This window comes from Listeria sp. MAN/IMW/UF464, assembly GCF_058683955.1.
Genome location: NZ_JBZWZP010000002.1, coordinates 346029 through 534627 on the forward strand (window position 1 = coordinate 346029; position 188599 = coordinate 534627).

Sequence of the window (188599 nt, forward strand, 5' to 3'; positions counted from 1 at the left end):
GCGGCAGCCCTTCTTTTAAGAGAAAGCTATACTGGTCAGGATAGTATTCGTTTGATTGGACTTACCGTAACCAATTTAAAACCTGTTTACTTTGAAAATTTACGTTTAGAAGGACTTTAAAAAAAGGCTAGCACGATTTAGGTGCTAGCCTTTTTGATTATTTCATTTCCAGTAAACGTTCTTTCAGTTCTTGCTCCATTGTAACTAGCTCTTTCTCAGCTACGGCACGTTTAGCACGGCCTTCTTGTTGGATTTTAAGTGTTTCTTGCAAGGTTTCAATTAAGCTGGACTGTGTTTCTTTAAGTGTTTCGATGTCCACGATACCTCTTTCATTTTCACGCGCTGTTTCGATCGCGTTTGTTTTTAGCATATCGGCATTTCGTTTTAGAAGTTCGTTCGTTGTTTCAGAAACTTGGCGTTGAGCGGCTACGGCTTGTTGTTGACGAAGCAACGTAAGCGCGATGGCTACTTGGTTTTTCCAAAGCGGAATGGCAGTCATAATGGAAGACTGAATTTTTTCAGCGAGTGCTTGGTTTGTATTTTGGATTAAACGTATTTGCGGCGCTTGTTGGATAGTGATTTGACGACTTAAGCGTAAATCATATACACGCTTATCAAGTCGATCCGCAAATTGTGTTAAATCATTTACTTCTTGATAATCCATTTGATCGCCAGTTTGTTCTGCTTTTTTGCGAAGTTCTGGGAGCATTTTTGTATTAATTTCTTCTAATTTTAATTCTCCAGCAGCAATGTAAATGTTAAGTGCTTGGAAGTAATCTTTATTTTTATCATAAAGCTGTTCTAGGAAAGAGTTATCTTCCATTAAACGCTTTTTGGAATGTTCCAGTTTCAACGCGATGCGGTCAATTTGGGTACCAATTTTTTGATATTTAGAAGTAATTTCATTGATGGATTGTTTAACTCGGTGGAACATTTTTGTGAAGACGTTTTTGTTGCGAGCAGCTAGTTCATCTGGATCCGCTTCTTGCAAGCGGAACATTAAATCACTAATAATATCGCCAATTGGTCCAACATCTTGCTTTTGCACATGAGCTAACATCGAGTGAGAAAAGTCATGCAATTTAGCTTGGGCAGGTGCTCCGTAACCAAGAATCGCTGCTTGATTTCCAGGTTCGATTTGTTTGGATAACTCTAACGCTTGTTTTTTATTTGTTTCTGTAAGCATATCAACTAGGCGGGGAGCCGCATCTGTTTCGTTATTTACGATACTTGCAGCTGATTCGCCGTCTGATCCGAATGGGTTAGCTAGAAGATCATCTAATGTTTGGTTAAACTCTTTCTCCACTACTAAATCTTTTAATTCATTTGTTTCTTCACTTGGCTTGTTCTCGGTCATCTTTTGTACCCCTTTCGAATTTCTTTTTCTGTTTGGAAATGGAGTTTTTCGCTACTTCTAATTCAAAATCGAGATTGTTTACATCTTGATTCAAAAGTGTAAATAAATCCTTTTCAATAACACGACTTAAATCATTTAAAAGCGTGCGTGTATCAGAAAGAGTTTGATAAATTTTCTTGTCTTTTACAGGTTGTTTTTCTAAGAAAGCATATTTTTCGGTGAGCTCTACTAAAGAGTCAAGATGAGAGAAAAAGAAATCTTCTGCTTCATAAAAACGTTTAGGTTCTTCTTTTACAATGCCGTAAATTCTTTTAGTAAGTAAAAGTGTTTTGTTGCGCTCTTGGAAAGAATATAGCGCTTTGTTTTGTGTCATAATTTTTTGAAGGCGGATAATTTTCACACGAGCTTCTTCTAAGTTAGTACGAATATATTTATATTCTTTCTTGGTTAATCCAGTTGCAATCATTTGCGCCCGGTCTCCAGCTTTAGATGAAAAGAAAAATAGGATAGCTGCAACAGCGATAACAATTGTTGCAATTACCAAGCCACTATGGATAAGTGAAGTAAGAATACCACCCAAAATAATGACAAGTAAAATAGAACCTGTGAATGCTAATATCTTTTTAAAAACGGTCATTATACATCTTCTCCTTTAAGTACCTGTTTAAAAGGTCCGCTTTTTCTTAATAGTATATTTTTCTAAAAATAAAGATTGATGGAATGTAACTACCATTTAAGTATATTTAGTATGTGAGCACTAAGCAAGTAGCATGGTTTTTATATTTTAGAAAGTGTCCTTTATTTGTTCTTATCATACCATATTTAGAAAACAGATGTTATCAGTCGTGCGATGTAAATTAAACTCGGACTTAGTTATGTTATAATGAAAAAAAACGAGAAGTAGGTGGCAGAAATGGACTCACTAGAGGAAAAAACGCTTCATACAGAAAAGATTTTTAGTGGAAATGTTATTGAATTGCAAGTAGATGATGTGGAGTTGCCGAATGGGGAAAAGAGCAAGCGCGAAATCGTCAAGCATCCCGGAGCTGTGGCAATTATACCTTTTTCAGCAGATGGAAGAATGTACTTAGTAGAACAATTCCGAAAGCCACTCGAAAAAAACATTATCGAAATTCCAGCCGGTAAAATGGAGCCGGGGGAAGATCCGCTCGTGACCGCAAAACGGGAACTAGAAGAAGAAACTGGTTTTCAGTCCGATGATTTAACATATCTCACTTCTTTTTATACATCACCTGGGTTTGCTAGTGAACTTTTACATATTTATGTAGCACGGGATCTTCGGAAAATGGAACACCCTCTAGCACAAGATGCAGATGAATTTATTAATTTAGTCAAAGTAACGATGGAAGAAGCAGAACAGTTAATAGCACAACAATTCATCCATGACGCAAAAACAATGTACGCGATACAGTACTGGAAATTACAACTATTAATAGAAGAAAACGAATAAACCGGATGAAAAACTTCTTTGGGAATACTTGGCATAAAGAATGGAAATATGTTATCATAAACATGAAAAGAGAGCCATGCAAGAACATGACCCTCAAATGTAAGCCCCATTTAAGGTGGCAGCTAGTCTAATATGGTATAAAAATAACCACTAAACTCGCCAAAGTTTATGAGTGGTTATTTTTTTGTGTTATTTTGACTGTTTAGTAACAACACTAAAGTTGTAAAAGCAACTGCAAAAGAGAGTGCTTCATAAACGGTCATGGGTTATCTTTTCCAGGAGTTCCTAACAAAAAAGTCATAGGCATCCCCCTTTCTTGTTGAAAGAGCTAGCCACCACCATAAACTTGCTTACGTACTTATACTATATCACCTGGAACCTAGTTATTCTATCCATAATAAAGCGATTATTGAAATTAGTATTATCAAGCTAAAAGTGGAATTTTAAAGACTTTAGATAGCATGAAAAACAGTAATTTGGATACTATTATTGATTATAGTTTTTGATTGACTACCTGGTCAAAAGTGGTTATACTCAAGTTGACTAAGTGGTCAATAAAAAGGTGGAGGAGAGAACATGGAAGCAATTAAGGTGGAATCACTCACAAAAAATTATCATAAAAAACGAGCAATTGAAAATGTGAATTTGTCGGTAAATGAAGGCGAATTATACGGTTTTATCGGTCCAAATGGAGCTGGGAAATCAACAACTATCAAAGTCTTATTGAATTTTATTTATGCAACGAGCGGAAGTGCCACGGTTCTCGGAAAAGATGTAGTGAAACAGTCAGCAGAGATTAAGAAAATGGTCGGATATGTCCCTAGTGAAGTTCGCTATTATCCACAAATGACTGCAAATGATATTATCCACTATGCTGCTAAATTCCATCAAATCAAAAATGCAACACAAAAAATGAATAGATATTATGAAATGTTTTCGATTGATCCGAAAAAACGCTTTGGTGAAATGTCGCTTGGAAATAAGAAGAAAGTAGCGATTGTTGCTGGACTTATTACCGAACCGCAATTATTCATTTTGGATGAACCAACGAACGGCCTTGATCCTTTGATGCAACATTATTTATTTAAAGAAATGACCGAGCGGAATAAAGAGGGGATGACGATTTTTCTTTCAAGTCATAATTTACGTGAGGTTCAAGAATACTGCACGAGAGCCGCTTTTATTCGAAACGGGAACATTATCGCGGTGGAAGATATTGCCAATCAGCAAATGACTGGCAAAGTGATTGCACTCAAAGGGACGAATTTGCCCCTTGAAAAATTAACGAATGCGGGTGCAAGAATTATCGAAAATGAAACAGGCAAAGCACGACTTATTTTTGATGATGATATTAAAACAATTTTGCCACTATTACAGGAAAAAGAAATTACGGATTTAACGATTACAAATCAGGAATTAGAAGATAAATTTATGACACTATATGAAGGGGGAGAAATCAAATGAACATCTTACACATTGAATGGAAAACAAGAATAAAAAGCCTTGTTGTTTGGTCCGTTGTAGTAATTGTGATTTTAGGTGTGTTTATGGCTTTCTTCCCTAGTATGCAAAGTAGCGGTATGCAAGATTTAGTGAATACGAAGATGAATGCACTTCCGCAAGATATGATGAAAATTTTGCATATGGATTCAATGGCGGATTTAACGAATATTGATGCTTATTTTGCGTATGTTTTTCAGTATATTTTTATTGCGGCATGCGTATATGCAGCATTGATTGGTGCACAGGCTTTAATAAAAGAAGAAACAGATGGCACAATTGAATTTTTATATGCCCAGCCGATTACTCGGGCTAGTCTTGTGTTTTGGAAAATGGTTGGGAATTTATTATCTTTCGTGGCTTTTTGGTTGATTACGTTTGTGGCTTCTGTTGTGCTCGTTCTTGTTTTAAAACCAAGTGGGGTAGATAGCGGGAATTTAGTGATGGAGCTTGTTCGAGTGTTTTCAAGTGAGTTACTTGTTGCAGCTGTATTTATGAGTGTGGGCTTTATGGTGTCAGCAGTGTTACGTTCCGCTAAACAAGCTTCTCCCGTCGCTCTTGCTCTTGTTTTCTTAACTTATATTTTAGGTATAATGGCCGGGTTAAATGATAATGTTGACTTTTTCAAATACTTTTCGCCAATCAATTATGCGATTCCATCAGAAATTATGGATAAAGGGATTACTGGAACGAATGCACTAATTTCCTGCGCGGTGATTATTGTGGCGGTAGCAGCTACTTTTGTTCTTTATAAGAAAAAGGATTTGAAAGTATAATGGATGAAAAACGACTAAAAATTTTAGAAGCGGCGATGGAAGAATTTACAGAAAAAGGCTATCAGGCAGCTAGTACTAATAAAATTTGTGCAAAAGCGGGCGTTTCCAAAGGGCTTATTTTTCATTATTTTGGCTCTAAAGAAAAACTTTATATTGCAGCAGTGTCTTACGCGGTTGATTTTGCGACGAATGAGGTTAGTTTGGAAGAGAAACGATGGAGTGATTTTGTCGAGATGGCGATTTGGTCGACGAAAATGAAACTGGATTTTAATCGTAAATATCCTGCGATTTTTGGTTTGATTATGCAAGCTTACGGAAATCCACCGCCAGAATTGAAAGGTAAATTAGATGGCTTTTTCGATAAGGCAATTGAGCGGTCTGAAGCGCAAATGAATCAAGTTTTAAACGAAATGCAGTTAAAAAAAGATGTGAACATGGATGCGGCGCGAAAAGTGATGGAAGCACTTTTTCAGCATATTACAGAGAAAAGTACGGTGTTTTTGCAAAGACATCCGAATGCGACGATGGAAGATTTTATTCCACTTGCCAATGATTTTACGGAAATGATGCGAATTGTCGAATTTGGTATATGTGAAGAAAAAAAGGATTCGGGCGAGTGAGCCCGAATCCTTTTTTAACCAATAAAGCTTTCGTGATGGGTACTAATCATTGCTTCGTCTCTTGCGGTAGGTTCTAAATATTTTTTGGCGCTATTAATCGCAATAGGACCTTCATGTAATCCAGCTGCGATAATGCGGATTTTTCGTGAATAGGTCGCGCTATCTCCACAAGCAAAAATACCTGGTACAGTCGTTTTCATTTCGTCATCAACAACAATACCGAAATCTGCTAGTTCAAAGCCCCATTCAGCCATCGTTCCAAGGTCAACTTTGACACCGTGATTAATAAAAAGTGCTTCTGTTTCAATCGTTTTAGTAACTTGTGTCTGGTTACAGCAAATTTTTATACTTGCTAGTTGATTATTTGCTCCGATTAATTCCTTGATTTCATGATGGATATGAATTTCAACGCGGGAATTTTTAAGTTCACGAACACTTTCTTCATGCGCTTTAAAATCTTCGCCACGATATATTAGATGCACTTTTTTTGCAATTGGTTCAAGTGTTTGCGCCCAGTCAATAGCGGAATTTCCGCCACCAGAAACCGTAACGATTTTGTCACGAAATTGCTCAAGGTTTTTAACGTCATAATTGATGGCTAGCGGGAAATCGTCCACATGCATCGCTTCTAATTTATTGACTTCAAAAGTGCCGCTTCCTGTTGCGATAACAACCGTTTTAGAAAAATGAATACTGCCATTATGTGAAGTTAGTTGAAACACGCCATCAGTTAGTTTAGTTACATCAACTACTCGTTCATTACATACAATAGTAGGGTGAAAGGTTTCTGCTTGCTCTTTTAAATTGGCAACGAGATTAGCTCCAGTAATAGCTGGAATTCCGCCAATATCTCGAATGATTTTTTCCGGGAAAAAGTAGCGGACTTTGCCACCAACATCTGGTTCAGCATCAATAATTTTTGTTTTCATGGAACGTAAACCACTATAAAAAGCGGAAAATAGCCCAATTGGACCGCCGCCAATAATCGTTACATCATACACTTCATTTGGCAATGGAATCAAGCTCCTTTACAATTTCGCACCCGTTGCAAGTTTCGTATGGGAGACAAAGAGGGACACCGCTGCGTGGGTCAATTAAAATATCGGCTTTAATATTAAATACGTCTTCTAACGTTTTTTCAGTCATTACGTTAACTGGCGAACCTTCTGCAACTACTTTTCCTTCTTTAATAGCAATCATATGATGAGCGTAACGAGATGCGTGATTTAAATCATGAACAACCATCACGATTGTACGGTTTTCTGAGTGATTTAATTGTTTGAGTAGGTTAAGGACGTCTAGTTGGTGAGTCATGTCTAAAAAGGTTGTCGGTTCATCGAGGAATAGTACGTCTGTTTCTTGCGCGAGCGACATTGCTATCCAAGCACGTTGGCGTTGTCCGCCTGATAAACTGTCAATCGGTCGGTCCGCAAATTCAGTTAAATTCGTTACACGCAATGACCAGAAAATAATTTCCCGATCTTTTGCGGTAATTGATTTAAAACTGCTTTGATGCGGAGAGCGGCCATAAGAAATTAATTCAAACACCGTCAAACCATCAGGTGCTGAAGGATTTTGTGGCAAAATAGCTAATTGTTTGGCAATTTCTCGTGTCGGTTCATTATGAATTTTCTTGCCGTCTAAATAAACAGCGCCTTTGCTAGGTTTCATCAAGCGGGACATCGTCTTTAAAATAGTTGATTTCCCGGAACCATTTGCCCCAACTAAGGCAGTTATCTTATTAGCAGGAATGGCTATATCTAAACCATCAACAATGATTCGTTTGTCGTATGAAATTTGTAAGTTATCTGTATGAAGGTCTTTCATTTTCATCGCTCCAATTTAAAGTTAAGGTGATAATCATTCTCAATGGTTAAGTATAGAGTTTTTACGTTAAAGATGCAAGTGATACTTTGTCAGAGAGGATTTGCACTTTAAGAACAAAGTTGCTATACTAACTGAGAATTGTTATCATTTACAGGAGGGGTTCATTTGAAAAAAGGTTTAAGTTTACTCGTATTAATGCTTTTAACTACAGTAGTTTTAGCTGCTTGTGGAGATGATAAAACGGCAGGAAATGACAAGGTTGAAATGCGTACATATACAATGGCAAATGGGAAGAAAGTAGAAATTCCGGCACATCCGAAACGCATTGTGGCATCGGAATATCTAGGAAATCTTGTTTTGCTTGGGATAAAGCCGGTTGGGGCTAGAGCGAAACAAATCGAAAATCCGTTTTTGAAAGGAAAAGTGGAAGGAATTACAGATATTGGTGATCCAGTTTCAGCAGAAAAAGTGGCAGAATTAAAACCAGATTTAATTGTTGTTTCCAAAGAAGATGAATATGAAAAAATGTCCAAAATTGCGCCAACTGTGTTAATCCCGTACGCGACTTCTAAAAATGTGGAAGAAGATGTGCGCCAAATTGCAGATTTAGTTGGTGAAAAGAAAGCTGGAGAAGCTTGGCTAGATAAATTTCATCAAAAAGCGAAGGAAAGTAGAGAAAAATTAGCAGGAAAATTAAAGCCGAATGAAACGGTGGGCATTTATGAAGTTCAAGATAAAGATTTTTATGTAATGGGGCAAAATATGGGGCGCGGAGGTCAAGCGATTTATAATGCCTTACAACTGAAAGCACCAGCTAAAATTCAAACGGATGTATTGGACGGACAAGACTGGCAAAAAATTTCATTAGAAGTATTACCTGAGTTTGCAGCGGATAGAATGTTTGTGACAAATACTTCTTCTGGAAGTGCTAAAGACGGAGAGAAAACTTTAAAAGATTTAACCAACTCACCAATTTGGAAAAATTTACCGACATTTAAAGCGGGAAATGTCTATCAAATGGATTTTGACACGATGTTTTATTATGATCCTTTAGCAGTAGAAGGGCAGTTGGATATTATTGTCGAGAAGTTACTTGAATCCAACTAAAGATTGCGCTTAGTGAATGATATTGATATAATTTTCTTTGCGATTGATAATTATTATCACTAAAAATGAGCGGATAATTTAGATGGAAGGAACATGTACAGATGGATAAGTCAAAACAGATAAAAATGAATACAAGACCGACTGTTGCTATATTCATACTTTCGGGTGGGATTTTGTTGCTTCTTATTCTAGCGTTATTCGGGATTGCAGTAGGAGCGGCTAATATTAATTTGAGCACGGTTTGGGACGCGCTTTTTCATTATAATAGTTCGGACACTCAGCATCAGATTATTCGGAGTTTGCGAGTTCCTCGTGTGATAGCTGATATGGCGATTGGAGCAGCTTTTGCGGTGGCAGGAGCAATTATGCAAGGGATTACGCGCAATCCACTGGCTGATTCTGGTTTGCTTGGACTGAATGCTGGATCGACGTTTATGGTAGCTGTGTGTTTTGCTTTTATGCCATGGCTTAGTTATAACTCGCTAATTATATTTTCTTTTGTTGGTGCAGCGATTGGAGCGTTCTTGGTTTTTGGAGTAAGTTCCATTGCTGGAAGTGCGATGTCTCCTACACGATTAGTACTTGCGGGGGCAGCGGTGAGTTCGCTTCTTACGGCGCTTAGTGAAGGGCTTGCGATCTATTTTCAGCTGAGTCAAGATTTGGCGTTTTGGTATGCGGGAGGCGTCGCTGGTGTGAAATGGAGTCAGCTTGCGGCAATTTGGCCGTGGTTACTCGGTGCGCTTATTGCGGCAATTTTATTAAGCAAATCAATTACGATTTTAAGTTTAGGTGATGATATTGCAGTTGGCCTTGGCGAAAAAACGACTTTTGTTAAAATAGCTTCGATGGTAGTTGTTTTAATTTTAGCAGGACTTGCAGTTTCAGTTGTTGGTCCGGTTGGCTTTATCGGATTGATTGTGCCGCATTTGGTACGTTTTTTAGTCGGGGTGGATTATCGCTTTATTATTCCTTGTTCGGCTGTAGTTGGGGCGTTTTTGACTTTAGCGGCAGATATTGTTGCCCGAACGATTAATCCTCCGTACGAAACGCCAATTAGTGTTATTTTTGCATTAATTGGGGTTCCTTTCTTCCTATATGTAGCTCGTAAAGAAAGGAGGAACTTATAATGTATATGACTGTTGCTGAAAAACGAAAGAAATCGCGGCGTATTTGGACGTTAATTATTTTAAGTGTGCTTATATTTTGTACATTTACATATAGTGTCAATGCTGGGTATTCGAAATTACCTTTTATAGAAGTGATTAAGTCTTTCTTTGGAATGGCGGATGCGGGAACGCAACTGATTGTCTCGGAATTTCGGTTGCCGCGTATTGTTATTGCGCTTTTAGTTGGTGCTGGGCTTGCGGTTTCGGGAACGATTTTACAAGGTATTTCTGGAAATGGGCTGGCTGATCCGGGGATTCTTGGGATTAATAACGGAGCAGGTTTGGCAGTTATGCTTTATATTTCCTTCTTTCCCTCAACAATGGATGTACCGGTTTTATTTATGCCATTTATTGGATTTGTCGGAGCTATTTTAACGGCATTTGTTGTATATGGGCTTTCTTATAGTAGGAGTGAGGGGTTACTTCCTAATCGTTTGTTACTTACAGGGATTGCTGTTGCAGCTGCGATTGCTGCTTTGATTACGCTCTTGACTGTTCGACTTGATCCGCAAAATTACCAGCGTTATGCTGAATGGATGGCTGGAAATATCTGGGCTTCGAGTTGGCAATATGTTTATGCGCTTTTGCCGTGGTTGATTGTGCTCGGAGCGATTGCTTTTATGAAAGTAAAAACGCTCGATGTGCTGTCATTTGGCGATCAAGTGGCAACCGGGCTAGGTGTCCGAGTGGAACGCGAAAAATTTGTTCTATTAATAGTAGCGGTTGGTTTAGCAGCCGCTTGTGTCTCTGTTAGCGGCGGGATTGCATTTATTGGTTTAATAGGCCCTCACATTGCTAGAAAACTTGTTGGCTCAGCGCATCGTTGGGTAATGGTTACGGCGGCTTTATCAGGGGGGCTATTGTTACTACTCGCTGATACGATTGGCCGCTTGATTATTCAACCTTCCGAAATCTTTGCGGGAATTGTTGTCGCAATCATTGGAGCCCCGTACTTCTTGTTTCTTCTTGCTAAAGCTAAATAATAATTATTATTAATAACGAGAAATTAACTAGTAATTGATAATCATTGTAGACAGCCTATTGCTTTTGTGCTATCTTAGTAAACATAAGGAATAGGAATTGTCTAGGTGCCATTTTTAAAGTGATAAGTGGATTTTGAACTTGCATTTTAATTATAATTATTATAAACTGTATTTATTGTTAAATGATAATGATGATAATTTAGAACGACAACTTGTTATCGCAACTAAGGGAGGAACCATAATGGAAGGTCGTATTGGACGCATTAAAGCACAACTTCATGATGCTAGTTATAAATTAACCCCACAGCGAGAAGCTACTGTTCGCGTTTTACTGGAAAATGAAAAAGATCATTTAAGTGCTGAGGAAGTTTTCTTGCGTGTGAAAGATATTGCGCCTGACACTGGCCTAGCAACAGTTTACAGAACGTTGGAGCTTTTAACAGAACTACGCGTGGTAGATAAAATTAATTTTGGTGACGGTGTATCTCGTTATGACTTGAGACAAGAAGGCGCCAAACATTTCCATCATCATCTTGTTTGTTTGGAATGTGGATCTGTGGAAGAAATTCAAGAAGATTTACTAGAAGATGTAGAAAAAATCGTGGAATCAAAATGGAATTTCCTTGTAAAAGATCATCGTTTAACTTTCCAAGGGATTTGCGCAGATTGCAGACAAAAATCTAAAAAAAATAATAGTTGAGTTTGGGATTATATATCTCAAACTTTTTTTATTGGCAAAAAAGATGGACTGAATTGTGCGAAAAGTATTATAAGTTTTTTTCATCGCTTAAACGTTTTCACTGAGGAAGGAACATGGTAGAATAGGATTTGTGGAGGAAATGCTTATGAATGATTTGATTGATGATTTTTTACACTTTTTAATTGTAGAGAAAGGCTTATCCGCGAATACAATAAAAGCTTACGAACGAGATTTACACTATTTTGTTTCATACATGGATACCTCTAGAACTTTAACGGACCCGGATACACTCGAACGAAACGATATAGTTGGATTCATGGCATTTGCTAGAAAAGAAGGAAAATCACCAAGAAGCGTAGCACGATATATTGCTTCATTGCGATCTTTTTTTCATTATTTAATGCATGATGGAAAAATGTCGCACGATCCAATGATTCAAATTGAAACGCCAAAACAAGCGCAAAGCCTACCAAAAGTTTTAAACATAGATGATGTAGAAAAATTACTTAGTTCATCAGATACTAGCACTCCGCTCGGACTCAGAGACCAAGCGATGCTAGAAATTTTATACGCGACGGGGCTTCGTGTAACCGAACTTGTAAAGCTTAAAATGGATGATTTACATCTTCAAATGGGCTTTATTCAAACGATTGGTAAAGGTGATAAAGAACGAATTATCCCGCTTGGAAAAACAGCAACCACTGTGTTGGAACAATATTTAGAAGAAGCAAGACCTAAACTTAGAAGACCGAAATACCGGAATGATTTTGTGTTCTTAAATCACCACGGGCAAGGACTGACAAGACAAGGATTCTGGAAAATTTTAAAAGGAATCGCGAAGGAGTCGGGCATCGAAAAGCCGATTACACCGCATACATTGCGTCATTCATTTGCTACTCATTTACTTGAAAACGGGGCTGATTTAAGGTCGGTGCAAGAGCTTCTTGGCCACGCCGACATCTCCACCACACAAATTTATACCCATGTAACAAAACTGCGGCTTAAAGATGTTTACAAACAATTTCACCCGCGCGCTTAAAAAATAAAGTTGAAAAGGATGAGTAAATATGCCAGATAAATTTAAACGAGTACATGTTATTGTAATGGATTCAGTTGGTATTGGGGAAGCACCAGATGCTGCTAAATTTGGTGACTTCGATGTGGATACATTTGGTCATATTGCAAAACACGTTGGCGGCTTAAAAATGCCTGAAATGGGCAAATTAGGATTATCCAATATCCGTGAAATCGAAGGAATTGAAAAAGCTGAAAAACCACTTGCTTATTATACAAAAATGCAAGAGGCTTCTAATGGAAAAGATACAATGACAGGTCACTGGGAAATTATGGGACTTTATATTGATACGCCTTTCCGTGTGTTTCCTGATGGATTTCCAGATGATTTAATTAACCAAATTGAAGCAAAAACTGGCCGTAAAGTAATCGGCAACAAGCCAGCTAGTGGTACAGAAATTATGGCGGAACTTGGGGAAGAACATGTGAAAACAGGTGCGCTAATTGTGTACACTTCTGCTGACTCTGTATTACAAATCGCTGCGCATGAAGATGTTGTTCCATTAGAAGAGCTATATGAAATCTGTGAATTCTGTCGTGAAATTACATTAGACGATCCGTATATGCTTGGTCGCATTATTGCTCGTCCATTTGTTGGTGAACCTGGCGCGTTTGTCAGAACTCCAAACCGTCACGATTATGCCCTAAAACCTTTTAAACCAACAGTAATGGATGCTTTAAAAGATGGTGGGAAAGATGTGATTGCGATTGGTAAAATTTCGGACATTTTTGACGGAGAAGGTGTAACTGAATCTATCCGTACAAAATCAAACATGGATGGAATGGACCAATTTATCGATGTGTTAGATAAAGATTTTAATGGTATGAGTTTCCTTAATTTAGTTGACTTTGATGCACTATTTGGTCACCGTCGCGATCCTCAAGGTTATGCGGACGCACTTGTTGATTTTGATGGTCGCTTAGTAGAAGTGATGGAGAAATTAACCGATGACGATCTTTTGATTATTACAGCCGATCACGGAAATGACCCAACATACACTGGAACAGACCACACTCGTGAATTTGTACCTTTACTTGTATACTCTCCGCGCTTTAAAAACGGCGGTTCTGAATTAGAATTACGCCAAACTTTTGCTGATCTTGGTGCAACAGTAGCGGACAATTTTGATGTAAAAATGCCTGAATACGGAAAAAGCTTCTTAAAAGATTTGAAATAGGAAAGAGGAGGAACAACAATGAGTTTAGAAAAAGTAAATGAAGCTGTTGCGAAAATTAGAGAAAATTACACTGGGGCGCCAACGGTTGGTTTAATTCTTGGATCGGGTCTAGGTGTATTAGCAGATGAAGTAAACAATCCAACAAAACTATCATACAGCGAGATTCCACACTTTCCTGTTTCTACAGTTGAAGGTCATGCAGGGCAATTCGTTTTTGGTGAATTAGAAGGAAAAGAAGTAGTAGCAATGCAAGGTCGTTTCCATTTTTATGAAGGATATTCCATGCAAGATGTTACTTTCCCGGTTCGTGTAATGAAAGAATTAGGTGTTGAATTACTTATCGTTACTAATGCTGCTGGTGGCGTAAACGAACTGTATTCTGCTGGAGACTTAATGTTAATTTCTGACCATATTAACTTTACTGGTACTAATCCACTTATTGGGCCAAATGACGAACATTTTGGCCCTCGTTTCCCAGATATGTCTGAAGCTTATAACTTGGCGTTACGTGTCGATGCTAGATTAATTGCACAAGAACTTAATTTAACGATTCGTGAAGGTGTATATGCTGGATTTAGCGGTCCAACATACGAAACACCTGCTGAAATTCAAATGATGAGAACACTTGGAGCAGATGCTGTTGGAATGTCGACAGTGCCAGAAGTAATCGTTGCTAACCACGCTGGATTACGAGTGCTTGGTATTTCTTGTATTACGAATATGGCGGCGGGGATTCTCGACCAACCACTTTCTCATACAGAAGTAATTGAAACAACTGACCAAGTTCGTAGCACGTTTTTACAATATGTAAAAGCAATTGTTGCTAAAATTTCTTAAAATAATTGGTAGCTAATCTCAGCCCAAATTCGTTATTTTCTGAAGCGAGAAATAATGAATATGGGCTGAGTTTTTTATGTATTTGATAATATTTTCAGATAGTTATTGTCGCTCGGCTTCTTAGTATGCTACTATATAAAAGAACTTTTAAAAATCTATAATGTAAAGGTGGGATTGGCGTGACGTTTGAACGGCTTGGAACAATGAATGTAAATGCAGAAGGACATCTCGAAATTGGAGGGGTGGACACTTTAAAGCTTACTGAAAAATATGGTACGCCGCTGTACGTTTATGATGTAGCGCTAATCCGTGACCGAGCAAGAGGATTTAAGAAAACCTTTGAAGAGTTGGGTGTAAAAGCCCAAGTAGCTTATGCGAGTAAAGCGTTTTCTGCTGTAGCAATTTACCAATTAATGGCGGAAGAAGGCTTGTCTCTTGATGTTGTATCGGGCGGCGAACTCTATACAGCCATTAAAGCGAATTTCCCTCCTGAAAGAATTCACTTTCACGGAAATAACAAAAGTGCAGAAGAAATACACATGGCGCTTGATTATGGGATTGGTTGCTTTGTTATTGATAATTATTATGAAATTAGTTTATTAGAAGATATATTAATAGAACGAAATGAAAAAGCCGCTGTTTTAATTCGCGTGACTCCAGGTATTGAAGCTCATACACATGATTATATTTTAACTGGACAAGATGATTCGAAATTTGGATTTGGTCTTACAAACGGGCAGGCTGAAAAAGCAATTAAGCAAGTGCTTCATGCAAGTGCTTCATTTGACTTAATTGGGCTTCATTGTCATATTGGGTCGCAAATTTTTGAAACAACTGGTTTTAAACTCGCAGCTCGTCGAATTATGGATAAATTAGTAGAATGGCACGGAACACTCGGTTTTGATTCCAAAGTTCTTAATCTTGGCGGTGGTTTTGGTGTGCGTTATACTGCTGAAGATGAGCCACTCGAACCAAGTGAATATGTGCGTCAAATCATGGATGAAGTGCGTGATGTTGCTAATAGTAATGATATTGCTATTCCTGAAATTTGGATTGAACCGGGTCGTTCGCTCGTTGGTGAAGCTGGAACAACCCTTTATAAAGTTGGCTCTCGTAAAGAAGTTCCGGGTATTCGGAATTATATTGCAGTAGACGGCGGAATGTCGGATAATATTCGCCCAGCTCTATATGATGCCCATTACGATGCTGTTCTTGCAGCCAATCCTGAAAAAGTTGCTGAAGAAACGGTAGCTATTGCAGGAAAATGTTGTGAGTCTGGTGATATGTTAATTTGGGATTTACCATTACCAAAATCAGATGCTGGCGAAATTTTAGCAGTATTTTGTACCGGTGCTTACGGTTATGCGATGGCAAGTAATTATAACCGGATTCCACGACCACCAGTAGTTTTTGTGGAAAACGGAATGGATAAATTAATCGTTGCCCGCGAAACTTATGAAAATTTAGTACAAAATGATCTTTCATTATAGTAGGGCGGGACAAACATGGTAGAAATGAATTTTAAAGTAGAGGCTTTTGAAGGTCCGCTTGACTTATTACTTCATTTAATTGGTCAACTAGAGGTCGATATTTATGATATTCCAATGGCTGAAATCACGGATCAATATATGGAATTTGTTCATACAATGCAAGAAATGGAATTAGATGTTGCAAGCGAATATTTAGTGATGGCCGCTACTTTACTAGCAATTAAAAGTAAAATGCTTCTTCCAAAACAAGAACTAGAAATCGATTATGATACACTAGAAGAGGAAGAAGATCCACGTGATGCTTTAGTTGAAAAACTAATGGAATACAAACGATTTAAAGAAGCTGCAAAAGAACTGAAAGAAAAAGAAGCCGAACGTAGCTTTTATTTTAGTAAACCACCAATGGATTTGGCCGAGTATGACGACGGAACCAAAGTGGCGGAACTCGATGTATCTTTAAATGATATGTTAAGTGCTTTTAACAAGATGCTACGACGCAAGAAATTAAATAAACCACTGCATACAAGAATTACAACTCAAGAAATTTCGATTGATGATAGAATGAATTCCGTACTCGGAAAACTACATCAACAAACAAATCACCGTTTACGTTTCGATGAACTATTTGAAGAACAGACAAAAGAACAACTTGTCGTGACTTTTTTAGCTCTACTGGAGTTAATGAAACGAAAATTAGTCGAAGTAGAGCAATCAGCAAGTTTTGCAGATTTATATGTGCAAGGTAAAGGGGAAGAACTATCGTGAACAGAGAAGAACAATTAGGCGTATTAGAGAGCTTGCTTTTTGCAGCGGGGGATGCAGGTCTTTCAACAGAACAATTAACGGAAGTCATGGAAATCACGCATATTGAAGCACTCAATTTATTAGAGCTTTTAAGTGAACGATATAATGGAAATGCGGACAGAGGGCTGATTTTACTAGAGCTTGCTGGAACTTTCCAATTAGCTACGAAAAAAGCACATGCGGAATTTTTACGGAAATTAGTGGAAGTTCCGAGCAATACAGTTTTATCACAAGCATCCTTAGAAACGTTGGCAATCATTGCGTATCGCCAGCCTGTGACCCGAATGGAAGTAGATGAAGTTCGCGGTGTGCAAACAGATGGACCGATTAGAACGCTTGTTGCAAAAGGATTAGTTACTGATAAAGGTCGCGTGGACGGGGCAGGACGTGCAAAACTATACGTGACTACAAGTGAGTTTTTGGATGCATTCGGGCTGAATTCTTTAGACGATTTACCAAAGCTTGCTGACCCAGAAGCAGAAGACCCAGATCAAAGCGAAATGGACCTGTTTTTTGACCGGTTTAACCAAAGTAAAGAACAGGAGGAGGAATAAGAATGGAACGTTTACAAAAAGTGATTGCGAATGCGGGAGTAACTTCTAGAAGAAAAGCAGAGAAACTTATTCAAGAAGGTAAAGTAACAGTAAATGGAAAAGTAGTTACAGAACTTGGTGTCAAGGTTTCAGGAACCGAACGAATTGAAGTCGAGGGAATCCAACTTACAAAAGAAGAACACCGCTATTTCCTTTTTTATAAACCAAGAGGAACGGTGTCAGCTGTAACAGATGACAAGGGACGCACGACGGTAGCGGATTATTTTACAGATATTCCAGAACGACTTTATCCAGTTGGAAGACTTGATTATGATACATCTGGCTTATTATTAATGACAAATGACGGTGACTTTGCGAACTTGCTAATGCATCCTAAAAATGAAGTGTCCAAAACTTATATTGCTCGCATTAAAGGAATTCCAGAACGAGAAGTTATTCGTGAGCTAGAACGCGGAGTTGTTATCGATGGTCGTAAAACCGCTCCAGCAAAAGTAAAAGTACGTTCTTCTGATAAAGCAAAAGACAAAGCGATAGTTGAAATCACTATCCATGAAGGACGAAACCGCCAAGTTCGTAAAATGTTCGAAGCAGTCGGTTTTGAAGTACAAAAACTAGCTCGAGAAGAATATTCTTTCTTGAATTTACGTGGTTTAAATGCGGGTGAAAGAAGAGAATTATCACATCATGAAGTAAAACAATTAAAAACAGAAGCGAGATTTGGCAAGAATAAAAAGTGACATTTCGACATAAAATATACTTTCTGATAGCGTGTTTTGTGAAAAACATGTATAATTTAAATCGTAGTAAATTTGGTATAGGCAATTGTATGGTTTTCCGTATGTGGGTACGAGAAATTCCATTTAATTATTTGAATTTAAATGATGCGTTTTTATGTAAATGAGAGTTAGGGGATGAGTACTTATGAGTGAACAAGTTAGAGTGCTTGTTGTGGATGATGAGGACCGGATACGCCGCCTTCTTAAGATGTATCTTGAAAGAGAAAACTATCGTATTGAAGAAGCTAGTGATGGTGATCAAGCATTAAACATGGCACTGAACAACAATTATGAAGTGATCCTGCTTGATTTAATGATGCCAGGTAAAGATGGTATCGAAGTTTGTCGTGAATTAAGGGAATATAAATCTACACCAGTTGTTATGTTGACTGCAAAAGGAGAAGAAGCTAACCGTGTGCAAGGTTTTGAAGTGGGAGCAGATGATTACATCGTTAAACCATTCAGCCCTCGGGAAGTAGTGCTACGCGTTAAAGCTGTTCTTCGTCGTGCAAAACAATCATCTGAAGAAGCTGCTGGAGGTACACCAGGAGACATTATTACATTCCCACATTTGAAAATTGATAATGAAGCTCATCGTGTTATTGTAGATGGAAAAGAAATTGGCCTAACACCGAAAGAATATGATTTACTTTATTATTTAGCTAAATCTCCAGATAAAGTTTTCGACCGTGAATCACTTTTAAAAGAAGTGTGGCGTTATGAATTCTTTGGTGATTTACGTACAATTGATACGCACGTAAAACGCCTTCGTGAAAAACTACATGATGTATCTGAAGACGCTGCTAGAATGATTGTTACAGTATGGGGCCTTGGCTATAAATTCGAAGTTCCAGAAGATTAATGACGAGTATTAAGATAGCGGGCAAAGACGTTTAATCGGCAAGTGTTATGCCGCACGTGCTTTGTTCGTTATTTTTTTGTGAAGTGAGGTGAGATAGATGAAGATTTGGAATAGTATCGTTGGCAAAATATGGAGTACAATCATTTTATTATTGATTGGGATTTTAGTTATATCGGGATTCTTAGTGGCGATGATTTATGAAAAAAATAATATGGCTCATATTACAAAAGAGTTAGAAGAGACGACATCAAGTATTATCACCATTATGAAAGAAAACGATGAAGTTATCTCCAACGAAAATGATAATGATTCCGCACTGACGTTACTTGATAATACAATGGGCGTCATTATTGAAGAAAACGGAAAGAATATTTATCAATCTCAATCTCCTGACACGGTTTCTAGCGCATCTGCCAACAAACTCATTCATGATAAAACGTTAGATAAAGCTTTAGAAAAAGATAACAGCATTACAATGAAGTATAATTTCAAAACAGAAGATAGCTCCTTACCTGTCGAAATTTCTGCACAGAAGTTTGTTTTAAGTAACGGAGAATCCGGTGTTGTTTATGTTTACCAATCGTATCATGATATTTTAAAAGTGAATCAAAAAACGATGAGAACACTTATTGTTTCAGGTATCATAGCTATTGTTATTACTTCGATTTTATCTTTTGTCTTCTCATCTAGAATGGCTTTTCCTCTTCGTGAAATGAAAAAGATTGCCATAGCTGTTTCAAAAGGGAATTTTGATAATCGTGTTCCGACTTACACGCATGATGAAATCGGTGAACTCGGGGTCGCTTTTAATGATATGGCTAAACAATTAAAATATAATATTAGTGCCCTTCGCCAAGAAAAAGAGCAATTATCTAATATTTTAGTAGGAATGGCAGATGGGGTAATTAAATTCAGTGTAGATAAAACGATTATTTTAAGTAATCCACCTGCAGAAGAATTTTTACATAATTGGTTTTTCTCACCTGAGAATACGGAAAAAGTACTGATACCAACAGCTTTAAATGATTTATTGAATGATACTTTAGACAAGAAAGAATCGCAAGTGGGCGAAATAACTTTTTCTGACCGGACGTATGTAGCAATTTTGACATTATTATATACAGGTGAGCATGTTCGAAGTATTGTTGCAGTTATTCGTGATATGACAGAAGAGAAACAGCTTGAGAAAATGAAGAGCGATTTTGTTAACAATGTGTCGCATGAGCTTAGAACGCCTATTTCTATGCTTCAAGGTTACAGTGAAGCGATTATTGATGGAGTTGCGCAGTCGGATGAAGAAGTGCGGGAATTTGCACAAATTATTTATGACGAATCCCTTCGCATCGGTCGATTAGTTAATGATATGCTTGACCTTGCAAGAATGGAAGCCGGCTTTAATCAAATGGACAATCAAAAATTACCTCTAGCTCCATTACTACGAAAAGTAATCGCTAATTTTGATGTTCTTGCGAAAGAAAACTTTGTAGAACTTGGCTTAGAACTTGAAACACCAGATTTAGAGTATTCCTATGACCCCGACCGGATGGAGCAAGTGTTAATTAATTTAATCATGAATGCTATCCGCCACACCGGGAAAGAGGGCTACGCTGGAAAAGTTATTTTAAAACAAACAATTGATGAAACAAGAAATAATCTCGTAATTACAGTATCCGATAATGGTAGTGGTATTGCTGAAGAAGACATTCCATACCTATTCGAGCGTTTTTATAAAGTAGATAAGGCTAGAAAACGCGGAAAAGCTGTGGGGACAGGGATTGGCCTTGCAATTGTAAAAAACATCGTAGAAGCTCATAACGGAAAAATTTCAGTAGAAAGTGTGCTAGATAAAGGATCAGACTTTATCATTACCTTGCCTTTGTATAAATAGATTGGAGCGAAAATCATGGAAAATAGACAAACGAAATTTTGTAAAGAATCTTTAGTAATTAAAACTAGTCGGGTGTTTCCATCCGATACAAATAATCATAATACACTCTTTGGTGGAAGATTAATGACGTATATTGACGATACTGCTTCTATCAGTGCATCTCGTCATTGTCGCACAGAAATCGTAACAGCTTCGACTGACTCGGTGGACTTTTTAAAGCCAATTAAAAACGACCATTCTGTTTGCCTAGAGTCCTATGTTGCCTCAACAGGTAGAAGCTCCATGGAAATTTTTGTTAAAATCATTGCGGAAAACTTAAAAACAGGGGAACGCTATTTAGCAGCCACTTCTTTTCTCACTTTTGTTGCGCTAGATAATGATGGCAAAACAGTGGAAGTACCTCTTGTTAAACCAGAAACAGAAGAACAAAAAAGAATCCACGCTGGAGCAGAAGCGAGAAGCATTGCGCGTAAAATTCGTTTAAAAGAAAATCAATCATTAGCGGAATCATTGTCTACGAATATTCCATGGTAAATAGATAAAAACCAGATAATCATCTGGTTTTTATTTTTGTAACTAAGAAAGCGCTTACGTGAAAAAATATACAAAAGGACTTGCGAAAAAATATTTTCATGGTAAAATGAAAATTGTAATAAAATATTCGTTCATCTTCGGGGCAGGGTGCAATTCCCGACCGGTGGTTAAAGTCCACGATCTGCTTTCTTAGCAGTTGACTCTGGTGTAATTCCAGGACCGACAGTATAGTCTGGATGGGAGAAGATGTTGGCAGACCTTTTCGTTTGTCTTCACGAGCATGTGTTAGCAAGCTGTGATGCTTATTTGAGTATTCAGTGCTTGTTTAATTAATCACAAACTCTCCCTCGACTTTTTTTAGTTGAGGTTTTTTATTTGCTTGGGTTGCATTCGTTTAGTGATGTCACTCGCTTCTTGGTGAACATCAAGGGAGAAATGACAATGAAGAATTATTCAATGAAGGTTTTTGTAAGTGTGGCGGTTCTTGGTACTTTAGCATTTATTTTAATGATGCTACAATTTCCGCTGCTACCGAGTGCACCATTTTTAAAGCTTGATTTTAGTGATATTCCAGCTTTGATTGGTGGCTTATTATTCGGACCACTCGCAGTGATTTTAGTAGAACTAATCAAAAATGTCCTGCTTTACATTGTGTCAGGTAGTCCAGTCGGAGTTCCGGTTGGAGAATTAGCCAATTTTATTAATGGTATTTTTTATGTATTACCGATTTATTATTTATTTCACTGGTTCCGCTCAACAAAAGGAATGGTGCTTTCAACAGCAGTTGGAACGTTAGTAATGACAGGCGCAATGGTGATATTTAATTATTTTGTATTATTACCATTTTACATTAAACTTGGTGGACTTCCGGCGGATACAGATGTTGCTTGGTTAGTCACATATACGATTATACCCTTTAGCTTATTAAAAGGAGTCATCGTTAGTGCTGTATTCTTGATACTGTACTCTAGACTTAAAAAATGGATTGCTAAAAACCAAACTGTAAAAGAACGTCGTAAATTTGAAAAAAGACAGCAGGAAACAAGTCATTAACATAAATAAAATCCGTGAGTCCACTGCGACTCACGGATTTTTTAATGGAACGGAGAATCAGAAACCTTAATCGAAAGGGAAGGACAAGCAAATTCAGCGTCAATAACCATTTCTTCTAAGTCTTCTGGGATTTCTTTTGTTCCAGTATTATTATCTAATAAATTATAGGCAAGACCTTCTGTATCATAATCAAAAACATCTGGAGCGTGAATAGAACAAGCACCACAAGCAATACAAGTGTCTTTTTCAACGAGACAATACTTCAATTTTCTACGCTTCCTTTCTAAAATAACAGTTTGAAGCAAGATTTTTTCTTTTTCTATTGTACCATATTTTGATAAATTTTTTTTCGGGAAAAGTAATGTAGAACAAGTGTTTCTGTGGTATGATTGATGTTAGAAAAAAAGGTGGTGAGAACGTCTTGGATAAGCTAGATAATTATATTGTAACAATTTTAGAAAAGAGTATTACTCCTAGAAAATCGCCATTTTTACATACTATTTTGGCTGGTAGAAGAACTGGTCAAGCTGTTCAGGATGCTCATCTTTTTCAAATGCAGCATTTATTTGGACTAGTACCAAATTTAAAATTAAATTATTTAGAAACAAGACTTAAAGAATTAATGCGACAAGGTATAATTACTGTTACTGAAAATGGCTATACAGTGGAACAGAAGCCGAATGTTTCGTTTGAAATGAGCTATCCTTCTTTTCATGGATTTGCTTTTCAACAACAAGTTTTTGCCTTTTTCGCCCATTTACGCCTTGCAGTTCAAGTTGTTAGTAATAAACACCATGCTGAGAAATATTATTTACCAGTTATCCGCGATAAGAAAGTACAGCAATTTATCAAAATTTGGCTACAAAACCAGCAACAAGAGGACCTTGCTGACAGATTATATATTGAACTCATCAAGTGGTTTAATAGTTTAGCGGTAAGTAGACCAGAATTTTTAGTGGAACGATTTTCTGGCGGGAAACTAATGGGCTATACAACAGAACAAATTGCTACTAAATATCAACTAGGGAAGTGGGATGTTTATTTTGAAGTGTTACATGAACTTCATCGCTTGATTGCTGCCATAAAAGAAAGCGAAGAGGAGTGGCCACTTTTAGCTAGTTTAATACCGAATGAGCTGATGAGCCTGACTTCTTCTGCTATAAAAACTTATACACTATGGGAAAAAGGAATGGATTTGGAGATGATTGAACGAATCCGAAATTTAAAAACAAGTACGATACAAGACCATTTTGTGGAAATTAGAGCTACTTTGAAAGAAGCAAAAGTTCCTTATTTACCTGAGGAAGAATTAATCCAATCAATTAATTCGAGAAACTGGCATTTACTTCGCGACATAAAAGCTGCATTTCCAGATTTAGATTATTATCAAATTCGCTTAGCTGTCGTTAGTAAGGAGGACGAACAATGAATTTAGAACAAGAATTAAAGGCCTATCTTGGTTTTGATGAATTTCGTCCTGGACAAAAAGAAGTAATTGAAAAAGCATTAGCTAAGAAAAACTGTTTTGCAATGCTACCAACCGGCACCGGGAAAACCGTTTGTTATCAGTTAGCGGGACATCTAATGGACGGACTAGTGTTAATCGTGTCTCCGTTACTCTCACTAATGCAGGATCAGATGGAGAGAATGCGGGCTCATGGTGAAAAACGTGTTGCGGCGCTTAATAGTTTTTTAAAGAAAGAAGAAAAACAACAAATCCTTGCAAATATTCATTTATATAAATTTATCTTTTTATCTCCAGAGATGTTAAATAATGAATTCGTCAAAAATACGCTTCTACAACAAAAGATTAGTTTATTTGTTATAGATGAAGCACATTGTATCTCTCAGTGGGGGCATGACTTTCGACCTGATTATTTGATGTTGGGACAGTTTATTGAAGATGCTAAATTTCCAGTGTCAATGGTACTTACAGCCACCGCAACTAAAAAAGTCCGAGCCGATATATTAAAACAATTGCGTCTAAACGACTGTGAACAGGTGATTTATTCCGTTAACCGTCCTAATATTTATTTGCAAGTGGAAAAATTTACAAATCAACTTTCTAAAAAAGAACGTCTATATGAACTAGTTTCCAAGCTAAAAACGCCAGGAATTATTTATTTTTCTAGTAAGAAACTAGCTGAAAGTACTGCGCAAGAGTTGAATGAAGTATTAGGATTAAATGTAGCCTACTATCATGGTGATATGGAAACGGAAGATAGAATTGTGATTCAGCAACAATTTGTTTATGGGCAGTTAGATATTATTTGTGCAACAAGCGCTTTTGGAATGGGAATAGACAAGTCAGATATTCGTTTTGTTATTCATTATCACATGCCAGCAGACTTAGAAGCTTATTTGCAGGAAATTGGCAGAGCTGGTCGTGACGGAAAGGAAAGCGTTGCAATTTTACTGTATGCTAGTGGCGATGAATTTATCCAAATGCAGTTAGCAGATCAAGACATACCAGATGTTAATCTTATGCATCTATCGAAAGAACAACTTAAAACTCTTCCAGAAGCAGAACAACGCTTTATTGATTATTACCAAAAAAGTGGTTTAACTACAGCCGAATTAACAACCAAAATGGAATATCGAAAAAGCTGGAAAAGAGCTAATTTACAACAATTTATCGGATACTTACATGAAGAAGAGTGCCGTAGAAACTATATTCTGCGTTATTTTGAAGAAAGTCCGCTAGAAGTAACACCAGAAAATTGCTGCGATTTAGATAGTACATTTACAATAAGTTTTGAAAAAGAAGAAAAAACAAGCGCCAAAGAAGTTTTGACTTGGGAAAATTACTTATCTTATCTACTTCAATAGATATTAAGTTACGAATTTTGACAAAAAGTAGCTTATTTCACATTTTTTGTAAAAAAAAGACTTGTTTATTGGCGGAAAAATTGTTATTATTTTGTTCAGTAATCTGTGTGAAATAAAAAAAAGCTTATATGCCAGAAGTACTAAATTATAATGATTATTGCTTTTTTCTTCTAAAAAAGCGGTTTAAGTGTTGTTGTATATTGCTTTTATGGTTATAATTATTTCAAAGGTATTTCATTTATTAACATCTTATGTAACACTTCTCTGTGCCAATAATAGTGCATAGGATAATATTAGAAAGCACTAAAGGAGGAACTTTGAGTGGCAAAAACAAGAAAAAGTAAACGGGAATATGAAGAACCGGCTGATTATGATATGAATTCTGAAGGACAAGACGAATTTAACAATGAACCGCCGATGCTGTCCCGTTCTGATAGCAGAAAAGGAAAAAAGAAAACTATTTTTAGATACCCATTGCTTAATTTATTGATTGTGTTTTTCTTATTAATTCCAATCGTTATAGTAATTGTATTTGTAACAGTACAAAATATGGGATCAACTAATGAAGTGAAAACAGAGACTGAATCGACAGTTAATGTTTCTGACAACACACAAACCAAAGCAGAAAAAGAAAAAGCTAAAAAAGCAGCAGAAGAAAAAGCCGCTGCTGAAAAAGCTGCAGAAGAAAAGAAAGCAGCAGAAGAGAAAGCTGCTGCAGATAAAAAATCTCAAGAAGATGAAGCTGCTAAAGCCGCAGCCGCTAAGAAAGAACAAGAAGCCGCAGAAGAAAAAGCTGCCGCAGAGAAGGCCGCTGCAGACAAAGCTGCTAAAGAAAAAGCAGCAGCAGAAGCCGCTCAGAAAAAAGCAAATGAATCAACACAAAAGAAAGCTGGAGGTTCTCATACAGTTCAAGCAGGAGATACTCTATACAGCATAGCGCGTTCTAGCTATGGACAAGCTGGGGCTGCTGCTGGTGTTGAGAAAATCAAACAAGCAAATGGACTTGGTAGTAACAATGTTCCAGTTGGTACAGTTTTAACAATTCCACAGTAATAACAACACTGAATGGGTCTGGGAAACGCTTCCGAGACTCATTTGTTTGTTTAAATGGAAAAATGTAGGGGGATATGATTATGGCAAAAGTAGCACTAATTACAACAGGCGGTACGATTGCAAGTAAAAAAACAGCATCAGGAAAACTTGCATCAGGAGAATTATCTGGAGAAGAATTAGCTGCATTATGCCAATTACCAACAGAAATCCAAATTGATATTTATTCAACTTTTCAACTTCCTTCTATGCACATTGCACTCGCAGATCTTATTAGTTTAAAACAATTAATAGAATCTATTTTTATGGATGAAACATATGATGGTATAGTTGTAACGCATGGTACTGATTCACTGGAAGAAACAGCTTATTTCCTTGACCTTGCTGTAACTGATGCAAGACCAATTGTTGTTACCGGTTCGCAACGAGCGCCAGAAGAACCAGGGACAGATGCTTACGTGAACATTCGCCATGCTATTTATACAGCCTGCGAAGTGAATTTACGACAAGCTGGTACAGTAGTAGTTTTTAATGAACGGATTTTTGCCGCACGCTATGTCAAAAAAGTGCATGCATCGAATATTCAAGGTTTTAGTGCATTTGGATTTGGTTATCTGGGAATTATTGATAACGATCAAGTTTTTCTTTACCAAAAGCCGCTTGAACATGAGTGTTTTGATATTCGCCTTGATTTACCGGAAGTAGTAGTTATTAAATGCTACCTTGGTGCAGATGGTCTATTCATTGATGCAGCAATTGATAGTGGCGTTTCAGGAATCGTACTTGAAGGTGTAGGACGGGGACAAGTTGCTCCGAAAATGATGCCAGCAATTATTCGTGCTTTAGATGCGAACATTCCTGTTGTTATTACGACGAGCGCGGAAGAAGGAAATGTTTATACTACATATGACTATGAAGGTAGCACGTTTGATTTATACAATCGAGGTGTTATTTTAGGAAAAGATTATGATAGCAAAAAAGCGCGGATGAAATTAATGGTGCTTTTAGCGTCCCAAGAAGAGATCAATCAAACCAATTTCAGATAAAAGGAGTTTTATTCTATGACTAAGAAAATATGTATCGCAATTGATGGACCAGCTGCAGCGGGTAAAAGTACAGTAGCAAAAATTGTTGCGAAAAAATTGCGTTTTGTTTATATTGATACGGGAGCTATGTATCGAGCGGTTACATATATTGCGCTAAAAAATAAAGTGGCGTACGAAGACGAAATGGCAATTGATGCTTTACTTAAAAAAACGGTGATTCGTTTCGAACCTGGTGAGGTACAACAAGTATTTGTAAATGAAGAGAATGTAACAGATGTAATTCGTTCACTAGAAGTAACTAATCATGTTTCTATCGTTGCCGCACATCCAGCTATTCGAGAAGCACTTCAAGAACGTCAGCAAGTTTTTGCAACAGAAGGCGGAATTGTCATGGATGGTCGTGATATTGGAACTGCTGTACTTCCAAACGCAGAACTTAAAATTTTCTTGCTAGCCAGCGTAGAAGAACGAGCAGAACGACGCTATAAAGAAAATATGGCAAAAGGTTTTGCTGGCGATTTAAATCAATTAAAGAAAGAAATTGAAGAACGAGATCACTTAGATTATACTCGTGAGCATTCTCCTTTAAAAAAAGCAGACGATGCTATTGAAGTAGATACAACATCGATGTCAATTGATGAAGTCGCAAATAAAATTCTTTCACTTGCTGAACAAAAAATCCAAAATTAATGAAAAAGTGCTACATTTTCAGAACTAAATGGAAATGTAGCACTATTTTAATTTAACCGTGAAAGTCTAAACAAGGTGAGCGATTTCACGGTCTATAGGCAATTTAACCCCCTTAAAAGAGCTTGACAAATGTTTGGATTTGTAGGATGTTATAAGAGAGATTTTTTACTTTGTGAAAAGTATCTTGAAAGGATTTTCTAGCTGGAAGATAAGTTTTACTGAGGGTGTATTTGTTATTTTTCTTTATTTAATTAGAAATTGCCTATTGAGGAAAACTAGTCAAGCGGATGAGGCAAACGTGAAAAGTTGCTTCTGAATTAGAAATTCCTAAAATTCGACTAACGAATGGAGGGCTACACATGTCTGAAGATTTATTTGATGTGGAAGTTAGAAATTTTGAAGAAGGAGACAAAGTCACTGGCACAGTTACAAGCGTGGAAGATAAACAAGTTTATGTTGGTATTCCCGATAGCAAACTTGATGGTGTCGTTCCAATAAGTGAACTTTCCAATATACATGTGGAGACAGCTTCTGACGTTGTAAGCGTAGGCGACACACTTGATTTGATTGTCACTAAAGTAGAAGACGATGTACTTGTTTTATCTAAAAGAAAAGTGGATGCAGAAAAAGCGTCTGATGATATTAAAGCTAAATTTGAGTCTGGTGAAGTGTTCGAAGCAGTTGTCAGTGATGTTGTTAAAGGCGGATTAGTAGTTGACCTAGGGGTACGTGCTTTTGTTCCCGCTTCTTTAGTAGAAGATCATTTTGTGGAAGATTTTGCAGATTATAAAGGTACAACCCTTACTTTCAAAGTAGTAGAATTTGAACCAGAAAACAACCGAGTAATTTTAAGTCACCGTGCAGTTGTGGAAAATGAAAAAGCTAACCAAAAACAAGCACTATTAAATGAAATCAAAGAAGGCGACGTGATTGAAGGTACTGTTCAACGTTTAGCTAACTTTGGCGCATTTGTTGATATTGGTGGAGTAGATGGACTTGTTCATATTTCACAAATTTCTTATAAACATATAGCTACGCCGCAAGAAGCGTTAGAAGAAGGTCAAAAAGTTAAGGTAAAAGTTATCGGGATTGATCCTGAAAATGAACGCATTTCACTTTCTATTAAAGCAACTTTACCAGGACCTTGGGATGGTATTTCTGAAAAAGCACCAGTTGGTTCTGTTTTAGAAGGAAAAGTAGTTCGTTTAGTAACTTTTGGAGCTTTTGTGGAAATTTTCCCTGGCGTAGAAGGTTTGGTTCATATTTCTCAAATCTCCCACGAACATATTGGAACACCACAAGAAGTCCTTTCAGAAGGTCAAACAGTAGAAGTAAAAGTACTAGAAGTTAATGAAGATGACAAACGTTTATCTTTAAGTATTAAAGACTTGCAAGATGCTCCAGTTGAAGAAGCTGATTATGAACTTCCAGAAGAAAGTACTGGATTCCAAATGAGTGATTTAATTGGTGATAAATTAAAAGGACTTCAAAACGACGATAAATAATTGTTCGTAAAAGAGCCTAGGGAGACTGTTCCCATAGGCTCTTTTTATTTTTCACATCGAACTTTTCATTGCCAGTAAGCTGTTTTACTGATAAACTAAAGAAAGTTTGATAAATAGGATTCGAGAAAAAAGAAGGTGAAATAATGGCAAAACCAGTTGTAGCGATTGTCGGACGTCCAAACGTTGGCAAATCGACTATTTTTAACAGAATCGTTGGTGAACGTGTTTCCATAGTGGAAGATGTTCCCGGTGTGACACGTGACCGCATATATAATTCAGCGGAATGGCTTGGAAAAGAATTTAACATTATTGATACAGGTGGTATTGATCTTTCCGACGAACCATTCTTAGAGCAAATTCGCGCACAAGCGGAAATCGCAATTGATGAAGCAGACGTAATTATTTTTATTACCAATGGTCGTGAAGGGGTTACCGATGCAGACGAACAAGTAGCAAAAATTCTTTACCGGTCTAATAAACCAATTGTTTTAGCGATTAATAAAGTAGATAACCCAGAAATGCGTGATCAGATTTATGACTTTTATTCTCTTGGGTTTGGTGAGCCGTATCCAATTTCTGGTTCTCATGGACTAGGGCTTGGTGATATGCTTGATGCTGTTCGTGCTCATTTTCCAAAAGAAGAAGAGGAAGAATACCCAGATGAAACAGTGAAATTTAGTTTGATTGGTCGGCCAAATGTTGGTAAATCATCTATTCTAAACGCACTTCTTGGCGAAGACCGCGTCATTGTTTCTGACATTGCGGGAACTACTCGTGATGCAATTGATACAACTTATACGTTTGATGGTCAGGATTATGTCATGATTGATACAGCCGGAATGAGAAAACGTGGGAAAGTGTATGAAAGCACAGAGAAATATAGTGTTTTACGTGCAATGAGAGCAATTGAACGCTCCGATGTTGTTCTTGTGGTTATCAACGCAGAAGAAGGTATTCGTGAACAAGATAAACGAATTGCTGGATATGCGCATGATGCCGGACGTGCTATCATTATTGTAGTGAACAAATGGGATGCAATTAACAAAGATGAAAAAACAATTAATGTATGGACAGAAGATATTCGGGAGCAGTTCCAATTCTTAAGTTATGCACCAATTGTTTTCGTATCTGCTAAAACAAAACAACGCTTAAACAACCTATTCCCGCTCATTAACCAAGTAAGCGATAATCATTCATTACGCGTACAATCTAGTATGCTAAATGATGTTATTAGTGATGCAGTTGCAATGAATCCATCACCAATGGATAAAGGTAAACGACTTAAAATCTTCTATACAACACAAGTGGCTGTTAAACCGCCAACATTTGTGGTATTTGTTAATGATCCAGAACTAATGCATTTCTCTTATGAACGTTTCTTAGAAAACCGGATTAGAGAAGCATTTCCGTTTGATGGTACGCCAATTCGAGTAATTGCTCGTAAGCGTAAGTAAAGTTTTCGGGAGGAAAAATATAATGACACAGAAAAAAGTTGCTATTCTTGGCGCTGGAAGTTGGGGAACAGGACTCGCACTTGTCCTAGCTGATAATAATCATAAACCAGTTATTTGGGGAAACTTAGATAAAATTGTGAATGAAATTAACGAATCGCACACGAATAGTCACTATTTGCCAGATATTATTTTACCAACTGAGGTAAAAGCGACATTATCACTTGATGAAGCTATAGATGGTGCTGAAATTGTCGTGATTGCTATTCCAACAAATGCAATGCGTGTGGTTTGTAAGCTGCTAAATGAAGCGCTGAAAGAACCAACTATTTTAGTGCATGTTAGTAAAGGGATTGAACCAGAAACAAATCTTAGAATGTCAGAAGTAATTGAAGAAGAAGTAGATGCTACAAAACGTAAAGCTCTTGTTGTTCTTTCAGGGCCTAGTCACGCGGAAGAAGTAGCTCTTCGTCATCCAACAACGCTTTGTGCTAGCTGTAAAGATTTGAAAGCAGCAGAAATCGTGCAAGATCGTTTTATTAATAATAATTTACGTATTTATACGAATGATGATGTCATCGGTGCTGAAATTGGTGGAGCGCTTAAAAATATTATCGCACTTGGCGCAGGAATCTCTGATGGCCTTGGATACGGCGATAATGCTAAAGCGGCACTAATGACACGCGGAATGGCAGAAATTACTCGTCTCGGTGTTGCTGTGGGCTCTAATCCACAAACCTTTTACGGGCTAACTGGTATTGGTGACTTAATCGTTACTTGTACGAGTGTGCATTCACGTAATTGGCGTGCTGGAAACATGCTCGGTAAAGGCGAGAATTTAGATGAAGTTTTAGAAAAAATGGGTATGGTCGTTGAAGGTGTGCGTACAGCCAAAGCAGTTCATGGTTGGGCGAAAAAACTAGATATTGATATGCCAATTACCGAATCGATTTACGCGATTTTATTCGAGAATAAAGATGCTCGAGAAGCCGTTGATTTATTGATGGGTCGTAAAAAGAAAATCGAAAAAGAGTCATTTTAATAGAGAGAGCCAAGATAAGTTTTCCGCTTATGTTGGCTCTTTTTTTATGAATTATGCTAAAATGAAGCAGAAGAGCCAAATTTGAAAAAGTAGGTGGAGAATATGGAAGTTACTCGTACAGATAAAGCCGTAACATTAAGATGGGAAAATGAAGAAGTCAGCGAAGGTACGTTGGTTTTTGTAAGTAGTAGTCCGTCACTAGAGGCAAATAGTGAACCTGTCTTTAAAGTATCTAATGCAGCAAAACATTATACTTTTGAAACAAAGGACATTCCAGTTTATTTCTTTTTACAGGCACCGAACGGAGACAAAAGAGTTGTTTCTGAACGGATATTACCGCTAGAAAGTGTTTTTAACTTCCGAGATATGGGTGGTTACGAAACGAAGCATGGGCATCACGTAAAATGGGGTAAATTATATCGTTCTTCCAATTTAGTAAACATAAATCAAGCAGACGCCGCATTGCTCCAAAAGTTACATATTAAATGGATTTGTGATTTGCGAAGTAGTTCTGAAGTACAGGCGCAACCCACTCCAGAAATCCAAGGTGTTCTTAATAAACATATCCCAATCGGTACAGCAAAAAATGAAAAAACGACCCTCCCAGTATCAAATGACAAAGCGATCTATGAACCTTTGATGGGGGAGAGTTACCGTGTATTTGTGCAATCAGTAGACGGATTTAAAGAAATTTTTAGCGAGATATTAACGGATGCTAAAGCGGGTCTTCCATTTGTTTTTCATTGCACCGCTGGAAAAGACCGTACAGGGGTCTTAGCGGCACTTTTATTAACATTACTAGATGTACCAGAAAAAACGATTTTTGACGATTACGCAATCACTAACCGCTATCAGGACAACATTCTACAAGAAATGGGTGGGATTGTGTCACTTTTTTCAAATGGAAACGAAAAAATCGACTTGGAAGCTTTTCGTCCGATGGCAGAAGCTCGTCCAGAATATTTGAAAATAGCCTTTGATGAAATGAAAAAACAATTCGGTTCAGTAGATGGCTATTTGGAAAAAGGAATCGGAATTACTGCGGAAGAAAAAGCCATCATCCAACAACAATTATTAGAATAAAACTAGGCTCAGAAACCTAGAGTTGTCAGGTAATAGCTCTGAATTTGCTTCTATTTTTATGAAAAAAGAACTATTTTAGCCAATTATGGTGGTATCGCTTGCTATTCTAAGGGTTCCAAGTTAGTATTATGGTTAACAGGTTGATACTATCACGTTTTCAAGCCATAAGAGAAAAACATATGTGATTGAAAATGTTAAGAAACAGTGTCAGTTTGGCATTATTCCTTGCAGTTGCTGGGATTATGTGATAATCTTTTATCAGAATTACTGTTAAGGCTTGTAGTTAAGCCATTTCAGTCACAATTCTCCTTAAATTCCAAAATTAATTTTACTTTTGGAAAAAAACGAGAAATACAGGTGTCTCATAGTGCCTGCTTATTTTGAAGTATTCTGTGAAGGAGGTGAAAAACACAATGGCAAATAAAACTGATTTAGTAAATAGCGTAGCTGAATTAGCTGATCTTTCTAAAAAAGACGCAGCGAAAGCAGTAGAAGCTGTATTCGAAACTATTCAAACTTCTTTATCTAAAGGTGAAAAAGTTCAATTAATCGGATTTGGTAACTTTGAAGTACGTGAACGTGCTGCCCGTAAAGGCCGTAACCCTCGTACTAAAGAAGAAATCGACATCCCTGCAAGTAAAGTACCAGCGTTCAAACCTGGTAAAGCGCTTAAAGAAGCTGTTAAATAAGTTACATAGACTTTTTAAGCACTAACTCTAGTCTGGCCTTAATTTTATAATTAAGCTAGGCTAGTTTTTTTTTGGTGATTATTTCCAGACGAAATAGGGAATAAAGAGAACAAAATAGTAAAACATCATTATTATCTCTTATTTAAGCAAATTAAATTTACCTTGAAGTTCGGCTGTGTTAAGATATACAAGGTATATAATGCTAAAAAGATAGGGGAATTAAGGATGGAGCAAATAGACAAACAAAAAATTGCTGACGCAGTGAAAGTTATTTTAGAAGCAGTGGGAGAAAATCCAGAACGTGAAGGACTAATTGATACACCAATGCGAGTAGCTCGTATGTATGAAGAAGTTTTTGCTGGACTCAAGAAAGATCCTTCTGTTCATTTCGATACTATTTTTGAAGAACAACATGAAGAACTAGTGCTTGTAAAAGATATTCGTTTTTCCTCTATGTGCGAACATCATCTTGTTCCTTTTTTTGGCGTAGCACATGTGGCTTATTTGCCTCAAAATGGACGAGTTGCAGGGCTTAGTAAACTTGCTCGTGTAGTGGATGATGTGAGTCGTCGTCCGCAACTTCAAGAGCGTATTACTACGACTGTTGCAGAAATTATGATGGATAAATTAAAACCACTGGGAGTCATGGTGATAATGGAAGCAGAGCATATGTGCATGACCATCCGTGGTGTCAATAAACCTGGAACTAAAACAATTACAAGCGCAGTACGAGGCGCTTTTAAAAATGACGATAAGCTTAGAAGTGAAGTTTTGGCTTTAATTAAGCATAATTAAATATCCTTTATGGTATAATTTATTTTACGTAATAAGGAGATTCAAAGGGGATTGTTAAATGACTTATCAGGCGAGAGAGGCTGGGCTAAAGGAAGTGGAGCAGTTGGTACATGAGCAAGCAGTCTATCAGTATTTACAAGAGAATAATGAAGGCGGGCAAATGGACAAAGATCAAATGCTATTTCTTCATGAAGCGATTTCCGGCTCTGATTTGGCTGATGCTGCTGCGTATCGTGTAGTTAGTGCAACGCTTTACATGATATTAGCTCATGACACGCATGAAAAAATTGATGAACCAGGTGATGTTGTACAGCTAACTCGGAAAGAACAAGAGTTAACCGTATTAGCTGGGGATTTTTATAGTGCTCTCTATTACCGGACACTTGCGGAATTAGAAATGATTCCACTCCTCAGAGCCTTACAAAGTGGTGTTCAAGAAACAAATACAGCAAAAACCAATATTTACCAATTACATGTTGCGACAGATGAAGAATATCTTACACAACTTGCTTTAACTAATGCGGCGATTTTTGCCAAGTTTGCGAAGTATTTTATGAAGGATGAAACATTTATTGCTTTAGGTTGTCAGTTCTTTTTACTTAAACGACTTAAAATGGAACTTGCGACTTATCAAGAAATTGGTGCGTCTAGGTTGAAGCGTGCTTATGACCATGGGTACTTTGCGAAAGAAGCTGTCACTAATTTTGAAAGTTGGTTAGTAGCAATTATTCGTGACGTGAAGATGGAAGTGGAACGACTAAAAGAAGAGTCTGAACCGCTTTCTACTATACTTGAAAAAAGAATTATTGAAGTTATTAACGACTGATAAATAGAAGGAGATTCGGGATATGACGGAAACTAAAGAAGAAAAAGTACATAAAGTATTTGAGAAGATTTCCCCAAGTTATGACCGAATGAATAGTGTTATTAGTTTTAAACTACATGTGAAATGGCGTAAAGAAACGATGAAGCTAATGCGTGTTCAAAAAGGGACAAATGTTCTCGATGTTTGTTGTGGAACGGCAGATTGGTCGATTATGATGGCGGAAGAAATTGGTCCAGAAGGTCATGTGACAGGACTTGATTTTAGTGAAAATATGCTAAAAGTTGGTCGTGAAAAAGTAAAAGAAGCAGATTTGCATAATGTAGAGCTGATTCACGGGAATGCGATGGAATTACCTTTCCCAGATAATAGTTTTGATTATGTGACAATTGGCTTTGGGCTTAGAAATGTACCTGATTATATGCAAGTGCTTCGTGAAATGTATCGTGTCTTAAAACCGGGCGGACAACTTGCATGTATTGATACCTCGCAACCAAATATTCCAGGTTGGAAACAAGTATTTAATGCTTATTTCCGATATGTCATGCCTGTTTTTGGAAAGTTTTTTGCGAAAAGTTACAAAGAATATAGCTGGTTACAAGAATCAACGCGCGAGTTTCCAGGGATGGCAAGACTTGCGGAAATGTTTCAAGAAGCCGGATTTTCATACGTAAGATATATTTCACACAGTGGCGGCGCAAGTGCAACCCACTTTGGATTTAAAAAGAAGGAACAATAAGGTGGCAAGCATGAAACTTAACTTTTTATACCCGAATATGCAAAAAGACATTGACTTAGTTGAAAAAGAACTAAAAAGAGCTCTTACTGGTGCGGCTGCTGAAACAACTTCTGATGCGGCACTTCATCTGTTAGAAGCTGGTGGAAAACGAATCAGACCGATGTTCGTTTGTTTATCTGCAAGGCTTTCTCCTGACGCGGATTTTGAAGCAGTGAAAAATGCAGGTGTAGCGATTGAATTAATTCATATGGCATCGATTGTTCATGATGATGTGGTAGATGATGCTGATTTAAGACGCGGACGTGAGACAATTAAATCCAAGTGGGGGAACCATATTGCGATGTATACTGGAGACTTTCTGTTTGCTAAGTCGTTAGAGTATATGACGGAAATTAAAGATGTTGCTGCCCACAAGATGTTATCACATGTCACAGTTGAGTTATCTACCGGTGAAATCGAACAGCTCAAAGATAAATATAATTTTGACCAAAGTGTGCGTAATTATTTACGACGAATCAAAAGAAAAACAGCATTATTAATAGCAGCTAGTTGTGGTCTTGGTGGTGTTGTTTCTGGTCAAAGTGAAGCAGATTACAAGAAACTATATCGTTTCGGATATTACGTGGGGATGGCGTTTCAAATTACGGATGATGTACTTGATTTCGTTGGAACTGAAAAAGAACTCGGTAAGCCGGCTGGAGAAGATTTGAGTCAAGGAAATGTGACGTTGCCAGTATTTTTTGCAATGGAAGATCCTTTTCTTAAAAAACGAATCAGCCAAGTAACTGAGGATACGCAAGCAGAAGAAATTGCCGTTTTAGTGGAAGAAATAAAAAAATCAGGAGCAAAAAAAGCAGAAGATGTCGCAACAGCTTATCTAAAAAAAGCCGTAGCAACACTTGACTCTTTACCACAAGTTCCTGAATTAAAGCCACTGAAGCAAATTGTCCGTGTTTTAGATAAAAGAAATTATTAACGTGAGGGAGGATTCTATAATGGAACAAACTTATGTAATGGTTAAGCCAGATGGTGTAGAACGAGGACTTATTGGGGAAATTGTAGCAAAAATAGAGAAAAAAGGAATTAAGCTAGTTGCTGGTAAATTAATGCAGATTGATCGAACCCTCGCAGAACAGCACTACGCAGAACATGTCGGCAAACCTTTTTTTGAGGATTTAATTGGATTTATCACTTCTGGACCTGTATTTGCGATGGTTTTAGAAGGCGATGATGTGATTAAAACAGCACGTCGGATGATGGGGAAAACGAATCCACTTGAAGCCGATCCCGGAACAATCCGTGCGGAATACGCAATACATACGAATAGAAATGTCATTCATGGTTCTGATAGTCCTGAAAGTGCCAAGCGGGAAATTCAGTTATTTTTTGAACCACATGAAATTTTAAGTTATGAAAAGGCAGTAGATACTTGGATTTAAAATAAGTAAGAGTTTAGGGAAGCCTAGGCTCTTTTTTCATAGAGAAAATACCATTTGGCGCGGTTTTTTGTTATGATGAAAGAATGAGACTAAAGTATTGTGTTCTCGCTTGGCATATGTTAAGATATTACACATATACTTTAAAGCGCTAAAATATCATTGCTAGAATATCTAGCTTAAATAGAAAAAGGAGAGTTGTTGAAATGAGATACTTAACGGCAGGAGAATCACATGGACCGGGGCTTACGACAATTATTGAAGGATTACCAGCAGGAATGCCTCTACTTGCAGAAGATGTAAATAAAGAACTTAAAAGAAGACAAGGTGGACATGGTCGCGGTGCACGTATGCGTATTGAAAAAGACCAAGTACAAATCACAGCAGGAATTCGCCATGGTAAAACACTCGGCGCACCTGTAGCAATGTTTGTTGAAAATAAAGACTGGAAACATTGGGAAACAGTTATGAGCATTGAACCAGTTCCAGAAAAAAATGAAAAATCTCGTCGCGTATCTCGTCCACGTCCGGGACATGCGGATCTAGTTGGTGGCATGAAATATGGCCACAACGATATGCGTAACGTATTAGAACGCTCCAGTGCGCGTGAAACAACTGTCCGCGTTGCAGCAGGAGCCGTTGCCAAAAAACTATTGCATGAACTAGGCATTGAAGTTGCTGGTCATGTACTTGAAATTGGCGGAACTCGTGCGAATTTGAAACGTGATTACGCGGTTTCGGAAATCCAAGAAACATCCGAAGCTTCCCCAGTTCGTTGTTTAGACGATGTTGCTGCAGAAGAAATGATGCAAAAAATTGATGATGCCAAGAAAAATGGCGACACTATCGGTGGAATTGTGGAAGTTGTTGTCGGTGGTGTACCAGCTGGACTTGGTAGCTACGTACAATGGGACAAAAAATTAGATGCAAAAATCGCGCGTGCAATTGTAAGTATCAATGCATTTAAAGGCGCTGAGTTTGGTGTCGGTTTTGAAGCTGCGAGAAAACCTGGTAGCGAAGTAATGGATGAAATTTTATGGAGTAAAGAAGATGGTTACACTAGACGTACGAATAATCTTGGTGGATTTGAAGGCGGAATGACAAATGGTATGCCAATCGTTGTTCGTGGGGTAATGAAACCAATCCCTACGTTATACAAACCACTTCAAAGTGTGGATATTGATTCCAAAGAAACATTTAATGCTAGTGTGGAACGTTCTGATAGTTGTGCAGTACCTGCTGCAAGTGTTGTAGCTGAGGCTGTGGTCGCTTGGGAAGTTGCAGTTGCTGTGTTAGAAAAATTCGATGGTGATCGTTTTGATACACTTAAAAAACATGTGGAGGAACACCGAAACTTAACGAAGGAGTTTTAAACATGCCAGAAATTACAGTCCGTGCAAAAAGTAAAACATATCCTGTATATATAAACGAGTTCGCCTTGACAGATGTTAAGGAACAATGGACAAAAAGTTTAGCTAAATATTCCCACGTGTTTGTTTTAACAGATGAACACGTGGCAAATCTTCATAAAGCGAAACTCGATGCAGTACTTGCTGATTTACCTGTAGTCACTTTTTATGTGGCACCAAATGGAGAAGAAGCAAAGACATTTCGCGTGTATGACGATGTGATGACAAAAATGATTGAAACTGGGCTTGATCGAAAAGCCGTTTTAATCGCTTTTGGCGGAGGGGTTATTGGTGATTTAGGTGGTTTTGTCGCTGCAACTTATATGAGAGGAATTCCGTTTTATCAAGTACCAACAACGGTTCTTGCTCATGATAGTGCGGTCGGCGGCAAGGTTGCAATTAATCATCCCCTTGGCAAAAACATGATTGGCAACTTTTACCAGCCGGAAGCGGTTATTTATGATACGCAGTTTTTTGCGACTTTACCAGAAAGAGAAATGCGTTCTGGTTTTGCAGAAATGATTAAACATGCGCTTATTAGTGATCATACGTTGCTAACAGCCTTAATGGACACGTTTACGGAACCAAAAGACTTTTATACGAAGGATCTGACGCCGTTTTTACAGCGTGGGATTGAGATTAAAGCGAATATTGTTGCTCAAGATGAAACGGAGCAAGGTGTGCGCGCTTATCTGAATTTTGGTCATACATTTGGGCATGCGTTAGAAGCTTACGGTAACTTTGGCAAATGGCTACACGGCGAGGCAATTACTTATGGCATGATTTACGCGCTTACGATGAGTGAGGCGGTTTACGGATTGGATTTCGATTTAGCTACGTTTACTACATGGTTAGAACGTTTAGGTTACGATACGACTTTTGATGCGACGGTTCCTTTTAGTAACATACTGGAAAATATGCGTCATGACAAGAAAACAACTTTTAATGAAATTAGTATGGTTTTACTAGAAGACATTGGTAAACCGGTTATTTTTAAAGCAGAAGATGAATTGATTTTTGACACTTACAAAAGCGTGATGCGAAATGGAGGGGATTTATTTTGAGAGCAATTCGCGGGGCAACGACAATAGAAAGTAATACGCCAGAAGAAATTTATACAGCAACGAAAGAATTATTTGAGGAAATCCTAACGCAAAATGGAATAACAGACAGTGAAAGTCTTACATCGGTTATTATTACGGTGACTGAAGATATTTTTGCAGCATTTCCAGCGAAGGCAGTGCGCGAAACTCACGGCTTTGAATATGTTCCTGTGATGGGAATGCAAGAAATTCCGGTGCCGAATTCGCTCCCAATGTGTATTCGTTTCATGGTATTCACAGATTTACATAAGCCCCTTACAGCAATTAATCATGTCTACTTACACGGGGCAAAAGTATTGCGCCCAGATTTAGTGAAAGAGGAGGATGCGTAATGAAATGGAAAAAATCACTTGCAGGACTATCTTCTTATAAACCTGGGAAACGCGAAGAAGAAGTAATGGCAGAGCTTGGTTTAACAAAAATTACTAAACTCTCATCGAATGAAAACCCACTTGGAACTTCAAAAAAAGTAGCAGCTATTCAAGCTAATTCAAGCGTGGAAACAGAAATTTATCCGGATGGTTGGGCTTCTAGTTTACGTAAAGAAGTAGCCGATTTTTATCAATTGGAAGAAGAAGAGTTGATTTTTACAGCTGGTGTCGATGAATTAATCGAACTGTTAACTCGGGTTCTACTTGATACGACAACTAATACTGTTATGGCGACTCCGACGTTTGTACAATATCGTCAAAATGCTTTAATCGAAGGGGCGGAAGTAAGAGAAATTCCTCTTCTTCAAGACGGTGAACATGATTTAGAAGGTATGTTAAACGCTATTGATGAGAAAACGACGATTGTTTGGATTTGTAATCCGAATAACCCAACAGGAAACTACATTGAATTAGCGGATATTCAAGCTTTTCTAGATAGAGTACCGAGCGATGTTCTTGTGGTTCTCGATGAAGCCTATATTGAGTATGTTACTCCTCAGCCTGAAAAACACGAAAAACTAGTACGTACTTATAAAAATTTAATTATTACTCGGACTTTTAGTAAGATTTATGGTTTGGCAAGTGCACGCGTTGGTTATGGTATTGCGGATAAAGAAATCATCCGTCAACTGAACATTGTTCGTCCACCTTTTAATACAACGAGTATTGGACAAAAATTAGCAATTGAAGCTATTAAGGACCAAGCTTTTATTGGAGAATGTAGAACTTCTAATGCAAATGGAATTAAACAATACGAAGCATTCGCTAAACGTTTTGATAAAGTTAAGTTGTATCCGGCGAACGGGAACTTTGTTTTAATAGATTTAGGGATTGAAGCGGGGACTATTTTTAGCTATTTGGAAAAAAATGGCTATATTACACGTTCTGGCGCAGCACTTGGTTTTCCAACAGCTGTTCGTATTACAATCGGAAAAGAAGAAGATAACAGTGCGGTAATTGCACTTTTAGAAAAATTATTGTAAGTGTTTGGAGGCGTTTTTGAATGAAAGGGACGGTAGTTATTGTGGGGCTTGGGTTAATTGGCGGTTCTATTGCCCTTGCGATTAAAGCCAAACACCCAGAAGCACATATCATCGGAATTGACGTTTCCTATCATTCCTTAGAAGTTGGAAAGTCTCTAGGAGTCATTGATGAAATTGGCGAAAGTATTTTAATAGATGGACCAAAAGCAGATTTACTTATTTTTTGTTGTCCAGTAAAAGAAACAGAACAGTTATTGACACGCTTACCTGGGCTACGCTTAAAGAAAGACGTGATTGTTACTGATACAGGAAGTACGAAAGGAACAATTATGGAAGCATCCACGGCGCTAAGAGAAAGTGGTATTACTTTTATCGGCGGTCATCCAATGGCTGGTTCGCATAAAAGTGGCGTACGGGCGGCAAAAGAGCTATTGTTTGAAAATGCCTATTATTTATTGACACCAACAAAAGACGTAGCAGAAGCCAAAGTAGCTGATTTAAAACAATGGCTTTCTGGTACAAATGCTAAATTTTTAGTATTATCACCAAATGAACATGATGAAATTACAGGTATGTTAAGCCACTTGCCACATATCGTAGCGGCAGCTTTAGTCAATCAGACGCAAAGTTTTACTGAGGAACATCCTGCTGCATTCCGGTTAGCTGCGGGAGGCTTTCGTGATATAACACGAGTCGCTTCCTCGGATCCAAGAATGTGGACGGACATTTCTATTAGTAATCAAAAAACATTAACGAAGCAACTGACCATTTGGCGCGATAGTATGAATCAAGCGCTTGAAATGCTTGAGAGTGAAGATGCAAATTCGATTTATGCCTTTTTTGATGGTGCAAAAGAATTTCGAGATTCTCTGCCTGTCCATCAAGGTGGCGCAATTCCATCTTTTTACGATTTGTTTGTTGATGTACCTGACTATCCAGGTGTTATCTCTGAGGTAACTAGATATTTAGGCGAAGAAGAAATTAGTTTAACAAACATCAAGATTTTGGAAACACGCGAAGATATTTTCGGGGTGTTACAAATTACTTTCCAAACAGATGAAGACAGGGACCGGGCGAAACGTTGCATTGAAACTAGAAGTAACTATACATGCCACTACGAATAGGAGAGAAATGACGATGAAATTAATTACAAATAAACAAGGACTGGTTGGCGAAATCACAGTCCCTGGCGATAAATCAATGTCTCATCGCAGCATTATGTTTGGGGCAATTGCAGAAGGAAAAACGGTCATTCGTCATTTCTTACGTGCAGATGATTGCCTTGGAACGATTAAGGCGTTTAAAGCATTAGGCGTAAAAATTGAAGAAACCGATGAAGAAATTATTGTTCATGGTACTGGCTTTGATGGGTTAAAACAAGCAGAGGGACCACTTGATATTGGTAACTCTGGGACAACTATTCGCTTAATGATGGGGATTTTAGCAGGGCGAGATTTTGATACCGTTATTTTAGGAGATGAATCCATTGCCAAACGTCCGATGAATCGCGTTATGCTTCCACTGCAAGAAATGGGCGCAAAAATGCATGGCAAAGATGGTTCTGAGTTTGCGCCGATTTCTATTATCGGTAACCAATCATTAAAACGAATGGAATACCACATGCCAGTTGCGAGTGCACAAGTAAAAAGTGCGATTATTTTTGCAGCGTTACAAGCAGAAGGTGAAACGATTATCCATGAAAAAGAAAAAACGCGTGACCATACGGAACACATGATTCGTCAATTTGGCGGTGAAATCGAAATGGACGGTTTAACAATTCGTGTCAAGGGCGGCCAAAAGTTCATTGGACAAGAAATGACCGTTCCAGGCGATGTTTCCTCCGCTGCTTTCTTTATCGTAGCAGGTTTAATCACGCCAGGCAGTGAAATTGAACTAACACATGTTGGTTTAAATCCGACTAGAACAGGAATTTTTGACGTTGTAGAACAAATGGGTGGTAGTTTGGTTGTAAAAGATTCTAGCAGAAGTACCGGTAAATTAGCGGGTACAGTTGTTGTGAAATCTAGCGAGTTAAAAGGAACAGAAATTGGTGGCGATATTATTCCTCGTCTAATTGACGAAATTCCTGTTATCGCTCTTTTGGCAACACAAGCAGAAGGAACAACGATTATTAAAGATGCTGCAGAATTAAAAGTAAAAGAAACGAACCGAATTGACGCAGTTGCTAACGAATTAAACAAAATGGGCGCGGACATTACACCAACTGAAGACGGCTTAATTATTCGCGGTAAAACTCCACTTCATGCGGCAAACGTGACAAGTTACGGAGATCACCGAATCGGTATGATGCTTCAAATCGCGGCACTTCTTGTAGAAGATGGTGACGTTGAGTTAGACCGAGCAGAAGCAGTATCCGTTTCTTACCCAACATTTTTTGAAGATATTCGCTCCCTTTTAAAATAATAATGACTACCAGTGCTGTGTGCTAAATACATCGGCGCTGGTATTTTATTTAAGAGAGGCAATCACTTTTTCTTATGAGGGAAGTAATGGTATAATAGAAAAACGACTTATAATTAAAGAAGGTGCAGAAATGGAATTAGCTAATAAAATGTTACATGCGTTAGAGCATGAAGATATGGCGCTTGCGAAGAAATACTTTGATGAAGTAGTGCAAGCGGGGACTGATGAGGAACAATATTATTTAGCAGAAGAGTTGTTCGCACTTGGATTTTTAGATGAAACAGAAGATTTATACGAACTTCTGTTAGCAAAATATAAAGATGAGGGCGAATTACTTGTCCGTGCCGCCGAAGTAGCACTTGAAAAAGACGATATGGATGCTGCGCAAGATTATTTAGAAAAAGTAAACAAAGAAGATGAAGCCTACATTGAAAGTTTACTCGTGTTAGCTGATTTGTATCAAATGCAAGGCTTGTTTGAAGTTAGTGAACAAAAATTACTTGAAGCCAAACAGATGGCGCCAAATGAGCCGATTATTGATTTTGCTTTAGGGGAATATTATTTATCACAAGCCCGATTCGCTTCTGCTGTACAGTCTTATCAAACCGCTGTAGAAGCAGGGTTAACGATTATCTCAAATGGCGCCGTGTCTGTATATGAACGTATTGCCGAAGCTTTTGCAGCTAGCGGAGCATTTGAAGAAGCGCTACCCTACTATGAACGTGCCTTAGAAGACAAAGAATCGGTCGATACACTTTTTGGAATGGGATTAACGGCTTATCAGGCAAAAGATTATACGAAAGCAATTCACGCCTTGGAACATTTGCGCGAACATGATCCGTCGTACACAACGTTATATTCCTATTTAGCGAAAAGCTATGAAGAAAATGGGGAACCAGAAAAAGCCATTGCAGTACTTAGGGATGGTTTAACGCAAGATGAATTCAACAAAGAAATGTTCCTAGAAGCAGGGAAACTCGCTGTTACGCTTCGTTTGCCGGAAGAAGCAGAAGAGTTTTATCGTCAAGCGATTGTGCTTGATGAAGAGTTCTCAGAAGCGATTATGCAACTGAACAAATTATTACTTGCGAAAGAAAACTACGAAGGTGTCATTGAATTAGTAGAAGGGCTCGGGGAAGAAGTTATTTCTGAACCACAAATTTTCTGGGACGTAAGTGTTGCATATCAGGAAACAGAACAATATAATAAAGCAAAAGCAAATTATGAACTCGCTTATCCACACTTTACGAATAATCCTACGTTCTTAAGGGAATATGGTTTATTTTTAAGAGAAGAAGGCGAACACGCGAAATCACAAGAAGTTTTGCGTAGCTATTTAGAACTTGAACCAGAAGATACTGAGATTTTATCTTTATTTGATTGATCAAAAGAATGAAGGAAGGGACTGAGGAAAGATGAAGGCATCCATTTCAATAGACGAGAAGAAAGATTTTATTCGCTGGTTTTTAAACAAACACCAGATGAAAACTAGAGAAGCAATGTGGGTTTTAAATTATATTGCTGGCCATGATCAAATTGTAAAATATGTTCATTTTGTTGATAATTTGGAAGGATGTGCGCGTGGGCTTTCGCTTAGTGCTCACGGGGTTGAATCCGAACCATTCCTATTTTTCAAAGGTAACATAATGACAACAGATCCAGAAAAAGCTTTTCATGATATTCGGCTAAACTGGGACGAGGAATTGTATGTCGAACTTCATTTTGAAGAGGCAATGACCTCACCTGAATATGCCCTTGTTCGTGAAGACAATCCTTTTGCGGCAGTGAAGCTTGCTGAAGAGGAAAAAGAAATGGCGGATGCGCTTATTTATCAATCTGTGCACCAATTTTCAAGAGAAAAATTATTACAACAAATCGATGAAGCGCTTGATACTCGTGATGAAGCGACATTCCATAAGCTCGTTCGTATTTTACAGCAAATGGATACAGAAAAAGAATAAGAAATAAATCCTAGTTAGTAATAAAATGGAGTGAAATAGTGCTTCATTTTATTGCTATGCTAGGATTTTTTAAGGAGTTGGAATCATTTGTTTTATAGTTTACTTGCAAATCGCTCTTTTTTACGATTGCTGTTTTTCGGTAATTTACTAGGGGCGATTTACGGATACATATGGTATTTACCACAATTACAAATTACAGAGCCGCGTTTTTGGCTATTTGTCCCAGATAGTCCAACCGCGATTCTATTCTTCACTCTAACTTTAGTAGCCTTTCTTGCCAAAAAGCACTGGCCGCTAATGGAGGCACTGGCTTTTGTCTGTTTAGTAAAATATGGTTTATGGGCAATTGGCATGAATATTTTTTATATGTTTGAGCAAAAGACGATTGTTTGGGCTGGTGTCGTTCTAATTTTAACGCATGGTTTTATGGCGCTAGAAGGGATTTTATATGCACCATTTTATCGTTTCCGTATAGGGCATTTTATGATAGCGGCTGTTTGGGTGTTTCATAATGATGTGATTGATTATTTATTTGGCCAAATGCCGATTTATATGGGATTAGAAAAATACTTACCTGAAATCGGTTATGCAACTTTTTGGCTAACGGTTATGGTTTTATGGCTTGTATATGATAAAACGATAAAAAAAGGTCACCGTTCATTAGAATTTCCTCATCATGAGTGAAAGATGTTGAGTCTTAGTACGGGTTCATCTATACTAAGAGATAAGGATATTTACCGAAAAATTGTAGTAGGAGGAAGATGATTAGATGTCGTTTAGTCAGTATATTATTTATTTTATTATCGTTGCAGCAATCCCTCTTTGGGCGCAGTATCGAGTTAAAACTACCTATGCCCAGTATTCCAAAGTTGGTGTGGCAAATGGTTTAACTGGTGCCGAGGTTGCACGTCATATTTTGGATACAAATGGATTAACCAACGTTCCTGTTCATGAAACAAAAGGGATGTTAAGTGACCACTATGATCCTAGAAAAAAAGCCGTGTTTCTTTCTGAAGCTAATTTCCGCGGTCGTTCTATCGCTGGGGCAGCAGTTGCAGCCCATGAAGTAGGGCACGCGATTCAAGATCAACAGGACTATGCGTTTATGCGTTTTCGTTCCGCGCTCGTTCCTGTAACGATGTTTAGTTCGAATATTTCTTGGGTGTTCCTCATTATCGGGATGCTCGCAAATGTAGCTAGTTTTATGCTATTAGGGATTATTTTGATGGCAGTAGGGGTGCTTTTCCAATTAATTACCCTGCCTGTTGAATTTGACGCTAGTAAACGTGCGCTTGTTCAATTAGAAAGTGGCGGACTAGTATCATCATCGGAACTTCCACAAGCGAAAAAAGTACTTAGTGCTGCGGCGATGACTTATGTTGCTGCGATGGCTGTTGCGGTACTTGAACTTCTAAGATTACTCCTCATTTTTACCAATATGAATCGAAATTAGAATAAACGACGAACCTGAGAATTTTCTCGGGTTTTTGTTTGGTGAAAAAAGCTTGGCAGTGAGATGAATGCTTGCTATACTTATACTCGGATAAAGTAAAGGAGCGGGACAATGGATTATGATGTAATTGTCATTGGTGGCGGACCATCAGGACTTATGGCAGCAATCAGTGCAGCGGAGAAAAACAAACGAGTTTTATTAATTGAAAAAGGACCGAAGTTAGGGCGTAAATTAATTATGTCTGGTGGCGGACGTTGTAATGTAACGAACAGGCGTCCAGCAGAAGAAATCATTAAACATATTCCGGGTAACGGTCGCTTTTTATATAGTGCGTTTCATGCGTTTGACAATGAAGATATTATTCGTTTTTTTGAACGACTTGGTGTGGCACTAAAAGAAGAAGATCACGGCAGAATGTTTCCGGTATCAAACAGCGCGCGTTCTGTTGCTGAGGCGATGATTCAGCGGATGGAAAAGCTTGGCGTGAAAATCTACATGCAAACCGCTGTGAAGCAAGTGGATTACGAGGATGGCCATGTAAAAGGTGTGACGCTAAAAGACGGGCAAGAGATTTCAGCGAGCGCAGTAATTGTCGCAGTGGGTGGTAAATCTGTTCCTCGGACGGGCTCGACAGGAGATGGCTATGCTTGGGCGAAAAAAGCAGGACACACGATTACAGAGCTATATCCGACAGAAGTGCCGATTACGTCCAGTGAGCCTTTTATTAAGCAAAAAGTGTTACAAGGGACGTCGCTTCGGGATGTATCTTTGTCTGTTTTAAATGCAAAAGGAAAGCCGATTATTACGCATCAAATGGATATGATTTTTACCCATTTTGGCGTATCTGGACCAGCAGCACTTAGATGTAGTATGTTTGTCCTTCGTGAACTAAAGAAAACGGGCGCGGGTGCGGTGAAAATGCGTCTTGATTTGTTCCCGAATGTATCAGCTGCGGAACTTTCGAAAGAGGTTTATAAGCTGCTAGAAGAAAACCCAAAAAAAGCATTGAAAAATTCATTAAGTTCGCTTTTACAAGAAAAACTATTATTGTTTTTACTGGAAAAAGCAGAACTGGATGAGACGGCTGAATACAAACAAGTAAGCCCGAAAAAAATTGAGCAATTTATCCAGTTATTAAAGGATTTCACTTTTGAAGTAAATGGCACGCTTGATTTTGAGAAGGCATTTGTAACAGGCGGCGGAGTTTCTGTGAAGGAAATCAAACCAAAAGAGATGCAGTCTAAATTGATGGAAGGGTTGTTTTTCTGCGGGGAAATACTTGATATTAATGGGTACACGGGTGGTTATAATATTACGTGTGCATTAGTGACTGGACACACGGCTGGGGCTTACGCGGCGGAAGTGTCGAACATATAAAAAAAGTACCAAGTCTTGGAAAATCAGACTTGGTACTTTTTATTATTAACCGATTAATTTTTCGTGGAACATTCTTTGGCAAAGTTCCATTTTTTGTTCTTCGTTTAGATCTTTTGTATTTAAGCAGTAGCCGCTGATACGTAAGATTACTGGGATACCAGCTTTGATTTTTTCGATTACTTCGTCGTGGTTAAGAACGTTTAAGTTGATGTGTTGACCACCTTTTGTAAAGTAACCATCAAGAATACCAACAAGGTTATGGTATTGTTCTTCGGTTGTTTTACCGAACATTTTTGGAGCTCCTTGGATTGTTAAGGAAATTCCATCATTTGCATAGTGGAAAGGTAATTTAGAAAGACTGGCAAGGTTATCTAAGAAACCACCTTTTGCTTTGTTAGAAGGGTTAGCTCCTGGGCTGAAGAATTCTGGTTCTTTGATGATTTTACCATTTTCATCGAATACAGGTCCTTTATGCACTGGGGAGTTACCACATTGTTTAGAATAAGCAACGTTTGAAGTGATTGTTAAAACAGAAACAGTTGCTTCACTATCTTTGTAAAGTTTATGGGAGTCTAATTTGTCTTTGAACATTTTTAGAACCATTACGGCAATGTCATCGGCACGGTCATCATTTTCACCGTAACGAGGGAAGTCGCCTTCTACTTCATAGTCATATACAAAGCCATCTTCATCGCGGATGGTTTTTACTTTGGCATATTTAATCGCACTTAAGCTATCTACTACATTCGCGAATCCACAAATACCGAATCCCATGTTGGCAGTTACTTTTGATGGTAGGAAGGCCATTTGCATGCTTTCGTAGTTGTATTTGTCTGTCATAAAGTGAATGATGTTCATTGCATCTACATAAGTGTCTGTTAACCAGTCCATTGATTTATCGAATTTATCTAGAACTTCGTCGTATTCAAGGTATTCTGTTGTAATTGGTTCTACAACGTCGAATACTTGGTTTTTATGAAGATCATCTTTACCACCGTTGATAGCGCCTAGAAGACATTTTAGTACGTTGACACGAGCTCCGAAATATTGCAGGTTATGAGTTTCACCTTTGTCTTTGTCTGCTTCTGGGTTAAGTGGGCTCACACAACAGCTGATACATTGCATATCGCCGTAGCCTTCTTCTTGCATTAATTTATCATTTTCATATTGAATGGAGGAATGTTTTACACTCATTTTCATACAATATTCTTTAAAGCTTTCTGGTAAACGAGCATCCCATAGGACAGTTAAGTTTGGTTCTGCTGAGTTTCCTAGGTTATCTAAGCAGTGTAAGAAACGATAATCTGTTTTTGTAACGCGGTGACGACCATCTGCCCCCATACCAGCCATAGAAGTTGTTACGAATGTTGGGTTGGAAGCGTAAAGCTCGTTGTAACCATCTGTTCTTGCAAAACGGACCATTCTTAATTTTAAAGTTAATTGTTCGATTAATTCTTGTGCATCGAATTCTGTGATAATTCCTTTTTCTAAATCACGTTGGATGTAAATATCAAGGAAAATCGGAATACGACCAAATGAGCTTGCAGCACCGTTTGCTTGTTTGATTGAAGCAAGGTAGCCCATGTATGTCCATTGTACAGCTTCGGTTGCGTTTTCAGCGGGACGGCCGAGTTCTAAGCCATATTCGTTACCTAAAACGATTAAGTCTTTAAGTGCTTTGATTTGTAACCAGATTTCTTCACGTAGACGAATATTTTCATCAGAAGAAATCGCAATTTTTTTCAAATCTTGTTGTTTTTCAGCGATTAAACGATCCACTCCGTAAAGTGCTGGTTTTTGGTATAAGCCGATGATTCTTCCGCGAGAGTATGCATCTGGAAGACCACTAACGATATGCGAGTGGCGCGCACGTTTAATATCATCCGTATATGCTCTAAAAATACCATCATTTGCAGTGGAACGGTTTTTTACATAAAAGTCATGTAATTCTTGGTCGATAGAATAGCCATTGTCTGTTAAACATTGTTCTGCAGTTCTAAGACCACCATTTGGCATAAATGCTAATTTGAAAGGTTTGTCTGTTTGTAAACCAACGATTACTTCATTTTCTTTGTCCACGTAACCAGCTTTGTGAGAGGCAACGTTTGATACGATTGCGTTATCCATATCAAGAACGCCACCTTTTGCGTCCATTTCTTCTACAAGTTTATTTATTTTTTCATTAAGTTTAGTTGTTCTTGGTGTGCTCTTTTCTAAAAAGCTTTCATCGCCATCATAAGGAGTGTAGTTGTCTTGAACAAATTGTCCTACACTAATGTTTTCTTGCCATGCGGTTCCTTTAAAACCATCCCATGCTTTTGTCATTAATATTTCCTCCTTCAATTGTGTTTCTTTTCACTTACAATCAGAAACTTGTTCTTAGAATCTTTCTTCATTGAACAGCATACTCCTTTGTGAAAACGAAAACAATATAAAAATGGAAAGAAAATAAATTTCTTTTATATAACTAAAAAAGGCTTTGAAAGGCTGTGTTAATACAGTTTTTTATAGAAAAAAAAGCCTAGCGTTAAGGCTAGACTTCTTTGTTTGCAGTCACTTCTTCTAAAAAAGTATCGACTATGCTATCTCTTTTTAAGACAAAATTAGGGTTGGCACGGCTTGGGTGAACGCGATTAGATAAAACGATGAGGCTTGCTTGATTTTGTAAATCGAGCACCATAAAAGTGCCAGTAAATCCTGTATGATATAAAACAGAGTCGCCGCGGAGATCCCAGCCAAGGCCGCGCGTCCGGTTTAGCCCAGGCGTATGATTAATTTGCATTATTTGTAGTGTTTTTTCAGTAAGAATAGGGGCGCCGTTTTGTAAAATTAGCGCATCTCGAAATTTTGAAAGATCCGCGAGTGTACTGAAAAGTCCCGCGTGTCCAGTGCCCGATTTGGCGGTCCAGGCTTTGAAATCGTGCACATCACCTTGGATTAAACCGCGCGTTTGGTCTAGTTCAGTTGGAATGACTTGGCTTTTATCAGTTGGATGAAAACTAGTGTGTGACATTTTCAGCGGTTCTAAGATGTTTTTTTGAATTGATTGCTCATAATTTCCATCAAATTTACTAATCAAATAACCGAGCAAGAGAAAATTAGCATCAGCATAGGTGACCTGAGTTCCAGGTGAATTCACTTGAGCCGTTGCAAAAACATAGCTTCTAACATCTTCTTTAGCATCCATTTTGTAGTTTGGAATATTTTGTGCAAGGCCAGAGCTATGGGTGAGTAAATGTAAAATAGTAACATTCTCGTACTTAAAATCAGGAAGATAGGATTGTACTGGATCTTCTAACTGGAAATGTTTTTGTTCAATAAGTTGTAATACACGTGTTGTCGTAGCAATTACCTTGGTCAAAGAAGCAATATCATAAATGTTGTCTGTCGTTCTAGGGAGGATTTGTGCTTCAGGGAAAACGGATTTTAAACCCATTATTCTATTTTCTTCGAGGTTATTTGTTTTGATTTGATAGCTAATTCCTGGAGTGGACCCGTTTTGGACAAGTTGATCTAGTAATTGCTTCGTTTTATAAAACATACTTAAACTCCTTTGTAAGTTGGTTGCCACATCTCACGTTCGACAGCTTTTGTGACACTTGCTAACTCAACTTGGTGGATATTTTCTTTGATTGCTTGGTTCGCTACCGCAATAGCAACCGCGCGGGAAGTTTCTCTAAGTGTACGAACATGTGGTAAGAGGGCAGCTCCAAGTTCGTTTATAGAAATTTGATTACTAACGGCACTTGATGCAGCGGCTAACATTCCGTCTGTAATAAATTTAGAACGTGTAACAAGTGCGCCAAGTCCAAGCCCAGGGTATAGAAGGGCGTTATTAGCTTGACCAATTTCATAGGTAATATTTTGATAAGTCACGGGTTTGGATGGACTTCCTGTTACGATTAGCGCTTTTCCATCTGTCCATTTAATCAAATCTGCGGCAGTTGCTTCAGCTAATTTGGTTGGATTAGACAGCGGCAAAATTGCTGGTCGTTCTGTATGCTCCGCCATTTTTTTAACGATGCTCTCTTTAAAGGCTCCAGTAACGCCAGAACAGCCAATTAGCATTGTTGGATGAATTGCTTCAACTAAGTGTTCTAATGTATCAGTAGGCACGCTAGCCCAGTCAGAAGCTTGATGCGCATATTTCTTTTGACCATCCGTTAAATCGGTCATATTATCAAGCACTAAACCACTACGGTCCATTAAGTAAAAATGTTTTTTTGCACTTTCAAAAGGAAGACCAGTTTCGCGCATCAATTGACCACTGAGTTGATCAGCAATACCGATGCCAGCAGTTCCAGCACCGAAAATAATAATCTTTTGTTTGTTTAAAGGAATATTTGAAACGTTAATTGTTGCAAGAGCAGCGGCAACAACCATCGCACCAGTTCCTTGTATATCATCATTAAACGTACAAATTTTATCACGATAATTGTGGAGGATACGACTTGCATTTGCCCGGCCAAAATCTTCCCAGTGAAGAATAGCGCTTGGGAAAAAATCACTCATGACTTCCACAAATTGTGCGATAAAAGTATCGTAATCGCTTTCTGACAGGCGTGGACGTTTATTTCCTAAGTAACGCGAGTCTTCAAGTAGTGTTTTGTTATTTGTTCCTGCATCAATTACAACTGGGAGAACACGGTCAGGGGAAAGGCCAGCCGCAACCGTATAAACCGCTAATTTTCCGACTGCTATTTTGACGCCGTTCACGCCCCAATCACCAATGCCGAGCACGCCTTCACCATCTGTAATCACGATCATATCAATATTTGGATTGTTTTGCGCATAATTTTCAACAGATGCTCTTAGTTTTTCGGGTGTAAAAGCATCAATAAATAAAGCTTCATCAGGCGCGGTATAGTCTGTATGATAATGTATTACCGCATCCCCAATCGTTGGCGTATAAATAATTGGCAAATATTCGCTCACGTTTTTGGTAACAACGTAATAATAAAGTGTGCGATTTTCGTTATATAAGTTTGTTAAAAGTTGGTGTTTATGTAGAGGGGATTCTAAGTTTTCTAGTTGGTTTTCGATGCGCAAAGCTTGTTGTTCGATTGTTTCGATAATTGGCGGCAGTAATCCGTCTAATTTATAGTTTAATCTTTCCTCACTTGTAAAAGCTGTTCCTTTATTTAATAGTGGGTTATTCATATAGTCAAAACCTGATTTTAAAGTCATTTCAAGCACTCCTTTTCATTCTATTCTATTTTACATGGGGGGAAGGAGAATAACAACTGATTCAAAAAAAGAAAACCTGAAACCAATCAGATTTTCTTTTTTTACATATTAATGAAAATAGTAACCTTGTGCATAGGGGATGCCAATTTCTTGAAGGAACTTTAACTGTTCTTTTGTTTCTACTCCTTCAACAATCAAGGATTTATGATGCTTTTTGACGTAGTGATGAAGTTGCTCAAAGAAGTTTCTCTTGCCGTCACTTTCAAATAAATCTCGAAGTAATAAGCGATCAGTTTTTACAAAGTCAGAATGGTGCGCAAATACGCGATGCAAGTCGGCGTAACCTGAGCCAAAATCATCAATAGCAAATTTAGTCTCATGTTTTTTCTGGAATAAGCGTAGTTGTTTTTCTAAGTCGTTCATTCGTTCTTGCGGTAACTTGGATGTTTCCAAAAATTCAAAAACTATTTTCCCGTTATCAAGAAGGGTATCGTGTAGTTCTTCTTGATTTTCTAAAAATGTATCATAGGAAATATTGACAAATAATGGCGTGTTTTCACCTTTTTCAAAGCGTTTGACTGCATTATGAAGCGTGAGCAGTTCAAAAGCTTTTTGCTGACCTTCCTGTTCCGCTTCTTCAATAAAATCACTAATGGCGTTCCAATGATTTGTTTTTAAGCGGGTGAGTGACTCATATCCGAAAACTTGTGTATTTGAAACAGCAACAATCGGTTCGTATATTGTATCAAAGAGGTTTTGATCAATAATCTCACTTACGGAGGGCTTTTTCATTTGTCCAACTTCTTTCCGTTATTTCTTAAGAGTTATTTCTTTATTTATATAATCGAAAAAATGGGTCGTTTCAGGATTTGACGTGTCCATTTTCTCTAACAACTCTTTGGTGATTTTACCATTTTTAGCTTGATTTGTCTTGTTAAAATACTGTGTCAAAAAGGCATAAACGGCAGTAGATTCGTTTTCAGAGTTCGGCTCTTTTGTTTCTCTATCATATCTGGCATAAATTTTTCCTTTTGAAGTCAGTTCTGTTTGTAAAAATTGGTCGAAATTTGGCTCAACTGTACCATTTTCGTCATAATAGGCGATAGCTATGAGCATTTGATCAATCATATTGACTTCGTTTGCGTCAGCATTTTGAAATTGTCCATTTTGAAACACTTCTGTAAAAAAAGGAGTGGCGCTGACGTTCTTGATAGGAGCATAGGCTTTTGCGCTATAGTTAATGTGGCGCATTGCTTGGATATTTAGATAACTTAAATGAAGTGTATCTGCTTTTTTCTTATGAACAAAATCACAGAAATCCACTGGAACTCCTTGAACGGCGCTATATTTTTTCGTGTTGGAGATAAGTGTATCGGCAAGGGTTTGATACGCTTGATGGTCCCATTTTTTACTCGCTTGATAAAGTGCTTCTGTAATCCGAAAATCATCTACAATAGCGTTGGTAGTTGTGCTATCAGTCGCTTCCCATTTAATAAAATTGTCTGTTGTTATAAAATGTTTTTGTAAAGTAGCCACTTGTTCTTGGAAAGTCTTGCTATCATTCACTTCTACTAAATACTCCATATAAAGTCCGATGCTCTCGGCTAAATAATGCGGTTCTTGGGCATTTTTGTAATCAATAATTAAACCGTTTTTGGTCATATAATTTTCTTTTACATAAGTTTGAACCGAGCTTGAAGTGGGTTTTGTCTCTTTAGGTGCGCTTAGAGTATCTTTTTGTTCTGGGCGAAGGAAAAAGTATATACCTGTGCCAATTAAGAGCAGTAAAAAAGTGATAATAATTGTTCGCTTCATTCGCTTTCCTCCTGATGAATGGCAATTTGGTTACGCCCATTTTGCTTTGCTTGATAAAGTGCTTGGTCAGCAGCCTCAAAAAGTGATTCGGTCGTTCTATAGTTGTACCCCATAGAAGCAACCCCGATGGAGACCGTTACATTACCACTAACTGGATTGTACGGAAACTTAGCTCGTTCAATTTCATCCCGTAAAAAATCAGCAATTAAGGCAGCTTGTTCTGTTCCAACATTTTGCAGTAAAACAGCGAATTCTTCTCCGCCAATTCGAGCAAACATCGTTCTTGGTGGAAAGGTTCGATTTTTGAGAATGCTACTAAACTGCGCTAAAACAGTATTTCCTGCTTGATGTCCATGAAAATCATTAATTTCTTTAAAATGATCAATATCAATAATAAATAAGGATAACGCTTTTTTTCTTTTTTGAGATTTATTAAAAATCCAAGCAAACTGTTGCGTGAAAAATCGCATGTTAGGTAAGTTGGTTAGACTATCGGTCATCGCGGTTTCGGTCAAGTTTTGGATAACTAAATTACTTTTATCAATATAATTGCACGCATAAAATACCAGCAAAGCAGTGACGAAAAATAGCAGGAAGTATTCAACAATTTCAACGCCCCGCAAAATTCGTCCTTCATCAAAATTATTCACAAAATAATAGAGGATTGCTGGGAAGTTTAAAATAATTAATGCAATAAATTTTGAAAAGCGTTGTTTTTTCCAAAAAGTAATAAGTAAACAAGCCGCAAAAATAAGTGTCATTAAAATAACGTAGCGACTAGTAACGGGCGATGCTATATCAAAACTAATTCGTCCGAAAAGCATTACGACATAAGCAACAATAAGCGGAGTACGACCAGCAAATACACCTGTAACCATCAATATTAAAATCCGCATATTCGTATAAATAACAGGATTATGTTCATATGCACCTTCATAGATAAAATAAATCCCTGCTAAACCATAATAAACACCAAGAAGAATAGAGAGAAAAAATCGTCTATTACCATTTTGGAACCAATTAGGACGATATTGTCTTATTTTTCGAAAAGACATACCTTGAATAAAAAGGATAGCAAGAAAGAGCGCTAAACTGTCTATGTATGAATTAACTAGCTCGAACAAATGGACTCATCTCCTTTTTATTAAATAACTGGATCTGTTGTTTCACGAATATGTACTTGATTTCGTCCATTTCGTTTTGCATTGTAAAGTGCTTGATCTGCTGCATGCATTAGTTCGTTAGCGTTTGGATAATTTTTACCATCATAATTTGCGATACCAGCGGAAATGGTAATAACCGAGCCAGTTGTTGCTATCGGAACATCAATTTTCTCGACTTTACGCCGGATTTTTTCTGCTAAGTGTTCTGTTTCGCTGACATTAATATTTGGCAAAATAATAGCGAATTCTTCCCCGCCAATGCGAGATATAACCGTATTTGGTGGAAAACTAATTTTTAAAAGCATTTGGCTAAAAGTAGATAAAACACCATTTCCAACTAAATGGCCATATGTATCATTTACCCGTTTAAAATAATCAATATCAATAATAATTAAACTTAAGTTCGATTTTTTTAAAGTAGCATAGTGAAAAGCAGCTTCGAACGTTTTTTCAAAGTGACGAAAGTTTGTTAGACCGGTAAGTGGATCAAGAATAGTCGATTGCTGCAATTCATAAATCAGCTTATTTGATGTATCAATATAATAAGCCGCTGAAATAATAATAAAGGTAATAAAAAAAGAAACCAAGAAATAGAGTGTCCAAACTGGCACATCATGTATTGTATATGTAAGATGTATTTTTTGATGTAAATAAATAAGCATTAGTGGAATGGCGCTAAGTTTGACGAGTACTACTTTTTGAACAGAGCTAAGACGTAATTTAGCTACTTCCATACAAACAAAGTGAAAACCAATAATTAAAAACACATAAATTAAATTGGCAAAGAGAGCATCACCAAGAAAGAGTTTTCCTGCCACAATGAGTACTAACGCGATAGTAGCTGGACCCGCTGATGAAAACAAGTGTAAAACAATTAAAATATCTAATAACATATCTGTATAAATCCCAGAATCCGTCCCAGGTAATCCACGGACAATAAAATAAACACCTAATAAGCCGTAGTAAATGCCCAGTGCATAATTAATAATTTCATTTGCAAATTTAATTTGGAACCAAGCAGGCTTTTTTTCTCTAATTGACCGCAGTGCCATTCCGTGAAAAAAAAGCGCTGATAAAAAAAGCGCCATGCTGTTCCATAATGAATCAAGAATATTTGGCATAAAAAAATCTCCCATATCTCAGCATAATGAATCAGCTGAAAAGTTAATATAGGCAGAATAAAAAAATAAATGAATTTTTAGCTGAGACGCAGTACAAAGAACCAACCAGTCGGCGAAAGCGATCTCTAAGAGGATATGTGGTAATGACGACGAGATAAGCCAAAATCTGCCTTTTTGTAATTAAAGCTGGATTTCAGTACAATGGATAGAATGAAGTAGAGGATTTTTAGTAGACTGTAAACTTAACTATTTTCACATATTATTACAAAGAGTTATAAAAAAGTCAACTTGTGTCACAATTGATATAGAGGGGTGTAACAATGCAAAAAATAGTGATAATCGGTGGCGGAATTGTTGGAGCCAGTGCAGCATATTTACTATCAAAAGAAAATGTTCAAGTAACGCTAATTGATTCTAATGAACCTGGGCAGGCAACGAGAGCAGCTGCCGGAATTATTTGTCCATGGCTTTCCAAAAGACGAAATAAATATTGGTACGAACTAGCAAAGAACAGTGCGGCGTTTTATAAAGAAATTGCAGAAAGTCTTAGTGAAGAAACTGGAAGAGATTCTGGTTATAAACAAGTTGGCGTGCTCGCACTTCGGCAAACAGAGGAAAAAGCAACGGAACTTTTTAATCTGGCAATGGAAAGACGAGCAGGAGCACCAGTAATGGGTGATATTGAAAAATTATCAGAAGCCGAAACAAAGCAAAAATTCCCTTTAGTGAAACCGGGATTTAGTTCTGTTTATGTAAGCGGGGCGGCGCGGGTTAATGGCGGTTTGTTTTGTGAAACTTTACGCTATGCAGCCAAAGAAAATGGTGTGGAAATCAAAACTGGTTTGGCTCATTTTTCACCAAAAGGGGAGGTTTTGGTTGATGGGGAAAAAGAAAGTTACGATAAACTAATTATTTCAGCAGGTGCTTGGCTACCTAATTTATTACAGGAGGCGGGCTTTCATACGGATGTTTTAGCACAGAAAGGTCAATTGCTTGAACTTGATTTTAGTGAATACGAAACAGCAGAATGGCCAGTGATTTTACCTCCAAGTGCAAAATCGATTGTTCCGTTTAATAATGGAAAAATAATTGTCGGGGCAACACATGAAAAAGCTGCTGGCTTCAATATAGAGCCAACAGCGGAAGGTAAGGCAGAAATATTAGCAGAAGTCAGTAAGTTTATGGAGGGTGAGTTGGAACGTAAAATAGCTAATGTGGCGGTTGGAACACGTCCTTATACGCCGGATTTTGCGCCACTAATTGGACAGCTACCTGGTTTTGACTCGATCTTTTTAGCGAATGGGCTGGGTGCTTCTGGCTTAACAACTGGACCATATGTCGGTAAACTGCTGGCAGATTTGTCACTATTAAACACTACCGATTTAGCTTTAGAAAATTATGATCCAAGAAAATACATTAGTAAATAGGATTTTTGTTTTCGTCGAGTGTGAAACCTTCGCCCATCACATCATGAACAACGCTCACTGAAACAAAAGCATGAGGGTCAATCGCTTGGACAATATTCTTTAATTGCACAATTTCATTTTTAGCAACGACAATATAAAGCACATCTTGTTCATTTTTAGAAAAGCCACCACGACCTTCAAGTACTGTTACACCACGATTCATCGAGAGCATTACATGGGAAGCGATGGCATCATTATCTTTAGAAATAATCAAGGCGCCGCGAGCAGCATAAGCACCTTCTTGCACAAAATCAATGACGCGTGAACCAATGAAAACAGCGACAAGCGTATACATTACTTGGCGAACATCCAAATAAGATAAAGAAGCAGCAAGCACTATCGCATCAATTGCGAAGAGCGTACGCCCCATACTAATTCCTTTTGTATGATTCAGTAATTTGGCGATAATATCACTACCGCCAGTTGTACCACCATATCGAAACACAAGCCCAAGCCCAATACCACTAAAACCTCCAGCAAAAAGGGCTACTAAAAGTAAGTCACTATGTAAATCTAATGTATAAGGGATACGCTGGAAAATCCATAAAAATAAGGAAAGGCTAACAGTACCAATTCCAGTATAAATGAGGGAACGACTACCTAATACACGCCAACCTATAATAAATAAAGGAATGTTCAAGACTAAGTTGGAGTAGGCGGGGTCAATTTGAAAGAAATGAAGCAGGAATAATGTAACCCCTGCAAGGCCACCCTCACCGAGATTATTTGCGATATTAAAATTAACTAATCCAAATGCATAGATTGCCGTACCAAGCATAATAAAGCAAATATTTTTCGTGCGCAGTGTTTTTAACATAGCTTTTTTCCTCCTTGGAACCTATTTAATAAGTAAGTAAAAAATCATGGACTTGTATGTATTTGTTTAGGTATAATGAAATGAAGTTAACAATTAGACTTAAAACCAATTTTAGTTTAACACAAAAAGGGGGAAAACCTATGGCGAAAACCATGGCAGAAATACAAAAAGAAGTGGATGATTTCATTGGTGGATTCGAGGAAGGATACTTTTCCCCACTAGCGATGATGGCACGAATTACAGAAGAAACCGGCGAATTAGCTAGAGAAATTAATCATTATTATGGTGAAAAACCGAAGAAAACAAGTGAACCTACTAAAACCGTAGCAGAGGAACTTGGCGATTGCCTTTTTGTTCTTACTTGCATGGCAAACTCACTTGATATTGATATGGAAAAAGCACACGATACGGTCATGGCGAAATTTAAAGAACGCGATAAAGACCGCTGGACAAAAAAGGAGGACAAATCAAAATGAAAGTAGCTGTATCTGGATTTAAAGGAAGAATGGGACACGAGGTTGTTAAAACTATTTTAAGAGAAGAAGACTTGGAATTAGTGGCAGTACTTGATCATGAACCAAAAGAAAAAAACATTCGTGAAATTGTGGAGTTTAGCTCATTAGATGTACCAGTATTTGGCGATTTAAGCGAAATGTTAGAAGCAATAAAACCGGATTGTGTCGTTGATTTTACGACGCCTAAAGTTGGGTATAGTAACACGAAAACGATTTTAGAACATGGCGTACGTGCGGTCGTTGGGACAACAGGTTTTACCCCAGAACAAATTAGTGAATTAAAATCAATTGCAGAATCGAAAAAAATCGGTGCGCTAATTGCGCCAAACTTTGCTGTAGGTGCAGTTTTAATGATGCAATTTGCTCAAAAAGCGGCTAAATACTTCCCGAACGTCGAAATTATTGAGTTACACCACGATAATAAACTAGACGCGCCGAGTGGAACAGCTGTCAAAACAGCAGAAATGATGGCAGAAACACGTGAATTCGTTAAACAAGGTGCAGCAGATGAAGTCGAACTTATTGAAGGAGCTAGAGGCGCAGAATATGAAGGAATGCGTATCCATAGCGTTCGTTTACCAGGCCTTGTTGCACATCAAGAAGTTATTTTTGGAGCAGAGGGACAAGGTTTAACGATTCGCCATGACTCTTATGACCGGATTTCCTTTATGTCTGGTGTTGCTCTTTCTGTTCGTAAAACTAAAGAACTTGAAACACTTATTTATGGCTTAGAAAATATTTTAGACTAAGGATAGGTGAATGAGATGCATATCGCATTAATCGCGCACGATGAAAAGAAGGATTTGATGGTTGGATTTGCAACCGCATATAAACATTTGCTCGAACCGCATCAGTTGTACGCAACAGGCACGACTGGTTTGCGGATTATTGAAGCAACTGGCTTAACGGTGCATCGTTTTAAATCTGGTCCGCTTGGTGGCGATCAACAAATTGGTGCGCGCATTTCTGAAAATAAAATGGACTTAGTTATTTTCTTGCGTGACCCGCTGACCGCTCAGCCACATGAACCAGATGTAACCGCGCTGATTCGATTATGCGATGTATACGAAATTCCTTTAGCGACTAATATTGGAACAGCAGAAATTTTAATTCGCGGTTTAGGAGCTGGCTTTCTAGATTGGCGAGATTTAAGAAGAAACGATGAATAAAGGAGCGATGACAGATGAATGACGTTTTTCTAAAAGCGCTTCCTGTTTTGCAAAAATTGACTACTGCGGGATTTGAAGCGTATTTTGTTGGCGGATCTGTCAGAGATTACTTACTAAATAGACCTATTTCCGATGTAGATATTGCAACTAGTGCTTTCCCAGAAGAAGTAAAGGATATTTTCCAGTCCACTTATGACACTGGGATTGCGCACGGAACAGTAACAGTTAGAGAAAACAAAGAGTGCTATGAAGTGACCACTTTTCGGACAGAAGGCACTTATGAAGATTTTCGACGTCCTAGTGAAGTGACGTTTATTCGTTCGCTGGAAGAAGACTTACTGCGTCGTGATTTTACCATGAATGCGATTGCGATGGACGAAAATTTTAAATTACACGATCCATTTTCCGGACAATTAGCAATTCAAAATAAAGAAATTAAAGCAGTTGGCAAAGCGTCTGAACGTTTCCATGAAGACGCGCTTAGAATGATGCGAGCAGTGCGCTTTCTAAGCCAACTTGATTTTCAGTTAGATAAAGAAACCGAAACCGCTCTAGCAAATCAAATTGCCTTATTACAGCATACTTCTGTTGAAAGAATCACTGTCGAATGGATAAAAATGATCAAAGGCCAAGCTGTAAAACGCGCAATAGAGTTACTTTTAAAAGTAGAAATGGAAGCCTATTTGCCAGGTTTAAAAGGTGAAAAATCAGCCTTAACGGAATTTGCTAGTTGGAACTGGGAAAAACGGACGACTGAAACTGCGGTTTGGCTTGGACTTGTAATTGCCGTTAAACCTAGTAATATTACCGCATTTTTAAAAGCGTGGAAATTACCGAACAAAACCATTCAACTAGTGAATAAAGCTTACGAAGATGCCCTTAATATGAAAGAAACTTGGCTAACAGAAGAACTATACCATGCTCAGGAAGCAGTTTTTTTGTTAGTAAATGAAATAAATAATATTCGTGGTCAAAGTGACAAGGAAGATGAACTGAAAAAAGCATACGAATTACTACCAATTCACTCCAAAAAAGATTTAGCGATTACAGGTGCTGATTTACTCAAATGGACAGAGGAAACCGCGGGTCCTTGGGTAAAAGAGACACTTGATAAAGTTGAATGCCAAGTATTACTGGGTAAAATTAACAATGAAAAAAATCAGATTAAAAGGTGGCTAGGCTATCATGAAGAATAATCGGGAAAAATTACTTGCATTATTTACAGAAAGTGATGGCACTTATTTATCCGGTCAAGAAATTGCGGATAGTCTAGGTTGCTCGCGTACAGCCGTTTGGAAACAAATGGAAGCACTACGTAAAGAAGGTTTTGAAATCGAAGCAGTCAGAAATCGCGGTTATCGTTTATCAGCAACAGCTGAACAGTATACAAAAGACGCGCTACTACTCGGTTTAGAAACAAAATTTATCGGCCAACATTTAGAAATATATGAATCAGTGAACTCCACGCAAATCATAGCGCATCAACAAATGGAAACAAGTCCAGAAGGAACCGTTATTGTAGCTGATGAGCAAACCGCTGGAAAAGGGCGTTTGCTTCGTCCCTGGAATTCTAAAAAAGGGGAAGGTATTTGGATGAGCGTGATCTTAAAACCGCAAATTCCAATTCAAAAAGTACCCCAGTTCACTTTTATCGCCTCGCTTGCTATCACAGAAGCAATTGAAAATATCACGAAACTTGAACCGAAAATCAAATGGCCGAATGATATTTATATTGGTAAACGAAAAATCTGTGGTGTACTAACAGAAATGCAAGCCGAAGCAGAAACAATTCATGCGGTCATTATTGGCATGGGGATTAATGTAAATCAACAAGAGTTTCCAGAAGAAATCAAAGAGAAAGCCAGTTCACTTAAACTTGAACTAGGCGAAAGTATATCAAGAAAAGCATTATTACAAGCAATACTAACTTCTTTAGAGAAGTATTATGAACTTTTCTTAGATAAAGGATTTGCACCGATAAAGTTATTATGGGAAACAAAAGCGATTCCTTTTGGTGAAAAATTAACAGCCAGCACGACAAAAGGAAAAATTCACGGACAAGTAAAAGGTATTTCTGATGAAGGCGTGCTCTTACTTCAAGATTCACTAGGCGAGATTCATTCGATTTACTCAGCAGATATTTTGCTGGATAATGAAAAATAATAAAATCGCTATCAAAAGATTGTTTTGACCCTAATAAAATAGCCTAAAACATATCTTTTAACTCGAAAATACAGTGTGAAAATCACTTTTTCGAGTTTTTCTTTTTTGAGAAAAATTTAGTACAATAAGCACGAAGGAGTCGTTGTTATGAAAAAAATTATATTATTATTAGCACTGTTTACCATAGTTCTCACTTTAGGGGCATGTGGCGATAATAAAAAAGAAACAGAAGAGAAAACAAAGCAAACCGAAAAAGAGAGTGAAACCTTTTTAAATACAATTTCCACGAAAGACTTTAAACAAAAAATGGCTGACAAAACAACTGGCTTTGTCTATGTTGGGCGTCCAACTTGCGAAGACTGCCAAGCGTTCCAACCTATTTTAAAGAAAGAACTTGAAAAAAGACAACCAGATCAAAAAATGGCTTATTACAATACTGACAAAGCATCTGAAAAAAGCCGAGATGATATGATTGCGCTTTTAAAAAAGATGGACATTGATTCCGTTCCGACAATGGTATATTTAAAGGACGGTAAAGTAGCATCTACTTATGCTGCAACAGATGAACCAGCGAAGTTAACTAATTGGATGAATAAAGTGAGCGGAGAGGTTTCAGAGTAAACCTCTCTTCAATTTACATACTTTAAGTAAGCATCTATTTATGGTATTATACATATGGTAGCAAAGAATGGATGATACCTTTACCGGATCATACTAACGCTACTTACAAAAATTTGTTTTTTGCCTTGATTAATTCATTTAACAGGGACGAAAAGGAGCTAAGAAAATGAAAAAACCAGTAGACTTTTTTGCTATGAAGGAAAACGGAGAAAAAATCACGATGATTACCGCTTACGATTATCCTTCTGCTAAGAATGTAGAACAAGCAGAAGCAGATATGATTTTAGTTGGTGATTCACTTGGAATGGTAGTATTAGGCTACGATTCAACCGTACCAGTAACAATGAATGATATGATTCATCATACGAAAGCTGTGAAACGAGGGGCGCCGAATACTTTTGTTGTAACGGATATGCCTTTTATGACTTATCACGGTTCAGTAGATGAAACTATTCAAAACGCACGTAAGATTATTCAAGAGAGCGGCGCACATGCTGTAAAACTAGAAGGCGCAGGAGAAGTTGTTAATAAAATTGCTCGTTTGACAGAAGCCGGTGCGCCAGTTGTCGCTCATCTTGGCTTAACGCCACAAAGTGTTGGCTTAACGGGAAGCTATAAAGTTCGCGCTAAATCAGTTCAAGAAGCGCAAGAGTTGATTGACAATGCGTTAGCGGTTGAGGCAGCAGGAGCTATCGCTATTGTTCTTGAGGCAATTCCTCGTCAGCTAGCTGAAAAAGTAACTAAGGCACTTACTATTCCAACTATTGGTATTGGAGCTGGTTTAGAAACAGACGGTCAAGTACTTGTATACCACGACATAATCGGTTATGGTATCAATCGCCGAGCAAAATTTGTGAAAGCTTATGCGGATATTGACGAAACTATTGAACCAGCACTTAAAAACTATGTGAATGACGTAAAAGAACTAGCGTTTCCAGAAGTGAAACATAGCTTTACAATGGCCGAAGAAGACTTAAAAGGCCTTTATGGAAGGGAATAGCCAATGTTAATCATTCGAAATAGACAAGAACTTAAAGAAGCAATTTTAAAACAAAAAAAAGCGAATAAAACAATCGGTTTCGTGCCAACAATGGGTTTTTTACATGAAGGGCATATGACGCTTGTAAGCCATGCAAGAAAAGAAACGGATTTTGTTGTTATGAGCGTTTTTGTAAATCCAACCCAATTTGGTCCTAACGAAGACTTTGACGCCTATCCACGCGATGAAGCGCACGATGCAAAACTTGCTGAAGAAGGTGGCGTCGACATTTTATTTGTGCCGACAGTTGAGGAAATCTATCCTACTGAATTAGCAACGAAATTGCACGTCACTAAACGCGTTTCTGTCCTTGATGGTGCTGACAGGGAAGGCCATTTTGACGGTGTAGTTACAGTTTTAACGAAGCTATTTCATTTAGTAAATCCAGATAATGCTTATTTTGGTCAAAAAGATGCCCAACAAGTAGCGGTAGTTTCCGGCCTTGTAGAAGATTACTTTTTCCCGGTGAATTTGCGAATTATTCCTACAGTTAGAGAGGCTGATGGACTTGCTAGGAGTTCACGAAATGTCTACCTCACAGAAACCGAACGTAAAGAAGCGCCAGTTATTCACGCTGCTTTACAACTTGGTCGGCAATTAATTGATTCTGGCGAGACAGATGAAGCGAAAATAGTGCAAGTTATGACAGACAAAATTAATGAGCAAACATCTCACGAGAAAATCGCCTATCTAGCGTTATATTCTTATCCTGAATTTACTCCGGTAACAGATTGGACTAAGGGCATAATTATAGCTGCGGCAGTGAAATATTCGAAAGCTCGTTTAATCGATAATGAATTAATAAATGTGAAGAGGCGGTAAAAAATGTTTAGAACTATGATGAATGGCAAAATTCACCGAGCGACTGTAACAGAAGCCAATCTGAATTATGTAGGAAGTATTACGATTGACTCTGCTATTTTAGAAGCGGTGGATATGCTTCCAAACGAAAAAGTTCAAATTGTAAATAATAATAATGGCGCAAGAATTGAAACGTATATTATCCCAGGTGAGCCAGGTAGTGGTGTGATTTGCCTAAATGGAGCTGCTGCAAGACACGTCCAAGTTGGCGATGTGGTTATTATCATGAGCTACGGGATGTTTACGTCGGAAGAAGCAAAAACACATGAACCCAAAATTGTGGTATTAGACGAAAAAAATCATATTGAAATGATTCTTCCAGAAGAAAAAGCGCATACGACTTTATAAGCAATTCGGGGAGCTTGAGCGGATTTCTGCTCAAGCTACTCGTTTGTTTGAAACGTTATTTTTGAATAAAAGCAGTGAAGGAAAGAGGTGGAGCAAATGAAAAAGAAGCGTTATATTGTCGTTGATTTAGAAACAACAGGAAACCAAGCTTCACGAGAAGACCGCATTATTCAGTTCGCTGCATGTTTTGTTGAATCTGGAAAACGCCTGGAAACATACTCCACTTTTTTAAATCCAGAAAAGCCAATTCCTGCTTTTATTCAAGAGTTAACGGGGATTTCTCCAAAAGATGTGAAGAATGCTCCACTATTTGAAGATGTGGCGCCAATTATTGCTAGCCTGTTAGAAGATACTATTTTCGTAGCCCATAATGTCTCGTTTGATTGGACTTTTTTAGAACGAGAAATGACACGTGCTGGAATTTCATTAGGCAAAATGAAAAAGCTAGATACTGTTGAACTTGCGCGTATTATGTATCCTGGGATTGATAGCTATAAATTACAAGACTTATCAGATGAATTTGGTCTAGGGCATGACAAACCACACCGCGCAGATAGTGATGCGGAAGTAACCGCAGATTTACTTTTATTGTTATTAGATAAACTCGAAAATTTACCACTTCCGATTATTCGGCAAATGGCAACTATTTCAGGGAGCCTAAAAAGTTACTTACCAGAGCTTTTATTTGAAATAGAAATGAAAAAAGAACGAGAAAATAAACCACTTGATCCAGCTTTTACCGAACACCGTGGTCTAGTAATTCGAAAAAAAGAGGTCAAAAAACCAACCTATAGTCGAGCAGATTTGCTTGAATTTCCTGAGACTGATGAAGCGAAAATGGCGTTATTTAAAAAAGCAGGAGCCCCACTTTATGCAAGAAGTGGTCAGTTTGAAATGATGAATCTAGTTTTCCAAGCTATGAAATCAGGAAAACATGCTCTAATTGAGGCAGGAACAGGTATTGGGAAGTCATTGGGCTATTTTTTACCAGCTATTTATCAAGCTAAACAAGCTGAATTACCTGTTGTAATAAGTACATATACGAATCTACTTCAAGCACAATTATTCGAAAAAGATGTACCACTTTTAACGAAACTAACTGGTTTTGAAGTAAAAGCGAGTTTACTTAAAGGTCGGGATCACTATTTGAACTTATTTAAATTCGAACAATTGCTTCAAGAAGTCGACCCGCAATACGATGTCGTTGTAACTAAACTAAAACTACTCGTTTGGCTAACTGAAACCACAACCGGTGATATTGATGAAGTCAATTTATCGAGTGGCGGTGAGCTATTTTGGAACCGCATGAAGCATACTGGGTGGTTTTTATCTGAAAAACATGATCCGTGGTTGGCACATGATTTTTATAAATTCAACATCGAACAGGCGAGAAATGCTGATTTAGTTATTGTGAATCACGCGCTTCTTTTGAGCGACCATTTTTCTGGAAGACAGACATTGCCGAAGTATGCGTTTCTGGTCATTGATGAGGCCCACCATTTTGCTGACAGCGCTAGGACACAAGGTAGTTTTATTCTTTCCTATCGTAAACTAAAATATTTTTTAAATCAGCTTGGTTCCCTAGAAAAATATTCGTTACTCACAAGGCTAGCAATGGCTTTTCCAGAGGCGGATAGTTTATATGACTTAGATATTGCTGCGATGAAGTTAGGCGAGGCAGTAGAAGAATTTTTTACCCTCCTAAAAATGCAACTGAATTACGCACGTAAAAACTTACAAGAAGTTGTTTTAGTTGAAAATAGTGAAAAAGACGCTTGGAATGACGCGATATATTATGCTGCTGAAAAAGTACTTCGCTTACTTCAAGAATCTGAAAAAAATATGGAAACTTTACTCGCGCAAGGTAAACGAGAAGAAAATGAACTAGGTGAAGCCGAGAGCGCTTTTTTAGAAGAAATGTATGCCTTTTTACTTGATTGGAAAAATATTGTTAAACAACTAGAGCAAATGCTTCATAAAAAATCACCTATTCTAACTATCTATTTGCAAGCAGATAAAAACCATTCTATCTCTAGTATTCGTCTGAAAGCGGTACTTATGGAAGTCGAACCAACGCTTGGCAAAGAATTTTTTGCTAAAAAAGAAAGTGTCATTATGACTTCAGCAACCCTTACTGTAAATGGAAAATTTGACTATTTGCGAAAAAGTCTTGGCTTAGAAAAGGAACAGCTAGTTGAAAAACGTATTCCATCGCCTTTTGATTATAAAGAAAATGCGCGTGTGATGATACCTGATGATATGCCGCCAATTAAAGATACACCCATTGAACGTTATACGGCGGAACTAGCTAAATATATTCGTCATATAGCTGTGAAAACAAACGGGCGGATGTTAGTTCTTTTTACAGCCTCAGAAATGTTGCAAAAAACGTATTATCATATGAAAAATGAAAAATCATTAGAAGAATATGTGGTTCTCGCGCAAGGGGTTTCAGCGGGAAGCGCCGCACGTTTAACCAAACAGTTCCAAATGTTTGATAAAGCAATTTTACTTGGGACAACGAGTTTTTGGGAAGGGATTGACATTCCAGGAGAAGATTTATCATGTCTTGTGATTGTTAGGCTTCCGTTTGCGCCGATGGATGATCCCTACACGAAAGCGCAAATTGCTCTTCGAAAAGAGCGCGGTGAAAATGCATTTCAAACCTATTCCTTACCAGAAGCCGTTTTGCGTTTTAAACAAGGGTTTGGTAGGTTAATTAGACGCGAATCGGACCGCGGCATTGTTTTTGTGTTTGATAATCGGGTCGATACTACGAGATTTGGAAAAACCTTTTTGGAGTCTATTCCTAGTGCACCAATTTTAAAAGGAAATCAAGCTGATTTACTGGAAGAAGTTAGTGAATTCTTTAAGGAAGGTTAAATTTTTCCTAATATGACTTCAAATCTATGGCTGCTATTGCTATAATGTATCTATGCGAAAATGAAAATGCATATCGCCGGGCAATTTTCCGGTAATTTAGAAATAGAAATGAGCGAGATTATTTTGCGAAATAGAAAACCTAACCGTAAGATTGGCAAATGGATAGCGATTATTCTCGGCATAATTATTGTGCTTATCGTGGCGGCTTTTCTGTACTTTAGACAGGCAGAAAAACCAGTAACCAACGCAGAAACAGAAGCTTTAGACCGAATAAGTGGCCAAGTTGATTTAAAGACCACAGATAAATTTTATTTATACAATGGTCCGAAAGAAGTTTATTATGTCTTAACTGGCAAAAACAGTAAAGATAAGAAAATCATTGTCTGGGTTCCAAAGAAAAAATCCGACAAAGTATATGTTAAATTCGCATCTGATGGTATTACAGAAAGTCAAGCACGCGACAAAGTAGTAAAAGAAAAGAATCCAGCAAAAATTTTGCATGTCACTTTAGGCATGGAAAAAGAAACACCTATTTGGGAAGTAGCGTATCTAGACAAAAACGACAAGCTAAATTACTTTGACATTAACTTTGAAACAGGTGAATGGTACAGAGAAATTGAGAATTTGTAATTAAACTGGAGGAGGGAATAAAATGGACTTACCGTTGTCAAAACGTGTCAAAGGAGTTGCCCCGTCGCCAACACTCGCGATTACGGCAAAAGCAAAACAAATGAAACAAGAAGGAATTGATGTTATCGGATTAGGTGCTGGGGAACCAGATTTTAATACCCCGCAAAATATTATCGATGCAGCTATCGAGTCCATGAATAAGGGATTCACGAAATATACTCCTTCAAGCGGAATACTCGAACTTAAACAAGCAATTGTGGATAAGCTCAAAAAAGACCAGTCATTAACCTATGAAACCAATCAGATTTTTGTAGGTACAGGGGCAAAACATGTATTATATTCTGCGTTTCAAACGATTTTGGATCCTGGCGATGAAGTCATTATTCCCGTTCCATACTGGGTTACTTATCCAGAACAAGTAAAATTAGCTGGCGGAGTTCCGATATTTGTCGAAACTGGCTTTGATGCAGATTTCAAAATATCAGCAACTGATTTTGAACAAGCTATCACTGAAAAAACAAAAGCAATTGTGTTGAATTCGCCCAACAATCCGTCTGGCATGTGTTATACAAAAGACGAACTAGCTGCAATTGGCGCAGTTGCTGAAAAACATCAGATTTACATTTTATCTGATGAAATCTATGAGAAATTATACTACGGAAACAAAACGGATTTAGTTTCTATCGCTAGCTTGAGTGACCGTTTATATGATTTAACTATCGTAATTAATGGTGTATCCAAAGCTTATTCCATGACTGGATGGCGGATTGGTTACGCAGCTGCAAATAAAGAAATTATCGCTGGGATGAGTAAACTTGCGGACCATTTAACAAGTAACCCAACTGCAAATGCTCAGTATGCGGCGCTAGAAGCTTATGTTGGCAGCCAAGAAGTTCCAGAAAAAATGTACAAAGCTTTTGAAGAACGAATGGAACGCTTTTATCCAGAACTAAGTAGCATTCCAGGATTTAAACCAAAAAAACCAGATGGCGCTTTTTATTTCTTTATTGAAGTAAAAGAAGCGGCACAAAAAAAAGGTTTTCAGGATGTAGATGCCTTTGTAGCAGCTCTTTTAGAAGAAGCGAAAGTCGCAGTCATTCCAGGCTCAGGATTCGGAATGCCCGATTATATACGCCTTTCTTATGCAACAAATCCAGACTTATTCCAAGAAGCTATAAATCGAATCAAAAGTTTTATGAAATAGGGAGTGTAGACAAGTGAAAATTACAATCAATCAAGCATCCGAATTTGTCGGAAAAGAAGTAACTATTGGAGCATGGCTTGCGAATAAGCGTTCAAGTGGGAAAATTGCTTTCTTACAATTACGTGATGGAACAGGATTTATGCAAGGCGTTGTCGTAAAAGCAGAAGTTGGCGACGATATGTTTGCCACTGCCAAAGCTTTAACACAAGAAACAAGCTTATTTGTAACAGGTACAATTAATGAAGATACACGTTCCCCATTTGGTTATGAAATGGCTGTATCTGGCGTAGAAGTAATTAGCGAATCGCATGACTATCCAATTACACCGAAAGAACACGGCACGGAATTTTTAATGGATCACCGTCATTTATGGTTACGTTCTAATCGTCAACACGCTATCATGAAAATCCGTAATGAAATTATCCGCGCTAGTTATGAATTTTTCAATAAAGAAGGATTCCTAAAAATTGATCCACCTATCTTAACTGGTAGTGCACCAGAAGGAACAACCGAACTATTCCATACGAAATATTTTGATGAAGATGCCTTTCTTTCTCAAAGTGGACAATTATATATGGAAGCAGCAGCAATGGCTTTCGGAAAAGTATTCTCATTCGGCCCGACTTTCCGTGCTGAAAAATCAAAAACACGTCGTCATTTAATTGAATTCTGGATGATTGAACCAGAAATGGCGTTTTACAAGTTAGAAGATAGCTTACAAGTTCAAGAAAACTATGTGGCTTTCCTAGTAAAAGCAGTACTTGATAACTGTCGCTTGGAACTGGATCGCCTTGGACGTGATGTTAGTCATTTGGAAAAAATGGTTGCACCGTTCCCGCGTATTACTTATACAGAAGCAATTGAACGTTTACACGAATTAGGCTTTGATGACATTGTTTGGGGAGATGATTTCGGGGCACCGCATGAAACAGCGATTGCGGATAGCTTCGAAAAACCAGTGTTTATTACACATTATCCAAAAGCAATTAAACCATTTTATATGCCAGAAGATCCAGAAAACGATCAAGTTGTTTTATGTGCCGATATGATTGCTCCAGAAGGATACGGAGAAATTATTGGTGGATCTGAACGTATTCATGATTTAGAGACACTACAAGCTAGAATGGAAGATTTCGATTTAGACCAAGAAGCATATAGCTGGTATCTTGATTTAGCTCGTTACGGTTCTGTACCACATTCTGGTTTTGGACTTGGTTTAGAACGTACGGTAGCTTGGATTTCCGGAACAGAACATGTTCGCGAAACAATTCCATTCCCACGTTTACTTAACCGTTTATATCCTTAAGAAAAAGTGAAGCCATCTATTGGCTTCACTTTTTTATTTCTACCGAGTAAAAAACAGCTTTTCCAATTGATTTAGTGATTTTCTCATTACTTTTATATTTTTCCCTTGAAAACCATGTTATAATTTTGGAGTGAGGTGTTTAAAATGGATCATAAAATGCTTGGGAAATGGATGGCTGAAGGGCAAGTAACTTTGCCGCAAGTATTAGTAAAAAACTATGCAGCAATTGGCCTAAATGAAAATGAATTAGTACTTTTACTTCAAATACAATCATTTGCAGCAGAAGCAGAATTTTTTCCTTCGATGGAGATGTTAACAGATAGAACAACACTTCGACTGGAAGATACTATTAAAACAATGGATTCACTGCTTAAAAAAGGCGTGGTTGCTATTGAACAAAGTAAAGATAATTCACTAATGATTTCTGAACAATATAATTTAGAACCGCTTTGGGGCAAATTAGTCGCATTTTACGAAAATATCGAAGCGGATAATAGACAAGATCAGGAAGTGGAGCAACAAACGAATTTGTACAGTTTATTCGAAGCGGAATTCGGCAGACCACTTTCACCAATGGAAGCAGAAATGTTATCTGCATGGGTTGACCAAGATAGAACAAGCCCTGATTTAATCAAGGAGGCTCTTAAAGAAGCAGTTATTTCACAAAAACTAAATTTCCGCTATATTGATAGGATATTACTTAATTGGTCGAAACAAGGCGTTAAGACAATAGACGATGCCAAACGAGTAGCAGAAGAATTTCATCAAAACGGCCGAACTAGCCAAACGATTAATCAAAGCGAAGTCAAAAAAAGCGCAGGGTCGATTCCATTATACGACTGGCTCGAAAAAAGAAAAGGGTGACGTAAACAAATTGTTATCAAATAAACAAACCGTATTATGCATAGAAGAAATGGCGAAAATGTTTCCAGCAGCACATTGCGAACTAATCCATAAAAATACGTTTGAGTTACTGGTTGCAGTTGTATTATCCGCCCAGTGTACAGATGTTTTAGTCAATCGAGTGACAGCTTCACTTTTTGAAAAATATCACCGACCAGAAGATTATTTAGCTGTACCCTTAGAAGAATTAATGGATGATATTCGTTCGATAGGTTTATACCGAAATAAAGCAAAAAATATTCAAGGCTTATCTGCAAAAATTCTCGCTGAATTTAACGGAGAAGTTCCTCGGACACATGCGGAACTAGAAAGCTTACCAGGTGTGGGTAGAAAAACAGCCAATGTTGTTTTATCAGTTGGCTTCGGTATCCCAGCAATCGCAGTTGATACGCATGTAGAGCGAATTAGTAAGCGTCTTGGTATTTGTAGATGGAAAGATTCTGTTGTAGAAGTAGAAGAAACACTTAAACGAAAACTTCCAAAAGAACTATGGTCGGATGCGCACCATTACATGATTTTTTTCGGAAGATACCATTGTAAAGCAAGAAACCCAGAATGTCCGACATGCCCTTTACTTTATTTATGTAGAGAAGGAAAAAAACAAGCGAAAGTGAGGGGATTTGATGGCTGAATTTAAATATGCAGTAGAATTAACCCATCCAGACTTTCCAGCGCCAGATGTAATTGCAGAAGAATATGATCCTGAATCAATTTACGTAAGTGGCTTACCATTTTGGCAAGAACAACAATTTTTCACAAAAGGAGAAGGAGTCATCCCTTGGAAAAATGAAACGGACCGAGCTTGCCGTAAATTAGCAAAACATATGACTAATTTAGCAGAAAGTATGGAAGCTGATTTAAAAGTGCATCAAAAACCATCTCCGGTTATTGTAAGAGATGCGCTTGGTATTTTTCTATCTATTCTGTTTTGGAGTAATCATCGGCCAGTTCAATTAGATAATTTAACAGAGCAAATTAAAACGCTTGAAACGAAGCCACTGAATTTGGAGGAACGACTAGAATACGTGTTAAAACGCGGTAATACTTTCTTAGGATTTCGTCAGTTAAATGAATTAGTATTAGAACAGCGGAAATTAATTGCTAAAAGATAATAAAAAGCGAGGAAGAGATTACTCTTCCTCGCTTTTTGTTATTCAATTAACTATCTGGAATTCTAACTGTAGTGGAGGCGGCAGGACTTCGCTTGCCGTCTTTTACGGCGACGACATTTATTGATACAGTATCGCCAGGGTTACCACCACTTACAGATACAGAAGTGGAAGAGACGGTTGTGGTTGAACCATTGACATTTACTTCATAGGTTGCGCCATTTACCGGAGACCAAGAAACATTAACCTGTTTAGAATTAGCATCATAATTTGCTCTTAGGCCGGCAGGGGCAGTAAGATTTTTGGCTTCTTCTTCAGCCTTTTTCTTAGCCTCTTCCTCTGCTTTTTTCTTCGCTTCTTCTTCTTTCTTTTTCTCTTCTTCTGTTTTCTTCTTATCTTCTTCGGCTTTTTTCTTCGCTTCTTCTTCGGCTTTTTTCTTCGCTTCTTCTTCGGCTTTTTTCTTCTCATCTTCTGGTGTCGAAGCGGTTTTAGTTGGTGCCGTACCTGACAAGAATAATTCGTAGCTTACTTTATCGCTTGCCGTACCTTCTGCGGCACGAGCGATTGGGTTGCTACCTTTTAAAATTGGAACGGATACAACGTTGCTTGGCATTTTGAAATCTGCTGTTGTTTTATTGGCAGATACATGAGCCATAAGTTTACTAAACATGCGTTGTGCAATCTTTTGTTCACTCGCTGATACATATTTTTTCTTATCGTCATAGCCTGTCCAGACGGCGATAGAATAATTGGTTGTATAGCCAGCAAACCATGAATCACGGGCAGCACCACTAGGGTAGTAGTACTTCGAAGTGAATTCAGGTGGAATATTTGTTGTACCTGTTTTACCAGCGGCAGGAACTCCTGGTACAGCTGCTGTCGTACCTGTTCCGACAGAAAGTACATCTTTTAGAACATCAGAAACCATATAAGCAGTAGATTCTTTCATTGCTACTGTGCTACTTGGTTCTGTATCGATTTCAGTTTGTCCGTCAGATAAGACGATTTTTGTTACTGTATGAGGTTTATTGTAAATCCCTTTATTACCAAAGGCAGCATAAGCTCCAGCCATTTGCATTGGATTAGAACTGTTTGCACCGATAGCATTGGATTCTACATTTTGTCCTTTATCATAGGTGATACCAAGTTTATTAACAAACTGCTCGGATTTATCAAGTCCAACTGCTTGTAATGTTTTAAGTGCTGGAATGTTTCTTGAATCATAAAGCGCTTGTCGTACGGAAATTGGTCCTTTATACCCGAAGTCCCAGTTATTAATAGGGGTTCCGCCAGTATACGTATAAGGTTCATCTTCTAAAATATGAGCAGTTGACCAATCTAAATATTCAAAAGCTGGACCATAATCGGCAATAGGTTTCATCGTGGAACCTACCGACCGTTTTACTTGAGTGGCATAGTTATATCCACGAGTTACTTTTTGATTACGTCCGCCACCAATTGCTTGGACACGACCGGTCTTAGTATCTTGAAGAACAATTCCGGCTTGCATTTCATCATCCGTGAAATTAACAACTTTGTTTGTATTTAGCATTTTCTCTGTATATTCTTGTGCGTCACGATCAAGTGCTGTATAAATTGTTAAGCCGTCACGGTAGACATCATATTCTTTAGGAATTTCACTCAATACTTGTGTTACGTAAGAATCGTATTTATAAATTTTGTCTTCACGATCTTTTTTCGAGCGAAGTCCAGTTGTAATTGGTGATTTTTGTGCTGTAGTCATTTCTTCTTTAGAAATCTTATCATGCGTGTACATGTTGGTTAAAACTTGATCACGACGTTTTTTAGCTGCTTCTGGGTGATCGTATGGATTGTAATTGTTAGGACTTTGAGGCATCCCAGCAAGAAGTGCAGTTTCGGCTAATGTAAGATCTTTTACATTTTTACCAAAGTAATGTTCGGCAGCTGTTTGCATACCGTGCACGCGGTCAGACATATAGACTTTATTGACATAAATTTCAAGAATGTCGTTTTTGCTATATTTTTCTTCTAATTGAAGTGCTAACCATGCTTCTTGTGCTTTTCGTGCAAGTGTCTTATTCGTATAATCTAAATAAGACATTTTAATGATTTGTTGGGATAAAGTACTAGCACCTTCTGCACCAAAGCCGTCAGTAACGTTGGCTACAACAGCCCCGCCAAGACGGATAGGGTCAATCCCATCATGTTCGTAAAAACGCGCATCTTCTGTTGTTAGAATGGCGTTTTTAAGTGTTTCAGGTATATCTTTGTATTCAATATATTCCCGCCGTTCGGTTCCAACTTCTGCGAAAACCTTGCCATCCTTATCAAGTAACTTGGATGAAAGTGGATCACGCAGTTTGGAGTCGGTCAGTTTAGGTGCATCTTTTGCATAATCATAAAAAATAGTTGCACCAGCCGCAATACCAAAGAAAGTTAAAAATAACCCTACAAAGAAAATCGTTTTGAAAATATTAACTACTACACGTTTTCCTCGTTTTGGTTGGGCTTTTTTAGAGCTACCCTTTGGTTTTTTGCGATACTGAGATCTTGTCTGCGGTTTATCTGCCATTAAAAATCTCTCTCCTTTAAAAAAGGTTTGACTAGAAGTATAATTTGTCTATGGATTGCAAGAAGTCAAGCCTTGGATTTAGACCATAAGGAACTTGGTCTGATACATCTTGTATTTCACTTATAGTGACTGATTTTCTTCCACCACTTTGCATGCGTTCCCAAAACGGATAAAACTTTTCGAAAGGAATGAAATGCGTTTCTCCAAGTTTTTGGAAAGCGATAATGACAAAAACAATGCCATCTTGTTTTAAGACATTTGCCATATGTGTCATTTGGTGATCATGAAAATTACTGAGTGGAAAGGAAGTTGTATTTTGCGTTTCTTTTGCTTCAAAATCAACATATTTTCCTTTATAAACACCATTGTAGTCTGTTGTGGATGGTGTTTTGAAGTAGGCTTCCTTAATTTTGGCACTACTTCTTTTTGGATAGTCCACACTGACAATTTGGACAGGGGTAGGTTTTTTATGGATGACTGCGATGTCGTGGGCTAAATAATACGCAATTGTATCATTCAAGTCATCTTCTAAAGACATACCTCGCTTACCATAAGTTACAGGAGTTTTCCGTTTTTTTGAAGGAAGTCCTTCATGACTCGCTGTATACTTCTTGCCGCCGGGATAACCAATAGCCATTTTTTTCACCTCTATCAGAAAATTTCTATTCTGAATTTCAGACTATCATCTATTATAACAAATAAAAATGAAAATGATAGTATCAATTAAATGCAAAATAGCTCTTTCTGGCATGAAACTATCTTATAAATAGAACGTACCTTCGTCTATTTTACCATATTTTAGCTAATAATCGAATTTTAGGCAAGATTTTGCTACCTATGCTATTCTTGAAGTAACTGAAAATGTGAAGAAAAGAGTGATACAATGGAACTTTTAATCCGTACGGAACAATTACTTCTTCAGAATGAAAAAAACTGGGAACTATATTTAAGTAATCGAGAAGAAGAAAAGCCGTTTGATTTTTATAAAGACATGAAACCTTTTGTTGATGAAGCTAAAAGATGTGCCGATGATTTTTTAGAACTTGCCATTCCGTGGGTTAATACTGAGCGGCCTCCTTATTTGGGGGAACTACAACTTCGCCAAGCTTGTGATAATGTTCAGATGACCGCAGTAAGTGCTTTTAATGGAAGATCTTTTTATAAACATTTTTTAGATCATTATCAATCTACTAAGTATACATTAACAAGAGTGAGAGATTTCTTAAAAAGAAAAGAGGAATCAATGTGAAATCCATCGCAGTAACCGGATATAAAAATTTTGAACTTGGAATTTTTAAAAAGGATGCGGATGAAGCTGTTTATATTAAAGAAACAATAAAACGCCATTTAATTCCTCTAATAGAAGATGGGCTTGAGTGGGTTATTATTTCTGGACAATTAGGGATTGAACTTTGGGCCGGAGAGGTAGTCGCTTTGTTAAAAGAAGAATATCCTATTAAATTAGCAGTACTGGAACCTTTTGAAAAACAAAGTGCGAACTGGAACGAAAATAATCAGTTATGGGCCCAGGAAGTAATAGGGGCTGCGGATTATCACGCTTTTATTACAAAACGGCCTTATGAAAGCCCCGCACAATTTGCAGCTAGAGATGGGTTTATTATTGATAATACAGATGGGGCATTGCTTGTTTATGATTTAGAAAAAGAAGGCTCACCTAAATTTTTTTATGACCGTGCTAAATTAGCAAAAGAACAAGCTAATTACTTCTTAGAATGCATTGATTTTTACGCATTACAAGATGTTGTCGAGGATATGAATCAAACATTTTAATATAGAAGAAAACGGTTATTTTATAAAAAACACTCGAATAGATTGACAAATGGTGTGAGATTTGGAAAAATAAGGGTAAGTATATAATTAGAACAAAAAATACGTAAGAATAGAGATAGAGGTGGAGTTACATGACTTCGGAACAATTTGAGTATCACTTAACTGGCAAAGAAATATTGGAAAAAGAATTTAAAACTGGACTTCGTGGTTATAATCCAGAAGATGTTGATGAGTTTTTAGACATGGTTATTAAAGATTACAGTACATTTACACAGGAAATTGAAGCACTTCAAGCGGAAAATATTCGTCTAGTGCAAGAACTGGATAATGCACCAGTGAGAACAACAACACAACCAGCACCGACTTTCCAAGCAGCTGCACAACCTGCTGGAACGACCAACTTTGATATTCTAAAACGTCTTTCTAATTTAGAAAAACACGTTTTTGGAAATAAGCTGGACGATAACGAATAGGTATGCTAGTATAAGTAAGTTAAGAATAAATGAATAACGTTCGGATAATCGCTGTTTTCTTATGGAAGCAGAGGAAAGTCCATGCTCGCACGGTGCTGTGATGCCCGTAGTGATCGTGCCTGGTCAAACAATAAGCCAGGGCATTCCGGATTTCCGGTTTGACGGCAGGTGAATGACCTAAGTCTTCGGATATGGTCTTATAACCTTGAAGGTGCCACAGTGACGAAGTTCCGGCAGAAATGCTCGGAAGTGGAACGAGGTAAACCCCACGAGCGAGAAACTCAAACTTATGGTAGGGGCACTTTTCCCGAGGAATCAAGAACAAGGGACGAGGCGCAAATGTATTTTTGTGCAGATAGATGGTTATCTCTTTACTATTACCCTGTATGTAGTAAAGAACAGAACATGGCTTACAGAGCGTTATTTACAGGATTTAATTTAACATTGAAGGCTGTTTTAGAAGGCCGGAGCGCAAGTTTTAAGGTGGGTGTTCGACCTGGTTGAATGCCTATTTAAAACAAAACTCCTCCTCTTAAAACAGCTTTTTTCATTAGAAATTTAATTAAAGGATGGGACACAATGAAATCATTTCAGTTGGTGGCAACTGCGGCTTCTGGTTTAGAAGCGATTGTTGGGAAAGAAGTAGCGCGTTTAGGCTATGATCCAAAAGTTGAAAACGGTAAAGTATATTTTGAAGGAGATTTATCCGCAATTGCTCGAGCGAATCTTTGGCTTCGTGTAGCTGACCGGGTGAAAATTGTGGTTGGCGTTTTTAAAGCAACAACATTTGATGAACTTTTTGAAAAAACAAAAGCTCTACCATGGGAAGATTATTTGCCGCTAGATGCACAATTTCCTGTCGCTGGAAAATCAGTTAAATCAACGCTTTATAGTGTTCCTGACTGCCAAGCGATTGTGAAAAAAGCAATTGTAAACCGCGTCAGTGAAAAATATCGTCGCTCTGGTCGTTTGATGGAAACTGGCGCTTTATTTAAGCTAGAAGTTTCCATTTTAAAAGATGAAGTAACGTTAACGATTGATACAAGTGGTGCCGGATTACATAAACGCGGTTATCGTTTAGCACAAGGTAGTGCGCCAATCAAAGAAACAATGGCGGCGGCACTTGTGTTACTAACTAGCTGGCATCCGGATAGACCTTTTTATGATCCTGTTTGTGGTTCTGGAACGATTCCAATTGAGGCAGCGCTAATTGGACAAAATATTGCGCCTGGTTTTAACCGCGAGTTCGTGTCGGAAACATGGGACTGGATGCCGAAACAAATCTGGGAAGATGCGCGTCAAGAAGCCGAAGATTTGGCTAATTATGATCAACCGTTAAACATTATTGGTGGCGATATTGATGCTCGTTTAATCGAAATCGCGAAACAAAATGCGGTTGAAGCTGGTCTTGGCGATTTAATTACTTTTAGACAACTTCAAGTGGCTGATTTCCAAACAGAAGATGAGTACGGAGTTGTTGTTGCGAATCCGCCATACGGGGAACGGTTAGAAGACGAGGAAGCAGTGCGCCAACTGTACCGTGAAATGGGTATTGTTTATAAACGCATGCCAACATGGTCAGTGTATGTCCTTACCTCTTATGAACTTTTTGAAGAAGTTTATGGCAAAAAAGCGACGAAAAAACGGAAATTATATAATGGTTACTTGCGCACCGATTTATATCAATACTGGGGTCCAAGAAAACCACGTCCTAAAAAAGAAGACTGAATGGAGGAGTTAAGTTTGGTAGAAACATTAGAAGAGGAATTTTTAGCGTATATTAAAAAAATGGAAGCTTTAGAAGAAGCACTCGCATTAGTTTATTGGGATCTTCGTACAGGCGCGCCGGCAAAAGGGATGGAAGGCCGTTCTGATGTTATTGGCGTTCTATCTGAAGAGATTTTCAATATGCAAACATCAGAAGAAATGGCTGCTTTTATTGCTGGACTTAACCTTGATAAAGAAAATCTATCCGAAATCACTCGTAAAACATTAGAAGAATCTCAAAAAACATATGATTTAAATAAAAAAATCCCAAGTAAAGAATACGCGGAATATACTAAACTAGTAGCTCAAGCAGAAACCGCTTGGACAACAGCTCGCGAACAAAACGATTTTGCAGCTTTTGAACCGTTCCTAACAAAAATCCTTGAAATGAAGCGTAAGTTTGTTGAGTATTGGGGTTATGAAGAAAATAAATATGACACACTTCTCGACCAATATGAGCCAGGCGTAACAGTATCAGTGCTTGATTCCGTATTTGAAAAAGTACGCGACGGAATTATGGCGATTCGCGAAAAAATCGCAAACGAAGGCGTGAAGCCAGATGGAACCATTTTAAACACCAAAATATCAGAAGCTAAGCAAAAAGAATTTAGCATTCGCATTCTGAATAAAATGGGCTTTGACTTTGAAGCAGGTCGTTTAGATGAAACCGTGCATCCTTTTGCGACTGGTTTAAATACTGGCGATGTTCGTATTACGACTCGTTACAATGAAAATGATTTTAAAATGGCTGTTTTTGGTACTATTCATGAAGGCGGTCATGCGATTTACGAACAAAATTTTGATGCAGCACTTGTAGGTACCCCACTTGCAAACGGGGCATCAATGGGCATTCATGAATCACAATCATTATTTTATGAAATTATTATCGGTTCTAGTTTAGCATTTTGGAAAAGTAATTATGCTGATTTTCAAGCGATAACAAAACCGGCTTTTGATCATGTGAAATTGGAAGATTTCTATCGTGCAGTGAACATCTCTGAAAGTTCGCTTATTCGAATTGAAGCTGATACATTAACTTATCCACTTCATATTATGATTCGTTATGAGCTTGAAAAAGCACTTATTAACGGGGAGCTAGAAGTGAAAGATTTACCAAAAGCTTGGGGCGACAAATACGAGGAATACTTAGGCATTCGTCCAGATAATGATACAAATGGCGTATTGCAAGATATTCACTGGGCTGGTGGCGACTTTGGTTACTTCCCGTCTTACGCACTAGGTTTAATGTACGCAGCGCAGTTCTATCATCAAATGCAAAAAGAAATTCCTAATATTGATGCAATCATTGCCAGCGATGATTATACAGAATTAAAAACTTGGTTAACCAAGCATGTGCATACATTTGGGAAAACGAAAAAACCGCTAGAAATTTTAACAGATACAACAGGAGAAGGATTAAACCCAACTTATTTATTAGATTTACTAGAAAAAAGATACGCATATGTTTATCAGTTTAATAAGTAAAAAATTAGCTTGACCCTGCTCCTTTAGAAAGCTATAATAAACAACATAACTTAAAACCGAAATACTTATATAATAGTTGCGATTGGGCGACGAGTTTCTACCTGGTTACCGTAAATAACCGGACTATGAGTAGTTTGTATAAAGAAGTCACTCCGAAAATTGGTGGCTTCTATACTGCTTCTCTAAATTTAGAGAAGCAGTTTTTTTATTTTGAAAGGAGAATATCTTTGAAATTACTGGAAGAGTTTATTCAAGAAAAAGGTACAGTTTTACCAGGGAATGTTTTAAAAGTAGATGCATTTTTAAATCATCAAATTGATCCTGGTTTAATGCAAGAAATGGGCAAGGCGTTTGCTGAACGTTTTAAAAATCTAGGTATTACGAAAATCGTAACAATCGAATCTTCTGGTATTGCGCCTGCAGTTTTTGCCGGACTAGCACTTTCGGTACCGGTTGTTTTTGCTAGAAAGAAAAAATCGGTGACGTTAACGGATAATTTGTATACAAGCACGGTTTATTCGTATACGAAAAAAGAATCAAATGATATTTCTGTTTCCAAGCAATTTTTAACGGATGCAGATACGATTTTAGTTATTGATGATTTTCTCGCAAATGGTCAAGCGGCTCTTGGCTTACTTGAAATTGCTGAGCTTGCCGGAGCAAAAGTGGCAGGGATTGGGATTGTAATTGAAAAATCCTTCCAGCAAGGTCGCGAATTATTAAATAAAACAGGGATTCCAGTTTATTCACTAGCACGAATTGCCTCACTTGAAAACGAAGAAATCTTATTTTTAGAGGAGGAATAGGAGTAGATGTTAGGTAAAGGGAAGATTGCAGCTTTAGGATTTCAGCATGTTCTAGCGATGTATGCTGGAGCGGTTATTGTTCCACTATTAATCGGTGGAGCGCTTGGTTTTAACGGAGAAGAAATGACTTACTTAGTTTCGATTGATATTTTTATGTGCGGGATTGCGACATTGCTACAATTAACGGTTAATCGGTTCTTTGGAATTGGTTTACCTGTTGTACTTGGATGTGCGGTTCAAGCCATTGCACCAATTATTTTGATTGGGCAAGATATGGGGATCGGCGCGATTTACGGCTCGATTATTGTTTCAGGACTTTTTGTATTATTAATAGCCCCATTCTTCTCTAAAGTTGTTCGATTTTTCCCTCCTGTTGTGACGGGTTCCGTTGTAACAGTTATTGGTTTAACACTTATTCCCGTTGCCATTAACAATCTTGCCGGCGGGGCAGGGGCAAAAGATTTCGGTTCGATGTATAATCTTGGTCTAGGTTTTGGGACATTATTATTAATTATTTTAGTGTATCGTTTTGGCCAAGGTTTTTCGAAAGCTATTGCTGTTTTAATCGGTCTTGTTGGAGGTTCGCTTTTTGCGGCGCTTTATAAAGGTATCTCGCTTGGACCGGTTAGTGAAGCAAGCTGGTTTCATATGCCGAAACCATTTTATTTTGGCACTCCGACCTTTGAATGGCCGGCGATTATTACGATGATTTTAATTGCCTTAGTAAGTATGGTGGAATCAACTGGTGTTTATTTTGCTTTATCAGATATTACCGAACGGAAATTAACGCAAAAAGATTTAACTCGTGGTTACCGTGCAGAGGGGCTAGCGATTATGCTTGGTGGAGTTTTTAATACATTCCCTTATACAGCTTATTCGCAAAATGTCGGGCTTGTTCAGCTTTCTGGCATTAAAACGCGTAAAGTTATTTATGCGGCAGCAGGTTTCTTAATCGTCTTAGGTTTAATTCCAAAAATTGGAGCTGTGACAACAATTATCCCTACTCCGGTTCTTGGTGGGGCAATGGTTGCTATGTTCGGAATGGTTGTTGCGCAGGGTATTAAGATGTTAGGAAAAGTTAATTTTACTTCTCAAGAAAACTTATTAATTATTGCTTGTGCAGTTGGTGTTGGCTTAGGCGTAACTGTTGTGCCAGATTTATTTAATGCTTTCCCATCTTTTGTTCGTTTATTTACGAGTAATGGAATTGTTGCCGGAAGTGTTACTGCAATTACTTTAAATATTATTTTCAACATGATTCCTCATCGTAAAGATAAAAAACTAGCAGATCCAGAACCTCAACATGCTGAGTAAAAAATAAAACAGTTTTAATTGGGCTATTTTTTCTCATATACTTATAAGCAATTATTTATTTGAAAGCGGAATTGGTCTATATCAATTTCGCTTTTTTGCTGTTTTTCTAGTTTTATTTTCATTATGATGGGTATTTTCTAGTAGCTCCAAAAAAGCAAGTTTGGGGTAGATAAAGTAAGGGGGAAAAGTAGATGAATGGAAAACAAGTAATGGTTGGTGGTTTGTCTTTACTTTTAGTTGGCACAGGGCTTGGGGCTTTCGGCAGTACGGCTCAAGCGGCGACGGATGACGCTTCTGTTATGCCAGATATTTCTAACAAACAGGTGCTAGTTGGGTACTGGCATAGTTGGAAATCTTCTGGGAAAGATGGCTATCAACAAGGGACTTCCGCAGATATAGCACTGAAGGATACACCGAAAGCTTATAACGTGGTAGATGTTTCCTTTATGAAGGGAGACGGAGTAAATCGCATTCCAACATTTAAACCTGTGGGAATAAATGATAGCGATTTCAGAGCACAAGTCGGCGCATTAAACAAAGAAGGTCGAGCAGTACTTTTAGCGCTTGGTGGTGCGGATGGTCATGTGGAACTGAAGGCTGGGGATGAGCAGGCGTTCGCGAATGAAATTATCCGCCAAGTAGAAACATACGGCTTTGATGGACTAGACATAGACTTAGAACAAAGCGCCATTACCGCGGGAGATAATAAAACTGTTATTCCAGCAGCGCTTAAAATCGTCAAAGATCACTATAAAGCACAAGGCAAAAACTTCTTAATTACGATGGCGCCAGAATTTCCTTATTTAAAACCAGGTAGCGCTTATGAGAGCTACTTAACTTCACTTGCTAATTACTATGACTATATTGCCCCACAACTTTACAATCAAGGTGGCGACGGTGTTTGGGTAGATGAAACTAACCAATGGATTGCGCAAAATAATGATACTTTAAAAGAATCTTTCTTATATTACATGGCTGATTCTTTCATTAACGGGACGCGCGGTTATTTAAAAATTCCTGCGAATAAATTTGTCTTCGGTTTACCAGCCAATGTAGATGCAGCAGCAACTGGTTACGTAAAAGACCCTCAAATTGTCCAAAATGTATTCAATCGTTTACAAGCAAAAGGAACTCCAGTAAAAGGTGTTATGACCTGGTCCGTTAACTGGGACGCTGGTAAAAATAGTGCCGGAGTAGCTTATAATAATGGTTTCTCTAATGCTTATGGACCAATCGTTGGTACTAAATAAATAACGAACCGATACCCACTTAAAATGGGTATCGGTTTTTTTAAAACAAGAGACTTGCATTCATTTTGAAATCGGCGTATGATATAAATCGGAATGATTATTATTTATGAAAGGAGAGACATATGGCTAAAAAATCAAAAGTTGCTAAACATGAGCATCAACAAGCGCTTGTTGAACAATATGCAGAACTTCGCCGCACGCTTAAAGCAGAAGGTCGTTTTGATGAGTTACGCAAGTTACCAAGAGATTCTTCACCAACACGACTACACAATCGTTGTGAATTAACAGGTCGCCCGCATGGTTATATGCGTAAATTTGGTATGTCACGGATTCGGTTTCGTGAACTAGCACATCAAGGACAATTACCCGGCGTGAAAAAAGCAAGCTGGTAAAAAGCTCCTTTTTTTCTGCGAGCCAGATATAATTATGCTACAATAGATGGCAGTAGAAGGAAATAGGAGGATTATATATGAACGAAAATCGAGAAAATTTGCTCGTTGTAGATGGAATGGCACTACTTTTCCGAGCATTTTATGCAACAGCTGTTTCCAAACAATTTATGTTTAATCAACACGGAATTCCAACGAATGGTGTGCAAGGCTTTATGCGCCACATGTTTGCGGCTATTCGTCAAAGTAATCCAACACATACACTTATTTGCTGGGATATGGGGTCACAAACATTCCGTAATGAATTATATGATGGTTACAAAGCGGGCAGAACGGCGCCACCAGAAGAAATGATACCACAATTCGATTTAGCAAAAGAAGTAGCTGCTGGGTTTGGCTTTGTTAACTTGGGCGTACCTGGCTTTGAAGCAGATGACTGCATTGGTACGATTACAGTTCAGGCTAGTAGTAGTATTTCGACAACCGTTTTAAGTGGCGACAAAGATTTACTACAGCTAATCGCACCGACGAATGATGTATGGATTATGCAAAAAGGTTATGGCAATTATAAACGATATAATGAAGCAACATTTTTTGAAGAGATGGGCATTACGCCGAAACAGTTTATTGATGTAAAAGCATTGATGGGGGATACTTCAGATGGTTATCCTGGAGTGCGTGGCATCGGTGAAAAAACAGCAATTAAGCTCATCCAAGAATTCGAATCAATTGAAGGGGTTTTAAATAATTTAGACAAGCTTAAACCAGCCCAACAATTGAAAATTCAAGAAGATTTAGCAATGCTTGAACTGAGCCAAAAACTAGCTAAAATTCATACTGAAGTGCCGCTAGAAATGAACTTAGCAAGCTTGAAATATAACGGTTTCCGCGATGATGCTTTTGCGGTCGTTGAAAAATATGGCTTAAAAACCCTAACGCGGGATATTGAATAAAAATAGAAGCAATCTGGTTATTTGACACCAGATTGCTTCTGTTTTTTTATAGCCTGACGCGCGAGTTGGTCGGCTTGTTTATTTTGGCTAACGTTACGCCATTCTGCAAAAAATAACTCTACTGAATCAGCCATTTCTAAAATTGCTTCTAAATGGGGTTTGAATAAAGGATTTTTAGCGTGTCGTTTATGGATTGCTTCAATGGCGACTTTCGAATCAGAATACAAACGAATGAAAGTGGCTTGTTTTTTTAAAGCTTCTTCTAGACCTAATTTAATCGCGATAAATTCGGCTTCATGATTGGTCATAACTTCGAGAGGGATGGCGAATTGTTCATAGATTCCTGCTGCTTTTAGAACAATGCCAGCACCACTAGGACCAGGATTTCCAGCACTTGCACCGTCAACGAAAACTTCCATATTGTGCGCCTCCTATTGTTTGAGTAGATGTGGCTTTATTATAGAAGGAAAGCTATTTTTTTGCAATAAAAAAACCGGTCAAAGGATACCGGTTTTAAGTCCGTGTCTAATTGGCAACTGGATTAGGCTTTTTCCACATTGGCTGCTTGAGCGCCGCGGTTACCTTCAACTACTTCAAATGTTACCGCTTGGCCTTCTTCTAAAGATTTGTAGCCGTCACCTTGGATCGCTGTGAAGTGAACGAAAATATCTTCGCCGCCGTCTGATTCGATAAAACCGTAACCTTTTTCATTGTTAAACCATTTTACTTTCCCATTTTGCATTGAAATAAATCCTCCTAAGTATGGCTAATAATTGCTAGAATCATTTTTCAAACGCTTTCATTTCTGTTTAAAAATTTTTTCTCGCAAATACTACCTTTTCAGTTCATAGCGTTGCCGCATATGATACTAACACTATAAATCAAAATACCTATAAACGTCAAGGTGATTTTCGATATTTTTTTAATTTTTGGACTTGTAAAGGCTTACTTTTTACTTTTATGTTATATTTTGTCGTTAAATGCTAGATTTACCGCGAAAAACTACGTGAATGTCCTAGGAGAAATTTCGTTTTAGAAAGGGTAATTGCTTTTAGAAAGTCCGATATTATAGTACAATTGGCTATGTGAAAGAATATAAGTTGGAGGGTATAGCTATGCCAACACCTAGTATGGAAGATTATATTGAAAAAATCTATTCCCTTATTGAAACAAAAGGTTATGCCAGGGTTTCGGATATTGCTGATGAGTTATTTGTCCATCCGTCTTCTGTAACAAAAATGGTACAGAAACTAGATAAAGACGAATATTTAATCTATGAAAAATATCGTGGATTAATTTTGACGCCTAAAGGAACACAAATGGGGAAAAGGCTACTAGAAAGACATGCATTACTAGAAAGTTTTTTAAGTATAATTGGTGTAGATCCGTCCCATATTTATCATGATGTGGAAGGTATTGAACATCATTTGAGTTGGAATTCTATTGACCGAATCGGGGATGTTGTTCAGTTTTTTGAAAATCATCCAGATGCGCTTAAGACGCTCAAGGAAATGGATCCAACGAAACCAGATACAAAGGAATAACGGTAATCCAAGGTTGAGATGTTGATTTTTGCGCAATCAGGCTTTACTTTAGAAATCAAAAATGGTGTTACATCGCTTGGTGTCACGCTTTTTTGATGCACTGAAGAAGCCAAAATATCTTAATTCTTTGTTACAATATACATATTCGGAGGGGATATCATGTCAAATAAAGTGAAATCAGATATTGAAATTGCATCAGTAGCAGAAATTCTACCAGTTACGACTATCGCGGAACATTTAGGACTAGATGCAGATGCACTCGAACTTTACGGAAAGTATAAAGCAAAGTTATCCTATGATACGATTCACTCGTTAAAAGACAAGGAGCAAGGTAAACTTGTTCTTGTGACAGCTATTAATCCAACGCCAGCCGGTGAAGGTAAATCGACTGTAACAGTTGGTCTTGGCGACGCACTCTCTAAAAAAGATAAGAAAACAGTCATCGCTTTGCGGGAACCATCACTTGGACCTACAATGGGTATTAAGGGCGGGGCAACTGGTGGCGGTTATGCGCAAGTTATTCCAATGGAAGATATTAATTTACATTTTACAGGCGATTTTCATGCCATTACAGCAGCAAACAACGCTTTATCTGCGTTTATCGATAATCATATGCAACAAGGTAATGATTTAGGAATTGATGGGAGACGAATCGTTTGGAAACGTGTTGTTGATTTAAATGACCGAGCGCTTCGAAAAGTGGTCGTTGGTCTTGGTGGTCCTATTCAAGGCGTTCCTCGTGAAGATGGTTTTGATATTACAGTTGCTTCTGAAATTATGGCAATCATTTGTTTAGCAAGTGACTTAAAAGACTTAAAGAAACGCTTAAGTGAAATTGTGATTGGCTATAATTATAAAAAAGAACCAATAACTGTTGGTGAAATGGGTTATGAAGGTGCATTAACATTACTATTAAAAGATGCGTTAAAACCTAATTTAGTGCAAACATTAGAACATACTCCAGCGATTGTACATGGTGGTCCTTTTGCTAATATTGCTCATGGTTGTAATAGTGTTTCAGCGACAAGCACTGCGCTTAAACTTGGCGAATATGTAGTAACGGAAGCTGGTTTTGGAGCAGATCTTGGAGCAGAGAAATTTTTAGATATTAAAGTTCCGGCACTTGGAAAAGAACCAGATTGTGTCGTGATTGTAGCGACAATTCGCGCACTGAAAATGCACGGTGGCGCTTTGAAAACAGAACTTAGTGAAGAAAATGTCGATGCTCTAGCAAAAGGCTTTACTAATTTACAAAAACATACGGAATCGATTCAAACATTTGGTATTCCATATGTTGTTGCCATTAATAAGTTTATTACGGATTCAGATGCGGAAGTCGCGAAATTAGAACAACTTTGCGAAGAACACGGTATTCCTTTTTCGTTAACAGAAGTGTGGGAAAAAGGCGGCGACGGTGGTCTGGAACTCGCAGATAAAGTAATCGCTGCAGTCGAAAGCGGAGAAGCGGACTATAAACGCATTTATGATGATGCTTGGTCAATAGAAGAAAAATTAGAAGCAATTGTGACGAAGGTTTACGGTGGAATTGGAGTAGAACTTTCTAGTAAGGCACAAAAACAAATTGTTGAGTTTAAAAAATACGGCTGGGATCGTTATCCAATTTGTATGGCGAAAACGCAGTATTCTTTATCGGACGACCCAACATTACTCGGTCGCCCAACTGATTTTGTGATTCATATTCGTGAATTCATTCCAAAACTTGGCGCGGGCTTCGTTGTTGCTTTAACTGGCGACGTGATGACAATGCCAGGCTTACCGAAAAAACCAGCGGCATTAAATATGGATGTCGATGAAAATGGTAACGCACAAGGTTTATTTTAAAAATAAAAGTTCCAAAAGTGGATTCGCCGCTTTTGGAACTTTTTTCATCTCAAGCAATTGCTATGTTCTATATTTTCAGCTAGAATAGATAAGGACGAAACGGAAATGGATGGGACTAAATGAAACAGTTAAAAGTAGAAAACTTAACAAAAACATATGGCGAAAAAAGCCTGTTTGAGAATATCTCGCTAACGATAACAGAAGGCGAACGCATTGGTTTAATCGGTGTAAATGGTACTGGTAAATCAACGCTGTTACAAATTATTTCTGGAAGTGAATCTGGGGATAAAGGTAGCGTTACGAAAGCGAAAGATTATACGATCGGTTATTTGGCGCAAGATCCTGTTTTTAATGAAGAGGATACGGTTCTTTCAGCGGTTTTTGACGGTGATACTGCGGCGCTTCGAGCAATGCGTAAGTATGAAGAAGTCTTACTAGCGATGTCGCTTGATGCAGAAAATACCAAGCTACATGATGCCTATACAGCGGCTAGCCAAGAAATGGATGCGAGTGCTGCTTGGGATATGAATACTGAAGCGAAAACAATCTTGGAACGGCTTGGCATTACTGACTTAACAGCAAAAATAAGTGAGCTTTCTGGTGGTCAGCGAAAGCGTGTTGGCTTGGCGCAAGTCTTGATTGAGACGCCAGATTTACTTATTTTAGATGAACCTACCAACCATTTGGATTTTCAGTCGATTCGTTGGCTAGAAGAGTATTTAAATCGCTTTAAAGGAGCGGTATTACTCGTTACCCATGATCGTTACTTCCTTGACCGTGTGACGAACCATATGGTGGAACTGGATCGTGGTTCGGCTTACCGTTATGTTGGAAATTACGAAAAATTTATGGAATCCAAGGCAATTCGCATGGAAAACGAAGTCCGCGAATCAGAGAAAAATAAAAACCTTTATCGTAAAGAACTAGCTTGGATGCGTCGTGGTCCACAAGGGCGCGCCACAAAACAAAATGCTAGACAAGACCGTTTCCATGATTTAGAGAAAAAAGTCAAAACAAAAATCGACGACTCAGAACTTGCGATTGATTTTGTCACTAGTCGCCTTGGGAAAGATGTTTTCGAATTGAAAAATTTAGAAAAACGCTTTGACGAAAAACAAGTGTTACAAGATTTTAGTTTAATTATTCAACCGGGAGAACGGCTTGGTATCACTGGGAATAATGGAACTGGTAAATCGACTTTACTGAATATGTTAGCTGGAAAACTAACGCCCGATGCCGGCGAGGTAATTACGGGTCAAACAGTACAAATCGGTTATTATACGCAACAAAATGAAGAAATGGATCCAGATATGCGAATGATTGCTTATTTGCAAGAGGCAGGAGAGCAAGTAACGACTTCTGGTGGAGAAGTGATTAGTGTGAGCGCCATGCTAGAACGATTTTTATTCCCACCAAATTCCCACGGGAAGAAAATTGGTAGCTTATCAGGCGGAGAAAAACGCCGGTTGTTCTTACTACGCATTTTAATGGAACGACCAAACGTGTTGCTACTAGATGAGCCGACCAATGACCTAGATACGCAAACATTAACTGTTCTAGAGGATTACTTAGAATCTTTTAACGGTACGGTTATTACGGTCAGCCATGATAGATATTTCCTTGATAAAGTTGTAAATAAATTGCTTGTTTTCCGGGCAATTGGCGAAGTAGAAATTTTCTACGGCGAATATAGTGATTATTTGAAAGAACTTGAGGCTAAAGGAAAGCCAGCAAAATCAATGAAAAAAATGGCGAATACTTCGGCCGAAAAGTCATCACCTGAGAAAAAAGAGAAAGTCAAACTAACCTACCAAGAACAACTTGAGTGGGACGGGATTGAGGATGCCATTAGCGACTTAGAGCAAGACATTGAATCGCTCAATGAAACATTGGAACAGACCGGAGCAGACTTTACAAAAGCAGCAGAAATTAGTGAACTTATTACAGCGAAAGAATCAGAGTTGGAACAAATGATGGAACGCTGGGAATTTTTATCACAATACGCGGAATAAGGAGTGCGAACAATGAAACAATATTTGGATTTAGAAAAGTACGTTTTAGAGAATGGAACACAAAAAGGAGATCGCACTGGGACTGGAACAATCAGCACATTTGGTTATCAAATGCGTTTTGATTTACAGGAAGGCTTTCCAATTATGACAACAAAACGGGTACCATTTAAACTTGTAGTAAGTGAACTACTATGGTTTTTACATGGAGATACGAATATTCGCTACCTTTTACAGCATAATAATAATATTTGGAATGAATGGGCTTTTGAGCGTTTTGTGAAAAGCGCTGATTATAAAGGCGAAGATATGACTGACTTTGGGCTGCGTGCTGAGCGTGATCCGGCCTTTAAAGAAGTGTATCAAGCTGAAATGGAGAAGTTTAAAACGCGGATCTTAGAAGACGAAACGTTCGCGAATAAATACGGCGAATTAGGTAATATTTACGGCAAACAATGGCGTGAATGGAAAACTTCGCAAGGGGAAACAATTGATCAGTTAGCTGACTTAATTGAAATGATTAAAACAAACCCGAACTCGCGTCGTTTAATCGTGTCTGCTTGGAATCCTGAAGATATTCCGAATATGGCTTTACCACCTTGTCATTCATTGTTTCAATTTTATGTGGCAGATGGGAAATTATCGTGCCAATTGTACCAACGAAGTGCAGATATTTTCTTAGGAGTACCGTTTAACATTGCGAGTTATGCACTTTTGACACATTTAATTGCACGGGAAGTTGGACTTGATGTTGGTGAATTTATCCATACTATGGGAGATGCACATCTTTATAACAATCATATCGAACAAGTGAAAGAACAATTATCAAGAACTCCGCATGCGCTACCAAAATTAGTTCTTTCAGATAAACCTGCAACCATTTTTGATTTTGAAGTAGCGGATATTTCACTAGATGGTTATAATCCAGATCCAGCAATTAAAGCACCAATTTCAGTATAAGGGAGGTTTTCTTAGATGATAATTTTTGTTTGGGCACAAGACCGCGCTGGTAATATTGGGAAAGACAACAAGATGCCGTGGCACTTACCAGGAGATTTACAATTTTTCAAAAAAACGACAACTGGAAAAACACTCGTCATGGGACGGAAAACCTATGAATCACTAGGTAAAGCTTTGCCAAATAGAAAGACCATTGTGTTAACTAGGGACAATGAATTACAACTAGACGACGCAGAAATTCTTCATTCGCGGGATGAAGTTCTGGCGCTTGCTGAAACCGGCGAACCGATTTATGTTGTTGGTGGAGCTGAAATTTATCGTTTATTTATGGATGTGGCAGATAAGCTAATTGTCACAAAAATTGACGCGGAATTTGATGCAGATACCGCATTTCCAGAAGTAGACTGGGAAAACTTTTCAGAAGTAGCGAAAGAACCTCATGAAAAAGATGAGAAAAATAAATATAATTACACATTTTATACGTATGAAAGAAATTAGTAGAAACGTTGCCTATTTGCGGGCAACGTTTTTCGAGTGGAGTGACGTTTAATTGTTATCAAAAATGGAGATTAATAAGCTTGCGATGAAAGAAAGTATGACGCTGCTTGCTTGTCCGATTTGTGGGGTGGAATTCTCATTTAGCGAGCCGAATTCATTTGTATGTAAAAACCATCATGGGTTTGATATTGCCAAGCCGGGATATTTACATTTACTTAAGCAAGTACATAAAACCAAATACGATCAAGCCTTATTCGAATCACGAAAAAAAGTGATTGCGAGTGGCTTTTTTGAAAAATTAATCGAACGAGTGACAGAAATAATTGCTGAGACAAAAAAAGAAGAAGTAGTGATATATGATGCTGGTTCCGGTGAAGGAAGTCATTTATCGCAAGTTGTAAAAAATCTTCAAGAAAAAGGACGCCATGTCCAAGCAATTGGGCTAGATATTGCTAAAGAAGGCGTGAAACAAGCTGCTCGAGATTATCCCGGAATTGTTTGGACAGTAGCTGATTTAGCCAATTGTCCAACCCAGAAAGAGACGGCAGATGTGATTTTAAACATTTTATCACCTTCGAATTATGAGGAATTCAAGCGGTTGTTAAAAACGGATGGCTTTTTATTAAAAGTAGTTCCAGAAGCGAATTATTTGCGGGAGTTGCGCGAATTTATTTATGTTGATGAGAAGAGTAGTTATTCAAATGAGTCCGTTACATCTCGGCTAGCAGAAAAATTAACAGTCGAGCATGTTGAACGGGTGACATATAAAGCGCCAATCGCAAACGAATTATTTGCCGATTTTCTTGAAATGACACCACTTGGTTGGCACATTGATAAAGATAAAAAAAGCGAATTATTAATAAATCCGCCAAAAGAATTAACGGTAGATCTAAAAATCATTATTGCAAATAGAGCACATCTTTTGTAAAAGCTATGTGAATTATGCGCAATTTAAGCTATAATGAAGGGGAAAAATACAGAAGCTGGAGGAATGACATGAATCAATCAGAAACGAAAGCGTTAGAAGCACTGCAAAACGGATCAGACATACGTGGAATAGCAATCGCTACGGAAAAATATCAGATTACGCTGACAGACGAACGTGTAGAAAAGATTGCTTATGGCTTTGCGAAATGGCTAAAAGAGGAGAAAAAAGTGGAAGGTCAGGCAAAAGTGGCGATTGGTCATGACAGCAGACTTTCAGCTGAACGATTAAAAGCGGCACTTATCAAAGGGTTGACTTTCTCAGGTATCGATGTGGTGGATGTAGGACTTGCAACTACGCCGGCCATGTTTATGGCAACCCAGTACGAAGACTATGACTGTGATGCCGGAATTATGATTACAGCGAGCCACTTACCTTTTATGTATAATGGACTAAAATTATTTACGAAATCTGGTGGAGCTGAACATGAAGATATTGATTATATCGTAGCTCACGCAGGTAAATCTTTCATAGAAAACGGACTAATCGCCGGAAAAGTTACAAAACAAGATTTACTTTCTACATATGCGGCAGACTTAACGGATAAAATTAGAGCTGGAATCACGGATGCAGCGGACAAAATGAAGCCACTACAAGGAAGCCACATTATTGTCGATGCAGGGAATGGCGCTGGCGGCTTTTTTGCTGAAAAAGTGTTGGCAGAGCTCGGGGCAGACATATCTGGTAGTCAGTTTTTAGATCCGGATGGCAATTTTCCTAACCATATTCCAAATCCCGATAATGAAGAAGCTATGGCTAGCTTGAAAAAAGCGGTACTTGCGAGCGGAGCGGACTTAGGCGTGATTTTTGACACGGATGTAGACCGGGCTGCGATTATGGATAAAAATGGAGAAAGTTTAAACCGTAATCCATTAATTGCTGTTATTTCTAGTATTATTTTGGAAGAAAAGCCAGGAACAACTATCGTGACTGACTCAACAACAAGCGGACATCTACAAACATTCATCGAAGCAAAAGGTGGGAAACAACATCGCTTTAAACGTGGTTATCGTAACGTTATCAATGAAGCTTTACGCCTTAATGCAAACGGAACACCATCAGAAATCGCTATTGAAGTGAGTGGGCACGCTGCATTAAAAGAAAATTATTTCTTAGATGACGGTGCTTACTTAATTGCCAAAATTTTGATGACATACGCCACTTTACGAAAAAATGGCCAAGATTTGCCTGATTTAATAGCTGATTTAAAAGAACCTGCAGAAAGCGAAGAAATTCGTTTAAGTATTACAGCACCAGATTTTAAAGCTTATGGCAAAGAAGTTTTAGCTGATTTTCTGGCATTTGTAGAAGCTGACGCGGACATGGAATTAGAACCAGTAAACCAAGAAGGCATTCGTGTGAATACAAAAGGTGCGCTTGGTGAAGGTTGGTTCTTACTTCGAATGAGCTTGCATGAACCTGTAATGCCAATGAATTTAGAAAGTGATGAAGCTGGTGGCATCAAGAAAGTGAAAGATCGTTTAGCAGGATTTTTCGCAACGAAAGCCGATTTAAAAATGTAAATAACAAAGAACTTGGTATGGAAAACGTATCAAGTTCTTTTTCTTTTTACCAAATCGATTGAAAAAGTAGAACGAGTATAGTAAACTTAAAAAGCAAGCACTTACTTTAAAAGGGAAATAAAGTACAGGAGTGTGTTTTTTGGAAACTTGGATTACAAGTATTATGGCTGATTTTGGCTATATAGGTATTTTTTTGTTAATTATGATTGAGAACTTGTTTCCGCCTATTCCCTCTGAGATTATCTTAACTTTTGGTGGATTTATGACGACAGTTTCATCACTTAATGTAGTGATGGTGATTATTGTAGCAACACTTGGTTCAGTTGTAGGAGCTATTTTACTTTACAAAGTGGCCTCTTATTTTGGCAAAGAACGGCTAACGCATATTGTTTTGAAGTATGGCCGGGTTTTACGACTTAAGGAATCGGATATTGAACGCGCTGAAAGTTTCTTTTTGAAATATGGTAGCTGGGCAGTGTTTTTATGTCGGATGATTCCACTTATACGGAGTTTGATTTCCATTCCAGCTGGGATGACGAAGATGAAAATGTCACGATTTCTAATTTTAACAACGGCCGGGAGCTTGCTTTGGAATACGGTATTAATTGGTCTTGGCGCTCTTCTTGGCGAATCTTGGGGCGAAATTGTTGTTTTCATGGATAGTTTTTCGACAGTGATTTATAGTATCATTGCTGTTATAACCTTGCTTGGCCTAGGATTCTTTTTCCGAGCACGCTTTAAAAAAACACTAGACGAAGAATAATGTCTAACCTTGAGGAGGAATCTTCAAGGTTTTTCTTTTGCGATTTTCGCTTTCGTGCTATGATAAGTTGGACATAGAAAGGGGACGGGACATATGCGGATTGGAATGCGGACAGTAAAAACAGCAATTGCAGCGACACTAGCGATTATTTTGGCGGAATGGCTTCATTTGGAATATGCAGTTTCGGCGGGAATTATCGCGATTTTAAGTGTACAAAATACGAAAAAGGGGTCTCTGCAACTTGCGATTCAGCGGGTTTATTCGACTGTATTGGCGCTTTCTATTGCCGCCGTATTTTTCATGCTCATTGGTTATAACGCAGTGAGTTTTGGACTTTATCTACTGATTTTTATTCCGCTTGCTGTGAGACTACATGTTGCTGACGGGATTGTTGTAAGTTCAGTACTTGTATCGCACATTTTATTAGAACAATCGCTATCATTCTTTTGGTTTAAAAATGAACTTTTACTTATGGCGGTCGGCGCAGGTATCGCAATTATTTTAAATTTATACATGCCAAAAATGGAAGACGAATTAAAACGCAGTCAACAAAAAATTGAAGCCATCATGAGACAGATTTTAACAGAAATGACGCAAGGGCTTCGAAATCAGTCTGAATATCTTGATGAGTTTGGCTTATTAAATCAATTAAAGGGTACATTAGATTATGCACAAGAAAAAGCAGCAAGAAATTTGGACAATCAATTTTTTGCTTCGTCACACTATTATTCTCAGTATGTGGATATGCGACTGGTTCAGTACCGAATTTTGACACAAATGAAGCGACATCTGGTTTCGTTCCATCATTCTTCAGAGCAAAGTATGGCGCTCGCTGAAATTACTGAAAAAACAGCGCAGACGTTGGATGAACATAATACGGCGGAAGATTTAGTGGCAGAGATTACAACGATGGTGCATGAATTTCGTAGTAGTAAGCTCCCAGAAACACGTGAAGAATTTGAAAACAGAGCCATTTTATTCCAATTTATGAATGATTTGCGCTATCTTTTAGAAATGAAACGTGATTTTTATGCGGAGTTTGGCTTGAAAGAAAAAGAAATGACGAGAGGACGATGAAAAATGATTGAAAAAATTGGTCAAGTAATGTTATATGTGGAAGATCAAGCGGCAGTAAGAGATTTTTGGGTGGAAAAATTGGATTTTGTCGTTGTTTCAGAAGAAGTCGTAAACGGCGAAATTCAGTGGGTTGAAATCGCCCCTTCAAAAGGTGTGGAAACTACTTTTGTGCTCCAAAATAAAAAGAAAGTTGCCGAAATGAACCCGGATATGAACCTTGGGACGCCATCGATTTTACTGTTTGGAACAAATATTAGCGAACTGTATGAAGAATATAAAAACAAAGGAATTACAGTAGGGGATTTGGTTGATCTGCCAATCGGTCGCGTGTTCAACTTTGCAGATAATGAAGGGAATTATGTGGCGATTTGCGAAAAATAAAAAAAGTCCAGATGACAATCTAAGTGATTGCCATCTGGACTTTTTTTATATAGTAGATACTAGCTTGTTTTCGCTCAGTGCTGCTTGGGCTGCTGCTAACCGAGCTATTGGAACGCGGTAAGGCGAGCACGATACATAACTGAGGCCAAGTTGATGGAAGAAGTGGATTGATTCCGGGTCTCCGCCATGCTCTCCGCAGACGCCCATTTTTAAGTTCGCATGAGTCATTCTTCCGCGAGTAACAGCCATTTCAACTAACGCACCAACGCCCGTTTTATCAATCGTAACAAATGGATCTTTAGGTAAAATATCTTTTTCATAATAATCAGCTAGAAATTTAGTTGCATCATCACGAGAAAAACCATATGTTAGCTGAGTTAAATCATTTGTTCCAAAACTAAAGAACTGGGCATCTTCGGCAATTTCATCTGCGGTCACACAAGCACGAGGAATTTCAATCATCGTACCAATATCAAAAGGTAGCACAACTCGTTCTTTTTCAAAAATCGCATGAATGGCCTGCTTAATTTCATTTTTAATATAACTAAGTTCGCTTTTTGTAGCGATTAGAGGAATCATAATTTCTGGGTGGACATCGATTCCTTCATCATGAACGATAACGGCACTTTCCATGATTGCTTCCGCCTGCATACGATAAATTTCTGGAAAAGTAATGGCTAAACGGCAACCGCGATGACCTAGCATAGGATTTGCTTCTGCCAGCTCCTCAATTCGTTTGGTGATTTGGGGAACAGTACGGTTCATATCGCGCGCTAATTGTTCGATTTCGCGGTTAGTCTTCGGTAGAAATTCATGTAAGGGCGGATCAAGAAGGCGAATATTCACTGCTCGACCATTTGCTATTCGAAATAATTCACTGAAATCCGTTTTTTGCATCTCTTTTAATGATGTTAAAACAGATTCGCGCTCTTTAAGTGATTCTGCTAAAATCATTTGTCTAACATAAGGGATTCTTTTTTCATCAAAAAACATATGCTCTGTGCGACAAAGACCAATACCTTCAGCGCCAAATAGTAATGCTTTTTTAAAATCTGTTGGTGTATCGGCATTCACGCGGATTTTTAGTTTTTTCTCAGCGTCTGCCCATGCCATTAATTCATCAAAATGACCGCCTATAGAAGCTTCTGTGAGTGCTATTTGTCCAAGATAGACATTTCCAGTGCTGCCGTCGAGAGAAAGAAAATCACCTTCATGAAGCTGTTCTCCGGTTGTAAGGATAATGGTTTTTTCTTTTTCATTAATAGTGAGTTCAGCGCAACCAGCTATACAGCATTTTCCCATTCCGCGGGCCACTACGGCAGCGTGAGAAGTCATACCACCATGAGCAGTTAAAATCGCGCTACTTCTCGCCATACCTTCAATATCTTCAGGAGAAGTCTCATTTCGTACTAGGATAACAGAAATGCCGCGTTCTGAAGCTGCTACGGCTTCTTTAGCTTCAAAGAAAATTTGACCGGTGGCAGCTCCTGGACTTGCTGGTAATCCGGTTGCGATGACTTGTCCAGCTTTTAGAGCGCTTTCATGAAAAGCAGGGTGAAGTAATTGATGTAGCTGTTTCGTTTCTACTCGCATAATTGCTTCTTCACGAGTGATTTTGCCTTCGTGGACGAAATCGACTGCTGTTTGAATTGCTGCTTTGGCTGTTCGTTTCCCGCTCCTTGTTTGAAGAACGTAAAGTTTTCCTTTTTCAATTGTAAATTCAATATCTTGCATATCTAAATAGTGATTTTCAAGCAGTTCACACGTTTTAAGGAGTTCGTTATAAACGAGGGGCATTCTTTGTTCTAATGCGCTAATCGGTTCAGGCGTGCGGATTCCTGCAACAACATCTTCACCTTGTGCATTTAGTAGAAACTCACCAAAAACTTGCTTTTCACCAGTGGATGGATTTCGCGTAAAAGTAATACCAGTACCGCTTGTTTCGCCAGTGTTGCCAAAAACCATCGCTTGAATATTCACGGCTGTGCCAAAACTTGCATCAATATCGTGTAGTCTGCGATAAATAACGGCACGAGGATTCATCCACGAATCAAAAACAGCAATAATCGCAAGTCTCAGCTGTTCTAACGGATCTTGCGGAAAATCTCTGCCAGTTGCTTGGCTGAAAATCAGTTTGTAAATCTCAATTAGTTCACTTAAATCAGCCGCAGTTAATTCCGTATCTAAAAGGTAATTATTGTCTTTTTTTATACGAGCAAGCGCCTGTTCAAATTGATAGCTTGGAATTTCAAAAACGACATCGCCAAACATTTGAATGAAGCGACGATAAGAGTCAAACGCAGAACGAGCATCTCCTGTTAAGTTAGCTAATCCTTCAGCAGCTTGATCATTTAACCCTAGATTTAGAACCGTATCCATCATTCCTGGCATCGAAAAAGGCGCGCCAGAACGTACTGAAACTAACAGTGGGTTTTCCGCGAATCCGAAAATTTTTCCAGTTTGTTTTTCGAGTTCTGCCAAATGAATTTTTACTTCTTCAAAAATGTCTTCGGATAGATGTTTGTTGCTCGTTGTATAATCATTACAAGCATCGGTCGAGATAATAAAGCCAGGAGGGACGGGCAAACCAATCTTCGTCATTTCGGCCAAATTAGCACCTTTTCCTCCTAAAAGATTTTTCATTTCTTTAGAACCTTCACTGAACTGATAGACAAATTTTCTCACTTTATTCACCTCTTCTAATTAGTGGTAACTCGTGATAATCTCCGTGATTAGGGCAGCGGTTTCTTCAATGGCTTTGTCTTCAACATGGATTACTTGGCAGCCAAGCTTTTTGAAAGTAGCATAACCATATTCTAATTCTTCTAAAATGCGTTTTTCACTAGAATAACTACTTGCTTCGTCTAAACCAATTGATTTTAATCTCACTTTCCGGATTTGAGCAAGTTTTTCAGGTGTAGTTGTCAGACCGATAATTCGTTCTGCGGGGATTTGAAAAAGTTCATCTGGAATCGGAATTTCTGGAACGAGTGGCACGTTAGCGACTTTCCAGTTTTGATTAGCAAGATAGCTACTAAGTGGGGTTTTACTCGTTCTTGAAACACCAACTAAAACAATATCGGCATCCAGTAAACCGCGGGGATCTTTGCAGTCATCATATTTAACGGCAAATTCAATTGCGGCAATACGATCAAAATAATTACTATCAAGCCGGCGCATATTTCCTGGGTCTTGTTTAGACTTTAACCCAGTTTTTGCTTCCACTGCGGCAGTGAGCGTATGTAATAAATCAACGTTTGGAAGATGATTTTTTACACAAAAATCTGACGCATAATCAGCGAGCTTTGATTGTACTAGCGTTTGAACAACAATCCCATCGGCTGCTTTTGCTTCTTCTAATGTTTCAAGTAAAGCGTTTTCATCGCGAATAAAAGCGTGGCGCCGAATATCAGCTGGTTTATTAAGTGAAAACTGAGCTGTTACCGCGCGAATAATATGTTGAGCAGTTTCTCCGATAGCATCTGAAATAACATATATAATAACCGGATTTTCCATATTTGCCTCCTATTAAACCTTTTTTATTGTATCTACAAAAAGCGCAGTAATACGTGTTTTTGATATTTTTCCGACGACTTTCGCTTCTCGAGAGTTATTTTCAAAAACGGGAAGCGAATCGATTTGATGAAAGACAAGCTGTTCTGCTGCGTGCAAGACTTTATCATTTTTAGTCACAGTAACAAGGTTTGGCATGCGCGTCATAATAGTCGCAATGGGAGTGGCTTTCGTATCTGCATCCGCCAGTGCGCCTTTCAGTAAGTCTTTTCTGGAGACAAGCCCAACTAATTGTTCGTCATCAATTACATATAAACTGCCAATATCTTCCATAAAGAGCATCACAATGGCGTCATAAACACTTGTTTCTTTTTTTGCGAAAAATGGTTGGGTCATAATATCTGCTACTTTCAATTGGCGAATTTCATCCAAATGAATCGGATTTGTTTCGAGTCCTGAGTAAAAATAACCAACTTTAGGTCTGGCATCTAAAATTCCGGTCATCGTCAAAATCGACAAATCAGCACGAATCGTAGCACGCGTTAATTTTAAATGAGCAGCGATAGAGTCACCAGTAGCGGGCTCATTCGCGCGAACAAAGGCAACAATCTGGTGTTGTCTAGAGGAAAGTTCGATTGGAATCACATCCTTTTATTATGTTATGCTAAACATTATATAGTATGACATAATTAAAAACAAGCCTTAATTATGTCATACTACATAAAAAAACCTTCTCATTATCGAGAAGGTTTTAAAAATTATAATTTAAACATAAAACAAAATGCAGAAGTACATAAAAGCAGTTCCCGCGATAACAAATAAATGCCAAATCGCGTGCATATAAGGTACTCGAGGGATACTATAAAAAATTGCCCCTACAGTAAACATAATCCCACCAGTTGCAAGTAGCCAAAATCCAGTTGGCGTTAGCCCTGCATAAAGTGGTTTAATGGCGAACATGACCATCCAGCCCATTACTAAGTATACAAACGTCGATAAAAGTTTTAATTTGCCAGTCATAAATATTTTATAAATGATCCCAGCAATTGCGAGTCCCCAGATAACACCAAACAGCGTCCAACCGAGAGTTCCTTGAATAGTAATCAAAACAAATGGTGTATAACTGCCAGCAATTAAAACATAAATCGCGGCATGATCCATAATATTAAAAACCGTTCGTGCTTTGCAAGGTTTGAAGCTATGGAGCAGTGTGGAACAAATATAAAGCAACATTAGTGAAATTCCATAAATTAAAAAACTTGTTAAATAAAGAGGATTATCTTTTCCGGCGGCGAATATTATAAGTAAGACGAGCGCGGGAATACTAAGGATAAATCCAACCCCGTGCGTTATTGCATTCGCCAGTTCTTCTTTCCAATTATAAGAAGTGACATTCATTTTATCACCATACTTTTCTACAAAATTTTTGTGGGTTGTTACATTTCTATCATACGCTAAAAAAGTAAGAATAGAAAGACAAATACCATTTCTTTCTCTTTTCTTAAAACTAGTTTATAGGTTGTGTATAACGCCGGGAATGTTATAATAAGAGAAAATAAGCAAAAATGGATGTGGCTAAATGAGAAAAATAAAGATTATCACAGACTCAACTGCAGGCTTAACTCTTGAAGAAGCAGCAAAATGGAATATTGAAGTTTTATATTTAACCGTAGAAATCGATGGGAAAGTTTATAATCCTAAAACAGACATTACGCCAGAAGAATTCATGGTACGCATGGCTGAAACAAAAGAATTACCAAAATCTTCGCAACCAGCAATCGGTTCTTTTGTAGAAGCTTATGAAAAATATACGGCAGAAGGGTATGAAATCCTTTCCATCCATTTGACGGAAAAACTAAGTGGTACAGTGAATGCAGCTCGCCAAGCAGCTGATATGGTGGAAGGAAACATCACCGTAGTAGACTGCGATTATACGGCACGTGGCCAAGCATTCCAAGTACTAAAAGCCGCTGAAATGGCTCAGGCTGGCGATTATTCAGTAGAAGAAATTCACGCTGCAATTAATGATATTCGCGACAAAACAAAACTTTATATTGTGGTCGTAACGCTCGATAATTTAATTAAAGGTGGGCGTGTTGGTCGAATGCAAGGTTTCCTAGGTAGTCTTTTGAATATCAAATTAATCGCTAAGCTTACTGATGGACAATTGGAAGAAGAAACCAAAGTTCGCAGTAACAAAAAAGTTTTACAATACTGCCTTAATCTAATTAAAGACGAACCGAAAAAAATTCAACAGCTGGATGTAGTTCATGCGAATGGACTGAATTTAGCTGATGACTTTATCGCAGAGTCTAAAGAAATAACTGGATTAACAGAAATTCCACTATTTTTTGCAGATCCTGTCATTTCCACTCATGCTGGAACCGGCGCGTTTGCATTTATGTACTATACTGACTAAGTGAGTGATTGCATATGACAAAGAAAAAATGGCTGTGGCTTACAGGAAGCGTGCTTGTTATCGCGCTTCTCGTTGGCGCAGTTTTTGGTATCAAGTATTATAAAGAATCAAAAGAAATCCCTATTAACCTAGTTGCAATGGGTGACTCATTAACAGAAGGTGTTGGTGATGAAAACAAAGAAGGCGGCTATGTGGGCATTGTTCCAGAAAAACTAAATGAAGAAGCTACAGTGTCTAGTGTGAAAACGAGCAACTACGGTGTATCAGGAAACCGTATTACACAACTAGAAAAACGCCTCAAAACGAATAAACAATTCCAGCAAGATGTCAAAAATGCCAATGTAATAACTATTACAATCGGTGGGAATGATGTGATGGCTATTTTGCAATCTCGACTTTTAAATGTAGATGTGGCTGATTTTGCAAAAGCAAATAAAGAATTTCAACAAGAACTTACAACGTTACTTAAAGATATTCGCTCTTACAATAAAGATGCAGCGATATTTTTAATGGGTATTTACAATCCTTATACGACTTATTTTGCAGATATAAAACAATTTGATGAGGTCATTACCAATTGGAATGATGCTTCTGCGAAAACAATTAAACAAACTAACAATGCTTATTTCGTCCCAGTGGCTAAAGCATTAGAAGATAGAAATACATCCAATAAAGACAAGCCGAATCCATTACTTTCAGATGATTATTTCCATCCAAACCATAAAGGATATGAAAAAATGAGCGCCGAGTTAGAAAAAGCTATCGTCAAACAACTAGATGATGGTAATATTCCTAAATAGAAAGGTGATAAAATCTTGCAAGTAGAAACAAGATCAGCTCCAAAAAAACCAAAACGAAATTATTGGAAATGGATTTGCCTAACTTTAATTAGTTTGCTTATCCTTCTTGCTGGCTGGCTTTATGTAACAGTCTTTGTACTTAGCCCACAAGAAGAGCCAACGCCTTCGCTTATTAGCAATAAATCAAATATTGAATTTCAAACAAGCACCACTAAATCAGACTTAAACCAATTAATCAGTAGCTATATAGAAGAGTTCAGCAAAGAGCAAGATATCGGTTATAAAGTTTTTGTAGCAAATAATGTCAATTTTACAGCTGAAGCGAAGATTTTTGGTGAGCCTGTTGAACTAAGACTTAAATTTTCACCAAAAGTAGTTGATAATGGAAATATAGAATTATCGCTGACAGATATGTCTGTTGGAGCATTACCTTTACCAGTTTCTTACGTGATGAACTATGTTAATAAAAACTATAAATTCCCTGAGTGGGTCACTGTACTTCCTAAAAAAGAAAAAATATATTTATCTTTGGACAAATTAAAACTAAAAGGCGACACAAAAGTTCGTGCCGATACGCTAAATTTGAAGAAAGACGATATTTCGTTTACACTTTTAGTACCAGTTAAGTAATTTAACTGGCCCAATCCTAGTTAGGGGGCATTTTTTATGACAAAAGAATCACTTGAAAAAGCAACATTTGCTGGAGGATGCTTTTGGTGTATGGTAAAACCTTTTGACACACAACCAGGAATTGAGAAAGTCGTTTCGGGTTATACAGGTGGACATACAGTGAATCCAACATATAAAGAAGTTTGCAGCGGGACAACAGGGCATACCGAAGCAGTTGAAATTACATTTGATCCGGCAGTATTTCCTTATGAAAAATTAGTCGAAGTATACTGGCAACAAACAGATCCGACTGATGCAGCGGGACAATTTGTCGACCGCGGAGATTCATATCGTCCGGTTATTTTTTACCATAATGAGGAACAACGACAAATCGCTGAAAAATCTAAAGCGGCTTTGGATGCAAGCGGAAGATTTAAGAAACCAGTTGTCACAGAAATTGCAAAAGCAGAAACTTTTTATCCTGCAGAAGAATATCACCAAGATTTCTATAAAAAAGAAAAAGCGCACTATGAAGGTTATCAAGTGGCTTCCGGTCGTGCTGCATTCATAGATGCCAACTGGAAAGGGTGAAGTCAAATGGATGAAAGTAAAAAAAACGAGCGACTTAAACAGCTAACAGATATACAATATAATGTGACCCAAAAAGCGGGTACCGAACGCCCATTTCAAAATGAATTTTATGATAATGTGGCAAAAGGAATCTATGTAGATATTGTTTCAGGAAAGCCGTTATTTTCATCCAATGATCAGTATGATGCTGGTTGTGGTTGGCCAAGTTTTACAAAACCAATTGACGAAGCAGAAGTAATCGAACATAGAGATTTATCACACGGAATGATTCGGACGGAAGTGAAGTCAGTTGAGGCTGATTCGCACTTAGGGCATGTTTTTCCAGATGGACCACAAGATCAAGGTGGACTTAGATACTGCATCAATTCCGCAGCGCTTCGATTTATCCCCGTTGATAAGTTAGAAGAAGAAGGCTACCAAACCTATAAGAAAATCTTTGAATAAACAAACGATGCCAGAAAATGAAATGCGTAGAATAATATCGCGAAATCATTCTCTGGCATTGTTATGAAAAAGGAGCGAAATGTATGTTGAAAGTAGCAGTAGTGGGACTCGGTGGAATTGCACAAAAAGCGTATTTACCTGTTTTTGCTGAGATGGAAAATATCGAGGTTCATCTTTATACAAGAAATGCACAAAAATTAAAGCATTTAAGCGAAAAATATCGTTTTGATCATTATCATCAAAGTATTCATTCAATGATAGAATCTGGCGTTAATGCAGCTTTTGTACATTCATCTACAGCAAGTCACCCAGAAGTAATTCGGACTTTTTTATCCCATAATATTCCAGTTTATGTAGATAAGCCAATTGCCGATAATTTGGCCGAAGTGGAAGAATTGACGCGCTTAGCCGAAGAAAAAAACACGCTATTAATGACTGGATTTAACCGTCGTTATGCACCTAAATATCAAGAATTAAAAGCATTAACGGATATAAACATGATAGTAATGCAAAAAAACCGCGCAGGACAGCCAGGTGAGGCACGTACCTTTATTTATGATGATTTTATCCATGTCATTGATACCGTCCGCTATTTACTTGATGCAAAAATTGATCAATTACATGTGGTACCTGTTTGGCAAAACGAATTACTGTCTAGTGTAACTGTCCAAATCTCTTCTGGTAATAAAGTAGCTACTGCCATCATGAACCGGGATAGTGGTGTGAATGAAGAACGTTTAGCCGTGATGACAAAAAGCGCTAAATATGAAGTGGAAAATGTAACAGAGACACATATTTATGAAGGAACGACCGAGCGTTTTGAACGGTTTGGTGACTGGGAAACAACGCTTTATAAACGCGGCTTTGTACCGATTATTCAGGCGTTTTTAAATGCTGTTCGAAACGGCGAAAAAGCTCCAATTACTGAAGAAGATGCATTAGAGACACATCGACTAGCAGAAGAAATTCTAAGTAAACTTGAAAATTAACTTTATTTTTCACGAGAAATCAACTATAGTTAAAGCATAAAAAGAGCGGAGTGTGTTGTACGTTGGGAAGATCATTTTATCATTTTTTAATGACATATCGGGACCCGAAGCTAACAGATCAGAAAACGGAATTTGCCAACAATGCATACCGAGATCATAGTTTTCCAAAGCAAACAAGAAATTATCATATTCTTTGTGACTATCTTGAGTTTAATGCGCCGTATTTACCGGGAATGTCTATTTTCGATGAACTTTGGGAAGCGTATTTGCTAGATGAAGAGAAAAACAAACATTAGGAGGAGAAAAGTATGAGCGTACATATCGAAGCAAAACAAGGGGAAATTGCCGAAACAATTTTATTACCAGGAGATCCTTTGCGTGCGAAATACATTGCCGAAACATTCTTAGAGGACGTTGTATTATTTAACCAAGTAAGAGGAATGCTAGGATTTACTGGTACATATAAAGGCGAAAAAGTTTCTGTTATGGGAACTGGTATGGGAATTCCGTCAATTTCGATTTATGTGAATGAATTAATTCAAAGCTATGATGTGAAAAATTTGATTCGCGTTGGAACAATGGGTGGCATTCAAGCGGACGTTAAAGTTCGTGATGTTGTAATTGCTCAAGCAGCTTCGACAGATTCTCAAATTAATCGTAACACTTTTGCTGGTGTTGACTTTGCGCCAGTAGCAGATTTTTCTTTATTAAAAAAAGCGTATGATGCAGGCGTTGAAAAAGGCCTATCTCTAAAAGTTGGTAATGTTTTCTCAGCGGATCGTTTTTATAATGATCAATTGGATAAACAACAATTAGCCGATTACGGAGTACTGGGAATTGAAATGGAAGCAGCGGCTCTTTATACATTAGCGCAAAAATATGGCCGTCGTGCACTTGCTATTCTAACAGTCAGCGATCACATTTTTACAGGTGAAGAAACATCCGCTGAAGAGCGCCAAACTACTTTTAATGATATGATTGTTGTAGCATTAGAAGCAGCAATAAAATAATCAAAATTACTACCTTAGATTTTGACTTAATGTATACAGGAAGGTTGATAAACATATATGAGTTCTTTATTAACAATTGCTTTAGCCGTTACTATCAGTTGTGTAAACACGGTAGAAGATCAATATTTCGGCGGGCAAAATGCAGAGCCAGTCGCTAAAGTGGAGCAAAAAGCCACAAGTAATAATACACTTGCTGACTTAGAAAAAGATCCGCTTTATCCTTACATTGATAAACAAAATAAATTAGTCGAAAAAAATGGGATTCAGTATATCGAAAACGAGGAAAATATATTAGTACTTGCTAATAAAGATTATTCCTTGCAGCCAACATATACCCCCCCTGATTTAGTTCGACCAAATGTTACTTTTTCTTTTGGGAATGAACAAGTAGAAAAAGCGCAATTAAGAAAAGAAGCAGGAACAGCCCTTGAAGAAATGTTCAAAGCAGCAAATCAAGATGGTAAGAAACTTTTTGCTGTGTCGGGTTATCGTTCTTATAAACGACAACAAGAGGTATTCCAAGCTGAAGTAAATTCCAAAGGGGATAAAAAAGCTAGAGAAGCAGTGGCTTACCCTGGAACAAGTGAGCACCAAACTGGATTAGCAATGGATATTTCCTCAGAAAATCAATCATATGAACTAACTGAAGCATTTGGAACTACCCCAGAAGGTAAATGGTTAGAAGAAAATGCCCATAATTACGGCTTTATCCTTCGTTATATGAAAGGTAGAGAAGATATTACGAAATATCAATACGAATCTTGGCATTATCGTTATGTTGGCAAAGACGCTGCAACAATCATTTACAAAAACAACTGGACATTAGAAGAATTTTTTGAACATGTTAAAGCACTACAAAAGAAAGTAGATGCCGCAAAATAACAAGCTTTAGAGCCATAAACATTTAGTTGTTTATGGTTCTTTTTTTATTTTTAAAAATTAAATGTTTGCAAAATATACCTATAGGGGGTATACTGTTAATTGTAGAAACAAAGGAGGAGAAAATATGAAACATGACCAACCCATTGTTCCACGCAAAGATGAAGAAACGAAATTACTTCAAAATCGTTTGCGACGTATCGAAGGCCAAATTCGCGGTATCGCTCAAATGGTCGAGGATGATAGATATTGTACAGACATCTTAGTTCAAATTTCAGCAGCGAATAAAGCACTTAAAAATGTTGGCTTGCAAGTATTAGAACATCATACAGCACACTGTGTTGTGGATGCTGCAAAAAACGGAGAAGATGACGTAATGGAGGACTTACTTAAGGCTATACGTCAGTTTTCTAAAACCTGAGGGGGGTATTTAGAGTGAACGATAAATATGTAAGACAAGATTTGAATGTTTTTGGAATGACATGTGCGGCTTGTTCAACAAGAATTGAGAAATCTTTAAATAAAGCAGAAGGTGTTGAAAAAGCCAATGTCAATTTAGTCACTGAAAATGCGGCTGTATATTACGACCCAGAAGTGACCTCGACAGAAGAATTAATAAAAGTCGTGAAGCATGCTGGTTATGATGCTGCAGAAAAAATGTCAAAAGAAGAAAAAGACGCCGTTTTAGAAAAGAATTTCAAAAAAGAAGTGAGACGTTTTATTCTTTCAGCTGTGCTCTCACTGCCATTACTTTTAACGATGGTTACTCACATTCCATATATTCATGAAATGGCGTTTGCGGAAACAATTGGTAACTGGATTAATCCAACCATTCAATTAGTACTCGCAACCATTGTCCAATTTTATATTGGTTGGCGGTTTTATGATGGGGCTTATAAGGCGCTTCGAGGTAAAAGCGCGAATATGGACGTTTTGGTCGCACTTGGTACATCCGCAGCTTACTTTTATAGTGTAGTGGAATATATCCGTCATATGATTGATCCAAGCGTGATGCCGCATTATTACTTTGAAACAAGTGCTGTATTGATTACGTTGATCTTATTAGGTAAATTACTCGAATCATATGCAACTTCGAGAACGACAGAATCTATTGCCGGATTACTCGAACTACAAGCGAAAGAAGCAACTGTTATTCGTGAAGGCAAAGAATGGTTAGTACCAGTAGATTCTCTCAAAATTGGTGATATTATTCTAGTTCGTCCTGGTGAAAAAGTGCCAATGGATGCAGAAATTATCTCCGGAGAAACAAGCATTGATGAAGCGATGATTACTGGTGAACCCGTGCCTGTAGAGAAAAAACCAGGTGATTCTGTTATTGGAGCGACTATCAACTTTGACGGAGCTTTCCAAGCAAAAATTACGAAACGAATGGAAGAAACCGTTTTAGAATCGATTATTCGTTTAGTGGAAGAAGCGCAAGGAATTAAAGCGCCAATCCAACGTTTGGCAGATAAAATCTCGGGTATTTTTGTACCAATTGTACTTGGAATTGCAGCAGTAACATTTATTATTTGGTACCTTGTAACAGGCACGGTAGATGGATCATTAGAAGCTGCAATTGCTGTTTTAGTTATTGCTTGTCCCTGTGCTCTTGGGCTCGCAACACCAACAGCGATTATGGCCGGAACTGGTAAAGGCGCCGAAAGTGGGATATTATTTAAAGGCGGGGAACATTTAGAACGTACTTCCAAAGTCGACACAATTGTTTTTGATAAAACTGGTACTTTGACAGAAGGTAAATTAGAAGTAAGTGATAAAAAAGCAAGCAACGACAAATTTTTCCCTTATTTATTCTTGATGGAACAACAATCAGAACATCCAATTGCCAAAGCGATTATCAACATGTTAGACTCTGAAAAAATCGATGTATCAGATGTAAAACAAGGAAAAATCCGCGCTAAAGCTGGGCATGGGATGACAGGTAATTTGGATGATAGTAAAGTGGAACTCGGTGCTTATCGCTATGTGTCTTCACTTACAACTATCCCGAGCGAAGAAGATAAATTAATCCAAAGTTGGATGAATGCAGGGAAAACGGTTGTAGCAATGGCAATAGACGGTACTTATGCCGGAGCACTTGCTTTATCCGATACACCACGACCAGAGGCAAAAGAAGCAATTCAAAAACTGCAAGCACAAGGTATTAAAACAGCTATTTGTTCCGGCGACCAATCTGTCGTAGTAGAAAATATGGCGAAAGATTTAGGAGCCGATATGTTTTTTGCCGAACAACTACCAAACGATAAAAGCGCATTAGTAGAAAAACTACAACAAGAAGGACATATTGTTGCATTTGTTGGCGATGGTATTAATGATGCTCCAGCTCTTGCAGCGAGTGATATTGGCATTAGTATTGGAACGGGAACAGATATTGCGATTGAAACTGGTGATGTAACGCTCGTAAGTCACCGTTTAACACTTATTCCAGAAACAATCGAACTTTCAAAAGCAACGATGCGAAACATCCGACAAAACTTTTTCTGGGCACTTGCCTATAACTGTGCGGGTATTCCAGTAGCTGCACTTGGCTTACTTGCCCCATGGGTAGCCGGACTTGCGATGGCATTTAGTTCCGTTTCGGTTGTAACTAACGCACTACGCCTAAAAAGATATAAATTTAAATCATAGGAGGAAAAGAAAATGGAAAAATTAACATTAACTGTAGAAGGTATGACTTGTGGACACTGCGAGGCTCGCGTCACCAAAGCTTTATCAGAAGTAAGTGGTGTAAAAAGCGCTGTAGTTTCTTTGGATGAAGGAACAGCAACAGTTGAATTTGAAAAAGGTCAAGTAACTGAAGATGCTTTAATTGATGCTGTAGAAGAAGCAGGCTATGAAGTAGCTTAAGTTTAGAAGCGAGAGGGATTCCTGAGTGAATCCCTCTTTTTTCTTTGTCATGAAAAAAAGATACCAAAATGTTTGGAAAACTGGTAAAATAAATGAGTTAAATAAAATGTACTATTATTAGTTACATTTTACATAGAAAGTGGTGAAGAAAGATGGAACAATCCCCACAAAACAAAGAAGAAAAAGTGGAGAAACCCGAAGAAGAAAAAACAAAACCTGGCAATGGTTATATAAAAATGAAATTATTCCCATTTATAATGCTTTTATTTGCTTTTGTATTTGTTACCGCATTAGTAACAACGATCGTCATGTCTTTAGGGGATGATAAGCAAGTGAAAGTCAGCATCCCAGAGCGAAAAGAATTCACAAAGCTCTATGATGTCTATGATGAAATCTCTGAGAAATACTATAAAGACACGAAATCCACTAACATGATAGATGGAGCAATCACAGGTATGGTAAATTCCTTAGATGATCCGTATTCCACTTTTATGTCGAAAAAAGAATCGGCGGAATTTAATGACACAATTTCTTCTAGCTTTGAAGGAATTGGTGCTGAAATTCAAGAAAAAGATGGAGCTATCGTAGTTGTCTCTCCAATTAAAAACTCCCCGGCTGAAAAAGCTGGTTTGCGCCCTCAAGATATTATTACACAAGTTGATGGTAAATCTGTCAAAGGCGATACAGCGACAGAAGCAACTAAAAAAATCCGTGGTGAAAAAGGAACGGATGTCACTTTAACTATCCAACGCTCAAATGAAGATAAACCGTTTGACGTAACTATTACACGTGACGAAATTCCAATCGAAACGGTCTATAAAGAAATGGGTAATGACAAAATCGCCCACGTAACTATTAGTACCTTCTCTGAAAATACCTATGATGAGCTTGAAAAAGCATTAAAAGCTTTGGAAAAAGATGGTATGAAAGGACTTGTGATTGATTTACGAGGAAATCCAGGTGGGTTACTCGATCAAGCAGTCTCTATTTCTAGTTTATTTGTTCCTGATGGCAAAATTGTCGTTCAAGAACAAGGAAAAGATGGCGATAAATCCGCCATTAAAGCCGATAGCAGCTCACATGGTGATTATAAAGTTAAAGTACCAACAACAATGCTTATAGATGGTGGGAGTGCAAGTGCATCAGAAATTCTGGCAGCAGCAGCGAAAGAATCTGGCGGTATTAAACTTGTAGGAAATAAATCGTTTGGTAAAGGTACTGTGCAAACAGCGACCACTTTATCCGATGACTCCACACTTAAATTAACAGTCGCAAAATGGTTAACACCAAACAGCGAATGGATTCATGAAAAAGGTATTACGCCAGATGTGGTTGTGAACATGCCAAGTTACGCAACTATGACTATTCCTTCCTCCACAAAAGTCTACAAAAATGGCGATTTTGGTGATGATGTGAAAACAATCGAAACATTGCTAAAAGCGCTAGACTACAACGTTGGAAAAGTAGATGGCTTATACGATATAGATACAGAATATGCAGTACAAAGATTTCAAGCAGCAAATAATTTAGATGTTACGGGAATTATGACCGGCGTGACAACGGATAAATTAGTTGAACTAACGCAAAAACATCTAAAAGAAACAGATCCACAACTACAAAAAGCAAAAGCCTTGGTGAAGTAAACGCATAACTTTTTTGAAAAACTGGAGGTAGCAAAAAAATGGAAACATACTTAGAAATTGAAACATTGATTAAGCGAATTTTTAATAGTTTTCGTCATGAGGTAGAAGCTGTTCTTGACAAAAGACTAAGCGGTAGCGAATACCGTGTCTTGAGTCTTATTTCTAGCGGATTAACGAAAACATCTGATTTAGCTAAAACGCTTGATGTTTCAGCCAGTCACATCACAGCCATTACAGATACTTTAGTCGAAGAGAAATTAATTACTCGTCATCGTTCTGAAGTAGACCGCCGTATTATCGAATTAAAATTAACATCTAATGCCGAGGAATTTGTCAAAGAAATTGATAAAAAGAAAAAAGAAATGATTGTTAAACGTTTTGCTGTTTTTTCCGAGTATGAACAAGCGGAATTCCGCAAATTACTAAAAAAATTAGCAGATGGCTCACAATCAAATAAATAGTAAAAATCCTGTAGTTAATAAAACTACAGGATTTTTTTTAGACATTTTACTTTACAAAAAAATAATTGTTCGTTATACTTTGGATTAAAGTTGCATTAAGGAAACATTTTTAGTTAAGTATAAAAAATAGTCTTATGGGAAAAGGGTGGTAGAAATGAACATTCAAGGTTTAACGATAGCATATAAACAAAAAGTGGCGATTGATGATGTCACTCTTCAAATAGCAACAGGAAAATTAACTGGGATTGTCGGTCCCAATGGTGCTGGTAAATCTACATTATTAAAAGGAATGATGGGATTAGTTCCACGCGAAAAAGGCCAAGTAACATTAGATAACAAGCCTCTCACTTATTGGAGAAAGAAAATCGCTTATGTCCCGCAGCGTAGTGAAGTAGATTTAACCTTTCCAATCACTGTTTTTGATATGGTACTTCTTGGTACATATCCGGCCCTGGGATTAATAAAACGCCCTGGTAAAAAAGAAAAACAGCTGGCATTTGATGCTTTAGAACAAGTGGAGATGACGGCATTTAGTAAAAGACAAATCGGCGAACTGTCAGGTGGTCAATTGCAGCGTGTGTTTATTGCTCGTGCCTTAGCGCAACATGCGGAAATCTTCTTTTTAGATGAACCATTTGCTGGCATTGATATGACTAGCGAAGCGCTTATTATGAAATTGTTAAAAAAGCTAAGAGATAACGGAAAAACTATCGTAGTCGTCCACCATGATTTTCATAAAGTAGCTGCTTACTTTGATGACATTATTTTACTCAATAAAAAATTAGTGGCACACGGTCCGGTAGAACAAACATTTACAGAAGAAAAAATTCAATTTGCTTATGGTGACGCACCAGTAGCATTTGCGGCGGGGGTGTAGAGATGCTGTTTTTAGAAGGATTAATGCAATATGGTTTTTTACAAAAAGCGCTTATTACTTCCGTGACAGTTGGTATTGTATCAGGTGTAATTGGTAGTTTTATCATTTTGCGAGGAATGTCGTTAATGGGTGATGCGATCTCTCATGCGGTGTTACCTGGTGTAGCAATTTCTTATATGATGGGGATGAACTTCTTCATAGGTGCAGCAACATTCGGCATTGCAGCAGCACTTGGCATCGGCTTTGTTAATCAAAAAAGTCGGATTAAAAATGATACAGCAATCGGCATCGTGTTTAGTGCATTTTTCGCGCTCGGGATTATTTTAATTTCATTTGCGAAGAGTAGTACCGATTTGTACCATATCTTATTCGGAAATGTGCTTGCGGTGCGGAGTTCGGATATGTGGATGACAATTATTATCGCGATACTGGTTATTTCGCTAGTCGCAATATTTTATAAAGAATTTCTAGTAAGCTCATTTGATCCTGTGATGGCAGAAGCATATGGTTTAAATGTGCGGTTCTTACACTACTTCTTAATGCTACTGCTGACACTTGTGACGGTTTCGGCCTTACAAACAGTTGGAATTATCTTAGTAGTGGCAATGTTAATTACACCAGCTGCAACAGCGTATCTCCTCACAAATAAATTATCTAAAATGATTATGCTCGCTTCCACATTTGGCGCAGTGAGTGCAATTATTGGACTTTATTTCAGTTATATTTTCAACTTAGCATCAGGTGCGGCAATGGTATTAGTTGCAACAATTATTTTCTTTATTGCCTTTTTATTCGCACCAAAACAAGGATTATTGTTTTCTAAAAAGAAGGAGGTTATCGAATGAAAAAAGTTATAGTTGGAACGCTTTTCGCTTTAGTATTAGTACTGGCGGGGTGTTCAAGCCAAAATAGCGACACGAAAAAAACAGGGGACAAATTAAATGTGGTGGCTACCTACTCCATTTTAGCGGATATTGTAAAAAATGTCGGTGAGGATAAAATTGAACTCCATAGCATCGTACCGGTTGGCGTTGACCCGCATGAATATGATCCTTTGCCAGATAATATTCAAAGCGCAGCAGATGCAGATTTAATTTTTTACAATGGCTTAAACTTAGAAACTGGGAATGGTTGGTTTGACCGAATGCTCGAAACAGCTGATAAATCAAGAGATGACAAAGATCAAGTAGTCGAGTTAAGTAAAGGGGTAAAACCAAAATATTTAACAGAAAAAGGAAAGACTTCTGAAACAGACCCGCACGCTTGGTTAGATCTTCATAACGGTATTATTTATACGGAAAATGTACGCGATGCCCTTGTAAAGGCTGATCCAGACAATGCTAATTTTTATAAAGAAAACGCCAAAAAATATATCGATAAACTAGCAACACTGGATAAAGAGGCAAAACAAAAATTTGCAGATTTACCAGAAAATCAAAAAACATTAGTGACAAGTGAAGGGGCATTTAAATATTTTGCTGCTCGCTATGGTTTAAAAGCTGCGTACATTTGGGAAATCAACACGGAAAGTCAAGGCACACCTGACCAAATGAAACAAATTATTAGTATCGTTGAAAAAGAGCGAGTACCTAACTTATTTGTCGAAACGAGCGTGGATCCGCGCAGTATGGAAAGTGTATCTAAGGAAACCGGCGTACCAATTTTCGCTAAAATCTTCACGGATTCTACTGCGAAAAAAGGCGAAGAAGGCGACACTTATTTAGAAATGATGCGCTATAATCTTGATAAAATTCATGATGGTTTAGCTAAATAAAAAAACGCAGAGATTAACTCGAAATCTCTGCGTTTTTTGCATTTAAAGAAAGCTTACGTTCCGTTTTACGAACCCGAATGGATAAAATAAACGCGGCGACAAACAAGCCAGTACTCAATCCTATCCAGTAACCAAATGGTCCTAAATTTGTAAAGGATAACCCGTAACCTACTGGGAGTCCAATTAACCAATAGGAGATAAAGGCGATAATCGAGGTAATTGCAACATCTTTATAACCCCGAAGCGCCCCAAGAACAGGTGATAAAACGGCATCTGCAAATTGAAATAATATCGCATATACTAAGAAATGCATAATTAAATCACTTAATTCTGCGTCATTCGTGTAGAAGCCAGCAATAATATCACGGAAGAAAAACAGTATCGCTCCATTAATACAGCCAATTAGAATCGCTGCCGTCATACCAATATGGCGATATTGTTTGGCATCTTTTAACCGTTTTGCGCCGGTTTCGTAACCGCCAAGGATGGTTAGCGTGGAAGCGACACTAAGCGGGAAGGCGTAAAGCAACGTACAAACACTATTTGCTGATTGATGCGCTGCAATCGTCTCCGTCCCAAAAGCACCCATTAAAATCGTAACCGCTGAGAAAATACTCGTTTCAAATAAAATTGTTAACCCATTTGGCACTCCAATCCCGATAATTTCTTTTACTTTAGAAAAACGAAGCGCTGTGAGGCCTTTAAAAATACCGAATTTACGCAATCTCGTTTGTGTTTGAATCAGAATCACACTAACTAAAACAACGAGCCAATACGTAATCCCTGTCGCGTAACCACTACCAGCACCACCCATTTCCGGAAAACCGAAGTTCCCAAAAATAAAGCAGTAATTTAAAAAGATATTAAAAGGAACTGTACAAAGCGTGATTAACATGGTGACTCTAGTCAAACCAAGCGAATCAATGAATGAACGTAAAATTGCTGAAATAAAAAAAGCAGGAATCCCAATACATATTCCATTTAAGAAGTGGCGAGCGATATGCGCAACTTCTGCGGTGACAGGCATATGCGTCAAAATCGTTGGAACGACTAAAAAATTAATAAGAATTAAAATAAAAGCTAAAAATAAAGCAATATATAAACCATTATGCACGGTGTTTTTGACTTGTTTTTCTTTCTTCGCTCCAATTAACTGGGCAATGATTGGTGTAATTGCCATTAATAATCCAGAAAAGGCTGCATTCACTGGAGCCCAAAACGAGCTGCCAATCGCTACACCAGCCAGCGCCTGATTCGAATAATTTCCGCTCATCGTGGTGTCAAAAAATGTCATAGAAAAAAGCGTAAGTTGCGTAATGACAATCGGTGTGAATATCGTTAAAAATTGTTTCCATTTAGCTCCGTATGTGACTGTTTGTTGCAAGTAATCATCTCCTTTTTACATCCTTAAAGATTATAGCATAAATAAGAAAATCTGGAGGCGTAACAAAAAACTTTTCCTTTCGTATATGTACTATCTTTGTTATAATAAAGTTCTGTGGCAGGGGCAATACTCTGCGGGTTGGGAGAGGGACAATTTCATAATGAGGAAAAAGTATGCAGAAATTTTTCAACAAAGTATTTCGGCTGAACGAGCATAAAACCAATATCCGGACTGAATTTTTAGCTGGGATGATTGGCTTTTTTACGGTGGCGTATATTATTGTCGTCAATAGCTCGATTTTAGCTGAGGCTGGAGTTCCTTATCAAGGAGCAGTCCTTGCGACGATTTTTATTTCGGCGTTAGGTTGTTTGATTATGGGGTTTTGGGCAAATGCACCACTTATTCTAATGCCAGGAATGGGGATTAATGCGCTGTTTGCGTATACCCTTGTTCAAGGAATGGGACTAAGTTGGCAGGTTGCACTTGCTGCTGTTACGATGAGTGGCTTATTATTTATGATTCTTGCGTTCACACCACTTGCAGGAAAACTAAATAAAGCTATCCCGCTCATTTTAAAACAAGCCATTACGGTCGGGTTAGGCATTTTCTTAATCTTCCTAGGGCTTGAAAAAGGCGGAATCGTAACAAGTGGGAAACATGCCATAATTGCAGTTGGAGATTTAAGCGATCCATTCGTCTTAGCAACACTAGTTACACTTTTACTAACGATGATTTTAGTTATCCGAAAAGTTCCAGGCACTTTCTTATGGAGTTTAATTATCGGAACACTTGTTGGAGTAATGTTTGGTGTAACCGGGAAAGCTGATGGCGCTTCGATTAGTGTTGCGCCGTGGAGTGATGTTCTCTTTAAAGCTGATTTTTCTGGGATGGCGAGCGTTAGTTTTTGGAGCGCCGTCTTTACGATGACAATGGTCATTGTGTTTGAAACGGTTGGTCTTACAAATGGTCAAGTAAGACAACTAAAACAAACCGAAAAATTACCACGCGTTTTAAAAGCGAGCTCCCTAACTGCCTTTTTATCTGGCTTATTTGGTACAAGTCCAACCATCTCTGCGCTTGAAAGTGGTTCGATGTTTGCGAGTGGAGCAAAAACCGGTCTGGCAACAATAACGACTGGTCTGTTCTTTATCGCATCCCTTTTCTTAATGCCGGTATTATCTTTTATTCCGAACAGTGCAATCGCGCCCATTTTAGTTGTAATTGGGATGTCGATGCTGCAAGAATTTAAAGAAATGGATTTATCCAATCCGGCAGAAACTTTTTCAGCACTACTGATTATTGTGTTAATCCCGCTGACGTATAGTATTGCAGACGGAATTGCGGCTGGTTTTATCGCGTATCCAATTCTTCGCGCTTTTACGAAGAACGAAGAACGTACTTCACCAGTCATGTATGTGATTGCAGCTTTATTTTTGCTTCAATTTATCATACAATAACAAAGAAGCAATGCGCTCTTCTTAAGTTTAAAGGGGAGCGCGTACTTTTTATCTAACTGATGTGAAAAGAGGGTTCGAAAAATGTATTATTATCTAATCACCCTAGCCGTGATTGCGCTAGACCAATTGACAAAATGGATTGTTGTTCAAAACATGGAAATTGGACAGAAAATAGAAGTTATTCCTGGATTTTTATACTGGACAAGCTATCGTAATGACGGAGCAGCTTGGAGTATTTTAGAAGGGCATATGTGGTTTTTCTATCTTATTACTGTAATCGTTATTGGAATTATAATTTATATTATGCAAAAATATGCCAAAGGAAAGCGACTATTTTCCATTAGTTTAGCGTTTATTCTAGGTGGTGCGATTGGTAATTTTATCGACCGGATCTTGCATCAGGAAGTGGTGGATTTTGTACAAACAGTGTGGGGAAATTATTACTTCCCAATCTTTAATGTGGCAGATGCCGCGCTTTCAGTTGGTGTCGTACTAATGCTCGTGTATGTTTTTGTAGACGACCGCAAAACGAAAGGAATTAAATAATGCAGAATGAAACATTGATTATAGAAGAGAGTCACGCTCGGGAACGTGTGGATAAAGTTATTGCTGAAATGATGGGAAAAAGTCGTTCAGCGATACAACTTATGCTAAAAAACGGCGATATAACGGTAAACGGAGAACTTGCGAAGCCGAATTATAAAGTTCAAGTAGGAGACGAAATTCGTTATGAAGCTCGTGAACCAGAAGAACTGGAGATTTTAGCCGAAGATATTCCACTTGATATTTATTTTGAAGACAAAGATATGCTCGTTGTAAATAAGCCTGAAGGAATGGTGGTTCATCCGTCAGCTGGTCATGCGAGTGGAACGCTTGTAAATGCTTTATTGTTTCATTGTGATGATTTATCTGGTATAAATGGTAAAATTCGTCCAGGGATTGTTCACCGAATTGATAAAGATACATCGGGATTGCTTATGGTTGCGAAAAACGACCATGCGCATGAATCACTAGCCAAACAATTAAAAGATAAAACATCTGATCGAGAATATATCGCACTCGTCCATGGTGATATTGTCCATCAAAAAGGAACGATTGAAGCGCCAATTGGTCGAGCAAAAGAAGACCGTCAAAAAATGGCTGTTGTTCGTGACGGCAAAGAAGCGCGGACTCATTTTGAAGTAATTGAGCGTTTGCCTGGTTATACTCTTATTAACTGTAAGCTTGACACGGGGCGGACACACCAAATTCGTGTCCACCTTAAATATATTGGTCATCCGCTAGCTGGTGATCCAAAATACGGACCAAAAAATACAATAAAAGGTAATGGACAATTCCTTCATGCGGCCAAACTAGGATTTGATCATCCGACGACAAACGAACGAATGACCTTTGAAGCACCACTACCAGATTCTTTTGAACAAGCGCTTAAATCATTACGACAAGAAAACTAAAAAAGAAGCAAGAATGCCTACTTAAGGGCGTTTCTTGCTTCTTTTTCTTTGATAAGTGATTTAGTTGCTTGACGTAAAGTAGCAAATGTTTTAATGCCTTTTTGCTCGGTCAAGTTGGCTTGTACCATTATTTTGGCGGTTTCCGGCTGCATTCCGGTAATGATTGGTGTCACTCCGACAAGTTTGAGTGAAGAGAAGAAGTGCTCAATATATTCGCCAATATTAGCTGAATCAAATTGTACGCCAGATAAGTCAATAATCAAATAGTTTACGGGCTGTTCGCACGTTTCAAAAAGAGCTGTTTCGGTAATTTGTTTTGCTCGTTCATCCGTTATTTTTCCTATAAGTGGCAAAAGAAATACTTTTTCAGCAAGCCAAATTAGTTTTGTTGAACTTTTGATGATTTGGTTTTCTTTTTGTTGGACTAATTGTTCTGTAGCGAGTGTGTATCCTTCGATTAAATGTTGTGTGAAACTACTAAATACTTGGTGGAGTTTGATGCTAAAAAGATATAACTCGCGGTAATTATTACATTCTGCATTTATTTCCGAGGCATAATCTAGTAAAAATTCTTCTAGTAAACGAATATGAAATAAAATGCGTGAAATGCCAAGTGATGTAATAAATTGTGCCTTTCCTAATTCACGAGCGAATGTATTCATTTTTGCAAGGTCTTCGGTCATACCAATAAATAAATTTTCCAAGACAAAACCGGTTTCGTCCATTAGGCGGTGGTCATCTTTTAAGGCAAAAACATATGGATCATCCACAGATACATAATATGTAAGCCAACCTTTAACGACGGTTTCTTTCTGTTGTAATAAACTATTCATAATGCTCATTCTATTCACCTCTTAAGTAGATGTTTTTTTAGCTATTAAAGCATAGCATAAAGCATAAAAAAAGAGGAATAATTTCTAGAGTGAGCCCATTATTTTAAACCGTTTTATGTATAAAATGTGAAAACTTAAAAAAAACCGCAAAAAAAGAATCATCTTCTTGGTGATTCTTCTTTTTCCTACTATAAAGATATCCTTTTTTAGTTTTTGTTTGCTTGGAGCTTAGATCAATTAGTGCAAAGGGACTTCGTTTGATTTCTGGATTTAAACGACCTTCGCGCACTAGTTTTTGGCGTTTCTTTTTCGCTTTAGATGTAGCCATAACTTTGGCCTCCTTTATTTTATTATAAACAGTATAACATGTTTTATATTTTTTTGATTGACAGGGAGAGTTCTTTCAGGTAAGATGAATATAATGAAATAAAGTCCTTTAACATAGTCCAGAGAGGCTAAGAAGGTGACGATAATTTGACGGGTTATTTGTATACTCGTACGCGTTCCCTTGCTTACACTGGCAGAGGGTTATTTTTTTGCACAAAAGGAGAGATTTCGGATGCAAAAACAAGTAGTTGTCATGGACGAGGCGGCAATCAAACGCGCGCTTACCCGGGTTAGTTACGAAATCATCGAACGAAACAAAGGGACAAAGAATTTAGCGCTTGTCGGTATTAAGACTCGTGGTATTTATCTTGCGGAGCGTTTGCATAAGCGGATACTTGAAATTGAAGGTATTGACGTGCCAGTTGGGGATATTGACATTACGCTTTATCGCGATGACTTATCTTTCAAAGATGATAAAACGCGCGAACCCGCTGTACATGGGACGAACATTCCATTTGATATTAATGGAAAAAAAGTCGTTCTTGTAGATGATGTGCTTTATACAGGTCGAACTGTGCGTGCCGCAATGGACGCATTAATGGATGTAGGTAGACCTGCGCAAATTCACCTTGCAGTGCTGGCTGATCGGGGTCATAGAGAGCTTCCAATCAGAGCAGACTACGTAGGGAAAAATATTCCAACTTCAGGTAACGAGCGAGTAGAAGTGCGCTTGACCGATGTGGATCATTCAGAAGATGCGGTTATTATCAACAAAAATGAATAACAATGTACCACTTTTTTAAAAGCAGTCCTGTGAGGCTGACAAAGAGTGATTAATTTCTATAGGGGATTATTCTATACTCTTTGTCGACCGAGGCAAGGGGTATTTTTTATGAAGAAAGAGGGAAGAAAATGACAGAAACGACAGAAACAGTGACAAAACCAGTACTAGATATACACGAAAAACCAAGCTTTAATAAATGGATTATTCTTAGCATCCAGCACCTTTTCACCATGTTTGGCTCTACTATCTTTGTGCCAAGTGTGACAGGGTTAAGTCCGGGAGTGGCGCTTGTATCTAGCGGGCTCGGGACACTTGCTTATCTAGGAATTACTCGCGGGAAAATACCCGCATATCTAGGTTCTTCCTTTACCTTTATTGCACCAATTACAGCATTACTTGCAGCAAAATCAGGCGGAGGGCCGGGCGCAGTTATGGTCGGAACTTTCTCAGTCGGAGTAGTTTATGCAATTGTTTCTTTGATTGTTTATTACGCGGGTGTTGATTGGATTCAAAAAGTATTACCGCCAATTGTTGTTGGACCAGTTATTATGGTTATCGGTTTGTCGCTAGCTCCAAGTGCGGCTGCGATGGCGATGGGAACGAACAATGGTAAATATAGTTTAGAAACTTTAGTTGTAGCAATAATCACGCTCCTTGCAACCATAATCGCCATGATGTTTTTCAAAGGATTTATGGGCTTGATTCCGATTTTGTTTGGCTTCACAGTAGGTTACTTAACAAGTATGGCTTTCGGCATGGTAGATTACACGTTAATCAAAAATGCTTCGTTTTTCCAAGTGCCAGATTTCAGTATTCCATTTGTAAATATCGACCCAGTTATTACTGTTACAGTTATCCTTAGTATGGCGCCACTAGCGTTTGTTACGATGGCAGAACATATGGGACATCAATTACTACTTAATCGAATTACAAATAAAAACTTTTTCAAAGATCCAGGACTTCATCGTTCCTTGCTTGCGGATGGTACGGCTTCGATTATCGCATCGTTAATCGGTGGACCACCTGTAACAACATACGGTGAAAACATTGGTGTTCTAGCAATTACAAAAGTATATAGCGTGTTTGTTATAGGAGGCGCGGCAGTTTTCGCTATCCTCTTCGGATTTATCGGCTACATTAATGCAGTTATCACCTCGGTTCCAACAGCAGTTCTAGGCGGAATTTCCCTGCTACTCTTTGGGGTTATTGCGACAAGTGGACTTCGAATGATGATTGAAAACAAAATTGATTTAAGTGTCAATCGTAATATGATTATCGCTTCTGTTGTACTAGTAGTAGGAATTGGTGGCTTGTTCATTAAAGCTGGAACGTTCGAACTATCTGGTATGGCACTCGCAGCAGTCATTGGGATTATCTTAAACTTAGTATTACCAGCCGAGCATAAATCAGCATAACACATCATAAAAAACCTCTGCAGACAAAATTTCACAGAGGTTTTTGTATAAAATGAATGAGAAAAGGTGGCGCTTTGAATGAAAAATTTGTTGTCAATGGAAGCATTAACCGTCCATGAAATCGAGCATTTATTAGAGCAGGCGGCACAGTTTAAGCACGGAAAAAAAGCAACGTTGAAAGAACAAGCTTTTGCAGTAAATATGTTTTTTGAACCAAGTACTAGAACGCATACGAGTTTTGAAGTAGCAGAGAAAAAGTTAGGAGTAGAGGTTGTGTCCTTTGACGCAGCAACTTCTAGCATGACAAAGGGCGAAACGCTTTACGACACACTGTTAACTATGGAAGCTGTCGGAGTAAATGTAGCAGTTATCAGACATTCTGAAGAAAACTACTATGCCGGACTTGATAAATTAAATATTGCTATCGTAAACGGCGGAGATGGCTGCGGGGAACATCCGAGTCAATCACTACTAGACTTATTCACGATAAAAGAACAATTTGGGACTTTTCAAGATTTAAAAGTGGCGATTGCTGGCGATATAAGGCACAGCAGAGTAGCGAACTCAAATATGAAAGTATTAAAAAGACTTGGAGCGAAGTTGTTTTTCTCCGGACCGAGAGAATGGTTTGATGATAGCTACTTAGAATACGGCACTTACTTACCCGTCGATGAGATTGTTGAAAAAGTCGATGTGATGATGCTGTTGCGTGTACAACATGAGCGACATAGTGGAACAGAACAATTTACAAAAGCAAGTTATCACGAAAAATTTGGACTTACGGTTGAACGGGCAGCGAAATTAAAACAAGATGCAATCATCATGCACCCAAGCCCCGTGAACCGCGACGTTGAAATTGCTGATAGCTTAGTTGAAAGCGAAAAATCACGCATTGTTACGCAAATGACAAATGGCGTTTTTATAAGAATGGCAATTTTGGAATCAATTTTAAAAGAACAGGAAATGAGGGCGAAAGTATGTACGTATTAAAAAATGGTCAAGTGTTAAATGAATCAGGCGAACTAGAGAACAAAGATGTACTTATCCAAAACGGCAAAGTCAACTTGATTGCAGATTCGATTGAAGTAACAAGTGGCGAAGAATATGATGCAACTGGAAAACTAATCGCACCAGGCTTTATCGATGTTCACGTACATCTTCGCGAACCAGGCGGAGAACATAAAGAAACCATTTTGACCGGAACAAAAGCAGCAGCACGCGGAGGATATACAACGATTTGTTCGATGCCTAATACAAAACCTGTTCCAGATTCCAAAGAAGTAATGAACAGTTTACAAGCAAAAATTAAAGAAACAGCAGAAGTTCGAGTGTTACCATACGCATCCATTACAACGAGTCTTGGAACGGACGAGCTAGTAGATTTTGAAGCTTTAAAAGAAGCTGGAGCATTTGCTTTTACAGATGATGGCGTGGGCGTACAGCTAGCCGGAACAATGTACGAGGCAATGAAACGAGCAGCAGCACTAGATATGGCAATCGTTGCTCACTGTGAAGACAACTCGCTCATTTACGGCGGAGTGGTCCATGACGGAATTTTTGCTGAAAAAGAAGGACTTAAAGGCATTCCAAACATTGCAGAATCGGTTCAAATCGCGCGTGATGTTTTACTAGCAGAAGCAGCCGGCTGTCACTATCATGTTTGCCATATTTCGACTAAAGAATCTGTTCGCGTGGTACGTGATGCAAAACGAGCGGGTATCCGTGTCACAGCAGAAGTTTCGCCACATCACTTGATACTCGACGAAGAGGACATTCCGGGAAATGACGGCAACTGGAAAATGAATCCACCACTTCGCAGCAAAGAAGATCGCGCGGCTCTTTTAGAAGGATTACTAGATGGAACGATTGATTTTATCGCAACTGACCACGCACCACACGCAGCGGAAGAAAAAAATGTCCCAATGGAGCAAGCCGCATTCGGTATTGTCGGTTTAGAAACGGCTTTCCCACTGCTATACACCCATTTTGTCAAAACGAACGAATGGACGTTAAAACAACTTATCGACTGGATGACAGTGAAGCCAGCAGAGTGCTTTAAACGCCCATACGGAAAACTAGAAGAAGGCGCAGTAGCAGATATTGTCGTACTTGATTTAGAAAAAGAAGCAACTATTGATCCAGCTACTTTTTACTCAAAAGGAAAAAATACACCATTTGTTGGAGAAACGTGTATCGGCTGGCCGGTAGCAACGTTTGCAGAAGGAGAACTTGTATACAATGAGGGGGAAATCAAATGACAAAGCGAATTTTAATGCTAGAAGATGGCAATTACTTTATCGGTGATGCAATTGGTAGTGAAAAAGAAACAATCGGTGAAGTTGTTTTTAATACGGGAATGACTGGCTACCAAGAAACAATCACAGACCCTTCATATTATGGGCAAATTATCACTTTTACGTATCCACTTGTTGGAAACTACGGCGTGAACCGCGATGATTTTGAATCCATTAATCCAGCTGTCAAAGGAGTCGTTGTGCGTGAAGCTGCAGAATATCCATCCAACTGGCGCAACCAAATTACTTTAAATGAATTTTTAAAAGAAAAAGGCATTCCTGGAATCGCGGGAATTGATACGCGTAAATTAACGAAATTAATTCGTAAAGAAGGCACGCTAAAAGGAATTTTATCAGCAGCAACAGCAGACAAAGAGGAATTGCTACACCATCTTCGTTCTGTACGCTTGCCTGTTGACCAAGTACATGAAGTATCTTCGGCTAAAGCTTTTGCAAGTCCAGGCGATGGTAAACGAGTTGTCCTTGTGGATTATGGTGTGAAAAGCTCGATTTTACGAGAACTAAATAAACGTAATTGTTATGTGACGGTTGTTCCTTATAATACAACTGCCGAAGAAATCCTTGCCATGCATCCAGATGGCGTGATGTTATCAAACGGACCTGGTGACCCGAAAGATGTACCCGAAGCGCTAGAAATGATTCGCGGTATTCAAGGTAAACTGCCATTATTTGGAATCTGCTTAGGGCACCAACTATTTGCACTAGCGAACGGAGCTGATACGTTCAAATTGAAGTTCGGTCATCGTGGTGCGAATCATCCAGTAAAAGAATTAGCAACTGGCCGCGTTGACTTCACTGCGCAAAATCACGGTTATGCGGTAGAAAAGGAATCGCTTATCGGCACTGATTTAAAAGTAACGCACATTGAATTAAACGATGAAACAGTGGAAGGCCTTGCACATAAGGAATACCAAGCTTATACCGTACAATATCATCCAGAAGCAAACCCAGGTCCAAGTGACGTTAACTATTTATTTGACGAATTTATGGAAATGATGAATGTGAAAGAGGAGGGTGAATTACATGCCTAAACGTGACGATATAAAAACAATTCTTGTAATCGGCTCTGGCCCGATTGTTATTGGACAAGCAGCGGAGTTTGACTATGCGGGAACTCAAGCTTGCTTAAGCTTAAAAGAAGAAGGTTATCGGGTAGTATTAGTGAACTCGAATCCAGCGACGATTATGACAGACGCAGAAATGGCTGACAAAGTATACATTGAGCCAATTACGCTTGATTTTGTATCGCGCATCATTCGTAAAGAACGTCCGGATGCCATTTTACCTACGCTTGGAGGACAAACGGGGTTAAACATGGCGATGGAACTTTCAGCTGCGGGGATTTTGGATGAATGTAATGTGGAAGTACTTGGAACTGATTTGACAGCGATAAAAAAAGCGGAAGACCGGGAAGCTTTCCGTGATTTGATGAATGAACTAGGTGAACCAGTACCAGAAAGCGATATTATCCATAATTTAGACGAAGCTTATACTTTTGTAGAACGAATTGGCTACCCGGTTATCGTTCGCCCGGCTTATACGTTAGGTGGTTCTGGCGGCGGGATATGCCATAATGAACAAGAATTAATTGAGACAGTAACTAGCGGATTAAAATTAAGCCCAGTAACTCAGTGCTTACTAGAAAAAAGTATCGCTGGATTTAAAGAAGTAGAATATGAAGTAATGCGTGATGCGAACAATAACGCGATGGTTGTTTGTAACATGGAAAATATTGACCCAGTTGGCATACATACCGGCGATTCGATTGTAGTTGCACCAAGTCAAACACTTTCCGACCGCGAATACCAACTGTTGCGGGATGTTTCATTAAAAATTATCCGCGCACTGGAAATTGAAGGTGGCTGTAATGTTCAGCTAGCACTTGATCCGGATAGTTACAACTACTATGTAATCGAAGTAAACCCGCGTGTGAGTCGTTCATCCGCACTTGCCTCGAAAGCAACTGGTTACCCGATTGCAAAACTAGCAGCGAAAATCGCAGTTGGCTTAACACTAGATGAAGTTAGAAATCCAGTAACAGGAACAACATACGCACATTTTGAACCAACGCTAGATTATGTTGTTGCGAAAATCCCACGGTTTGCTTTTGATAAGTTCGAACAAGCGGATCGTCGCCTTGGCACACAAATGAAAGCAACTGGGGAAGTTATGGCAATCGGTCGTTCATGGGAAGAAGCCCTTCTAAAAGCAGTACGTTCCCTTGAAATCGGTGCTGACCATTTATTACTCGAAGAAGCTGAAAATGCTGACGCGGAAACATTAGAACGCAAAATTTGTTTCCCAGAAGATGATCGCTTATTCTTCTTAGCAGCAGCATTGCGCCGTGGTCAAACAATCGAACAACTACACGCGAAAACAAAAATAGATTTATTCTTCCTATACAAATTAAGTAAAACGATTGAACTAGAAAATCGCTTGAAAGAAAACCCGCAAAACGAAGAAATTTTAGCAGAAGCGAAACGAGCAGGTTTTTCTGACGCGTTTATCGCCACTTGCTGGAGGAATATCGACGAACAAGCAATATACGACTTACGAAAAGCGCAAAATCTTTTCCCAGTATATAAAATGGTGGATACATGTGCGGCCGAATTTGAGTCCACTACGCCATACTTCTATAGTACCTACGAAGATGAAAATGAGTCGATACGCTCAAGTAAAGAAAGCGTAATTGTGCTTGGCTCTGGTCCGATTCGGATTGGACAAGGGGTAGAATTTGACTACGCGACAGTACATTCAGTCTGGGCAATTCAACAAGCGGGTTACGAAGCGATTATCATCAATAATAACCCAGAAACAGTCTCTACCGACTTTAGTATATCGGACAAACTGTATTTTGAACCACTTACTTTAGAAGATGTTATGCATGTAATCGAAATCGAACAACCACTTGGCGTTGTCGTACAATTCGGTGGACAAACTGCCATTAACTTAGCAGATGGGCTTGCGAAACGAGGCGTTAAAATTCTTGGTACAAGCTTAGAAGATACCGACCGTGCAGAAAACCGCGACGCTTTTGAAAAAGCATTAGAAATCTTACAAATCCCACAACCAGCTGGAAAAACAGCCACTTCCGTAGAAGCAGCAATCAAAGTAGCAACGGATATTGGCTACCCAGTCTTAGTGCGACCATCTTATGTACTTGGTGGACGGGCAATGGAAATTGTAGAATCTGAAGAAGCGTTAAAACATTATATGACAAATGCAGTAAAAGTTAATCCGAAACATCCTGTGTTAGTCGATCGTTATGTTAGCGGTCAAGAAGTAGAAGTCGACGCAATCAGCGACGGCGAAAATGTATTAATCCCTGGAATCATGGAACACATTGAACGTGCCGGTGTCCATTCTGGTGACTCGATTGCCGTATATCCAGCACAACGTTTAAGCGAACAGGTGAAAAATACAATTGTAGATTATACGACCAGACTTGCAACAGGCTTAAACATTATCGGTATGCTTAACATCCAGTATGTTGTTGACGGTGAAGAAGTTTTCGTTATCGAAGTAAACCCTCGCTCAAGCCGAACAGCACCATTTTTAAGTAAAATCACGGAAATCCCAATGGCGAATGTGGCAACAAGAGTTATTTTAGGAGAAAACTTGATTGACCTTGGTTACACGCCGGGACTTGCACCAGAAAAACAAGAAATTTTTGTAAAAGTACCCGTGTTCTCCTTCGCGAAATTGCGTAGCGTTGATACATCACTTGGACCTGAAATGAAATCAACCGGGGAAGTTATGGGAAAAGACGTTACGCTTGAAAAAGCTCTCTATAAAGGCTTTGTAGCAAGTGGAACTACGATGCATGATTATGGGACAGTACTTCTAACAGTTGCTGACCGTGATAAAGAAGAAGCAGTTGAACTAGCTAAGAGATTTAATCGCATCGGTTTCACTATCATGGCTACAAAAGGAACAGCCAGCACACTAGAAGAAGCAGAAATCCCAGTTTCACAAGTGAAAAAAATTGGTGAAAATCAAGAAACATTAATTGATTACATTCGAAACGGCCAAGTAACGCTCGTAGTGAACACTTTAACTACAGGTAAACGTCCAGAACGTGATGGTTTCCAAATTCGTCGTGAATCTGTCGAAAATGGCATTCCAGTTTGTACGTCGCTTGATACAGCAGAAGCAATCTTGCGTGTACTTGAATCACGCTCCTTCGAACTAGAATCAATGAATGCCAGTGAAGTTAAGCAACCTAAAGCACGTGTATAAATAGAAGAAACGGGGTGGAACCGTGTTACAGACGGAAATGAAAGTCATTCAGCAAACCGAAATTGCAGATAAAGTATACGAATTAATCTTATCAGGAGAATGTGTAGCCGACATGTCCCCGGGGCAGTTTTTAATGCTAAAACCTAGTCGCTCTGATTTATTAATGAGACGACCGATCAGTATTTGTTCTTATGATAAAACGGCAAAGACATGCATTCTCTTGTACCGGGTAGAAGGAGATGGGACTAAAGATTTCAGCAGTCTTTTAGAAGGGGATTCTATCGATGTGTTAGGTCCGCTTGGAAAAGGTTTTGATTTAAATACTACTCCGGCACCAAAAACCGCTCTTTTAATCGGGGGTGGAATTGGTGTCCCTCCAATGTATCAACTTGGTAAAGAACTAGCTGATAAAGGCGTACAAGTCACGTTTGTAAACGGGTTCCAATCTGAAAAAGACAGTTTTTATGAAAAAGAAATGACAGAATACGGCACTGTGCATATTGCGACAGTCGATGGATCATACGGAACACAAGGCTTTGTCACGGATGTTACGAAAAATTTTCCAGAAGAGCCAGACGTTATCTATAGTTGCGGACCAAAAGCGATGTTACAAGCTGTGAAAGCAAGTTTTCCAGAAACAAAAACATATCTTTCTTTAGAAGAACGAATGGCTTGTGGAATTGGAGCTTGCTATGCATGTGTTTGTCCAAAAGCTGGGGATACGAAGAAGCAATTTAAAGTGTGCGAGGATGGCCCAGTATTTCGTGCAGATGAGGTGAGTTTATGAATCGATTAGCGGTAGAAATTCCAGGATTATCCTTAAAAAATCCGATTATGCCAGCATCTGGGTGTTTTGGATTCGGACAAGAATATAGCAAATACTATGATTTAAATGAACTTGGTGCGATTATGGCAAAAGCAGTCACACCAGAACCTAGACTTGGAAATCCCACACCACGAGTAGCAGAAACAGCGAGCGGAATGCTTAATGCAATTGGCTTACAGAATCCTGGTTTGGAACATGTTTTAGCCCATGAATTACCATTTTTAGAGCAATTTGAAACGCCGATTATCGCCAATGTAGCAGGTGCGACGGAGGACGATTATGTTCAAGTCTGCTCCCGAATCGGGGAATCAAAAGCAGTAAAAGCAATCGAGCTCAATATTTCTTGCCCAAATGTGAAACACGGCGGCATTGCTTTTGGAACAGATCCGGAAGTAGCGCACCGTTTAACAAAAGCCGTGAAAAGTGTCGCAAGTGTGCCAGTTTATGTAAAATTATCACCGAATGTAGCGGATATTATTTCCATCGCCCAAGCAATTGAAGCGGCGGGGGCAGATGGACTAACGATGATTAATACGTTACTCGGTATGCGGATAGATTTAAAAACTAGAAAACCAGTCATCGCTAATGGTACAGGTGGGCTTTCAGGACCAGCGATTAAACCAGTTGCTATCCGGATGATTCATCAAGTTCGTGCTGTAAGTAATATTCCTATCATCGGCATGGGCGGCGTGCAAACCGTTGATGACGTGCTAGAATTCTTAATTGCTGGGGCAGATGCAGTCGCAGTCGGAACGATGAATTTTACAGATCCCTTTATTTGCCCAAAATTAATTACCGAACTGCCAAAAAGAATGGACGAACTCGGCATTTCTTCTCTACAAGAACTTAAAAAGGAGCTACTAAACCAATGAATAAACCAATTATCGCGCTAGATTTTCAAACTTACCAAGAAGTAGAGGCTTTTTTAGCCCAGTTTTCCGGAGAATCTTTATCCGTAAAAGTCGGTATGGAACTTTTTTATAGTAACGGTCCAGCCATTGTTGAAAAAATAAAGCAACAAAATCATGCTATTTTTCTAGATTTGAAACTCCACGATATTCCAAATACGGTCAAAAGTGCGATGATTGGTTTGGCAAAACTAGGTGTTGATATGGTGAATGTTCATGCATCAGGCGGAAAGAAAATGATGGAAGCTGCTCGTGAAGGTCTTGAAATAGGTTCAACAAGTGGCAAACGTCCAAAACTTATCGCAGTGACACAACTTACTAGTACAAGTGAAACCGACATGCAAAAGGAACAATTAGTAAAGGCTAGTCTTCTTGAATCAGTGCTACATTACAGTGATTTAACCAAACAAGCAGGGCTAGATGGTGTTGTCTGCTCAGCACTCGAAGCAGAAGAAATTAAACTAAAAAATGGTTCTGAATTTTTACGCGTAACGCCAGGTATTCGATTAGCAAGTGATGCAGCAGACGATCAAATCCGCGTCGTAACACCTGAAAAAGCTCGTTCGATTGGATCATCGAATATCGTCGTTGGTCGCTCTATCACTCGAGCAAACGACCCAGTAGCAGCATATAATCAAGTTTTGAAGGAGTGGAATGCATGAGTATTGAAAAACAAGTTGCGGAACAATTATTAGAAATTAAAGCGGTATTTTTAAAACCAAATGAGCCATTCACTTGGGCTTCCGGCATTAAATCACCTATTTACTGTGATAATCGTCTAACACTAGGTTTTCCAAAAGTTCGTCAATATATCGCTAAATCGTTAGCAGAAAAAATCAAAGAAAATTTTGGCGAAGTAGATGTTGTAGCAGGAACCGCGACGGCAGGAATCCCGCACGCCGCTTGGGTAAGCGATTTACTAGATTTACCAATGGTCTACGTGCGTTCGAAAGCAAAAGAACATGGCAAAGGGAACCAAATCGAAGGGCCACTTACTAAAGGACAAAAAGTAGTTGTGATTGAAGATTTGATTTCAACAGGTGGAAGTTCGCTTAAAGCAGTTGAGGCTTTAGAAGAAGCTGGAGCGGAAGTACTAGGAATCGCAGCCATCTTTACATATGGATTAGATAAAGGTAAAAAACTACTGGAAGAATCTAATACAAAACTAGTAACTTTAACAAATTATGACGAACTGATTGAAGTCGCTTTAAATAAAAATTACGTTACTACTGAAGATATGGCAACCTTGAAAGAATGGAAGAAAAACCCAGAAGTTTGGGGGAAATAAAAAACAGCTCACCGATAGAGGTGAGCTGTTTTTTATTAATATACTTTATAACTTTCACCCGTTTGTGCACCAAAAACACTTTTTTCAAACGCACGGGCAACTTTTGCAGCAGGAACTGGGAGGAAACCTTCGAAAAATGGTTCTAGTTTATCCCAAGATTCTTCTAGTACATTCGGGCTCACTGTATTAATCCGAATTCCGCGTGGCATTTCAATCGCCGCAGATTTTGCAAAAGCAGTTACTGCACCGTTAGCCATGGCAGCGGAAGCACCTTGAACGATTGGATCTTCCATCATAATCCCAGTCGTAAGTGTAAAGCTTCCTTTATCATTTAATGAGTCAATTCCTAGTAAAACGAGATTAATTTGCCCGCCTAATTTACTACTAATTGTCACAGCGTTTTTCTCTGGAGTTAATTCCGTTAAAGGTGAAAAAGTGGCACTCCCAGTTGCTGAAACAATCGCGTCTACCTTACCCACTTGTTCGTACATTTTTTTTATACTATCAATATTTGTTATATCCACGGTAACATCACCACTATGTCTACCAGCAGTAATCACTTCGGCTTTTTTCTCCAAACGTTCTTTCACCGCAGAACCAAGCGTACCTGAAGCGCCAATTAATAAAATTTTCATTTGTCTATCATCCTTCCAATAAAAAAGTAAAGTCAGTATAATATCTACCCTAAATTTGAAAGAAAAAACGGCTCCGCGAGGGAACCGTTAATTTTTCAGCGCTAAAACAAGCTTTTCATCTGGTGTGACAAAATATGTTGTTTGATTATCGTAAATAACATAACCAGGTTTAGCGCCATTTGGTTTTTTAACGTGTTTTACAAGTGTGCCGTCGACTGGGACAGTTGCTGAAAGACGTGCTTTGGAGTAGTAGGCAGCAATCATCGCAGCTTCTGTAATGGAAGTCTCATCCGGGTTATTTGACTGAATCACAACATGCGAACCGGGTAAATCTTTCACGTGGAACCAATATTCATTATTTCGAGCTAATTTATTCGTTAAATAATCATTTTGTTTATTATTTTTTCCAACTAAAATTGATAAGCCGGTCGAAGAAGTATATTTTTCTGGTGTGGGTAAAGTAGCTTTTTTACGGCTGCCTTTTTTCTGTTTGTAACGAAGATAGCCTTGTTCAGCTAGTTCTTGGCGAATTTCTTCCACATCTTCTGGACCGGAAGTTTCTAGTTGGGCTTCAACGGACTCTAAATAGGTAATTTCTTCTTTAGTAAGTGCGATTTGCTCTTTTACTACTTCGACGGCGTTACGTAATTTTTGATAACGACTAAAGTAACTTTGCGCATTGGCAGATGGCGTTTTTCTAGAGTCAAGCGGGATCGTCATTTTTTTCATATCATCGTAAAAATTTTCGACGGTAATTTCTTCCATTCCGCGCTCCATTAAATGTAAATTGGCTGTTAGAAGCTCGCCTTGGATACGATAAACGTCCGCTTTTTCTGTTTCAAGTAAGGTGTTTTCGAGTTTTTCGATTTTCAGTCTACTTCTAGCGAGTTCATTGGAAATCAGTTTTTCCAAATCATGCGCAAATTGGTGAACACGGTCACGACGCGCTTTGCCGATATAAAAATGATCTAAAAGGGCACTTAAATTAGCGAATTCAGTTGTCACAGCATCAACATGACGGAGCGGGAAGAAATAATAATCTTCCTTATTTTGGATCCGCCATTCGTTTGGAACAGCGGCACTTCCTAAATGCTCATTCACTAGCCCAATCACTTCAAAAAAGGCAGAAACAAGTGAGTCGGCTGTTAAATTTCCAGCACGAAAAACAATTTCTCGAGCGAGTAATGGACTAAATCCTGCAAAATTTTGTACGAGTTGTTTGTCGATTCGACCTGCTGTAAAATCAAGTCTATCCAGAATTTGCTCCGAATTAACCTCGAATGGGTTCAGTTTATCTGATGCAGGCGGTAACACGTAAGTCGCCCCCGGTAAAAGTGTCCGGTAACTATTTTGTGCTGGAGAAACGTGTTTAATACAGTCGACAATCACATTTTTCGCACGATCGACAAGGGTAATATTACTGTGGCGCCCCATAATTTCCACAAATAAGTCGCAAAAACGGTTTTCGCCAATATCATCTTTCCCGCGAATACTAAATTGTAAAATCCGTTCATTAGGAAGTTGCGTGATAGACTCAATAATTGCTCCTTCTAAATATTTCCGGAGTAACATACAAAACATTGGTGGTGTTGCTGGATTTTCTGGAATATCATCGGTCCACTGAATTCGGGCATAGCTAGGGTGCGAAGAAATTAGCAGACGTTTATTTTCACGGTTTTTTCGAATATATAAAACAAGTTCATGCGAAAATGGTTGGTGGATTTTCATAATACGACCACTTTCACCATGTTCCGCAAGTTCTTCTGTCATTGCTTTTAAAAACATTGCATCAAACGCCATTAGTTATTCATTCCTTTTTTGAGTTAGTTACTTTCTATTTTAACATACATTCCGAAAATGTATTGTATGCATGAAGTAGCTTTGGTATAATAAGAAGTCAGAACAAATTTCAAGTAATCTTAGAGGGAACTTTAAGTTATGAAAGGTGTCTTGCCAAATGGTGAAAAGCATGACGGGATTTGGGCGTGCTACGAAAGAATTTGAAGCGTTCAAAGTAACCATTGAATTAAAAGCAGTCAACCACCGCTACTCCGAATTTCTTTTTCGGATGCCAAAACAACTTGCTTATTTAGAAGGAAAATTAAAAAAGACGATAAGTAAGCAAATCAAACGTGGTAGAATTGAATGTTTCTTTTCCATCACAGGAGAACAAATTTCAAAACGTGAACTACATATTGATTGGGACCTCGCAGACAGCTATTACCGTTTTATTAAACAAGCAAGCGCTCGATATGAATTACAAGAATTACCTACAATGACCGATTTACTTCAAGAACAAGCTTATCTTTCTATTGAAGAAGAAGTGGAAGCAAGTAGCGAGCTAGAGCGACTAGTTTTAGACACACTTGCCCGCGCAACCGAGCGACTGGACGAGATGAGAAGTATGGAAGGAGCAGAATTACTGCTATATTTCAAACAACATCTTACAGCACTCGAGACAAGTTTGGAAATCATTCAAGCCGAAATTCCAAATACAGAAAAACATTATCAAGAAAAAATTGAAACTCGCTTACAAAACGTTGTGGGCGACCAATTTGATCCTAGTATCGTTCTTACAGAAGTCGCAATGCTACTTGAAAAGGCAGATATTAATGAAGAAGTAGAACGAACTAAGAGCCATTTAAAGCAATTTTATGGTATTATTTTACTCGAAGAACCAATTGGACGGAAGCTGGATTTTCTTATCCAAGAAATGAACCGCGAAATCAATACTATTGGATCCAAAGCAAGTTCTCTAAAAATCACCGAACAAGTGGTTGAAATGAAAACGACGCTAGAGAAAATTCGGGAACAAGTGCAAAATGTGGAATGATATGCAGGAGGGGAAATGATGACAGAAAGAGGACTGTTAATTGTACTTTCAGGTCCATCTGGAGTAGGTAAGGGAACTGTTCGGGAAGCTGTTTTTAAAGATCCGGAAACAAGTTTTGATTATTCTATTTCCATGACAACGCGTCTTCCTCGTGAAGGCGAACAAGACGGTGTCGATTATTATTTTCGTTCACGAGAAGTGTTTGAACAAGCTATCAAAGACGGAAAAATGTTAGAATATGCAGAGTATGTCGGTAACTATTACGGCACTCCGCTTGAATATGTCGAGGAAAAACTAGCCGCTGGGATAGACATTTTTCTCGAAATTGAAGTACAAGGAGCAATGCAAGTTCGAAAAGCGATGCCAGAAGGAATTTTCATTTTCTTAACGCCACCAGATTTATCCGAACTTAAAAACCGGATTATCGGGCGCGGTACAGAATCGATGGAAGTTGTCGAGGAACGCATGGAAACAGCTAAGAAAGAAATTGAAATGATGGCGTCTTATGATTATGCTGTGGTGAATGATGTCGTATCAAAAGCCGTACAAAAAATCAAAGGCATTGTCGAAACAGAACACTTAAAAACCGAGCGAGTAATTCATCGCTACAAAAAAATGTTGGAGGGATTACAATGATGTTATATCCATCAATTGATAATTTATTGTTAAAAATCGACTCAAAATATTCACTAGTTACTGTGGCTGCTAAACGTGCACGCTACATGCAACTAGAAAACGATAAAGGCGTATTACCAAGCTACCAATCTGATAAATTTGTTGGTAAAGCGTTAGAAGAAATTCACGCTGGAAAATTAGTTTTACAAAACGACGAAAAATAAGCCTAACTGCTCCGCTTCATTGCGGGGCTTTTTTGTTAGCTGGACTTATCATAAAAATAAGCAGAAATCTAGTTTCTTCATGGTTTTGTCCTGCCTTAATTTAAGGTATAATAGAACTAATGATTTTTTATAATAAAATGAGGTGACTTATCGATGCAAGGAAAAAATATTTTACTCGCAGTGTCAGGTGGCATTGCTGTCTATAAAGCAGTCGCACTTACAAGTAAATTAACGCAAGCAGGTGCAAACGTTAAAGTCATGATGACCGAGCACGCACAAGAATTTGTTCCACCGCTTTCGTTTCAAGTATTATCCAAAAATGATGTATATACCGACACCTTTGACGAAAAAAAATCTAGTGTGGTTGCACATATTGATTTAGCTGACTGGGCTGATTTAGTAATTGTCGCACCAGCAACAGCAAATCTGATTGGTAAAATGGCAAATGGTATTGCTGATGATATGGTAACAACGACTATTCTAGCTACAGAAGCGCCAGTTTGGGTTGCACCAGCAATGAACGTCCATATGATTCAACATCCAGCAGTTATTCGAAACATTAACAGACTATATGCAGATGGCGTCCGTTTTATTGAACCAGAAGAAGGTTACTTGGCATGTGGCTATGTTGGCCGAGGTCGCCTCGAAGAACCCGAAAAAATCGTTCTCCGTATTGCGGAATTTTTTCAAGAAGATAAAGACCTACTTCAAGGCAAAAAAGTACTCGTAACAGCTGGCGCGACTCGCGAAAAATTAGATCCAGTACGATACTTTACAAATCATTCTACAGGGAAAATGGGCTTTAGTATAGCTGAGTCAGCAGCACGTCACGGTGCAAATGTAACGCTTATTACGACAAGCAAAACACTACCCGTACCGCCAGGCGTAGAAGCGGTATATGTTGAATCGGCGGATGAGATGTATCAAGCTGTTTTAGAACGTAAAGCCGAACAGCATATTTTCGTGATGACAGCAGCCGTAGCAGATTACACGCCAGCAAATGTTTCAGAGCAAAAAATCAAAAAACAACCAGGCGATTTTACAATTGAAATGAAACGAACAAAAGACATTTTACTTGAAATCGGCCAAAATAAAACAGCCGACCAAGTAGTAATTGGCTTTGCTGCTGAAACAGAAAATCTAGAAACAAATGCACTTAAAAAACTCACGTCCAAAAATGCCGATATGATTGTCGCAAATAATATCAGCGAAGCAGGCGCAGGTTTTTCAGGAGATACCAATATTGTCACTTTTTACCGAAAAGATGGATCGAATGACGCATTACCGTTACTAGACAAAAAAGAAGTTGCAGAACATATCATCGAAGAAGCCGCTAACTTTTTAAGGAAGTGAACGAATGATTAATATAGCGAAAGTTATTGTGGACGTTCCAGCCATGCAAGTGGATCGTCCATTTGATTACTTTATTCCAGAAGATTTAGAAGATCTTATTCGTCCTGGTATGCGAGTGAGTGTCCCATTTGGAAATCGTAAAATACAAGGCTTTGTCATTTCTCTTGGCGAAACAGAAGAAAATCCGAAATTAAAAGGTATTGAGGCAGTCATGGATTTGGCGCCTGTATTAAACGAGGAATTGATGGAACTAGGTGATTGGTTAGCGGAGGATACCCTTAGTTTTCGCGTTTCTGCTTATCAAGCCATGTTACCAGCTGCACTACGGGCGAAGTATGAAAAATATTTTTTGCGTTTAGATGAAGAAAATGAAGCGCTAGAACGATTATTCGAAGGCTATGAAACACTTGATTGGAAAGTAGCAGAGTCGCGCGGCTTACTCAAAGAAATTGGCAAATGGGTAAGAGAAGGTAGCGTGGAAGTCGTCTACCAAGTGAAAAATAAAATTACAAGCAAAAAAGTTCGTGTCGTTAGCTGTTTAAAGGCACCGCACCAATTAGCTGAAATAATAGAAGATATGCCTAAAAATGCCAAAGCACAATCACGTGTATTAGCATTTTTTCAAGCATTCGAAGGAACCGAAATTGCCGCCGCAGAACTAAAAAAACAAGCAGAAACAACTGATGCAACAATAAAAAAATTAGTAGATTTAAACATACTCACTATCCAAGAAAAAATCATTTCACGCGACCCTTACGAAAATCACCAATTTGAAAAAAGTGAGTCGCTCCAGTTGCTACCGGATCAAGCGTTAGCCTGTGAGAAAATCATTGCAGCAACCGAGCAAGAAACGTTCTTAATACACGGCGTCACCGGAAGCGGAAAAACCGAAATCTATTTACAAACAATTGAAGCAAAACTAAAAGAAGGTAAAGAAGCTATCGTTTTAGTGCCAGAAATTTCCCTTACACCGCAAATGGTAGAACGTTTTAAAAGTCGCTTTGGTAGTGAAGTTGCAGTACTCCACAGTGCCCTTTCTTCCGGAGAAAAATACGATGAATGGCGTAAAATCGAACGGAAAGAAGCACGTGTTGTCGTTGGCGCTCGTTCCGCTGTGTTTGCACCATTTGAAAATTTAGGAATAATTATTATTGATGAAGAGCACGAAGCAAGTTATAAACAAGAAGATAATCCGCGCTATCATGCAAGAGACGTAGCGATTTGGCGCGCAGAAAAGTACCAATGCCCAGTCGTTCTCGGGAGTGCCACACCATCTCTTGAATCTTTTGCTAGAGCGAAAAAAGGCGTTTATACATTAATTGAACTTCCAAGCCGAGTGAATGATCGTGCAATGCCGGAAGTACGAGTTGTGGATATGCGCGAAGAATTGCGTAAAGAAAACCGCACTGAATTTTCGACTGAATTGTTAGAGAAAATTAAAGACCGAATTGCCAAAAAAGAACAAACCGTTTTAATGCTAAATCGTCGTGGTTACTCTTCTTTTGTAATGTGTCGTGATTGTGGTTATGTTGTCGAATGTCCTAACTGTGATATTTCGCTCACTTATCACCAGTCTAGCAACCAAATGAAATGTCACTACTGTGGTCATGAAGAACGCGTCCCTAAGCATTGTCCTAGCTGTGAAGGCGAACATATCCGTTATTTTGGAACAGGTACTCAAAAAGTAGAAGAAAGCCTAACGAAGCTGATTCCAGAAGCACGTGTAATCCGAATGGATGTAGATACAACAAGAACAAAAGGCGCCCATGAAAAATTACTCAAAAGCTTTCGGAACCATGAAGCTGATATTTTGCTAGGAACACAAATGATTGCTAAAGGGCTAGATTTTCCCGATATTACGTTAGTTGGCGTATTAAATGCGGACACCATGCTTCATTTACCTGATTTTCGCGCCTCAGAAAGAACTTTCCAATTGCTCACCCAAGTAAGTGGCCGGGCAGGGCGCCATGAGCGAACAGGCGAAGTAGTTGTCCAAAGCTATAATCCAGAGCATTACAGCATTGAATTTGCCAAACAACATGACTTTATCGGCTTTTATAATCACGAAATGAAGCTCAGGAAAATGGGTTCTTATCCACCATTTTATTACTTAACGATGATTAATGTCAGCGATGAAAATGAAATGAAAGCCATTCGAACAATTCAAGAAATGGCGCAGTTTTTACGAGGAAAGTTAGGTCCTGATGCCGTTATTCTTGGCCCAGTACCAAGCACTATTACCCGAATTAAAAACAAATATCGTTACCAATGTATTATTAAATATAAAATTGAACCAAACTTAAAAAAAGAACTAAAAACACTAATCACCCATTACCAAAAAGATCAACAAAAAGGCTTAACGATAACGATTGACGTACAACCATACGTCTTAATGTAAAAGGAGTAAACCGATGACAAAAATTATTTTTATGGGAACACCTGCATTCTCTGTCCCAGTTTTAGAACAATTAGCTAGTGCTTATGATGTGATTGCAGTTGTCACACAGCCAGACCGACCAGTTGGACGCAAACGAATTTTAACCCCACCGCCTGTAAAAAAAGCAGCTTTGGAATTAGGAATCCCAGTTTATCAACCAGAAAAATTACGCACATCTAGCGAGTTAGAAGAACTTATTTCATTAGAAGCAGATTTACTTGTAACAGCCGCATACGGTCAAATTCTACCTAATACGCTACTTGAATCACCTAAGCATGGTGCGATTAATGTCCACGCATCACTTTTACCAGAATATCGTGGCGGGGCTCCGGTCCATTATGCACTGCTTGACGGAAAAACAGAAACCGGCGTGACGATTATGTATATGGTTGAAAAATTGGATGCGGGTGATATGATAAGTCAGCGCAAAATTCCTATTACAGAGGAAGATAACACTGGTACTATGTTTGATAAATTAAGCAAGCTTGGTGCAGAATTATTAATGGATACATTACCTGACTTTTTAGCGGGAAAAATTACCGCTGTAGCACAAGATCCAGAAAAAGTAACTTTTGCGCGAAATATTTCTAGAGAGCAAGAGAAAATCAATTGGACAAAACCAGGACGGACGATTTTTAACCAAATTCGTGGACTTTCGCCTTGGCCAGTTGCTTATACGACACTTGAAGAAAAACCTTTTAAAATTTGGGAAGCAACGTTTGAAGATACAAAAACAAGCGGCGAACCGGGCACGATTTTAACAGATAAATCAACGCTCAAAATCGTAGCAGGTGACGGCACACTTATTGTCCCAACAGTAATCCAACCAGCTGGAAAACCGAAAATGGATATCCATTCATTCATGTCTGGTGCTGGCAGAAATCTAAGCAAGACGACAAGGTTTGGTGAATAAATGAAAAAACAAAAAACAGTTCGTGCAATTGCATTAGAACTCATCATTAAAATCGAAAACAATCAATCATACAGCCATCTATTAATTAACGACGCGCTAAAAAAACAGAAGTTAAACCCGCTTGATAAAGGGCTTTTAACAGAATTAGTATACGGAACCACACAGCGCAAAATCACGCTTGATTACTACTTAGCGACGTTTCTAAACAAAGAACCAGACAACTGGGTGAAAAATCTACTAAGAATGTCCGTTTACCAATTAACTTTTTTAGATAAAGTTCCAGAACACGCGATTTTAAATGAAGCAGGCGATATTGCTAAAGACCTTGGACATCAAGGCGTGACGAAATTTGTCAATGGGGTATTACGAAATGTTATCCGTAAAGGCGTACCAAGTATTGATTTAATTAAAGACCCAGTACAAAAAATCGCTGTCGAAACAAGCTTGCCGGAATGGTTAGCGAGAAGATGGGCTGATCAATATGGTCTCGAAAAACTACGTGAAATTGGTCTGGCATTCTTAGTAGCCCCGCATCAAAGTATACGCGTGAACCAAACGGAAATTCGCGCCGAGCAGCTAATCAAAGAATTAAATGACCAAGGTATCACTGCTACTCGCAACGAATTTATCGATGAAGCTTTACTCGTTGAAAAAGGCTCTGTAGCTGAAACAAAAGCTTATAAAGACGGCAAATGTAGCATTCAAGACGAAAGTTCGATGCTCGTAGCCTATGCGCTTCAACTAGAAGATAATTTAACCGTACTAGATGCTTGTGCAGCGCCAGGCGGAAAAACAACCCACATAGCTGAAAAAATGCACGGCACTGGAATGGTTCATGCACTTGATATTCATGAAAAGAAAACCAAACTCATTGATCAAGCCGCCAAAAGATTACAACTTTTAAACATTCGTACAGCTTATCTAGATGCGAGAACCGCAAGCACAATGTTTGAACCAGAAACGTTTGACCGTATTTTAGTCGATGCGCCGTGTTCAGGATTTGGTGTTCTTCGTAGAAAACCAGATATTAAATACGCAAAAACAGAAAAAGATATTCATAAATTAGCAGAAATTCAACTAGCAATTTTAGATGATGTTAGCCAATTAGTAAAAGAAAATGGTATATTAGTTTATAGTACTTGTACCATTGACAAGGAAGAAAACGAAACAGTCTTGCGCGCATTCCTAGAAAAACATCCAGAATTTGCACTAGAACCTGTAGTACTTCCTGAAAAATTGGCACAAATTAAGAAGGACGATTTTGTACAACTTTTACCAACAGATATCGGAAGCGATGGATTCTTTGTTTCCAGCTTAAGAAAAGTGAGTCCTGAAAAATAGTGAGGTGCGTATAAATGCATGCAGAATTTAGAACAGACAGAGGCAGAATAAGACATCATAATGAAGACAATGGCGGCGTATTTGAAAACAAAGATAAGCAGCCGATTGTCATTGTTGCAGACGGTATGGGGGGGCACCGCGCAGGAGATGTTGCGAGCGAAATGGCAGTTCGTCTACTTAGCGACGCGTGGAAAGAAACGACCGCTCTTTTAACCGCAGAAGAAATTGAAACATGGCTTCAAAAAACAATCCAAGAAGTCAATAAAGAAATTGTACTTTACGCGGAAAGTGAAATGGATCTAAATGGTATGGGAACAACCCTTGTTGCAGCAATTATGGCTCAGTCACAAGTAGTTATCGCCAATGTAGGGGATAGCCGAGGTTATTTACTTCAAAACGATGTAATGCGTCAATTAACAGAAGATCACTCGCTTGTACACGAACTTCTAAGAACTGGCGAAATCAGCAAAGAAGATGCGATGAATCATCCGCGGAAAAACATTCTTTTACGAGCACTAGGCGTAGAAGGAAAAGTAGAAGTAGACACATTTGTAGTACCATTTCAAACGAGCGATACATTATTACTTTGTTCCGATGGTTTGACTAATATGGTCCCAGAAGCTGAAATGGAAGAAATTTTAAAAAGTAAACGAACTCTTTCTGAAAAAGCCGATGTATTTATTACAAAAGCGAATTCTTACGGGGGAGAAGATAATATCACTGTGTTGTTAGTAGAAAGAAATCTTATGCAGAAAGGGAGGGATGCTTCATGATGATTGGTAAGCGACTAAATGATCGATACAAAATTTTACATGCGATAGGCGGGGGTGGAATGGCCAATGTCTATCTTGCGCATGATATAATTCTTGACCGCGATGTAGCTGTAAAAATTTTACGGATTGATTTAGCGGATGAAAGCAACCTTATTCGCAGGTTTCAACGTGAAGCCCAATCAGCAACTAGCTTAGTGCATCCTAACATTGTTAGTGTGTACGATGTTGGCGAAGAAAATGATTTACACTATATAGTGATGGAACATGTGGATGGGATGGATTTAAAACAGTATATCCAAGAAAATCACCCAATTAGCTATGATAAAGCTGTAGACATCATGCTTCAAATCGTTTCAGCAGTAGCTATCGCACATCAACATCACATTATTCATCGCGATTTAAAACCACAAAATATTTTAATTGATCATGATGGAGTCGTAAAAATTACTGATTTTGGGATTGCGATGGCACTTTCTGAAACATCCATCACCCAAACGAATTCCTTACTTGGCTCTGTCCATTACTTATCACCAGAACAGGCTCGCGGTGGGATGGCAACTCAAAAGTCAGACATCTATTCGCTCGGAATTGTTTTATATGAACTCCTAACTGGGAAGGTACCTTTTGACGGAGAATCGGCTGTTTCAATCGCTATCAAACATTTACAAGCAGAAATTCCGTCTGCAAGAGCCCAAAACCCAGAAATTCCTCAAAGCTTAGAAAACATTATTATTAAAGCAACAGCAAAAGATCCATTTTTACGTTATCAAAACGCAGAAGAAATGGAAAAAGATTTGCAAACCTGCTTAAATAAAGATCGTCTAAATGAACCTAAATACGTTTTTCCAACCAATGATGATGATGGCGACACAAAAACAATTCCAATCATCGCCACAAAAGAAGCGATGCAAAATCTAGATAAAACCATCGTTCCAGAAGGTAAAGTAGCTGCAGAAGAAGTAGCTGTAGACGATAAAAAAGGTAAAAAGAAGAAAAAAATGAGCAAGAAAAAGAAGATTATTTTAATCGTGTCTTCCGTAATCGTTCTTTTCATTATTGGTATTTTACTGTTATGGCTTTTAGGTAAAAGTCCTGATGAAGTCGCTGTTCCTGATGTTTCTGGTAAAACAGAAGACCAAGCAATTGCCTTACTGCAAAAAGATGGCTTTGTTATTGGTAAAACAGCAGAAAAAAATAGCGATGACGTAGAAGAAGGCAAAGTTATCAATACGGACCCATCAGCGGGTGAAATGAAAGAAAAAGGCACGAAAATCAATTTATTTGTAAGTATAGGTTCTAAGAAAATTACGATGGAAGACTATACTGGTAGAAGTTACTCTGAGACTAAAACTTTGCTAGAGCAGCAAGGTTTCAGCAATATTTCTGCAGAAGAAGCATATAGTTCTGAAGTTGGTAAAGGAATGATTATTAGCCAAACCCCAACTCAAGGAACGGAAGTAGTTGCTAAGTCGACAGATGTAAAATTTGTCGTAAGTAAAGGTGCAGAACCGATTACACTTAAAGACCTTCGTGGCTATACAAAAACAGCTGTAGAAGATTATGCTTCACCACTTGGACTCAAAGTTTCGAGTAAAGAAGAAAACTCAAACTCAGTAGAAAAAGGGCAAGTAATTTCGCAATCCCCATCAGCTGGAACGGCAATAAATGCAGGCGATACTATTGAAATCGTTATTTCTGCTGGACCAAAAGAAAAACAAGTTAAAGAAGTTACAAAAACATTTAACATCCCTTATACACCAAGCGATGAAGAAAATCCACAACCACAGAAAGTCCAAATTTACATTCAAGACAAAGATCATAGTATGACAAGCGCATACCGAGAAATGAATATTACCCAAAATACCTCGGTAGAAGTGACTTTCCAAATTGAAGAAGGTTCTAGCGCAGGCTACAAAATCATCAGTGACGATAAAGTAATCGATGAAGGTACAGTCCCTTATCCAAATTAAAAAAGAGAACGGAGGAAATGTGCTGGAAGGACAAATTATCAAAGCGTTGAGCGGATTTTACTATGTATTCTCTGAAGGGAAAATATACCAATGTAGGGCGCGCGGGAATTTTAGAAAACGAAATATTTCCCCGCTAGTTGGTGATGACGTAGAATTTCAAGTAGAAAATAAGACGGATGGTTATATTTTAGATGTGTTATCACGGGAGAATGCGCTAGTTCGCCCTCCCGTGGCAAACATCGATATTGCGATTCTTGTGTTTTCGGCAGTAGAACCAGATTTTTCTACAAACCTGGCAGATCGTTTCTTAGTCGCAATCGAAAAAGAAGACATCCAACCTGTTATTTGTATTAGTAAAATGGATTTAGCAACAGATGCGGAAAAAGAACAAATTGCGGTTTATAAAGAGGTATATGAAACAATTGGCTACGACGTTTTTGTAACTAATGATGAACCAGATAAAGAAGCAATTAAAGACTACATTAGCGGAAAAACAGCAGTTATTGCCGGGCAATCGGGTGTAGGTAAGTCCACTTTATTAAATAGTTTAAATAGCGATTTAACCTTAAAAACGGCCGAAATATCGAACTCACTTGGACGTGGTAAACATACGACTAGACACGTAGAACTAATGCCAATTGGTGATGGCTTTGTAGCAGATACGCCTGGCTTTAGCTCGATTGAGTGGGATGATTTACAACCAGAAACATTACAATTTTGTTTTCCAGAAATGGAAGATCGTCGTAGTGGCTGTAAATTCCGAGGTTGTATGCATGACAATGAGCCGAATTGCGCTGTAAAAACAGCTGTTGAAGCAAATGAAATAGCTGATTTCCGCTACAAACACTACATCCAAATTTTACAAGAATTAAAAAACAGAAAGCCGAGGTATTAAAAATGGGAAAAATAGCTCCTTCGATTTTAAGTGCAGACTTTGCAAATCTTGCAAGAGATATTAAAGAAGTAGAAAATTACGGCGCGGATTATATCCATGTTGATGTAATGGACGGACATTTCGTTCCAAATATCACTTTCGGTCCTGCTGTCGTAAAAGCGATTCGTCCAGAAACAAAACTACCACTTGATGTTCATTTAATGATTGAAAATCCTGATACATACATCCCTGAATTTGCAAAAGCAGGTGCTGATTATATTACCGTCCATGTGGAAGCTTGCACGCATCTTCACCGCACGTTACAACTCATCCGTTCATACGGAGTAAAAGCAGGTGCAGTGCTAAATCCCGCAACACCAATTGACGTATTACAACATGTTTTAAATGAACTAGATATGGTTTTATTTATGACAGTAAATCCAGGATTTGGCGGACAAAAATTTATTCCAGAGGTACTAGAAAAAATTTCTGCCTTCAAAAAAATCGTGGATGAAAAAGGCTTAGACATCGAAATCGAAGTAGATGGCGGCGTGGATCATGAAACAGCGAAATTATGTCGAGATGCCGGCGCAAATGTTTTTGTAGCTGGAAGTTATATTTATGGAAATAAAAATCGTCAAACGCCAATTGACAAATTACGAGCTATTGTAGGCGAATAATATTTGGGGGCTGGGACAGACTTTTCGTTCCAGCCTTATTTGTTAGGAAAGAAGGGAACACAAATATGAAAATAATTAATATCATGGTTGGTGGACCTGCGTCAGAAATTCCTGATTTAACACAATATACGAATACAGATATTAGTTGGGTTGGCGTAGACCGCGGGGCTAAACGTTTGTTAGATAGAGGAATTGTTCCGACCGTTGCAATGGGAGATTTTGATTCTTTAACAAAAGAAGAATTAGCTCATTTAAAAACAAAAGTAGCTGATGTACATGAATTTCCTGCCGAAAAGGATGAAACAGATACAGAAATTGGGCTAAGCTGGGCAATGGAACAAAAACCAGATAAGATACGCATTTTTGGAGCAACAGGAGGCCGTTTAGACCACTTACTTGCGAATCTGATGATGCTAACAAAGCCACGATTCTTAGACGCTGTGCCGGTTGTAGAAATGATTGATCGCTATAACTATATCAAAATGTATACACCAGGAAGCTATACAATTGAAAAACTGCCAGATAAAAAATATGTAGCATTCACAACAATGAAAGATGTTACAGGACTTACACTAAAAGGATTCGTTTATCCACTTGATAATGCTACTTATCCAGTAGGTTCGGCACTTTCGAGTAATGAGTTTGTCGATCAAATTGGAGCGTTTTCTTTTAAAACTGGAATGATTTTATTAACACAAAGTAATGATTAATGAGAAATACAGGTGATTTTCGCCTGTATTTTTTATTTTTAGACAAAGAAAAAATGCACCGACATGATTGTCGCTGCACTTGATTTCTCCTTCGATTAAACGCGTTCCACTTTACCAGATTTAAGCGCACGAGCAGATACCCAAACTTTTTTAGGTTTGCCGTTAACCAGAATCCGTACTTTTTGCAAGTTAGCTTTCCAAGTACGTTTGCTGGAGTTCATTGCGTGGGAACGTTTGTTACCGGAACGTGATTTGCGGCCTGTAATAACACATTCTTTAGCCATAGTTTACCCCTCCTTACAGAGCTCTTCGGATAATTTATTTAAAATAACCTATCCTTTTGTTTTTCATACACTAGAATAATTTATCATAAACAAGTATACTTTGCAAGAGGATATGCGAAAATAGTGCAAAGAATTTTTACTTGACAGCATAAATGCGGATTTAATCAGCCAAATTTGTGATATGCTTTCCAAAGGGCTGTGATTATAGTAAAATAGGTAAGAACAACTAAACTAGCAATTAAAAACAATAATAAAAAAATAATCGAACGAGAATATAATCCGTAGGGAGGAATATAGAATGGCAATCGAAATCGACACAAAGCTTGGCAAAATTGATATTACTAGTGATGTTATCGCAACAATCGCTGGTGGTGCTGCCGAAGAAAATTTTGGAATTGTAGGTATGGCAAGTAGACATCAAATTCGTGATGGTTTAACCGATATTCTTAGAAGAGAAAATTATACAAAAGGTGTTATTGTAAGACAAGAAGAAGAAGGTATACATATTGACATGTATATTATTGTTAGCTTTGGAACTAAAATTTCAGAAGTAGCTCATAACGTACAAGAACGCGTGAAATACACACTAGAAAAAACACTCGGTATTACAGTGGAATCAGTGAATATTTATGTTCAAGGTGTCCGAGTAATCAAGGAATCATAAGGAGGATTATGTAAGTGAGTATATATCAGTTAGACCCAGAGAAATTTGCAGCAATGATAGCGCTTGGAGCAGAAAATTTAGCGAAAAATGCTGATTTTGTTGATTCATTAAACGTTTTCCCGGTTCCAGATGGTGACACGGGAACAAATATGAATTTATCCATGACAAGTGGAGCAGAAGAAGTAGCAAAAAATGACAAAGAAACAATTAGTGCCGTTGGAGCAAACCTTGCAAAAGGCTTGTTGATGGGAGCACGTGGAAATTCTGGCGTTATCTTATCCCAACTTTTCCGAGGCTTTTCTAAATCAATTGAAAATAAAGAAACACTTAATGCAGAAGAATTTGCAAATGCCTTTGTAAAAGGTGTAGAGACTGCTTATAAAGCAGTAATGAAGCCAGTCGAAGGAACCATTTTAACTGTAGCACGTGAAGCAGCCAAAGCGGGTGTTCTTGCCGCAAATGAACATCAAGAAATCGAATTAGTAATGGAAGCAATTTTGAAACAAGGAAAAGTAGCCCTTGAAAAAACGCCTGATTTACTTCCAGTTTTAAAAGAAGTTGGCGTTGTTGATAGTGGTGGCCAAGGTCTGATTATTATTTATGAAGGATTTTACGGAGTGCTCACTGGTAAAATGGCTGAAGCACCTGATTATATGGCATCAATGGGCGAATTAATTAATGCAGAACATCATCGCCATGTGCAAGACTTTATGTCCACTGAGGATATTCATTTTGGTTATTGTACAGAAATTATTGTGAAGATTAACGAAAATAAACCAGGGCTAAAACCTTTTGATGAAGAACAATTCCGCCAAGACTTAAGTGAACTAGGTGATTCTTTACTTGTAGCGGCAGATGATGAAGTCGTAAAAGTGCATGTCCATGTAGAACATCCTGGTGAAGTTCTAAACTATGGTCAACAATACGGTAGTCTCCTTAAAATGAAAGTAGAAAATATGCGCGAACAGCATAATGAAATCGTTGGCGACGATAAAGCGCCAGCCAAGGAAAAAGCTCCTTATGGTATCGTTACAGTTTCAGCAGGAGAAGGATTGAAAAAACTATTTGAAAGCATGGGCGTATCCATTGTACTTTCTGGTGGTCAAACAATGAATCCAAGCACAGAAGATATTGTAAAAGCCATTGAATCAGCAAATGCAGAACAAGTTTTTGTTCTTCCAAATAATAAAAATATCCAAATGGCTGCAGAACAAGCGGCTCAAATTCTTGGAGAAGATAAAGTACAAATCATCCCAACTAAAACAATTCCACAAGGACTTACTGCTGTGCTTACTTTCCAACCAGAACAAGATTTCACTTCCAATGCAGAAGCGATGAGAGAAGCAATTCAGGACGTAGCAAGTGGTCAAGTTACAACAGCTGTTCGAGACACTACGGTGGAAGGCGTTGTAATTAAAAAAGACAGTTTTATCGGTATGGTTGAAGGTAAAATCAAAGTCAGCCGCGAAACTTTAGAAGAAGCTGCTTATGAAACATTAGAAAAATTACTTGATGATGATAGCGAAATCGTTACTATTATTTTCGGGGAAGATGCAGATGCTAAAAAAGCAGAACTTTTAGCAGATAAAATAACAGAAGCTTTTCCAGATGTAGAGGTAGAAATTCATGAAGGCGACCAACCAGTTTACCCGTATATTTTTGCGGTAGAGTAAAGACTTGTTTTAAATGAATAGAAGAAAGGATGATTTTAGTGAAATTTAATAGCGTGTTTGATATTATTGGTCCAGTAATGATTGGTCCATCGAGTTCTCATACTGCCGGTGCTAGTCGTATTGGTGCCATTGCACGAGCTGTTTTTAATGAACAACCATCCCAAGTAGATATTCATTTATATGGTTCTTTTGCTAAAACGTATAAAGGCCACGGAACAGATGTGGCGCTGATTGGTGGATTGCTTGGTTTTGAGCCAGATGATCCGCGTATGAAAGAATCCGCTAAGCTTGCAGAAGAATGGGGCATGCGCATCCAATTTATTGAAGAAGTGGAAGAGCCGCCTCATCCAAACACTGTCAAATTAGTGTTAAAACATGGTATGCAACAAATGACCTTAATTGGCGCATCGATTGGTGGCGGCAAAGTAGAAATTATTCGCTTAAACGAATTTGAGCTAGAATTCACTGGAACTGCTCCAGCTATCCTTATTTTACATCAAGACAAATTTGGTGCGATTGCTGCAGTGTCATCCGTAATCGCTGACCATAAAATTAATATCGGTCAAATGAAAGTATCGCGCAAAGTAAAAGGCGACGAAGCTTTAATGGTAATAGAAGTTGACCAACAAGTTGAACAAGATTTAATTAGCAAAATTGCTGAATTACCAGGGATTTACCAAGTAGCAAGCGTAATGATTTAATCGTTTTGGTACTTGTCTCTAGTAAATCGGTGGCTTTCGCTCGATTTGTGTAAAGCCAAATGTGCGTAAATAAAACGTGCATTTGGCTTTATTTTGAGTTGTAAATCAGGTATGTTGGTAATGAGTATAGAAAGTGAGTGTTGATAATGTTTAGAACTGTTGCAGAATTAGTGGACATCGCTGAACGCGAGAACCTAACTATTGCTGAAATTATGATTAAACGTGAAATGAATATTTCTGGTTTACCGCGGGAGGAAATAACTGCTGCGATGGAACGGAATTTAGATATTATGGAAGAAGCTATTCATGAAGGCGAGGCAGGTGTTACTTCAACTACCGGATTAACGGGCGGAGATGCTGTCCTCATGCAAGACTATATCAAAAAAGGAAACTTTTTATCTGGTGAAGTTTTACTAGATTCAGTAGCAAAAGCGATTGCAACAAATGAGGTTAATGCAGCGATGGGTGTTATTTGTGCGACTCCAACTGCTGGAAGCGCAGGCGTTGTGCCAGGCGTACTTTTCTCTTTAAAAGATCGTCTTGAAATGACGCGTGAAGATATGGTTAACTTTTTATTCACAGCTGGAGCATTTGGTTATGTAGTTGCGAATAATGCATTTATAAGCGGGGCAGCAGGTGGTTGTCAGGCGGAAATTGGTTCTGCAAGTGCAATGGCTTCAGCAGCGATTGTAGCAGCCGCGGGAGGAACCCCCGAACAATCTGCGCATGCGATGGCGATGACAATGAAAAATATGCTTGGGCTTGTGTGTGATCCAGTAGCAGGACTTGTAGAAGTGCCATGCGTGAAAAGAAATGCCCTTGGTTCTTCGCAAGCAATTATTTCAGCTGATATGGCACTAGCAGGCATTAAAAGTCGTATCCCATGTGATGAAGTGATTGAAGCAATGCACCGCGTTGGGTTACAAATGCCAAGCTCTTTAAGAGAAACGGCAGAAGGAGGATTGGCGGCTACACCGACTGGACGCGCCATTCAGCGGAAGATTTTCGGATTGTCGCCAGAAGATAAACGTGAGTGAACTTAAACGAATCCCGACAACTGAAATCAAAGGAATTGGTGAAGAAACAGCTAAAACTTTAAAAGAGTTAGGTTTATCGACCGTGCATGATTTGCTATGGAACTTCCCGTATCGCTATGAAGATTACCGGTTGCGGGATTTATCGGAAGTAGCGCATGAAGAACGAATTACAATTCAAGGCGAAGTGCTAACCGAAGCAACTGTAGCCTTTTACGGACGAAAAAAATCGAAGCTCTCTTTCCGCGTGTCAACAGAAGGTCAAGTCATCAAAATCGATTTTTTCAACCAACCCTATTTAAAAAATAAAATAAGCGTTGGCGAAACAGTGACGATTTCTGGCAAATGGGATAAAAGCCGCGCCCAAATTACAGCTAGCAAAATTAAAATAGGCGCTGTAGAAAATGAAGAAGAATTAGAAGGTGTTTATAGATTAAAAGGAACCCTTCGTAATAAAACGATGCAAAAATACACTCGGCTTGCTTTTGATAGTTATAGCAAGGATATAGAAGAAGTTATCCCAACCAATTTACTTGAAAAATATCAATTAATGGATCGGTTAGAAGCTGTTCGCGTGCTTCATTTCCCAAAAAACAATGAGGAATTAAAACAAGCTAGACGCCGAATGGTTTACGAAGAATTCTTGCTTTTCCAATTAAAAATGCAGTTTTTCCGTAAAATCGAACGTGAGAAGTCGGGTGGGATTTCGATTAATTATGATGTAGAAGATTTGCGTCATTATATCGATTCTTTACCATTTCCGCTAACAAAAGCGCAAAAAAGAGTAGTGAACGAGATTTGCGGAGATATGTTATCGCACTTCCATATGAATCGTTTGTTACAAGGAGACGTTGGATCAGGAAAAACAGTTGTAGCCTCGATCGCGATGTATGCAGCTGCCAAAAGCGGTTTCCAAAGCGCTTTAATGGTCCCAACGGAGATTTTAGCTGAACAACATGCGAATTCATTAGTGGAGCTACTACAACCCTTTGATATTACAGTTGGTTTGCTTACTAGTAGTGTGAAAGGGAAGCAACGTAGAGAATTACTGGCAATGCTTGAAAATGGCTCAATTGACGTTTTAATTGGCACCCATGCTTTAATCCAAGACGAAGTAATTTATCATCGACTTGGTTTAGTTATTACAGATGAACAACATAGGTTTGGTGTAGCACAGCGCCGGATTTTACGGGAAAAAGGCGAATATCCTGATGTGTTATTTATGACCGCAACGCCAATCCCTAGAACGCTCGCAATTACAGCTTTCGGGGAAATGGATGTATCGATCATTGATGAACTTCCAGCTGGACGAAAAGAAATTGAAACCTACTGGGTAAAACATCAAATGCTTGATCGCGTTATCGGTTTTATGGAAAAAGAAATCGATAAAGGTCACCAAGTTTACATTATTTGTCCATTAATTGAAGAATCCGAAAAACTCGATGTGCAAAATGCGATAGACGTTTTCAACATTTTACAAAATAAATGGGGCACTAAATATGTTCCAGGACTCATGCACGGCAAGTTATTACCGGCAGACAAAGAACAAATTATGCGCGACTTTAATGATAAAAAAATTGACTGCCTCGTATCCACTACCGTAGTCGAAGTTGGCGTAAATGTTCCGAACGCTACGATGATGGTCATATATGATGCAGACCGTTTTGGTTTAGCGCAGTTGCATCAACTGAGGGGACGAGTTGGGCGAGGGGCTGAGCAATCTTATTGTATTTTAATTGCTGACCCAAAAACCGAGGTCGGAAAAGAACGAATGATGATTATGTCAGAAACAAACGATGGCTTTGTTGTCAGCGAACGAGACCTCGAACTTCGTGGACCAGGAGATTTCTTCGGTAGAAAACAAAGTGGCGTTCCAGAATTCAAAGTCGCTGATATGGTTCATGATTACCGTGCGCTTGAAATCGCTCGCCAAGATGCCGTCCATATGATCTTTGAAGAAAACATGTTGGAAAATAAAACGTACGATAAATTAGTGGCGCTACTTGAGGAAGAAGGCGTCTTCACAGAACAAAAACTAGATTAAACCTATGTAACAAACTTTAAAAAAACTTGCAACTTGGCTTGATTTTTAATAACATATTAAAGTACCAATAAATAGGAGGAAGTTCTGAAGGTTATCCAGCAGAGGTAACTTCCTTTTTTTAGCCAGTCTTTAGTAGCTGGTGTTAATACCTTTCACAAAAAAAGAGATGAGGAACCGTGCATGAAAAAATATTCTAAGAAGGATCGACAAATGAAACTTCAAGTTGCTATTGAAGAAAATCCTTTCATAACAGATGAGCAACTTGCTGAAAAATTTGGGGTTAGCGTTCAGACTATCCGTTTAGACCGGGTGGCTCTTTCTATCCCTGAACTCAGAGAGCGAATCAAACATGTAGCGAGTGTCAATTATGCCGACGCAGTAAAAAGTCTTCCCATCGATGAAGTGATTGGTGAAATTATTGATATCCAACTTAGTAAGAGTGCAATTTCCATTTTTGACGTGAGAAGTGAGCATGTTTTTAAACGAAATAAAATCGCTCGAGGGCATCACCTATTTGCCCAAGCTAATTCCTTAGCAACCGCAGTCATCCCAAATGAACTAGCTTTAACTACACAAGCAACTGTTCGCTTTGTTCGTTCTGTATACGAAGGTGAACGCATCATAGCAAAAGCAAAAGTACGTCCAGCAACAGACAACAGAGCTATTACTATAGTGGATGTAAAAAGCTATGTTGGAGACGAAATTGTACTCAAAGGTAAGTTTGAAATGTATCACGCAACGCAAAAATGAAAATAAAGGACTGACGTATAATGAAAATTGCTGTAGATGCGATGGGTGGAGATCACGCACCAAAAGAAATTGTTTTAGGTGTAATGAAAGCTGTTGCCCAATATAAAGATATCGAAATTCTTCTTTTTGGAGACGAAACAAAAATAAATGAACATTTAACAGATAAAACTCGTGTGAAAATCATACATACCGATGAAAAAATAGAAAGTGACGATGAACCAGTTCGCGCCGTAAAACGGAAGAAAAAAGCTTCCATGGTACTTGCAGCCCAAGCCGTAAAAGACGGAGAAGCAGATGCTTGTATCTCAGCAGGAAATACAGGTGCCCTTATGTCTACTGGACTCTTTGTCATTGGACGCATTAAAGGAATTGACCGTCCAGCACTTGCGCCAACACTTCCAACCGTTACTGGAAAAGGCTTTGTTATGCTCGACTTAGGTGCAAATGCTGAAGCAAAACCAGAACATTTATTACAGTTTGGCTTAATGGGTTCGGTCTATGCGGAAAAAGTACGTAAAATCGAACGCCCACGTGTGGCACTTTTAAACATCGGAACAGAAGAAACAAAAGGAAATGAATTAACAAAAAAATCATTTGAGCTAATGAAAAATCAAGATGCCTATGAATTTATCGGTAATATCGAAGCACGTGATTTGTTAATGGATGTAGCAGATGTAGTTGTTACTGACGGATTCACTGGTAATATGGTACTTAAGTCAATTGAAGGAACAGGTGCAGCTTTCCTAAGTATGCTAAAAATGAGCTTACTAAATGGCTTTAAAAATAAAGTCGCAGCAAGCTTCCTGAAAAAAGATTTAATGGAACTAAAAGCGAAAATGGATTATAGCGAATACGGTGGCGCTTGTTTATTCGGTGTTCAAGCCCCAGTTGTAAAAGCACACGGATCATCTAATGCAAATGGTATTTTTACCACTATTCGTCAAGTACGTGAAATGGTTGAAAAACAAGTTGTTGAAACCATCAAATCAGAAGTAGATAAAGTAAAAGTAGGAGGAACAGAAACAAATGACTAAAATCGCATTCGTATTTCCCGGTCAAGGAGCACAAAAAATTGGCATGGGGCAAGATGTAGCTGCAGAATATCCAGAAGCAAAAAAAATCTATGATGATGCTGATGAAAGATTAGGCTTTTCCATCACAGATGTTATTACAGAAGGACCAATCGAATTATTAACGAAATCCGAAAATGCACAACCAGCATTAGTTTCAACAAGTGTAGCTATTTTACGCGCATTAGAAACATATGGTGTTAAAGCGGATTACGTAGCAGGACATAGCCTTGGCGAATATAGCGCGCTTGTTGCTGGCGGATTTTTAGAAGCAAGTGATGCGATTTATCTTGTGCGTAAACGCGGAGAATTAATGGAAGCCGCTGTACCAAATGGCGCCGGCGCAATGGCTGCGGTTCTTGGCGTAGACCGTGAAACATTAAAAAAAGTAACCGAAGAAGTAACAGCTGAAGGGGATGCAGTTCAACTTGCTAACCTGAACTGTCCAGGACAAATCGTTATCTCTGGAACAACAGCTGGCGTTGAAAAAGCTGGCGAAAAAGCAAAAGAAAGTGGTGCGAAACGCGTATTACCACTTGCTGTTAGCGGACCTTTCCACTCAAGTTTAATGGAACCAGCTGCACTTGCTTTCCGTGATATTTTAGCAGAGGTTAAAATTTCTGATGGTCAAATTCCAGTAGTTAATAACGTGGATGCTAAAGAAACTACGGATAAATCCGAAATTAGCGATAAACTAATCAAGCAAATTTATTCCCCAGTATTATGGGAAGATATTGTCGAAGAATTAATTAAAAACGGCGTAGATACTTTTGTTGAAATTGGTTCTGGAAAAGTCTTAGCTGGTTTAATTAAGAAAATCAATCGTGATGTAACTGTACTGTCAGCAGGTGATGTTGAGTCAGTGAAAAGTGTTGCCGCGACATTGAAAGGAGAATAATTAATGACTTTACAAGGCAAAGTAGCAGTAGTAACAGGTGGATCGCGCGGAATCGGTCGTGACATCGCCATCAAATTAGCTAAAGAAGGCGCAAATATTTTCTTCAATTACAATGGTAGCCCAGAAGCTGCGGAAGAAACAGCAAAACTCGTTGCCGAACATGGTGTAGAAGTAGAAGCAATGAAAGCAAACGTAGCGATTGCTGAAGATGTGGATGCATTTTTCAAACAAGCAATCGAGCGCTTTGGTCGTATCGACATTTTAGTCAATAATGCGGGAATTACGCGTGATAATTTATTAATGCGCATGAAAGAAGACGAGTGGGATGACGTTATTAACATCAACCTAAAAGGAACTTTCCTTTGTACAAAAGCAGTAAGTCGTACAATGATGAAACAACGCGCTGGTAAAATTATCAACATGGCTTCTGTTGTTGGCTTAATTGGTAATGCAGGTCAAGCAAACTATGTTGCAAGTAAAGCAGGCGTAATTGGTTTAACAAAAACAACTGCTCGTGAACTTGCTCCACGTGGTATTAACGTTAATGCTGTTGCTCCTGGTTTCATTACAACAGAAATGACAGACAAATTAGATGATAAAACAAAAGAAGCAATGCTAGCTCAAATTCCGCTTGGTGCTTACGGAACAACCGAAGATATTGCGAATGCAGTTCTTTTCTTAGCAAGCGATGCATCGAAGTATATTACTGGCCAAACACTATCCGTTGATGGCGGAATGGTAATGTAAAATTGGTTAATGAATGCGAATTTACTTGGCTCGCATTACTTTAAATATTTTTGTTTACGTAGGAGAAATAATCCTATATAATACTTGGAGGGAGGTGAAGTGAAAAATGGCAGAAGTATTAGAAAAAGTTACAAAAATCATCGTAGACCGTCTAGGTGTCGAGGAATCCAAAGTAACTTTAGAAGCTTCCTTCAAAGAAGATCTAGGTGCAGATTCCCTAGATGTTGTTGAATTAGTAATGGAACTTGAAGACGAGTTCGGAGTTGAAATCTCTGATGGCGACGCTGAAAACATTAACACAGTTGGTGATGCAGTGAAGTACATAGAGGCAAACGCATAAAACTTTATGTGACCGGATAAATGAGGGTGCCCGTGTTACTTATCTTTGCTGTGGTAACTTCCGCACGTGAGATAAGTAGTACAGGTAGCCTCTTTTTCAAGGTTAAGAAGATTTGTTGGTTCATTTTCTAAGCAGCTTTTTGCTAGTGGCTGTTTAGAAAATGAACTTGCTTACTAGTATAGAGAGGGGCAAGTGAAATGAATCAATGGGAAGAATTACAAGAAAGTGTTGGTTTTGATTTTCAAAATGTGGAATTATTACAACAAGCATTCACACATTCCTCATATGTCAATGAACATCGCCGGGAAAATGTGAAAGATAATGAGCGCCTAGAATTTCTTGGTGATGCAGTTCTTGAACTAACTGTTTCAGACTATCTTTTTAATAAATATCCAGATATGGCAGAAGGACACATGACAAAAATGCGTGCAGCTATTGTATGTGAACCTTCCTTAGTAGAGTTCGCGGAAGCAGTACATTTCTCTAAATATGTGCGTCTAGGTAAAGGAGAAGAAAAAGCAGGTGGGAGAACACGCCCAGCTTTACTTGCTGATGTATTTGAATCTTTTATCGGTGCACTATACTTAGATAATGGTATTGATAAAGTCGTGAAATTTCTAGAACGAGTTATTTTTCCGAAGATTGATGCAGGTGCATACTTGCAAACAGTCGATTACAAAACGCAACTACAAGAGATTGTTCAACGGGACCGTGATGTCTTGATCGAATATGATATTCTTGGCGAAACAGGACCAGCACATAATAAAGCATTCGATGCCCAAGTTATTGTTAACGGACAAGTACTTGGAAAAGGCAGCGGTAGAACAAAAAAACAAGCAGAACAAAGTGCGGCACAATTTGCTATAAATCAACTAACACATAGATAAACAAAAATGGAGGTGTCCGGACATGTTATTAAAACGATTAGAAATGAATGGCTTTAAATCCTTTGCTGACAAAGTTGCGATAGATTTCGTGCCCGGCATGACTGCAGTTGTAGGGCCAAATGGTAGCGGGAAAAGTAATATTACAGAAGCAATCCGCTGGGTACTTGGTGAGCAGTCCGCTAAATCGCTCCGTGGTGGCCGAATGGGCGATGTTATTTTTGCTGGAAGTGATACGCGTAAACCAATTAATTTTGCAGAAGTATCGCTTATTCTCGAAAATGAAGACCATTTTTTACCACTTGATTATAGCGAAGTAGCTGTAACTAGACGTATTTACCGTAATGGTGATAGTGAATTTTTAATCAATAAAGAAAATTGTCGACTGAAAGATATTGTCGATTTATTTATGGATTCTGGACTTGGGAGAGAGTCTTTTTCGATAATCTCACAAGGGAAAATCGATGAAATTCTGAACAGTAAGCCAGAAGAACGCCGCTCGATTTTTGAAGAAGCAGCCGGCGTACTTAAATACAAACATCGTAAAAAACAAGCTGAAAATAAATTATTTGAAACCGAAGAAAATTTAAATCGTGTACAAGATATTTTATATGAATTAGAAGGGCAACTGGAGCCGCTCGAAATGCAAGCTTCTATTGCCAAGGATTATTTATTCCAACAAGAAGAACTAGAAAAATACGAAGTGACGTTACTTGCGAGTGAAATCAGTTCTTTAACAGAAAAACTAGCTGAAGTCCGTAAAGAGTTTGGTGAAAATCAAACGGTTTTAATTAAGCTACGCGAAGAATTACATGCGGAAGAAGCAATTGTTTCCCGTGAAAAACAAGCGCTTAATGAAACTGATATTGCGCTAGATAATTTACAAGAGCGTTTGTTAGTAGAAACCGAAAAACTCGAACAACTAGAAGGAGAGCGGAATCTTCAATTAGAACGTAAAAAACATAGCAGTGAAAACGAACAAGTCTACGCAGAAACATTGGCTGCAATTACGGAAAAAATTACTGCTCTTGAAGAACAAAAAGAAGTGCTAAGTAGTTCAAAACTCGAAAAAGAAACGGCGCTTGAAATTGCCGTAAAAGCGAAAAAAGAACTAGAAGCGACACTTTCAAAATATGATGATTTATCCGAAGAAGCGATTGAAAACCGCAAAAGTGATTATATTGATTTACGACATACGCAAACGACAATCAATAATGATTTAGGGTATATCGAACGCCAAATCGGACAAATTACTAGCCGAATTGATAAATTAGATTTAGAAAATAGTCAACATGTCGATGAAAGAAAAGATATGTTAGCTCAAATTGAGACAACGAAAACGCACCTTACAAAAATCCAAAGCGAGCTCACAGAACAAATGGAAATATACCGTGAAGTGCAGCAAACATTGGCAAAACAAGAAGCTGTTTTTGGAACACAAGAACGTGCGCTTTATAAACATTATGAAACAGTTCAACAAATGAAATCACGGAAAGAAACCTTAGAAGAATTGGCAGATGATTATGCCGGATTTTTCCAAGGCGTGCGTGAAGTATTAAAAGCAAAAAAAGAAATTCCGGGCATATTGGGAGCTTTAGTAGAACTTATTGAAATACCAGCAAAATATCAACAAGCTATGGAAACAGCGCTCGGAGCAAGTGCGCAAAATGTCGTTGTTGAAGATGACCGAGTTGCTCGTGAAGCAATCAGCTTTTTAAAGAAAACGAAAAGCGGTCGCGCAACATTTTTACCACTTTCAACTATTCAACCTCGAGAATTACCAGCAGCAACTAAAAACGCTTTAAGTAATCAACCAGCTTTCATCGCGCTTGCTAGCGAAGTAATTTCATTTGACCAAAAAGTGTCTCCAGTGATTTTAAACGCGCTCGGTACAACGATTTTAGCGAAAGATTTAAAAGGGGCAAATACGCTCGCTCGTTTAGTAAACTTCAGGTATCGCATTGTGACACTTGAAGGTGATGTGGTTAATGCCGGTGGTTCAATGACTGGTGGAGCAACAAAAGGCGGCAAATCGTCTATCTTAACGAGAAAACACGAATTAGGTCAATTAGCAGAAAAAATCGCTGAATTAAATAATTCCACTCGTGAACTCGAGTCTGCTGTTCAAGTTGCCAAAGATAGCATGTCGAAAAAACGAGAAGAACTTGAAGAAACTCGTGTTATTGGTGAAAATTTACGTTTACAAGAAAAAGAATTGCTTGGTAAATTAGATCGCGAAACCGAAAATCTAGAACGTTTTAACAAACAATTACAGCTATATGATATTGAAAAAGCAGATGGCAGCGAAGAATTAAACAAACTGCTGGAACGAAAAGAAACGCTACTTCAAGAGCAAGTAGAAATCGCTAAACAAATCGAAAAAACCGACGAAGAAATAAAAGCGATGACATCTTCAAGTAAAGCACTAGAAAGTAAACGTACAGCAGATTTAGAAAGCTTGTCGTCCTTAAAAGCGCAAATTGCCGCTAAACGTGAGCAGTTACAGTCTGCCGTCGAAGCAGTAGACCGCGTAACAACGACATTACATGAAAACTACGAACAAAAAGAAGCAGCTGAGCAAAAACTTGCTTCCTTAAAAACAAATCTATCAAGTGTCCATACAAGCGAAGAGTCTGCTAGAAAATCCATCGAAGAACTTCGTAAAGACAAAGCAGAGACAAGTGAAAAACTAAATCAAACAAGACAAACTCGCACCGAACTACAAGAAAAAATCGAACTACTAGAAGCTGAGTTGACGCAAAAAAATAACCAAATTAGTTTTTATGTGGAACAAAAAAATAATGCGGAAATAAGCATCGGTCGTCTCGAAGTAGATATTACTAACCGAATCGATCGCTTGCAAGAAGCCTATTTACTAACACCAGAGCAAGCCGAAGAAAAAATCTTGCCAGAAGTAGATACGGAACAAGCGCGTTCTAAAGTTCGTTTATTAAAACGTTCGATAGACGAGCTCGGAATCGTTAATATTGGCGCTATTGAAGAATTTGATCGCATCCAAGAACGCTTTGACTTTTTAACAGGACAACAAGCGGATTTACTTGCTGCAAAAGAAACCCTCTTTAAAGTTATGGACGAAATGGATGAAGAAATGAAAATTCGTTTCAGTGAGAGTTTTGAAGCAATAAAAACAGAATTTGCCATTGTTTTCCCAGAATTATTTGGCGGAGGAAGTGCGGAACTCGTACTACTTGATCCAGAGAATCTACTAACGACAGGGATTGACATCGTCGTTCAACCACCAGGGAAAAAACTACAAAACTTATCGCTTCGTTCTGGCGGAGAGCGTGCATTAACTGCGATTGCATTACTTTTTGCTATCATTCGTGTTCGACCAGTACCATTCTGTATTTTGGATGAAGTAGAGGCGGCCTTAGATGAAGCCAATGTTACACGTTTTAGCCGCTACTTAAAACAATTTGAGTCAGGCACTCAGTTTATCGTTATCACGCACCGAAAAGGAACAATGGAAGAAGCGGACGTCCTTTATGGTGTCACAATGCAAGAGTCCGGCGTCTCCAAATTAGTTTCGGTTCGCTTAGAAGAAACAGCCGAACTCATTAAATAAAAGGAGTATATAAAATGACCTTTTTTAAAAAATTAAAAGATAAAATTACCCAGCAAACCGATTCTGTTTCAGGAAAATTTAAAGATGGTTTATCAAAAACTCGCGGTAACTTTTCCGGGAAGATCAATGAAATGGTCGCTCGTTATCGTAAAGTAGATGAAGATTTCTTTGAAGAACTAGAAGAAATTCTTATCGGAGCAGATGTCGGTTTTGAAACAGTAATGGAATTAGTCGATACACTTCGCCGTGAAGTACAATTAAGAAATATTAGCGACCCAAAAGATGTACAAGAAGTTATTGTTGAAAAACTAGTTGATATTTACCAAGGCGACGAAAAAGAAGACGAAACTTTGCATATTGAAGAAAATGGTCTAACTGTTATCTTATTTGTTGGTGTTAATGGCGTTGGTAAAACAACCTCTATCGGAAAAATGGCACATCGTTTTAAACAAGAAGGTAAAAAAGTTATGCTTGCGGCGGGAGATACATTCCGAGCAGGTGCAATCGATCAACTAGAAGTCTGGGGCGAACGAACAGGTGTCGATGTTATTAAACAAGCTGAGGGAAGCGATCCTGCTGCTGTCATGTTTGATGCCGTTCAAGCCGCCAAAGCTAGAAAAGCAGACATCTTACTTTGTGACACAGCCGGCCGTTTGCAAAATAAAGTCAACCTGATGAACGAACTTGAAAAAGTAAAACGTGTCATTACGCGTGAAATTCCTAATGCGCCGCACGAAGTTTTACTAGTCCTTGATGCTACAACTGGCCAAAACGCCTTCGTTCAAGCAAAACAATTTAAAGAAACAACAGACGTGACAGGTATTATCTTAACAAAACTCGACGGGACTGCAAAAGGTGGTATCGTCATAGCCATCCGTAATGAACTCGATATTCCAGTAAAATTCGTCGGACTCGGGGAACAAATGGACGATCTGCAAGCCTTTGATGCAAATGAATATGTGTATGGCTTATTTGCTGATATGGTTGATAACGAAAAATAATCAGAGAAAGCCGAATGATGCTCGTCATTCCGGCTTTTTTCTCTTTTATTTAACCTTCCTTGACATTCCCGTGATTTCCCCGTATCCTTTAAAAGGAGAGAGGTGAAATGCCTTGTTTGAGAAGACAAACCGTATGAATTTATTATTTGATTTTTACCAAGAATTACTAACAACAAAACAAAAATCGTATGTTTCTTTTTATTACTTGGATGATTACTCACTAGGCGAAATTGCCGAAGAATTTGAAGTGAGTAGACAAGCTATTTATGATAATATTAAAAGAACAGAAGAAAGCCTAGAAAAATACGAAGAAAAACTAGGGATGTTAAGAAAATATCAACAACGAGAAAAACTCTTTGATCAATTAGAAGCACAATTAACCAAGAAGAATTTTCTGGACGAGCAAGTGAAAGATACGCTCGAACAGCTTAAAAATATCGATTAGGAGGCCAGAATCATGGCATTTGAAGGACTAGCTGGAAGACTCCAAGAAACAATGAACAAAATTCGCGGTAAAGGGAAAGTAAACGAAGCTGACGTAAAAGAAATGATGCGTGAAGTTCGTCTTGCTTTACTAGAAGCCGATGTTAACTTTAAAGTCGTTAAACAATTTATTAAAACAGTAAGCGAACGTGCAGTTGGCGCGGACGTAATGAAAAGCCTAACACCCGGTCAACAAGTAATTAAAATCGTTCAAGAAGAATTAACAAGCCTCATGGGCGGCGAAGAAAGTAAAATCGGAACAGCTGATCGCCCGCCAACCGTTATTATGATGGTAGGTTTACAAGGAGCTGGTAAAACAACCACTTCAGGAAAACTCGCTAATTTATTACGTAAAAAATATAATCGTAAACCTTTACTAGTCGCAGCAGATATTTACCGACCTGCAGCAATCAAACAATTAGAAACACTTGGCAAACAATTAGATATGCCAGTATTTTCTCTAGGCGATCAAGTAAGCCCAGTAGAAATCGCGAAACAAGCTATCGCTAAAGCAAAAGAAGAACATTTAGATTATGTCATTATCGATACAGCCGGTCGTCTTCATATCGACGAAACACTGATGGATGAATTAAAACAAGTGAAAGAAATCGCTACGCCAACTGAAATTTTACTCGTAGTTGACTCAATGACTGGGCAAGACGCAGTAAACGTGGCCCAAAGCTTCAACGAACAATTAGAAATTACCGGCGTTGTATTAACAAAATTAGACGGTGATACACGTGGTGGGGCAGCACTTTCCATCCGTTCAGTCACAGGAAAACCAATCAAATTCGTTGCTACCGGTGAAAAAATGGAAGCAATCGAAACGTTCCATCCCGATCGTATGGCTTCAAGAATTCTCGGCATGGGTGATGTACTTTCTCTTATTGAAAAAGCACAAACTGATGTAGACGCAGAAAAAATGAAAGCTATGGAACAAAAAATGAAAGACAACAGCATGACCTTAGATGACTTCTTGGACCAGTTGCAACAAGTAAAACAAATGGGACCACTAGATGAACTACTAAAAATGATGCCAGGGGCAAACAAAATGAAAGGCCTCGACAACATGCAAGTAGATGATAAACAACTTGGTCACATCGAAGCGATAATTAAATCTATGACCAAAAACGAAAAAGACAATCCAGACATCATCAATGCGAGCAGAAGAAAACGAATTGCTCGCGGTAGCGGACGCCCAATTCAAGAAATCAACCGCCTCCTAAAACAATTTGCTGAAATGAAAAAAATGATGAAGCAAATGACTGGTGGAGGAAAAGGTAAAAAAGGTAAAAATCCATTCGGCAATTTCAAAATGCCATTTTAATTCAAAAAGCCAAAACCCTAATGCGGTTTTGGCTTTTTTCATACCTTAACATCCTGCAAATCATTTCTTTACAAACCCTTTATTCAACCAATAAATTCCATTGTTATAATTACAATTAAGCTTACAAAAGGAGGAGAAAGAATGAGAAATTGGGTAAAAGTAACAGGAGCAGGTGTATTAAGCGCAACATTATTACTAGGGGGATGTGGAACTCAGTCAGAAGAAAAAGCAGAAGCGAATGTTAAAACCGAAAAAACACTCCAACCAGGTAGTCAAATAAAATTACAAGGGGCAGTAAACGTTCGTGACTTAGGTGGTTACAAAACAACAGATGGTTTAACAATCAAACCACATAAATTAATCAGAAGCGCCGAACTTGCCACTTTAAGTGATTCAGATAAAAAGAAACTCGTAAATACATATGACCTTTCGCATATAGTTGATTTTAGGACAAATACCGAAGTGAAAGCCAAACCAGATCCAGAACTTACGGGAGTCGATTATACACATGATTCTGTGATGAAAGATAACGGAGCATCCACGAGCACGCAAGATTTAACCGCCAGTCTAGCTAAAATGGATAATCCCGAAACCTTTCTAATTAATGCTAATAAAAGCTTTATTACAGATGAAACTTCTATTCAAGCCTACAAAGAATTTTTTGAGATACTACTAGCGAATCAAGATGGCTCAGTTCTTTGGCATTGTACAGCCGGAAAAGACCGAGCTGGATTTGGAACTGCTTTAGTCCTCTCGGCACTAGGTGTAGATAAAAACACTGTAATAGACGATTACATGTTATCCAATAAATACCGTGCTAGTGAAGATGAAAAAGCAATCCAAGCAGTCGCAGCTAAAACAGATAATAAAAAAGTTATCGACGGGATGACAGCTGTAATGGAAGTTCGTGAATCTTATATCAATGCCGCTTTCGATGAAATTGATGCTAAATATGGTTCGATGGATAACTTTTTAAAAGAAAAACTCGGACTAACTGATGATAAAAAAGAGCAACTTAAAAAAGCATATCTTTACTAAAAAAAATGGCCCTTTCAAAGAGGGCTATTTTTTTTGCGTACAAATAGATTTAAAGTGAGGAACCATTTTAAAAAGATTTGTATACAATTTAAAGACAATTCATGTAAAGTTGGATTTAGTAGATATATTTACCTATTAAAGACCAGTGCTAAAGTTTAAATATAAGCCTTAAATGCGCATATTTGTATAACTTTTAGACTAATGATATTGAATTGAAGTATTTTTTCTTTCTAGTACTTTTTACTTTAATTTTTAAAAATATACTATATAGTAAAGTTATCTAACGGGTTATAACATTAAATGAAAGGTTCACTTAGATACATAAAAAGAAAGGAGGGGCATTTTGCTGAAATGATTTTAATCTGATATTGGATAAAGGTTCAGGGGATACTTAATAGTTAGCTTATTAGTAAACAATAATTAAATACCTTTATTCTGTTTTCAGTTATTTTTCAAAATCAAAACTTATTGATTTTTAAGGGGGAAAAATGATGAAAAAACAGCGTGTGGATTACAAAAGGAAACTTGACCAAAAGCGAGCGCAAAAAGCAAAATTAATTGCTGCTCTAATTACAACAACAACAATGATGGTAGCACCTGTCACAGTGAATTATGATTCTTTTAATCACAAATTTGCCCTCAGTGGTATTCAAGCGGATGCAGCAACGATTGATTTACTTGGGAATTCAAGCTTGAATACACAATATGCGAATGGGAAATTAGTGATTACTCTATCAGGGAACCAATTAGTTAGTGCGAGTGCTGTGTCTACGTATTACCCGTATTTTGAACTGCCTAGCGAATTAACTTCTATTTTGAGTAATCCAAATATAAAAGCAAATACAAAAATTGATTATAAAATTGCTTATTTAGGAATTGGGAATATTGGGTTATTTAATCAAGGAACAGTTAATGGTAGTTCAAATAATTTCTTCATTGATACTAGTAGAAATGCAATTGGGGCAAGAGTAAATCATTTACTGGGAGTTGGCGTTAGTAGTGTATCTACTTTTACGCTAACAATTGATTTACTAGCGCTCGGTGTTACGGCTCTTCCTAGTGCAAATGATGGAAAATTGGATTTCGCAGCTAGAACTGGCGATGGACTATTGGATGTTGATTTGTTGAATAGTAACGCAGCTCGTGGATTTATTGCGACGGATGTTGGGGATGCGGATGCCGACGCTGATGCGGATGCTGATGCAGATGCCGATGCAGATGCAGATGCCGACGCTGATGCGGATGCCGACGCGGATGCGGATGCCGATGCTGATGCGGATGCCGACGCGGATGCTGACGCCGATGCAGATGCTGATGCGGATGCCGACGCGGATGCTGACGCCGATGCCGATGCGGATGCGGATGCTGACGCCGATGCGGATGCTGACGCCGATGCCGACGCTGACGCCGATGCTGACGCCGATGCAGATGCTGATGCGGATGCCGACGCGGATGCTGACGCCGATGCGGATGCTGATGCGGATGCCGACGCTGATGCGGATGCGGATGCGGATGCTGACGCCGATGCCGACGCTGACGCCGATGCTGACGCCGATGCAGATGCTGATGCGGATGCCGACGCGGATGCTGACGCCGATGCGGATGCGGATGCGGATGCCGACGCTGATGCGGATGCGGATGCGGATGCCGATGCGGATGCCGATGCTGACGCAGATGCGGATGCGGATGCTGACGCCGATGCGGATGCGGATGCGGATGCTGACGCCGATGCCGATGCGGATGCGGATGCGGATGCTGACGCCGATGCGGATGCTGACGCCGATGCGGATGCTGACGCCGATGCGGATGCTGACGCCGATGCCGACGCTGACGCCGATGCTGACGCCGATGCGGATGCGGATGCCGACGCGGATGCGGACGCCGATGCGGATGCGGATGCCGACGCCGACGCTGATGCGGATGCGGATGCTGACGCCGATGCGGATGCCGATGCGGATGCCGATGCTGACGCCGACGCCGACGCTGATGCGGATGCGGATGCTGACGCCGATGCGGATGCCGATGCGGATGCCGATGCTGACGCCGATGCCGATGCGGATGCCGACGCGGACGCCGATGCTGATGCGGATGCGGATGCTGACGCTGACGCTGATGCCGACGCTGATGCTGATGCGGATGCTGACGCTGACGCTGATGCGGATGCCGACGCTGATGCGGATGCGGATGCCGACGCTGATGCCGACGCCGACGCTGATGCGGATGCCGACGCTGATGCGGATGCCGACGCCGATGCGGATGCTGATGCGGATGCTGACGCTGATGCCGACGCTGATGCTGATGCTGATGCCGATGCGGATGCTGATGCCGACGCTGATGCTGATGCCGACGCTGATGCGGATGCCGACGCCGATGCGGATGCGGATGCTGACGCCGATGCCGACGCTGATGCGGATGCGGATGCCGACGCTGATGCGGATGCCGATGCCGACGCCGACGCTGATGCGGATGCCGATGCGGATGCTGATGCGGATGCTGACGCTGATGCGGATGCTGACGCTGATGCCGATGCAGATGCGGATGCCGACGCTGATGCCGATGCCGACGCTGATGCTGACGCCGATGCGGACGCGGATGCCGACGCCGATGCCGATGCGGATGCCGATGCCGACGTAGATATCGACTGGAGAGATTTCCTAGTTGAAAAACCAACTGTCAATCCAATTTATGAAGGAACTAAAACTATTACAGGTTCTTCTATCTATAAAAACCTTAATATGAATACCCTATTAAAATCATTACAAAGAGATGCTCCAGCCGGAACAGTTTTCTATATTAATTTAACGCTTCCGGATGGCACAGTCATTGGCAATGTATTAATTAATTCAGATGGAACCTATACAATAAATATTCCTAATTATAATTTGAAAGCTGGAGATGTTATCCACCTTCAAGTAACTGCTAAATATGGTGACGAAGTAAAAACAAGTGATGATGTAGCAGTAACAGTTCAACCATTAGTTGATTCGGATGCTGACGCTGATGCAGATGCTGACGCCGATGCTGACGCCGATGCCGATGCTGACGCCGATGCCGATGCTGACGCTGACGCTGACGCTGATTCAGATGGAGGAGGTACTAACTCTTCTAATAACGGTGGAACTACTGGAACAGCAAATGGAGGTACGGGCGTAACCGTTTCTAATATGAGTACAAACGGCTCCGGAACAATGCTTTCCTCAGGCTACAGTGCTGATGGAACTACAAGTATTTCCGCAAGCGACCTTCCATCCACAGGGGATACTAGTAGCAGTCTTCCTTGGGTAGGGCTTGGACTCTTCTCATTAGCTGGCGCGTTCTTACTACGTCTTTTCCGTAAATAAAGCCACAAAACATCGATTCCCTGCTGCTAAGTAAGTTTAAGCAGCAGGGAAATTATAAAAAGGAGTGGTACATATGCCTTGGAGAGGTGTACTTGATGAACTTGAAAATAAAATTATTGATCAATTAACAGAAGCAGAAGAGCACGCCACTTACAACGGGAAATGGCATGGTTTTCTAACAATAGGTTATAAAAATAAACGAGCGACAGTAATCAACTTTAGCTATCTTTGTTTAGCAAATTTAATTAATGAAATGAAAAAAAGTGCATTGAAAAATCAAACCGAAGAAGCAATTTCATTTAAAATGGATATTGCGGTGAATTATCAACTCGAAAACTTAGGGGAATGGAATAGAAAAGCTTTAAAAACAAAGAAAAATTATTATAGACGAGGCATTGCCTTAAATGAAAATTTTAAAATAGCTTTAATGGAACAGGAAATTAATGCGAACGCTATCCTTTTACCTGGAGATGAAGGACTAGCTATCAACGTTGAAAATATGAATAGATATTTAATTCAAGCCAATAAAAATCAAGCCCAATTAAACTTAACCATCGATTCTAGTGTTGTCACTTTCGAAACAGTAGGATGGTTTTTTGATGGAAAGAACATTCATGAATTAGAAACAGCTAGTTTAGACCACGGACGTAGGAAAGTAGAATATTTGACGCCAGAAATTATTTCTACATTAGTTGAAAATGCTGGAGAATATTTGGCGCATCAAGTAAACACAACTGGGGAATTTAACTATGGTTGGTTTGCTTGTTTTGACAAAAAAATCAAACATTATAATAGTTTGCGCCATGCCAGTACTACTTATTCCATGTTAGAAGCATATGAATTAACGGGAAATAAAGCTATTTTAGAAGCCGCAACAAAGGCTTTAACATACCTTGAAAAACACTTTATTTATGAAAAAGACGACATGGCCTTTCTTATCGAACCAGAACTTCGTGAAGTAAAATTAGGTGGTTCAGCCGCGACTCTACTAGCTTTAACTAAATATATGCATATTACTAGCACTAAAACATACTTACCTCTTTGCCGAAAAATAGCAAATGCAATTCTCTCATTACAAGACGAAAATGGAAAGTTCACACATGTGTTAGAATATCCATCATTAGAAGTAAAAGATATTTTTCGAATTATTTATTATGATGGGGAAGCTGTCTTTGGCCTACTTCGCCTATATGAAATTGACCGCGATTCCAAATGGTTAGACGCAGCAGCCAAATCTTTTAATCACTTTATACAAGATAAATACTGGCAAAATCACGATCACTGGTTAAGCTACTGCGCCAATGAAATTACCAAATATATCAAAGACGAAGCTTACTATGAATTCGGACTGCAAAATGCCTTTGACAACTTACCATTTATTTACGAGCGCGAAACCACTTTTCCAACATTTTTAGAGCTTACCGTTGCTACAAAAGAAATGACACTGCGGATGGAAGCGGAAGGACAACAAGCATTATTAACATCTTATTCGCTGGAAAATCTTGAAAAAACAATTACAAAACGCGCACTTTATCAATTAAATGGTTACTTTTATCCAGAGCTTGCGATGTACTACAAAAATCCAGCCAGAATAGAAGGGAGTTTCTTCATTCGTCACCAGTCTTTCCGCGTGAGAATTGATGATGTTGAGCATAATATTTCCGGATATGTGAGATATTATCAACTATTAAAACAAGGAAAACTAAGCACTGAAGCCGAAAGTGTCCGCTGAAAAGAAAAAAATATCCTCTGTAAAGAAAAAACACTTTACAAACAAATCCTTTACTGGTAATATATATACTTGTGTAAGACTTTATGGAGGTGTAATTAAACTATGGCAGTTAAAATTCGTTTAAAACGTATGGGTTCTAAAAAGAAACCTTTCTACCGTATTGTAGTCGCTGATTCTCGTTTCCCACGTGATGGCCGTTCAATCGAAACTATTGGTACTTATAATCCATTACTTGATCCGGTTGAAGTGAAAATCGACGAAGAAGCAACTTTGAAATGGATGCATAATGGTGCGAAACCATCTGATACAGTTCGCAATCTTCTTAGCCGCGAAGGTATCATGGAAAAATTCCATAACCAAAAATTAGGTAAATAAGGAGGTCTCGGCGCGAATGGAAGAACTCATTCTCTCAATCGTGAAACCCCTTGTTGACCACCCGGAAGACGTTGTTATCACGCCAGAAGAAACGGATACTTCGTTAACCTACAAATTGTCTGTCAGTAAAGAAGACATGGGACGCGTGATTGGTAAGCAAGGTCGTATTGCAAAAGCGATTCGTACTCTTGTCTATGCAGTTGGCTCCAAAAACGATAAGAAGATTCGTCTTGAAATTATCGAATAACAAAAACTCGTCAAATTGGCGAGTTTTTTTATAACTTTTTTTAATAATCATCAGAGAAGCAATTACCTCACTAAATGTTGTAAAATAAAATAGAAATGGAGGAATTGTTATGAAGCCAGTTATTGGAATTACAGGAAATAGATTAGTCAAAGGAGTGGACGTGTTTTACGGACACCGTGTAACTTATACACAACAGCGATATGTAGATGCTATTCAGAAAGTTGGCGGATTTCCTATCGCGTTACCAATAGATGACCCGTCTACTGCCGTTCAAGCAATTTCTCTCGTAGATGGTTTACTTTTAACCGGTGGACAAGATATTACACCGCAATTATATTTAGAAGAACCGTCCCAAGAAATCGGGGCATATTTTCCACCGCGCGATAGCTATGAAATCGCCTTAGTCCGAGCAGCTTTGGACGCTGGAAAACCTATTTTTGCGATTTGCCGCGGAATGCAACTTGTCAATGTTGCACTAGGTGGCACGCTGTATCAGGATATTAGCCAAGTTGAAACGAAAGCACTCCAACATCTGCAACGTGTCGATGAGCAACTCGGCTCCCATACAATCGATATTGAACCTACAAGCGAACTCGCAAAACACCACCCAAATAAAAAACTAGTTAACTCACTCCATCACCAATTTATCAAAAAATTAGCACCGAGTTTTAAAGTAACGGCCCGGACTGCTGACGGGATGATTGAAGCAGTGGAGGGTGACAATTTACCAAGCTGGTATTTAGGTGTTCAGTGGCACCCGGAATTAATGTTCCAAACAGATCCAGAAAGTGAACAATTATTCCAAGCTTTAGTAGATGAATCCAAAAAAACTATGGTAAAATAAGGACATAATCGCTAGTGGAGGTGTCCTGTGGAAATCATCCAAAAAGTTGTCGTCAAACAAATTCTGACAGAAACAAGTAAACAAGAATTAATCGAGTATTATACCGAACAAAAACGACAAATTGAACAAGAATGCGATCAGTTGCATTTTGAACAAAAGAAAATGGAACGAAAAAGCAAATTTCAACCAGAACGAGTGGCTGACTATTTCACACATGAACTTGAAGTGCGCCGAGAAAAGAAAAAATTAATCCAGTTTCAAATGGAGCAATTAGAAGTACTTGAACTTGGTAGTGAAATTCGCGAACGAGAAATGGAAACAATCATTGATATACAAGTAGGAGACAAGTGGGATAAATCCATTTTCGATAAAACAATCGTTGTGAGAGATGGAATCATAGTAGAAATACGCTAGAGGTGACTTATGGAGAAAATGTATAATGTAGGAAAAATTGTTAATACGCATGGCTTAATCGGTGAAATTCGTGTTATCGCGACGACCGATTTTCCAGAAGAACGGTTCCAAGTTGGGAATACCGTGTACTTATTTGAAAAAAACAGCAAAAAGCCTGAAAAACTAATTATTCGTTCACACCGCAAACACAAAAACTTTGATTTGCTTATGTTTGAAGGACTTACCGGCATTCATCAAGTAGAGCGTATGAAAGAAGGCGTTCTTAAAATCAAAGAAGCGCAACTAACCGATTTAGAAGAAAATGAATTTTATTTCCATGAAATCATTGGTTGCACAGTTGTGACGACTGACGGAGAAGAGCTTGGCGAAATCACAGAAATTCTAACACCAGGCGCAAATGATGTATGGGTTGTAAAAGGCGCAGACAAAAAAGAAAAACTCATCCCTTATATTGCCGATGTAGTTAAAGATATTAATACTAACGATAAAAAAATTACCATTGAAGTAATGGAAGGGCTGCTAGATTAATGAAAATCGACATTCTATCCATTTTTCCAGATATGTTTTCGGGAGTGACTGGGAGTTCCATTATTAAAAAAGCAATCGAAAATGAGCGGGTCGCGGTTGAAGTAACTGATTTCAGGGAATATGCAGAAGGAAAGCATCAGGTTGTCGATGATTATCCTTATGGTGGTGGGGCAGGGATGCTCCTTAAAGCCCAACCAATCTTTGATGCCGTTCAAGCGGTCAAAGATAAACAACCAGAAACAAAGCCAAGAGTTATTTTAATGGATCCAGCCGGTAAACGCTTCGACCAAAAAATGGCAGAAGAATTTGCAGAAGAAGAACATCTTGTTTTTATTTGTGGTCACTACGAAGGATACGATGAGCGAATTCGCGAACACCTTGTTACAGATGAAGTTTCGATAGGGGATTATATTTTAACAGGTGGCGAAATTGGTGCAATGATTGTGATGGACAGCGTTATTCGTCTTTTACCAGGTGTACTTGGAAATAAAGATTCAGCTGTGACGGATTCTTTCTCCACCGGTTTGCTTGAACATCCACACTACACACGACCAGCCGATTTTCGCGGAATGAAAGTACCTGATATTTTACTCAGCGGAAACCATGCTTGGATAGAAGAGTGGCGCGATAAAGAATCACTCAAAAGAACTTACGAACGCCGACCAGATTTACTTAAAAACTATCCCTTAACAGACAAGCAAAAAACTTGGCTCAAAGAATGGTCTGACAGTAAATAAAAAAGGACGTGATTTTAAATGGCAATCTTCGGAACTCCAGATGAAAAAGAAGCTAAAAAATCCGAACGACAAAAAGAACGAGAAGCCTATGTGCAAGAAGAAAATGACCAAAAGCGAATAGGTCAAAGATGGCAGGATATTCAGGTCTCAACAGGACCCATAAATGTTAATCATGATATTCTAACCGTTGTTTTCGCCAAAAGTGTTCGCCCAAGAATTAAAAGCGATCCAGAAGCGTACTTAGAAACAGTAGGCTTTGAAAATTTACTACAGGAATTGCAAAAGAAAGCTTTAGATGCAGGCGGAAATGGCTTAATTCATTGTTCATTCACTGAGCAATTCGTCGACGGGCTTGTATATCAACTGGCATATGGAACAGCCGTGAACATTAAAATTACGAGATTCTAAAAAAAGACTAGAAAGCCGGGTAACTGGTTTTCTAGTCTTTTTTATTTGTTAGTTGTGTTTTTGCACGCTGAATGATGCTTAATAAATCAAAATCACTCATGGATTTAACAGGTCCGTGACCACAAGCGATTTCAGTCACATCTACCAGCTGCAACTTTTCCGCGGAAGCAATACTCGTTTCTAAGTCCCAAGATCCCATCGCAGGAAAAGGAAACAAAATCCGTTTCTCCCCACAAATAGCTGCACCACCACGAGTTTGAAATAAATCACCAACGAATAAATGCCCATTACGCTCATCAAAAAAAGAAATCGAGCCAGGTGTATGTCCGGGTGTATCCATAATTAATAATGAACCTACCATATCACCATCTTTTAATAGTTGATCAATTTTTACTGGAAATTGATCAGGATAACTACCCTTTAACGGTTTTTGAGCTTCAAAAGCATAAATCTCTTTTGTTTCTACCAGCAATTTTTCTCTGCTTCCAACCATCAAAAGGGCTTCTGGAAAAGCTTCTTTAAGTGCAACTAAACCGCCAATATGGTCGCCATGCCCATGTGTCAACAAAATTCGTTTTAAAGGTAATTTCAGTTTAGTAATAAGTGAAATTATTCCTTTTGCATGAGATAAAATCCCTGTATCAATTAAAGTTAAACCATCTTTCTCCAAAACTAAGTAACAATTTACCGGAAAAAGGTGCGGCAATGTTGTTATTTGCCAATATTGATGTTTCGCAGTAACTTTCATTCCAAAACCTTCTTTCTACATTACTTTTTTAATAAAAAATGTAAATCTTTTTTAGCTGCTCGAGCAATTTTTTTATCATAGTATTCATTTGATTTTCTAATGGAAAGATCAAGTCGGTCAATTGAAGTCGTCTTAACAGAAAGGACGCCACTCATCCAAAGTGGGTAGCGGAGGGCAGTAAGGGCAGGACGAGCGAACAGCCGATGTTGTAACTCCATCCCGCCAATCGTATAAATTAAGCGCGCTCGTTTTTTTCGCCAAGGACCGGTCAGTAAATATTTTTTATCTTTAAAACTATAACTCTCGCCGCGCCAAAACAAATGATCAATTACACCTTTTAGTACAGCTGGAACATTAAACCACCAAACGGGATAAGCAAATAGCAGCAAATCAGCCGAACTGGCATCTTGTTTTAAGTTGGTCATTTCGGTAGTTTGTTCAGTTCGGTAGCCCTCAGGTAAATTTGGATCAAAAGCCAATTCGCGAATATCATACGTTTTTATCTCGATTGCTGAGTGTCCTTGAAAAAAAGTTAAATACTTATGAAACAGTTCTCTTGATGTTCCTTTTTCTCGCGGGTCACCCATTATTGCTACAACTTTTGCCATTAAAATCCGTCCTTCCTGATGTCAGTGAAAATATGTTCCACAAAGGTATTTACATCTTTTTGAACAGTCGAATAGTCTTGTACATCATCGATTTGAGGTAATTCTTCTAAAAGGGCGGCGATTTTCGTATAGTGTGCAATAGTTTGTTTAATCTCTGCTGCTTTAAGGGCAAGCAATTCTTTCGACGCCGTATTACAAGCAACAGATGGCTCGCTTCTTAACCATTCCATCATTAATTTTATTTCGGCAAGGGAGAATCTGGCATACTTCATCACCAAAATAAACTTTAATTCTAGTAAATGTTGTGCGTTATAAACACGATACCCGTTTTCCAGCCGATTAGGTACTATTATCTTATTTTTCTCATAATATCTTAGTGTGTCTGCCCGAATTCCAACGCAAGCAGCCATTTCTTTTACTGTCCATTGTTCCATGTTCGACACCTCCATTTGATATACTTAAGGTAACATTAGACCATACTCCAAGGTCAAGTTTTTTATTAAAGAAAAAGTAAGAAAAAAACTTTACAGCGAATCTAGTTTATGGTAACCTAAATAAGGTGACTGGAGAGACCAGTCTGATAACGATATTCCGCTTCATTATTAATATGAATGAATGTTTGTTGGAAGGAGAGAAAAACATGAACAAACTGATTGATGAAATCACAAAAAGTCAACTAAACCCAGATGTTCCAAGTTTCCGTCCGGGTGATACTGTACGTGTACATGCGAAAGTAGTCGAAGGTACTCGCGAACGTATCCAATTATTCGAAGGCGTTGTAATCAAACGTCGCGGAGCTGGAATCAGCGAAACTTTCACTGTTCGTAAAATTTCTAACGGTGTTGGTGTGGAACGTACTTTCCCAGTACATACTCCACGTATCGCGAAATTAGAAGTTATCCGTCGTGGTAAAGTACGTCGTGCGAAACTTTACTACCTACGTAACCTACGTGGTAAAGCGGCTCGTATTAAAGAAATTCGTTAATCATTTAACGGCTGAAACCCTTGAGAAATCAAGGGTTTTTGTTTTACTAATTATTAGACAAACATCCGAAAGAATATTAACTACAGATTAGGAGAACTATTATGCTTAGATTTTCTGGATTATTAATAACAATCGCTTTAATTATATATATTGTCTTTTTCTTATGGAGATGGTTGAAAAGGCACGACACAAAAAAAACAATTTTCTTCAAGACTTGTTTTTATGTGTATACGTGTGGAGTAATCAAGTTTACGATGTTTCCTATTATGCTAGATTCTTTTCTAATTGAGGATACAAAAAAATATGCAACTGGTTCCTATATGAATTTAATACCATTTAATTCCATAGGCGAAATGTTTATGGAAGGGAGAGAATATGCTAGTTTCCAAATAGTCGCAAATTTTATTATGTTTGTTCCCCTCGGAATACTTTTACCATTATGTTTTCCAAAATTAACATGGAAAAGTGTTTTCGCTATAAGTTTTATAGCAACCGTTGGGATTGAATTTGCCCAGTTATTACAAGACCTTATTTATCAAGCGCCTTTTAAATTTGTAGACATTGATGATGTAATATTGAACTTTTCTGGCGGGATTTTCGGCTACATAGTTTATGTTATAATTCGACCTTTATTAAGAAAAATGAATTTATGCCCAATTGTAGAAAAAAACAGCTAGTATATAATCCTAGCTGTTTTTTTCGATTTATTTACTGAAGGTTATAAGATTTTTCGATTAGTGTCACTGGTTCTCCTTGGCTGTTTCTAAGTGCGATATTTTCTTTTCCCCACTGACACATCGTATCAACTATAGCATTTAAAGTAAGCCCGTAAGCAGTTATACTATACTCGACTTTAGGTGGAAGCTCATTATACACCGTACGATCAATAATCCCATCTCTCTCTAATTCCCTTAGTTGCTGAACTAGAACCTTCTGTGATATTTTCGGAATACATCTTTGCAGCTCGCCAGTCCGCTTAGTCCCTTGAGCAAGAAAACAAATAATCAAGGGTTTCCATTTTCCACCCATAATATCGAGTGTAGCTTCTACACCTAAATTATAAACTTTCATTTGTTTTCCTCCTCCGATTTAGATACTTGCAAATAATACCACTTATAGACACTTACTTACAAGTAACTAAGCCACTTTCGAGTGTGTATTTACTTTCTTTCAAAACTAAATTACGATAAATAATAACGATAGAATAAAGGAGTAATCGAATGAAAACATTAGTTATTATCGCACATCCGAATATCGAAAATTCACGCGTAAATAGAGTATGGAAAGAAGCTCTTTTAAAAAGTACAGAAGAGTTGGCAATTCATGAATTATATGAAGTTTATCCTAACTGGGATATTGATGTAGCCTTTGAACAACAACAATTGCAAAACTACGATAAAGTCATTATCCAATTTCCATTTTATTGGTACAGCTACCCGCCGTTATTAAAAAAATGGTTCGATGATGTCTTTTCGCATGGTTGGGCTTATGGTTCAAGAGGGGACAAGATGGCTGGGAAAAAGCTTGCTCTTGCAATTTCAATTGGCGATAAAAAATACAATTATAAAGAAGATGCGCCAATTGGCTATTCACTAGATACATTACTTACACCATTTCTAGCAACAATAAACCACATTCGAGCTGACTATAGAGGGGCTCACACGATATATGGCAGCTCCTTTGAAGTGACAGATGAAGAAATAGTAGAAAATGCGTATGTGTATGCAAACAAGTTTATTAAAACGTTAAATTAGCTTTCTGAGTATATTTCTAATAATTCACCTTGACACCAAAAATCCCATATGATATAGTAAGTAAGGTTATTAAACAAGAAAGAAGAAGCAACCCGCTTCTCGCCTCGTTAACACGAACGTTTTCAGGCAAAAAATTCAAACTTTCGTCGCGTAACTTACGCGATTTTGAATGTGCGGGATTGCTGAAAAGCAGCCCGTTTTTTTATGGCCTCTGAACGAACGAGTTAGCAGGCCGCAGATTTGAACAGCTATTTTCTATCTTGTTGTAACAAAATTAAGTGGAGGTGGCTCACCATTAGCAAAGACATGTTGGTAAACGATGGGATTCGTGCACGTGAAGTAAGATTGATCGACCAAGACGGTGAACAATTAGGCGTGAAGAGTAAAATCGATGCGCTTCAAATTGCTGAAAAGGCTAATCTTGATCTAGTGCTTGTTGCTCCAACAGCGAAACCGCCAGTAGCTCGTATTATGGACTACGGTAAATTCCGTTTTGAACAACAGAAGAAAGATAAAGAAGCCCGTAAGAACCAAAAAGTCATCGTAATGAAGGAAGTTCGTTTAAGTCCAACAATTGACGAACATGATTTTGATACGAAGCTACGTAATGCACGTAAATTCCTTGAAAAAGGCGATAAAGTAAAATGCTCTATCCGTTTTAAAGGTCGTGCCATTACACACAAAGAAATCGGTCAGAAGGTGCTTGACCGTTTTGCAAAAGCGTGCGAAGACCTTTGTACAATTGAGCAAAGACCAAAAATGGACGGACGTTCCATGTTCTTAGTCCTAGCACCACTTCATGAAAAGTAAAGTTTTGAGGAGGAAATATTCATGCCAAAAATGAAAACCCACCGCGGTTCCGCTAAACGTTTCAAGAGAACAGGATCTGGAAAATTAAAACGCAGACACGGTTTCACAAGCCATATGTTCGCTAACAAATCCCAAAAACAAAAACGTAAATTGCGTAAATCAGCAATGGTATCAGCTGGCGACTTCAAACGTATTCGTCAAATGGTCGCTAAAATGAAATAAGAGAAACAACATTTTTGTAAATTCTAGGAGGTAGACAATATGCCACGCGTAAAAGGCGGAACAGTAACACGCAAACGTCGTAAAAAGATAGTTAAATTAGCCAAAGGGTATTACGGCTCTAAACATTTATTATTCAAAGTAGCTAACCAAGCGGTAATGAAATCTTACCAATATGCTTATAGAGATCGTCGTCAAAAGAAACGTGATTTCCGTAGATTATGGATCGCACGTATCAATGCGGCAGCTCGTATGCAAGATCTTTCTTACAGCAAATTAATGCACGGCTTAAAATTAGCTGGTATTGATATTAACCGTAAAATGCTTGCAGACTTAGCAGTAAATGATATTGCTTCATTTAACACACTTGCTGATTCAGCAAAAAAAGCATTAGCTAAATAATTCAAAAATCCTCACTCCAACAAGTGAGGATTTTTTTTATGTTATAAATTAAGTTCTAGCTCAACTGGACAATGATCCGAACCAAGCACATCCGCATGAATTTTCGCATCCACTAACTTATCTTTCAAACGTTCCGAAACAACAAAATAATCAATCCGCCAACCAGTGTTCCTAGCACGCGCGTTCATTCGATAAGACCACCAAGAATAAGCGTCGGTCAAATCAGGATAAAAATAACGGAAACTATCAATAAAACCAGCGTCTAAAAACGCAGAAAATTTTGCGCGTTCCTCGTCCGAGAATCCAGCATTTTTGCGATTTGTCTTCGGATTTTTCAAATCAATTTCTTCGTGCGCAACATTCAAATCACCACAAAGGACAACCGGCTTCGTTTTATCCAAGTTTTTGACATATTCTAAAATCGCATCCTCAAACGTCATACGATAATCTAATCGTTTTAACTCAGCTTGCGAATTTGGTGTATAAACCGTTACCATATAAAAATCATCAAATTCAAGCGTGATTACGCGACCTTCAGTATCATGTTCCGGGACACCTAAACCATATTGCACCGATAATGGCTCAACTTTTGTGAAAATGGCAGTACCTGAATAACCTTTCTTTACAGCATAATTCCAATAATCTTTATACGCAGGTAAATCAAGTTCAATTTGACCTTCTTGTAATTTTGTTTCTTGCAAGCAAAATATATCGGCATCAACTTCTTCAAAATACTCCAAAAAACCTTTTTTCACAGCTGCACGAAGCCCGTTTACATTCCAAGAAATTAATTTCATCCAAAAACCTCCCATCTCTAATAGAACTATTATAACGTAAGTAACATGCTATAATGTAGTTAAACGATTGGGAGGGACTAGAATGGAAAAATACGTTGCTTTACTAAGAGCCGTAAATGTCGCAGGGAAAAATAAAGTGAACATGAAAAATTTAAAAGCAGCCTTACAAGAAGAGGGATTCCAAAATGTAACAACCTATATCCAAAGCGGCAACCTCGTTCTAAGTTCTAATTTACAGACAGAAACCGAAGTAGCAGCAAAAATAACAGAAGTAATTATAGCGAGCTTCAATCTATCCATTGACGTATTCGTTTTTTCAGAACAAAACTACAAAACAATCATCAAAAACAACCCGTTCCCACCAGAAATAATTGGTGAAGAAGAACGTTGGATGATTGCTTTTTACAATGAAAATATTGATATTCCTAAACAAAAAAATACTCAAGCCGAAGTAATCGCAATCGGCCGAGCGTTATATATCCACGTTTTCTCGAACCAAATCCATCAGTTAAAATTGCCTGTTTTCCTCGGAGAATATAAAAAAACACTAACGACAACGCGAAACCGGCGAACAACCGCTAAATTACTAACATTACTCGACAGTCAAGAATAGAATTTTTTGAAAATCAAGTTTATAATGAAAAAGAATCAATCTGAGGGAGTGATAGAAATGAAAGAAGAACTATTAAAACGATTTACAAAATATGTAAAAGTAGATACACAGTCAAATGAAGAAAGCACAGTTTGTCCAACAACGCCAGGACAAATGGAACTAGCGAACATTCTCGTTACAGAACTAAAAGAAATCGGTATGCAAGAAGTAACAGTAGATGAATTCGGTTATGTAATGGCAACACTTCCTTCTAATACAACGAAAGAAGTACCAGTTATCGGGTTTTTAGCTCATTTAGACACTGCCACTGACTTAACTGGAAAAAATGTAAACCCACAAGTGCATGAAAACTATGATGGTAAAGACATCGTTCTAAATAAAGACCTAAATGTCGTACTGTCACCTAAACAATTTCCAGAACTAGCTAATTACAAAGGAAAAACGCTTATTACAACAGACGGAACAACATTGCTAGGCGCAGATGATAAAGCAGGAATTACAGAAATTATGGTGGCAATGAATTATTTAATCAATCACCCCGAAATCAAGCATGGTAAAATTCGCGTAGCTTTTACACCCGATGAAGAAATCGGCCGAGGACCAGAGCGCTTTGACGTAGAAGCATTTGGTGCCAAATATGCCTACACAATGGACGGCGGGCCACTTGGCGAACTAGAATATGAAAGCTTTAACGCAGCTGGTGCGAAACTTACTTTTAACGGAAATAGCGTACATCCAGGAACAGCCAAAAATAAAATGATTAATGCTGTCAAAATGGCAATGGAATTCGATGCCGAGATTCCAAAAGAAGAAGCCCCTGAATATACAGACGGCTATGAAGGCTTTTATCATTTAATTTCATTAAACGGTGATGTGGAACAAGCAAAATCTTACTATATCATTCGCGATTTTGATCATCTGAAATTTGTGGAAAGAAAAACTCATATCGCAAGTATCGCCGAAAAACTAGCAGAAAAATATGGGGAAGGTTCAGTAGAATTAAAACTGAATGATCAATATTACAACATGCGCGAAAAAATTGAACCAGTAAAAGAAATTGTAGACATAGTGAGTGCAGCAATGAGAAATCTAGATATAGAACCCAAAATAAGCCCAATTCGCGGTGGGACAGACGGAGCTCAACTTTCATACAAAGGACTACCAACGCCAAACATCTTTGGCGGTGGCGAAAATTTCCACGGTAAGTTTGAATACGTCGCGTTAGAAAGCATGGTGAAAGCAACCGAAGTAATCATTGAAGTAGCGCGTTTATTTGAAGAAAAAGAATAATTTAAAAAGGGAGTCTAACGTAAGTTAGACTCCCTTTTTTATACGTTCATTTACTTTAGCTGCAAACACTTTTGCTTCTCCATTTGCAACGAGCAATGTATATTTTTCGCTATTTTTAAGATGTAATATCAATTTTTTTGTCATCGAGATAATACTTACTTTTTGCTCTAATAGCTCTATGTCTTCATATGCGAATTTCTTAAGTAAGTAAACATCTTCATTTTCTAAGTAAAAAATAAAAACATCTTCATTTGAAATCCAAAGTCCTGTTAGATCCATTAATTCGCCTTCCACTACATAAGAAAACGAACCATAAATCAGGCTAGTATCCATACCAAGAAGCTCACGTGCGCCTGCTTTTGCAATCATAGTTTCATACAAACTGTTTCGCCCCTTTTACATACGCGTTATTCGTAACCTTACTATACCACTTACTTCGGATAAACCGCAATCGCACCATCTTTAATACGAATTAACTCGACAGGCTTTTGATAGAATGCTTGAAGCACTTCCTCTGTTAAAAGTTTTTCTGTTTTCCCGTGATGAGTTATTTCCCCGTCACGGAGTAAAATGATATTATCAAAGCAGGGGAGAATTTCTTCTGTATGATGCGTGACAAAAAGCATTGTCGGCGAATCAGGACGTTCTGCAATTTTTTTAATCCGTTCTAATAAACGACTTTTCGCAAATAAATCAAGTCCGTTACAAGGTTCATCTAAAATCAGTAACTTAGGATTTGCCATCAAAGCACGAGCAATTAAAACAATTTGTCGTTCTCCTTGAGATAAGATTTTATAAGCTTTACCAATAAGCGAGGCCCCACCACAATCAGTCAGCAGTTTTTTCGCTTGGTTTACCTCAACATCTGTCACTTTCGCATACATTCCAATACTTGCAAACTTACCACTAAGCACAATTTGCTCACTTAGCTCGTAATCTTTCAGCTGATGATCTAAAGCATTACTCACCCAACCAATTGATTTACGTAATTCTGGTAAAGAAGTCTGTCCAAAAACATGCCCAAGCACTTGAAGCTTTCCACTACTAGGCCAAAGATACCCATTTAGAAGTTGTAGCAAAGTAGTTTTCCCAGAGCCATTTAGCCCAAGAATAGCCCAGTTTTCCTTTTCGTTAACGGTCCAATTAATATCCGATAAGATAGTTTTATTTTCACGCTTTAAATAAACATGTTCAAATGCAAACATCGAATACCCCATTTCCATTTTCTACTATTGTACATGAAAAATAACATAAAAAGGAGTTAAAAAAATGAATAAAGAAGAAATTATTCTTTCAGCAAAGAATTGGATGCACTCTCATTTTGAAAATGAAACGACCGGCCATGACTGGTCTCATATAAAAAGAGTATGGAAATTAAGTAAAGAAATCCAATCAAAAGAAGGTGGCGACCTGTTCACTATAGAATTAGCCGCTCTATTCCACGATTACTCAGATATTAAACTAACAACCGACGAACAGGAAGCAACTAAAACACTAATCAATTGGATGGAAACCAAAGAAATACCATCAGAACTAATCAAAAAAATCATCCGAATCATCCAATCAGTTTCATTTAAAAAAGGAAAAAATACTTTTAAAGCATTAACAATAGAAGAAAAAATAGTTCAAGACGCAGATCGCTTAGATGCCATCGGAGCAATCGGCATAGCAAGAACCTTCACTTATGGTGGCGCTCATAATCGAGAAATAGCTAACCAGAACAATCCAAAAAACACCACATTACAACACTTTTACGACAAACTTCTCCTTATAAAAGATCAATTAAACACTGAAACAGCCAAAACTATAGCAAAAGAAAAACAAAAAATTATGCAGGATTTTATACAAGCATTAGAAAAAGAATTAAAAGTATAATTAAAAACACTTGTATTTATAGAAAAGGTATTATATAATAATAAAGCTGAATTGATACGAAATAATTCATCAAAAACTATTTGAAAATTAGTTGTTGACGCGATATAAACTTTATGGTAAGATTTAAAAGTTGCGTTAACAAAGCAACTGACCTTTGAAAACTGAACAAAGAAGAAGACGAAAAGCAATGAGACGTAAAGTCTCACTGGTAATCGCAGGGCAGAAAACAGAAAGCTGTTTTCAACAAAAACAAACTAGTAATTTAATTGCTAGCGAAGTCAATTTGACGCAAGGAATCTTATTCACGGTGTTGAATAAGTATT

General features: G+C 38.4%; 191 protein-coding genes, 1 other RNA gene, 2 pseudogenes, 2 riboswitches and 1 other annotated feature (1 of these 197 running past the window's edge). Of the genes and pseudogenes, 160 read left to right on the forward strand and 34 right to left on the reverse strand.

What is annotated here, in order from left to right:
- Nucleotides 1–120, forward strand: the 3' end of a protein-coding gene (gene dinB / locus AC4PG0_RS08930) for a DNA polymerase IV (protein WP_492167628.1). 951 nt of this gene lie to the left of the window's left edge; 120 of the gene's 1071 nt are visible here — the last part of the coding sequence; its start codon lies beyond the left edge, outside the window; it ends in the stop codon at nucleotides 118–120.
- 37 nt (nucleotides 121–157) lie between these two features.
- Here the strand turns inward: dinB and AC4PG0_RS08935 are convergent, their stop codons facing one another.
- Nucleotides 158–1357 carry a toxic anion resistance protein gene (locus tag AC4PG0_RS08935; protein WP_003769495.1) on the reverse strand — a complete coding sequence of 400 codons (1200 nt, stop codon included), beginning with the start codon at nucleotides 1355–1357 and terminating at the stop codon, nucleotides 158–160.
- Complete coding sequence (locus tag AC4PG0_RS08940; RefSeq protein ID WP_003763175.1) at nucleotides 1335–1994, reverse strand: 5-bromo-4-chloroindolyl phosphate hydrolysis family protein; 660 nt, start codon at nucleotides 1992–1994, stop codon at nucleotides 1335–1337. The genes AC4PG0_RS08935 and AC4PG0_RS08940 overlap by 23 nt, the downstream gene beginning before the upstream one ends.
- 276 nt (nucleotides 1995–2270) lie before the next feature.
- Between AC4PG0_RS08940 and AC4PG0_RS08945 the strand changes: the two genes are divergently transcribed.
- The 4 genes from AC4PG0_RS08945 to timR all read left to right on the forward strand — a co-directional run bounded on the left by AC4PG0_RS08945 (nucleotide 2271) and on the right by timR (nucleotide 5724).
- Nucleotides 2271–2828 (forward strand): NUDIX hydrolase, encoded by a 558-nt coding sequence (locus AC4PG0_RS08945; protein WP_010991741.1) that lies wholly within the window; start codon nucleotides 2271–2273, stop codon nucleotides 2826–2828.
- Between the two features lie 576 nt (nucleotides 2829–3404).
- Nucleotides 3405–4292 carry a macrodiolide ABC transporter ATP-binding protein TimA gene (gene timA / locus AC4PG0_RS08950; protein WP_003763173.1) on the forward strand — a complete coding sequence of 296 codons (888 nt, stop codon included), beginning with the start codon at nucleotides 3405–3407 and terminating at the stop codon, nucleotides 4290–4292.
- A complete protein-coding gene (gene timB, locus AC4PG0_RS08955; protein ID WP_010991740.1) occupies nucleotides 4289–5104 on the forward strand; it encodes a macrodiolide ABC transporter permease TimB in 816 nt (271 codons plus the stop codon). Before timA ends, timB begins: the two co-directional genes overlap by 4 nt.
- Nucleotides 5104–5724, forward strand: coding sequence for a macrodiolide transporter TimAB transcriptional regulator TimA (timR, locus tag AC4PG0_RS08960; RefSeq protein WP_003769488.1), 621 nt, complete (start codon nucleotides 5104–5106; stop codon nucleotides 5722–5724). The genes timB and timR overlap by 1 nt, the downstream gene beginning before the upstream one ends.
- A gap of 14 nt (nucleotides 5725–5738) precedes the next feature.
- Here the strand turns inward: timR and AC4PG0_RS08965 are convergent, their stop codons facing one another.
- Together AC4PG0_RS08965 and AC4PG0_RS08970 are read right to left on the reverse strand one after the other, a co-directional pair.
- Entirely contained in the window at nucleotides 5739–6737 is a 999-nt protein-coding gene (locus AC4PG0_RS08965; RefSeq protein ID WP_010991739.1) for an NAD(P)/FAD-dependent oxidoreductase, read from the reverse strand.
- Nucleotides 6727–7551, reverse strand: coding sequence for an ABC transporter ATP-binding protein (locus AC4PG0_RS08970; protein WP_492167629.1), 825 nt, complete (start codon nucleotides 7549–7551; stop codon nucleotides 6727–6729). The genes AC4PG0_RS08965 and AC4PG0_RS08970 overlap by 11 nt, the downstream gene beginning before the upstream one ends.
- Nucleotides 7552–7716: 165 nt before the next feature.
- On the opposite strand from AC4PG0_RS08970, the gene AC4PG0_RS08975 reads away from it, so the two are divergent.
- The 15 genes from AC4PG0_RS08975 (at nucleotide 7717) to AC4PG0_RS09045 (ending at nucleotide 22557) form a co-directional block, all read left to right on the forward strand.
- Nucleotides 7717–8658 carry an iron-hydroxamate ABC transporter substrate-binding protein gene (locus AC4PG0_RS08975; RefSeq protein ID WP_492167630.1) on the forward strand — a complete coding sequence of 314 codons (942 nt, stop codon included), beginning with the start codon at nucleotides 7717–7719 and terminating at the stop codon, nucleotides 8656–8658.
- Nucleotides 8659–8759: 101 nt separating this feature from the next.
- On the forward strand, nucleotides 8760–9785 hold the full coding sequence (locus tag AC4PG0_RS08980; RefSeq protein ID WP_003767609.1) for a FecCD family ABC transporter permease: 1026 nt from the start codon (nucleotides 8760–8762) through the stop codon (nucleotides 9783–9785).
- Nucleotides 9785–10807 (forward strand): FecCD family ABC transporter permease, encoded by a 1023-nt coding sequence (locus AC4PG0_RS08985; protein WP_003763165.1) that lies wholly within the window; start codon nucleotides 9785–9787, stop codon nucleotides 10805–10807. The genes AC4PG0_RS08980 and AC4PG0_RS08985 overlap by 1 nt, the downstream gene beginning before the upstream one ends.
- Nucleotides 10808–11048: 241 nt before the next feature.
- Entirely contained in the window at nucleotides 11049–11507 is a 459-nt protein-coding gene (gene fur / locus AC4PG0_RS08990; protein ID WP_010991735.1) for a ferric iron uptake transcriptional regulator, read from the forward strand.
- A 145-nt stretch (nucleotides 11508–11652) separates the two neighbouring features.
- Nucleotides 11653–12546 carry a site-specific tyrosine recombinase XerD gene (gene xerD / locus AC4PG0_RS08995; protein WP_492167631.1) on the forward strand — a complete coding sequence of 298 codons (894 nt, stop codon included), beginning with the start codon at nucleotides 11653–11655 and terminating at the stop codon, nucleotides 12544–12546.
- Nucleotides 12547–12574: 28 nt separating this feature from the next.
- Entirely contained in the window at nucleotides 12575–13759 is a 1185-nt protein-coding gene (deoB, locus tag AC4PG0_RS09000) for a phosphopentomutase (protein WP_003767605.1), read from the forward strand.
- 18 nt (nucleotides 13760–13777) lie between these two features.
- A complete protein-coding gene (locus AC4PG0_RS09005) occupies nucleotides 13778–14596 on the forward strand; it encodes a purine-nucleoside phosphorylase (RefSeq protein WP_003763157.1) in 819 nt (272 codons plus the stop codon).
- A 179-nt stretch (nucleotides 14597–14775) separates the two neighbouring features.
- Nucleotides 14776–16086, forward strand: coding sequence for a diaminopimelate decarboxylase (lysA, locus tag AC4PG0_RS09010; protein ID WP_003763156.1), 1311 nt, complete (start codon nucleotides 14776–14778; stop codon nucleotides 16084–16086).
- Between the two features lie 15 nt (nucleotides 16087–16101).
- On the forward strand, nucleotides 16102–16851 hold the full coding sequence (locus tag AC4PG0_RS09015) for a segregation/condensation protein A (protein ID WP_003767599.1): 750 nt from the start codon (nucleotides 16102–16104) through the stop codon (nucleotides 16849–16851).
- A complete protein-coding gene (gene scpB / locus AC4PG0_RS09020) occupies nucleotides 16848–17444 on the forward strand; it encodes an SMC-Scp complex subunit ScpB (RefSeq protein ID WP_003763154.1) in 597 nt (198 codons plus the stop codon). The genes AC4PG0_RS09015 and scpB overlap by 4 nt, the downstream gene beginning before the upstream one ends.
- Before the next feature lie 2 nt (nucleotides 17445–17446).
- Nucleotides 17447–18181: a pseudouridine synthase gene (locus AC4PG0_RS09025; protein WP_003763153.1), complete on the forward strand. Its 735-nt coding sequence runs from the start codon at nucleotides 17447–17449 to the stop codon at nucleotides 18179–18181.
- Nucleotides 18182–18365: 184 nt separating this feature from the next.
- Complete coding sequence (locus tag AC4PG0_RS09030) at nucleotides 18366–19082, forward strand: response regulator transcription factor (protein WP_003767595.1); 717 nt, start codon at nucleotides 18366–18368, stop codon at nucleotides 19080–19082.
- Between the two features lie 97 nt (nucleotides 19083–19179).
- On the forward strand, nucleotides 19180–20970 hold the full coding sequence (locus tag AC4PG0_RS09035; protein WP_492167632.1) for an ATP-binding protein: 1791 nt from the start codon (nucleotides 19180–19182) through the stop codon (nucleotides 20968–20970).
- A gap of 15 nt (nucleotides 20971–20985) precedes the next feature.
- Nucleotides 20986–21504, forward strand: a complete 519-nt coding sequence (locus tag AC4PG0_RS09040) for an acyl-CoA thioesterase (RefSeq protein WP_003769473.1) — start codon at nucleotides 20986–20988, stop codon at nucleotides 21502–21504.
- 129 nt (nucleotides 21505–21633) lie between these two features.
- A riboswitch (FMN riboswitch) is annotated at nucleotides 21634–21756 on the forward strand.
- 189 nt (nucleotides 21757–21945) lie between these two features.
- Nucleotides 21946–22557 carry an ECF transporter S component gene (locus AC4PG0_RS09045; RefSeq protein WP_010991730.1) on the forward strand — a complete coding sequence of 204 codons (612 nt, stop codon included), beginning with the start codon at nucleotides 21946–21948 and terminating at the stop codon, nucleotides 22555–22557.
- Between the two features lie 41 nt (nucleotides 22558–22598).
- On the opposite strand, the gene AC4PG0_RS09050 is transcribed toward AC4PG0_RS09045, so the two are convergent.
- Nucleotides 22599–22823, reverse strand: a complete 225-nt coding sequence (locus AC4PG0_RS09050) for a ferredoxin (protein WP_003763144.1) — start codon at nucleotides 22821–22823, stop codon at nucleotides 22599–22601.
- Nucleotides 22824–22978: 155 nt separating this feature from the next.
- On the opposite strand from AC4PG0_RS09050, the gene AC4PG0_RS09055 reads away from it, so the two are divergent.
- From AC4PG0_RS09055 to AC4PG0_RS09180, 26 genes are all read left to right on the forward strand, one after another.
- Entirely contained in the window at nucleotides 22979–23986 is a 1008-nt protein-coding gene (locus tag AC4PG0_RS09055; RefSeq protein WP_492167633.1) for a YpbB family protein, read from the forward strand.
- A complete protein-coding gene (locus tag AC4PG0_RS09060) occupies nucleotides 23983–25386 on the forward strand; it encodes a RecQ family ATP-dependent DNA helicase (RefSeq protein ID WP_185550657.1) in 1404 nt (467 codons plus the stop codon). The genes AC4PG0_RS09055 and AC4PG0_RS09060 overlap by 4 nt, the downstream gene beginning before the upstream one ends.
- 321 nt (nucleotides 25387–25707) lie before the next feature.
- Complete coding sequence (locus AC4PG0_RS09065; protein WP_033532894.1) at nucleotides 25708–26439, forward strand: LysM peptidoglycan-binding domain-containing protein; 732 nt, start codon at nucleotides 25708–25710, stop codon at nucleotides 26437–26439.
- An 80-nt stretch (nucleotides 26440–26519) separates the two neighbouring features.
- The gene (locus AC4PG0_RS09070; RefSeq protein ID WP_003763137.1) at nucleotides 26520–27482 is read left to right on the forward strand and encodes an asparaginase; all 963 of its coding nucleotides are present in this window, start codon (nucleotides 26520–26522) and stop codon (nucleotides 27480–27482) included.
- Nucleotides 27483–27497: 15 nt separating this feature from the next.
- On the forward strand, nucleotides 27498–28172 hold the full coding sequence (gene cmk, locus AC4PG0_RS09075) for a (d)CMP kinase (RefSeq protein WP_070753703.1): 675 nt from the start codon (nucleotides 27498–27500) through the stop codon (nucleotides 28170–28172).
- 359 nt (nucleotides 28173–28531) lie between these two features.
- Entirely contained in the window at nucleotides 28532–29677 is a 1146-nt protein-coding gene (rpsA, locus tag AC4PG0_RS09080; protein WP_003763135.1) for a 30S ribosomal protein S1, read from the forward strand.
- Between the two features lie 143 nt (nucleotides 29678–29820).
- On the forward strand, nucleotides 29821–31131 hold the full coding sequence (gene der / locus AC4PG0_RS09085; RefSeq protein ID WP_003769459.1) for a ribosome biogenesis GTPase Der: 1311 nt from the start codon (nucleotides 29821–29823) through the stop codon (nucleotides 31129–31131).
- Between the two features lie 22 nt (nucleotides 31132–31153).
- Entirely contained in the window at nucleotides 31154–32170 is a 1017-nt protein-coding gene (locus AC4PG0_RS09090; protein WP_194317245.1) for an NAD(P)H-dependent glycerol-3-phosphate dehydrogenase, read from the forward strand.
- A 102-nt stretch (nucleotides 32171–32272) separates the two neighbouring features.
- Entirely contained in the window at nucleotides 32273–33253 is a 981-nt protein-coding gene (locus AC4PG0_RS09095; protein ID WP_003769456.1) for a tyrosine-protein phosphatase, read from the forward strand.
- 401 nt (nucleotides 33254–33654) lie between these two features.
- Nucleotides 33655–33942, forward strand: a complete 288-nt coding sequence (locus AC4PG0_RS09100) for an HU family DNA-binding protein (protein ID WP_465262237.1) — start codon at nucleotides 33655–33657, stop codon at nucleotides 33940–33942.
- A gap of 225 nt (nucleotides 33943–34167) precedes the next feature.
- On the forward strand, nucleotides 34168–34737 hold the full coding sequence (gene folE / locus AC4PG0_RS09105) for a GTP cyclohydrolase I FolE (RefSeq protein ID WP_003767576.1): 570 nt from the start codon (nucleotides 34168–34170) through the stop codon (nucleotides 34735–34737).
- A 58-nt stretch (nucleotides 34738–34795) separates the two neighbouring features.
- Nucleotides 34796–35563 (forward strand): heptaprenyl diphosphate synthase component 1, encoded by a 768-nt coding sequence (locus tag AC4PG0_RS09110; protein ID WP_003763127.1) that lies wholly within the window; start codon nucleotides 34796–34798, stop codon nucleotides 35561–35563.
- A gap of 22 nt (nucleotides 35564–35585) precedes the next feature.
- A complete protein-coding gene (menG, locus tag AC4PG0_RS09115; RefSeq protein WP_003726790.1) occupies nucleotides 35586–36299 on the forward strand; it encodes a demethylmenaquinone methyltransferase in 714 nt (237 codons plus the stop codon).
- A gap of 10 nt (nucleotides 36300–36309) precedes the next feature.
- A complete protein-coding gene (gene hepT, locus AC4PG0_RS09120; protein ID WP_010991723.1) occupies nucleotides 36310–37275 on the forward strand; it encodes a heptaprenyl diphosphate synthase component II in 966 nt (321 codons plus the stop codon).
- Nucleotides 37276–37294: 19 nt separating this feature from the next.
- Nucleotides 37295–37738 (forward strand): nucleoside-diphosphate kinase, encoded by a 444-nt coding sequence (ndk, locus tag AC4PG0_RS09125; RefSeq protein ID WP_112120411.1) that lies wholly within the window; start codon nucleotides 37295–37297, stop codon nucleotides 37736–37738.
- A gap of 203 nt (nucleotides 37739–37941) precedes the next feature.
- Nucleotides 37942–39108, forward strand: coding sequence for a chorismate synthase (gene aroC / locus AC4PG0_RS09130; protein WP_112120410.1), 1167 nt, complete (start codon nucleotides 37942–37944; stop codon nucleotides 39106–39108).
- Between the two features lie 2 nt (nucleotides 39109–39110).
- Nucleotides 39111–40208 (forward strand): 3-dehydroquinate synthase, encoded by a 1098-nt coding sequence (gene aroB / locus AC4PG0_RS09135; RefSeq protein WP_492167634.1) that lies wholly within the window; start codon nucleotides 39111–39113, stop codon nucleotides 40206–40208.
- Nucleotides 40205–40579 carry a chorismate mutase gene (gene aroH / locus AC4PG0_RS09140; RefSeq protein ID WP_003763119.1) on the forward strand — a complete coding sequence of 125 codons (375 nt, stop codon included), beginning with the start codon at nucleotides 40205–40207 and terminating at the stop codon, nucleotides 40577–40579. The genes aroB and aroH overlap by 4 nt, the downstream gene beginning before the upstream one ends.
- A complete protein-coding gene (gene hisC, locus AC4PG0_RS09145; RefSeq protein WP_003769444.1) occupies nucleotides 40579–41661 on the forward strand; it encodes a histidinol-phosphate transaminase in 1083 nt (360 codons plus the stop codon). The genes aroH and hisC overlap by 1 nt, the downstream gene beginning before the upstream one ends.
- Before the next feature lie 20 nt (nucleotides 41662–41681).
- Nucleotides 41682–42785, forward strand: a complete 1104-nt coding sequence (locus AC4PG0_RS09150; RefSeq protein ID WP_492167635.1) for a prephenate dehydrogenase — start codon at nucleotides 41682–41684, stop codon at nucleotides 42783–42785.
- A gap of 13 nt (nucleotides 42786–42798) precedes the next feature.
- Entirely contained in the window at nucleotides 42799–44085 is a 1287-nt protein-coding gene (aroA, locus tag AC4PG0_RS09155) for a 3-phosphoshikimate 1-carboxyvinyltransferase (protein ID WP_033532898.1), read from the forward strand.
- Between the two features lie 130 nt (nucleotides 44086–44215).
- Nucleotides 44216–45469 (forward strand): tetratricopeptide repeat protein, encoded by a 1254-nt coding sequence (locus tag AC4PG0_RS09160; protein WP_409353490.1) that lies wholly within the window; start codon nucleotides 44216–44218, stop codon nucleotides 45467–45469.
- Between the two features lie 31 nt (nucleotides 45470–45500).
- On the forward strand, nucleotides 45501–46046 hold the full coding sequence (gene reoY / locus AC4PG0_RS09165; RefSeq protein ID WP_003769437.1) for a proteolytic degradation factor ReoY: 546 nt from the start codon (nucleotides 45501–45503) through the stop codon (nucleotides 46044–46046).
- An 87-nt stretch (nucleotides 46047–46133) separates the two neighbouring features.
- Nucleotides 46134–46730, forward strand: coding sequence for a DUF1405 domain-containing protein (locus AC4PG0_RS09170; protein ID WP_003763109.1), 597 nt, complete (start codon nucleotides 46134–46136; stop codon nucleotides 46728–46730).
- 85 nt (nucleotides 46731–46815) lie between these two features.
- Nucleotides 46816–47499 (forward strand): zinc metallopeptidase, encoded by a 684-nt coding sequence (locus tag AC4PG0_RS09175; RefSeq protein WP_003769434.1) that lies wholly within the window; start codon nucleotides 46816–46818, stop codon nucleotides 47497–47499.
- A 111-nt stretch (nucleotides 47500–47610) separates the two neighbouring features.
- Nucleotides 47611–48876, forward strand: coding sequence for a BaiN/RdsA family NAD(P)/FAD-dependent oxidoreductase (locus AC4PG0_RS09180; protein WP_003763105.1), 1266 nt, complete (start codon nucleotides 47611–47613; stop codon nucleotides 48874–48876).
- 45 nt (nucleotides 48877–48921) lie between these two features.
- Here AC4PG0_RS09180 and pflB read toward each other — a convergent pair whose 3' ends face one another.
- The 7 genes from pflB to AC4PG0_RS09215 form a co-directional block, all read right to left on the reverse strand.
- Entirely contained in the window at nucleotides 48922–51201 is a 2280-nt protein-coding gene (gene pflB / locus AC4PG0_RS09185) for a formate C-acetyltransferase (protein ID WP_010991716.1), read from the reverse strand.
- Between the two features lie 208 nt (nucleotides 51202–51409).
- Nucleotides 51410–52417 (reverse strand): serine hydrolase domain-containing protein, encoded by a 1008-nt coding sequence (locus AC4PG0_RS09190; RefSeq protein WP_153648729.1) that lies wholly within the window; start codon nucleotides 52415–52417, stop codon nucleotides 51410–51412.
- Nucleotides 52418–52419: 2 nt separating this feature from the next.
- Nucleotides 52420–54063, reverse strand: coding sequence for an NAD-dependent malic enzyme (locus AC4PG0_RS09195; RefSeq protein WP_492167636.1), 1644 nt, complete (start codon nucleotides 54061–54063; stop codon nucleotides 52420–52422).
- 108 nt (nucleotides 54064–54171) lie between these two features.
- Entirely contained in the window at nucleotides 54172–54855 is a 684-nt protein-coding gene (locus AC4PG0_RS09200; RefSeq protein ID WP_003763099.1) for an EAL domain-containing protein, read from the reverse strand.
- A gap of 18 nt (nucleotides 54856–54873) precedes the next feature.
- Nucleotides 54874–55878, reverse strand: coding sequence for a glycoside transferase (locus AC4PG0_RS09205; protein ID WP_492167637.1), 1005 nt, complete (start codon nucleotides 55876–55878; stop codon nucleotides 54874–54876).
- The gene (locus tag AC4PG0_RS09210) at nucleotides 55875–57002 is read right to left on the reverse strand and encodes a GGDEF domain-containing protein (protein ID WP_003769421.1); all 1128 of its coding nucleotides are present in this window, start codon (nucleotides 57000–57002) and stop codon (nucleotides 55875–55877) included. The genes AC4PG0_RS09205 and AC4PG0_RS09210 overlap by 4 nt, the downstream gene beginning before the upstream one ends.
- 20 nt (nucleotides 57003–57022) lie before the next feature.
- Complete coding sequence (locus AC4PG0_RS09215; protein ID WP_010991712.1) at nucleotides 57023–58162, reverse strand: GGDEF domain-containing protein; 1140 nt, start codon at nucleotides 58160–58162, stop codon at nucleotides 57023–57025.
- A 320-nt stretch (nucleotides 58163–58482) separates the two neighbouring features.
- Here AC4PG0_RS09215 and AC4PG0_RS09220 point away from each other — a divergent pair, with 320 nt between their 5' ends.
- Nucleotides 58483–59589, forward strand: a complete 1107-nt coding sequence (locus AC4PG0_RS09220; RefSeq protein ID WP_492167638.1) for an NAD(P)/FAD-dependent oxidoreductase — start codon at nucleotides 58483–58485, stop codon at nucleotides 59587–59589.
- Here the strand turns inward: AC4PG0_RS09220 and AC4PG0_RS09225 are convergent.
- Entirely contained in the window at nucleotides 59579–60445 is an 867-nt protein-coding gene (locus AC4PG0_RS09225; RefSeq protein ID WP_003763093.1) for a YitT family protein, read from the reverse strand. The genes AC4PG0_RS09220 and AC4PG0_RS09225 overlap by 11 nt on opposite strands.
- 140 nt (nucleotides 60446–60585) lie before the next feature.
- Between AC4PG0_RS09225 and AC4PG0_RS09230 the strand changes: the two genes are divergently transcribed.
- The 16 genes and pseudogenes from AC4PG0_RS09230 (at nucleotide 60586) to AC4PG0_RS09305 (ending at nucleotide 75199) form a co-directional block, all read left to right on the forward strand.
- On the forward strand, nucleotides 60586–60921 hold the full coding sequence (locus AC4PG0_RS09230) for a nucleotide pyrophosphohydrolase (protein WP_010991710.1): 336 nt from the start codon (nucleotides 60586–60588) through the stop codon (nucleotides 60919–60921).
- A complete protein-coding gene (dapB, locus tag AC4PG0_RS09235; RefSeq protein WP_033532903.1) occupies nucleotides 60918–61709 on the forward strand; it encodes a 4-hydroxy-tetrahydrodipicolinate reductase in 792 nt (263 codons plus the stop codon). Before AC4PG0_RS09230 ends, dapB begins: the two co-directional genes overlap by 4 nt.
- A gap of 15 nt (nucleotides 61710–61724) precedes the next feature.
- Nucleotides 61725–62129, forward strand: a complete 405-nt coding sequence (mgsA, locus tag AC4PG0_RS09240) for a methylglyoxal synthase (protein WP_003723016.1) — start codon at nucleotides 61725–61727, stop codon at nucleotides 62127–62129.
- Between the two features lie 14 nt (nucleotides 62130–62143).
- On the forward strand, nucleotides 62144–63325 hold the full coding sequence (locus AC4PG0_RS09245; RefSeq protein WP_492167639.1) for a CCA tRNA nucleotidyltransferase: 1182 nt from the start codon (nucleotides 62144–62146) through the stop codon (nucleotides 63323–63325).
- Entirely contained in the window at nucleotides 63315–64292 is a 978-nt protein-coding gene (locus AC4PG0_RS09250) for a biotin--[acetyl-CoA-carboxylase] ligase (RefSeq protein WP_194317233.1), read from the forward strand. The genes AC4PG0_RS09245 and AC4PG0_RS09250 overlap by 11 nt, the downstream gene beginning before the upstream one ends.
- Before the next feature lie 147 nt (nucleotides 64293–64439).
- Nucleotides 64440–64913: a thioredoxin family protein gene (locus AC4PG0_RS09255; protein ID WP_203574664.1), complete on the forward strand. Its 474-nt coding sequence runs from the start codon at nucleotides 64440–64442 to the stop codon at nucleotides 64911–64913.
- Nucleotides 64914–65079: 166 nt separating this feature from the next.
- Entirely contained in the window at nucleotides 65080–65913 is an 834-nt protein-coding gene (panB, locus tag AC4PG0_RS09260) for a 3-methyl-2-oxobutanoate hydroxymethyltransferase (protein ID WP_003763081.1), read from the forward strand.
- A gap of 3 nt (nucleotides 65914–65916) precedes the next feature.
- Nucleotides 65917–66774, forward strand: a complete 858-nt coding sequence (panC, locus tag AC4PG0_RS09265) for a pantoate--beta-alanine ligase (protein WP_492167640.1) — start codon at nucleotides 65917–65919, stop codon at nucleotides 66772–66774.
- Between the two features lie 3 nt (nucleotides 66775–66777).
- A complete protein-coding gene (gene panD / locus AC4PG0_RS09270) occupies nucleotides 66778–67161 on the forward strand; it encodes an aspartate 1-decarboxylase (RefSeq protein ID WP_003763077.1) in 384 nt (127 codons plus the stop codon).
- 96 nt (nucleotides 67162–67257) lie between these two features.
- Entirely contained in the window at nucleotides 67258–70044 is a 2787-nt protein-coding gene (dinG, locus tag AC4PG0_RS09275; protein WP_003769401.1) for an ATP-dependent DNA helicase DinG, read from the forward strand.
- 44 nt (nucleotides 70045–70088) lie between these two features.
- Nucleotides 70089–70674 (forward strand): annotated as a pseudogene (locus AC4PG0_RS09280) (cell wall elongation regulator TseB-like domain-containing protein).
- 22 nt (nucleotides 70675–70696) lie between these two features.
- Nucleotides 70697–71878 (forward strand): pyridoxal phosphate-dependent aminotransferase, encoded by a 1182-nt coding sequence (locus tag AC4PG0_RS09285; protein WP_492167641.1) that lies wholly within the window; start codon nucleotides 70697–70699, stop codon nucleotides 71876–71878.
- 13 nt (nucleotides 71879–71891) lie between these two features.
- Nucleotides 71892–73184 (forward strand): asparagine--tRNA ligase, encoded by a 1293-nt coding sequence (asnS, locus tag AC4PG0_RS09290; protein WP_003763069.1) that lies wholly within the window; start codon nucleotides 71892–71894, stop codon nucleotides 73182–73184.
- A 144-nt stretch (nucleotides 73185–73328) separates the two neighbouring features.
- Entirely contained in the window at nucleotides 73329–74048 is a 720-nt protein-coding gene (locus AC4PG0_RS09295; protein ID WP_003769396.1) for a DnaD domain-containing protein, read from the forward strand.
- Nucleotides 74049–74058: 10 nt separating this feature from the next.
- A complete protein-coding gene (gene nth / locus AC4PG0_RS09300; RefSeq protein ID WP_003767529.1) occupies nucleotides 74059–74718 on the forward strand; it encodes an endonuclease III in 660 nt (219 codons plus the stop codon).
- On the forward strand, nucleotides 74711–75199 hold the full coding sequence (locus AC4PG0_RS09305; RefSeq protein ID WP_003769392.1) for a YpoC family protein: 489 nt from the start codon (nucleotides 74711–74713) through the stop codon (nucleotides 75197–75199). The genes nth and AC4PG0_RS09305 overlap by 8 nt, the downstream gene beginning before the upstream one ends.
- Nucleotides 75200–75245: 46 nt before the next feature.
- On the opposite strand, the gene AC4PG0_RS09310 is transcribed toward AC4PG0_RS09305, so the two are convergent.
- Entirely contained in the window at nucleotides 75246–77750 is a 2505-nt protein-coding gene (locus tag AC4PG0_RS09310; protein ID WP_492167642.1) for a penicillin-binding protein 1A, read from the reverse strand.
- A 31-nt stretch (nucleotides 77751–77781) separates the two neighbouring features.
- A complete protein-coding gene (gene recU, locus AC4PG0_RS09315) occupies nucleotides 77782–78387 on the reverse strand; it encodes a Holliday junction resolvase RecU (RefSeq protein WP_003769387.1) in 606 nt (201 codons plus the stop codon).
- Nucleotides 78388–78633: 246 nt separating this feature from the next.
- Here recU and AC4PG0_RS09320 point away from each other — a divergent pair, with 246 nt between their 5' ends.
- The 11 genes from AC4PG0_RS09320 to AC4PG0_RS09370 all read left to right on the forward strand — a co-directional run bounded on the left by AC4PG0_RS09320 (nucleotide 78634) and on the right by AC4PG0_RS09370 (nucleotide 87978).
- Nucleotides 78634–78999, forward strand: a complete 366-nt coding sequence (locus AC4PG0_RS09320; RefSeq protein ID WP_003763059.1) for a YppE family protein — start codon at nucleotides 78634–78636, stop codon at nucleotides 78997–78999.
- Nucleotides 78996–79541 carry an SLOG family protein gene (locus AC4PG0_RS09325; RefSeq protein WP_003763057.1) on the forward strand — a complete coding sequence of 182 codons (546 nt, stop codon included), beginning with the start codon at nucleotides 78996–78998 and terminating at the stop codon, nucleotides 79539–79541. The genes AC4PG0_RS09320 and AC4PG0_RS09325 overlap by 4 nt, the downstream gene beginning before the upstream one ends.
- Nucleotides 79542–79672: 131 nt before the next feature.
- Entirely contained in the window at nucleotides 79673–80014 is a 342-nt protein-coding gene (gene gpsB, locus AC4PG0_RS09330) for a cell division regulator GpsB (protein ID WP_003763055.1), read from the forward strand.
- A 36-nt stretch (nucleotides 80015–80050) separates the two neighbouring features.
- Nucleotides 80051–80432, forward strand: an RNA gene (gene rnpB, locus AC4PG0_RS09335) — RNase P RNA component class B.
- A 161-nt stretch (nucleotides 80433–80593) separates the two neighbouring features.
- Nucleotides 80594–81742: a THUMP domain-containing class I SAM-dependent RNA methyltransferase gene (locus AC4PG0_RS09340; protein ID WP_003769383.1), complete on the forward strand. Its 1149-nt coding sequence runs from the start codon at nucleotides 80594–80596 to the stop codon at nucleotides 81740–81742.
- A 15-nt stretch (nucleotides 81743–81757) separates the two neighbouring features.
- A complete protein-coding gene (locus AC4PG0_RS09345; RefSeq protein WP_010991699.1) occupies nucleotides 81758–83266 on the forward strand; it encodes a carboxypeptidase M32 in 1509 nt (502 codons plus the stop codon).
- Nucleotides 83267–83311: 45 nt separating this feature from the next.
- Nucleotides 83312–83412, forward strand: a riboswitch (purine riboswitch).
- Nucleotides 83413–83493: 81 nt separating this feature from the next.
- On the forward strand, nucleotides 83494–84072 hold the full coding sequence (locus AC4PG0_RS09350; protein WP_033532912.1) for a xanthine phosphoribosyltransferase: 579 nt from the start codon (nucleotides 83494–83496) through the stop codon (nucleotides 84070–84072).
- A gap of 6 nt (nucleotides 84073–84078) precedes the next feature.
- Entirely contained in the window at nucleotides 84079–85386 is a 1308-nt protein-coding gene (locus AC4PG0_RS09355; RefSeq protein WP_003763044.1) for a nucleobase:cation symporter-2 family protein, read from the forward strand.
- A 191-nt stretch (nucleotides 85387–85577) separates the two neighbouring features.
- On the forward strand, nucleotides 85578–86636 hold the full coding sequence (gene chiA / locus AC4PG0_RS09360; RefSeq protein WP_033532913.1) for a chitinase ChiA: 1059 nt from the start codon (nucleotides 85578–85580) through the stop codon (nucleotides 86634–86636).
- 122 nt (nucleotides 86637–86758) lie between these two features.
- Nucleotides 86759–87028 (forward strand): 30S ribosomal protein S14, encoded by a 270-nt coding sequence (gene rpsN, locus AC4PG0_RS09365; protein ID WP_003763042.1) that lies wholly within the window; start codon nucleotides 86759–86761, stop codon nucleotides 87026–87028.
- Nucleotides 87029–87105: 77 nt separating this feature from the next.
- Nucleotides 87106–87978 carry a 5'-3' exonuclease gene (locus AC4PG0_RS09370; protein ID WP_003769372.1) on the forward strand — a complete coding sequence of 291 codons (873 nt, stop codon included), beginning with the start codon at nucleotides 87106–87108 and terminating at the stop codon, nucleotides 87976–87978.
- 17 nt (nucleotides 87979–87995) lie between these two features.
- Here AC4PG0_RS09370 and AC4PG0_RS09375 read toward each other — a convergent pair whose 3' ends face one another.
- On the reverse strand, nucleotides 87996–88397 hold the full coding sequence (locus AC4PG0_RS09375) for a ribonuclease HI family protein (RefSeq protein ID WP_045553329.1): 402 nt from the start codon (nucleotides 88395–88397) through the stop codon (nucleotides 87996–87998).
- A gap of 122 nt (nucleotides 88398–88519) precedes the next feature.
- Nucleotides 88520–88720: a cold-shock protein CspD gene (gene cspD, locus AC4PG0_RS09380; protein WP_003728273.1), complete on the reverse strand. Its 201-nt coding sequence runs from the start codon at nucleotides 88718–88720 to the stop codon at nucleotides 88520–88522.
- 373 nt (nucleotides 88721–89093) lie between these two features.
- On the opposite strand from cspD, the gene mntR reads away from it, so the two are divergent.
- The 10 genes from mntR to AC4PG0_RS09430 all read left to right on the forward strand — a co-directional run bounded on the left by mntR (nucleotide 89094) and on the right by AC4PG0_RS09430 (nucleotide 99560).
- Nucleotides 89094–89522, forward strand: a complete 429-nt coding sequence (mntR, locus tag AC4PG0_RS09385) for a transcriptional regulator MntR (RefSeq protein ID WP_003763032.1) — start codon at nucleotides 89094–89096, stop codon at nucleotides 89520–89522.
- 159 nt (nucleotides 89523–89681) lie between these two features.
- Complete coding sequence (locus tag AC4PG0_RS09390; RefSeq protein ID WP_492167643.1) at nucleotides 89682–91364, forward strand: formate--tetrahydrofolate ligase; 1683 nt, start codon at nucleotides 89682–89684, stop codon at nucleotides 91362–91364.
- Nucleotides 91365–91483: 119 nt separating this feature from the next.
- Entirely contained in the window at nucleotides 91484–93376 is a 1893-nt protein-coding gene (locus AC4PG0_RS09395) for an ABC-F family ATP-binding cassette domain-containing protein (RefSeq protein ID WP_003769365.1), read from the forward strand.
- A 12-nt stretch (nucleotides 93377–93388) separates the two neighbouring features.
- Nucleotides 93389–94333, forward strand: coding sequence for a thymidylate synthase (locus AC4PG0_RS09400; protein ID WP_003769361.1), 945 nt, complete (start codon nucleotides 93389–93391; stop codon nucleotides 94331–94333).
- Between the two features lie 15 nt (nucleotides 94334–94348).
- Nucleotides 94349–94831 (forward strand): dihydrofolate reductase, encoded by a 483-nt coding sequence (locus AC4PG0_RS09405; protein ID WP_010991694.1) that lies wholly within the window; start codon nucleotides 94349–94351, stop codon nucleotides 94829–94831.
- A 52-nt stretch (nucleotides 94832–94883) separates the two neighbouring features.
- The gene (locus tag AC4PG0_RS09410; protein ID WP_207578758.1) at nucleotides 94884–95759 is read left to right on the forward strand and encodes a putative RNA methyltransferase; all 876 of its coding nucleotides are present in this window, start codon (nucleotides 94884–94886) and stop codon (nucleotides 95757–95759) included.
- Nucleotides 95760–95827: 68 nt separating this feature from the next.
- Nucleotides 95828–97339 carry a phosphohexomutase domain-containing protein gene (locus tag AC4PG0_RS09415; protein WP_033837736.1) on the forward strand — a complete coding sequence of 504 codons (1512 nt, stop codon included), beginning with the start codon at nucleotides 95828–95830 and terminating at the stop codon, nucleotides 97337–97339.
- Between the two features lie 139 nt (nucleotides 97340–97478).
- Entirely contained in the window at nucleotides 97479–98102 is a 624-nt protein-coding gene (locus AC4PG0_RS09420; RefSeq protein ID WP_003763020.1) for a DedA family protein, read from the forward strand.
- A gap of 93 nt (nucleotides 98103–98195) precedes the next feature.
- A complete protein-coding gene (locus AC4PG0_RS09425) occupies nucleotides 98196–99179 on the forward strand; it encodes an aromatic acid exporter family protein (protein WP_003763019.1) in 984 nt (327 codons plus the stop codon).
- A gap of 3 nt (nucleotides 99180–99182) precedes the next feature.
- Nucleotides 99183–99560 carry a VOC family protein gene (locus tag AC4PG0_RS09430; RefSeq protein WP_010991691.1) on the forward strand — a complete coding sequence of 126 codons (378 nt, stop codon included), beginning with the start codon at nucleotides 99183–99185 and terminating at the stop codon, nucleotides 99558–99560.
- Between the two features lie 45 nt (nucleotides 99561–99605).
- On the opposite strand, the gene ppdK is transcribed toward AC4PG0_RS09430, so the two are convergent.
- The 4 genes from ppdK to trhA all read right to left on the reverse strand — a co-directional run bounded on the left by ppdK (nucleotide 99606) and on the right by trhA (nucleotide 104471).
- Nucleotides 99606–102245 (reverse strand): pyruvate, phosphate dikinase, encoded by a 2640-nt coding sequence (gene ppdK / locus AC4PG0_RS09435; RefSeq protein ID WP_033532919.1) that lies wholly within the window; start codon nucleotides 102243–102245, stop codon nucleotides 99606–99608.
- Nucleotides 102246–102263: 18 nt separating this feature from the next.
- Nucleotides 102264–103076, reverse strand: a complete 813-nt coding sequence (locus AC4PG0_RS09440) for a pyruvate, water dikinase regulatory protein (protein WP_033532920.1) — start codon at nucleotides 103074–103076, stop codon at nucleotides 102264–102266.
- Between the two features lie 12 nt (nucleotides 103077–103088).
- Entirely contained in the window at nucleotides 103089–103718 is a 630-nt protein-coding gene (ccpN, locus tag AC4PG0_RS09445) for a transcriptional regulator CcpN (RefSeq protein ID WP_003763015.1), read from the reverse strand.
- 120 nt (nucleotides 103719–103838) lie between these two features.
- The gene (gene trhA / locus AC4PG0_RS09450) at nucleotides 103839–104471 is read right to left on the reverse strand and encodes a PAQR family membrane homeostasis protein TrhA (protein WP_010991688.1); all 633 of its coding nucleotides are present in this window, start codon (nucleotides 104469–104471) and stop codon (nucleotides 103839–103841) included.
- Between the two features lie 181 nt (nucleotides 104472–104652).
- On the opposite strand from trhA, the gene AC4PG0_RS09455 reads away from it, so the two are divergent.
- The 17 genes from AC4PG0_RS09455 to AC4PG0_RS09535 all read left to right on the forward strand — a co-directional run bounded on the left by AC4PG0_RS09455 (nucleotide 104653) and on the right by AC4PG0_RS09535 (nucleotide 118437).
- The gene (locus AC4PG0_RS09455) at nucleotides 104653–105492 is read left to right on the forward strand and encodes a DegV family protein (RefSeq protein ID WP_003769344.1); all 840 of its coding nucleotides are present in this window, start codon (nucleotides 104653–104655) and stop codon (nucleotides 105490–105492) included.
- A gap of 14 nt (nucleotides 105493–105506) precedes the next feature.
- Nucleotides 105507–106292, forward strand: a complete 786-nt coding sequence (locus AC4PG0_RS09460) for an SGNH/GDSL hydrolase family protein (RefSeq protein ID WP_185325057.1) — start codon at nucleotides 105507–105509, stop codon at nucleotides 106290–106292.
- 15 nt (nucleotides 106293–106307) lie between these two features.
- A complete protein-coding gene (locus tag AC4PG0_RS09465; protein WP_003763009.1) occupies nucleotides 106308–106922 on the forward strand; it encodes a YpmS family protein in 615 nt (204 codons plus the stop codon).
- A 36-nt stretch (nucleotides 106923–106958) separates the two neighbouring features.
- Nucleotides 106959–107492, forward strand: a complete 534-nt coding sequence (gene msrA, locus AC4PG0_RS09470; RefSeq protein WP_003769341.1) for a peptide-methionine (S)-S-oxide reductase MsrA — start codon at nucleotides 106959–106961, stop codon at nucleotides 107490–107492.
- Between the two features lie 6 nt (nucleotides 107493–107498).
- Nucleotides 107499–107936, forward strand: coding sequence for a peptide-methionine (R)-S-oxide reductase MsrB (msrB, locus tag AC4PG0_RS09475; RefSeq protein ID WP_003769339.1), 438 nt, complete (start codon nucleotides 107499–107501; stop codon nucleotides 107934–107936).
- A gap of 83 nt (nucleotides 107937–108019) precedes the next feature.
- Nucleotides 108020–108925 (forward strand): Gfo/Idh/MocA family protein, encoded by a 906-nt coding sequence (locus tag AC4PG0_RS09480; RefSeq protein ID WP_194317220.1) that lies wholly within the window; start codon nucleotides 108020–108022, stop codon nucleotides 108923–108925.
- Nucleotides 108926–108987: 62 nt separating this feature from the next.
- Nucleotides 108988–109221 (forward strand): YozE family protein, encoded by a 234-nt coding sequence (locus AC4PG0_RS09485; RefSeq protein ID WP_003763000.1) that lies wholly within the window; start codon nucleotides 108988–108990, stop codon nucleotides 109219–109221.
- A 12-nt stretch (nucleotides 109222–109233) separates the two neighbouring features.
- On the forward strand, nucleotides 109234–109935 hold the full coding sequence (deoD, locus tag AC4PG0_RS09490; RefSeq protein WP_003767481.1) for a purine-nucleoside phosphorylase: 702 nt from the start codon (nucleotides 109234–109236) through the stop codon (nucleotides 109933–109935).
- Between the two features lie 57 nt (nucleotides 109936–109992).
- Nucleotides 109993–110817 carry a M15 family metallopeptidase gene (locus tag AC4PG0_RS09495; RefSeq protein WP_003762997.1) on the forward strand — a complete coding sequence of 275 codons (825 nt, stop codon included), beginning with the start codon at nucleotides 109993–109995 and terminating at the stop codon, nucleotides 110815–110817.
- Between the two features lie 124 nt (nucleotides 110818–110941).
- Nucleotides 110942–111235: a copper-sensing transcriptional repressor CsoR gene (gene csoR / locus AC4PG0_RS09500; RefSeq protein WP_003762995.1), complete on the forward strand. Its 294-nt coding sequence runs from the start codon at nucleotides 110942–110944 to the stop codon at nucleotides 111233–111235.
- Between the two features lie 14 nt (nucleotides 111236–111249).
- A complete protein-coding gene (locus AC4PG0_RS09505; RefSeq protein ID WP_003762993.1) occupies nucleotides 111250–113463 on the forward strand; it encodes a heavy metal translocating P-type ATPase in 2214 nt (737 codons plus the stop codon).
- Nucleotides 113464–113475: 12 nt separating this feature from the next.
- Nucleotides 113476–113682 (forward strand): copper chaperone CopZ, encoded by a 207-nt coding sequence (gene copZ, locus AC4PG0_RS09510; RefSeq protein WP_003762991.1) that lies wholly within the window; start codon nucleotides 113476–113478, stop codon nucleotides 113680–113682.
- A gap of 152 nt (nucleotides 113683–113834) precedes the next feature.
- Nucleotides 113835–115325: a lmo1851 family serine protease gene (locus tag AC4PG0_RS09515; protein WP_003762989.1), complete on the forward strand. Its 1491-nt coding sequence runs from the start codon at nucleotides 113835–113837 to the stop codon at nucleotides 115323–115325.
- A gap of 38 nt (nucleotides 115326–115363) precedes the next feature.
- Nucleotides 115364–115786 (forward strand): MarR family winged helix-turn-helix transcriptional regulator, encoded by a 423-nt coding sequence (locus AC4PG0_RS09520; protein WP_003769328.1) that lies wholly within the window; start codon nucleotides 115364–115366, stop codon nucleotides 115784–115786.
- 154 nt (nucleotides 115787–115940) lie between these two features.
- Nucleotides 115941–116663: a metal ABC transporter ATP-binding protein gene (locus AC4PG0_RS09525; protein ID WP_003762987.1), complete on the forward strand. Its 723-nt coding sequence runs from the start codon at nucleotides 115941–115943 to the stop codon at nucleotides 116661–116663.
- Nucleotides 116664–116665: 2 nt separating this feature from the next.
- On the forward strand, nucleotides 116666–117508 hold the full coding sequence (locus AC4PG0_RS09530; protein ID WP_003767474.1) for a metal ABC transporter permease: 843 nt from the start codon (nucleotides 116666–116668) through the stop codon (nucleotides 117506–117508).
- Entirely contained in the window at nucleotides 117505–118437 is a 933-nt protein-coding gene (locus AC4PG0_RS09535; protein ID WP_492167644.1) for a metal ABC transporter substrate-binding protein, read from the forward strand. The genes AC4PG0_RS09530 and AC4PG0_RS09535 overlap by 4 nt, the downstream gene beginning before the upstream one ends.
- A gap of 13 nt (nucleotides 118438–118450) precedes the next feature.
- Here the strand turns inward: AC4PG0_RS09535 and AC4PG0_RS09540 are convergent, their stop codons facing one another.
- Nucleotides 118451–119821, reverse strand: a complete 1371-nt coding sequence (locus AC4PG0_RS09540; RefSeq protein ID WP_003762981.1) for an MATE family efflux transporter — start codon at nucleotides 119819–119821, stop codon at nucleotides 118451–118453.
- Nucleotides 119822–119994: 173 nt separating this feature from the next.
- Here AC4PG0_RS09540 and AC4PG0_RS09545 point away from each other — a divergent pair, with 173 nt between their 5' ends.
- The 3 genes from AC4PG0_RS09545 to AC4PG0_RS09555 all read left to right on the forward strand — a co-directional run bounded on the left by AC4PG0_RS09545 (nucleotide 119995) and on the right by AC4PG0_RS09555 (nucleotide 122732).
- Complete coding sequence (locus AC4PG0_RS09545) at nucleotides 119995–121278, forward strand: NCS2 family permease (protein WP_492167645.1); 1284 nt, start codon at nucleotides 119995–119997, stop codon at nucleotides 121276–121278.
- Between the two features lie 81 nt (nucleotides 121279–121359).
- The gene (gene lspA, locus AC4PG0_RS09550) at nucleotides 121360–121824 is read left to right on the forward strand and encodes a signal peptidase II (RefSeq protein WP_003729506.1); all 465 of its coding nucleotides are present in this window, start codon (nucleotides 121360–121362) and stop codon (nucleotides 121822–121824) included.
- Nucleotides 121824–122732 (forward strand): RluA family pseudouridine synthase, encoded by a 909-nt coding sequence (locus tag AC4PG0_RS09555; protein ID WP_031649447.1) that lies wholly within the window; start codon nucleotides 121824–121826, stop codon nucleotides 122730–122732. The genes lspA and AC4PG0_RS09555 overlap by 1 nt, the downstream gene beginning before the upstream one ends.
- A 17-nt stretch (nucleotides 122733–122749) precedes the next feature.
- Here AC4PG0_RS09555 and AC4PG0_RS09560 read toward each other — a convergent pair whose 3' ends face one another.
- Nucleotides 122750–123574, reverse strand: a complete 825-nt coding sequence (locus AC4PG0_RS09560) for an STAS domain-containing protein (protein ID WP_045554492.1) — start codon at nucleotides 123572–123574, stop codon at nucleotides 122750–122752.
- Between the two features lie 94 nt (nucleotides 123575–123668).
- Entirely contained in the window at nucleotides 123669–123893 is a 225-nt protein-coding gene (gene brfA, locus AC4PG0_RS09565) for a ribosome rescue factor BrfA (RefSeq protein ID WP_003762973.1), read from the reverse strand.
- Nucleotides 123894–124124: 231 nt separating this feature from the next.
- Between brfA and pyrR the strand changes: the two genes are divergently transcribed.
- From pyrR to pyrE, 10 genes and pseudogenes are all read left to right on the forward strand, one after another.
- The gene (gene pyrR / locus AC4PG0_RS09570) at nucleotides 124125–124676 is read left to right on the forward strand and encodes a bifunctional pyr operon transcriptional regulator/uracil phosphoribosyltransferase PyrR (protein WP_003762971.1); all 552 of its coding nucleotides are present in this window, start codon (nucleotides 124125–124127) and stop codon (nucleotides 124674–124676) included.
- 128 nt (nucleotides 124677–124804) lie between these two features.
- Nucleotides 124805–126091 (forward strand): solute carrier family 23 protein, encoded by a 1287-nt coding sequence (locus AC4PG0_RS09575; RefSeq protein WP_492167646.1) that lies wholly within the window; start codon nucleotides 124805–124807, stop codon nucleotides 126089–126091.
- A gap of 78 nt (nucleotides 126092–126169) precedes the next feature.
- The gene (locus tag AC4PG0_RS09580; protein WP_003762966.1) at nucleotides 126170–127081 is read left to right on the forward strand and encodes an aspartate carbamoyltransferase catalytic subunit; all 912 of its coding nucleotides are present in this window, start codon (nucleotides 126170–126172) and stop codon (nucleotides 127079–127081) included.
- Nucleotides 127069–128349, forward strand: coding sequence for a dihydroorotase (pyrC, locus tag AC4PG0_RS09585; protein WP_492167647.1), 1281 nt, complete (start codon nucleotides 127069–127071; stop codon nucleotides 128347–128349). Before AC4PG0_RS09580 ends, pyrC begins: the two co-directional genes overlap by 13 nt.
- Nucleotides 128346–129437 (forward strand): carbamoyl phosphate synthase small subunit, encoded by a 1092-nt coding sequence (locus AC4PG0_RS09590; RefSeq protein WP_003762963.1) that lies wholly within the window; start codon nucleotides 128346–128348, stop codon nucleotides 129435–129437. Before pyrC ends, AC4PG0_RS09590 begins: the two co-directional genes overlap by 4 nt.
- Complete coding sequence (gene carB, locus AC4PG0_RS09595) at nucleotides 129430–132645, forward strand: carbamoyl-phosphate synthase large subunit (RefSeq protein WP_492167648.1); 3216 nt, start codon at nucleotides 129430–129432, stop codon at nucleotides 132643–132645. The genes AC4PG0_RS09590 and carB overlap by 8 nt, the downstream gene beginning before the upstream one ends.
- A 19-nt stretch (nucleotides 132646–132664) precedes the next feature.
- Nucleotides 132665–133432 (forward strand): annotated as a pseudogene (locus tag AC4PG0_RS09600) (dihydroorotate dehydrogenase electron transfer subunit); the annotation flags it as partial.
- Nucleotides 133429–134343 carry a dihydroorotate dehydrogenase gene (locus tag AC4PG0_RS09605; RefSeq protein WP_003762958.1) on the forward strand — a complete coding sequence of 305 codons (915 nt, stop codon included), beginning with the start codon at nucleotides 133429–133431 and terminating at the stop codon, nucleotides 134341–134343. The pseudogene AC4PG0_RS09600 and the gene AC4PG0_RS09605, both read left to right, overlap by 4 nt.
- On the forward strand, nucleotides 134340–135041 hold the full coding sequence (gene pyrF, locus AC4PG0_RS09610) for an orotidine-5'-phosphate decarboxylase (protein ID WP_003769309.1): 702 nt from the start codon (nucleotides 134340–134342) through the stop codon (nucleotides 135039–135041). Before AC4PG0_RS09605 ends, pyrF begins: the two co-directional genes overlap by 4 nt.
- The gene (gene pyrE / locus AC4PG0_RS09615; protein ID WP_409353473.1) at nucleotides 135038–135667 is read left to right on the forward strand and encodes an orotate phosphoribosyltransferase; all 630 of its coding nucleotides are present in this window, start codon (nucleotides 135038–135040) and stop codon (nucleotides 135665–135667) included. Before pyrF ends, pyrE begins: the two co-directional genes overlap by 4 nt.
- Before the next feature lie 35 nt (nucleotides 135668–135702).
- Here the strand turns inward: pyrE and AC4PG0_RS09620 are convergent, their stop codons facing one another.
- Together AC4PG0_RS09620 and fbpA are read right to left on the reverse strand one after the other, a co-directional pair.
- The gene (locus AC4PG0_RS09620) at nucleotides 135703–136302 is read right to left on the reverse strand and encodes a short chain dehydrogenase (protein WP_003769304.1); all 600 of its coding nucleotides are present in this window, start codon (nucleotides 136300–136302) and stop codon (nucleotides 135703–135705) included.
- 87 nt (nucleotides 136303–136389) lie between these two features.
- Complete coding sequence (fbpA, locus tag AC4PG0_RS09625; protein WP_492167649.1) at nucleotides 136390–138102, reverse strand: Rqc2 family fibronectin-binding protein FbpA; 1713 nt, start codon at nucleotides 138100–138102, stop codon at nucleotides 136390–136392.
- Between the two features lie 157 nt (nucleotides 138103–138259).
- On the opposite strand from fbpA, the gene AC4PG0_RS09630 reads away from it, so the two are divergent.
- From AC4PG0_RS09630 to AC4PG0_RS09685, 12 genes are all read left to right on the forward strand, one after another.
- Nucleotides 138260–139135 (forward strand): YicC/YloC family endoribonuclease, encoded by an 876-nt coding sequence (locus AC4PG0_RS09630; RefSeq protein WP_003762948.1) that lies wholly within the window; start codon nucleotides 138260–138262, stop codon nucleotides 139133–139135.
- An 18-nt stretch (nucleotides 139136–139153) separates the two neighbouring features.
- Complete coding sequence (gene gmk, locus AC4PG0_RS09635; RefSeq protein ID WP_010991026.1) at nucleotides 139154–139771, forward strand: guanylate kinase; 618 nt, start codon at nucleotides 139154–139156, stop codon at nucleotides 139769–139771.
- On the forward strand, nucleotides 139771–139974 hold the full coding sequence (gene rpoZ, locus AC4PG0_RS09640) for a DNA-directed RNA polymerase subunit omega (protein ID WP_003762944.1): 204 nt from the start codon (nucleotides 139771–139773) through the stop codon (nucleotides 139972–139974). Before gmk ends, rpoZ begins: the two co-directional genes overlap by 1 nt.
- A 153-nt stretch (nucleotides 139975–140127) precedes the next feature.
- A complete protein-coding gene (coaBC, locus tag AC4PG0_RS09645; RefSeq protein WP_203576010.1) occupies nucleotides 140128–141327 on the forward strand; it encodes a bifunctional phosphopantothenoylcysteine decarboxylase/phosphopantothenate--cysteine ligase CoaBC in 1200 nt (399 codons plus the stop codon).
- Between the two features lie 4 nt (nucleotides 141328–141331).
- Nucleotides 141332–143725, forward strand: coding sequence for a primosomal protein N' (gene priA / locus AC4PG0_RS09650; RefSeq protein WP_185543417.1), 2394 nt, complete (start codon nucleotides 141332–141334; stop codon nucleotides 143723–143725).
- Between the two features lie 13 nt (nucleotides 143726–143738).
- Nucleotides 143739–144677, forward strand: coding sequence for a methionyl-tRNA formyltransferase (gene fmt / locus AC4PG0_RS09655; RefSeq protein WP_003762938.1), 939 nt, complete (start codon nucleotides 143739–143741; stop codon nucleotides 144675–144677).
- The gene (gene rsmB / locus AC4PG0_RS09660; protein ID WP_492167650.1) at nucleotides 144678–146018 is read left to right on the forward strand and encodes a 16S rRNA (cytosine(967)-C(5))-methyltransferase RsmB; all 1341 of its coding nucleotides are present in this window, start codon (nucleotides 144678–144680) and stop codon (nucleotides 146016–146018) included. It abuts the gene before it with no gap.
- Between the two features lie 14 nt (nucleotides 146019–146032).
- A complete protein-coding gene (locus AC4PG0_RS09665) occupies nucleotides 146033–146791 on the forward strand; it encodes a Stp1/IreP family PP2C-type Ser/Thr phosphatase (protein ID WP_003762934.1) in 759 nt (252 codons plus the stop codon).
- Entirely contained in the window at nucleotides 146788–148761 is a 1974-nt protein-coding gene (gene pknB, locus AC4PG0_RS09670; protein WP_153648758.1) for a Stk1 family PASTA domain-containing Ser/Thr kinase, read from the forward strand. The genes AC4PG0_RS09665 and pknB overlap by 4 nt, the downstream gene beginning before the upstream one ends.
- Nucleotides 148762–148780: 19 nt before the next feature.
- Nucleotides 148781–149656: a ribosome small subunit-dependent GTPase A gene (rsgA, locus tag AC4PG0_RS09675; protein ID WP_010991024.1), complete on the forward strand. Its 876-nt coding sequence runs from the start codon at nucleotides 148781–148783 to the stop codon at nucleotides 149654–149656.
- A 2-nt stretch (nucleotides 149657–149658) separates the two neighbouring features.
- Nucleotides 149659–150315 carry a ribulose-phosphate 3-epimerase gene (gene rpe / locus AC4PG0_RS09680; RefSeq protein WP_003769291.1) on the forward strand — a complete coding sequence of 219 codons (657 nt, stop codon included), beginning with the start codon at nucleotides 149659–149661 and terminating at the stop codon, nucleotides 150313–150315.
- Nucleotides 150316–150380: 65 nt separating this feature from the next.
- Complete coding sequence (locus AC4PG0_RS09685) at nucleotides 150381–151025, forward strand: thiamine diphosphokinase (RefSeq protein WP_003762927.1); 645 nt, start codon at nucleotides 150381–150383, stop codon at nucleotides 151023–151025.
- 95 nt (nucleotides 151026–151120) lie between these two features.
- On the opposite strand, the gene rpmB is transcribed toward AC4PG0_RS09685, so the two are convergent.
- Nucleotides 151121–151309, reverse strand: coding sequence for a 50S ribosomal protein L28 (rpmB, locus tag AC4PG0_RS09690; RefSeq protein WP_003720131.1), 189 nt, complete (start codon nucleotides 151307–151309; stop codon nucleotides 151121–151123).
- A gap of 298 nt (nucleotides 151310–151607) precedes the next feature.
- Here rpmB and AC4PG0_RS09695 point away from each other — a divergent pair, with 298 nt between their 5' ends.
- The 25 genes from AC4PG0_RS09695 to AC4PG0_RS09815 all read left to right on the forward strand — a co-directional run bounded on the left by AC4PG0_RS09695 (nucleotide 151608) and on the right by AC4PG0_RS09815 (nucleotide 178175).
- On the forward strand, nucleotides 151608–151973 hold the full coding sequence (locus tag AC4PG0_RS09695; protein WP_003720130.1) for an Asp23/Gls24 family envelope stress response protein: 366 nt from the start codon (nucleotides 151608–151610) through the stop codon (nucleotides 151971–151973).
- Between the two features lie 14 nt (nucleotides 151974–151987).
- Entirely contained in the window at nucleotides 151988–153646 is a 1659-nt protein-coding gene (locus AC4PG0_RS09700; protein WP_003769290.1) for a DAK2 domain-containing protein, read from the forward strand.
- Nucleotides 153647–153684: 38 nt separating this feature from the next.
- The gene (gene sdaAB, locus AC4PG0_RS09705) at nucleotides 153685–154347 is read left to right on the forward strand and encodes an L-serine ammonia-lyase, iron-sulfur-dependent subunit beta (protein WP_010991023.1); all 663 of its coding nucleotides are present in this window, start codon (nucleotides 153685–153687) and stop codon (nucleotides 154345–154347) included.
- Between the two features lie 146 nt (nucleotides 154348–154493).
- Complete coding sequence (gene sdaAA, locus AC4PG0_RS09710) at nucleotides 154494–155384, forward strand: L-serine ammonia-lyase, iron-sulfur-dependent, subunit alpha (protein WP_153648759.1); 891 nt, start codon at nucleotides 154494–154496, stop codon at nucleotides 155382–155384.
- Complete coding sequence (recG, locus tag AC4PG0_RS09715) at nucleotides 155377–157425, forward strand: ATP-dependent DNA helicase RecG (RefSeq protein ID WP_492167651.1); 2049 nt, start codon at nucleotides 155377–155379, stop codon at nucleotides 157423–157425. Before sdaAA ends, recG begins: the two co-directional genes overlap by 8 nt.
- A 180-nt stretch (nucleotides 157426–157605) precedes the next feature.
- Nucleotides 157606–158175: a transcription factor FapR gene (fapR, locus tag AC4PG0_RS09720; protein WP_003762917.1), complete on the forward strand. Its 570-nt coding sequence runs from the start codon at nucleotides 157606–157608 to the stop codon at nucleotides 158173–158175.
- Between the two features lie 20 nt (nucleotides 158176–158195).
- A complete protein-coding gene (gene plsX, locus AC4PG0_RS09725; RefSeq protein WP_003767427.1) occupies nucleotides 158196–159209 on the forward strand; it encodes a phosphate acyltransferase PlsX in 1014 nt (337 codons plus the stop codon).
- Nucleotides 159202–160143, forward strand: coding sequence for an ACP S-malonyltransferase (fabD, locus tag AC4PG0_RS09730; protein WP_033532943.1), 942 nt, complete (start codon nucleotides 159202–159204; stop codon nucleotides 160141–160143). The genes plsX and fabD overlap by 8 nt, the downstream gene beginning before the upstream one ends.
- 3 nt (nucleotides 160144–160146) lie before the next feature.
- On the forward strand, nucleotides 160147–160890 hold the full coding sequence (fabG, locus tag AC4PG0_RS09735; RefSeq protein WP_003769287.1) for a 3-oxoacyl-[acyl-carrier-protein] reductase: 744 nt from the start codon (nucleotides 160147–160149) through the stop codon (nucleotides 160888–160890).
- Nucleotides 160891–160996: 106 nt separating this feature from the next.
- Nucleotides 160997–161230: an acyl carrier protein gene (locus AC4PG0_RS09740; protein WP_003723866.1), complete on the forward strand. Its 234-nt coding sequence runs from the start codon at nucleotides 160997–160999 to the stop codon at nucleotides 161228–161230.
- Between the two features lie 197 nt (nucleotides 161231–161427).
- Nucleotides 161428–162117 carry a ribonuclease III gene (rnc, locus tag AC4PG0_RS09745; protein WP_003762908.1) on the forward strand — a complete coding sequence of 230 codons (690 nt, stop codon included), beginning with the start codon at nucleotides 161428–161430 and terminating at the stop codon, nucleotides 162115–162117.
- Between the two features lie 22 nt (nucleotides 162118–162139).
- Nucleotides 162140–165700 carry a chromosome segregation protein SMC gene (smc, locus tag AC4PG0_RS09750; RefSeq protein ID WP_160464565.1) on the forward strand — a complete coding sequence of 1187 codons (3561 nt, stop codon included), beginning with the start codon at nucleotides 162140–162142 and terminating at the stop codon, nucleotides 165698–165700.
- A gap of 14 nt (nucleotides 165701–165714) precedes the next feature.
- Nucleotides 165715–166701: a signal recognition particle-docking protein FtsY gene (gene ftsY / locus AC4PG0_RS09755; protein ID WP_003769286.1), complete on the forward strand. Its 987-nt coding sequence runs from the start codon at nucleotides 165715–165717 to the stop codon at nucleotides 166699–166701.
- Nucleotides 166702–166813: 112 nt separating this feature from the next.
- Nucleotides 166814–167146 (forward strand): putative DNA-binding protein, encoded by a 333-nt coding sequence (locus AC4PG0_RS09760; RefSeq protein ID WP_003762903.1) that lies wholly within the window; start codon nucleotides 166814–166816, stop codon nucleotides 167144–167146.
- 12 nt (nucleotides 167147–167158) lie between these two features.
- The gene (ffh, locus tag AC4PG0_RS09765) at nucleotides 167159–168511 is read left to right on the forward strand and encodes a signal recognition particle protein (RefSeq protein WP_003769283.1); all 1353 of its coding nucleotides are present in this window, start codon (nucleotides 167159–167161) and stop codon (nucleotides 168509–168511) included.
- Between the two features lie 141 nt (nucleotides 168512–168652).
- Nucleotides 168653–169549: a tyrosine/lipid phosphatase LipA gene (lipA, locus tag AC4PG0_RS09770; RefSeq protein WP_492167983.1), complete on the forward strand. Its 897-nt coding sequence runs from the start codon at nucleotides 168653–168655 to the stop codon at nucleotides 169547–169549.
- 491 nt (nucleotides 169550–170040) lie between these two features.
- Nucleotides 170041–172890: an Lmo1799 family Asp-Ala repeat surface protein gene (locus AC4PG0_RS09775; RefSeq protein WP_492167984.1), complete on the forward strand. Its 2850-nt coding sequence runs from the start codon at nucleotides 170041–170043 to the stop codon at nucleotides 172888–172890.
- A gap of 73 nt (nucleotides 172891–172963) precedes the next feature.
- Nucleotides 172964–174622: a glycoside hydrolase family protein gene (locus AC4PG0_RS09780; protein WP_045553293.1), complete on the forward strand. Its 1659-nt coding sequence runs from the start codon at nucleotides 172964–172966 to the stop codon at nucleotides 174620–174622.
- Between the two features lie 102 nt (nucleotides 174623–174724).
- Complete coding sequence (rpsP, locus tag AC4PG0_RS09785) at nucleotides 174725–174997, forward strand: 30S ribosomal protein S16 (protein ID WP_003767413.1); 273 nt, start codon at nucleotides 174725–174727, stop codon at nucleotides 174995–174997.
- Between the two features lie 16 nt (nucleotides 174998–175013).
- Nucleotides 175014–175244 (forward strand): KH domain-containing protein, encoded by a 231-nt coding sequence (locus AC4PG0_RS09790; RefSeq protein ID WP_003728421.1) that lies wholly within the window; start codon nucleotides 175014–175016, stop codon nucleotides 175242–175244.
- A gap of 109 nt (nucleotides 175245–175353) precedes the next feature.
- Nucleotides 175354–176088 carry a gamma-glutamyl-gamma-aminobutyrate hydrolase family protein gene (locus AC4PG0_RS09795; protein ID WP_003762892.1) on the forward strand — a complete coding sequence of 245 codons (735 nt, stop codon included), beginning with the start codon at nucleotides 175354–175356 and terminating at the stop codon, nucleotides 176086–176088.
- Between the two features lie 27 nt (nucleotides 176089–176115).
- Nucleotides 176116–176502: a YlqD family protein gene (locus AC4PG0_RS09800; protein WP_492167653.1), complete on the forward strand. Its 387-nt coding sequence runs from the start codon at nucleotides 176116–176118 to the stop codon at nucleotides 176500–176502.
- Between the two features lie 9 nt (nucleotides 176503–176511).
- Complete coding sequence (gene rimM, locus AC4PG0_RS09805; protein ID WP_003772415.1) at nucleotides 176512–177030, forward strand: ribosome maturation factor RimM; 519 nt, start codon at nucleotides 176512–176514, stop codon at nucleotides 177028–177030.
- Entirely contained in the window at nucleotides 177030–177767 is a 738-nt protein-coding gene (trmD, locus tag AC4PG0_RS09810) for a tRNA (guanosine(37)-N1)-methyltransferase TrmD (RefSeq protein WP_003762885.1), read from the forward strand. The genes rimM and trmD overlap by 1 nt, the downstream gene beginning before the upstream one ends.
- Before the next feature lie 18 nt (nucleotides 177768–177785).
- Nucleotides 177786–178175: a hypothetical protein gene (locus AC4PG0_RS09815; RefSeq protein ID WP_003762883.1), complete on the forward strand. Its 390-nt coding sequence runs from the start codon at nucleotides 177786–177788 to the stop codon at nucleotides 178173–178175.
- 31 nt (nucleotides 178176–178206) lie between these two features.
- On the opposite strand, the gene AC4PG0_RS09820 is transcribed toward AC4PG0_RS09815, so the two are convergent.
- Genes AC4PG0_RS09820 through AC4PG0_RS09830 form a run of 3 tightly spaced genes read right to left on the reverse strand, consistent with a single transcriptional unit; the run spans nucleotide 178207 to nucleotide 179965 of the window.
- On the reverse strand, nucleotides 178207–178923 hold the full coding sequence (locus AC4PG0_RS09820; protein ID WP_033533943.1) for an MBL fold metallo-hydrolase: 717 nt from the start codon (nucleotides 178921–178923) through the stop codon (nucleotides 178207–178209).
- A 20-nt stretch (nucleotides 178924–178943) separates the two neighbouring features.
- Nucleotides 178944–179531, reverse strand: a complete 588-nt coding sequence (locus AC4PG0_RS09825; RefSeq protein WP_003772420.1) for an NAD(P)H-dependent oxidoreductase — start codon at nucleotides 179529–179531, stop codon at nucleotides 178944–178946.
- Nucleotides 179531–179965, reverse strand: coding sequence for a MerR family transcriptional regulator (locus AC4PG0_RS09830; RefSeq protein ID WP_010991014.1), 435 nt, complete (start codon nucleotides 179963–179965; stop codon nucleotides 179531–179533). Before AC4PG0_RS09830 ends, AC4PG0_RS09825 begins: the two co-directional genes overlap by 1 nt.
- Nucleotides 179966–180171: 206 nt before the next feature.
- Here AC4PG0_RS09830 and rplS point away from each other — a divergent pair, with 206 nt between their 5' ends.
- Both rplS and AC4PG0_RS09840 read left to right on the forward strand, forming a co-directional pair.
- Nucleotides 180172–180516, forward strand: coding sequence for a 50S ribosomal protein L19 (rplS, locus tag AC4PG0_RS09835; protein ID WP_003762876.1), 345 nt, complete (start codon nucleotides 180172–180174; stop codon nucleotides 180514–180516).
- 101 nt (nucleotides 180517–180617) lie between these two features.
- Nucleotides 180618–181193: a VanZ family protein gene (locus tag AC4PG0_RS09840; RefSeq protein WP_112120368.1), complete on the forward strand. Its 576-nt coding sequence runs from the start codon at nucleotides 180618–180620 to the stop codon at nucleotides 181191–181193.
- A 31-nt stretch (nucleotides 181194–181224) separates the two neighbouring features.
- Here the strand turns inward: AC4PG0_RS09840 and AC4PG0_RS09845 are convergent, their stop codons facing one another.
- Nucleotides 181225–181587, reverse strand: a complete 363-nt coding sequence (locus tag AC4PG0_RS09845) for a winged helix-turn-helix transcriptional regulator (RefSeq protein WP_003772428.1) — start codon at nucleotides 181585–181587, stop codon at nucleotides 181225–181227.
- Nucleotides 181588–181736: 149 nt separating this feature from the next.
- Here AC4PG0_RS09845 and AC4PG0_RS09850 point away from each other — a divergent pair, with 149 nt between their 5' ends.
- The 4 genes from AC4PG0_RS09850 to rplT all read left to right on the forward strand — a co-directional run bounded on the left by AC4PG0_RS09850 (nucleotide 181737) and on the right by rplT (nucleotide 183701).
- Nucleotides 181737–182270: an NAD(P)H-dependent oxidoreductase gene (locus tag AC4PG0_RS09850; RefSeq protein ID WP_492167654.1), complete on the forward strand. Its 534-nt coding sequence runs from the start codon at nucleotides 181737–181739 to the stop codon at nucleotides 182268–182270.
- A 73-nt stretch (nucleotides 182271–182343) separates the two neighbouring features.
- Nucleotides 182344–182482 (forward strand) — a sequence feature (ribosomal protein L20 leader region).
- A gap of 82 nt (nucleotides 182483–182564) precedes the next feature.
- Nucleotides 182565–183080 carry a translation initiation factor IF-3 gene (gene infC / locus AC4PG0_RS09855; protein ID WP_010958948.1) on the forward strand — a complete coding sequence of 172 codons (516 nt, stop codon included), beginning with the start codon at nucleotides 182565–182567 and terminating at the stop codon, nucleotides 183078–183080.
- A 21-nt stretch (nucleotides 183081–183101) separates the two neighbouring features.
- The gene (gene rpmI / locus AC4PG0_RS09860; protein WP_003720098.1) at nucleotides 183102–183302 is read left to right on the forward strand and encodes a 50S ribosomal protein L35; all 201 of its coding nucleotides are present in this window, start codon (nucleotides 183102–183104) and stop codon (nucleotides 183300–183302) included.
- A 39-nt stretch (nucleotides 183303–183341) separates the two neighbouring features.
- Nucleotides 183342–183701, forward strand: coding sequence for a 50S ribosomal protein L20 (gene rplT, locus AC4PG0_RS09865; protein WP_003720097.1), 360 nt, complete (start codon nucleotides 183342–183344; stop codon nucleotides 183699–183701).
- A 41-nt stretch (nucleotides 183702–183742) separates the two neighbouring features.
- Here the strand turns inward: rplT and AC4PG0_RS09870 are convergent, their stop codons facing one another.
- Nucleotides 183743–184498, reverse strand: a complete 756-nt coding sequence (locus tag AC4PG0_RS09870; RefSeq protein ID WP_185505632.1) for an exodeoxyribonuclease III — start codon at nucleotides 184496–184498, stop codon at nucleotides 183743–183745.
- An 82-nt stretch (nucleotides 184499–184580) separates the two neighbouring features.
- On the opposite strand from AC4PG0_RS09870, the gene AC4PG0_RS09875 reads away from it, so the two are divergent.
- Nucleotides 184581–185111, forward strand: coding sequence for a DUF1697 domain-containing protein (locus tag AC4PG0_RS09875; protein ID WP_492167655.1), 531 nt, complete (start codon nucleotides 184581–184583; stop codon nucleotides 185109–185111).
- A 57-nt stretch (nucleotides 185112–185168) separates the two neighbouring features.
- The gene (gene pepT / locus AC4PG0_RS09880; protein ID WP_010991009.1) at nucleotides 185169–186401 is read left to right on the forward strand and encodes a peptidase T; all 1233 of its coding nucleotides are present in this window, start codon (nucleotides 185169–185171) and stop codon (nucleotides 186399–186401) included.
- 24 nt (nucleotides 186402–186425) lie between these two features.
- Here the strand turns inward: pepT and AC4PG0_RS09885 are convergent, their stop codons facing one another.
- Together AC4PG0_RS09885 and AC4PG0_RS09890 are read right to left on the reverse strand one after the other, a co-directional pair.
- Entirely contained in the window at nucleotides 186426–186782 is a 357-nt protein-coding gene (locus tag AC4PG0_RS09885; RefSeq protein ID WP_033838244.1) for a hypothetical protein, read from the reverse strand.
- A gap of 50 nt (nucleotides 186783–186832) precedes the next feature.
- The gene (locus tag AC4PG0_RS09890; RefSeq protein WP_003762863.1) at nucleotides 186833–187606 is read right to left on the reverse strand and encodes an ABC transporter ATP-binding protein; all 774 of its coding nucleotides are present in this window, start codon (nucleotides 187604–187606) and stop codon (nucleotides 186833–186835) included.
- A gap of 64 nt (nucleotides 187607–187670) precedes the next feature.
- Here AC4PG0_RS09890 and AC4PG0_RS09895 point away from each other — a divergent pair, with 64 nt between their 5' ends.
- Nucleotides 187671–188276 carry an HD domain-containing protein gene (locus tag AC4PG0_RS09895; protein ID WP_003772443.1) on the forward strand — a complete coding sequence of 202 codons (606 nt, stop codon included), beginning with the start codon at nucleotides 187671–187673 and terminating at the stop codon, nucleotides 188274–188276.
- Nucleotides 188277–188599: the final 323 nt, after the last annotated feature.

What these genes read in the sequence shown, in the direction of transcription:
- panD (WP_003763077.1), top strand. Translation starts at nt 66,778, where the DNA reads ATGTTTAGAACTATGATGAATGGCAAAATTCACCGAGCGACTGTAACA.
- AC4PG0_RS09830 (WP_010991014.1), bottom strand. Translation starts at nt 179,965, where the DNA reads ATGGAACAATGGACAGTAAAAGAAATGGCTGCTTGCGTTGGAATTCGG.
- brfA (WP_003762973.1), bottom strand. Translation starts at nt 123,893, where the DNA reads ATGGCTACATCTAAAGCGAAAAAGAAACGCCAAAAACTAGTGCGCGAA.
- AC4PG0_RS09555 (WP_031649447.1), top strand. Translation starts at nt 121,824, where the DNA reads ATGCAGAATGAAACATTGATTATAGAAGAGAGTCACGCTCGGGAACGT.
- der (WP_003769459.1), top strand. Translation starts at nt 29,821, where the DNA reads ATGGCAAAACCAGTTGTAGCGATTGTCGGACGTCCAAACGTTGGCAAA.
- AC4PG0_RS09895 (WP_003772443.1), top strand. Translation starts at nt 187,671, where the DNA reads ATGAATAAAGAAGAAATTATTCTTTCAGCAAAGAATTGGATGCACTCT.
- AC4PG0_RS09840 (WP_112120368.1), top strand. Translation starts at nt 180,618, where the DNA reads ATGCTTAGATTTTCTGGATTATTAATAACAATCGCTTTAATTATATAT.
- AC4PG0_RS09415 (WP_033837736.1), top strand. Translation starts at nt 95,828, where the DNA reads ATGAATCAATCAGAAACGAAAGCGTTAGAAGCACTGCAAAACGGATCA.
- rpe (WP_003769291.1), top strand. Translation starts at nt 149,659, where the DNA reads ATGGGAAAAATAGCTCCTTCGATTTTAAGTGCAGACTTTGCAAATCTT.
- fur (WP_010991735.1), top strand. Translation starts at nt 11,049, where the DNA reads ATGGAAGGTCGTATTGGACGCATTAAAGCACAACTTCATGATGCTAGT.
- AC4PG0_RS08940 (WP_003763175.1), bottom strand. Translation starts at nt 1,994, where the DNA reads ATGACCGTTTTTAAAAAGATATTAGCATTCACAGGTTCTATTTTACTT.
- AC4PG0_RS09205 (WP_492167637.1), bottom strand. Translation starts at nt 55,878, where the DNA reads ATGAAGCGAACAATTATTATCACTTTTTTACTGCTCTTAATTGGCACA.
- rnc (WP_003762908.1), top strand. Translation starts at nt 161,428, where the DNA reads ATGAATCAATGGGAAGAATTACAAGAAAGTGTTGGTTTTGATTTTCAA.
- msrA (WP_003769341.1), top strand. Translation starts at nt 106,959, where the DNA reads ATGACAAAAGAATCACTTGAAAAAGCAACATTTGCTGGAGGATGCTTT.
- fapR (WP_003762917.1), top strand. Translation starts at nt 157,606, where the DNA reads ATGAAAAAATATTCTAAGAAGGATCGACAAATGAAACTTCAAGTTGCT.
- AC4PG0_RS09395 (WP_003769365.1), top strand. Translation starts at nt 91,484, where the DNA reads ATGAAACAGTTAAAAGTAGAAAACTTAACAAAAACATATGGCGAAAAA.
- ndk (WP_112120411.1), top strand. Translation starts at nt 37,295, where the DNA reads ATGGAACAAACTTATGTAATGGTTAAGCCAGATGGTGTAGAACGAGGA.
- folE (WP_003767576.1), top strand. Translation starts at nt 34,168, where the DNA reads ATGGAGCAAATAGACAAACAAAAAATTGCTGACGCAGTGAAAGTTATT.
- gpsB (WP_003763055.1), top strand. Translation starts at nt 79,673, where the DNA reads ATGACTTCGGAACAATTTGAGTATCACTTAACTGGCAAAGAAATATTG.
- AC4PG0_RS09695 (WP_003720130.1), top strand. Translation starts at nt 151,608, where the DNA reads ATGGCAATCGAAATCGACACAAAGCTTGGCAAAATTGATATTACTAGT.
- AC4PG0_RS09305 (WP_003769392.1), top strand. Translation starts at nt 74,711, where the DNA reads ATGGCTGAATTTAAATATGCAGTAGAATTAACCCATCCAGACTTTCCA.
- AC4PG0_RS09890 (WP_003762863.1), bottom strand. Translation starts at nt 187,606, where the DNA reads ATGTTTGCATTTGAACATGTTTATTTAAAGCGTGAAAATAAAACTATC.
- AC4PG0_RS09250 (WP_194317233.1), top strand. Translation starts at nt 63,315, where the DNA reads ATGAAGAATAATCGGGAAAAATTACTTGCATTATTTACAGAAAGTGAT.
- AC4PG0_RS09095 (WP_003769456.1), top strand. Translation starts at nt 32,273, where the DNA reads ATGGAAGTTACTCGTACAGATAAAGCCGTAACATTAAGATGGGAAAAT.
- mntR (WP_003763032.1), top strand. Translation starts at nt 89,094, where the DNA reads ATGCCAACACCTAGTATGGAAGATTATATTGAAAAAATCTATTCCCTT.
- carB (WP_492167648.1), top strand. Translation starts at nt 129,430, where the DNA reads ATGCCTAAACGTGACGATATAAAAACAATTCTTGTAATCGGCTCTGGC.
- AC4PG0_RS09775 (WP_492167984.1), top strand. Translation starts at nt 170,041, where the DNA reads ATGAAAAAACAGCGTGTGGATTACAAAAGGAAACTTGACCAAAAGCGA.
- AC4PG0_RS09400 (WP_003769361.1), top strand. Translation starts at nt 93,389, where the DNA reads ATGAAACAATATTTGGATTTAGAAAAGTACGTTTTAGAGAATGGAACA.
- AC4PG0_RS09605 (WP_003762958.1), top strand. Translation starts at nt 133,429, where the DNA reads ATGAATCGATTAGCGGTAGAAATTCCAGGATTATCCTTAAAAAATCCG.
- AC4PG0_RS09160 (WP_409353490.1), top strand. Translation starts at nt 44,216, where the DNA reads ATGGAATTAGCTAATAAAATGTTACATGCGTTAGAGCATGAAGATATG.
- AC4PG0_RS09685 (WP_003762927.1), top strand. Translation starts at nt 150,381, where the DNA reads ATGAAAATAATTAATATCATGGTTGGTGGACCTGCGTCAGAAATTCCT.
- AC4PG0_RS09875 (WP_492167655.1), top strand. Translation starts at nt 184,581, where the DNA reads ATGGAAAAATACGTTGCTTTACTAAGAGCCGTAAATGTCGCAGGGAAA.
- AC4PG0_RS09375 (WP_045553329.1), bottom strand. Translation starts at nt 88,397, where the DNA reads ATGGAAGTTTTCGTTGACGGTGCAAGTGCTGGAAATCCTGGTCCTAGT.
- AC4PG0_RS09820 (WP_033533943.1), bottom strand. Translation starts at nt 178,923, where the DNA reads ATGAAAGTTACTGCGAAACATCAATATTGGCAAATAACAACATTGCCG.
- AC4PG0_RS09230 (WP_010991710.1), top strand. Translation starts at nt 60,586, where the DNA reads ATGGCGAAAACCATGGCAGAAATACAAAAAGAAGTGGATGATTTCATT.
- AC4PG0_RS09245 (WP_492167639.1), top strand. Translation starts at nt 62,144, where the DNA reads ATGAATGACGTTTTTCTAAAAGCGCTTCCTGTTTTGCAAAAATTGACT.
- AC4PG0_RS09220 (WP_492167638.1), top strand. Translation starts at nt 58,483, where the DNA reads ATGCAAAAAATAGTGATAATCGGTGGCGGAATTGTTGGAGCCAGTGCA.
- AC4PG0_RS09580 (WP_003762966.1), top strand. Translation starts at nt 126,170, where the DNA reads ATGAAAAATTTGTTGTCAATGGAAGCATTAACCGTCCATGAAATCGAG.
- AC4PG0_RS09665 (WP_003762934.1), top strand. Translation starts at nt 146,033, where the DNA reads ATGCATGCAGAATTTAGAACAGACAGAGGCAGAATAAGACATCATAAT.
- mgsA (WP_003723016.1), top strand. Translation starts at nt 61,725, where the DNA reads ATGCATATCGCATTAATCGCGCACGATGAAAAGAAGGATTTGATGGTT.
- xerD (WP_492167631.1), top strand. Translation starts at nt 11,653, where the DNA reads ATGAATGATTTGATTGATGATTTTTTACACTTTTTAATTGTAGAGAAA.
- pyrE (WP_409353473.1), top strand. Translation starts at nt 135,038, where the DNA reads ATGAGTATTGAAAAACAAGTTGCGGAACAATTATTAGAAATTAAAGCG.
- AC4PG0_RS09310 (WP_492167642.1), bottom strand. Translation starts at nt 77,750, where the DNA reads ATGGCAGATAAACCGCAGACAAGATCTCAGTATCGCAAAAAACCAAAG.
- AC4PG0_RS09575 (WP_492167646.1), top strand. Translation starts at nt 124,805, where the DNA reads ATGACAGAAACGACAGAAACAGTGACAAAACCAGTACTAGATATACAC.
- AC4PG0_RS09255 (WP_203574664.1), top strand. Translation starts at nt 64,440, where the DNA reads ATGAAAAAAATTATATTATTATTAGCACTGTTTACCATAGTTCTCACT.
- AC4PG0_RS08980 (WP_003767609.1), top strand. Translation starts at nt 8,760, where the DNA reads ATGGATAAGTCAAAACAGATAAAAATGAATACAAGACCGACTGTTGCT.
- fmt (WP_003762938.1), top strand. Translation starts at nt 143,739, where the DNA reads ATGACAAAAATTATTTTTATGGGAACACCTGCATTCTCTGTCCCAGTT.
- panC (WP_492167640.1), top strand. Translation starts at nt 65,917, where the DNA reads ATGTTAATCATTCGAAATAGACAAGAACTTAAAGAAGCAATTTTAAAA.
- timA (WP_003763173.1), top strand. Translation starts at nt 3,405, where the DNA reads ATGGAAGCAATTAAGGTGGAATCACTCACAAAAAATTATCATAAAAAA.
- AC4PG0_RS09370 (WP_003769372.1), top strand. Translation starts at nt 87,106, where the DNA reads ATGAACGAAAATCGAGAAAATTTGCTCGTTGTAGATGGAATGGCACTA.
- AC4PG0_RS09285 (WP_492167641.1), top strand. Translation starts at nt 70,697, where the DNA reads ATGGACTTACCGTTGTCAAAACGTGTCAAAGGAGTTGCCCCGTCGCCA.
- fabD (WP_033532943.1), top strand. Translation starts at nt 159,202, where the DNA reads ATGACTAAAATCGCATTCGTATTTCCCGGTCAAGGAGCACAAAAAATT.
- rpsA (WP_003763135.1), top strand. Translation starts at nt 28,532, where the DNA reads ATGTCTGAAGATTTATTTGATGTGGAAGTTAGAAATTTTGAAGAAGGA.
- AC4PG0_RS09390 (WP_492167643.1), top strand. Translation starts at nt 89,682, where the DNA reads ATGTCAAATAAAGTGAAATCAGATATTGAAATTGCATCAGTAGCAGAA.
- AC4PG0_RS09850 (WP_492167654.1), top strand. Translation starts at nt 181,737, where the DNA reads ATGAAAACATTAGTTATTATCGCACATCCGAATATCGAAAATTCACGC.
- timB (WP_010991740.1), top strand. Translation starts at nt 4,289, where the DNA reads ATGAACATCTTACACATTGAATGGAAAACAAGAATAAAAAGCCTTGTT.
- smc (WP_160464565.1), top strand. Translation starts at nt 162,140, where the DNA reads ATGTTATTAAAACGATTAGAAATGAATGGCTTTAAATCCTTTGCTGAC.
- lipA (WP_492167983.1), top strand. Translation starts at nt 168,653, where the DNA reads ATGAGAAATTGGGTAAAAGTAACAGGAGCAGGTGTATTAAGCGCAACA.
- AC4PG0_RS09045 (WP_010991730.1), top strand. Translation starts at nt 21,946, where the DNA reads ATGAAGAATTATTCAATGAAGGTTTTTGTAAGTGTGGCGGTTCTTGGT.
- AC4PG0_RS09530 (WP_003767474.1), top strand. Translation starts at nt 116,666, where the DNA reads ATGCTGTTTTTAGAAGGATTAATGCAATATGGTTTTTTACAAAAAGCG.
- AC4PG0_RS09560 (WP_045554492.1), bottom strand. Translation starts at nt 123,574, where the DNA reads ATGAGCATTATGAATAGTTTATTACAACAGAAAGAAACCGTCGTTAAA.
- rplT (WP_003720097.1), top strand. Translation starts at nt 183,342, where the DNA reads ATGCCACGCGTAAAAGGCGGAACAGTAACACGCAAACGTCGTAAAAAG.
- pflB (WP_010991716.1), bottom strand. Translation starts at nt 51,201, where the DNA reads ATGACAAAAGCATGGGATGGTTTTAAAGGAACCGCATGGCAAGAAAAC.
- gmk (WP_010991026.1), top strand. Translation starts at nt 139,154, where the DNA reads ATGACAGAAAGAGGACTGTTAATTGTACTTTCAGGTCCATCTGGAGTA.
- AC4PG0_RS08970 (WP_492167629.1), bottom strand. Translation starts at nt 7,551, where the DNA reads ATGAAAGACCTTCATACAGATAACTTACAAATTTCATACGACAAACGA.
- AC4PG0_RS09430 (WP_010991691.1), top strand. Translation starts at nt 99,183, where the DNA reads ATGATTGAAAAAATTGGTCAAGTAATGTTATATGTGGAAGATCAAGCG.
- AC4PG0_RS09150 (WP_492167635.1), top strand. Translation starts at nt 41,682, where the DNA reads ATGAAAGGGACGGTAGTTATTGTGGGGCTTGGGTTAATTGGCGGTTCT.
- AC4PG0_RS09480 (WP_194317220.1), top strand. Translation starts at nt 108,020, where the DNA reads ATGTTGAAAGTAGCAGTAGTGGGACTCGGTGGAATTGCACAAAAAGCG.
- AC4PG0_RS09795 (WP_003762892.1), top strand. Translation starts at nt 175,354, where the DNA reads ATGAAGCCAGTTATTGGAATTACAGGAAATAGATTAGTCAAAGGAGTG.
- aroA (WP_033532898.1), top strand. Translation starts at nt 42,799, where the DNA reads ATGAAATTAATTACAAATAAACAAGGACTGGTTGGCGAAATCACAGTC.
- rpoZ (WP_003762944.1), top strand. Translation starts at nt 139,771, where the DNA reads ATGTTATATCCATCAATTGATAATTTATTGTTAAAAATCGACTCAAAA.
- pyrF (WP_003769309.1), top strand. Translation starts at nt 134,340, where the DNA reads ATGAATAAACCAATTATCGCGCTAGATTTTCAAACTTACCAAGAAGTA.
- plsX (WP_003767427.1), top strand. Translation starts at nt 158,196, where the DNA reads ATGAAAATTGCTGTAGATGCGATGGGTGGAGATCACGCACCAAAAGAA.
- hepT (WP_010991723.1), top strand. Translation starts at nt 36,310, where the DNA reads ATGAAACTTAACTTTTTATACCCGAATATGCAAAAAGACATTGACTTA.
- pknB (WP_153648758.1), top strand. Translation starts at nt 146,788, where the DNA reads ATGATGATTGGTAAGCGACTAAATGATCGATACAAAATTTTACATGCG.
- aroB (WP_492167634.1), top strand. Translation starts at nt 39,111, where the DNA reads ATGCCAGAAATTACAGTCCGTGCAAAAAGTAAAACATATCCTGTATAT.
- AC4PG0_RS09845 (WP_003772428.1), bottom strand. Translation starts at nt 181,587, where the DNA reads ATGAAAGTTTATAATTTAGGTGTAGAAGCTACACTCGATATTATGGGT.
- AC4PG0_RS09190 (WP_153648729.1), bottom strand. Translation starts at nt 52,417, where the DNA reads ATGTTTTATAAAACGAAGCAATTACTAGATCAACTTGTCCAAAACGGG.
- AC4PG0_RS09790 (WP_003728421.1), top strand. Translation starts at nt 175,014, where the DNA reads ATGGAAGAACTCATTCTCTCAATCGTGAAACCCCTTGTTGACCACCCG.
- AC4PG0_RS09180 (WP_003763105.1), top strand. Translation starts at nt 47,611, where the DNA reads ATGGATTATGATGTAATTGTCATTGGTGGCGGACCATCAGGACTTATG.
- rpmB (WP_003720131.1), bottom strand. Translation starts at nt 151,309, where the DNA reads ATGGCTAAAGAATGTGTTATTACAGGCCGCAAATCACGTTCCGGTAAC.
- pyrC (WP_492167647.1), top strand. Translation starts at nt 127,069, where the DNA reads ATGTACGTATTAAAAAATGGTCAAGTGTTAAATGAATCAGGCGAACTA.
- copZ (WP_003762991.1), top strand. Translation starts at nt 113,476, where the DNA reads ATGGAAAAATTAACATTAACTGTAGAAGGTATGACTTGTGGACACTGC.
- panB (WP_003763081.1), top strand. Translation starts at nt 65,080, where the DNA reads ATGAAAAAACCAGTAGACTTTTTTGCTATGAAGGAAAACGGAGAAAAA.
- rplS (WP_003762876.1), top strand. Translation starts at nt 180,172, where the DNA reads ATGAACAAACTGATTGATGAAATCACAAAAAGTCAACTAAACCCAGAT.
- aroC (WP_112120410.1), top strand. Translation starts at nt 37,942, where the DNA reads ATGAGATACTTAACGGCAGGAGAATCACATGGACCGGGGCTTACGACA.
- AC4PG0_RS08985 (WP_003763165.1), top strand. Translation starts at nt 9,785, where the DNA reads ATGTATATGACTGTTGCTGAAAAACGAAAGAAATCGCGGCGTATTTGG.
- cmk (WP_070753703.1), top strand. Translation starts at nt 27,498, where the DNA reads ATGACTAAGAAAATATGTATCGCAATTGATGGACCAGCTGCAGCGGGT.
- fbpA (WP_492167649.1), bottom strand. Translation starts at nt 138,102, where the DNA reads ATGGCGTTTGATGCAATGTTTTTAAAAGCAATGACAGAAGAACTTGCG.
- deoB (WP_003767605.1), top strand. Translation starts at nt 12,575, where the DNA reads ATGCCAGATAAATTTAAACGAGTACATGTTATTGTAATGGATTCAGTT.
- AC4PG0_RS09175 (WP_003769434.1), top strand. Translation starts at nt 46,816, where the DNA reads ATGTCGTTTAGTCAGTATATTATTTATTTTATTATCGTTGCAGCAATC.
- AC4PG0_RS09630 (WP_003762948.1), top strand. Translation starts at nt 138,260, where the DNA reads ATGGTGAAAAGCATGACGGGATTTGGGCGTGCTACGAAAGAATTTGAA.
- deoD (WP_003767481.1), top strand. Translation starts at nt 109,234, where the DNA reads ATGAGCGTACATATCGAAGCAAAACAAGGGGAAATTGCCGAAACAATT.
- msrB (WP_003769339.1), top strand. Translation starts at nt 107,499, where the DNA reads ATGGATGAAAGTAAAAAAAACGAGCGACTTAAACAGCTAACAGATATA.
- rpsN (WP_003763042.1), top strand. Translation starts at nt 86,759, where the DNA reads ATGGCTAAAAAATCAAAAGTTGCTAAACATGAGCATCAACAAGCGCTT.
- AC4PG0_RS09215 (WP_010991712.1), bottom strand. Translation starts at nt 58,162, where the DNA reads ATGCCAAATATTCTTGATTCATTATGGAACAGCATGGCGCTTTTTTTA.
- AC4PG0_RS09110 (WP_003763127.1), top strand. Translation starts at nt 34,796, where the DNA reads ATGACTTATCAGGCGAGAGAGGCTGGGCTAAAGGAAGTGGAGCAGTTG.
- dapB (WP_033532903.1), top strand. Translation starts at nt 60,918, where the DNA reads ATGAAAGTAGCTGTATCTGGATTTAAAGGAAGAATGGGACACGAGGTT.
- reoY (WP_003769437.1), top strand. Translation starts at nt 45,501, where the DNA reads ATGAAGGCATCCATTTCAATAGACGAGAAGAAAGATTTTATTCGCTGG.
- AC4PG0_RS09520 (WP_003769328.1), top strand. Translation starts at nt 115,364, where the DNA reads ATGGAAACATACTTAGAAATTGAAACATTGATTAAGCGAATTTTTAAT.
- hisC (WP_003769444.1), top strand. Translation starts at nt 40,579, where the DNA reads ATGAAATGGAAAAAATCACTTGCAGGACTATCTTCTTATAAACCTGGG.
- rpsP (WP_003767413.1), top strand. Translation starts at nt 174,725, where the DNA reads ATGGCAGTTAAAATTCGTTTAAAACGTATGGGTTCTAAAAAGAAACCT.
- trmD (WP_003762885.1), top strand. Translation starts at nt 177,030, where the DNA reads ATGAAAATCGACATTCTATCCATTTTTCCAGATATGTTTTCGGGAGTG.
- AC4PG0_RS09340 (WP_003769383.1), top strand. Translation starts at nt 80,594, where the DNA reads ATGAAATCATTTCAGTTGGTGGCAACTGCGGCTTCTGGTTTAGAAGCG.
- AC4PG0_RS09355 (WP_003763044.1), top strand. Translation starts at nt 84,079, where the DNA reads ATGTTAGGTAAAGGGAAGATTGCAGCTTTAGGATTTCAGCATGTTCTA.
- AC4PG0_RS09515 (WP_003762989.1), top strand. Translation starts at nt 113,835, where the DNA reads ATGGAACAATCCCCACAAAACAAAGAAGAAAAAGTGGAGAAACCCGAA.
- AC4PG0_RS09070 (WP_003763137.1), top strand. Translation starts at nt 26,520, where the DNA reads ATGGCAAAAGTAGCACTAATTACAACAGGCGGTACGATTGCAAGTAAA.
- AC4PG0_RS09535 (WP_492167644.1), top strand. Translation starts at nt 117,505, where the DNA reads ATGAAAAAAGTTATAGTTGGAACGCTTTTCGCTTTAGTATTAGTACTG.
- rimM (WP_003772415.1), top strand. Translation starts at nt 176,512, where the DNA reads ATGGAGAAAATGTATAATGTAGGAAAAATTGTTAATACGCATGGCTTA.
- coaBC (WP_203576010.1), top strand. Translation starts at nt 140,128, where the DNA reads ATGCAAGGAAAAAATATTTTACTCGCAGTGTCAGGTGGCATTGCTGTC.
- menG (WP_003726790.1), top strand. Translation starts at nt 35,586, where the DNA reads ATGACGGAAACTAAAGAAGAAAAAGTACATAAAGTATTTGAGAAGATT.
- AC4PG0_RS09035 (WP_492167632.1), top strand. Translation starts at nt 19,180, where the DNA reads ATGAAGATTTGGAATAGTATCGTTGGCAAAATATGGAGTACAATCATT.
- sdaAA (WP_153648759.1), top strand. Translation starts at nt 154,494, where the DNA reads ATGTTTAGAACTGTTGCAGAATTAGTGGACATCGCTGAACGCGAGAAC.
- AC4PG0_RS09440 (WP_033532920.1), bottom strand. Translation starts at nt 103,076, where the DNA reads ATGGAAAATCCGGTTATTATATATGTTATTTCAGATGCTATCGGAGAA.
- AC4PG0_RS09295 (WP_003769396.1), top strand. Translation starts at nt 73,329, where the DNA reads ATGGATCATAAAATGCTTGGGAAATGGATGGCTGAAGGGCAAGTAACT.
- ffh (WP_003769283.1), top strand. Translation starts at nt 167,159, where the DNA reads ATGGCATTTGAAGGACTAGCTGGAAGACTCCAAGAAACAATGAACAAA.
- AC4PG0_RS09620 (WP_003769304.1), bottom strand. Translation starts at nt 136,302, where the DNA reads ATGAAAATTTTATTAATTGGCGCTTCAGGTACGCTTGGTTCTGCGGTG.
- AC4PG0_RS09590 (WP_003762963.1), top strand. Translation starts at nt 128,346, where the DNA reads ATGACAAAGCGAATTTTAATGCTAGAAGATGGCAATTACTTTATCGGT.
- pepT (WP_010991009.1), top strand. Translation starts at nt 185,169, where the DNA reads ATGAAAGAAGAACTATTAAAACGATTTACAAAATATGTAAAAGTAGAT.
- AC4PG0_RS09025 (WP_003763153.1), top strand. Translation starts at nt 17,447, where the DNA reads ATGGAACGTTTACAAAAAGTGATTGCGAATGCGGGAGTAACTTCTAGA.
- priA (WP_185543417.1), top strand. Translation starts at nt 141,332, where the DNA reads ATGATTAATATAGCGAAAGTTATTGTGGACGTTCCAGCCATGCAAGTG.
- csoR (WP_003762995.1), top strand. Translation starts at nt 110,942, where the DNA reads ATGAAACATGACCAACCCATTGTTCCACGCAAAGATGAAGAAACGAAA.
- cspD (WP_003728273.1), bottom strand. Translation starts at nt 88,720, where the DNA reads ATGCAAAATGGGAAAGTAAAATGGTTTAACAATGAAAAAGGTTACGGT.
- trhA (WP_010991688.1), bottom strand. Translation starts at nt 104,471, where the DNA reads ATGAATGTCACTTCTTATAATTGGAAAGAAGAACTGGCGAATGCAATA.
- AC4PG0_RS09090 (WP_194317245.1), top strand. Translation starts at nt 31,154, where the DNA reads ATGACACAGAAAAAAGTTGCTATTCTTGGCGCTGGAAGTTGGGGAACA.
- AC4PG0_RS09740 (WP_003723866.1), top strand. Translation starts at nt 160,997, where the DNA reads ATGGCAGAAGTATTAGAAAAAGTTACAAAAATCATCGTAGACCGTCTA.
- AC4PG0_RS09015 (WP_003767599.1), top strand. Translation starts at nt 16,102, where the DNA reads ATGGTAGAAATGAATTTTAAAGTAGAGGCTTTTGAAGGTCCGCTTGAC.
- AC4PG0_RS09195 (WP_492167636.1), bottom strand. Translation starts at nt 54,063, where the DNA reads ATGACTTTAAAATCAGGTTTTGACTATATGAATAACCCACTATTAAAT.
- AC4PG0_RS09425 (WP_003763019.1), top strand. Translation starts at nt 98,196, where the DNA reads ATGCGGATTGGAATGCGGACAGTAAAAACAGCAATTGCAGCGACACTA.
- recU (WP_003769387.1), bottom strand. Translation starts at nt 78,387, where the DNA reads ATGGCTATTGGTTATCCCGGCGGCAAGAAGTATACAGCGAGTCATGAA.
- AC4PG0_RS09545 (WP_492167645.1), top strand. Translation starts at nt 119,995, where the DNA reads ATGCAGAAATTTTTCAACAAAGTATTTCGGCTGAACGAGCATAAAACC.
- AC4PG0_RS09320 (WP_003763059.1), top strand. Translation starts at nt 78,634, where the DNA reads ATGGAACTTTTAATCCGTACGGAACAATTACTTCTTCAGAATGAAAAA.
- AC4PG0_RS09200 (WP_003763099.1), bottom strand. Translation starts at nt 54,855, where the DNA reads ATGAAAAAGCCCTCCGTAAGTGAGATTATTGATCAAAACCTCTTTGAT.
- lspA (WP_003729506.1), top strand. Translation starts at nt 121,360, where the DNA reads ATGTATTATTATCTAATCACCCTAGCCGTGATTGCGCTAGACCAATTG.
- AC4PG0_RS09815 (WP_003762883.1), top strand. Translation starts at nt 177,786, where the DNA reads ATGGCAATCTTCGGAACTCCAGATGAAAAAGAAGCTAAAAAATCCGAA.
- AC4PG0_RS09460 (WP_185325057.1), top strand. Translation starts at nt 105,507, where the DNA reads ATGACAAAGAAAAAATGGCTGTGGCTTACAGGAAGCGTGCTTGTTATC.
- dinG (WP_003769401.1), top strand. Translation starts at nt 67,258, where the DNA reads ATGAAAAAGAAGCGTTATATTGTCGTTGATTTAGAAACAACAGGAAAC.
- AC4PG0_RS08935 (WP_003769495.1), bottom strand. Translation starts at nt 1,357, where the DNA reads ATGACCGAGAACAAGCCAAGTGAAGAAACAAATGAATTAAAAGATTTA.
- rpmI (WP_003720098.1), top strand. Translation starts at nt 183,102, where the DNA reads ATGCCAAAAATGAAAACCCACCGCGGTTCCGCTAAACGTTTCAAGAGA.
- AC4PG0_RS09040 (WP_003769473.1), top strand. Translation starts at nt 20,986, where the DNA reads ATGGAAAATAGACAAACGAAATTTTGTAAAGAATCTTTAGTAATTAAA.
- timR (WP_003769488.1), top strand. Translation starts at nt 5,104, where the DNA reads ATGGATGAAAAACGACTAAAAATTTTAGAAGCGGCGATGGAAGAATTT.
- AC4PG0_RS09870 (WP_185505632.1), bottom strand. Translation starts at nt 184,498, where the DNA reads ATGAAATTAATTTCTTGGAATGTAAACGGGCTTCGTGCAGCTGTGAAA.
- rsmB (WP_492167650.1), top strand. Translation starts at nt 144,678, where the DNA reads ATGAAAAAACAAAAAACAGTTCGTGCAATTGCATTAGAACTCATCATT.
- AC4PG0_RS09005 (WP_003763157.1), top strand. Translation starts at nt 13,778, where the DNA reads ATGAGTTTAGAAAAAGTAAATGAAGCTGTTGCGAAAATTAGAGAAAAT.
- AC4PG0_RS09225 (WP_003763093.1), bottom strand. Translation starts at nt 60,445, where the DNA reads ATGTTAAAAACACTGCGCACGAAAAATATTTGCTTTATTATGCTTGGT.
- ftsY (WP_003769286.1), top strand. Translation starts at nt 165,715, where the DNA reads ATGACCTTTTTTAAAAAATTAAAAGATAAAATTACCCAGCAAACCGAT.
- AC4PG0_RS09060 (WP_185550657.1), top strand. Translation starts at nt 23,983, where the DNA reads ATGAATTTAGAACAAGAATTAAAGGCCTATCTTGGTTTTGATGAATTT.
- AC4PG0_RS08945 (WP_010991741.1), top strand. Translation starts at nt 2,271, where the DNA reads ATGGACTCACTAGAGGAAAAAACGCTTCATACAGAAAAGATTTTTAGT.
- pyrR (WP_003762971.1), top strand. Translation starts at nt 124,125, where the DNA reads ATGCAAAAACAAGTAGTTGTCATGGACGAGGCGGCAATCAAACGCGCG.
- AC4PG0_RS09825 (WP_003772420.1), bottom strand. Translation starts at nt 179,531, where the DNA reads ATGGCAAAAGTTGTAGCAATAATGGGTGACCCGCGAGAAAAAGGAACA.
- chiA (WP_033532913.1), top strand. Translation starts at nt 85,578, where the DNA reads ATGAATGGAAAACAAGTAATGGTTGGTGGTTTGTCTTTACTTTTAGTT.
- AC4PG0_RS09780 (WP_045553293.1), top strand. Translation starts at nt 172,964, where the DNA reads ATGCCTTGGAGAGGTGTACTTGATGAACTTGAAAATAAAATTATTGAT.
- AC4PG0_RS09525 (WP_003762987.1), top strand. Translation starts at nt 115,941, where the DNA reads ATGAACATTCAAGGTTTAACGATAGCATATAAACAAAAAGTGGCGATT.
- AC4PG0_RS09455 (WP_003769344.1), top strand. Translation starts at nt 104,653, where the DNA reads ATGAGAAAAATAAAGATTATCACAGACTCAACTGCAGGCTTAACTCTT.
- AC4PG0_RS09495 (WP_003762997.1), top strand. Translation starts at nt 109,993, where the DNA reads ATGAGTTCTTTATTAACAATTGCTTTAGCCGTTACTATCAGTTGTGTA.
- AC4PG0_RS09030 (WP_003767595.1), top strand. Translation starts at nt 18,366, where the DNA reads ATGAGTGAACAAGTTAGAGTGCTTGTTGTGGATGATGAGGACCGGATA.
- AC4PG0_RS09405 (WP_010991694.1), top strand. Translation starts at nt 94,349, where the DNA reads ATGATAATTTTTGTTTGGGCACAAGACCGCGCTGGTAATATTGGGAAA.
- fabG (WP_003769287.1), top strand. Translation starts at nt 160,147, where the DNA reads ATGACTTTACAAGGCAAAGTAGCAGTAGTAACAGGTGGATCGCGCGGA.